187 protein-coding genes, 3 tRNA genes and 2 pseudogenes (2 of these 192 only partly in view) are annotated in these 230,686 nt (G+C 47.9%); 73 read left to right on the plus strand and 119 right to left on the minus strand.

Features of this window, described 5'->3' with window-relative positions:
- Positions 1 to 2,789, minus strand: partial view of an efflux RND transporter permease subunit gene (locus tag G367_RS0109030; RefSeq protein ID WP_020412797.1) — the 5' portion only. The gene continues 346 nt to the left of window position 1, outside the view; 2,789 of the gene's 3,135 nt are visible here — the first part of the coding sequence; it begins with the start codon at positions 2,787 to 2,789; the stop codon falls past the left edge of the window.
- Between the two features lie 9 nt (positions 2,790 to 2,798).
- Positions 2,799 to 3,920 carry an efflux RND transporter periplasmic adaptor subunit gene (locus tag G367_RS0109035; RefSeq protein WP_020412798.1) on the minus strand — a complete coding sequence of 374 codons (1,122 nt, stop codon included), beginning with the start codon at positions 3,918 to 3,920 and terminating at the stop codon, positions 2,799 to 2,801.
- 95 nt (positions 3,921 to 4,015) lie between these two features.
- Between G367_RS0109035 and G367_RS0109040 the strand changes: the two genes are divergently transcribed.
- The 5 genes and pseudogenes from G367_RS0109040 to G367_RS0109065 all read left to right on the plus strand — a co-directional run bounded on the left by G367_RS0109040 (position 4,016) and on the right by G367_RS0109065 (position 9,678).
- Positions 4,016 to 4,582, plus strand: coding sequence for a TetR/AcrR family transcriptional regulator (locus G367_RS0109040; protein WP_020412799.1), 567 nt, complete (start codon positions 4,016 to 4,018; stop codon positions 4,580 to 4,582).
- Between the two features lie 19 nt (positions 4,583 to 4,601).
- Positions 4,602 to 5,501 carry an ABC transporter six-transmembrane domain-containing protein gene (locus G367_RS0109045; protein ID WP_020412800.1) on the plus strand — a complete coding sequence of 300 codons (900 nt, stop codon included), beginning with the start codon at positions 4,602 to 4,604 and terminating at the stop codon, positions 5,499 to 5,501.
- A gap of 389 nt (positions 5,502 to 5,890) precedes the next feature.
- Positions 5,891 to 8,131: pseudogene (locus tag G367_RS0109050) on the plus strand (ribonucleoside triphosphate reductase).
- A 2-nt stretch (positions 8,132 to 8,133) separates the two neighbouring features.
- Entirely contained in the window at positions 8,134 to 8,760 is a 627-nt protein-coding gene (locus tag G367_RS0109060) for an anaerobic ribonucleoside-triphosphate reductase activating protein (protein ID WP_020412803.1), read from the plus strand.
- Between the two features lie 129 nt (positions 8,761 to 8,889).
- Entirely contained in the window at positions 8,890 to 9,678 is a 789-nt protein-coding gene (locus G367_RS0109065) for a CLCA_X family protein (RefSeq protein WP_020412804.1), read from the plus strand.
- Here G367_RS0109065 and G367_RS0109070 read toward each other — a convergent pair.
- Positions 9,605 to 10,378, minus strand: a complete 774-nt coding sequence (locus tag G367_RS0109070; protein WP_020412805.1) for an FMN-dependent NADH-azoreductase — start codon at positions 10,376 to 10,378, stop codon at positions 9,605 to 9,607. The genes G367_RS0109065 and G367_RS0109070 overlap by 74 nt on opposite strands.
- Before the next feature lie 121 nt (positions 10,379 to 10,499).
- Between G367_RS0109070 and G367_RS0109075 the strand changes: the two genes are divergently transcribed.
- Positions 10,500 to 11,378, plus strand: a complete 879-nt coding sequence (locus G367_RS0109075; protein ID WP_020412806.1) for a LysR family transcriptional regulator — start codon at positions 10,500 to 10,502, stop codon at positions 11,376 to 11,378.
- An 85-nt stretch (positions 11,379 to 11,463) separates the two neighbouring features.
- Here G367_RS0109075 and G367_RS0109080 read toward each other — a convergent pair whose 3' ends face one another.
- The 4 genes from G367_RS0109080 to G367_RS0109095 all read right to left on the minus strand — a co-directional run bounded on the left by G367_RS0109080 (position 11,464) and on the right by G367_RS0109095 (position 15,128).
- Complete coding sequence (locus G367_RS0109080) at positions 11,464 to 11,673, minus strand: cold-shock protein (protein ID WP_020412807.1); 210 nt, start codon at positions 11,671 to 11,673, stop codon at positions 11,464 to 11,466.
- Between the two features lie 300 nt (positions 11,674 to 11,973).
- A complete protein-coding gene (locus G367_RS0109085) occupies positions 11,974 to 12,801 on the minus strand; it encodes an SDR family NAD(P)-dependent oxidoreductase (protein WP_020412808.1) in 828 nt (275 codons plus the stop codon).
- A gap of 1 nt (position 12,802) precedes the next feature.
- The gene (locus G367_RS0109090) at positions 12,803 to 13,771 is read right to left on the minus strand and encodes an SDR family oxidoreductase (protein ID WP_020412809.1); all 969 of its coding nucleotides are present in this window, start codon (positions 13,769 to 13,771) and stop codon (positions 12,803 to 12,805) included.
- A 13-nt stretch (positions 13,772 to 13,784) separates the two neighbouring features.
- Complete coding sequence (locus G367_RS0109095; RefSeq protein WP_020412810.1) at positions 13,785 to 15,128, minus strand: flavin-containing monooxygenase; 1,344 nt, start codon at positions 15,126 to 15,128, stop codon at positions 13,785 to 13,787.
- 117 nt (positions 15,129 to 15,245) lie between these two features.
- Between G367_RS0109095 and G367_RS0109100 the strand changes: the two genes are divergently transcribed.
- The 3 genes from G367_RS0109100 (at position 15,246) to G367_RS0109115 (ending at position 21,673) form a co-directional block, all read left to right on the plus strand.
- Positions 15,246 to 16,250, plus strand: coding sequence for an AraC family transcriptional regulator (locus G367_RS0109100; protein WP_020412811.1), 1,005 nt, complete (start codon positions 15,246 to 15,248; stop codon positions 16,248 to 16,250).
- A 294-nt stretch (positions 16,251 to 16,544) separates the two neighbouring features.
- Positions 16,545 to 19,028, plus strand: coding sequence for a radical SAM family protein (locus G367_RS0109110; RefSeq protein WP_020412813.1), 2,484 nt, complete (start codon positions 16,545 to 16,547; stop codon positions 19,026 to 19,028).
- 407 nt (positions 19,029 to 19,435) lie between these two features.
- The gene (locus G367_RS0109115; RefSeq protein ID WP_169337103.1) at positions 19,436 to 21,673 is read left to right on the plus strand and encodes a multicopper oxidase family protein; all 2,238 of its coding nucleotides are present in this window, start codon (positions 19,436 to 19,438) and stop codon (positions 21,671 to 21,673) included.
- A 216-nt stretch (positions 21,674 to 21,889) separates the two neighbouring features.
- Here the strand turns inward: G367_RS0109115 and G367_RS0109120 are convergent, their stop codons facing one another.
- The 4 genes from G367_RS0109120 to G367_RS0109135 all read right to left on the minus strand — a co-directional run bounded on the left by G367_RS0109120 (position 21,890) and on the right by G367_RS0109135 (position 25,535).
- Entirely contained in the window at positions 21,890 to 22,324 is a 435-nt protein-coding gene (locus G367_RS0109120; protein WP_020412815.1) for a MarR family winged helix-turn-helix transcriptional regulator, read from the minus strand.
- Positions 22,325 to 22,582: 258 nt separating this feature from the next.
- Entirely contained in the window at positions 22,583 to 23,392 is an 810-nt protein-coding gene (locus G367_RS0109125; protein WP_020412816.1) for a MipA/OmpV family protein, read from the minus strand.
- Positions 23,393 to 23,718: 326 nt separating this feature from the next.
- Positions 23,719 to 24,783 (minus strand): FAD-dependent oxidoreductase, encoded by a 1,065-nt coding sequence (locus tag G367_RS0109130; protein ID WP_020412817.1) that lies wholly within the window; start codon positions 24,781 to 24,783, stop codon positions 23,719 to 23,721.
- Positions 24,784 to 24,977: 194 nt separating this feature from the next.
- Positions 24,978 to 25,535: a MarR family winged helix-turn-helix transcriptional regulator gene (locus G367_RS0109135; protein WP_083922700.1), complete on the minus strand. Its 558-nt coding sequence runs from the start codon at positions 25,533 to 25,535 to the stop codon at positions 24,978 to 24,980.
- Positions 25,536 to 26,109: 574 nt separating this feature from the next.
- Here G367_RS0109135 and betB point away from each other — a divergent pair.
- The 4 genes from betB (at position 26,110) to G367_RS0109160 (ending at position 31,377) form a co-directional block, all read left to right on the plus strand.
- Entirely contained in the window at positions 26,110 to 27,573 is a 1,464-nt protein-coding gene (gene betB / locus G367_RS0109140) for a betaine-aldehyde dehydrogenase (RefSeq protein WP_020412819.1), read from the plus strand.
- A 12-nt stretch (positions 27,574 to 27,585) separates the two neighbouring features.
- Positions 27,586 to 29,259, plus strand: a complete 1,674-nt coding sequence (gene betA / locus G367_RS0109145) for a choline dehydrogenase (protein ID WP_020412820.1) — start codon at positions 27,586 to 27,588, stop codon at positions 29,257 to 29,259.
- A gap of 123 nt (positions 29,260 to 29,382) precedes the next feature.
- Positions 29,383 to 30,600, plus strand: coding sequence for a choline transporter (locus G367_RS0109155; protein WP_020412822.1), 1,218 nt, complete (start codon positions 29,383 to 29,385; stop codon positions 30,598 to 30,600).
- Positions 30,601 to 30,663: 63 nt separating this feature from the next.
- On the plus strand, positions 30,664 to 31,377 hold the full coding sequence (locus G367_RS0109160; protein WP_026305027.1) for a TorF family putative porin: 714 nt from the start codon (positions 30,664 to 30,666) through the stop codon (positions 31,375 to 31,377).
- A gap of 56 nt (positions 31,378 to 31,433) precedes the next feature.
- On the opposite strand, the gene G367_RS0109165 is transcribed toward G367_RS0109160, so the two are convergent.
- Complete coding sequence (locus tag G367_RS0109165; protein ID WP_020412824.1) at positions 31,434 to 33,107, minus strand: BCCT family transporter; 1,674 nt, start codon at positions 33,105 to 33,107, stop codon at positions 31,434 to 31,436.
- A gap of 275 nt (positions 33,108 to 33,382) precedes the next feature.
- Between G367_RS0109165 and G367_RS23450 the strand changes: the two genes are divergently transcribed.
- The 3 genes from G367_RS23450 (at position 33,383) to G367_RS0109180 (ending at position 37,891) form a co-directional block, all read left to right on the plus strand.
- Positions 33,383 to 34,327: a M15 family metallopeptidase gene (locus G367_RS23450; RefSeq protein ID WP_020412825.1), complete on the plus strand. Its 945-nt coding sequence runs from the start codon at positions 33,383 to 33,385 to the stop codon at positions 34,325 to 34,327.
- Between the two features lie 221 nt (positions 34,328 to 34,548).
- Entirely contained in the window at positions 34,549 to 35,850 is a 1,302-nt protein-coding gene (gene ectB / locus G367_RS0109175; RefSeq protein WP_020412826.1) for a diaminobutyrate--2-oxoglutarate transaminase, read from the plus strand.
- Between the two features lie 64 nt (positions 35,851 to 35,914).
- Complete coding sequence (locus tag G367_RS0109180; RefSeq protein WP_169337104.1) at positions 35,915 to 37,891, plus strand: acylphosphatase; 1,977 nt, start codon at positions 35,915 to 35,917, stop codon at positions 37,889 to 37,891.
- Positions 37,892 to 37,978: 87 nt separating this feature from the next.
- On the opposite strand, the gene G367_RS0109185 is transcribed toward G367_RS0109180, so the two are convergent.
- Together G367_RS0109185 and G367_RS0109190 are read right to left on the minus strand one after the other, a co-directional pair.
- Positions 37,979 to 39,673 (minus strand): BCCT family transporter, encoded by a 1,695-nt coding sequence (locus G367_RS0109185; RefSeq protein WP_020412828.1) that lies wholly within the window; start codon positions 39,671 to 39,673, stop codon positions 37,979 to 37,981.
- 295 nt (positions 39,674 to 39,968) lie between these two features.
- A complete protein-coding gene (locus tag G367_RS0109190; protein WP_020412829.1) occupies positions 39,969 to 41,030 on the minus strand; it encodes a DNA-binding protein in 1,062 nt (353 codons plus the stop codon).
- A gap of 193 nt (positions 41,031 to 41,223) precedes the next feature.
- Between G367_RS0109190 and G367_RS0109195 the strand changes: the two genes are divergently transcribed.
- The 5 genes from G367_RS0109195 to G367_RS0109215 all read left to right on the plus strand — a co-directional run bounded on the left by G367_RS0109195 (position 41,224) and on the right by G367_RS0109215 (position 47,649).
- Positions 41,224 to 42,231, plus strand: coding sequence for a site-specific integrase (locus G367_RS0109195; RefSeq protein WP_020412830.1), 1,008 nt, complete (start codon positions 41,224 to 41,226; stop codon positions 42,229 to 42,231).
- A gap of 335 nt (positions 42,232 to 42,566) precedes the next feature.
- Positions 42,567 to 43,265 (plus strand): SDR family NAD(P)-dependent oxidoreductase, encoded by a 699-nt coding sequence (locus G367_RS0109200; RefSeq protein WP_020412831.1) that lies wholly within the window; start codon positions 42,567 to 42,569, stop codon positions 43,263 to 43,265.
- Positions 43,266 to 43,334: 69 nt separating this feature from the next.
- Positions 43,335 to 44,081, plus strand: a complete 747-nt coding sequence (locus tag G367_RS0109205) for a flavodoxin family protein (protein ID WP_020412832.1) — start codon at positions 43,335 to 43,337, stop codon at positions 44,079 to 44,081.
- A gap of 673 nt (positions 44,082 to 44,754) precedes the next feature.
- Positions 44,755 to 46,461 (plus strand): thiamine pyrophosphate-dependent enzyme, encoded by a 1,707-nt coding sequence (locus G367_RS0109210; RefSeq protein WP_020412833.1) that lies wholly within the window; start codon positions 44,755 to 44,757, stop codon positions 46,459 to 46,461.
- 342 nt (positions 46,462 to 46,803) lie between these two features.
- Complete coding sequence (locus G367_RS0109215; protein WP_020412834.1) at positions 46,804 to 47,649, plus strand: mechanosensitive ion channel family protein; 846 nt, start codon at positions 46,804 to 46,806, stop codon at positions 47,647 to 47,649.
- A 68-nt stretch (positions 47,650 to 47,717) separates the two neighbouring features.
- Here the strand turns inward: G367_RS0109215 and G367_RS0109220 are convergent, their stop codons facing one another.
- Positions 47,718 to 48,605 (minus strand): LysR family transcriptional regulator, encoded by an 888-nt coding sequence (locus tag G367_RS0109220; protein ID WP_020412835.1) that lies wholly within the window; start codon positions 48,603 to 48,605, stop codon positions 47,718 to 47,720.
- 137 nt (positions 48,606 to 48,742) lie between these two features.
- Between G367_RS0109220 and G367_RS0109225 the strand changes: the two genes are divergently transcribed.
- A complete protein-coding gene (locus G367_RS0109225; RefSeq protein WP_211214920.1) occupies positions 48,743 to 49,471 on the plus strand; it encodes an SDR family oxidoreductase in 729 nt (242 codons plus the stop codon).
- A gap of 91 nt (positions 49,472 to 49,562) precedes the next feature.
- On the plus strand, positions 49,563 to 50,060 hold the full coding sequence (locus tag G367_RS25605; protein ID WP_083922701.1) for a DUF1097 domain-containing protein: 498 nt from the start codon (positions 49,563 to 49,565) through the stop codon (positions 50,058 to 50,060).
- On the opposite strand, the gene G367_RS0109235 is transcribed toward G367_RS25605, so the two are convergent.
- Positions 50,057 to 50,983, minus strand: a complete 927-nt coding sequence (locus tag G367_RS0109235; protein ID WP_020412839.1) for a LysR family transcriptional regulator — start codon at positions 50,981 to 50,983, stop codon at positions 50,057 to 50,059. The genes G367_RS25605 and G367_RS0109235 overlap by 4 nt on opposite strands.
- A 103-nt stretch (positions 50,984 to 51,086) precedes the next feature.
- Here G367_RS0109235 and G367_RS0109240 point away from each other — a divergent pair, with 103 nt between their 5' ends.
- Positions 51,087 to 51,680 carry an FMN-dependent NADH-azoreductase gene (locus tag G367_RS0109240; RefSeq protein WP_020412840.1) on the plus strand — a complete coding sequence of 198 codons (594 nt, stop codon included), beginning with the start codon at positions 51,087 to 51,089 and terminating at the stop codon, positions 51,678 to 51,680.
- 78 nt (positions 51,681 to 51,758) lie between these two features.
- Here G367_RS0109240 and G367_RS0109245 read toward each other — a convergent pair whose 3' ends face one another.
- Together G367_RS0109245 and G367_RS0109250 are read right to left on the minus strand one after the other, a co-directional pair.
- Positions 51,759 to 54,929, minus strand: coding sequence for an efflux RND transporter permease subunit (locus G367_RS0109245; RefSeq protein ID WP_020412841.1), 3,171 nt, complete (start codon positions 54,927 to 54,929; stop codon positions 51,759 to 51,761).
- A gap of 11 nt (positions 54,930 to 54,940) precedes the next feature.
- Entirely contained in the window at positions 54,941 to 56,116 is a 1,176-nt protein-coding gene (locus tag G367_RS0109250; protein ID WP_020412842.1) for an efflux RND transporter periplasmic adaptor subunit, read from the minus strand.
- Between the two features lie 249 nt (positions 56,117 to 56,365).
- On the opposite strand from G367_RS0109250, the gene G367_RS23460 reads away from it, so the two are divergent.
- The gene (locus tag G367_RS23460; protein WP_020412843.1) at positions 56,366 to 57,049 is read left to right on the plus strand and encodes a TetR family transcriptional regulator; all 684 of its coding nucleotides are present in this window, start codon (positions 56,366 to 56,368) and stop codon (positions 57,047 to 57,049) included.
- A 1,122-nt stretch (positions 57,050 to 58,171) separates the two neighbouring features.
- Here the strand turns inward: G367_RS23460 and G367_RS0109260 are convergent.
- The 14 genes from G367_RS0109260 to G367_RS0109330 all read right to left on the minus strand — a co-directional run bounded on the left by G367_RS0109260 (position 58,172) and on the right by G367_RS0109330 (position 82,487).
- Complete coding sequence (locus G367_RS0109260; protein ID WP_020412844.1) at positions 58,172 to 58,516, minus strand: hypothetical protein; 345 nt, start codon at positions 58,514 to 58,516, stop codon at positions 58,172 to 58,174.
- 1 nt (position 58,517) lies between these two features.
- Positions 58,518 to 66,860 (minus strand): RHS repeat-associated core domain-containing protein, encoded by an 8,343-nt coding sequence (locus G367_RS0109265; RefSeq protein WP_020412845.1) that lies wholly within the window; start codon positions 66,858 to 66,860, stop codon positions 58,518 to 58,520.
- A gap of 546 nt (positions 66,861 to 67,406) precedes the next feature.
- Positions 67,407 to 68,381, minus strand: coding sequence for an isoaspartyl peptidase/L-asparaginase family protein (locus tag G367_RS0109270; protein ID WP_020412846.1), 975 nt, complete (start codon positions 68,379 to 68,381; stop codon positions 67,407 to 67,409).
- A gap of 68 nt (positions 68,382 to 68,449) precedes the next feature.
- Entirely contained in the window at positions 68,450 to 71,209 is a 2,760-nt protein-coding gene (locus tag G367_RS0109275; protein WP_020412847.1) for a TonB-dependent receptor, read from the minus strand.
- A 163-nt stretch (positions 71,210 to 71,372) separates the two neighbouring features.
- Positions 71,373 to 72,068: a gluconate 2-dehydrogenase subunit 3 family protein gene (locus tag G367_RS25025; protein ID WP_020412848.1), complete on the minus strand. Its 696-nt coding sequence runs from the start codon at positions 72,066 to 72,068 to the stop codon at positions 71,373 to 71,375.
- The gene (locus tag G367_RS0109285; RefSeq protein WP_020412849.1) at positions 72,068 to 73,864 is read right to left on the minus strand and encodes a GMC oxidoreductase; all 1,797 of its coding nucleotides are present in this window, start codon (positions 73,862 to 73,864) and stop codon (positions 72,068 to 72,070) included. Before G367_RS0109285 ends, G367_RS25025 begins: the two co-directional genes overlap by 1 nt.
- A 266-nt stretch (positions 73,865 to 74,130) precedes the next feature.
- Entirely contained in the window at positions 74,131 to 75,045 is a 915-nt protein-coding gene (locus G367_RS0109290; RefSeq protein WP_020412850.1) for a sugar phosphate isomerase/epimerase family protein, read from the minus strand.
- Complete coding sequence (locus G367_RS0109295; protein ID WP_020412851.1) at positions 75,045 to 75,260, minus strand: twin-arginine translocase TatA/TatE family subunit; 216 nt, start codon at positions 75,258 to 75,260, stop codon at positions 75,045 to 75,047. The genes G367_RS0109290 and G367_RS0109295 overlap by 1 nt, the downstream gene beginning before the upstream one ends.
- A gap of 4 nt (positions 75,261 to 75,264) precedes the next feature.
- Entirely contained in the window at positions 75,265 to 75,978 is a 714-nt protein-coding gene (locus G367_RS0109300) for a 3-keto-disaccharide hydrolase (protein WP_020412852.1), read from the minus strand.
- Between the two features lie 79 nt (positions 75,979 to 76,057).
- Positions 76,058 to 77,068: a LacI family DNA-binding transcriptional regulator gene (locus tag G367_RS0109305; RefSeq protein WP_020412853.1), complete on the minus strand. Its 1,011-nt coding sequence runs from the start codon at positions 77,066 to 77,068 to the stop codon at positions 76,058 to 76,060.
- Between the two features lie 56 nt (positions 77,069 to 77,124).
- Entirely contained in the window at positions 77,125 to 78,444 is a 1,320-nt protein-coding gene (locus G367_RS0109310) for an MFS transporter (RefSeq protein ID WP_051089493.1), read from the minus strand.
- A gap of 56 nt (positions 78,445 to 78,500) precedes the next feature.
- The gene (locus G367_RS0109315; protein ID WP_020412855.1) at positions 78,501 to 79,562 is read right to left on the minus strand and encodes a sugar phosphate isomerase/epimerase family protein; all 1,062 of its coding nucleotides are present in this window, start codon (positions 79,560 to 79,562) and stop codon (positions 78,501 to 78,503) included.
- Positions 79,563 to 79,785: 223 nt separating this feature from the next.
- A complete protein-coding gene (locus G367_RS0109325; RefSeq protein WP_245556680.1) occupies positions 79,786 to 80,955 on the minus strand; it encodes a Gfo/Idh/MocA family protein in 1,170 nt (389 codons plus the stop codon).
- Between the two features lie 275 nt (positions 80,956 to 81,230).
- Positions 81,231 to 82,487, minus strand: coding sequence for an FAD-dependent oxidoreductase (locus tag G367_RS0109330; RefSeq protein WP_020412858.1), 1,257 nt, complete (start codon positions 82,485 to 82,487; stop codon positions 81,231 to 81,233).
- Positions 82,488 to 82,755: 268 nt separating this feature from the next.
- Here G367_RS0109330 and G367_RS0109335 point away from each other — a divergent pair, with 268 nt between their 5' ends.
- The 7 genes from G367_RS0109335 (at position 82,756) to arsJ (ending at position 90,364) form a co-directional block, all read left to right on the plus strand.
- Entirely contained in the window at positions 82,756 to 83,298 is a 543-nt protein-coding gene (locus tag G367_RS0109335; protein WP_020412859.1) for a lipocalin family protein, read from the plus strand.
- A 782-nt stretch (positions 83,299 to 84,080) separates the two neighbouring features.
- On the plus strand, positions 84,081 to 86,180 hold the full coding sequence (locus G367_RS0109340; RefSeq protein WP_020412860.1) for a carboxy terminal-processing peptidase: 2,100 nt from the start codon (positions 84,081 to 84,083) through the stop codon (positions 86,178 to 86,180).
- An 85-nt stretch (positions 86,181 to 86,265) separates the two neighbouring features.
- A complete protein-coding gene (xthA, locus tag G367_RS0109345; RefSeq protein WP_020412861.1) occupies positions 86,266 to 87,081 on the plus strand; it encodes an exodeoxyribonuclease III in 816 nt (271 codons plus the stop codon).
- Positions 87,082 to 87,185: 104 nt separating this feature from the next.
- Entirely contained in the window at positions 87,186 to 87,605 is a 420-nt protein-coding gene (locus tag G367_RS0109350) for an arsenate reductase ArsC (protein WP_020412862.1), read from the plus strand.
- 19 nt (positions 87,606 to 87,624) lie between these two features.
- Positions 87,625 to 87,969: a metalloregulator ArsR/SmtB family transcription factor gene (locus tag G367_RS0109355; protein ID WP_020412863.1), complete on the plus strand. Its 345-nt coding sequence runs from the start codon at positions 87,625 to 87,627 to the stop codon at positions 87,967 to 87,969.
- A gap of 85 nt (positions 87,970 to 88,054) precedes the next feature.
- Positions 88,055 to 89,062: an ArsJ-associated glyceraldehyde-3-phosphate dehydrogenase gene (locus G367_RS0109360; protein WP_020412864.1), complete on the plus strand. Its 1,008-nt coding sequence runs from the start codon at positions 88,055 to 88,057 to the stop codon at positions 89,060 to 89,062.
- A gap of 57 nt (positions 89,063 to 89,119) precedes the next feature.
- Positions 89,120 to 90,364, plus strand: coding sequence for an organoarsenical effux MFS transporter ArsJ (arsJ, locus tag G367_RS0109365; RefSeq protein ID WP_020412865.1), 1,245 nt, complete (start codon positions 89,120 to 89,122; stop codon positions 90,362 to 90,364).
- Between the two features lie 457 nt (positions 90,365 to 90,821).
- On the opposite strand, the pseudogene G367_RS23470 reads toward arsJ, so the two are convergent.
- Positions 90,822 to 91,292 (minus strand): annotated as a pseudogene (locus G367_RS23470) (cytochrome b); the annotation flags it as partial.
- Positions 91,293 to 91,665: 373 nt separating this feature from the next.
- Between G367_RS23470 and G367_RS0109380 the strand changes: the two are divergent.
- From G367_RS0109380 to G367_RS0109390, 3 genes are all read left to right on the plus strand, one after another.
- Positions 91,666 to 93,105: an alpha/beta hydrolase family protein gene (locus G367_RS0109380; RefSeq protein WP_020412868.1), complete on the plus strand. Its 1,440-nt coding sequence runs from the start codon at positions 91,666 to 91,668 to the stop codon at positions 93,103 to 93,105.
- Positions 93,106 to 93,197: 92 nt separating this feature from the next.
- Entirely contained in the window at positions 93,198 to 94,253 is a 1,056-nt protein-coding gene (locus G367_RS25030) for a sensor histidine kinase (protein ID WP_169337105.1), read from the plus strand.
- Between the two features lie 15 nt (positions 94,254 to 94,268).
- Complete coding sequence (locus tag G367_RS0109390; protein WP_020412870.1) at positions 94,269 to 94,985, plus strand: LytR/AlgR family response regulator transcription factor; 717 nt, start codon at positions 94,269 to 94,271, stop codon at positions 94,983 to 94,985.
- 118 nt (positions 94,986 to 95,103) lie between these two features.
- On the opposite strand, the gene G367_RS23480 is transcribed toward G367_RS0109390, so the two are convergent.
- From G367_RS23480 to G367_RS0109420, 6 genes are all read right to left on the minus strand, one after another.
- On the minus strand, positions 95,104 to 96,507 hold the full coding sequence (locus G367_RS23480) for an FAD-binding oxidoreductase (RefSeq protein WP_020412871.1): 1,404 nt from the start codon (positions 96,505 to 96,507) through the stop codon (positions 95,104 to 95,106).
- Positions 96,508 to 96,721: 214 nt separating this feature from the next.
- Complete coding sequence (locus G367_RS0109400; protein WP_020412872.1) at positions 96,722 to 97,375, minus strand: DUF6962 family protein; 654 nt, start codon at positions 97,373 to 97,375, stop codon at positions 96,722 to 96,724.
- Positions 97,376 to 97,688: 313 nt separating this feature from the next.
- A complete protein-coding gene (locus G367_RS0109405) occupies positions 97,689 to 98,114 on the minus strand; it encodes a hypothetical protein (protein WP_020412873.1) in 426 nt (141 codons plus the stop codon).
- Positions 98,115 to 98,203: 89 nt separating this feature from the next.
- Positions 98,204 to 99,493 carry a DSD1 family PLP-dependent enzyme gene (locus tag G367_RS0109410; RefSeq protein ID WP_020412874.1) on the minus strand — a complete coding sequence of 430 codons (1,290 nt, stop codon included), beginning with the start codon at positions 99,491 to 99,493 and terminating at the stop codon, positions 98,204 to 98,206.
- 98 nt (positions 99,494 to 99,591) lie between these two features.
- Entirely contained in the window at positions 99,592 to 100,983 is a 1,392-nt protein-coding gene (locus G367_RS0109415; RefSeq protein WP_026305033.1) for an FAD-linked oxidoreductase, L-gulonolactone oxidase family, read from the minus strand.
- A 6-nt stretch (positions 100,984 to 100,989) separates the two neighbouring features.
- Positions 100,990 to 101,379 carry a c-type cytochrome gene (locus G367_RS0109420; RefSeq protein ID WP_020412877.1) on the minus strand — a complete coding sequence of 130 codons (390 nt, stop codon included), beginning with the start codon at positions 101,377 to 101,379 and terminating at the stop codon, positions 100,990 to 100,992.
- A gap of 1,025 nt (positions 101,380 to 102,404) precedes the next feature.
- On the opposite strand from G367_RS0109420, the gene G367_RS0109425 reads away from it, so the two are divergent.
- Entirely contained in the window at positions 102,405 to 102,818 is a 414-nt protein-coding gene (locus tag G367_RS0109425) for a hypothetical protein (RefSeq protein WP_020412878.1), read from the plus strand.
- 486 nt (positions 102,819 to 103,304) lie between these two features.
- On the opposite strand, the gene G367_RS0109435 is transcribed toward G367_RS0109425, so the two are convergent.
- Complete coding sequence (locus G367_RS0109435; RefSeq protein ID WP_020412881.1) at positions 103,305 to 103,874, minus strand: DJ-1 family glyoxalase III; 570 nt, start codon at positions 103,872 to 103,874, stop codon at positions 103,305 to 103,307.
- 241 nt (positions 103,875 to 104,115) lie between these two features.
- Here G367_RS0109435 and G367_RS0109440 point away from each other — a divergent pair, with 241 nt between their 5' ends.
- On the plus strand, positions 104,116 to 105,021 hold the full coding sequence (locus G367_RS0109440; RefSeq protein WP_020412882.1) for an aldo/keto reductase: 906 nt from the start codon (positions 104,116 to 104,118) through the stop codon (positions 105,019 to 105,021).
- A gap of 14 nt (positions 105,022 to 105,035) precedes the next feature.
- Here the strand turns inward: G367_RS0109440 and G367_RS0109445 are convergent, their stop codons facing one another.
- Positions 105,036 to 105,332, minus strand: coding sequence for a hypothetical protein (locus tag G367_RS0109445; protein WP_157533442.1), 297 nt, complete (start codon positions 105,330 to 105,332; stop codon positions 105,036 to 105,038).
- Between the two features lie 262 nt (positions 105,333 to 105,594).
- A complete protein-coding gene (locus G367_RS25035; protein WP_020412884.1) occupies positions 105,595 to 106,422 on the minus strand; it encodes a S1/P1 nuclease in 828 nt (275 codons plus the stop codon).
- 239 nt (positions 106,423 to 106,661) lie between these two features.
- On the opposite strand from G367_RS25035, the gene G367_RS0109455 reads away from it, so the two are divergent.
- Positions 106,662 to 109,799, plus strand: a complete 3,138-nt coding sequence (locus G367_RS0109455) for a TonB-dependent receptor (protein WP_026305035.1) — start codon at positions 106,662 to 106,664, stop codon at positions 109,797 to 109,799.
- Between the two features lie 79 nt (positions 109,800 to 109,878).
- On the opposite strand, the gene G367_RS0109465 is transcribed toward G367_RS0109455, so the two are convergent.
- The 16 genes from G367_RS0109465 to G367_RS0109540 all read right to left on the minus strand — a co-directional run bounded on the left by G367_RS0109465 (position 109,879) and on the right by G367_RS0109540 (position 125,508).
- Positions 109,879 to 112,089, minus strand: a complete 2,211-nt coding sequence (locus tag G367_RS0109465) for a hybrid sensor histidine kinase/response regulator (protein WP_020412886.1) — start codon at positions 112,087 to 112,089, stop codon at positions 109,879 to 109,881.
- Positions 112,090 to 112,134: 45 nt separating this feature from the next.
- Positions 112,135 to 112,338, minus strand: a complete 204-nt coding sequence (locus G367_RS0109470; protein WP_020412887.1) for a DUF2788 domain-containing protein — start codon at positions 112,336 to 112,338, stop codon at positions 112,135 to 112,137.
- A gap of 109 nt (positions 112,339 to 112,447) precedes the next feature.
- Positions 112,448 to 112,720 carry a hypothetical protein gene (locus tag G367_RS0109475; RefSeq protein WP_020412888.1) on the minus strand — a complete coding sequence of 91 codons (273 nt, stop codon included), beginning with the start codon at positions 112,718 to 112,720 and terminating at the stop codon, positions 112,448 to 112,450.
- A gap of 204 nt (positions 112,721 to 112,924) precedes the next feature.
- The gene (gspM, locus tag G367_RS0109480) at positions 112,925 to 113,410 is read right to left on the minus strand and encodes a type II secretion system protein M (protein WP_020412889.1); all 486 of its coding nucleotides are present in this window, start codon (positions 113,408 to 113,410) and stop codon (positions 112,925 to 112,927) included.
- 45 nt (positions 113,411 to 113,455) lie between these two features.
- A complete protein-coding gene (gspL, locus tag G367_RS0109485; protein WP_020412890.1) occupies positions 113,456 to 114,790 on the minus strand; it encodes a type II secretion system protein GspL in 1,335 nt (444 codons plus the stop codon).
- A 17-nt stretch (positions 114,791 to 114,807) separates the two neighbouring features.
- Entirely contained in the window at positions 114,808 to 115,797 is a 990-nt protein-coding gene (gspK, locus tag G367_RS0109490; protein WP_020412891.1) for a type II secretion system minor pseudopilin GspK, read from the minus strand.
- Between the two features lie 22 nt (positions 115,798 to 115,819).
- Positions 115,820 to 116,533, minus strand: coding sequence for a type II secretion system minor pseudopilin GspJ (gene gspJ, locus G367_RS0109495; RefSeq protein ID WP_020412892.1), 714 nt, complete (start codon positions 116,531 to 116,533; stop codon positions 115,820 to 115,822).
- A gap of 5 nt (positions 116,534 to 116,538) precedes the next feature.
- Positions 116,539 to 116,922, minus strand: coding sequence for a type II secretion system minor pseudopilin GspI (gene gspI / locus G367_RS0109500; protein WP_020412893.1), 384 nt, complete (start codon positions 116,920 to 116,922; stop codon positions 116,539 to 116,541).
- Positions 116,912 to 117,499: a type II secretion system minor pseudopilin GspH gene (gene gspH, locus G367_RS0109505; RefSeq protein ID WP_020412894.1), complete on the minus strand. Its 588-nt coding sequence runs from the start codon at positions 117,497 to 117,499 to the stop codon at positions 116,912 to 116,914. The genes gspI and gspH overlap by 11 nt, the downstream gene beginning before the upstream one ends.
- A 21-nt stretch (positions 117,500 to 117,520) precedes the next feature.
- Complete coding sequence (gene gspG / locus G367_RS0109510; protein WP_020412895.1) at positions 117,521 to 117,949, minus strand: type II secretion system major pseudopilin GspG; 429 nt, start codon at positions 117,947 to 117,949, stop codon at positions 117,521 to 117,523.
- A 187-nt stretch (positions 117,950 to 118,136) separates the two neighbouring features.
- Entirely contained in the window at positions 118,137 to 119,354 is a 1,218-nt protein-coding gene (gspF, locus tag G367_RS0109515) for a type II secretion system inner membrane protein GspF (RefSeq protein ID WP_020412896.1), read from the minus strand.
- A gap of 2 nt (positions 119,355 to 119,356) precedes the next feature.
- Entirely contained in the window at positions 119,357 to 120,853 is a 1,497-nt protein-coding gene (gene gspE, locus G367_RS0109520) for a type II secretion system ATPase GspE (protein ID WP_020412897.1), read from the minus strand.
- Complete coding sequence (gspD, locus tag G367_RS0109525; RefSeq protein WP_020412898.1) at positions 120,850 to 122,877, minus strand: type II secretion system secretin GspD; 2,028 nt, start codon at positions 122,875 to 122,877, stop codon at positions 120,850 to 120,852. The genes gspE and gspD overlap by 4 nt, the downstream gene beginning before the upstream one ends.
- 58 nt (positions 122,878 to 122,935) lie before the next feature.
- Positions 122,936 to 123,619, minus strand: coding sequence for a type II secretion system protein N (locus tag G367_RS0109530; RefSeq protein ID WP_020412899.1), 684 nt, complete (start codon positions 123,617 to 123,619; stop codon positions 122,936 to 122,938).
- 210 nt (positions 123,620 to 123,829) lie between these two features.
- Positions 123,830 to 124,759: an electron transfer flavoprotein subunit alpha/FixB family protein gene (locus tag G367_RS0109535; RefSeq protein WP_020412900.1), complete on the minus strand. Its 930-nt coding sequence runs from the start codon at positions 124,757 to 124,759 to the stop codon at positions 123,830 to 123,832.
- Complete coding sequence (locus tag G367_RS0109540) at positions 124,759 to 125,508, minus strand: electron transfer flavoprotein subunit beta/FixA family protein (RefSeq protein WP_020412901.1); 750 nt, start codon at positions 125,506 to 125,508, stop codon at positions 124,759 to 124,761. The genes G367_RS0109535 and G367_RS0109540 overlap by 1 nt, the downstream gene beginning before the upstream one ends.
- A gap of 353 nt (positions 125,509 to 125,861) precedes the next feature.
- Here G367_RS0109540 and G367_RS0109545 point away from each other — a divergent pair, with 353 nt between their 5' ends.
- Positions 125,862 to 127,499 carry an electron transfer flavoprotein-ubiquinone oxidoreductase gene (locus G367_RS0109545; protein ID WP_020412902.1) on the plus strand — a complete coding sequence of 546 codons (1,638 nt, stop codon included), beginning with the start codon at positions 125,862 to 125,864 and terminating at the stop codon, positions 127,497 to 127,499.
- A gap of 134 nt (positions 127,500 to 127,633) precedes the next feature.
- Here G367_RS0109545 and G367_RS0109550 read toward each other — a convergent pair whose 3' ends face one another.
- The 5 genes from G367_RS0109550 to G367_RS0109570 form a co-directional block, all read right to left on the minus strand.
- Positions 127,634 to 130,363 carry a TonB-dependent receptor domain-containing protein gene (locus G367_RS0109550; RefSeq protein WP_020412903.1) on the minus strand — a complete coding sequence of 910 codons (2,730 nt, stop codon included), beginning with the start codon at positions 130,361 to 130,363 and terminating at the stop codon, positions 127,634 to 127,636.
- 121 nt (positions 130,364 to 130,484) lie between these two features.
- On the minus strand, positions 130,485 to 132,134 hold the full coding sequence (locus G367_RS0109555; protein ID WP_020412904.1) for a beta-helix domain-containing protein: 1,650 nt from the start codon (positions 132,132 to 132,134) through the stop codon (positions 130,485 to 130,487).
- A gap of 471 nt (positions 132,135 to 132,605) precedes the next feature.
- A complete protein-coding gene (locus G367_RS0109560; RefSeq protein ID WP_020412905.1) occupies positions 132,606 to 133,169 on the minus strand; it encodes a DUF1285 domain-containing protein in 564 nt (187 codons plus the stop codon).
- The gene (locus tag G367_RS0109565; protein ID WP_020412906.1) at positions 133,162 to 133,845 is read right to left on the minus strand and encodes a TetR/AcrR family transcriptional regulator; all 684 of its coding nucleotides are present in this window, start codon (positions 133,843 to 133,845) and stop codon (positions 133,162 to 133,164) included. Before G367_RS0109565 ends, G367_RS0109560 begins: the two co-directional genes overlap by 8 nt.
- Positions 133,846 to 134,190: 345 nt before the next feature.
- The gene (locus G367_RS0109570; protein ID WP_020412907.1) at positions 134,191 to 134,871 is read right to left on the minus strand and encodes a hypothetical protein; all 681 of its coding nucleotides are present in this window, start codon (positions 134,869 to 134,871) and stop codon (positions 134,191 to 134,193) included.
- A gap of 346 nt (positions 134,872 to 135,217) precedes the next feature.
- Here G367_RS0109570 and G367_RS0109575 point away from each other — a divergent pair, with 346 nt between their 5' ends.
- The 6 genes from G367_RS0109575 to G367_RS0109600 all read left to right on the plus strand — a co-directional run bounded on the left by G367_RS0109575 (position 135,218) and on the right by G367_RS0109600 (position 139,160).
- The gene (locus tag G367_RS0109575; protein ID WP_020412908.1) at positions 135,218 to 136,066 is read left to right on the plus strand and encodes an acyl-CoA thioesterase; all 849 of its coding nucleotides are present in this window, start codon (positions 135,218 to 135,220) and stop codon (positions 136,064 to 136,066) included.
- A 72-nt stretch (positions 136,067 to 136,138) separates the two neighbouring features.
- A tRNA-Pro gene (locus G367_RS0109580) sits at positions 136,139 to 136,215 on the plus strand.
- 232 nt (positions 136,216 to 136,447) lie between these two features.
- Complete coding sequence (locus G367_RS0109585; protein ID WP_020412909.1) at positions 136,448 to 136,897, plus strand: phosphate-starvation-inducible PsiE family protein; 450 nt, start codon at positions 136,448 to 136,450, stop codon at positions 136,895 to 136,897.
- A 305-nt stretch (positions 136,898 to 137,202) separates the two neighbouring features.
- Positions 137,203 to 138,417, plus strand: coding sequence for a hypothetical protein (locus G367_RS0109590; RefSeq protein ID WP_026305037.1), 1,215 nt, complete (start codon positions 137,203 to 137,205; stop codon positions 138,415 to 138,417).
- A gap of 491 nt (positions 138,418 to 138,908) precedes the next feature.
- Positions 138,909 to 138,982 (plus strand) — tRNA-Cys (locus G367_RS0109595).
- A gap of 91 nt (positions 138,983 to 139,073) precedes the next feature.
- Positions 139,074 to 139,160, plus strand: a tRNA-Leu gene (locus G367_RS0109600).
- 581 nt (positions 139,161 to 139,741) lie between these two features.
- On the opposite strand, the gene G367_RS0109605 is transcribed toward G367_RS0109600, so the two are convergent.
- The 4 genes from G367_RS0109605 to G367_RS0109620 form a co-directional block, all read right to left on the minus strand.
- A complete protein-coding gene (locus G367_RS0109605) occupies positions 139,742 to 141,253 on the minus strand; it encodes a pentapeptide repeat-containing protein (protein WP_020412912.1) in 1,512 nt (503 codons plus the stop codon).
- 815 nt (positions 141,254 to 142,068) lie between these two features.
- Complete coding sequence (locus tag G367_RS26115) at positions 142,069 to 142,209, minus strand: hypothetical protein (RefSeq protein ID WP_157533444.1); 141 nt, start codon at positions 142,207 to 142,209, stop codon at positions 142,069 to 142,071.
- Between the two features lie 108 nt (positions 142,210 to 142,317).
- A complete protein-coding gene (locus G367_RS0109615) occupies positions 142,318 to 143,571 on the minus strand; it encodes a Y-family DNA polymerase (RefSeq protein ID WP_020412914.1) in 1,254 nt (417 codons plus the stop codon).
- A gap of 9 nt (positions 143,572 to 143,580) precedes the next feature.
- Positions 143,581 to 143,961, minus strand: a complete 381-nt coding sequence (locus tag G367_RS0109620) for a LexA family protein (protein ID WP_020412915.1) — start codon at positions 143,959 to 143,961, stop codon at positions 143,581 to 143,583.
- Positions 143,962 to 144,294: 333 nt separating this feature from the next.
- On the opposite strand from G367_RS0109620, the gene G367_RS0109625 reads away from it, so the two are divergent.
- Positions 144,295 to 144,636, plus strand: coding sequence for a hypothetical protein (locus G367_RS0109625; RefSeq protein ID WP_020412916.1), 342 nt, complete (start codon positions 144,295 to 144,297; stop codon positions 144,634 to 144,636).
- Between the two features lie 294 nt (positions 144,637 to 144,930).
- Here the strand turns inward: G367_RS0109625 and G367_RS0109630 are convergent, their stop codons facing one another.
- Positions 144,931 to 145,140, minus strand: a complete 210-nt coding sequence (locus G367_RS0109630) for a hypothetical protein (protein ID WP_020412917.1) — start codon at positions 145,138 to 145,140, stop codon at positions 144,931 to 144,933.
- Positions 145,141 to 145,386: 246 nt separating this feature from the next.
- Here G367_RS0109630 and G367_RS23495 point away from each other — a divergent pair, with 246 nt between their 5' ends.
- Entirely contained in the window at positions 145,387 to 145,713 is a 327-nt protein-coding gene (locus G367_RS23495) for a helix-turn-helix domain-containing protein (protein WP_020412918.1), read from the plus strand.
- Positions 145,714 to 146,096: 383 nt separating this feature from the next.
- Here the strand turns inward: G367_RS23495 and G367_RS0109645 are convergent, their stop codons facing one another.
- From G367_RS0109645 to G367_RS0109700, 10 genes are all read right to left on the minus strand, one after another.
- Positions 146,097 to 146,411 (minus strand): hypothetical protein, encoded by a 315-nt coding sequence (locus G367_RS0109645; RefSeq protein WP_020412920.1) that lies wholly within the window; start codon positions 146,409 to 146,411, stop codon positions 146,097 to 146,099.
- Positions 146,412 to 146,474: 63 nt separating this feature from the next.
- Complete coding sequence (locus G367_RS0109650) at positions 146,475 to 146,882, minus strand: DUF4279 domain-containing protein (RefSeq protein WP_020412921.1); 408 nt, start codon at positions 146,880 to 146,882, stop codon at positions 146,475 to 146,477.
- A 572-nt stretch (positions 146,883 to 147,454) separates the two neighbouring features.
- A complete protein-coding gene (locus tag G367_RS0109660) occupies positions 147,455 to 147,760 on the minus strand; it encodes a hypothetical protein (RefSeq protein ID WP_020412923.1) in 306 nt (101 codons plus the stop codon).
- A 154-nt stretch (positions 147,761 to 147,914) separates the two neighbouring features.
- Complete coding sequence (locus G367_RS0109665; protein ID WP_020412924.1) at positions 147,915 to 148,244, minus strand: hypothetical protein; 330 nt, start codon at positions 148,242 to 148,244, stop codon at positions 147,915 to 147,917.
- 50 nt (positions 148,245 to 148,294) lie between these two features.
- Positions 148,295 to 148,915 carry a hypothetical protein gene (locus G367_RS0109670; RefSeq protein WP_020412925.1) on the minus strand — a complete coding sequence of 207 codons (621 nt, stop codon included), beginning with the start codon at positions 148,913 to 148,915 and terminating at the stop codon, positions 148,295 to 148,297.
- Positions 148,916 to 149,451: 536 nt separating this feature from the next.
- On the minus strand, positions 149,452 to 149,895 hold the full coding sequence (locus tag G367_RS0109680) for a hypothetical protein (RefSeq protein ID WP_020412926.1): 444 nt from the start codon (positions 149,893 to 149,895) through the stop codon (positions 149,452 to 149,454).
- 68 nt (positions 149,896 to 149,963) lie between these two features.
- Positions 149,964 to 150,488, minus strand: a complete 525-nt coding sequence (locus tag G367_RS25040; protein ID WP_020412927.1) for a hypothetical protein — start codon at positions 150,486 to 150,488, stop codon at positions 149,964 to 149,966.
- Positions 150,489 to 150,820: 332 nt separating this feature from the next.
- Positions 150,821 to 150,985 (minus strand): hypothetical protein, encoded by a 165-nt coding sequence (locus tag G367_RS26455; protein ID WP_020412928.1) that lies wholly within the window; start codon positions 150,983 to 150,985, stop codon positions 150,821 to 150,823.
- 376 nt (positions 150,986 to 151,361) lie between these two features.
- Complete coding sequence (lepB, locus tag G367_RS0109695) at positions 151,362 to 152,012, minus strand: signal peptidase I (protein WP_020412929.1); 651 nt, start codon at positions 152,010 to 152,012, stop codon at positions 151,362 to 151,364.
- A gap of 198 nt (positions 152,013 to 152,210) precedes the next feature.
- A complete protein-coding gene (locus G367_RS0109700; RefSeq protein ID WP_020412930.1) occupies positions 152,211 to 152,759 on the minus strand; it encodes an NADPH-dependent FMN reductase in 549 nt (182 codons plus the stop codon).
- A 269-nt stretch (positions 152,760 to 153,028) separates the two neighbouring features.
- Between G367_RS0109700 and G367_RS0109705 the strand changes: the two genes are divergently transcribed.
- The 3 genes from G367_RS0109705 to G367_RS0109715 all read left to right on the plus strand — a co-directional run bounded on the left by G367_RS0109705 (position 153,029) and on the right by G367_RS0109715 (position 155,401).
- Positions 153,029 to 153,568, plus strand: a complete 540-nt coding sequence (locus G367_RS0109705; protein ID WP_020412931.1) for a Dps family protein — start codon at positions 153,029 to 153,031, stop codon at positions 153,566 to 153,568.
- Positions 153,569 to 154,091: 523 nt separating this feature from the next.
- Positions 154,092 to 154,634: an RNA polymerase sigma factor SigZ gene (gene sigZ / locus G367_RS0109710; RefSeq protein ID WP_020412932.1), complete on the plus strand. Its 543-nt coding sequence runs from the start codon at positions 154,092 to 154,094 to the stop codon at positions 154,632 to 154,634.
- A 65-nt stretch (positions 154,635 to 154,699) separates the two neighbouring features.
- Positions 154,700 to 155,401 (plus strand): glutathione S-transferase family protein, encoded by a 702-nt coding sequence (locus G367_RS0109715; protein ID WP_026305039.1) that lies wholly within the window; start codon positions 154,700 to 154,702, stop codon positions 155,399 to 155,401.
- An 82-nt stretch (positions 155,402 to 155,483) separates the two neighbouring features.
- Here G367_RS0109715 and G367_RS25610 read toward each other — a convergent pair whose 3' ends face one another.
- On the minus strand, positions 155,484 to 155,903 hold the full coding sequence (locus G367_RS25610) for a GFA family protein (protein WP_020412934.1): 420 nt from the start codon (positions 155,901 to 155,903) through the stop codon (positions 155,484 to 155,486).
- A gap of 148 nt (positions 155,904 to 156,051) precedes the next feature.
- The gene (locus tag G367_RS0109720; RefSeq protein ID WP_020412935.1) at positions 156,052 to 157,071 is read right to left on the minus strand and encodes a dipeptidase; all 1,020 of its coding nucleotides are present in this window, start codon (positions 157,069 to 157,071) and stop codon (positions 156,052 to 156,054) included.
- A gap of 331 nt (positions 157,072 to 157,402) precedes the next feature.
- Between G367_RS0109720 and G367_RS0109725 the strand changes: the two genes are divergently transcribed.
- The gene (locus G367_RS0109725) at positions 157,403 to 157,876 is read left to right on the plus strand and encodes an LEA/WHy family protein (RefSeq protein ID WP_020412936.1); all 474 of its coding nucleotides are present in this window, start codon (positions 157,403 to 157,405) and stop codon (positions 157,874 to 157,876) included.
- 116 nt (positions 157,877 to 157,992) lie between these two features.
- On the opposite strand, the gene G367_RS25045 is transcribed toward G367_RS0109725, so the two are convergent.
- From G367_RS25045 to G367_RS23510, 12 genes are all read right to left on the minus strand, one after another.
- Positions 157,993 to 158,949, minus strand: coding sequence for a lipid A deacylase LpxR family protein (locus G367_RS25045; protein ID WP_020412937.1), 957 nt, complete (start codon positions 158,947 to 158,949; stop codon positions 157,993 to 157,995).
- A 56-nt stretch (positions 158,950 to 159,005) separates the two neighbouring features.
- The gene (locus tag G367_RS0109735) at positions 159,006 to 160,715 is read right to left on the minus strand and encodes a sulfatase-like hydrolase/transferase (protein WP_020412938.1); all 1,710 of its coding nucleotides are present in this window, start codon (positions 160,713 to 160,715) and stop codon (positions 159,006 to 159,008) included.
- A gap of 257 nt (positions 160,716 to 160,972) precedes the next feature.
- Positions 160,973 to 161,539, minus strand: coding sequence for a CDP-diacylglycerol--glycerol-3-phosphate 3-phosphatidyltransferase (pgsA, locus tag G367_RS0109740; RefSeq protein ID WP_020412939.1), 567 nt, complete (start codon positions 161,537 to 161,539; stop codon positions 160,973 to 160,975).
- Between the two features lie 104 nt (positions 161,540 to 161,643).
- On the minus strand, positions 161,644 to 163,458 hold the full coding sequence (gene uvrC, locus G367_RS0109745; protein WP_020412940.1) for an excinuclease ABC subunit UvrC: 1,815 nt from the start codon (positions 163,456 to 163,458) through the stop codon (positions 161,644 to 161,646).
- A gap of 41 nt (positions 163,459 to 163,499) precedes the next feature.
- On the minus strand, positions 163,500 to 164,153 hold the full coding sequence (locus G367_RS0109750) for a response regulator (protein WP_026305042.1): 654 nt from the start codon (positions 164,151 to 164,153) through the stop codon (positions 163,500 to 163,502).
- A 601-nt stretch (positions 164,154 to 164,754) separates the two neighbouring features.
- A complete protein-coding gene (gene murB / locus G367_RS0109760; RefSeq protein ID WP_020412943.1) occupies positions 164,755 to 165,771 on the minus strand; it encodes a UDP-N-acetylmuramate dehydrogenase in 1,017 nt (338 codons plus the stop codon).
- A 12-nt stretch (positions 165,772 to 165,783) separates the two neighbouring features.
- A complete protein-coding gene (gene kdsB / locus G367_RS0109765) occupies positions 165,784 to 166,551 on the minus strand; it encodes a 3-deoxy-manno-octulosonate cytidylyltransferase (protein ID WP_020412944.1) in 768 nt (255 codons plus the stop codon).
- Positions 166,541 to 167,575, minus strand: a complete 1,035-nt coding sequence (gene lpxK / locus G367_RS0109770) for a tetraacyldisaccharide 4'-kinase (RefSeq protein WP_020412945.1) — start codon at positions 167,573 to 167,575, stop codon at positions 166,541 to 166,543. The genes kdsB and lpxK overlap by 11 nt, the downstream gene beginning before the upstream one ends.
- Before the next feature lie 9 nt (positions 167,576 to 167,584).
- Positions 167,585 to 169,414: a lipid A export permease/ATP-binding protein MsbA gene (msbA, locus tag G367_RS0109775; protein ID WP_020412946.1), complete on the minus strand. Its 1,830-nt coding sequence runs from the start codon at positions 169,412 to 169,414 to the stop codon at positions 167,585 to 167,587.
- An 88-nt stretch (positions 169,415 to 169,502) separates the two neighbouring features.
- Positions 169,503 to 169,922 (minus strand): ExbD/TolR family protein, encoded by a 420-nt coding sequence (locus tag G367_RS0109780; protein WP_020412947.1) that lies wholly within the window; start codon positions 169,920 to 169,922, stop codon positions 169,503 to 169,505.
- Between the two features lie 15 nt (positions 169,923 to 169,937).
- Positions 169,938 to 170,561 (minus strand): MotA/TolQ/ExbB proton channel family protein, encoded by a 624-nt coding sequence (locus tag G367_RS0109785; protein WP_020412948.1) that lies wholly within the window; start codon positions 170,559 to 170,561, stop codon positions 169,938 to 169,940.
- 79 nt (positions 170,562 to 170,640) lie between these two features.
- Positions 170,641 to 173,181: a DNA internalization-related competence protein ComEC/Rec2 gene (locus G367_RS23510; protein ID WP_020412949.1), complete on the minus strand. Its 2,541-nt coding sequence runs from the start codon at positions 173,179 to 173,181 to the stop codon at positions 170,641 to 170,643.
- Between the two features lie 285 nt (positions 173,182 to 173,466).
- Between G367_RS23510 and G367_RS0109795 the strand changes: the two genes are divergently transcribed.
- Positions 173,467 to 174,405 carry a porin gene (locus G367_RS0109795; protein ID WP_020412950.1) on the plus strand — a complete coding sequence of 313 codons (939 nt, stop codon included), beginning with the start codon at positions 173,467 to 173,469 and terminating at the stop codon, positions 174,403 to 174,405.
- A 134-nt stretch (positions 174,406 to 174,539) separates the two neighbouring features.
- On the opposite strand, the gene G367_RS0109800 is transcribed toward G367_RS0109795, so the two are convergent.
- Positions 174,540 to 176,024, minus strand: a complete 1,485-nt coding sequence (locus tag G367_RS0109800; RefSeq protein ID WP_020412951.1) for a bifunctional 2-methylcitrate dehydratase/aconitate hydratase — start codon at positions 176,022 to 176,024, stop codon at positions 174,540 to 174,542.
- Positions 176,025 to 176,366: 342 nt separating this feature from the next.
- Between G367_RS0109800 and G367_RS0109810 the strand changes: the two genes are divergently transcribed.
- The 12 genes from G367_RS0109810 (at position 176,367) to G367_RS0109870 (ending at position 188,232) form a co-directional block, all read left to right on the plus strand.
- A complete protein-coding gene (locus G367_RS0109810) occupies positions 176,367 to 176,984 on the plus strand; it encodes a Crp/Fnr family transcriptional regulator (RefSeq protein ID WP_020412953.1) in 618 nt (205 codons plus the stop codon).
- Positions 176,985 to 177,102: 118 nt separating this feature from the next.
- Positions 177,103 to 177,663 carry a cytochrome P460 family protein gene (locus G367_RS0109815; RefSeq protein ID WP_020412954.1) on the plus strand — a complete coding sequence of 187 codons (561 nt, stop codon included), beginning with the start codon at positions 177,103 to 177,105 and terminating at the stop codon, positions 177,661 to 177,663.
- Between the two features lie 216 nt (positions 177,664 to 177,879).
- Entirely contained in the window at positions 177,880 to 179,211 is a 1,332-nt protein-coding gene (trhP, locus tag G367_RS0109820) for a prephenate-dependent tRNA uridine(34) hydroxylase TrhP (RefSeq protein WP_157533446.1), read from the plus strand.
- A 497-nt stretch (positions 179,212 to 179,708) separates the two neighbouring features.
- A complete protein-coding gene (locus tag G367_RS0109825) occupies positions 179,709 to 180,959 on the plus strand; it encodes an efflux RND transporter periplasmic adaptor subunit (protein WP_020412956.1) in 1,251 nt (416 codons plus the stop codon).
- Positions 180,960 to 180,994: 35 nt separating this feature from the next.
- On the plus strand, positions 180,995 to 181,711 hold the full coding sequence (locus G367_RS0109830) for an ABC transporter ATP-binding protein (RefSeq protein ID WP_020412957.1): 717 nt from the start codon (positions 180,995 to 180,997) through the stop codon (positions 181,709 to 181,711).
- On the plus strand, positions 181,708 to 184,143 hold the full coding sequence (locus G367_RS25050; protein WP_020412958.1) for an ABC transporter permease: 2,436 nt from the start codon (positions 181,708 to 181,710) through the stop codon (positions 184,141 to 184,143). The genes G367_RS0109830 and G367_RS25050 overlap by 4 nt, the downstream gene beginning before the upstream one ends.
- Before the next feature lie 93 nt (positions 184,144 to 184,236).
- Positions 184,237 to 185,136 carry an alpha/beta fold hydrolase gene (locus G367_RS0109840; protein WP_020412959.1) on the plus strand — a complete coding sequence of 300 codons (900 nt, stop codon included), beginning with the start codon at positions 184,237 to 184,239 and terminating at the stop codon, positions 185,134 to 185,136.
- A gap of 51 nt (positions 185,137 to 185,187) precedes the next feature.
- Positions 185,188 to 185,463, plus strand: a complete 276-nt coding sequence (locus G367_RS0109845) for a TehB family protein (protein ID WP_020412960.1) — start codon at positions 185,188 to 185,190, stop codon at positions 185,461 to 185,463.
- 204 nt (positions 185,464 to 185,667) lie between these two features.
- Positions 185,668 to 186,126 carry a nuclear transport factor 2 family protein gene (locus G367_RS0109850; RefSeq protein WP_020412961.1) on the plus strand — a complete coding sequence of 153 codons (459 nt, stop codon included), beginning with the start codon at positions 185,668 to 185,670 and terminating at the stop codon, positions 186,124 to 186,126.
- A gap of 547 nt (positions 186,127 to 186,673) precedes the next feature.
- Positions 186,674 to 187,282 (plus strand): hypothetical protein, encoded by a 609-nt coding sequence (locus G367_RS25055; RefSeq protein WP_020412963.1) that lies wholly within the window; start codon positions 186,674 to 186,676, stop codon positions 187,280 to 187,282.
- Between the two features lie 50 nt (positions 187,283 to 187,332).
- Positions 187,333 to 187,830, plus strand: a complete 498-nt coding sequence (locus G367_RS0109865) for an arsinothricin resistance N-acetyltransferase ArsN1 family B (RefSeq protein ID WP_020412964.1) — start codon at positions 187,333 to 187,335, stop codon at positions 187,828 to 187,830.
- A gap of 84 nt (positions 187,831 to 187,914) precedes the next feature.
- Positions 187,915 to 188,232, plus strand: a complete 318-nt coding sequence (locus tag G367_RS0109870; RefSeq protein WP_020412965.1) for a heavy metal-binding domain-containing protein — start codon at positions 187,915 to 187,917, stop codon at positions 188,230 to 188,232.
- Between the two features lie 78 nt (positions 188,233 to 188,310).
- On the opposite strand, the gene G367_RS23525 is transcribed toward G367_RS0109870, so the two are convergent.
- Positions 188,311 to 189,372, minus strand: a complete 1,062-nt coding sequence (locus G367_RS23525; RefSeq protein ID WP_020412966.1) for an FAD-dependent oxidoreductase — start codon at positions 189,370 to 189,372, stop codon at positions 188,311 to 188,313.
- A 523-nt stretch (positions 189,373 to 189,895) separates the two neighbouring features.
- Between G367_RS23525 and G367_RS0109880 the strand changes: the two genes are divergently transcribed.
- Together G367_RS0109880 and G367_RS27100 are read left to right on the plus strand one after the other, a co-directional pair.
- Entirely contained in the window at positions 189,896 to 191,011 is a 1,116-nt protein-coding gene (locus G367_RS0109880) for an agmatine deiminase family protein (RefSeq protein WP_020412967.1), read from the plus strand.
- 159 nt (positions 191,012 to 191,170) lie between these two features.
- A complete protein-coding gene (locus tag G367_RS27100) occupies positions 191,171 to 191,551 on the plus strand; it encodes an EamA family transporter (RefSeq protein ID WP_425411206.1) in 381 nt (126 codons plus the stop codon).
- A gap of 119 nt (positions 191,552 to 191,670) precedes the next feature.
- Here G367_RS27100 and G367_RS0109890 read toward each other — a convergent pair whose 3' ends face one another.
- The 7 genes from G367_RS0109890 to G367_RS0109920 form a co-directional block, all read right to left on the minus strand.
- Positions 191,671 to 191,916 (minus strand): DUF2164 domain-containing protein, encoded by a 246-nt coding sequence (locus G367_RS0109890; protein ID WP_020412969.1) that lies wholly within the window; start codon positions 191,914 to 191,916, stop codon positions 191,671 to 191,673.
- Between the two features lie 173 nt (positions 191,917 to 192,089).
- Positions 192,090 to 194,717, minus strand: coding sequence for a TonB-dependent receptor (locus tag G367_RS0109895; RefSeq protein WP_020412970.1), 2,628 nt, complete (start codon positions 194,715 to 194,717; stop codon positions 192,090 to 192,092).
- A gap of 443 nt (positions 194,718 to 195,160) precedes the next feature.
- A complete protein-coding gene (prpF, locus tag G367_RS0109900) occupies positions 195,161 to 196,339 on the minus strand; it encodes a 2-methylaconitate cis-trans isomerase PrpF (RefSeq protein WP_020412971.1) in 1,179 nt (392 codons plus the stop codon).
- 3 nt (positions 196,340 to 196,342) lie between these two features.
- The gene (acnD, locus tag G367_RS0109905; protein WP_026305045.1) at positions 196,343 to 198,940 is read right to left on the minus strand and encodes a Fe/S-dependent 2-methylisocitrate dehydratase AcnD; all 2,598 of its coding nucleotides are present in this window, start codon (positions 198,938 to 198,940) and stop codon (positions 196,343 to 196,345) included.
- Between the two features lie 126 nt (positions 198,941 to 199,066).
- On the minus strand, positions 199,067 to 200,194 hold the full coding sequence (gene prpC / locus G367_RS0109910) for a bifunctional 2-methylcitrate synthase/citrate synthase (RefSeq protein WP_020412973.1): 1,128 nt from the start codon (positions 200,192 to 200,194) through the stop codon (positions 199,067 to 199,069).
- 84 nt (positions 200,195 to 200,278) lie between these two features.
- A complete protein-coding gene (gene prpB / locus G367_RS0109915; RefSeq protein ID WP_020412974.1) occupies positions 200,279 to 201,157 on the minus strand; it encodes a methylisocitrate lyase in 879 nt (292 codons plus the stop codon).
- A gap of 3 nt (positions 201,158 to 201,160) precedes the next feature.
- A complete protein-coding gene (locus G367_RS0109920; protein ID WP_026305046.1) occupies positions 201,161 to 201,826 on the minus strand; it encodes a GntR family transcriptional regulator in 666 nt (221 codons plus the stop codon).
- A 318-nt stretch (positions 201,827 to 202,144) separates the two neighbouring features.
- Here G367_RS0109920 and G367_RS0109925 point away from each other — a divergent pair, with 318 nt between their 5' ends.
- Positions 202,145 to 202,669, plus strand: a complete 525-nt coding sequence (locus G367_RS0109925) for a DUF2062 domain-containing protein (protein ID WP_020412976.1) — start codon at positions 202,145 to 202,147, stop codon at positions 202,667 to 202,669.
- On the opposite strand, the gene G367_RS0109930 is transcribed toward G367_RS0109925, so the two are convergent.
- From G367_RS0109930 to G367_RS0109955, 6 genes are all read right to left on the minus strand, one after another.
- Positions 202,662 to 203,075, minus strand: a complete 414-nt coding sequence (locus tag G367_RS0109930; RefSeq protein WP_157533447.1) for a hypothetical protein — start codon at positions 203,073 to 203,075, stop codon at positions 202,662 to 202,664. The genes G367_RS0109925 and G367_RS0109930 overlap by 8 nt on opposite strands.
- Positions 203,076 to 203,086: 11 nt before the next feature.
- A complete protein-coding gene (locus tag G367_RS0109935) occupies positions 203,087 to 204,346 on the minus strand; it encodes a lipoprotein-releasing ABC transporter permease subunit (protein ID WP_020412978.1) in 1,260 nt (419 codons plus the stop codon).
- Positions 204,339 to 205,091 (minus strand): lipoprotein-releasing ABC transporter ATP-binding protein LolD, encoded by a 753-nt coding sequence (lolD, locus tag G367_RS0109940; protein ID WP_020412979.1) that lies wholly within the window; start codon positions 205,089 to 205,091, stop codon positions 204,339 to 204,341. The genes G367_RS0109935 and lolD overlap by 8 nt, the downstream gene beginning before the upstream one ends.
- Before the next feature lie 72 nt (positions 205,092 to 205,163).
- On the minus strand, positions 205,164 to 206,405 hold the full coding sequence (locus G367_RS0109945) for a lipoprotein-releasing ABC transporter permease subunit (RefSeq protein WP_020412980.1): 1,242 nt from the start codon (positions 206,403 to 206,405) through the stop codon (positions 205,164 to 205,166).
- A 51-nt stretch (positions 206,406 to 206,456) separates the two neighbouring features.
- Entirely contained in the window at positions 206,457 to 208,094 is a 1,638-nt protein-coding gene (locus tag G367_RS0109950) for an alpha/beta hydrolase (protein WP_020412981.1), read from the minus strand.
- Between the two features lie 131 nt (positions 208,095 to 208,225).
- Entirely contained in the window at positions 208,226 to 209,860 is a 1,635-nt protein-coding gene (locus tag G367_RS0109955) for an alpha/beta hydrolase (RefSeq protein ID WP_020412982.1), read from the minus strand.
- A gap of 174 nt (positions 209,861 to 210,034) precedes the next feature.
- On the opposite strand from G367_RS0109955, the gene G367_RS0109960 reads away from it, so the two are divergent.
- The 3 genes from G367_RS0109960 (at position 210,035) to asnS (ending at position 212,785) form a co-directional block, all read left to right on the plus strand.
- Positions 210,035 to 210,331 (plus strand): hypothetical protein, encoded by a 297-nt coding sequence (locus tag G367_RS0109960; RefSeq protein ID WP_020412983.1) that lies wholly within the window; start codon positions 210,035 to 210,037, stop codon positions 210,329 to 210,331.
- 417 nt (positions 210,332 to 210,748) lie between these two features.
- On the plus strand, positions 210,749 to 211,222 hold the full coding sequence (locus G367_RS0109965; RefSeq protein WP_020412984.1) for a L,D-transpeptidase family protein: 474 nt from the start codon (positions 210,749 to 210,751) through the stop codon (positions 211,220 to 211,222).
- 156 nt (positions 211,223 to 211,378) lie between these two features.
- On the plus strand, positions 211,379 to 212,785 hold the full coding sequence (asnS, locus tag G367_RS0109970) for an asparagine--tRNA ligase (protein WP_020412985.1): 1,407 nt from the start codon (positions 211,379 to 211,381) through the stop codon (positions 212,783 to 212,785).
- A 60-nt stretch (positions 212,786 to 212,845) separates the two neighbouring features.
- Here the strand turns inward: asnS and G367_RS0109975 are convergent, their stop codons facing one another.
- Positions 212,846 to 214,807: a GMC family oxidoreductase gene (locus tag G367_RS0109975; RefSeq protein ID WP_020412986.1), complete on the minus strand. Its 1,962-nt coding sequence runs from the start codon at positions 214,805 to 214,807 to the stop codon at positions 212,846 to 212,848.
- Positions 214,808 to 215,516: 709 nt separating this feature from the next.
- Here G367_RS0109975 and G367_RS0109980 point away from each other — a divergent pair.
- The 3 genes from G367_RS0109980 (at position 215,517) to G367_RS0109995 (ending at position 217,283) form a co-directional block, all read left to right on the plus strand.
- A complete protein-coding gene (locus tag G367_RS0109980) occupies positions 215,517 to 215,900 on the plus strand; it encodes a hypothetical protein (RefSeq protein ID WP_020412987.1) in 384 nt (127 codons plus the stop codon).
- Between the two features lie 288 nt (positions 215,901 to 216,188).
- Entirely contained in the window at positions 216,189 to 216,830 is a 642-nt protein-coding gene (locus G367_RS0109985; RefSeq protein WP_020412988.1) for a hypothetical protein, read from the plus strand.
- Positions 216,831 to 217,013: 183 nt separating this feature from the next.
- The gene (locus G367_RS0109995) at positions 217,014 to 217,283 is read left to right on the plus strand and encodes a DUF1330 domain-containing protein (protein WP_020412989.1); all 270 of its coding nucleotides are present in this window, start codon (positions 217,014 to 217,016) and stop codon (positions 217,281 to 217,283) included.
- A 134-nt stretch (positions 217,284 to 217,417) separates the two neighbouring features.
- Here G367_RS0109995 and G367_RS0110000 read toward each other — a convergent pair whose 3' ends face one another.
- The 11 genes from G367_RS0110000 to G367_RS0110050 all read right to left on the minus strand — a co-directional run.
- Positions 217,418 to 218,290 carry an alpha/beta hydrolase gene (locus G367_RS0110000; RefSeq protein ID WP_020412990.1) on the minus strand — a complete coding sequence of 291 codons (873 nt, stop codon included), beginning with the start codon at positions 218,288 to 218,290 and terminating at the stop codon, positions 217,418 to 217,420.
- A 183-nt stretch (positions 218,291 to 218,473) separates the two neighbouring features.
- Complete coding sequence (locus tag G367_RS25065; protein WP_051089495.1) at positions 218,474 to 219,826, minus strand: M23 family metallopeptidase; 1,353 nt, start codon at positions 219,824 to 219,826, stop codon at positions 218,474 to 218,476.
- Between the two features lie 18 nt (positions 219,827 to 219,844).
- The gene (locus tag G367_RS25070; RefSeq protein WP_020412992.1) at positions 219,845 to 221,341 is read right to left on the minus strand and encodes a M23/M56 family metallopeptidase; all 1,497 of its coding nucleotides are present in this window, start codon (positions 221,339 to 221,341) and stop codon (positions 219,845 to 219,847) included.
- 21 nt (positions 221,342 to 221,362) lie between these two features.
- A complete protein-coding gene (locus G367_RS0110015) occupies positions 221,363 to 221,740 on the minus strand; it encodes a BlaI/MecI/CopY family transcriptional regulator (RefSeq protein ID WP_020412993.1) in 378 nt (125 codons plus the stop codon).
- Positions 221,741 to 222,197: 457 nt separating this feature from the next.
- Positions 222,198 to 222,362, minus strand: coding sequence for a GNAT family N-acetyltransferase (locus tag G367_RS27105; protein WP_083922707.1), 165 nt, complete (start codon positions 222,360 to 222,362; stop codon positions 222,198 to 222,200).
- On the minus strand, positions 222,363 to 222,590 hold the full coding sequence (locus tag G367_RS25075; RefSeq protein WP_020412994.1) for a hypothetical protein: 228 nt from the start codon (positions 222,588 to 222,590) through the stop codon (positions 222,363 to 222,365). It lies immediately after the preceding gene.
- A 447-nt stretch (positions 222,591 to 223,037) separates the two neighbouring features.
- Positions 223,038 to 223,631, minus strand: a complete 594-nt coding sequence (locus tag G367_RS0110025) for a L,D-transpeptidase family protein (protein WP_245556681.1) — start codon at positions 223,629 to 223,631, stop codon at positions 223,038 to 223,040.
- Positions 223,632 to 224,144: 513 nt separating this feature from the next.
- On the minus strand, positions 224,145 to 227,273 hold the full coding sequence (locus G367_RS0110030) for an efflux RND transporter permease subunit (protein WP_020412996.1): 3,129 nt from the start codon (positions 227,271 to 227,273) through the stop codon (positions 224,145 to 224,147).
- A complete protein-coding gene (locus tag G367_RS0110035) occupies positions 227,270 to 228,631 on the minus strand; it encodes an efflux RND transporter periplasmic adaptor subunit (RefSeq protein WP_020412997.1) in 1,362 nt (453 codons plus the stop codon). The genes G367_RS0110030 and G367_RS0110035 overlap by 4 nt, the downstream gene beginning before the upstream one ends.
- On the minus strand, positions 228,621 to 229,313 hold the full coding sequence (locus tag G367_RS25080) for a TetR/AcrR family transcriptional regulator (RefSeq protein WP_157533448.1): 693 nt from the start codon (positions 229,311 to 229,313) through the stop codon (positions 228,621 to 228,623). Before G367_RS25080 ends, G367_RS0110035 begins: the two co-directional genes overlap by 11 nt.
- Positions 229,314 to 229,664: 351 nt before the next feature.
- Positions 229,665 to 230,686 carry the 3' portion of a tryptophanase gene (locus G367_RS0110050; protein WP_020412999.1) on the minus strand. 376 nt of this gene lie beyond the right edge of the window, so only the last 1,022 of its 1,398 coding nucleotides appear in the window; its start codon lies off the right edge, out of view; the stop codon is at positions 229,665 to 229,667.

Genomic DNA, 230,686 nt, shown 5'->3' on the forward strand with positions numbered 1-230,686 from the left:
ATCACTACCCCAGTCATTGCCATCATTCCAAACAAGGATAATAAGCTTACTGGGAAGCCCAACAGGCCGTGTCCAATAATTGCCCCTGCAAAGCCCATTGGAATCACCGACATAATAATCAAAGGTTGCCAATAGGATTTTAGTGGTATCGCCAACAAAACGTAGATAAGTAAAAGCGTCAGCAACATGGACTTTTTAAATCCAGCCTGTACTTCTACTATTTCGGCGAATTCACCAACGGCTTTAATTTGGACACCCGGATAAAGGCGCTCCAGTTCTGGCACCAGCTCTTCTTTTAACCGCTCCCAGTTGTTTTCCGGTGAACTGACAGAGCGATTCTGACGCCAATAGATACTGACCACTTCATCGCGATTACGTCGATAAATAACCTCGGGTTCACGCTCGTACTTAAGCTGGGCAATTTCGCCTAAGCTTACATAGCTGTTGTTATCCAGGTTAATAGGTGTAGCTTTTAACTGCTCAAGTGTTTTGGTTTCTGTTTGAGGAAAGCGAGCCAACACTAGAGTTTCTTCACCTTTATCCAACAGGCGATGTATCTCAATCTGGCCGAATGCTCCCCCTATCAGCACTGCCAGATGACTTTGATCAATTCCCAGGCTGGCTCCCCGCTCATTGACCGTAATTTTCAGCTGTCTTTTGGCAAGTTGGCTATCATCGTATACATCGTTCACACCGGGTAACTCTGCGAGTAGAGCCTTGAGGCGGCCAGCCACTTGTTTCGCCTGATCTCGATTGCTGGCAGACACCGCAATGGCAGTATCCCCCGCCGGCTCTTCCGTAAGGCTAAACTTCACTGCATAGCTTCCCTCCAGGATACCTGTTTGCAGCCGCAGCTCCTCTAAAAAGCGGTTGCTCTCTACTCTGGCCAGGGCATCATGTGTTAATTCCGCTGTCAACTCTATGGTCTTGGTGCCTTCCTTTGACACGATATATTTGCTAACAGGTGACTCCGGCAACCCATACTCCTGTTGCAACCTATTTGCGGTGCGCTTGATGGCCTGTTCAAGTTGATCGGTATTACGTTCCGTTAAAGTATTTGCAGCTCCATGCTGCATAGTGACTTTAACCGTGGCATAGCGTCCGGGAATTTCAGGGAAGAATACTGAGGCGATATGCCCCTTGAACATAGCGCCATAGGCCAGCAGCAGAAAGGTGGCAAATAGACTAATGCTTATTTTCCGGTTTGCCAGGCTCAATGACAAAAGCGGAATATATATCTTATCCGAAAATCGATTTAATAAACGGTTACATTTCTCTCTGGCAATCTCAATCCATCGTTTTATTGCGCCACTAGTTTGAGTATGTGTATTTGGATAGCTTAAATGCGCAGGTAATATAAATTTGCTCTCAATTAATGAAAATATCAGTGCAAATATCACTACAGCAGAGAATCCTGACAGCACCTTTGCCAACTCATTTTCAATCCATAGCATCGGTGAGAAGGCCGCGATTGTAGTCAATACGCCAAAAACTGTGGGCACGGCTACGGCTTCAACCCCCTTCCAGGCAGCTTCTTTGGTGTCAGTTGTATTTTGTCTCGCCTGGTGAATACTTTCACCGACCACAACGGCATCATCTACCAATATCCCCAGTACCAAAATCATACCGAATAAAGTGATATCGTTGATGCTGTAATCCAGGGAAGGAAAACCCATCAATGTAATCGCACCAGCCAGGGATATGGGAATACCTAAGGCAACCCAAAAGGCCAGCCGCGTATCTAAAAAAAGCACCAATAGCAATAAGACGATTAATAATCCCTGCAAGGCGTTGGAACTTAGCAAGTCTAATTGCTCGGAAATATAGGGAGACATATCCGCCATTACATCCAACTGCATGTTCCTGGGTAATGTCGATTCCAATGATTCTAATACTGATTTTGTGGCTTCATGGATATGAAACAGGTTGTCTTTTTGGCTGGTGGATACCATCAGTGCGACTGCAGGTTGCCCTTGATATCGAACAATACTGTCGGTTTGCTCATAATCTCGCTTAACAGTAGCGATATCACTGAGTCTCACTCGTGCCGTCGATGTAGTGATAATGGGGATATTCCTCAGTTCCGCCAAGTTGTCAGCCAGGGAACTGCCCTGCAGCACAATATTTCCATTGGCCGTTCTTAATTCACCACTGCGATATTCCACTGACCACTGGCGAATACGTTCCGTTAGGTTCTCAAGAGACAAACCGTAGCGTTGAAGTTTCCTGAGGTCTGGCTCTATAGCCAATAGTTGCTTTCTTTTCCCCAGATTTGTCACTTTGGAAATAGCAGGATGTTTCTTAAGCACTCGCTCTACTCGTGAGGATACCTGCTGAAGCGAATCATTATTGTCACCACCGTAGACCATGACAAACGCCGCAAGATTCGTATATTCACTGCGATAAATACGCGGCCGCTCCGCCAATGCGGGAAAGCCTTCGATACTTTCAACTTGATTGCGAATATCTTCAATCAAACGATCCAGCTTCACATTAGTATTTTTTTTCACTACCAATGAAGCGTAACCTTTGCTTGATTGGCTGGTTATGCGCTTTATTCCTGCAACACCACTAATAGCTTCCTCAATACGCTGTGTAATGCTCTCATCGACCTGGCGGGCAGTGCCGCCGGGGTAGACAACGGAGATTTCGACTTCCGTAGGTGGAATTTGCGGAAAACTTTCCACCCTTAGATTTTGAAAGGTCAGCAAGCCTGCAACCAGAATGAAAGCCATGAGAAGGTTAGCGGCAACTGGGTTATCCAGGAACCAGCGTGAGAGTGTTTTCATATCCAGGCCTTAGTGGATAGTCATTGCAACCGCTTGACCTTCTACAAAGTTGGTCAAAGGAAAGCGAATAAGCTGACGATTCTGGTGGGGTCGATTCTTGTAACGAAATAGAACCGAATCCGGCCGCATATCCAGTAGCTCTATCTCTTCCAAAAGGAGTGATCGTTCAGAAACGCTCCATACTTTCCCATCTTCTGTAAGAACCGATGCTGGTGCACTGACAACATAGCTCTGCGTGTTGCCTCCAAACACTACATCAACCTGCTGATCGGCGAGCAAGGGAATTTCGCGCTGAAAGGGGTTAGCCACTTGCAACATAAGGCTGCGCTGGCGGGTGTCCGCATCCATGATTGGGCTTAGGTAACGGACCGAGGCCTGCCATTGCTGTCCGTCAGGCGCCTCTATAGTGATTTTGCAGGGATCTTGCTGAAGACCGTTTAAGCGCTGCCAAGTCTGCTCGGAAAGCTCAACTTGGATATCCAGGTACTCACTGGCTGCTACTCGAAAGAGTACATCCCCCTCATTTATCCATTGGCCAGGATGGATTAAATCGGCAATAACCACCGAGTCAAAAGGCGCTTTAATTTGTGTATCAGCCAACCTCTGCTGTGAGGATGCGAGAGCTCCCTTCGCCGCTTCTCGATTTGCCTCTGCGGCTTTGACATGCGGCTCCAGTCGGCCAAATGATGACTTCGCTTTATCCCCTCGTTTTGCCACGTATTGACGCGTGAGTATCTCGGCCAAGTTGAGTTCAGCCTCTGACACTCTGGCTTGAGCAGCACTGAGCTCAGCCTGGTAAAAAGTATCCTGTAGCGACGCCAGTATTTCTCCTTTCCTAATGAGATTGCCCGGCATTGCGTGGTTAGCAATATGGGTGACACGCCCGCTGACTGACGCGATAACTTCAGTCGCCCAGCGGGGTTGTGTTATGCCTGTTGTTTTGACTTCAAGCTGAGCATCCGCCGGTACTGCCTCCACGACAGTAACAGTAAGGCCAAACTCTTTGGGCTTCTCCACCATGGCTGCTGGCTGTTGCTCAACCATAAGCCACAGCCCCACCAAGACCAGCAAGCTGGTGGCAGCAATACCTGCAGCCCGCCGCTTTAACCAGATTCCCGCAATTTTCATCATGCCTAGACAACTTACAAGTTATGGAACACACTTGCACCATAACTTGTAAGGCATTATGATACAAGTATGTTCCATAAAGTTCGGGTAATAACTCCATGACTGATCACCTAGATGCGCGTATTCAGAAGTCACAAACTGCGATCATGAAGGCAGGTATGGAACTCCTGAGCAAAAATAGGGAGGCATCCTTTAGCGATATTGCCCGGGCGGCCGGAGTTGGGCGCACTACCCTTTACCGTCTTTATGATACGAGAGAAAAGCTGATTAAGGCGGTTGCGATTCACTGCCTGGAGGCATTTGATAAAACGACCGAACACTTGGAAAGCGAGGCTGAATCGGCTCTGCAAGCCTTCCACCTGATGTTCAAGGCGATTTTTCCGCTGTCGGCCGAAATGGAGTTTTTAATGAAGTTGGGAGACTTTAATGAAGATGACCCAGAGCTCACCGCTATCTATGAGAAACAAGAGAGTGAAATCGCTACACTGGTGGAATACGCAAAATCTGAAGGCAGCCTGTCCAAGAAACTTCCTACTTCCTGGGTGGTAAACCTGGTAGAGGGCCTGCTTTATACATCCTGGCTAACAAAAAATGCAGAATCCATAGATCACGATACGCTGGCCGATTTAGCGTTTCACACATTTTGCAATGGCGTTGCTCGTTAACCATTGAGAGTGTTGTTAAATGACTCAGCCAGTTACCACTGTTTCAAAATCAACAGATGATGATTATACGAAAGGCAAGCACAAACATTCTTTACTTTCGATTTTTACCCGGTTTAAGTGGCGAGTATCCTTGACCCTATCGCTGGTCGTTATTGAAACACTCCTCGAACTACTTTTTCCACTTGCCATCGGCTGGGCTATCAATAGTCTATTAGAACAGTCCTATGATGGCATTTATTTATTGGCAATCTTGGGCACTATCTCTGTCCTTATGGGAAGTGCTCGAAGATTTTACGATACACGAATCTATGCACATATTTACCAGGTAGTTACGTCGGAAATGGTGGCCCGTGAAAAAGCAAAAAGGCAGTCGGTGTCGACTATCACTGCACGCTCCAGTTTATTAACTGAAATTGTCGAATTCTTTGAAAATAGCCTGCCAGAAGTTATTACCGTTTCTATTGGTATGGTGGGTTTGCTCATTATCATCAGCGCTATCAATCTCAACGTCTTTCTGGCTTGCCTGGCAATTCTCGCTTTGATTATCCTGATCTATTGCGTAATCGGAAATACCAATTACCAGCTGAATGAATCTTATAATAATGAGCTGGAATATCAGGTTGATGCGCTTAAACAACCAAATGTTGAGCATGCAAAAGCCCACTTCCGGCGCCTTATGCGGTGGAATATTGAATTGAGCGACCTGGAAACTTGCACTTACTTTATATTGTGGACTGGGATAGTCGCTTTGTTTGTTTACGCTCCCATAGCGGCAATCGATGAGGGCCTGGTTAATTACGGATTAATAGTTGCCTTATTGATGTACGTTTTCGACTTTATCGGGAAGGTCTCTGCGTTACCACTCTATGTTCAGCAGGTTATTCGTTTGAAGGAGATTTCTAATCGGATTGGATCATAAGAAAAAGAGGCGGGAATACAGTGTCTCGCGACTGGGAGTATGAATTAGAGTCAATTTTTATTCTTGCCTTAAAAGCTGCTTCAATTAGTCGAATAGGAATCCCTGTACTCCAATCACTTAAACGAAAGGACCACTAGACAATTGTTATCTAGCAGCAAGTGTGAAACTCGCTACTACTTGTGCAACACACCCCAAAATACTGCACCCTACCCCTATTACCCTAGTACTGACACCTTGATATTTAAATGTTTTTCAACTAGGCAGCTTGTCATCCGGGCACAACATAGTGTGCCAGTTGAATCATAAAAGCACCATATATAGTGATCCAGATCAAGCACTCCTCTCTTGCACTTCTTTAAGCTTCCCTCACAATCTGTGAAGGAAGGCCCATGACAAGCACCTCTACCCCTGAAATTGACAGAGCCACATCTCCTGTTCAAGACCTGAGCAGCTTACTGGTACGAAAGCGGGATGGTCGCGCTGTGGCTTTTGATCCTCAACGTATTACTTCAGCACTTGTGCGAGCCGGGCAGGCTACTGGAGAATTTGGTGAGGATGAAGTTGATTGGCTAACCCAGGGCATCCTGAAAGTGATTAATCATCGCTTTGATGCAGCGACACCAGTCGATATTGAGGAAATCCAAAATATCGCCGAGCAAATATTAACTAATTGCGATTACATAGATACAGCACGGGCCTACATCGCCTATCGGGAGCGACATGCTCGCATACGTAATGATCGCCAAACACTGGTAGATGTTGGGGCTTCCATCGAAGAATATCTGGAGCAGGCGGACTGGCGTGTCGCTGCTAATGCCAACCAGGGCTACTCTCTCGGCGGCCTGATTTTAAATAGTGCCGGTAAAATGATTGCCAATTACTGGCTAAATCATGTCTATTCCCCAGAGATTGGTGCAGCCCACCGGGATGGCGATTTACACATCCATGACCTGGATATGTTGGCCGGCTATTGCGCAGGCTGGTCACTTCGCACCCTGCTGCACGAGGGGTTGAATGGGGTTCCCGGCAAAGTGGAGTCTGCACCGCCCGCCCACTTGACCAGTGCAGTTGGGCAGATCGTTAACTTTCTTGGCACATTGCAAAACGAATGGGCTGGAGCCCAGGCATTTAGCTCCTTCGATACTTATCTCGCACCCTTTGTACGCAAGGATCAGCTGGATTACGCCAGTGTGCGCCAGTGCATGCAAGAGCTGATTTTTAACCTGAACGTGCCATCCCGGTGGGGCACCCAGACTCCCTTTACCAACCTCACTTTCGATTGGGTTTGCCCTCAAGACTTGCAAGACCAGGTGCCGGTGATTGCCGGCAAAGAAATGCCATTCACTTATGGTGACCTGCAGGTGGAAATGGACCTGATTAACCGCGCCTATATTGAGGTGATGAGTAAAGGGGACGCGCGCGGCAGGGTCTTCACTTTCCCAATTCCAACTTACAATATCAGTGAGGACTTTCCCTGGGAGAGCGAAAATGCCGAGCGGCTATTTGCCATGACTGCCCGCTATGGACTGCCCTACTTCCAAAACTTTATTAACTCAGACCTCAGTCCAAACATGGTGCGCTCCATGTGCTGCCGCCTACAACTGGACCTGCGAGAGCTGCTTAAACGTGGCAATGGATTATTTGGCTCCGCGGAACAGACCGGCTCTCTCGGTGTAGTAACGATTAACTGTGCACGTCTGGGCTATTTGTATAAGGGGGACTGGGACCTCCTGCTCGCCCAGTTAGATAAACTACTGCTCCTTGCACGGGATTCCCTGGAAGTGAAGCGCAAAGTGATTCAGCGGCATATGGACGCCGGCCTGTTTCCCTACACGCGTCGCTATCTTGGCACACTGCGTAACCACTTCTCCACCATTGGCGTTAACGGCATTAATGAAATGCTGCGAAACTTTAGTGAAGACCGTGAAAGTGTCGTCACAGAGCCTGGTAAAAAGCTTGCCGAGCGGTTGCTCGATCATATTCGTTTGCGAATGACAGAGTTCCAGGAACAAACCGGCCACCTCTATAATCTCGAAGCCACACCGGCTGAGGGAACTACTTACCGTTTTGCCCGCGAAGACCAAAAGCGCTATGAGGACATTATTCAGGCTGGCAGCACGGAAGCACCTTACTATACCAACTCATCCCAGCTGCCAGTCGGCTTTACCGATGATCCTTTCGAAGCGTTGGCCCGGCAGGAATCCCTACAATCCCGTTATACGGGTGGCACTGTGCTGCACCTATACCTGGGCGAACAACTGCCAGATGCCGATAGCTGCCGCCGCTTATTACAGCGCGCCCTGAAAAATTATCGGCTGCCCTATATCACAGTAACTCCCAGCTTTTCTATATGCCCAGTACACGGCTACCTGAGCGGCGAACACGAATTCTGTCCCCGCTGCGATGAGGCTCTGCTCGCTCGTGAGCAATCTTGCTGCAGCGATTAAAACCAACCACCAAGGAGAGACATCATGAATAAACCAACCTCACCACTCAAAAATGAAGAGCGCACCCGCTGTGAAGTCTGGAGCCGGGTGATGGGCTATCACCGCCCTGTCTCCTTCTGGAATCCAGGCAAACAATCGGAACACAGGGAGCGCCGCTTTTTTGTTGCTGGTAGTGACAAATAACCATGGCTGAAAAGCTGCGCATTGGCGGTTTTACACCATTTACCGCTATCGACTTCCCTGGTGAATTGGCCGCGGTGGTCTTTTGCCAGGGGTGCCCCTGGCGTTGCCGCTACTGCCATAATGGTGATCTGTTGCCGGCCCGCGCGCCCAGTACCTACGACTGGGACCAGATATTGGGGTTCCTCGCCAGCCGGCAAGGACTGCTGGATGCGGTGGTATTTTCTGGCGGAGAGCCAACTGCCCAGGGGGCACTGGAAGCAGCCATTGCCCAAGCCCGAAGCCTGGGGTTTAGGATAGGTTTACATACTGCCGGGATCTACCCTCGGAAACTGAGTCACTTGATCCCCAGTTTGGACTGGGTTGGGCTGGATATAAAAGCGTTGCCGGAAAATTACCCTGCCATTACCGGGGTAGATGGTAGCGGTACAGCACCCTGGCAATGTGTAGAGCTACTAGTCGAGGCGGGAACAGCAATGCAAGTACGCCTTACCAGGCATCCTCGCCTCACCAGCGATGAGGAGCTAGCTCAAATTCAGGAGAAGCTTCGTAAATGCGGTGTTCATCATTTAGAGGTGCAGCGCTGTAATACCGAGCAAGCGCTTGACCAAACTCTGAAGTTTATTTCATAGGGCTAACAAGTTTGGATGGCGCTTGCTGAATTGGCCTGACCTGACAAGCATCACTTGCTGCCTTGCTGATGGAACAGAGGCTGTATTAATATCCAGAACTTCCCCAATAGACCCCTGCCCTAATCCACTATGGTGTTGTCCCGACAGTTCTATCGCCAAGGCCCCAGCCGGCGGGATAATTCACTGGTCTCTTTTGCCGATGTCAGAAGGCGCTTTGGCTTCAGATCTATAGCAGTTGGGCGCTGGGTAACCGATAAAGAGCGAGATCGAGCTGCGGGCCTATTTTACGATGCCCTTGTTGATTTAATGGCCATCCTCAAGGGGCCAGAAGCACTTATATCCCTAAGAGGCAGCTTGTCTTTTCAATATGGAATCGGCGGTCGGCTAGGCATGTCCGCTTTTTATGACCCTTCTGCACGTAGCTTTTCACTAGCTAAAAACGCCGGACCCGGATCCATCGCCCACGAATGGTTCCACGCGCTGGATCACTACCTTGCCCAGAAGGCATTCAGTGATACTTCTCAAAGTATGTATGCCTCAGACGCCTGGCTCCGCGGTGCGACTCCCGAACCCCACCCGCTAAATGATCTTCTTTTCGCTTGCTTTAAAACCATTATGTTAGACGAGGAAGGCAGCAATCCCAGCGATCTGGTTACTGCATCCGTAAAGGCTGATAAGGCAAACGGTTCCATCTATTACAGTGAGCCAGTTGAACTTTGTGCCCGTGCCTTCGAGGCCTTTATCCAGGATTCCAGTATCAGCAACAACTTTCTGGTGGCGGGCTCAAAGGCCAGTAAAGAGGCCAAGCTTGGCCTCTACCCGATAGGACACCAGCGCCAGCAGATCAATCTTGCATTTGAGCAATACTTTGCTCTCTTAGGGCGAGCGCTTTGGGCTGAGTTGAATGAGAGTGAGTAAGTTGGCTTTTGAGTTTAGTAGCAAGCTCTTCGGCCAATGACTGACTTTGCAATAAAGCCTGGTTTACCGAATTTCGATGCCGTTCATCCGCAAACTCCTGGAATTCCGCATTGATTTCATGGACTTGATCGACCCCCAGGTAATGGCTCAGTGTCCTGATATGAGGACCCAAGTGATTCATGTTCTCGCGTATTCCCCCCTCTGCAAAGCCAAACTCTCCGGCAGAAGTAATTAGCACCAGAACCTTCCCCGACATAATGGGCTCAAGCGGATAGTCTCCACGGGCCAAGTCAAAGGTGAAGGTCTTGTTGATGCGTATCACCTGGTCGAACCAGGCTTTTAAAGCCGCCGGCATACCGTAGTTATACATTGGGGAGGACATTACTATGACATCCGCCTGGTCGAGTTCATTGATCAAAGTATCCGATAATGTAACCAACGATTTTTGCTCTTCACTACGCTGATCTTCTGGAGTGAATACAGAGGCAATCCAATCCTGGGTAATGAATCCTGGCGGGGTCTGACCAACATCCCTATAGATGAGTTTATCTTTTGGTCTTAGCCCAAGCCAACGCTTCACAAAACTTGCGGCAACGGCCTTGGAGATAGAGGAGTGTTTTGGTATGTCCCTATACTCCTCCGGCACCTGAATAGTCCCGAAAATCTGGGCGCTGGCTTCAATATGAAGAAGGGTTTTCATTTGCTAGACCTCGAAAAATTCATCATTTGGTCCAGCGATAGTGCAGTCTATAAGCATTCTTGACAAATGAGATATTTTTCTTTATAGATGAATTAATTTCATCTATAAAGAAGAGTAGTCCATGTATCCAAGCCTACCCTCCCTCAATTCCTTAAAGGTTTTTGATGCAGCTGCGAGGCTCGGTAGCTTCAAGAAAGCTGCAGAGGAACTCTTTATCACTCCTACAGCAGTATCCCATCAGATAAAAAGCCTGGAAGAAACGCTAGACAGCCAGCTGTTTGAGCGTAAAACCCGCGCAATACAATTAACAGAAGAAGGAAGGCTACTCGCAGAAACAACTTCACGAGTTTTTCAGCAACTTGCCGCAGCAATAGGTGAAATCGCTAACTCAAATAGTGTGATTGCTGTCAGTACAACTTCATCTTTTGCTGCACTGTGGCTGGTTCCCCACCTGGAGCGCTTTTATCAGAAGCATCCTGGTATCGAGATATCCATTTCGACCGGGGAACAGATAGATGATATTGAGCGCGACCGACACATTGATGTAGCTATTCGCTATGGTGAATTTGATCCAAAAGCCAAAAATAGCACAAGGCTTATTACTGAATCAGTGGGTATGTATGCTACGCGGAACTACTTATCAAACATAACCGACCTCGAGCAGGCGCAGCTATTAGAAACCAAATGGATCAACCAATCTTTAACCCCATTCAGTTGGAAATCCTTACTTGGCGACTTCAATAAAAACCTTACCATTCGTCAATATGATCAGGAGTATCATGTCATACAAGCCGCACTAGCGAGCCAGGGGATTGCATTAGTCAGTTCCCTACTGATTCAGAATGCCTTACAGAACGAATGGTTGGTGCCATATAAAAGCGCAGCAGCTACAAAGCAAAAGGCTGAAGGGCTTTCATACTGCGCAGTAATCCCAGACCGCAATATAAATAACAAGCAGGTTAGTGTGTTTCTTGATTGGCTACTTGAAGAAATAGAATAAACTATGTATACGATATCGCCCTTACGAGCAAAGCTCGAAAGGGCGATAAACAAGCCATCACTAAAAAGCAATAAGACTTAAAAATTTAGAGGCAAATAATATTTTCTGCCTGAGGGCCCTTGGCACCCTGGGTAACTGTAAACTCTACAGCTTGCCCTTCCTGCAATGTTTTAAAGCCACTGCTGGCAATGTTGCTGAAGTGTGCAAAAACATCGGGGCCGGATTTTTGTGCAATGAAGCCAAAACCTTTGGCTTCATCGAACCACTTAACAGTACCAGTCGTTGTGTTAGACATAATAAATATCCTGAGAAAATAAATTGATCATAGTTGACCTGTTGGTCGAGCGGGCAAAAACTGAGAATTTAAAAGAGACAGAACGAAGGATTATGACTAAAACCACGAGTTGAACTAAAATAAAAACTGGGCGTTTATACCAGCTATCGGGATAGTAGCACCTAGAGCTAACTCGTGTCTATAAAAATAGAAATTAAGGATAGGAATGAAGCAGATAACTCAATAGCTGTATTATAAATGGCCTATTTTAAAGATTTTCCGCTCTAGCTATAGTTCACTCTGTGTCCTAGAGAGCTCTCACTAGGGAGTGCTACCTAGCTCCATACGAAAACGCCTTCTTAATTGTTTGAGAAAGGTCATCGGGGCCAGCCTGTACAAGTAGGCTCCAATCAGGCTTATATCTTTTGGAAACCAACGCTCCCTGCCCTTTTCCAATGCCGTCATAATCTGATTGGCCATCCACTCAGGGCTACGCACCGCTCCCACGGTGCTCCTTTGGTGCCGCGCCTGCCCACCATCTCCAGCTAAAGCGTTCTGCTCAATCGTTGTAGCCAGGAAACTTGGGTAAACCATTAATACACTAACTCCATCGTTCCGCACTTCCTCACGGAATACCTCAAAATACTGGTGCAATGCACTCTTGGCTGCGCAATAGCCCGCCCGCCCCAATACCGGCATCCATCCAGCCATTGAACTGATATTTACCACACAGCCTGATGCCGCTTTTAGCTCCGTAAACAAGCCTTGAGTAAGCTCTACCGGGACATGGTAATTCACCGCCATCACCTTGCGAATAACCGCGCTGGACGTCTGTGTAGAGAGGCTTCGGTGTGTAATGCCAGCATTGTTTACCAGCAGATCGACTCTTGAATGCTCATTCCGTAAGGATTGAGCCAGCTCCTCTAATGCCAAGCAGTTTGATAGGTCAACGGTATATATCCTGACTCGAACACCGATAGCCCTGAGTTGGGCCTCTCTTTGACGAAGTTTTTCAGCTGAAATATCGACCAGAACAAATTCAGCTCTATATTTTTTTGCAAGGCACAGGGTAATCGCCCAACCCAAGCCTTCGGCAGCCCCTGTAATCACAAAAGTCTTCTGTAAATTTTCCGACTGATTTGTGTCCATCTCAACTCTCCTCCACAGACAAGGGAGTTTTACTGGAGAGTGCTACTATGCCGAGTGCCCTTTCTGCAAACAGGTGAAAAACCTCTTTTGAAGTCTTCTCCGGAATAAACCCCAACTCTTCTTTTAAACGGCGATTATCCAGTACCGGCCTGTATTGTAAAAAGGCCACGTGGTCTGGGTGGGTATCCGTTAGGTGGAGGCTGTAACCCAGCCAGAGAACCGCTTTTATCAGCCATACTGGTGGTCTCATCAGTGGTTTGGACAGAATTTGACCTATTTCCTTGGGGCTGAGACTGCCATCACCGGTTAGATTGAATATGCCACTGTTCCCAGTACTCACACCAAGCGTGAGTGCGCGGATCACATCCTGGTCCCAGATAAAGACAAAGGGGGAATTATGCCCACCGGGGTCCAGAAGTACTTTTCGGCTAAAGAGTGCGCTGATCTTATTATTGGTGTTGGCACCTAAAACGGAAGACACGCGAAATACCAGTTGCTTGAGATACGGATACCGCTCACGGTATTCAGCCAGCAGCTTCTCAACTTTGCGCTTGTTATTGGAGTATCCAAATTCAGGGTTCCCCCTCAAAGGGTGATGTTCCTCGAGTTTGGGTGGATTATCCGGATAATAACCATAGGCGGCGCCACTGCTTGTTACAGTGATATGTTCAACTCCCGCGTAGAGACAGGCCTCCAATACATTTCTTGTGCCTTCCACATCTATACGGTATTCAGCAGCGTGGTCACGTCCCGCAGCCATCACTGATGCTAGATGAATCACATGGGTTATAGATTCGTTCTGAATTATCTTACCCAGGTCTTTATCACAGATATCATGAGCAAGAATTGGAAAACTCGCGATTCTAGTTCGGATATCAATCCCGGTCACAGGAAAAGTCTTACTCAACTGCTCCCCAAGCTGGAGACCTATATATCCCGCCGCCCCAGTAATCAAAATCCGCTTGTTCATTTTGAGGCTCCTATCAGGAAGTTGCTTCTGGCCTGCTTGTGCAGAAAACCTCATCTTGTGGTAGGAGATCTTTTTGTAAATCTGCCTTATGTGTTCTGAGTGCCCTTAAATAGGCGTCTTTGTGTACATAATACGCCATGCGCTCAAGTTCCAGATAACGTATACCGCCGTTTACACGTTTTGCCGATCTCTGCTGGATGATTTTCCTAAATCTACTAGCAGACGGTGCGCCAGAAATTAACTGACGAATAAAAAGTGCAACAAGTTCCGCTTGCTTATTGCGTCCTTCCCATCCCAATCCAGCCGCCTCTACCATACCCATCATAAAGAGGTTGTCGGACTCCGGATGGAATACATTCAGATAGAGGCTTGGTGCATGACCACCCCAGTTCAGCTCGCTGCTATCCAAGAACGGGTAATGCAATTTGTAACCGGTAGCTTGCACGATCAGGTCATACGCTCCGCAACTTCCATCTGCGAATCTCACCTTATTCTCATTGACTGATTTGATATCAGGCCTGGGATTGATATCTCCATGGCCAATATGATGCAGGAGCAAGGAGTTGACTACTGGGTGAGATTCAAAGAATTGATAATCAGGCTCTGGCAAGCCGTATTGAGATGGGCGACCCAATGAAAATTGGATCAGCGCCTTTGTAAGGCGCCGCTTAACAAAGAGAGGTAACTGTAGTTTGCCGCCTAACTGATCGATAGGTTTGCCGGCAATGTACTTCGGCAGAAAGTAATAGCCACGGCGCAGGCTGATATCAACGCTTTTCGCTCTATGTGCTGCGTCTACAGCAATATCCGCCCCACTGTTACCACAGCCAATCAACAGGACTTTTTTCCCGGCAAAGATTTCAGAGGACTGATATTGCGCAGAATGTAGTAACTCTCCAGCAAATTGGCCCGGAAGTTCAGGCTGGTTGGGGTGGTGCAAAGTTCCGCTGGCAATGAGTAGTCCGCTAAACTCCCGAGTTCTTTCTTGCCATTTTCTACGAGTGGTAATCAGCCAGTTTGGCCCGCTACGTTCACATCTCAAGACTTCTGTGTCGAACTCGTAATGGCCATAAAGACCAAATTTTCTCGCATAGGATCGGAAGTAATCACGCATCTCCCTGTGACTTGGGTAGTCAGCGACGCCCTCCCCCATCGGAAACTCAGCAAATTCGGTCATCTTCTTGGAGGAAATAAGGTGCGCCGATTCATACATTGTGCTGGTGGGGTTATCGATATCCCATAACCCCCCGACATCACTGTGCAGCTCAAAGCCAATACAAGGGATTCCATGCTTGAGTAAATTTCGAACGGTACAAAGGCCCATAGGACCGGCACCAATCACTGCATAGGGTTTCACGGCAGCTCCCTTTCCCTGTTTATTCGTTATAGCGCCAAGATAAAAGGAATATACCGTGACAAATCAATTACAGATCGTCATTATCGGGCATGTACTGGTTAATTTGGGACATTTTTGATGGATTTGACCGACACCAGAAGTGTAAACCTTAACTATACCAGGGCCTTATTCGAGGCTCTGACCAGCTTGGGTCTCGCCATACCAGAGGGAGCGAGCAACTTACTGTCCCAAATAAACCAGGAAGAACGTATTCCAATTTACCTGCAGGACCTGTTGTGGGAGTCGGTAATCGAGAGTTATCACGACCCTTTATTGGGGGTAAGGCTTGGGCTTGCCATGCAAGCGAGCCAAATCGGCCTAGTGGGTTACCTCCTGATGACCCAAAAAAATTTGGGAGAGGCGATAGAGCAATTGATTACCTACCACCCGTTGCTGGGCGAAGGTGGTCACTTTGAAATGCGTCGCGATGCATTTGCTGTAAACCTGTGTTACCACCCCAGCTTTTTAAGCTTTGCAAAAATCCGTGTAGAAACAGTGCTCACTGCTTGTATTGCTCAAACACGAATCTTGACTGGCGGAAAGTTTCAACCCCTCAAACTATTTCTCTCGTACCCTGCGCCTAGCCTTGCCCTACAGCAATGTTATCAGGAACTTTTACAACTACCACTTGAGTTCAATGCCAAGGTATCAGCGATTCAATTCACAGCTAAAGACTTAGCTCTACCGTTAATCGCGGCGGATGAAGAAGTCGTGGCCTGCTTAAAACCCAAAGCAGATGTTCTCTTACAGACGTTTGCCGCAAAGACCCTACACCGAAAGGTAACACTTTTACTTCAGCAGGCCCCAGGTTTAACACGTGAGAAAGTCGCCAAGCATCTTTGCCTAAGCCCTAGACATTTGGGTCGTAAGCTGCAGGAAGAACAGATCAGCTTTCGTGCTCTTCAGGATGAAGTGCGTAGTCACTATGCGAAACAATGGCTTAAAGAAGGGGAAAAAACAATAGTCGAAATTGCCTCGACCCTAGGATACTCCGATGAAAGTGCCTTCGGTAAAGCATTCCGGCGCTGGGAGAGCATTTCTCCTGGCTCTTATAGACAGAGTCTTAAACACAAGACAATTTGATTCTTCAATAGTAGAAGCCGATCTGTTCACTAATACTGGCCTTCTTGTAGCCAATTTCTTCCTCATACTCCCTCAAAAGTAAGGGCGCGCTCCATATTTGGGCGGCTATATCCCGATCATTCCGTTTAACCAGAGCAGGCGCTACAAACATCTCCATTGAAAGCGCTAAATCTAACCTCCCAAGAATAGTTAATAAACACAAGCGGCACTTTATCCGACAAAGACCCGGCCACTACACAGAGGCTATGATCAAAATTCGAACACTAGATTTTTTTTGTAAGGAGTTCGATATCAATGAAAGGCGGAATTTTTTCTAGGGCGCAATTTAGCAACTTAGGTGATTACAACTCAACTGATCCTTTTATTAAACGATTTCATGCCATCAATAAAGATATTCGGACCAGAACTTATGGCAATTTTCCACCCTTGAGGGGAAATTACGAAGATTGGAAGAGCTTTATTGAGGACGCTGTGGCCGAGGATGCCAAAGCAAGTTTTGAATTGATTGAAGCCAACCAGATACTTGCGGCCTGGGAAACTGCACTGGGTATTGGAAAAGTTTCATCATTTCCAATCAGTATCAGTGCGAGTATTACTGACATCTGTAACGCCCGGTGCAACTTTTGTGCATACCTGCCTGAACGGGTATCAAATCAGAAACTGTCATTTGATCAATTTCAAAAAGCCAACTGGCTTAAATTTTGTCGTGCTTTCAGGCCCAATGGCGGAGGACTTGGTGAACCTTTTGCCCACCCAAAAATTCTGGAGATACTGGAACAGCTTAGGGAAACTGCACCATATTTGTCTCTAGGGTCTGTCACTAATGGCTCAATTATGCGTCCAGAGGTGGCAGATATTGTCGCGCAGTATTTTTCATACCTCTATGTATCGGTAAATGCCGCGCGCAAGGAAACTTATGAATGGACCATGGCCCCATTAAAGTGGGAGCGGTTCGTAGACAATATGGATCGACTTAATGACTTAAAGCAACGACACGGCAGAGAGCGCCCATGGCTAAGGGCTGGATATGTTGTTCATAGCGGCAACCTTGATGAACTTCCGGAATTACCAGCTTTGCTACGCAGGTTTGGCTTCAAGGATTTGAACGTTAATCCAATGGTTCCGCCACCCCAGTATGGCCGCAACCAATTGCTGACTGAGGAAGCCAGTATTTTCAAGATTCCTCATAGGGCAGATTATGTTTTCCGGCAGCTTGAACAAGAGTGCGCTATCCACGGCATTGCACTTTCAAAAGCTCTTCCTAGTTTGAAGAAACTGCTTGGTGCGGCAGAAGGCGATAGAGTATGTCCACAGCAGAATAACCCCTCAATCGTAGCTACTGATAGAGAGTATCACATCACACCCAGCAGTCATAAAGTACCAGGCATGCTGAGCAATACCCCAAAGTCGCTAGTAATAACCAACAGGTTATCCAAGAAACCGATTGACAAGAAAGTTAATACTGCCAATGCCGCATTGAGAGCGAGTAAACCCAAAATCAGGCCAGTCATGGTCTCCATGCCTCAGGCGACAGGCTTAAACCTAGCAAAGGTAGTGGTAAGTAACAGTGACCTGGAAGCTATGGCGGAGACTGGTGATGGTGTGTCCTACAGCTACGAGTGGTCTGTTTTTGAGAACCAGAACCTAATTCCTATCTGCTGGGCCCCATGGAGAGCTCTCAAGATAGATATCTTTGAACGTACTCAAGTCTGCTGTAACTTTTTCCGGAAATTACCAAAATTTAAATGGACCAACGCCAAGGACTTCCATAGCGAAAAAAACATGTGGAATCACCCTTATATGCAGCATCTGCGAGAAACAATGGGTACACCTGAGGAGGTACCTTTTTGCACATTATGCAAGTCAACTGATAAAAGGCATTTAAAGAACGACAAAGAAAAACGTTCAATAATGCTGAAAAGCCAAAAAAAGTATTATGAGATTGTAGCCAAAGTATCTGGTGTAGAGCTATGTGGCAAACTTGACTCTGTAAAGTCTCCACTACCTGATTGGAGCATCAAAAGTTCATTGCCCGATCAAAGACCAATTTCACCATACACAAAGGGGATTGATTATTACAGGTACTCAGTCTTTCAACATGGATTCCATAACATTGGTAAAGTGTTGATGCTTGCAAGAGTCCCTGCAGTCTGGGCCCCCTTTCTCGCAGAAGTCAATGAATCGGTACATATCCTAAGCCCGCGACGAGGCCAGTGTGTTATCGCTGAGGATGTGTTAAAAGCATTTCAATTTAGTAATTACAAATTCACTCGTCTCGAGCAGCAACTTCTCGTAGCTGCCCCAAGTAAGTTAGATTTGTATGATGCGGTCTGGCTTGATGGGCTTATTTTTGAAGCCTTCAGCCGTGACGAGGTACTCTTGTGGGTACGTAAGATGCTAAAAAATGGCGGGAGACTTAGAGTAATTGGCGCTCCAGGCATTGGCAAAGTTGCAGAATCAATTCTTTCTAATCCTGAAAGCTCATCAGGAAAATTAGAAACGTTACGAGCTGGCATCCAGTTTTCTGGTAAGGGCAGCTATTTCACTCAGGATGGTGTTCTAGGTGCACTCAAAAAGTATAATCTTGCTCTAGATCGCCTGATGCCGCCCTCTGGTAGCCGTATTGTGCTTGCAGATGGTGTAAAAGGCACCGAAAAACTGAGTGAAACAGAGTTGATCAAAAAACTGGAGCTATTTGTCAGCGGCGGTGAATTAAGCCCCCAAAAGTACTTGGCAGGTATGGACCGAACAGTATCTTTTGCAGCACTAGCGGTCTAACTGCAGAAAAACTGACCTGACAAAGGCCGCCTAAATAGCTGTAAAGAGGCGGCCTTTTTCAACCGCTAGAAATTAGCAATACTGACATGCATCTGGATTAATGATGCGAATTTTTTAATGGCATATTATAGGGTGACAAATTAGGTGAAATTACTTAATTTTTTTCTTTTCTTTTAAAGAAAATTTCAGATTTAGAATTTCTACTGCTAGTGTTATTCATAAACCTGAGAACCATAAAGATCACCAATTTGAACCATGGATACGTCAGAGTCGAAAATAGACGAAGTTAATTCGTCAGGTCTTACCTGCACATGAAAAACAAAGGGCCTTATAGGTAATTAAGGGAACAACGCATTAAACACCGGCGCCAACATTGTACATAGAATATGGATATTGAGAGGCAATTCATGAGACGAGGAAATATACGTTTACTGATGGTAGCTGCTGGGGCCTGCTCACTCTTAGTAAGTAGTCTCGGGGCTGCGAATGTGGATGAGAGTGACGGCGATACGAGTAACGAAGTCACTTATTTCCAGACTAAGCTGGTAAAAGCCGAAAAAGTTTGCAAATTTGAGAATGATCTACCAATCCCAGCCACTATTGATGTTCGTGACGCTATACCGCCTTTCAATAGAGTCAACCTTGCCGTTGAAAAGACTCAGGCTGATTTGGGGCTAAAATATTGTGATGGCTCCAATCAGGTGTTCCCCAAGGCAACAGTCTACGGTTTCAGATTGGAGGGAGAGAGTGAGGTACATTCCCCTGGCCCAACATTTCTAGCGAAAGAAGGTTACCCTATTTCTGTTGCCTTCGATAATAAATTGCAAGGACCCCACTTATTCCCTGTTGACACTTCCATACATGTTCCATATGTAGTCCGGAAAGATCCTGATGCGCGCCCCATTGTAATTCATCTACATGGTGGGCATACAGAACCTCGCAGTGATGGTCATCCTGAAGCTTGGTACACAAAGAATTTTGCATTTACAGGGAAAACATTTGATCTTGATAACTTCCGCTACAATTATTCGAATACTCAGGATGCCACAACATTATGGTATCACGATCACACAGTTGGGCTCACCCGACTCAATAATTATGCGGGTACTGCTGGCTTCTATCTAATTACAGATGACAATGAACAGGAGTTGATTGCCGAAGGAAGGCTTCCAGATGATAAACATACTATCCCAATTATGGTGCAGGACAAACTGTTTAGCACTGACGGACAACTCTACTACCCAGGGGTACATGGTGAACCCTTATCACCGTTTCCCAATGTTGACATACGGCCGGAATGGCCCAACCCAACGATTCTCGATGAATTCTTTGGCAATATTATCTTGGTAAATGGGAAGGTATGGCCGAAGCACCAGGTAAGCCCTACGGTATACCGACTTCGCTTGCTTAACGCATCAGATACGCGAACCTATGTGTTTAAGTTTGAAACTGAATCCAATGATGCGGTGGAATTTTATGTAATTGGGTCTGATGGAGGGTTATTAGAGCATCCTACCAAGGTCGATCAACTGGTGATGTCTCCAGCTGAGCGGTATGATATTTTGGTGGATTTTTCGCCTTATAAAGGCAGTCGTGTTTTCTTGCGCAATGAGGGGGCTGATAGCATGTTTAAGGGGTATTTTAATCCCGAATTGCCAGCTCCAAACGGCCAGACCGAACTGCTGGTCTTTAAGAAAGATGAAAGCTGGTTCTTGCTTAGGAAAGACGATGAAATAGCTCCGCCTACAGAGGTTGCCAGGGATATCTTGCGCTTCGATGTAGGGAATGATCTTGATCAGAGAGACCGTTATTTTGAAGAAGACTGTAAGCCTAACTGCATAGGGAATTTAAACCTATCCGCTGATACTCAACTAGGCAATCCGCCAATCCTGCCTCAAGTAGTCGACCGGCGCCGGAGACTATCTCTATTTCGAGTTTCGGACAACGAGGGGGACACATTAGATCACGGCCGCAGCTTGCTTATGCTAGGTACTTTTGAATTTGGCAGCCTCTCTTTTCAGGATCCGCTAACAGAGATCGTCCAGGTAGGTGCAACAGAAATCTGGGAGTTCCACAATACTACTCGCGCAGCACATCCGATTCATGTACATCTCGTAGAGTTCGATATACTGAACCGGCAGCAAGCTCTTTACGAGCTGATTGATAGGCCGCAAGTGGACCCCTCTGATCCTTTCGGACAATTGATTACTGGCGCGATTATCAACCCATTAACATTCAAGCTTACGGGGGACGAGGTGCTGCCCCAACCCAATGAGTCCGGCCGTAAAGACACTGTCATCACTCTTCCTGGCTATGTTACTCGGATCAAAGCAAATTTTGACTGTACGGGAATCGATTGTACTAACGGAGAGTATGTGTGGCATTGTCATTTGCTGTCCCATGAGGACTACGACATGATGCGCCCTATGAAAATGTATGGCAGAACTTTAGGAGATAAAAAAAGACCTATTCCTTATCCGCTGAGTTCGAGAGAGCAGGATTCAAACTTCAGCTTTCTTGAAACTCTCTTAGGTAAAAATGACGAGCCGACCTGGCCTTTCTACACCAAGAGTTTCAAGCAAAGCTTGAAAACCAGCGATGCAGGCAGCCACCTCACCTGTGAACTCACCAAGAGAAAGATGTAAGAATAGATCAATGGATGGCGGTCACGTGGCGTTCCGACTGACTGATAAATGAGACTGACAAGCATGATTTCTTAAGTATATGTTATTAAGCAATATACAAACACTTTTTACATAGTGAGCGTCGCAATTGTGACGCTCTTTTTTAGAAATCCCGCTATTTGGAGCGACACTCAACTCCACAATCAAGCAAGTCTTCCATAAGAACAAATGACATGCTTAACCCGCATTGCATAAATTTTCTGAAAGTTGATCAGCTACTGAGAAGAATACTTTCAAGTCTTCCTTGCTAATACCTTTAGTTAATTGCTGTGAGAATTCAGCTTCTATTTCTTCTATGGTTTCGAAGAATTTGTAACCTTTCTTGGTAAGTTTTAGCAACTTACTGCGACCATCATTAGGGTTGGGTACTCTCTTTACCATATCCAGACTACAAAGTTCATCTACAAGTCGGGTGACTTGTCCTTTGTCGCGTTTCAGCGTAGCACTCAGTTCAGCCAGGGTGGACTCTTCCTTAGTCCAAATTTGCCGCATGGCCCTCAGTTGTTGGGGAGCAAGCTTCATGCTCAGGCGGCCAAGTTCCGGGGCTATCTGCAAGCTTAAGTCATAGCTCAAACGAAATGCAGCTTCATGAACCGTTCTGTTTTTTGCCATTGGCACAACTCCATATTCAATGGTGAGTACAGCAGGTGCGAAGCACCCGGCTCCATTATTCCTTAACTCCGTTAGTTGACAAGCAGCAATCGCTTCAATATAGATGACATATATCAACCAGATTGTTTTAGAGAAGATATTGCAGAGTAAAACACCAGTAAATTTGCAGGAAGTATTAGCGGCCGAATAATCAGAATCTGACCCTCCTTCAAAGAGGTGGTTCGTTAGATAGCACTAATATGCCCCGGAAGAGTATGCCTAAAACCAGTAGTTCAACATAAGTGAAACCTGGCTCGCACTGTTCACTGCCACTATAGGGCTATTACTAATCTCATCACCATACCAAGCATGTTGAACTCTCCCCAATAGCATCAATCTGGGAGTAAAGCCATAGCCGACTTGCAAGCCTAATTTAGAGACAATGCCGGCATCCGCTTTATATGCAGCCCTATTTAAAGTGGCTTCATCGGTATTCACGCCATAGTAATAATCCAAGGTCTTCTCACTCTGCCAACTGGTATTTAATTCAGGCTTGATAATCCAATTTCCATGCTTATAAGGCAGGCTGTAGCCAGCAGATAGACTGTATCCGTCGTGGATACCGCTAATATCCTGAGACAATCCCACCTTCCAAAGACCCACTGAGCCGCGGTACTCCATAGACAAACGCGCAAGGATAGCGATATCCAACTCCTCCATATCAGCGAGTTCATCACTATCACCGCGGTCTTTATCGCCTACAAAGTCGCCCCCAACCCCGAATTTCACATTAATTCCGTGATTGCGATACAAATTAGCTCCTAGCTCAAAGCCCTGGAAATAAAAACGTTTATAATGGGCGGAAAGCAAAGGAAATATGCGATTTTGGCTCTCGCCCCCTACGTAGATAGACTCTGAACTAAAGGCACCAATCCCCAGCGAATAGCCGGCTTCAGCCTGCCTTGGGGACTGTTCAACTTCTTCTTTGGCCCAAACGGACTGTGACAGAATCGCGCTACAAAGTACGAAGCAGGTCCGAAAGGCCGGCGAAGTTGAAAAATGTCTGCACTTATCTCGCGTAATTGTCATGAGTTGATACCTTAATTATTATTAGTTGCAAATCCATGTGAGCATTGTATCCATCGCAAGTGAACATTTCGCAACCAGCGTCACTTCCAAGGCAAGTTCATCGTTAAGAATTGTTTACCTGAATACAAGTCCAATACCTATTTTTGCTGATTATTGATATGGGCAGGTCCAGATGCACTTAGCATATTAAATTGTGTATAGGTCGATCTTTAGCGGCCTTCACAAAAGTTGGCAACCCAAACAGGCAAAATTTAAAATTTTTTTCAGCAAATCTTAAGGCTGGCTGGCATATTTACTTAACCTTCGCACAATCAGAGAACTGCTACTTAAACTGAAGTCCACTGCTTCATAAATGCGCGATGGAGAGGAGGTATAGATGATATGCATTTGGCGGAGAACCAAAATAAAGATTTTGCCAGCGGGTTCTCAGAGGATATCAGGTATCTTGCGATTTCTGTTTTCTTAACAACAGAAGCGCCCACCTTACGACGCGTATAAGAATATTGACCAACATTTCCATAGACTATAGACATTGCGGCAGCAATAGCATCTGCCATACCCAGGTTCATCCCTTTCCCGCCTACTGGAGAATGGCAGTGGGCAGCATCGCCAGCCAATAGAACGCGGTTTTTACGATAGGTTTCCGCCTGCCTGATAGAAATTTGAAAGGTTCCGGTGCGCCGGACACTGCCAATATTCAGCGGTAATCGCATATTTCCCAGAGCGTCCTCAGTTGATGAGGCAATACGGGCACGATACTTCTCAATTGGCAGGATTAATGTAAATTGGCAATCTCTACCATAGAGATCAAGAGTAATCTCCTCGGAATCAAAATCTCCAACAATATCTACATCCGCAATAGACCACTTTCCTGGTAGATCTATTCCAGGGTATCCGATCTGTAGCTGCTCCCGGACGGTAGATTGGATACCATCTGCCGCAATAACCCAGTCGAACTCACCGCTGGTATTATCTGAAAAATGCGCTTCTGCTTTGTCTGCACTGGTAGAGATTTTCGTTACAGAAAGATCATATTCCACCTGTACACCTTTATCCATCAAGGCATCCCTTAAAATACCCTCCGTTCGATTCTGAGGCAGCCCCAGCGGAACCCGGTCTCTATATTCGTTTCCACTATTATCCAGATAAACCAGAGTCTTCTCATCGCGCAGGACATGCATCTTTCGCAATGGCATGGCTTCTGCCAGAAACGCATCTGCAACTCCCAGGGATTTCAAAGCATCAATCGTTACCGGCATTATGCCAACGGCACGAGACAACTCTGAGGGCTCACTTTTACGCTCTACAACACGACAAATGATTCCCTTGGAGGCCAAAGCTGTCGCAGCTGTTAACCCGGTGGGACCCGCACCTATAATTAATACGTCCATACTCACCACTTGCCATCAAATAGGATTGAGACAGCTGCCGATACAAACGCGTCCCAATCAACTTTAAGAGCCAATTGATGCAAGCTTAGACAATTTTTTAATTGGGCAGTCTCAACAATCGGTTGTACGAACCGATTGCTGTTATCTATAAATGGAAGGGCTTAGTTACTCGGGGTTTAGTTACTCAGGGTGTACTAAACAGATTCTGACTGTGTTTTTCCCCCTGCATCAGGAGCTTCACTATATCCCAGAGCTGAGCCTGGCTTGTCCATAGCGGCTCCCTGGCGATCTAAAACACCAATATCCAGTACGGGGGATGCATCGATATGCTGAGCGTCCATCATCTGGGCAACTCGCTGCAATGATGCGATGATCATGCTTTGCTCCCAATCCTTCAGGTCACCAAACTGTCGAGTAAACTGGTCTTGTAGGGGGATTGGGGCGTCTCGCAAAGTTTCAGCGGCCTGCTCGGTGAGATAGGCATGAACCTTACGTTTATCCGACTGGGAACGCTGGCGGTAAACGAAGCCTCTTTTTTCCAGGCGATCCAATATATTGGTCACTGTCGCCTGACTAAGGCTCACTTCATTAGCAAGCTCACCAATTGTCACTTCGCCCTTATTGCGAATGGTTTGTAGCAGTAGCACCTGTGGGGCTGTCAGCCCGGTAGTCTTGGCAAGATGTTTGGAGTGCAAGTCGGTTGCTCTTATTACACGTCGTAGCGCGACTAACACCTGTTCAATACTGTTCAAAACTACCTCTCAATCAAGTGCCTCGGCGGGTTGAGCTGGGATTATATAGGTGCATTTGAGGATCGCTAAGCACTTCTTCAGCCCTTGCTAGTTGGAACTTCCAGACCGCTAGATTTATCCCTCGCTGTGCCCTACTTCGTCAAATAAGCTCTCTTCAAAGCCAGGCTTATCATAGACCTTGCTCTGAAAATGTGGCTAAAAATCAGACAGAACTTTCATAGAGTTCAAATAAGATTTTCAGTCTACCCATGTGGATTATTTAGAGTGAAAAAACCACATATAAGCGGCTATTCCGGGAAAATAGAGCGGGATTCAACACCCTCTCGCAATTACTTAGAACACCAACAATTAGAGTTCAAATTAAAAATATGTTACATTTTGTGCCATATCGCCCGATATTTGACCGTCGGGCCAGGGCTGGAGCCTGACGACTTGGGACAAATGTCTACGTCAGACCGGCCCATTTTTTTGCGATGACTAAAGGTTCACGGGGCGGCCATTTACCGTTTTCCGCCTTGCCCCATCGATAACAAATAACCGACTGACCCTCTGTTAAAGCAGTATGGAGAGACAGATGTCACTGGACAAACAACGGAATTTCGTAGACGGCCGCTATCTGTCGAATGAGAGCGGCGAGTGCTTTGATGTATATAACCCGGCTACCAACGAGGTCAGCTATCAGGTTGAGGTTGCCGACGAAAAGGTACTCGCAGAAACCATCGAGAGCGCCAAGCGTGGTTTTGCCCAGTGGTCAGCGATGATGCCGGTCGAACGCGGTCGCATCCTGCTGAAAGCAGTAGCACTGTTGCGCGAGCGCAACGACGAACTGGCAGCTATCGAAGTGGCTGATACCGGCAAGCCCTGGCAGGAAGCCAGTGTTGTCGACGTGGTGACTGGGGCCGACTCCATCGAATTCTTTGCCGGCTTGGCCGCAGGCATTGAGGGCAATCAGCAGCAAGTCGGTGATGACTTCTATTACACCCGCCGCGAGCCCCTGGGCATCTGCGCCGGAATCGGTGCCTGGAACTACCCCTTACAAATCGCCTGCTGGAAAGCCGCCCCGGCCCTGGCCTGCGGTAACGCCATGATCTTCAAGCCTTCCGAAGAGACCCCCAAAGGCGCTTTGAAGTTGGCTGAAATCTTTATTGAAGCGGGCATGCCCCCCGGTGTCTTCAATGTAATCCAGGGCGATGGCGCCGTGGGTGCCTGGCTGACTAACCACCCGGATATCGCCAAGGTTTCCTTTACCGGCGAAGTGGGTACCGGCAAGAAAGTAATGGCCGCAGCGGCTTCCAACCTGAAAGAAGTCACCATGGAGCTAGGAGGTAAGTCCCCGCTGGTGATCTTTGATGATGCCGACCTGGAGCAAGCTGTTTCTGCTGCCATGCTGGGCAACTTCTACACCCAGGGTGAAATCTGCACCAACGGTACCCGGGTATTTGTACACCGCAGCATCCACGATCAGTTCCTCGCTCGCCTGAAAGAGCGTGTTGAGCAAAACATTATTGCCGGTGATCCGATGAATCCGGACACCAACTTTGGCGCGCTGATTTCTGCCAAGCACCAGCAACTGGTGATGGACTACATCAGCAAGGGTAAAGAGGAAGGCGCGACTTTGTTCTGCGGCGGCCACACCCTCTCCCCGGAGAATTCACCTAACGGTTACTTCGTTGGTCCCACCGTATTCACCGACTGTCATGACGATATGACCATCTGCCGCGAAGAGATCTTCGGCCCGGTAATGTCGGTACTGGTTTTTGATGATGAAGACGAAGTGATCCGTCGCGCTAACGATACCCGTTTGGGCCTCGCCGCCGGCGTATTTACCCGTGATATCACTCGCGCCCACCGTGTGATCCACCAGATGCAAGCGGGTATCTGCTGGATCAATGCCTACGGCGCTTCCCCGGCAGAAATGCCGGTGGGCGGATACAAGTTGTCCGGAATCGGACGCGAAAATGGACTTGCGACCCTGAACCACTATACCCAGCTAAAAGCGGTGTATGTGGGCCTGGCACCACTGGAAAGTCCATTTTAAGCGGTACCCTGTATGAGTGAGTTTGACTACATCATTGTCGGCGCCGGCTCTGCCGGTTGCGTTCTGGCCAACCGCCTGTCTGCCCAAGAAGATAAAAACGTCCTCCTGGTAGAGACCGGGGGTAGCGATCGCAGCATCTTTATCCAGATGCCCACCGCACTATCCATTCCCATGAATACCGACAAGTACGCCTGGCAGTTTATGACTGAACCAGAGCCGTACCTGGACAACCGCAGCATGCATTGCCCCAGAGGCAAGGTGCTCGGTGGCTCTTCCTCGATTAACGGGATGGTTTACGTGCGCGGGCACGCCAAAGACTTTGATGAGTGGGCACAGCACGGCGCCAAAGGCTGGGACTACGCCCACTGTCTACCCTACTTCAAACGCTCTGAGACCTGGGCTTTCGGCGGTGACGATTACCGTGGCGACGAAGGTCCACTGGGGGTCAATAACGGCAACGAAATGGCCAACCCCCTTTATGGAGCCTTTATCGAAGCTGGCAAAGAAGCTGGCTACGACTACACCGCAGATTACAACGGTGAGCAGCAAGAGGGCTTTGGTCCCATGCATATGACGGTAAAAGATGGTAAGCGTTGGTCTACCGCCAACGCTTACCTGAAACCGGCCATGCAGCGCCCCAATTTGACGGTATTGACCCACGCCACTGTGCATAAGGTGATTCTGGAAGGTAAACGGGCAGTCGGAGTCAAACTTGAACGCAAGGGAAAGATCCTGGAATTCAAGGCGCGGCAGGAAGTCATCCTCAGCGCAGGTCCCATCGGCTCCCCTCACCTTCTTCAGCTCTCCGGAATCGGAGATCCCGACACACTGGCAGAAGCCGGTATCGAACTCCAACACGAACTCCCCGGCGTCGGCCAAAACTTGCAGGACCACCTGGAATTCTATTTCCAGTTCCGCTGTAACCAGCCGATTTCCCTGAATGGCAAGCTCGACCCCTGGAATAAATTCCTGATCGGCGCTCGTTGGATACTGAAGAAGGATGGTCTCGGAGCCACCAACCATTTCGAGTCCTGCGGTTTTATTCGCTCCAAGGAAAACGTGGAGTGGCCGGACCTGCAATATCACTTCCTGCCGGCAGCCATGCGCTATGACGGCCGCGAAGCTTTCGATGGCCACGGCTTCCAGGTACATATCGGGCACAACAAGCCCAAGAGTCGCGGCAGGGTCAAAGTGGTGAGCAGTGATCCCAAGCAATCCCCTTCCATCCTGTTTAATTATTTACAGGAGAAAGAGGATATCGAGGGTTTCCGTGCTTGTGTGCGACTGACTCGCGAGATTATCAATCAGCCGGCTTTCGACGAGTACCGAGGCGATGAAATCCAGCCCGGCACCGATATCCAGACTGATGAACAAATTGACGCTTTCGTACGGGAATCCGTCGAGAGTGCTTACCACCCATCCTGCTCCTGCAAGATGGGCACTGATCCAATGGCAGTGGTAGACCCGGAAACCCGTGTACACGGTTTGCAGGGTTTGAGAGTTGTAGATTCCTCCATCTTTCCAACCATTCCCAACGGCAACCTGAATGCGCCCACCATTATGGTGGCGGAGCGGGCTGCTGACCTGATTTTAGGGCGCCCCGTATTGGCGCCCTCCGAGGCACCGGTAGCGACCAAGGCTACCAGCACTCAGCGACCTGGCCGCCCTGCGCGCTCTGTGAGCTGAATTTACGTCGGCGCTCTGGCAGAGATTTGACTGCCCCCTTCAAACGCGACGGGGATATTCAAATCTCGCACAGCAATGCCCTTTGGGGGCGCCGGCATACCAATAACTAGCTGGAGACTCAGCATGACAGCTTGGCTTTCCGCGGGATTATTGTTTACCTTCACGGCAATAATTTTCTCGCTGATTAAATGGGGAAATGTGAAGATGGTCGGGGTAACCCCGGTCAAAACCTTCACTTTTATAGCGATCCTTTTCACCTCCGGCCTCGATGTAGGCCTGATCATGTTCCCCCTCACCGAGTTCGGAGGCTACGCAGACTTAGCCAATAGCCCAGAATATGGTTTCACCAACCCACTCGCGATTGAGTTTGGTTTTTGGGCCTTCCTGATCTGGGGCTTCTACTTCCTCACCTGTTTTTACTTCTGCATTATCGAGCCCAAAGTTAAATTCTTTGAGTTGGGCCCAGTAAAACTGATCAACAATGTAGTGATTATCGGAACCTGCGCCTTTACCGCCTACTTGCTGCTCAGCAACCTGCCCTGGTACCTGCCACAAGTTGGCGATGGTGAAACCATCGTTGGTACCTTCTACCTGATCGTCTTTGCAGTGATCGCCGCTGCGGTCTACTCATCTACCAGCCTGCGCTATGTGCGCTTCCTCAGCCTGGCAACTACCTGGATGTTTATTGGCCTGATCGCGGTCATGTGGGTAGGCGCCTTTACCGGTGAGAATGGCAGCGTTGGCGACTTCGCTTCCACCTTTGCGCTGCTCGGCGGTTACTTCGGTAATATCCACCAGTTCGTACTGCCTCTGAATGACTACCACGAATTTTACCTGTTCTGGTGGTTTGCCTGGAGCATTATGATCGGCCAGTTTACCTCCCGCTTTGTGGGCGGCCTGCGCACTTACCAAGTGCTGGCGGCGATGCTGATTTTCCCATCTATCCCCATCGCACTCTGGTTCACCGTGCTCTACTACTACTCCAGCCAAGGCCTGGATACCAGCGGCTTCTACAACCTTGCCATGGTGATTGTCGGCATCACTTTCGTGATCAACTCGCTGGATTCCCTGATTCGCCTGTACACCGATAATCTGGGCATGACCGTTGCGCGTCTGGGCAAGTGGAAGTACTTCGTGCTGAACCTGGCTGCAATGAGCCTGCTCACCCTGTTGTTCAAGCTGGACTTCCTGCAAATCCAGTGGATCGGCGCTCTGGTGATTGGCATCTTCTTCTGCTGTCTGGGTTACATCCTGGTGAAGCGCTTTAGAGCGGTAGCAGCTATCGACTCCTCGCCTAAAGAAAACAAAGTCGACTTTAACAAGATCGAACTGGCGAGCTAACTGTTGAAATCCCCCGCCTGGTTTGGCGGGGGCTACAAAATATAAATAAGTGGTAATTGAACAATGAAATCGACGTTGAAACTTTCTGCACTGACCTGTGCTTCCCTACTGGTACTTGCCCAACAATCCCAGGCAGAGCTGTCTTCTACTGTAAATCTGACCACCGACTACACCTTTAACGGTGTTAGCCAGACCCAGAATGACCCAGCACTGCAGGCTAGCCTGGACTACGGCTTTGATAACGGTTGGTATGTTGGTACCTGGGCTTCCAACGTGGACTTTGGCAAAGGTGATGACACTAACCTGGAGTGGGACTTCTACGCAGGTAAGTTCATGCAGCTTACCGACAAAGTGAGCCTGGACACCGGAATCGCTTATTACACCTATCACGGTGATAATGATTTCTCTGAAGAGTACGCTTACCCGGAAGCTTATGCCAAGTTTGGCTACAGCTCTGCATTGGGCGATTCCGAAGTCAACGGTTGGTACAGCTGGGATTACTTTGGCCAGGGTGGTGGCCACTACATTATGATGCTGGCCCATACCTTTGAGCTTGCAGAGGGTCACAATATTCGCTTCAGTGCTGACCGCTCCACCAGCGTCAATAAAGATAACTGGACCTGGGAAGGTAAAAAAGCCTACAACCACTACCGTGTAGAGTACATGACCTCCCTGAACGGCTTCGACCTCAATGTTGCAGCAGAAAACACTACTCTCGATTCTGAGAATGCCGACGAACGTATTGTTTTCTCTGTTGCCCGCACTTTTAACTTTTAAGTTAAGAATGCAAGCCGGGGCCTAAAACGGCCCCGGGATTCCTCGCCAGGCAACTCCTAAGGCAACTCCCCTTCACTGCCCTTGCCGAGCTTCTCAGCAGATTTCATCATCACTTGTTCTTGCGCAGGCGCCCCATTTGAGTTCCGGTGTTCTTCTTCTTGCAGGCCCTCTAAAAAGATTTCCTTTTCAGCCAAGGCCGGATGTAAAGCCAAGTCGTGCCGGGCAACTTTGACGATTGAGATACAAAGTAAAAGTGCGATTAGCAGTAAAGGTACACCGGCAATAATACTTGCGGCCTGCAGTGCTTCGAGCCCACCGATAAACAGCAAGGCAATTGGCATTACTGCCAGAGCAAATGCCCAGAAAATTCGATTCCACCGAAGAGGCTCGCCATCGACCTCCTTCTGCACAACGGCCGCAAGAATGTGAGAAATGGAGTCAAAAGTAATAACCGTGAAGACCAGTGCGATCAGTGTGTATAGCAGCACAACCAACTGGCTTGCCGGGAGCGTATCCAAAATCGCAAAGATCGTGCTATTAGCGCCTTGCTGATTCAACATTTGCACCAAATCCAACTGACCTGAGAAATGCAGGTAAACCCCGTAGTTGCCCAGCACCATAAAGAACAAGAAGCATCCGAGAGTGCCAAATAATATTGAACCAAGGATCATTTCCTTGATGGTCCTGCCTCGGGAAATACGCGCAATAAAAAGGCCAATACTCGGCGCAAAAACCAGCCACCAAGCCCAATAGAAAACGGTCCATTCCTGGGGAAAACGGGTGTTGGGAAACTGCTGGAAATGAGAGAAGGATTCAGTCCAAGTGGCCATCTGCAAAAAGTTATGCAGGGCCCTGCCCAGAGAGTCCAGCCCGCTGTTAAGCATAAATAGCGTTGGGCCAACGACAAATACAAAGAATAGCAGTGCAAGGGACAGAAAAATAGTGAAGTTCGAGAGTGCGCCAATTCCCCGTTTCAAACCTGCAAGGGCACTATAGCCAAACAACAGTGCACATATCACAAGTACGCCAATCTGAGCCCCCAGTCCGGTAGGCATGCCAAATATCTTATAAAGCCCCAAAGTAATCAGCGGCGCAGCAATACCAAGTCGCGTAGCGGCACCTCCGAGCATCCCAAACACCAGGGAAATATCTATAGCCTTGCCAATAAGCCCATTAGCTCTCCCCTCCCCCAGCACAGGTGCAAGTGCTTGGCTAAATTTCAGGACTTTACGCTGGCGTACATAATAGAAGTAAGCAATAGGCACCGCAGGGATCAAATAAATGGACCAGGCTAATGGCCCCCAGTGAAAAATTCCGTAAGAAACGGCCCAACGGGCGGCTTCGACTGAACTCGCTTGAACTTGGAACGGCGGCTGTTGGTAGTAGTAGATCCATTCAACCATCGACCAATATAAAATCGAAGCGCCAATGCCAGAAGAAAACAGCATGGCAGCCCAGGACACAGTTGAGAACTCTGGAGCTTCCTTTTGGCCTCCCAGTTTTATCCGGCCGATATCGCTAAATGCGACATATAGCACAAACAGCATCGCCCCTATGCCAAGTAGAAGATAAAAAACACCTAACTTTTCTGTTACCAGGTCTTTCACTGCCAAGAGCCACATAGAGCCAGCCTCGGGATATAAGATCAGAGGCAGTGTTGTCACTAGCAATATTGCCAGAGCGCCCAAAAAGGTGGGCCAGTCTATTAGATCTTCCGATCCCCTATTCAATAAATCTCTCCGTATTAATTGATATTGGTGGTCAAAAGAAAAATAACATACACCAGTATCACTATTATGACTTGAGCCTTTTATAAACCCCCTACGCAACACTACCGAACATTAATACGCCAATCTTTTAGGAAGACAATGTGATGCCAAAAAGTATACTGATATGACACTCATATGGCGAAATTCACTACTAACTTTCCTTACCAAACACAGATCGGCACATATTCAAACAGCTTTGAAAGTTAAATATTTCAAAATAAAAGAGAAGGATCGATATGTATAAATTGGCGATCACCATTCTATTTGGCTTAGCTCTGTGGGCGTGTACAAAAAGTCCTTTAAGCGATATTGATATCTATGACTTCAGGCCTGAATCCGAAATAGGTGTTTATGATGTCTCCCAAAAGGATTGTGAGCTAATGGGATATAGGCAAGTTATCAGGAGTGATTCTCCTATCGGCTGTGGACGTCTAAAGAGAGTAGTTTTTAATTTCTATCCACTCTTACCTAACCCGACAGAAAAAAGTAATGCAACCAGTAGTAATAAAGGTGCCACAAGTATCAATCAAACAAGTACTATTAAGACCCCTGAAAAAGGGGCAATTATTGTACTTGATGTCGTTGCCGCTGAAGTATTGGATCTTTTTACAGAGCTATACCAATTGCATTTTCCGATAGAATCAGCAATACCAATTGAGTATTTCACGAAGAAAGAGCGTCTTGCAGATGATATGAATAACACGCTCGCCTTTGATTCCCGGCCCATCACCGGCGGAAATAAGTGGTCTGAGCATGCTTATGGTGTTGCCATTGATATCAACCCCCTACAGAATCCCTATCTACATATAGATAAACACTCAAAAGCAGTGGTAATCCCGAAGGATGCAACAGAGGGTTATTTAAACCGAGCAAAATACCGGGCAGGAAAGCCGATACGCAAAGGAATGTCTGAAGATATAACTACAGTTTTTGCCAAGCATGGCTTTGCTGTCTGGGGAGGAGATTGGAATGCTCCGATTGATTATATGCACTTCCAGGTTGGTACCCGCCAGTTTATTAACCGGCTCGTTTCTTTACCGGTAAAGGAAGCAAAGCTGCTATTCAACCAGTATGTGAGCCTGCTTAATCAGTGTTTCAAAGAGAACACGCTTATCAATAACCCCACTCACCTCAGAAAATACTGTGTAGATCGGGTGACGCCTGCATTTGGTTCTCAATAATGTAACTGTGGTAAATAGCGGCTAAATTGGCGCCATATTTTTAGTAGCATATCTAAGACGTCATCTTAGAGGTACGAATCGCAAAATATCACGCCTTTATAATACAAGCTAGAAGATCCAGGCAGCGTTGTATCAAATGGCAATTTTAGCTCCCATATAAGTACCCTATTTGGGATACCACTACACTCATTTAAATAGCCAAACTTCATTAAGAGTACAGAATGAAGATTTTCGATGAGGTTGAATCGGAAGTGCAAAGCTATGCACGATCCTTCCCAAAGGTGTTCTGTCGCGCAAAAGGTGAATTATTGTGGGACCTGGATGGAAACCAGTATTTAGATTTTCTGGCTGGAGCAGGTGCACTCAATTATGGGCACAATAACGCACTATTCAAAGGGGCTCTATTGGATTACATCCGGGCCGACGGTATTACACACGGTCTGGATCTACACACCAAGGCCAAGGGAGAGTTTCTCCAAACCTTTAGTGACAATATCCTTGCCCCCAGGGGCATGGAATACATTATCCAATTTACAGGACCTACAGGTACTAATGCAGTAGAAGCCGCCATGAAGGTTGCCCGCAAGGTCACTGGACGGCAAGCCATTATTGCCTTTACCAATGGTTTTCATGGTGTAAGTCTTGGTTCCCTCACAGCAACGGGAAACTCCTATCACAGAGATGCGGCAGGTATTCTACTAAGTGGTACCCATCGAATGCCTTATGACGGCTACTTGGGGAACGGCATTGACACAACGGAGTACCTGGATAAGGCACTATCGGACTCCAGTAGTGGTATCGGCTCACCAGCTGCCGTTATTGTGGAAACAATTCAAGGTGAAGGCGGTATTAATAGTGCCAGTATCGGATGGTTAAGAAATCTACAGAGTGTTTGCAGAAAACATGAATTGCTTTTGATAGTTGATGATATCCAGGCTGGCTGTGGACGAACAGGCGATTTCTTCAGTTTCGAAGAGGCGGGAATTGAGCCCGATATTATCACTCTTTCCAAGTCGCTTGGAGGTTATGGATTACCGATCGCACTAGTCTTAATGAAACCCAAGCTGGATCAATGGAAGCCCGGAGAACACAATGGTACGTTCCGCGGTAACAGCCTGGCATTTGTAACCGCAAAAGCGGCAATTGACCACTACTGGTCAGACCCTAGCTTCTCTGAAGATATAAAGCGAAAAGGCAGCTATATCTCCTCACGTCTTAACAGCATTATTAATCAATACGGCGAGGGCCTACTGAAAAGTAAAGGCCGTGGTATGTTTCAAGGCATCGACTGCGTAACAGGCTATCTGGCCAAAAGGGTATCCGAGTATGCGTTTGAACATCAGCTGATTATTGAGACCAGTGGCGCCGATGACCAGGTTCTTAAACTGCTTTGCCCCCTAACTACCAGTGATCAAAACCTTCAAGGCGGTATCGATATTATTGAAAAAGCATTTCAGGAAGTCTTTGCCAGGGAAGAAAATATACTGCAGACAATGACCAACATTGACACCTGCCGAATATAATTTATCCAGCGGACCAAGAATAGAAAACACCTAGAGCCTATAACATACATGGATGTATATATTTATGTTGAATGAGAAACAGATAAATTTAAGTAATATTCTCACTGAAGAGAATGACTATTCCAACTCCCCTTTTCTTAAAGTAAAGGAGAGAGATCTTAGCCTGCCAATAATAACTGCAGAAGCTGAAAGGTTAGGATGCACTTTCAAGTTTCATGAAAAATCTATTTACGAGATCATCAATGGGGACCTGCGAGTCCCATTCTTGAGCAACTCCCCATCAAGCTCCTGTGTTCATAGCTACTGTGCAAGAATCAAGAACATTGCAAAGAAGATGTTAACTGAGAATGGAGTGCCGGTTCCGGAGGGGAATGTTTTCAAGGATATTAAGAGCGCTCTTGCCTATTTCAAGAACTTTAATGGCAAGGTTGCCATCAAACCAAACAATGCTTCCATGGCCAGAGGTGTTACCACCGGTATTTGCACCGAAGAAGAATTCATTAGCGGCTGGGAATTTGCAGCAAAGTACAGTAAGGAAATTATTGTTGAGAAAAGCATTGACGGATATGATTTAAGGGTCTGGGTAATTGGAGGCAAAGCCGTAACAGCATTTGTTAGAATTCCTGCGAATGTAATTGGCGACGGAATAAGCAGTATCAGGCATTTGATAGAAAAGAAAAATGAACGCAGAAAACTCAATCCTAATCTGATTCATGACCCGATCAATCGGTTTGACCTGATCGATAGGAAGGGCCTCACTTTAGATTATGTCCCCGAGCATAATGAGCGAGTATGGCTTACAAGCGTGGCAACAGTTGGGGGGGAAATAGTCAATTTTATTGACCACGTAGATAAGGCAACACTTGAAATTGCAGAGAGGGCAGCCGCTACTTTTCCTGGAATTATACAGGCAGGCGTTGACATGATTGTGGATACAGAAAAGGAAAATGCCAGGGCCGTTGTCCTTGAGGTTAACTCCAATCCAGATATATCTTCCCCTACATTTCCGGGATACGGCGCTCAGATTAACACCCCTAAAGCATTACTTGAATATGTTTTAAAACACCCATCTGCGGCCACTGGAAACAAAAAGGCTAGCTACAATCCAGCCCCTCAATACTCTTACACCATAAGTGATAATGCATCACTTAGAGAGCTTGGAAACTCAATAAAATTCATCAAACAGGCTGCCCTAAGGAAAGGAATCAAAACTGAGGATGTAGATGACAATGTGTTTATTGCCAAAAATAAAAAACAATCGCACCTATTTCTTGGCTGCATGCCAGAAAGCACATCTTTAGTGTCGCGAATAATATGCAATGATAAAAGTTTTCTCTCAAGCTTCCTGAAGTACAAAAAAATACCTTACTTCAGTAAAAATGATGTAGGTGAAAAACTAAAGATATACAGGCTGGTACTAATAGATGGTGCGGTAGTGTCCGTACTTCAAAGCATTCATGAAGGATACAAGCTAAATACAGAGCTTGGAGTAAACCATAGATGGCAGGAAGTAACCAGGGAGATACATTGCAAATTCACAGAGATTGCGAGTCATGTTATATCAGAGTTGTTCCACCCCTACCTTTCCGGGGTAACTATTATTGCCGAAGATATATCTGCATCTCCTAAAGACCAGGAATGGGCAATTAGAGATGTCACATACAAGCCCTTTCTGGCTTGGCATCACCATCCAGATATTGGTATTGGTCGAGATGTAGCTGGCGCTTTACTGGACTCTTTATTTGAAAGTGAAGATCAAACTATAACCATTCAAAAATCTATACATATCCAACTAGGTAAAGAGGTATCTTTTAAAGATCTTGCTGAAAAAATACAAAAAAGTGCGGCAAGATTTGGCATTTCAGGGTGGGCGAAAAACATCCAAAATGAAACCTTGGAAATGCTTTTAGAGGGGGCGCCCAGAGCTCTTGATGACTTTCTTACCACCTGCCAAGACCTCATGGGAGCAAACTATGGAGATATAATTCGAATTGAAGAATATAGTAAAATTCAACATTCAAGCTTTGTGGTGGTTAGCTAATGGCAACTCCTTGATTTTTTAAGAGTGATCTAGAAGGCACCTCTAGAAAAAAGTGCCTTAGAGCGCTCACCAGAGCATTACCTGTTCTTATAACCTGGACGGATGGCTTCTAGGGTCACCTTCAATATGGGGCTTATCGTCATGTGATATCCCATGGGTGCCATGACTGGGTATCTCCCAGTCCCCTTCCTTAGTCCAGGGGTCTTCCTTCGGGAAGTCTTCGATATAAATTTCCTTTTCCTCATAATCAGGCTGGTAGCGCAAATCATAATCAGCAGCTTTAACGATCGATATGCAAAGCAGGAGGGCAACAATAAGCAATGGGACTCCACCAATAACGCTGGCTGTCTGCAGAGTGTCTAATCCACCGAGAAACATCAAAGTCACCGGCATCACAGACAAAGCAAAAGCCCAAAATAGGCGATTCCATCGCGCTGGTTCCTCATCTACTTCCTTCTGCACCACAGCAGCGAGAATATAAGAGATGGAGTCAAAGGTAGTTGCTGTAAAGATAAGCGCGAGTATGGTGTAAACCAGAATGACCAGCTTACTGGCGGGAAGTGTTTTAAGCGTAGCAAAGATAGCCTCTGTAGCCCCCTGCTCATTTAATATCTGTACAACATCCAATTCACCGGAAAATTGAAGATAAACTCCGTAGTTACCCAACACCATAAAGAACAGAAAGCAACCCAGGGTACCAAAGAAGATAGAACCGACTACCATCGTCTTGATAGTCCTGCCGCGAGAAATGCGAGCAATAAATAAACCAACACTGGGTGCAAAAACCAACCACCAGGCCCAGTAAAAGATGGTCCAGTCTTGCGGGAAGTGTGTCTCCGGGAACTGCTCAAACCTGGCAAATGGCTCAGTCCAGGATGCCATATGGAAGATGTTGTCCAGCACACGGCCCAAGGCATCTAACCCGGTATTTAGCATAAACAGGGTTGGACCAACAAGAAAAACAAATACCAGCAGGGCGATCGAAAGCCACATGTTCACATTGGAAAGCGCCCGAATACCCTTCTTCAGGCCTACAAATGCGCTATAGCCAAAGATCAGCGTACAGATCATTAGTACGGTTACCTGGGTACCCAGCCCGGTTGGCACACCTAGCAGTTCATGAGCGCCTTGGGTAATCAAAGGAGCGGCAATCCCTAAGGTAGTGGCACCACCTCCAAGCATGCCAAACACAAACAAGACGTCAATCAGCTTGCCAATACCCCCTTGCGCCCGCTGCTCCCCCAAAACCGGCATCAGTGCTTCACTGATCTTCAATACACTGTGATTGCGTACATAGTAGAAATAGGCAATAGGTAGTGCCGGTATCAAATAAATAGACCACGCCAAGGGCCCCCAATGAAATATACCGTAAGCGACCGCCCAGCGTGCAGCCTCAGGCGTTCCCCCTTCAACCTGAAAGGGCGGAGACTGGTAGTAGTAGATCCACTCGACCATGGACCAATAGAGGATTGAGGCCCCAATGCCCGCGCAAAAAAGCATGGAAGCCCAGGATAGTGTTGAAAATTCAGGGTTCTCTTCAGGGCTACCCAGTTTGATCTGGCCTATATCGCTAAATACGATGTAGACCATAAACAGAATCGCCCCAACTCCCAGCAGCAAATAAAAGACCCCTAATTTGTCAGTGACAAAATTCTTAGCCACCAGTACCCAGGCTGCGCCGACCTCAGGGTAAAGCACCAAGGGCACAGTCACCATTATCAGCAGCGCCAGCGCTCCAAAGAAAGTGGGCTTATCAATAATCTCTCTAAAGTTACTGGACAACACTTGCCTCCTGTTTGCCATAAAAAACTGCGGCAAAATAAAAGCAAGTGAGACTGTATATAAAGAACTGAAAATAAGGCGATGTTATTGAGCTAGAACTTATATAAAAGAAGGAATCAGAATGAATTGCTTTTTAGTTTTGCTTTTATGCTGGTGGATTTTATCAACATCTCACTGAAGTTCAATGCAGACTCCACTTTCTCCTCGTATATGTATTCTGGACCACGAGAGTCAACGCCTATTTTCAGCCCGCTTCTCTCATAACCTCAACGACTTGAACGTTGCCACAAGGCTTTCACTTCTGAATTTTCAGGGAGTTCTCCAGCTGGGTGAACTGCCCTTGTATCATCGCCTTTTCCTGCAGCAGGATACGATTTTCATCCGCCAGCTGCTCTATGCGGTCCTTGGATAAAGTCAAATCTATTTCGAGCTTTTCCATGGACTGATATTGTAACTGTGCCTCTTTGGCGAGAGCTGAGTAGTCACTTTGCAGTTGGGCTAACTGGTTCTGTAAGCTGGTTATCTCCGTAGCTCTAGCCATGTCCAGCTTGCCCTGATCTTCAGCCTGCCTTCTAAGCACCTCGACTTCCGCTTGAGATGCTCCAATCTGTTCACATAGATCATGCTTTTCTCGATTAACTTCTGCCACCAGTGCCTGCCCGTGTTTATTCAGCAGCTCCTGCTCACTTAACTTGCGCTCGGTCAGTGCCAACTGCTCAGTAAGTATGGCGACTTGACCTTTCAACTGCTCATTTGCGGAGCGGAACTGATCCCTTTCATGCTGACGATCGCTGGCTGTTCGCTGCTGGAAATGCTCGAAGTGCTCACGGATATCACGGTTCTCGAGCCTCATTTCCTCAATGGACTCTTTCTGCTCCTGAATACGGCCCAAACCCTCTTCACGTTGAAATTCGCTCTTCTCAACTGCTTTCTGTGTATCATCTAGAGCCCGCTTTAGCTGGCGCTTTTCGGTTTCCGCAATCGCCAGCTTCCGCTCCAGCTCACGAACACTGGCCGCCTGCTTGGAGTTTTTCTCCTGAACCTCGCTGAGTTGGGCGGCTATTGATTCTTCCTGAGCCTTAAATTCCTGCTGAATCTCTTCAACTCTTTGGTCCGCCTGCCCCTGGATGCGCTGGTGTAACCCTTTGAGAGCCTCCACCAGGTCCCTAGGGAGGCCGCTAACATCTGTGTCATTGGCAATCTCGCTACGCCAGCGCTTTAACAGTGGCGCGATAGTGCTTTTGCTGCCAGTTCCCAGGTGAGATCGCACCCGATCTACCGTTGGCTCTTCCCCCAGGGCCTTTACCGCTTTCGCAGCCTCAACAATATCGAAATAAGTAACCCCTGCACGTGCCATTAGCCTTTCCTTAGATTATTTCGTTACAAATTACGTAATACGTAATATTACATAATACTATACAATTAACCAATTCTTGAATTTACCTTTATAACCTTCGATAATGATTCTTATCGAAGGTTATATTCATAAGAAAGCACGCATTTCCCGTACCACCAGTACAAACAATACTTCTTAAGGTGTCTTGAAAATCATGGGAATCCAGCCCTCCCCGCCCGGGATACCCCCGCTAAAAACCAGCTCTCTTAGTACAACTGGACAGGCTGACGCTCTGCTATCAGAGGAGGACATCCAGAAATACCTGCGCGCGGCCACCTCTGACAGCACGCGCAAGGCTTACCGCTCAGCCATCCGCCAGTTCGAACGCTGGGGTGGCAGGCTGCCTACCGATGGCCACTCACTAGTGAGCTATCTGATGAGCCGGGCAGACAAGTTGAACCCTCGCACATTGGATCTGCACCTTACCGCCATTGGCCAATGGCATCTGTATCAGGGAATTCCAAATCCAGTCACCGAACCCTTGGTACAAAAGACTATGCGCGGTATTCGCCGCACGCATGGCAAGCCCAAACAAAAAGCCAAGGCTTTGAGCCTCCAACACATCGCCACTATGGCTAATCAGTTGCGCTCGCAACCGGATTCAAATAAGAAGGCAAGGGATCTCGCTCTGATTCTAATCGGCTTCTTTGGGGCATTTCGGCGTAGCGAGCTGGTAGCGATCCAGGTGGAAGACCTGGTCTGGGAGGAGGAAGGCCTGATTGTACGTCTACCTAAATCCAAAACGGATCAAAACGGTCAAGGAATTATGCGTGCCCTCCCCTTCGGTAAACCAGAATCCTGCCCAGCTCAAGCCCTCAAAACCTGGCTAAAAGTAAGTGGTATTGTTCGTGGGCCGGTATTCAGAGCGGTTAACCGCTGGGATACAGTTCAGGACCGGCAATTAAATCCCACTGCCATCAATGACCTACTGAAGAAGCTTGGGGCAGATTGTGGATTTGACTTCATCAATGAACTCAGCAGCCATAGCTTCCGCCGCGGACTATCTACATCTGCAGCCCGGGAAAAGGTTGGTTTTGAGCTGATCAAAAAGCAAGGTGGCTGGAAAAGTGATGCCACAGTTTGGGAGTACATTGAGGAAGGGCAACAATTCACCGAAAACGCCTCAGCAATTCTTATGAAGAAGATGGCAGAATTACTTTAGCTGCTATGGGAGCCCGGAATCTGCCTCAGGCTCCCGAAAAAAAGCCTGCTAAATCTGTAAGCTTGAGCTGAATCGCCCTATGGGAGCACCAAGACCCAACCTGCCGATCCACTTTCCATCTATCTCAGGCTGTCTACACTGACAAGCTCATAAAATCAGCCACGCTCGCCAATAAACACCTGGGACCAACTAAACTCTCCGGGCAGCAACGGGCAATATCTACTAACTAACCCTAATTACCACAGCACTCTTGTACCCAGGCGCCAAAATAGTTCTTTTTGAGCCGTAAATTGGCCCGGGTCAGGACTCACCAGCTTTTCCTGGAGACACCAACCATGGCTAAACCCACCTGCGTCGTTGTAGGCGTCGGACCCGGGAATGGGGCCGCCTTTGCCAAGAAGTTTAATCACGAAGGCTACCAGGTGGCGCTTCTTGCCCGAAATAAAAGTTACCTAGATAAATTGCAGGCTGAGCTGGGCGAGGCAAAGAGTTACATCTGTGACGTTACCAAACCTGATCAAATTGCCGATGTATTCAGCCGTATCCAAGCTGAAATGGCCCCAATCGAAACATTGATCTACAACGCTGGCTCTGGCCACTCCTGCACCATTGAAAATCTCGATATCTATGAATATGAATCGGATTGGAAGATAAATTGCCGGGGCTGCGCTCTATTCGGCCAACTGGTGACTACTGAGATGATCCAGCATGGCAAAGGAAACATCATTATTGTGGGGGCAACCGCCTCCCTCCGCGGCGGAGCGAACTTTGCTTCTTTTGCATCAGCAAAGGCTGCGCAGCGCAGTCTTGCCCAATCGATGGCCAGGCATCTTTGGCCCAAAGGGGTACATGTAGCCTACCTGATCATTGATGGGCCGGTAAGTAAAAGTCGCACACTAGATGGAAGCACAAGAGATAATCAAACATTTTTGCAGCCACCAGATATCGCCGACACGGCCTTTTTCCTGACAACCCAGGCCAAATCCGCCTGGACTTTCGAGGTGGATCTTAGGCCCCATGTGGAGAAATGGTAACAACTATCAGCTAAGTTAAAACTGCTCATTCTGATTTGCCGGGAACCAGATTTTGCAAGGAGGCCAATAATGACCCTTAACAAGAAACAAATTGAAGAGTGTGAATCCAGCCGTTGGGACTTTTCTGACCTGAAAGCTGTATTTCTTAACTGCACTCTGAAGCCTACGCCGGAACTATCCCATACGGATGGACTGGTTACTATCTCCCGAGAAATCATGCAAAGAAACGGTATATCGGTACAGGTACTGAGACCAGTTGACCACGATATTGCCTTCGGCGTTTACCCAGATATGACTAAACACGGCTGGGAGAACGATGACTGGCCACAGATATTTCAACAAGTGATTGAGGCCAATATCCTGGTTATAACAACACCTATTTGGCTGGGGGAAAAATCATCCATATGCACCCAGGTTATAGAAAGGCTTTATGCCAATTCATCTGATCTGAATGACCAGGGACAATACGCCTATTATGGGCGAGTCGGGGGCTGCCTTATTACTGGCAATGAAGACGGAGCCAAACACTGTGCGATGAATATCCTCTACTCCTTGCAACATCTTGGCTATGTTATCCCACCCCAAGCAGATGCAGCCTGGGTTGGTGAAGCAGGCCCTGGCCCCTCATATCTGGACCCAGGTTCTGGCGGCCCGCAAAATGACTTCACCAACCGCAACACCACCTTTATGACATGGAATTTGATGCACCTTGCGAGAATAATAAAAGATGCCGGTGGTATCCCTGCCCATGGAAATCAGCGCTCGGCGTGGGATGCAGGCTGCAAGCCCGATTTTCCCAACCCCGATTATCGATAGGGACGCCCTCCCCCGTTGATCAATCTGTGTCCATCGATTGGCGGGGAAGTATAAATAAATCGAAGCATGATGTATCAATGCCTTACCTTGGCTCTAAGTCAGAAAGTAATAGCCTTTTGCTGAGGATATATCTAACCATTTCGTATCGCTATTGATCGGCACTATTGAAAGTTGCCCTCAGAACTTGCCGCATAGAAACCAGATAGCGGTACTGCCAGTCTTATGACCAAGAAACCCAATGTGTCTGCTTCATGTCATAGGTAGTTTCACGCGCGAAAGCCAGTGGTCAATTTGCGCATTATCCATTTCGCGCTGGAGCATTCATCCTCGAAACCTAATACCATCATACTAAATATCCAACGCTCATCGCCTTAGCCTCAACCTCAGCCAAATCACTCTTTCAGGAGCTCATCACTGCCCATAGAAAACTCAATCGGACACGACTCACTGACTGATAAAAAGGCACTCACAAGCAGGTGCTATTTGAAAAAACAATAGTGTAAAGCCCCAATAAAAATAACAGTTACTTTCTTTGAATTAAGGTTCATAACCATGATGGCCTATTAGCCTTTATAGCAACTTAAAAATAGAAACGAACTAAGCTATAAGAAACAAACGCAGAAAATCGATCAATATGAACATGCAAACAGGGATATAGAAGGCAAACTTATTTATGAGCCATTCTACAACACATCCAATATACAATGGCGCTTATGCCATAATTGATCAATTAGATGCAAACAAAGTAGATTGTATTTTTGCCTCGCCCATCGCCATTATGGCGCCAGTGTGGGAAGTATTCGCTGCTAGAGAAAATAAAATAAACATACGCTATTTTCGTTGTCGTCATGAACTATTGGCTGTCAGCCTTGCCTATGGATACTTTAAGGTTAAGGGAAAGCCGCAGGCTGTTTTTCTCCCTTCCAGTCTGGGAGTATTAAACGGCTCTATGGCACTAAGGTCCTCATTACAAGAACGAATCCCGATGCTCGTTATATCACCTGATTCATTAACCTACGGTGAGGATGCTACAACCGATCCAGGTCCGGAATGGCCCTCTTTACTTGTTGATTTTGCAGGCCCAGCAATAGAGGGAGAAAGAGTCGTCAAATGGTCAAAAAAAGCAATAACTTCTTCTGATCTAGTACAAGAGCTTAATCGGGCCCAATTTATTGCAAATGCTGTCCCGCGAGGGCCCGTTTTACTTGAAGTATCTTTCGATATATTACTACATGAAGCACCCAAGTCTCTGCCTCCCGTTCTGGCTTCAAGTCCGGTAGTGGCTACAAAAAGCCAAATAGAAGAAATAACAAATCTGTTAGCAAGTGCATCATTACCTATTATTATCACAGAATATGGTGGACGAACAAAAGCTGAAAAAGAACAACTAATCCATATCGCTGAAACTCTTGCAGCTCCTGTTTTCGAGTTCATGATGCCTGCGTATCATAACTTCCCCAGGTCTCACCCGCTGTATGGGTTTGAAATTACAAGTGAAATCCTCAATAAAACTGACGTCATTCTGCTCATTGGCTGTAATGCCCCCTGGCATCCTCCCCACCGGGCATTAATGCCTGATTGCACTGTCATTCATCTTGAAGAAGATCCATTAAGGCCTCGTGCGCCCTATTGGGGTTACAAAACAACCCATACTATTGCAGGTGACCGCTTTCTCAATATGAAGCAAATATCAGCCTCACTGGAAGACAAAAAAATTGATAACAAAAAGCGTGCTAATGATTGGTCACGTTATTCAAACTCAATACGGGAAAAAAACCGTAAAGATGCACAAGAAGTGTTACAAGCAACGAAACAAGGTATTCCGGCTTCAGAATTATTCCGAGTTTTACATGATACTTTACCCGAAAACTGCGCATGCATCGATGAGATTGTTGCCCAGGTTCCTCAGATGCTGAATCATTTGTACAGTACTAAATTATTTCAACAATTTAGAGGCTGGTGTGGTGCATTAGGAACCGGATTGGGCACAGCATTAGGGGTAAAACTTGCGAGCCCCGACAGGCTCGTCGTTTGCATTATTGGTGATGGCGCCTGGCACTATAATCCTGTTCCGGCTGCGCTGGGATTCTCTCAGGAATATGGATTACCGCTTTTCATCGTCTTATGTAACAACAACCAGTACTTATCGCAAACCTGGAATATACAAAAGTACTTCCCAAATGGTGCAGCAGTTAAAAATAATCATTTTGTTGGCAATCTTATACAGCCTGAACCTGATTATTGTAAAACGGTCGAGTCTTACGGAGGGCAAGGCCTGCGAGTAAAAGAGATAAGCGAGTTAAAAAAAGCTATCAACAAAGGATTGCAAAGTATTCAGACCGGGAAAACATTTTTGCTCGATGTTAAAGTTGTGCCATAAACTAGAGAACCTGTATCAACTCAGACCTGGACATGTGTCTAATTCACCTCATAATGTTAACCAACGGATGAGATGTTTCGATAACTCTCCCCGATTCTAGCTATCGATAGAGATATCCTATACTTGGTCTTTTTTGGGTGTCTATAGCCTAAAAATATGGGCATTTGGCCAATCCTATCCACATTTTTAGCAAGCTATTTACAAGATTCACAACCAAGGATAGATTGCCCGCCTTCGTAATTTTTACCAGTCCCCACCACTCTGACTTTGTATGCCCGCCTTCATCGAGAAGTCGAGCGTTGATATGGTGGCTTACCCATCTCCGTGAGGTCCCTTTTCCGAATGAAACCAGAGTTCTTGGAACACATCCTGGATAGCAAACTATTTGTCACTGTATGCCTAGTTACAGCCATTATGCTGTTGCGCGGCTTGCTTACGCTAGCCATTGCCCGAAGTAGCTGGCAGAAAGCTGATAAACGTCGCCGTATCAATACTGTACATAATATCGGCAACTTATTGCTGGTAGTCGGTTTAATGGTGATTTGGGTAAGTGAACTTCGGGATTTTGCCCTGTCTATTGCCGCTTTCTCTGTGGCAATTGTTCTGGCACTTCGTGAGGCTGTACAGTGCTTGGTTGGCGGTCTATATCAAGCCAATATGCGCTCTTTCACCGTTGGGGACTGGATTAAAGTTGGCGACCAGTTTGGTGAGGTCACCGACAGTGATTGGTTAAGCACCACACTTTTGGAAATCGACCCTCACGGACTTGGCAATGGTTATACTGGAACCACCCTTTACATTCCCAATAATGCGTTCTTCACCCAACCGGTAAAGAACCTGAACTTCATGCGTCGCTACATCGAGCACACTTTCTCAATAACTCGCGAACGCAGTGAAATAAACCCTTTTGAGGCCAAGAAGTTTATTGCAGAACGCTTGAAGGAACACTGCGATTCATTCCGGGAAGTTGCCGAGCGCTACTGCAAGCTGATTGAGAGTCGTATGGGCGTGGAGCTATCTGGCCCTGACGCGAAAGTGAGTGTTACAACCAATGATCTTGGCCATGATGTGATCACCGCTACAATATTTTGCCCTCGTGAAGAGGCAACAAATATCGAACAGCTAGTGACCGAAGATTTTTATAATTTCTGGTTTGAGAAAACAAAAAATTTGAAGGCTGGAAACTAACAACGGCATTCTATCTCAAGCACTGGTGGATAGCTTTTCCCAGTGCTTGGGTTGCTCCCACCTACACCCTAATGATCAGCAAAAATTTCTGTTAACCATTCAATAAAAGTCCTGACTCTAGGCGACAGGAAACGATTCTGAGTAAAAACTACAGAAACCGGTTCACTTGGTGGGCGAATGTTAGGTAACACTTCTATTAGATTGCCCTCAGTTAGATCCTTTTCAACATGAAACCTGGGGAACTGGGCCAGGCCAATCCCTAATTTAACGGCATCCCGATAACTCTCCGTACCCGTTACCGTGATAGGCGCTATAGCTTCCATGGTTTCAACCTTGTCCCCAACGCAAAATGATAGCGGCGTTGACTTCCCCGTTGTTATCGAACGGAGGGCCACTGCCCGGTGATGGCTCAAGTCAAGTAAGGATTTCGGGGTGCCGTAGCGCTCAAGATAACCCGGTGAAGCACAGGTGAGTCTGTCCAGCATTGTCAGACGCCTCGCGATCAACTCACTATCGGCTAAATGACCATATCTGATCGCACAGTCCACTCCTTCCTGGACCAAATCAACCCAGCGATCCCCTTCGCTCATCACCAAAGTAATATCGGGGTAACGTTCAAAAAATTGCGGAAGCTTAGGCATAACGAAGTGGCGAGCAATTGTTCCCTGTACATCGACACGAACCTCCCCTTTCGGCAACGAGCCCTTAAATGCACCTTCCGCTTCTTCTACATCCGAAAGTATCGATAGACATCGCTGGTAATACAGCTCCCCATCCAGCGTTGCTTTTACCTTGCGTGTAGATCTCTGTAACAACCTCACACCAAGCTGCTTTTCAAGCTTATTGATCACTTGTGTAGAGGTAGATCGGGGAATGTCCAAATCGCTAGAGGCCGCGGTAAAGCTGCCACGCTCAACGATTCGAACATAGAGTCGCATTGCATCCAGCTTATCCATATTAAGCCCATTGTTTATCTAGTTAGAACAATAGGTTCCATTTTAGCTAGATTATCTACTCAAACCACGAGCTTATTCTCTTCGGGAACATTACTCATAGAGTCACAGCTGTGACTCCAATCAGCTTGGAGGTCATTTTGGAAAAAGTTGCACTAGTCACCGGCGCTTCCAGAGGCATAGGTGCGGCTATTGCCACCCGACTGGCAAAGGACAACTTCACAATCTTGATTAACTTCGTTGGCAACTTCAATGCCGCTGAAAAGCTGTTAAATCAGATTGAAGCGGCCGGAGGAAAGGCCGTCACCGTTCAGGCAGACGTCAGTGATTCCAACGCAGTTACTAGATTATTTGAATCTGTGGAAGCCACCTTTGGTGGTATTGATGCTGTTATCAATAGTGCTGGCATCATGAAGTTAGCAACTTTAGCCGAAAGTAAAGAAGAAGACTTCGACACCATGGTTGCCGTCAACCTTAAAGGTACATTCAACACAATGCGGGAGGCCTGTAAACGCCTTAGACAAGGTGGGCGAATTATCAACTTGTCCTCAAGTGTTGTAGGCCTATATATGCCCACCTACAGTATCTACGCAGCAACCAAAGCCGCCATTGAGGCGATGACACAGGTAATGTCCAAAGAGATGCGAGGACGAAATATTACCGTTAATGCTGTTGCCCCGGGACCAACAGCAACCGAACTTTTCCTGGATGGCAAAACTGATGAGATGGTGAACAGCCTCGCCAACTTGTCTCCACTGGAGCGACTGGGAAGCCCGGAAGATATTGCAAACACGGTCGCCTTTTTGGCCGGGGAGCAAGGGGGATGGATCAATGGGCAGGTGATTCGGGTTAATGGTGGGATTATATAAATCCACCCCTAAGCCCGGCTCATTACTCGCAGCAGTTTAAGAAACTTTAGCTGCTGCTATTGATTATTTTTCTGACTTGGAAAGAAAGCCGATGTCCTCACTAATCCAGGCGTTAAACCTAAAGCACAGCAGAGATACCTTTATTGCTGCAACTATTGCCAGTGCCGCCGCCTTTACCTGCCTTGCAACAAATTTACCTCCGTGGGCAATGTTTGTCGGCTGGGTTGTCTTTTTCACCAGGCCCACCTCTATATCGAACACATTAACCAGTAGTATTTGTGTCACTTTGGGAATTTTACTCGGCGTAATTGCTTCTGTAATAAACAGTGTGTTACTGCCTGTCATGGGTAAAGCTGCCTTCGCTGCGACAGTATTTATTGTAGCTTTTATCGTGGTTTTCCTCAGAGGAAAGCCCATTATCGGCAATATTGCCGCTTGGTTTCTGGGGTTAATTACCTTTTTTGCTGCACATGCCGAGACCACTTATATAGGAATAGCCTCACTGATCGCCCCTGTTCTCCTGGGAATATCCTCAGGCCATTTATGTACCTATACACAATCCCTACCAGGAAAAAATAAAGCGGATTAATCTGCTTCCAATTCTCTTAGGCGCAGGCGAATAATTTCAGCCAGCCTTCCTGCTCCTGGGCCTGTAGTCTCGCGATCGGCAAATATCAGGTACATAGACACCTGCCTTTCATTGCCACCGCGTATGGGCAGTGGCTTTAAGGTGCCCTCTTCCAGTTCCTGTCTAATTTTCTCCTCCGGCAGCCAGGCAAAACCATAGCCACGGCAGGCCGCGCCAATGGAGGTGGCCATATTGCTGACAGTCCAGCGTTGGGCCACATCTACCGTATGGGTCCGACTGGTTCTCTGTGAGCCTGTATCCCGCACCACCAGATGGCGATGATTGCGTAAGTCTCGCAAGGTCAGCTCTCGCCCCAATTGGTGTAAAGGATGATCCGGGTGGGCAACGGGAATGATTCGCACCGGGCTGTAGAGCAGCTCACCATTGAAACCTTTGGGAATATGTGGGCTGATGGCGAAGTCGATCTTGCCCTGCTGCAGTGCTTCAGGCCCACCGCCGATAACGGTTTCATAAACTTCAATACGGGTCTGCGGGCTTTCCTCGCCAAACTGGTCAAGACACTCCAATAATAACCAAGTGGGAAAAAAGACCTCTATGCCGATAGCAATTTCTGACTCCCAGCCAGCAGAAGCCTTACAGGCTGCAGCCTCTAAAGATGCGGCATCCTCCAGCAGCTGGCGTGCATGGCGGTACAGCATATCGCCCGCTTTTGTCAGCACTGCTTTGCGGCCACTGATAGTGAATGCGGCCACACCCAGCACAGACTCCAGTTTTTGCACCGCATAGCTTACCGAGGACTGGCTCTTATGCAGGCGTTCCGCCGCCTGGGCGTATCCTCCGCCCTCAACAACCGCTACCAAACACCGCCATTGCTCGAGCGTAATTTTCGGGTTTGAAGATGATCTGGCAAACTGATTAGTCATAAATCGGATATTTCGATAGATTTCAGTGAAATTTTCTAATTTTTAATCGATTTAACCAATGTTTCAATAGTGTTCAAGCTAATTGATTCACTAGGAACCAGTCATGACAAAGTTGCTCAATATCCAATCCAGCATGTTCCAAGCCGGAGGACAGACCTCCCAGCTGGCTGCAAAGTATATCGAGAGCTGGAAAACGAATAATCCGGATGGCGAAGTAATTCAGCGTGATCTGGTGGCAGAGCCGGTGCCCCACCTGTCTCAGGAGCGCTTCCAGGCCTTCACTACCCCGGCTGAGCAGCGCACCGCAGATCAGCAAGCTATTGTTGATTTTTCGGACAAACTTATTGAAGAGATTGCTTCGGCAGGTGTGCTGGTACTGGGTGTACCTATGTACAATTTCACAATCCCCTCCACCCTGCACACCTACTTCGACCATATCGCCCGAGCCGGCGTCACCTTCCGCTACACAGCGAATGGTCCTGAAGGATTGCTGAAGAACAAGAAAGCAATCGTCTTTGTCGCTCGAGGTGGCTATCACGGTGACGATCATGCGCAGAGTGCCTTTCTACGTCAGTTCCTCGGCTTTGTAGGTATCACCGATGTTGAACTTGTTTACACGGAGGGGCTTGCGACCGGTGAAGAGGCAAAAGAAAAGGCCGTCGCAGCTGCAAATGAACGTATTACTGAGCTTGCTTAAACCTGCAAGTGCTACCGCATTCATTGGAAATAAAAAAGCCAGGCCCTATTATCCGGCCTGGCTTTTTCAGATATAAATTTATACAGCTTCTACAGCCTCAGTCTCATTGCGTTCAGGAGCATCAGCCTGAGATGACTCTTTATTATTAGCCTTTCTCCCAAACAGTCTCTGCACCACCACAAAGAACAAAGGAATAAAGAAGATTCCCAGCAGCGTGCCCACAACCATTCCCCCCAGTACCCCGGTTCCAATTGCGCGTTGCGCGCCAGAACCTGCACCAGTGGCTATCGCCAGCGGAAGAACTCCCAAACCAAAAGCCAAAGAAGTCATCAGGATAGGGCGCAGGCGATCGCGTACTGCACGCATAGTAGCCTGCACCAGCTCCATACCATCCTCTAAGTTTTGCTTGGCAAACTCCACAATCAAAATGGCGTTCTTACTGGTTAAGCCCACAGTGGTCAACATGGCCACCTGGAAATAGATATCCCTTTCCATCCCCCGCAAGCTATTCGCCAGCACCGCGCCAAGAATACCTAAAGGCGCCATTAACAATACGGCTGTTGGTACTGTCCAGCTCTCGTAAAGTGCGGCAAGGCACAGGAAAACAATCAGTAATGAAAGGGTATAAAGCAGTGGTGTTTGTGCTCCGGCGGCACGCTCCTGATAAGAAAGGCCACTCCACTCAATACCAGCACCCGCCGGCAACTGAGCTACCAGTCTCTCCACTTCTGCCATGGCCTCACCAGAGCTGACTCCTGGAGCTGCCTGGCCGTTGATTTGCATGGATGGCACGCCGTTGTAGCGCTCCAGGCGAGGAGATCCGTACTCCCAGGAGAAGCTGGCAAAGGAAGATAGAGGCACCATATCGTCTTTGTCATTGCGCACAGACCAAAGCTGGAAGTCTTCCGGCACCATGCGATATGGCGCATCCGCCTGCATATAAACCCGCTTCACCCGGCCGCGGTCGATAAAATCATCGATGTACGAGCCACCCCAAGCGGTACTCAGCGCGCTGTTAATATCGGCAATAGACAAGCCGAGGGCCGCAGCCTTGGCGTTGTCAATTTTCACCCGGAACTGCGGCGTATCCTCCTGGCCATTGGGGCGTACGTTAGAGAGTAATTTGCTCTGTCCAGCCATTCCCAAGAATTGGTTGCGCGCAGCGGTAAGCGCTTCATGCCCCAGGTTGCCATTATCTTTTAAGTAAAAGTTGAAGCCACCGGATGAGCCCAACTCTGGTAGGGGCGGCGGTGCGAAGGCAAAAGCCATGGCATCTTTGATTTGCATCAGCGCACCCATTGCGCGCATGGCTACCGCTCCGGCACTTTGCGATTCCTCTTCCCGGTCGGACCAGTCTTCCATATTTACAAAGGCGATACCGGTATTCTGGCCGCTGCCAGCAAAACTAAAGCCCTGTACCGAAAATACCGACTTCACGATACCCTGCTCGTTGTCCAGAAACTGATCTTCCACTTTGCGGATAGATGCCATGGTGCGTTCCTGGGTCGCACCTACAGGTGCCTGCACCATAGAGAAGAGCACGCCCTGGTCTTCATCCGGCAGGAAGGAGCTGGGCAAACGCAGGAATAAAAAGGCCATCACAGCGGAAAGGGCCACAAACAACAGCATAAAGCGGCCGCTACGTTTTAGGATGCCCTGCACTCCGCCCTGGTAGCGCTGACTGCCGCGCTCAAAGTTGCGATTGAACCAACCGAAGAAGCATTTCTCACCGTGGCTTTCCCCTTTTGAAAGTGGTTTCAGCAAGGTGGCACATAGTGCGGGGGTCAGGATAATCGCCACTAATACAGACAAGGCCATGGCAGCAACAATGGTTGCTGAGAACTGGCGATAGATTACTCCGGTAGCGCCATCCATAAATGCCATAGGCACAAACACTGCCGAGAGCACTACGCCGATACCTATCAGTGCCGCAGTAATCTGCTTCATGGATTTTTTAGTTGCTTCCTTTGGTGACAATCCCTCTTCACGCATCACCCTCTCTACGTTCTCCACAACCACAATGGCATCGTCCACCAGCAGGCCGATGGCCAACACCATGGCGAACATAGTGAGCATATTGACCGAAAATCCCAATGCCGCGAGAACCGCAAAGGTTCCCAGCAGTACTACTGGCACTGCAATCGTGGGAATTAAGGTTGCACGGAAGTTTTGCAGGAACAGATACATCACCAGGAAGACCAGCACAATGGCTTCAATCAAAGTACTGATCACACCTTTGATGGAGACCTCAACGAAGGGCGTGGTATCAAAAGGTACGACCGAGGTAAGTCCCCTTGGGAAGAAAGGCTCCAGCTCCTTGAGCTTTGCTTTAACGCCCTCTGCGGTATCTAACGCATTGGCACCAGTAGCCAGGTTAATGGCAATACCCGTTGCCGGTTGGCGGTTGTAGCGGGAGATAAACTCGTAGTTCTCTGCCCCCAATTCAACACGAGCGATATCGCCAAGCCGCAGCAGGGAGCCATCATCATTGGCACGGACCACAATTTCCCGGAATTGCTCCGGGGTTTGCAGGCGTCCCTGTGAGGTAATGGAGGCATTGAGTTGTTGCCCCGGCACTGCCGGCGCACCGCCAAGGCTGCCCACAGTAACCTGGGCATTCTGTGCCCGCACTGCTACGGCGACATCATTCGGTGTCAGGTCGTAAGTGGTCAGCTTATTGGGGTCAAGCCAAATACGCAGTGCATACTTGGAGCCGAATACCTGCACGTTTCCAACGCCCGGTACCCGGCTAACCGGGTCCACAATGGCTGAATTAATATAATCGGCAATATCGTTGCGATTCATACTGCCGTCTTCAGATACAAAGCCCGCAACCATCAGGAAGCCGCCGCGGGACTTACTGACGTTGACCCCCTGTAGCTGTACCTCTTGGGGCAACAATGGCATTGCCAACTGCACCTTGTTCTGGACCTGTACCTGCGCGGTATCTGGATCGGTACCATTCTCAAATGTCAGAGAAATGGAAGCACCACCGTTGGATTGACTGGTAGCAGACATATATAGAAGGCCATCCAGGCCTTTCATATTCCGTTCCAGGATCTGTGTAACGGAGTCCTCGACCACCTTGGCAGAAGCGCCCGGGTAGTTCGCCTCAATATTGATAGAGGGCGGTGCAATATTGGGATAACGCTCCACCGCCAACTTGCTGATGGACAATGCACCAGCCAGCATTGTGATAATTGCCAGAACCCAGGCAAAGATGGGTCGGTTGATAAAAAAACTCGCCATAACCCCTACCCTCAGGAACCCTGCTCAGCTGTGGTTTTTTCATCGCCAATTGCTGCAGGTGGCTGTTTGTCCTCACGCTCACTCGGCTGCACCGGGGCGCCGGGGCGGATTTTCTGTAATCCAGCCACCACGACACGGTCGCCGGGCTCAAGCCCCTCTTCTACCAGCCATCGATTGCCAACTGTGCGGCTTACCCGTACTGAGCGCTGAGCAACGATATTCTCTTCATTGACCACCATGGCTGACGTATTGCCTTTCGGGTCCCGCGCAATACCTTGCTGAGGCACCAAAATAGCGTTATCGCGTACACCGCTGCCCACTATTGCACGCACATACATGCCCGGCAGCAACATATTATCCGGGTTGGGTACAACTACCCGTAGCAATACGCTACCAGTTGAGGGGTCAACACTTGCTTCGGCAAACTCGAGTTTGCCCTGGTGCTCAAACTCACCGCCATCTTCCAGCAGGATCTTGACCGGCAGATGAGTGGCATCTGCCAGTGTGCCGGCCTGGAGAGCCCGGCGAAGGCTTACCAACTCTGCAGCCGACTGAGTAACATCCACATAGATGGGGTCCAGCTGTTGCACTGTGGCCAAAGTTGCGGCCTGATTGGCCGTCACTAGTGCCCCCTGGGTTACAGAGGATTTACCAATTCGGCCCGTAATCGGGGAAGTAATTTGGGCGTAGTCCAACTGTATCTCAGCCCGGTGCAGCTCCGCTTTAGCCTCGGCTACATCTGCACGAGCTTCTTGCAAATCCGCCTCAGCCGCATCATTTTCCTGCTTGCTAACGGCTCCATTACTTATTAAGCCTCTAGTTCGTACCGCCTTCAATCGCGCGATATTCATGGCGGCGTTGGCACGCTGTAACTTCGCGCGGGCACTGTCCACATCCGCTCGGTAAATGGCATCATCCAGCTGATAGAGCGGCTGATTTGCATCGACACGGCCACCTTCACGGAACAATTGCTGTTTTATGATGCCATTAACTTGCGGGCGAACTTCCGCCACCTTGAAAGGGGAAGTGCGCCCCGGCAACTCCCTTGTGAGGGTCACTGGCTCAGATTCCAGCGTGACAACTGTAACCTGAGGCGCCATCATCGGCGGTGTAGCGGCCTTTTCATCGCAGGCCGCAAGAACAGAGGATGCGACCAGAAGACTGATTAGCGCTTTTTTATTGAACATGGTTACCTCAATAAGGGCTGACTACCGGTATTGCGGGTCAGTTGCGGGGAAACATGAAAAGAGACAGGAAAGTCTAGTTCTAGTTGCTTGACATTTTATGTGCACGCATGAAATTCAATCAACTGTTCATCAGCGCGTAATAATCGACTAAGATGCACTTTCACCCAGTGTTTTCAAGGGTTTGCACGAATATCTCATTTAGCTACCGTGCGGCGAAATGCGGTGAATATGCGGTCAGATGAGACAAACATGATTAGAAAAGAAGCTGCAGTCCCCATGACCAAACTCAGAAAAGAGCAAACAGCGGCAACTCGTGAGCGTATCCTGGACGCCGCGATGAATGTATTTCATGAATTCGGAGTATCACATGCCTCCCTTGCAGAGGTGGCTGAACTGGCCGGGGTAACCCGTGGCTCGATCTACGACCATTTCCGCAGTAAAGCTGGATTGCTTAATGCCTTGACAGAGCGCATGGAACTTCCCGGTGAGAGACTATGTGAGACTGCCGGGAAAGAGCTGAGGGAAAACCCTTTGGGAACCTTGCGTACCCGCTGGGTTTGGTTGTTCCATGATATTGCCTGCAATGAACAGTGGCAACGGGTCCTCGAGATTATCTTCCTACCATGTGAAGCTGTCAGTGAAGTGTGTGAATCAACCCGGCGTATCAAGCAGGGCCGCACTGCTGGCTTAGAGCGCATGGCCAACTTAATGAAGATGGCAGTTACTGCAGGACAATTGCCTGCTGACTTAGATGTAGATCTGGCGCAACAGATGCTACATGGTGGTCTTTTTGGCATATTGGAAGACTGGCTGCAGTCTCCACGAATTGAGGATTTGGGTGAACTGGGCGAGCGTTACATCGACACGCTACTAGATATGATTCGCTTTTCTTCTACTATGCGTTTGGACCGGCAGCAGCGAACCTTGCACTGATCCTGCCTTTAATATTATTAGTTCTATGCGGTTTTTAGCTGCTAACCACATGTAGGCAGATTCCCACACCATGGTTGCAAGTATCATTTTTCCTTTCCCCCGTGAGTAGTTAAATAGCAGCCCGGTACTCTCCGGGTTTGCACACATTAGTAGAATGAGTTTCTAAGCTTCCTCAGTGACAGAATCTTTAAGTATTCCTGATAAGATATAAATAGGGTAAATATCATCTCCAACAATTTCGACGGATACTTGAGTAATACCTCAATGTTCTTTCCTAGTAAGCTCAAGAAGCCTTGAGTGTAGTGGTCAACTGTTTTCTGACAGTAAGTTAAGTTTTTCTTCCGCCTTTATCATAGTGATGTTGGTGAGGGCGCTCTCCTTTGTTGATGGGAAGGGTCAGAAATGCATAAAAACCCGTAATCTTTTTTGAGTTAGTTCAGACTTGATCTTATAGGCAGTGTAAGATCGTATTGAAACCTTGAATCAGAACTAGCCTTTAAGTCAGTGATCAACCAAATTAATATTCAACTCTCTCGGTCAAAAGCACATTATGTGCCCACAGGGTTTACTCTTGACTGAGAGGGTTGAAGCTGGAACCCATTGCAGAAAGATTCAAATGTTAAACCTAAGCCAATCTGAGCGACTACGCATTATTACTACCAAATGATTTCAAAAAGTGCCCAGAATTCTGAGAATAATAAACGCTGGGTGTATGGTTTGCATGATTGTCAGCAGTTGCTTTCTCCTAATTACAACTAAACTGAAATTCATAGAATTACCTGCCGATTTTCTCCCTACCTAGATATAGAATCGGTCCAATATTGTTAGACAATCAGCACAGGTTCCCTCTCCCTCCCTTCTTCTGACCATAAGCCAAGTATAAAGACAATCACTGATCTGCTTTTGATTCACTTCTTAATATATGGGTGTCCTGGGTTCTCTGTTTGAGCCTACCACCATAATTAGCATAGCGCCTCTGGGGAAGCTGCTTGAAGATTACCAAGTTTATCTGCTATCACAGAAAATATACTTGTAGAACCTCCACCCATTTTTTCCGCCAAGATAACTATAGTTCGATTTGCTGTACACGCCTGGGAATTATGGCTAACCCCTTTGTCCCAACTAATTCGAAAAGAGAGGTGGATGACTTTCAGGATATTCCTTTTTTTCCAAAAACTGCTCTGCATACCCCATTATCACTTTAGCCCAAGGGCTACTACCCAACCCTTCAAAGTTAGCGGATTGGTTTTCCGGTGTGGCGAACTCACTAGGATAACCACATGTATCAGACCACAACATCGTAGGTATGTATTGATACTTAGCATTTAACTTATCAAAATTAAGTTCACCTAATGATTGCCAGACTTTGTCCTGATTACGTTTATTGAAGTCAATTGACTGGACATCGTAAATAGCTTCTTCCTGTGCATCGTAAGTACGTATCAATCGTAGGTGAACAAGACTCATATTAATTCCTTATACTTGGGTGAAACAGGTCCAGGGATTCAACATTTCGCCACTTGAGTGCTCTTTCGTGAGCAGGCATCAATTCTCCAGTTTTTCTAAACTGTGCAGACTCTTTCAGCTCATGTAGATAAAATTCAATATCATACTTAGTTGTATTTCCATTTTGCAATCGTTCAAGCATTGATCGTTCCCATTTCTGAAATTCAAGTTGTTGCTTTCGAGTAAATTCTGGAAACTGATCCTTTAAAACACTATCCAAGTGACTTTCAACACGATTCAGACCCTTTTCTGTTATTCTCGGTATCCCCTTTGTAGCATCAAGTGCATCCTCTACCTTATCCTCAAGAGTCTTTCCTCCAGGTACCCTACGCGCAAGAATGCCAACAACAGCCCCTGTGACATCACCATCCAAAACATCTCCTACAGAATCTACAACTCCGCCAGGAACATCAGCATACTCAATCAATGCTTCACCGAGAGTACTATCCCCCAAATATTGTTCATTAGTCTGCTGTTTAGATAGATCCCATAGGTCACCCATGTTGTTATACGTATAGGTCATGAAATCCCAAAAAGTAAAGTCTCCTGGCCCGTAACAAACTACAGCCACACCGGAGCAACTTTCTTGTGATCCAATACCTAAAACGATAACTTCTTCAACCTCATACCCGCTAGGATCAATAAAACTCAAGGGATTATTAAATACGTAAGAATACCGATTGTAGGATTGTGAATTATAAGGCGCCTGCACCAACGGGTCCGGGCTCATAAACCGCCCCAACACAGGATCATAAACCCGCCCATTCATATGAATTAGCCCAACGCCATCCAAGTGTTCATGATCTGTAAATCCACGTGCAGTTACTGATGGCTGGTAACTTTCACCTTCTTCGGTACCACGCCAAGTCTCTTTACGGCGCTCCCCCCAGGCGCCATTAGACATCCATTCCACGCTATCTGCATTAACACTTTCACTGGATTTTGCAACGATTGATCCAATATGGTCGCGGTGTAAATACTGATAATAGCTATTATTTGTGCCACCACTTTGCTCGACATACAGCGCAAAGTCACCAATATAGTGAACCTTTTCAACTACACTGCCGTTTGTTGTCTCCTCATAAGCTCCTAAGCCCGCATAAATAGTCGTGCGCCCGTCACTATCCGTGCGTTTTACCCGGTCCATATGAGGCCCATATACCACCTCTGACCATTTGCCTGATTCAAAATTATCAATTCGGGTTGGCTTGTTAAAAATACTATAACTGACTTCCCGAATAAAACTTGCATTGGCTAGAGAGCCAATTAAGTTACCACTGGCATCATAAACATGATCTGCGCCATTAGCATGAGTAACTGCATTGGGGCCAGCGCCATTTTCGCCATACCTATAATCACTAACTCCATTTCTGTATGTAATATTGCCCAAAGCATCATAGGATAAATATTCGTCATTACTGGCACAGCCGTCAAAGCAAGAGCGCTCTAAGCGATTCATCGCATCATATATGAAATGTTGTGTCAGGCTCGTCTTTAAATCTTTACGTTGCTCCAAGTTACCTAAGCTATCAAAGTAATACTCATGGTCCTGAATCAACACGCTTCCCTGTGCTTTAATTGAGGCTACCCTACCGGTATAGGAGTTAAAACTTTGATTCGTAACTACACCATTTCCTAATGTAAACTGCCTTAAGTTTCCACGGGCATCTTGTTCATTGGCAGCCCACAACTGCTTTCCATTTGTTGCGTCAACAACACCGGTCTTATACCCATACTTATTATAAATATTGGCCGCGATAAAACCCGTAGGATAGGTAGTACCTATCAGCCGGCTAAAAACATCGTAATGATATTGAGTTTCAAAGCTACGCCCTCCGGTCTCTACAGTCGTAGCTTCAGGCAAAGCTAATGTGTTATAGGAGTATTCTTCTTTATAAGTACTGCCATCTGTGTTCACGCCACTAAGGGTGCCCAGCAGTCCATCACCATTAACTTTATTATCGTATGTCCATGTATGTGTACTTGCGGGCAGGTTGTTAATCTCTGTTGCATTATCAGTACGCTGTATCTGGCGCTCAATCTTATCGTATTGATACTCTGTCACATACCCTAGCGCATCTTGCTGAGTTGCCAATAAGCCCAATGGATTGTAAGTATAAGTGATTAACCCAGTATTGGGATCATCCATTGAGGTTTTTCGGCCCAACACATCGTAGTCAATATTTACACGTGTCGTAGAATCATTGTTGACTTGAGTAGTCTTTAAATGCCCCCTGGGCCAATAACTGAAATCAATCGGAGTACCTGCGTTATCAATACTCCGTATCATCCAACCTGCACTATTATAGTAGTGCACTTGCGTCTGCGTGCTACGGGAATTTATATCGGATACTACTTCTGTAGTTAGTGTTTTTTTCAGGCCTTCGTATGCCACTCTGACAGTTGATGTATCTGAATACTTTGTAAGCGTTTTACGCCCAAGAATATCGTATTCAAAGTGCGTAGAATATTCGTTATCAAAGTCGTAGAACGGGCTAACAGTTTTGGCTGCCAAGCCTTGGCCGTTATAAGTCTGGTAAGTATTAACCGCATTACCCTGCATATCCCTACTTCGACTACCGATCTCACGATCAAGATAGTCGTAATAAGTACGAGTTGCAGTCTGCCCGGTTACCTTACTTTGCACATAATAATCAACATTGGAATTATGGCTAAAACAGCTACTTCCACATTGACGGTACTCAAACTCTGAATAAGTTCCATCAGGGTGCTCAATAAATTCAACTCGGCCAACACCATCATAATGAGTTTGCGTAAACAGGCCATTAAGCTCCAATACCGCAAATGGCAGCCCAAACGCGGCATTATATTGCGTCACTTGAGGGTGTTCTTCAGCATTAGTAACAACAACCGTGCGATTGCCGCTAGTATCATACTCTTCATCAATACTTTCCATTCGAGTATTAAAATCCAGCCCATCACGATTAGAGCTATCCCAGCTTTCAGTAATGTTACTAATCGAGCCGTAGTCATTATAGGAGTATGTAGTCTGTATTTTTATTTCACTGCCAGAGTCTGGTTCGCGGATTTCAGTGCGCCGCTGGCCCAAATCATTATAGGTATAGGCTGTAGTGCGTGTTTGGCCAGTTACAGAAGCATTGCTATCCCTCACATAGGCAGTCTGTTCTTGGCGTTGTACTAATCCTGGCGCCCATAACGCGTCTGTATTGATATGAAGAATATTGCTATTTACAGTTTGGCTGGCAGTAACCGATGCTTCACCTATTTGCGCATCACACATCACACTACGTGTTTGGAGCAAAGTACCCCCAGCACCATAGTCTTCATCATTGATGGTGGTTAATATGTTGTCGATATTATCCAGAGAACCACAAGCAAAACTGGAAGAGTTATTGTTTCTAACGATACTATCAGAAACCTTACTTCCATCAGATAAACTGTAAGTGGCTTTAGCTTGCTCATAAACATAAGGGAAGTAATGGGGACTGTAGAAACTAGTACCGCTTTGGCTAGCATCAACATCATCATTATAAAGCCGGACTTTCCACTGATATTTTGTATCTGTCAGCAAACCATAATCACAATCTTGATGGGGGCCGCTGACGACACAGGCTTTTTCTTGTTTAAGCCTACCTGCCAGAAGGAAATCCTCATCTGCAACCTGATGAAACTCAGATACAGTACGTATTTTTTGCGCTTTGCCGGCATAGCTGGTTGTTTTAGTTACCCTTGCAAAACCCAGTGCACCATACCCTTGTATGTGTTTAGCCGCAGAATGGTACTGGTAGTCCGTTGCGGTAACACCACCAATACCATTTGCTACCTCTACCGTAGCTACTAGGTATGGTGAAGCACCAACAGATGAGGTGCGCACCTGTACAGCATCCCATACATATTCAGTATCAACTGAACCCAACTCTTGGCCCAACATTAAGCGGCTACAGTTGGTTATATCATTATCACAGGGTGTGTACACGGTTCCCTTAGCCAGGGATTCATAATTTGTCGTAATCTGGTGATTAGTATCAGGATCAACCGCAATAATCCGCGGCTTAATTGTGGCATTAGCAGTTGTATTATTACCATGTGTTCTTCCGTCATTACCCCAATAGAAGCCATCGGTAACATCGCGAAGAAAGTCAACCATTCCATCCTGATTCAAGTCAACAAACGCATTACTCTTTCTACCATCGTAAGGACTGGATAAGTGTCGATAGTCTTTAGCGGTAGCATCCAAATATTGACAATCTGAAAACCCACTGGCTCCTAGATTATATTGAATTGCTAAGCGGGATGAATCACGGTCTTGATTAATATAGAGATACTTACAATCATTACTATTACTCGCGGTATAAATTAAATCTTTTAAATTATCACCATTGTAATCGACCCAAAAATATCCTTGAGTAATATCGACATTATCAAGCTCTGCTGGAGTTCTAGGGCTAGATGTTACCTCTAGCGTGATTGTTGTCCCCTCAACCCAATCATCGCCAGTGGAATAAATAATACGGATCGGTAATTCACCACTATTGGGCCAAATCCAACTAATTACGTAGTCGGCAAACCCGTCACCATTAATATCCTGCAGGCTAAATTTGTCGGAGGATACACCGTGTACCCCGCCTGATAGGCTCCCTCCAGACAAGCGACCAAAGCGGCCATTGTAAGTGTAGGGCTGCCCTATAAAGCCGGCCCCTGTGCTCAACGAGATATTACCCCATATATCCACCAAGTCGGCTAAACCATCACCATTAACATCCCCAAGCTGAGAGGATGGGTGTGGAACATCATCTGACCATGCGACAAAGTTGCTAAAACCACTTCCCGTATTCAAAGCTACAGACTGATCTTCTAACCTGCTAACGTCCAGAGCAACTAATCCCGGATTAGAAGTTCCTACTTGGCGGCTGACACCGTAGCGCAATATGTCCACCAACCCGTCGCCATTCAAATCCTTGAAAGATATTCGGTAAGGCTCGGGTTCATTGGTCCATCTGAAAGTGCCTCCTTCATTGCTCAACCAATAATTCCCTCCATTCCCTACAGGTACTGGCCCAGTAATTTGATCAGGAGTAAGAGAATATGTGGAGCTTTCACTAAATGCGGCACCAGAGGAATTAAAAGCCGTACCTTTGTTTATAAAGGCTTTCATACCAAGATGCCCGCCAACGGAATGGACCAGTAGATCCGTCAGGCCATCACTATTAATATCGATGGGTTGCAATCTAGAAAAGAAAATAGACTTCTCAGAAGCGATAGGGGTTCCCGCTTGGGTGAGCTTATAAAAGTAATCTAAGGTCTCTATTGGGGGCTGATCTCCCACCAACGCAACCTCGCCATCTGCATCGCGAATGTAGATCTTACCGTTACTGAAGTAGACATACTCAAGGTTGGAATCACCGGTAAAATCGGCGAGCTGTTCAGGATAATCCGCATCGTTGATCATCCAGCGATATTGCGAATCCAGTGCCTTACCTTCGTAAGTCTCACTGGCTGAAGAGGTCCACTCAAAGGTTAAAGGCTCAGCACAAGTAGTTATTGATCCACCGTAACAAACCTCAACTTGCTCCAGCCTACTGATCTTGGTGGGGTCCGCATTGTCTCTTCCATCAATATCCTGGTAACTGAGCGTGTAGGTTCTGACAATATCGAACTCATTCGCACTTACTTTAATATTTGTTAAACGCTTATCTACCGTCAGCTGACTTCCGGCCTGAAAGTGTGTATTGACATCGTCACGATGCTCATACCCGAACTGAATTACATTTCTGGTGCTCTGCAGCCTGGGGTTGTCGGTATAATTGATTTTTTCTATACGATGTATGCCAGCAGCCCTATCCTTTTCATAGGTATAAGTCATGGAGTTTTGTGCAACGTCTTCGACTTTCGCGATTGACCACGCCAGGGTTTTGCCAACACCGTCTTCACGCTCTGCATTATCCGAAGAACTTCCACCATAAGTAGTCCGAGTGCCATTTTTGGATTCAACTGTCCAGTAATCAGGTGATTGGCTATCCCCACCCCACGCTCGAATACGTTGGAATGACTCAGATTCAGTACGATAATCTAAATAGCCTGGCCCGGAACCCACTTGTACAAGTCTTGCCCCATTCAAACAAAACTTGAAGTCGTCGGCGTAGTTTATCCCACTACGATAACCATCCCGCACTAAACTAGCCGGGCATCGAGTGATTGATGACAACCCTGCGATAGACCAACCCCAGCCAGCAATGCCGTTACCCCGGCTGCTAATGTACTTTAGGGCAATACTAGGTTGCATACCGTTGATGCCCGGCGGAATCTCAATGGGAACCCTGTAATTAAATGAGCCATCATTGCCTACGCTATGTTCACCCAGAAGCTTGCCGTAATATTCCATTTCAGTAGTAACTTCATTTTCTGGGTCTATAGCTTCCAGGTGTAAATCTCCCACTATATCAATGGAGATATCCGTACTGACTATCTCTGGCACCCCCCCTCCGATAACAATGTTATGGGACATTGTTCCGAACTTGGGGATATACAGATCAATATCACCGTCACCATCGTAATGGAAATATTGAAGGCTGCCATTAGGTATCTTGGTTAGTTTCGAGATATCTACAGTTTCATCAATAATGGGATGCAGATACCCTAAGCTTCCCGCTGAGGCAATCAAATAGCTTGGGTATTTAGGTGGTAAAGCCAAAGGAATAACAACATCACCATGCAGCATTACATACAGGGGACGTGCCTTTAAATAAACATCATCAATGCCATCACCATTTACATCCCCGTAATAAATATCGTATTGCGATAGATCAATTTCCTGAGCAGATCCACACTGCACTGTAGAGGTTGATGTAGTTCGGTAATCACTACACTCCTTAAATGTTCCGATAGTTGCACAAGCGCGCACACGATAGCGATAACTTCCGCTTGACAACCCTTGATCGTTAAAACTCAATACTGAAGCATCCGCTCCCGACAGCAAAGACCAATTGCCATTACCGTTGAGCTCTCGCTGCAATTCATATTGATGGACAGTGCCGCTTGATGCTGCCCAATTAACAGTCAGATCACAATCGCTAGCATGAACAGAAACCGATCCCGGTGCCTGCGGTGTGTTAACTACTTCAACCGACTTTTCCTCAGTAACACCACCACAACCACTTGCATTACAGGCAGAAATTCGATAGCTATAAGTACCAGTGGGCTGATTACTTGCATCCAGACTGAGTTCTTTAGTCGTGATGTTACTGGTCCAGCTGCCAGCATTAAACTTCCGCTCAATTAAATAGTGCTCAACAATACCACTGGCCTCTCCCCAGGTGATGGTGTAACTGCCATCATTATCATTGGTGGGAACTTGAATACCTGCAGGAACCCCGGGAATAAAAAGGACCTCGGCTGTTGAGGAAGTTTTGTAGGTGCTACAAGATGTTAATGCCTCAATCGTTGCACAAGCACGCACCCGAAAACGGTAAACACCATCTGATAAATCCTGAAGCGTGTAATTCCGTGCGGTACCCGTGTAACCTTTTCCCCAGTTCCCCAGACCATTCGTTTCCCGAAACAACTCATACTCCGTGACGATACCGGTGGCGCCCCCCCAAGAAACCGTTAATTCACCATCAGTGCTCCGCGAAGGTGAGACACTGATCGACGCAGGCTCCCCCGGAGCCCTAGACACATTGATAGTGTTAATTGCTGTGTAAGGGCTACAGGCATGCTCATAACAGGCTCGAACACGATAGTCATAACGACCCGTCGCCATTGAGCCCCGCCCTTCGCGAATCGCCAGACTAGCTCCAGTATCAATATCAATCCAACTCCCCGAGTTTTTTCGCTCTTGTAATTGATATTTAGTAATCTCACCAGAAGCCGCACCCCACTCAACAATAATATTACCGTCCTTATCGCCATTAATATTGGGATCCGATAAATTACCAAATTTAATCGCACCAGGTGTGCCCGGAGTAATCGTCACCTCAGCACCCTTAATATGGCTATAGAGTATTTGACAGCTACCGGTAGGGCATGGAGGATTTACAGCAATTCGGTAATGGTAAACACCGTTAGGCTTGGAGAAGCTTTTTGAGCGTCCAGAACCCCAATGAACCGTGACCCAATTCGGGGAGCCACTCGCTTTTTCTTCTAACGAAAAATATACATCTGAAGCACCCCAGCTGACTGTATAGTTTCCATCATAACTAAGCGATGGCGAGACACTCAAACCAAGATCGAGCGGCTCGGCCAGGGCCTGAGAAGAAGCCAAGACGGCAACAAAAAAAAGATGTCGGAAAGTCATGAATGCACGACCCACAGAAAACTTCTTCACACTAACCCCTTAATTTTATTTTTATTTGGTTTATACCCTTGAAGGGCATTAAAAATATTACTTAAACAATAGTCAACCAATTTAACTTCTGTAATGAACCATGATCTCTCACTGGATGAAACACTACTTATTGAATTGAATGATTTTTAATTTTGGCATACCATCAGTACGGTCACTTTCACCAACTAGAATCGACATTTCTGTATTCGCCACCTCGGTTGCAAGTAACAAGGCATAATTTGCTCAAAGTATATGAGACTCATCGAAAGAATATAAAAACCATTTCTAATGCATGAACCCAACATATTTTGTATATTAATCAATCTTATAAGTATTCCTGAATTTTCCTCATTATTGGCAAGCTAATCAATTGTTCCTTTTAGGAACATCGCTCCAGAAATAGAAATAGTGCAGATGATAGAAAGCACACCCAAAATTAGCTTAAGCAAAACCTTCCTCCATCTAATTTTTCTTATTAATAAAATATGAAATAGCCTAAAACTGTATAGCTTACAGATGATAACTACTTTTCCGATGTAACCATCGTCATTCCAATTTACTTTTTGAATCAATCATTCGCGCACCATCCGCATCACGCACCGCATAATTAAAACCCGGGTGAATACAGTGAGCACCATAATTACCGGCTTTATCTAAAGCCAGGAAACCCACCTGGAACTTCTTATAGTCCCCAAGCTTGCGTGCAATACGCTCCACCGCCTCACGACAGGCTTCTTCCGGTGTATAGCCATGACGCATCAGCTCCACCACTTGATGGCAACCGACAGTTTTGATCATTAGCTCACCCATGCCGGTGGCGGTAGCCGCACCGACTTCATTGTCGACATAGAGCCCGGCGCCAATAATTGGTGAGTCCCCTACCCTCCCATGCATCTTGAAAGCAGCGCCGCTGGTAGTACAAGCACCTGAAAGATTGCCATCCTGATCCAAGGCTAAGATGCCGATAGTATCGTGGTTTTCAATGTTGATTACCGGCTGGTAACGGGACTCGCGCTTCCACTCACGCCAGGCGGCTTCGGCTTTCGGGGTTAGCAGGTTCTCAATTTCAAATCCCTGTTCAACGGCAAAACGTTGCGCACCCTCTCCAACCAACATCACATGTGGAGTTTCCTCCATCACCTTTCGCGCAACCGAGATGGGATGCTTGATACCCTGTAAAAAAGCCACTGAACCACAATCTTGTTTGTCGTCCATAATGCAGGCATCAAGAGTCACTACACCATCGCGATCGGGAAAACCACCATAGCCAACGCTGGTTACCTCAGGATCACCTTCCGGCACTCGCGCACCGGCCTCGACGGCATCCAAAGCCCTGCCACCCTCAGTGAGAACCTGCCAAGCTGCCTCATTGGCAGGGCCCCCATGGTTCCAGGTTGATATGACTACCGGCTTTTTTCCCTTCTTCGTATAACGCCTTGCCATAGCCGCCACTGAAGATGTTGCCAGAGCACCAGCAGTGCCCAGGAAGGAATATTTCAGGAATTTTCTTTTGCTGATCACGATGATTTATCTCAAATGGAAAGCGCACAGATACAGCAATGTATCTGTGCGCCGTAGTTATGGCGAGATCAGAAGCTGTAAGTCAGCCCCATGTAGGCGCGGCGGCCTGAGTAGGAGGAACCCAAGACCCTGTTTTCCTCGCCCCAATACCTATCCACCTTCTCTTCGGTGAGATTAATAATGGAGGCAGTAAGAGTAAGATTTTCCATCAAACTATAAGAAGCATTTACATCAAGTTGATCATACTCATCAGTAAATGTATTCACGCCGTTGCTATATCCATCCGCATAGGCGCTGCGATAATTGTAGGAAGCTCTCACACTGAAAAGGTCATTCTCGTAGTACACCGATAGGTTGTATTGATCTTTAGAAGTACCCGCAATTTCTGTTTTGATTGTTTCACCGCTTTCGAGGTCGAGGTTGGCCAGTTCGGTATCCGTATAGGTGTAGTTGGCTAAAACCCCAAAACCGTTATCAAAGGCATATTGCACAAACAGCTCGGCACCCTGGGCGGTGGCATCGGTGCCATTAACAGGCATCGACATGTTTACATTCCAAGTGTCACCATCGATTTCCCTGGTAACCAGGGAGCTGCCATTAATTACGAATGATGCAATATCCTTCCTGAACAAGGTCACTCCCATTGCGGAAGCATCGTCAAAGTACCACTCCAGGCCTAAATCAAACTGATCTGCCTTATAGGGTTCTAATTCGGAGTTCCCCGCAAATCCATCTCTCACAGTCGCTCCTGGCAATGGAGCGTGTATGGATTCAGAGCCACCGAGGTCATCATAATTCACTCGGGCAACAACCCTTGCGAGGGCTGCACGCATTACCAAATCATCGTTAATATCCCAAGCGATATTGGCGCTTGGCAGAAAATCGGTGTTACTGCTGTCGCGAATATTGGGCTCATCTTGCAAAACCCCGTCAATATTGTCATAAGTGCGGGCATATTGTTTGGTTTTTACCGCGCGAACACCAAAATTACCGCGCAAAGTGGCAGAGGTAAAATTCTGCTGTACATAGGCTGCAGTAACTTCCTCACCGATACGATAATCCTGGTCCCGCTCTACGATAACTGTAGGATCACCATAAGTCTCATAGAGAAACTCTTTTAGCTTCTCAAACTCCAGGTAGGCAAAGTTGGGCACTTTTACGCCACCAATAATATTGTCGAGTGGGCCACTGGAAAGGATATCAATCGTATCCGGAACGCCATTAGGGTCAGTGTGGAAAGAATCATTCGGCCACCAGGGATAACAGGCCCCCTCAACTCCGCCCCAATTAATAGTAGGGCACGGTAGGTTATCGTCGTCCCAGGATTGTTTGGTGATCCTACGATTAATTTCGTGATCGCGGTATTTAAGTCCTACATCAAGGGAAGTCAGCCAGCCGTAATCCATATCAATAGAAACATCTAGCTGGTAATAGTTTTCATCATCCTCACTGCTGGTCCAATGAGAAGAGAACCAGTCGTATAAGGGGTAAGTATTGGGATCTCCCAGATCGGCACTGGTATCAATCTCTGCTGTACCACTGCTTAGATCCCAGCTCCAGTCAGTCACAGTGCCATAGCGAGAGTTTACTGAGGCAAACAATTTCTCGGAAGGGCCGCCTTCCGCACTTGTGCTGCCCACAACCATTCGCACGCTATAGCCATCCCCCTGGTAAATAGCATTAAAGTCCAAGGTATCTGATACATACTCTGCTCGCGTGTAGTCACCGGCTACCTGAGGAGACTGCAATTCTGCCTGCCCTCTATCCAGCATACCAATACCGAGTAAGGTATCGCCATCTTCATCAAATTTAAGGCTACCGGGAGCAATTGCATTACCGTAGTTCCACTCAGGAAAAACAATACGATAATTCTCCGAATTACCACCCTGTTCAAAGCGAAAATAATTGACACCAAGCTCAAGTTGCTCAACCGGACGCCACTGGGCACTGAGCTGAATTCCCTCTCGGGTACGCTCCTCCTCAAAGACACTACCTACTACGGCTCTGGGTGCATAGAAATCTCGGTACTCATTACCGTCGATATCTACCATAGCCCCCCTGGCCTCTACGCCATCGTGCGGCTTTTCATCACCTTGCCATCCCCAGTTTTCTGTAGTGGTGCTAATCACCCGGTTCTGACGATCCTGCTTGGAATAACCCACTAATACACCAAAGGTTTCCTGATCATTTTTCCATGAGTAAAAACCTGTGTATTGTGGTTCATACTTTTCAGTGACATCCGCATAGGTTGTCTCAACTGATAGCATGCCCTCCCCCGCATCTAGATCCAGAGGTTTGCGGGTGTGCAAAATGACAGTCCCGCCGATTCCGCCTTCATCCAGCTTTGCCTCAGGGCTCTTATAAACATCTGTACGAGCAATCATTGTTGCTGGCAACAAAGAATAATCTAGTGAGCGTGACGGCTCATCTCCCGGAGTGGCAATATAGTTACCGTTAAGTTGAGTAAAAGTAAGTTCAGGGGCCGTACCACGAATACTTACCCGGGCACCCTCACCGCCACTACGGACAATAGAAACTCCCGGCACTCGCTGCAAGGCATCGGCTACGTTTTTATCGGGGAACTTGCCAATATCCTCAGCAGTAATTGAATCTACCACAGCATTAGAAAAACGCTTCACATCGAGGTTTTTCTCCATACTCTGGCGAATACCCATCACCTCTACTTCTTCGAGAACCAAGCTTTCCTCTTTTGCTTGCTCCGTATTCTGTGCTTGCGCCATACCAACAACACTAAATAACACCAGTGCGCTGGCAGATGTGCGTAATAGTTCCGCCCTACGATTTGTATAAAGGGTTTTCTCTTTCATTGCTGAGCATCTCTTTTATTATAATTCTCGAGCTTTCCGTACACCCTCTTGACTCGGCATATCCACATACCAAGCTCTCGGAATAACCCGGGTTTTAGGTCTGCCTGTCCCTGGCTTATTTTTATGAGCCCCCTTCCCTAGGGGTTAAGGCCATGTATCGCTATCAGCTATCCAGGCCAAGTCGCTTTAGTACTTCAGGCGGTGCTCCAGGGAAGCTGGCCATAGGTCTGTTACCCACATAGCCGATATCCGCCATACCTTCCTCGGTGGTATAGAAAGCGGTAGATACGAGAACCCTCACTTTGGCAAAGAAACGCGCACCGGCCTGGTATTCCGGCTTCGCGGTGCGAGTCCATTTGATGTCCTCACAGATGGCCGTTTTTTGAGATTCATTCAACTCGACAAATGCGCCTTGAAATCTGCGCCTGGACTCTCCCTCGAGCCAGACAATCCCACCGCGAATCGTGACAAGATCTGCTTTATTATTGGAATAAGGCGCACTCACGTATTCATTGATGTAATGCTGAGCACCAACAGAAGAGGCGCTCGGGGAAATTGCATCCGCGGGAATAATGACATCACAGAGCGCAGCCAGTACCGCTAATTCATTCTCATCTAGCTGCATTTCCCAAGGCACAACTGGATTAAGAAGATCTGGATCCGTGGGCGTCCCCTTGGCTAGCGTTTGTTTCGGAGCATCCAGGTTTTTAACTGCAGGTTTTGCCGTAGGTTTGTCCTCCCTCACTACAACCTTTTCAGCAACTTTCTCAGAGCAGCCAATTACCGGAACTGCAGCGGCGGTGGTGGCAATCAAACGCAGGGCATTACGGCGACCAAGGTTGGTTTTTTCCTCGCTCATCAGATATTCCTCTTCTTGAATTGGTCCACGATGTAGTCACAGGTACGCCAAGCCAGGGCCATAATGGTCAGGGTTGGGTTTTTATCGGCATTAGAAACAAAGGGAGCGCCGTCAGTTAGGAAGAGGTTGGGAACCTCCCAGGACTGGCAGTAAGGATTGAGCACAGAATCTTTTGGGTTGGAGCCCATGCGCGCGGTGCCGACCTCATGGATGATGGCACCACCGTTGATAATTGCCTTGGCACCATCAGTCTGTACAGTTGTGGTCACATTGCCGCCCATACCTTCGATAATTTCGGCAAAGGTTTTGTGCATGTGGGCAGCCTGATTAAGTTCCTGGTCACTCCATTTCCAGTGGAATTTCAGAACCGGGATACCCCACTGGTCGACCTGGTCCTTATCAATTTCACAGTAGCTGTCATCATTGGGGATCATTTCCCCACGGCCGTCGAACCAGACAAAGGAACCGTAATAACGTCGGCAGGCCTCTTTTAAATCCTTACCGTAGGCACCTTCGGTGAAATCACCCATACCGCCGAAGGCACCAGCTCCAGGCATACTGCGGCCACCACCGAATTCAATGTGATAGCCCCGAGCAAAATCCAAGTCTCCGCGCAACTGCTCTTTGTACAGCCACCAGGGCATATACATATGCATTGCCGACGCGCCATCTTCGTTATGAGCGGGCATGTTTTCCAGGGCTGGAATCTGGCCACCTACTCCCGCGCCCACAGTATCCATCAGGTATTTGCCTACAACACCACTGCCGTTGGCGAGACCGTCTGGGAATAAAGTGCTTTTTGAATTGAGAAGAATGCGTGATGTCTCGGCGGCACTGGCCGCAACGACAACTGCGCGGGCACTGGCAAACTTTTCCTGACGGGTGTTTTTATCAATGTAAACAACCCCGTTGGCTTTACCTTTCTTATCAACGGTAACTTCGCGCACCATTGCGTCAGTTATGATGTCAAGGTTGCCTGTGGCCAACGCAGGAGGCAGCAGTACTGTGGTGGACTGGAAGTTAGCCTTAATGGAACAACCGCGACCACAGGGTGTGGCCCAAAAACAGGCAGCACGGGATTTCATCGATTCACGGGTTACATCCTGGGCAAGCTTGTTATCGGGGAACAGTTTCTCCGGAATATTTTCATGGTCGAGGCGCTCACTGAGAATGGCCAAGTGTGAAGGGATCACGGGGATACCCAACTTGTCACATGCCTTTTTCGCCAACAGCTCGTAAGCGCGAGGGTTGGGGGGCGGCAATAATACGCCGTCGGAAGAATCCGGGGTATTTTCCAATCCCTCATTGGTGCCGTAGACACCAATGAGCATCTCGGTTTTATCGTAGTACGGAGCCAGATCTTGATAGCTGATAGGCCAGTCAAAACCGAGTCCATCCCTTGAGTACGGCTTAAAGTCGTATTCCCCCATGCGCAGCGAAATACGCCCCCAGTGGTTCGTGCGGCCACCTAGCATACGCGCTCGCCACCAGTCGAAACGCCGGCCTCTCTCCCGGGATCCCTGGGTATAGGGCTCGCCTGGCACCTGCCAGCCACCATCCACTGTCGCATCGTAAAAACCGAATGGCTTTTCCGGCGTGCTACCACCGCGCAGGGGGGCGTCTTTGGGCAGATTAAACATTGGGGTTTCCTTGACCGGGTCATAGGACCGCCCCGCTTCCAGCAAAAGTACCTTTAAACCTGCTGTGGCCAGCACATAGGCAGCCATACCGCCCCCTGCACCAGAGCCGACTATTAAGGCGTCGTACTCTTTATTCTCAATATCTTCACTCGCCATAACATCTCTCCTGCATGACCATTTATTTTTCTTCTGACCGGCTAAATTCCATCAATTGGGAAAATTTTTCTGTAACCGGTTACATTATTAGAATATTTTTCTGTTTGGATGAACAACTATCAAGTCTGAATTTTTAATTTATCGGTGTTAAAGACTGATTTCTTGAGGAAATCAGACATTAAAGTACATATTTTCAGGTTAGGTAAAATTAAAAATATGTAACCGGTTACATCTGTAAGTAAATTTTATCAATTATTTTCATTTAATTACGTGGACACCTCCATCTTCCTACCAAGATGTTCTAGCAACCGTTTTGTTGCCATAATTCCGTGGTCCTCATCTCCCGGCCCTTCAAATTCAATCCCAACATAACCCCGATAACCCGCATCGCGAATGATCCGTAACATTCGAGCAAAGTCCGTGTTGATTTCACTTCCCGCTGAATCGAACTCAAAGCTTTTGGCACTGATACCCTGGGCAAAGGGCATAAGTTGCTGAACTCCCAAATAGCGATCGTAATCTCCGAAGTTTCCAAAGTCCGGCAAACTGCCACAGTTGGGCATATCTACACGGTGAAGGACCTGTGACAGCCACTCCCCGTTAGATGAGTAGCCACCATGGTTCTCAACAATCACATTAATATTAAAATCCTGGGCAAATTCCGAAAGCGCGCGCAGCCCCTCAACAGATGCTTTAGCCACCTCTTCGCGACTCCCCTGTCCTGCGGCATTTACTCGTACAGAATGACAATCGAGATGTTTAGCCGCCTCGATCCATTTGTAATGGTTCTCTATCGCCTGCTTTCTCTTGCCTTTATCAGGATCACCCAGGTCGCCCTCTCCATCAACCATAATTAACAGACTGCGAACATTATGGTCTTCTGCCCTAGCCCTCATTGCGGTGAGAAACTTCAAGTCCTTTGCCTGATCTTTAAAGAACTGATTTACATACTCAACCGCTCCAATTCCAAAGACTTTGCGCGTTTTAACCGGAAAGTCCAGAACCTTGAGAGTACCACTTCGCAGTTGCCGATGCAGGGACCACTGAGCCAAGGAAATCTTAAAAAAGCTTTCACTTCCCGCGCTGTGGCTACGACCAACAAACCCCATAAAAGGGGCAGCCAGTCCCAAAGCTGCCAGCCTTGTGCTATTTGCCAAAAACCGCCTTCTATTGATAGTCATTACCGCTCTCCTATTTGGGAAAACTCTGCAATGGGTTTCGAGGGGTTATCGGTTGAAGCGCTACCCTCCCGGTTTCCTTGCAAAGAACGGCGAAAGCCACTGATTGCTCCCCCCAGATCTTCGCCCAAACGGCGAATCTTGCCGCTGCCAAACAATAAAACTGCAAGCACCAGTACTATCAGGATTTGCCAGAGACTGATTCCTGAAATACCCATTAGCTTATAGCTCCCGGATTTTTATATTGCGATACCAGACTTTATCGCCATGGTCCTGCAAAGCGATATAGCCACTTTCAGACCGCGCAAAATCAGGATAATTTGAGAACTTGCTGCCCGCCAAACGCTTGCCCCAATCTTCTGACCAAAGCTCGTAGCTAACAATCTTGTTGCCATTTAACCAATGTTCTACCTTGCCGTTCTCTACACGAATACGAGTTTGATTAAACTCTCCCGCAGGCTTAACGCTCTCTTCACTGGGCGCATACATATCAAATACTGAGCCGGCGCTGTGGCTTGGCTTTTCCAGATTGGGAAACGCGGCATTGTCCAACACCTGGTATTCCATGCCACTCATCCAAACTGGTGCATCTCCATCAGCGACGCGATAAATAATGCCGCTGTTACCGCCCTCAGAAATTTTCCACTCCAGCTGCAATTCAAAATCTGCAAACTGCTCAGCGGTTACCAGGTCCCCAGCCCCTCCCGCGGTCAATACCAGATTGCCATTAACAACCTGCCAGGCACCCCCAATCTGCGAGCCATTTGTTCCAGTCCAACCCTGTAATGTCTCACCATCAAACAGGTAACGCCACTCTCCATCCGCTTGTTTGACGCTCGACTCGGGCACCCGCTCGCAACCTGCAGCACCCAGCATCACTGCTGCTGCAATCGCTACGGATATTTTTGATCTGGTTTTAGTAAAGTTTTTCATCATTATTATCTCCACACCTATTGGCTGTTATCTAATCAGTGCCATGCTTTTCAGGGCAACGGTCCTTGGGAGCCTGCAGTTCTCAGTTGTCCCGACAAGAGGCTGTGCTTTCCCGCTCCACTAGCTCAAATGGCAAAATAGTCCGGCTGGATTTCAATGGCTTACCATCGATAATCAATCGCAGCGTTTCCATTGCGTAGCGGCCTAACTCCTCCGCGGGCTGGTTAATCGTGGTCAAAGGCGGATCTGTAAATTGGGAGAATTCAATATTATCGAACCCGGTAACAGACACATCTTCCGGCACCCTGAGGCCCATCCTCTTCACCTGATGCACTGCACCAATAGCCATCTCATCGTTCATACAAAAAATGGCAGTTGGCCGACGGGGAGTAGATAGCAAAGTCTCTGCGCCTTCCTGTCCAGATGTCATAGTGAATTCCCCATGAACAACCATTTCAGGATCAAGTCCTAACCCACGTTTTTTTAGTGCATCAGAAAACCCAGACAGTCTGTCTCGGACTATGGGGCTTTGCGAGGGCCCGGTAATAACCCCGATGCGGCGGTGCCCCATCGCCATCAAGTGACGCGCAACCTCCTGTGCCGCGCCATGGTTATCCAACTCCACCACCGGATACCGATCATCTTCTACTATGCGCTCACAGGCATTCACCAACGGAACAGATGCAGCCAGGTTCGCATCCTTCTCTGCAAACGGATAACGACTACCAAGCTGGATAACACCGTCCGCTTGGTTGGTTAACGCCATACCTGCATAAAATTGTTCATTGGTGGAATCCCCTTTTGTATCCCCCAGCAGCACCGAATAGCCTTGATCCTGCGCCGCTTTCTCAATTCCGCGAATGACCCGGGAAAAGAATGGATTAGCTATATTGGGAACTAATACCATCACTGCGAATGACTTTCCCGAACTGAAGTTCCGCGCAAGGAGGTTCGGCCGGTATCCGGCCTCCTCCACGGCTTTAAGCACCCGCTCTCTGGTTCGCGGAGAAACCATCTGCGGATCTTTTAACGCCCGGGATACGGTCGCGACCGATACACCGGAGCGACGTGCAACTTCGCGAATATTTGACATAGTTTCCTGCTAATTTCTTATTAGTAGGGGGTTATTTTCGCACAGACGGATATCATCTACTGGTTACCCGTAACTGCTGCTTCCGTTTTATTGGCTGTTTGCCTTCGATCCCACAGCCAAATAAAGGCAAAAATAGGGAGCAGGATAAGTGGGACTACTGCCAAAGACTGGAATGACTCTACAGAAGCGGTTGCCAATACCGCATCCAACTCATCCCCACTCAGCTTTTCAAAGGCCTCCAAGCCCCCCGCTGCCTCAATCTTGGCATTGTCAAAAATAGCCCCAAGCTTTGGCAGAACAAATTGGATAGACATACCGCCGGCAAAACCCAGCAACCCCAGAAACAATGCCCCTCCGCGCACAAAACGCTCGGAGACTGTGGCCAGCATAGTGGGCCACATATAACAAACACCAATGCCCCAGACAGTCGCTGCCAAAAATGCAGTTACTGGCGTCCTAGCCATACCCAGGCAATAGAGCCCAATTGCGGCAAGGAGACTGCTTAACCATAGAAGTCCGATAGGAGACAGTTTCTTTGCCAGCCGTCCGGCAAAGTGGCGCATCACAAACATCAACATACTGACATAAACAAGGATAAGGATACCCTTCATGCCAACTACTCGGGATAGGGTCAGGTCTACCCACTGCCCAGGGGCCAGCTCGGTTGCGGCGGTCAGCCACATACACACCCACAGCAGGATAAACATCGGCTGCTTGAATACCTCTTTAAACATTTCGCCATAACTGATACCGGAAGAAACCCGTTCAGTAACTGGGAAATCTGTTTTAGCCACAAGCCAGGCCATAACAACAGCCGGCAGTGCCAACACGACAAGGTTCAACTGCCAGGGAAGCTCGAGGGCAGAGATTGACAACCCCAGTAATCCTCCAACCACAATGCCCGCAGGCCACCAGGCATGTAGTACGTTTAAACGTTGCGTTTTATTATCTGGGTCGACTGCAGCAACCATAGGATTACTGGCTGCCTCCACGGCACCCCAGCCCAAGCCTGTCAGTAACAGGCCAGCTAGAACCAGACTCTCTACCCCCTCCCCTGGAGTCACCATAGATGCCGCAATAATAAGCAAACTGCCCAATACATAACCTATAGATGAGAGCATCAATATTCGCTTGATGCCGACCAAGTCCACAAGTGCGCTTCCAAATAGAAGTGTGAAAGCAAATCCAGCAAAGGTAATACCAATTGCTTCACCGAGCATAGTGGTGGAGTTAGCTAGGTCTATATGGTTATAGATATCTTCCTGCAAGTTAGTGGCTATCACCGTCCGCACAGCCATGCCCAAGCCAATCATAAAAATGGAGAGATTACCCACCAAGAATATTCTCTTGTTCTGGGGCGTTATCATCGTACTCATCTATCCAGTCTCCGCATGATTTATTGTTATTAATTGTTCACTTGGTTTGGCAAAATTTAATCCAACCCCAAAATCCGACGATTTCGCGCGCGATCTGTTTCTGCACCAGCAAAATCATCAAAGGCCTTCCCTGCCACAGTAATCAGGTGATCCTGAATAAATGGTGCACCCTCACTGGCCCCCTGCTGTTGATCCTTAATACAACACTCCCATTCAAGTACTGCCCAGCGATCGTAACCGTATTGGGTCAAGCGGCTGAAAATCCCGCGGAAGTCCACCTGACCATCGCCCAGGGAACGAAAACGGCCAGGTCTTTCAATCCAGGGAGCATACCCACCATAAACTCCAGCCCTACCACTCGGATTGAATTCAGCATCTTTCACGTGAAACGCCTTGATTCGTTCGTGATAGATGTCGATAAAAGCCAGGTAGTCCATCTGCTGCAAAAGCAGGTGACTGGGGTCATAGAGAATATTCGCTCTTGGATGGTCCTCCACTTCGTAGAGAAAACGTTCAAAAGTCAGCCCATCGTGCAGATCTTCACCGGGGTGGAGTTCATAACAAACATCAACCCCAGCACTGTCAAACGCATCCAATATGGGGCGCCACAGCCGACCCAATTCGCGAAAACCTTCTTCAACCAGCATTGCCGGGCGCTGGGGCCAGGGATAAAAAGTATGCCAAAGCAGTGCGCCAGAAAATGTAGCATGAGACTTTAGCTTTAGGTTCGCACTGGCCAGAGCAGCCAACATCAGTTGATTGCTTGCCCACTCGGCACGGGCTGGCAAGTTGCCTTGCACTTCCTCCGGGGAAAAAATATCCAGCATCTCTTTATACGCGGGATGCGCTGCAACCAGCTGGCCCTGCAAATGCGTGGACAGTTCTGAGATTTCCACCCCCGCCTTCTCACAGACCCCCAGAATATCGTCACAGTAAGCCTGACTATCGCTGGCCAGCTCGAGATCAAAGATGCGCTTGTCCCAAGTGGGAACCTGAATGCCTTTGTAACCCAGATCCGATGCCCAGCGGGCCATAGACTCCAGCGAAGCTGGTTGATCGCTCGGAGGGAGGAACTGGGCGAGAAATATTCCGGGCCCCTGAATTCTGGGTGCCTTCATTTATTCTTATCCTTTTTACTGCTGTACTTATTTACCTCTGCAACCAATCAATCCTTCCTGGGTGATCAGCTTGCTCCTTTTGAAAAAACACAGTGCTGCCTTTTCAAAAGTGGACTGGCACTGGGCCGACATCGACACCTCCCTGTGCCGTACTAACTGCCGGACTTCCACCCTGCCAGAGGTTCCTAACTTGTTTGAAAATGAATCGATACGATTTAGCTGTTTATTCCCAATATGGTGCCAGAGACACCCAAGAAGAGTTCGCGCGGCTGCTTTCCAATGCACCGCGTACAAATGCCATAGCTCGGACACCCGCATCAATATTCCCAACGACAGAACTATTTTTAATGGGCAATTCTTGCCGCCGGCATCGAACCTGGGCAGCAAAGTCGCGGTAAATATTCGCAAAGGCCTCTATATAACCTTCGGGATGCCCCTGCGGGGTGCGGCAAAGAGCTCGGACGTCGTCATCCAGGTATTCACAGTCTGCACCAGCCTTCAAAAAGGCCACTGGCTGACCCCTACGCTTTAACTGCAATTGGTTAGGAGATTCCTGCTCCCAGAACAGTGAGCCATGTTCGCAATAAACACTGATATTCAGGTTATTCCCTTCCCCACCACAGACTTGGCTGGCTGTAAGGGTGCCGCGCGCACCCTGATCTAATTTAAATAGCGCCGCGCCATCATCATCCAGCGCCCTTTTGTCGACTACCGATTGCAAGTCCGCACAGACCTCAGAGATACGCTGACCGGTAAAAAATTCGACTAGGTGGTGAGCGTGGGTACCAATATCGGCAAAACAGCCACTTTCTCCCGAGCGTGTGGGATCTGTTCGCCAACTGGCTTGTTTACTTCCGCTGGAGTCACCAGCCAATGCCAACCAGCCTTGTGGATAGGCAACAGTTACCCGGCGGACTTGCCCAAGCTCTCCCCTGGCTAAGATTGCCCTGGCCTGCGTCACAAGAGGATAAGCTGCATAGGTATGAGTCAAACCGTAGAGATGGCCACTCCGCACGACCTCGTTTTTGAGCGCAAGAGTTTCCTCAAGAGTGGAAGCGGCCGGCTTATCGGAAAGAACATGAAACCCCTCCCGCAGTGCAGCAATAGAGACTGGTAGATGTAAATCATTGGGTGTTACCACGGAAACAAACTCTATGCGCTCATCAACAGCACGCTGGGATTCCTCCAGAAACATCTGCTCATAACTCTGGTAAACGCGCTCGGGGTTAAGGCCCAACTTCTCTCCGCTGCTACGGCCACGCTCGGGATTACTGCTAAAACATCCCGCCACCAGCTCTATTTCACCGTCAAGGGAAGCAGCCATACGGTGGATTGCGCCAATAAAGGCACCCTCTCCACCACCAACCATACCCATTCTTATTTTTTTTCCCATACCACTTCCCATATAGCTGCCTCTGGCAACCAGGTTCTTATTGTTTTGGGTTTCTACCCGGCCAAATACCTTGCCTCCATACTCAGGCCTTGTACTTCTTCCAAGAACCCTTTCAGAAAATGTAACCGGTTACATTTGTTTTTAAGATACAGAAAAAACTTACAGTTGCAAGCGACAGTTTCATTGCATGTTGTTTATTTTCCCTAGAGAGCAGGGTACCAATATCCACCAGCGCAGAGGAGTTACACTGGTTTACTCATTCGAGGTGTTAATAATCAGTCGTGGTAACCCACTTTTCGGGCGAAGTCTTCCCAGGATTGCCAATTAAGCTCCTGGCTCTGCCACCTATTCTCTATCGGGTGGCCGATCCCCGGGCCTGGGGGTAATCCACTGTCGGCGCCCGGCTGGGGGTGGCAGCTTTTGAGCTTGGTACGCACCCACTTCCCAGCATCTTCAGCGACGTTAGCGGCCAATCCCCAATGGTTTGGCCACACTGCAAGGAAGTTTTGCAGACCAAAATCGTCCAGTTGATACGGAGTGGGATACTCCAACTGCACCAACAGATCACCATCTGGCCCTGGTGCATCAGTTTTCCAGCCTGCATATACCGACCACTGGCAGCCCTGCGCCCAGGCCTCAAAGGCCACCATCGCACTGGAAAGGCGCTTAAAAGATGCACAAAGTAAATCATTCTCTATTTCTGGTGGGATGCGCATATCGACAACACCCGCTTTGAACTTGGGAACTTCTGGGTTAAGTGTAAGAATCCAGAGCCCCTCCCCACCTTCCAGCGGGTGGTACATCACTATCAAGTCGATCAAGAAAGCTGAAACCGGGGGAATATTGGGACCGCGAGCCAAAAGCATATGCAGAGGCCGTACTAGCTGCGCATTTTGTACCTGCTCTTCCGCCACACCCAACTGCCGAATCACTTCTGCATTGCCCGCACCGCAGGCAGAAATCACAAGCTCTGGCCTTACTTCGCAAGAGCGGCCACCGATATCCAGGGCTACCTGTTCAATAGCTGAGCCCGCGAGCTGAAATGATGCCAGCCGTCCACTATAAATATGTTTTCTCATGGGCTCGCTGACACTGAGGTAGGCTGCGGCTCCATCGAAAACAAGATCATCAGGAAATCTGAACCTGCGATTTGGTGGTAAACCGTCCGGATCAAAGATCTCCGGCAATTCCACCTCCTCTGAGGGAATAGCCGCTCCAGCCCAGTTACCTTCAACTGTCTTTAGAAAGTCTGGAGTAAGCGCAGCATGGAAATCTGTTATTCGACTATTCACACCGCTATTAGCAAGTTCTTTGTGCCAATGCTGCGCGGCTGTCCTATAAATCTCAGCAGCTTGGGGGTTCGCGGCGTTCCAACCAGAGGAGAAGTAACCGTGGAAATGCAGAGATTCGGCATCACCCAACTCGTCATCGACCAGTATCACCGAATACTCTGGTATCAGCTGTCTAATCAGGGTTACTCCCTGAATCCCTCCACCAAGAATCAAAACATCAACAGGGATAGTCTGTGACATAGGTGAATCCATTTAAGTTGAAAGGAGTGACCTCAATAAGCCTTTTAAACTCTCTGTTGCTGGGTAAATAGTAGCCTGCCCTCTCCCTATCAATACTGAGTTCCCATCCTTCTTTCGGCCTAATACGAAGAATCTGTGAACTTAATGTGAAAAGTTCACCCCACTAGCAAATTAGTTAATCCGTTCCAGTTAACTCTCCGTAAAGAGGGGGTCGCTACGGCACTACAGCAGTAGTGATTGAACAAGCAATCAACAAGGAAGCGTAACTATGAATGGCTTTGCAAAAGGTTTGGGAATCGTTCTATTGGCTTTTGCTGCTCAGTTCTCTTGGGCGGAGGGAGATTCAGAGCTTGAGACAGTACCCTACGTGGATGTTCATCAGTATGTCGGTAAGTGGTATGAAATTGCCAGGCTTCCCCAGATATTCCAACCCGCATGCACCGCTGTAACCGCGGACTATGGGCTGAATGATGACGGCAGTATCAGCGTGTTCAACTTCTGTCGAATCCTGCACCCGAAATACGGGTTCCCTATTAGCGTGCAAGGCACTGGTGTTCCTATTGATGAAACCAATAGCAAACTTGCCATCTCATTCTTTAACGGCCAGTCCACTGGCGACTACTGGATATTGGAGCTGGACCCAAATTATCAGTGGTCACTGGTAGGTGATCCCGATCGCAGCAGCCTTTATCTACTGAGTCGATCTCCCCAGCTGGATGAGTCAATTATTGATGAGCTGCTTGGTCTTGCTGTCACTAAGCATGGCTACAATATCGATCACATCATAATGACTAAACAGCCAGCACATTAGGCTCTCTTTCATTAGCGCGTGGGCTTCTCCTGCTCACGCGCCCCGTTAATTTAATAAATTACATTAACTTCATTTAATTTATAATATTCATATAGTTATGTTGTATGTTTAATGTAATTTATAGGAAATAAAGGTAATTTTCCCTGGCTACCAGACTGACAGGTGGCACCCTACCCCCAGGAAATAGTCCTCCCCCCTGCAGAGCAGACAAACTCCCCGACTAAAAAATGATCAACCAAGACCCATCCAGCGGGTAGCCGTATGGCTCATCAGCTGCCAATCGACTGGAGTTCTGTGGGTGCACAAAAACCGGGGCTCGAGAGGGGTGACAGCAATCGCTGTCAGTTCAACACTATGGTTTACACCCCAGTGCCCAGTTCCACTAGACACCCGCGCACCAGAAGATGTATCAGAGCGGGACTATTAGCTGATCAACCCTGCGGCTCCTTTCTGACGCCTCCTGGGAGTTACTCCAGTTGACGTTCAGGGTGTACAACCGGGCGGTCAGATAGATCAGATTGACTATTTAGTGGTCGAAGTCAGCAGTGATTATGGTGATGACCATACATATCTGTCGTTCATAATTGAGAAAAAATGCCCTACGCGACAAGAAAAAGGGAAATCTATTTTGCTAAATCTGCCCAAAGCGGGAAGGATCCATCTCTGAATAGAGGTATTTCATGCCCTTCGGAGCTTTCAGCCTTTATACTTGTCCTAAGCTATAGGTCGCCAAGCCATAAAGGCTGGCCTCCTATGAAGTAGGACGTATAAAGAGACTCCCTATGCTTACCAATCGGATCGCCGCACTATTTTCCGGCTTCTTGGTCATTGGCCTGCTTTCCACAACCGCTCTGGCAGAGGCCGAGCGCCTGGCCCCAGAAAAGGACCAGGGCAGCACCGCCAGAGAGATAGTCAGCAAACTCGAAATGCTGCACTACAACAAAATAAAGGTCGGAGACGAAATGTCAGAAGACCTCTGGAATGAATACATTGATGCTTTGGACCCCACCAAAAGCTACTTCCTCAACTCAGACATCAATGAGTTTCGTGAGTGGCAAACCAGGATGGACGACCAGTTGCGCGCTGGTGACGTAAAAGCGGGCTTTGAGATTTACAATCGCTTCCGCCTGCGCATGGGCGATCGCCTCGACAATATTTTGTCCCAACTGGAGAAAGGCCTCCCAGACTTTGACTTCACTCGCGATGAGTCACTGGAACTTGATCGAGAGAAAAGTGAATGGCCGAAATCAATCAGCGCTGCCGATGACCTGTGGCGTAAACGCCTGAAAAGCAGCGTTCTGAACCTGCGTCTCACAGGAAAAACCGACGAGGAGATACGCGATCTTCTGGAGCGCCGCTATAAAGGCCAGAAGAAGCGTCTCGAGCAACAGAATAGCGATGATGTATTTGAGCTCTATATGAACTCACTCACACGCCTCTATGATCCTCACAGTAATTACCTGTCCCCGCGCTCATTGGAAAACTTCAATATGAGCATGTCCCTCTCGTTGGAGGGCATCGGTGCTGTACTTCAGGCAGACGAGGAGTACACCAAGGTGGCCCGCTTGGTTGCAGGTGGCCCGGCTGATCGCACTGGCAAAATAAAGCCCAACGACAAGATCGTGGGTGTTGGCCAGGACAAAGAAGGTGAGATGGTCGATGTCGTAGGCTGGCGCCTGGATGATGTGGTTGACCTGATCCGCGGTAAGGCCGGCACTTTTGTTCGTCTCGAAACTATCCCGACGGGCGGTGACGGCACTCACAAGACCATCCTGATCAAACGCAGCAAAGTGAAGCTGGAAGATCAGGCGGCTAAGAAAGCTGTGTTTGAATTCTCCGACGGTAGCCAAAACTACAAGATTGGCGTGATCAACCTGCCGACCTTCTATATAGACTTTGATGCCTATCGCCGCCGTGACCCCAACTACAAAAGCACCACTCGTGATGTGGCCAGGCTGTTGAGTGAACTGAAAGAGGAGAATGTCGATGGCATTATCCTCGACCTGCGCAACAACGGCGGTGGCTCGCTGCAAGAAGCCACCATGCTCACCGACCTGTTTATTGACCAGGGACCGGTGGTGCAAATCCGTCATGCCAATGAGCAAATTTCACGGCATAACCGCTCACGCTCCCGTGCTATGTATCGCGGCCCGCTGATGGTATTGATCAACCGCCTGTCAGCTTCTGCCTCTGAGATTTTTGCCGGAGCTATCCAGGACTACAACCGCGGTCTGGTTGTCGGTAACCAGTCGTTCGGTAAAGGTACGGTTCAAACCATGGCACCTCTGAAAGAGGGACAGCTCAAGATTACCCAGTCCAAGTTTTACCGCGTATCCGGTGACAGCACCCAACACGCCGGGGTAAAACCGGATATCCCCATGCCACAGCTGATTGACGCTGAAAGCGTTGGGGAGAGCGCTTACGATACCGCTCTACCCTGGGATCGCATCCATGCCGTGCCTCATGCAAAGTACTTCAACCTGAAGACTCTGATTCCAAATTTGATGACCAAGCACAACAAGCGTACGGCATCTGACCCGGACTTTATCTTCCTGCGCGACCAGTTCGAATTTGAGAGCGAGCGCGCTGATAAGAAGTACCTATCACTCAATGAGGTAATGCGCGAACAGGAACGTGAGAACGTAAACCAGCGCCTGCTCTCTATGGAAAACCGCCGCCGCAATGCGAAGGGTCTTGAACCCTACGAGAATTTCGAAGCTTACGAAGAAAGTGAGTCAGAAGATGTCGCAGCTATCGGTGGTCCGGTTGAGATCAAGCTCGAAAAAGATCCAATCTTGAATGAAGCCGGCTATATAATGGCGGACTTTATTGGGCTAGCCACTAAGGCCAGCAAGGCCCCGCCTCAAGTAGCGAACTTCTAATTTGTAGCAGGTGCGCCTTGCGTGCCTGCTCCGCTAGTAACTCCAGGTCGGGCAAGCCCGGCCTTTTTTATTTTTGGGGGAATAAATGAAAGTCGTTTCCTTTAACGTCAACAGCATTCGTACACGCCTGCATCAGATGGAGGCACTGGTAGACAGCCATAAGCCGGACATAATCGGCTTGCAGGAAACCAAAGTTACCGATGAAGATTTTCCGGTAGATGCAATCCGGGACCTTGGCTATGAGCTGATCTACTTTGGCCAGAAAACCCACTACGGCGTCGCCCTACTCTCACGCCTTCCCTTTGTCGATCGAGAGTACGGCTTCCCCACTGATGATGAAAATGCCCAACGCCGTATGGTTATGGGTAAATTTGATATCGGTGGCAAGGAGCCGCTGACAGTGATTAATGGCTATTTTCCCCAGGGTGAAAACCGCGAGCATCCGGTAAAATTCCCGGCCAAGCAAAAGTACTACGCAGACCTTGATACCTTTTTGCAAACCACCTGCAAACCCAATGCTCCAGTACTGGTAATTGGAGATATGAATATTTCCCCCAGTGATCTCGACATCGGTATTGGCGAGCCCAATCGCAAGCGTTGGCTTCGCGACGGCAAGTGCAGCTTTCTGCCAGAGGAGCGCGAGTGGCTGCAGAAAATCGAGGCATGGGGATTGGTGGACACTTTTCGTGCACTTAATCCAGAAACTAACGATGTGTTTAGCTGGTTTGATTACCGCAGCCGCGGGTTTGATCGCGATCCCAAGCGTGGTCTGCGTATCGACCTGATCATGGCTAGCAACCCTCTCATGGAAAAGTGCATCGCTACTGGAGTAGATTACGATATACGCGCTATGGAGCGCCCTTCTGACCACGCCCCGGTTTGGGCCGAATTTAAGCTCTAACCACCTTCTAATGAAAACCGGGATCTGTTCCCGGTTCTTTTCCTCTTTGAATATATGATTTTCCATATATAATAGAAAGAGATAAAGCTGGCAGGTGCAACGCTGTGAAGAAGCGGGTTTTGTTTATCTGTGCTGGGAACTCAGCCCGATCGATTATTGCTGAGGCGCTACTGCGTTATCACTCCGGGGCCTTCTTCGAAGTTGCCAGTGCAGGTACCAGCCCAGAACCCGTGGATATTCGGGCAATCAGCGCCTTGAAACGCTTTGGGATACCCATACAAGGATTGTATTCCAAGTCTCTGGATGAAGTATCCAACCAGAGTTTTGACTTGGTGATTACCCTGTGTGACAAAAGCCAAAGAGAGTATGTACCTTCGCCCACCCATAGCAAAATAATCGCTTGGGACTTTGAAGACCCGGCCACGCGCCATTGCTTCAATCCATTTTACACAACGGTGAGAGAGCTAAGCACTCGCATTAAATTGTTTGCCTTGGTGCAAACCAAAACTGCCAAAGCGGCCTGACAGAAGCCCGGGGAAAACTTTGAATCCAGTTCAGTTTTACAAGTGCCTTGCTGACGATACCCGCCTTCGCACCCTTCTATTAATCGCTTATGAAGGTGAGCTTTGCGTGTGTGAGTTGACCGCTGCCCTAGGCCTTAGTCAACCGAAAATTTCCCGGCACCTGGCCCTTTTACGCAGCGCGGATCTTTTACAAGACCGGCGTCAGGGACAGTGGGTTTTCTACCGTATCAATCCAGCTCTAAGCGACTGGACAAAAAATATCCTTCAAGACACTTTACAAGCAAACCAGCAGTTCATCGCCAAGGATCTACGGAATCTGTTCCAGATGGGGGAAAGGCCCGAACGTGCGAGTCTGTGTTGTTGATGGCCCTAACAGTACCCTATTAACTGTAAAAATTTGCCTGTATATATATGAATTTCCATATATATGGATTCAAGGAGAAATATAGATGACGATAAAAGTCGGAATCAATGGTTTTGGCCGTATTGGTCGATTGGTACTGCGCGCAGCATGGGACTGGCCGGACATAGAGTTTATTCAGATTAATGACCCCTCAGGCGACGCCCATACCCTGGCCCACCTCCTGAATTTCGACTCTGTCCATGGCCGCTGGCACAACACAGCGAAATCCACTGATCACACTATTGAAATAGATGGCCTCAAAGTAGCGTGCAGTGCGAATACCGAAATCTCCAAGACCGATTGGAGCCGCTGCGATCTTGTCATTGAAGCCTCTGGTAAAATGAAAACCTCTGCAATTTTGCAAGCGTACCTTGATCAAGGCGTAAAAAGGGTGCTTGTCTCTGCTCCTGTTAAAGAGGCCGGTGTGCCCAATATTGTCCTGGGGGTGAATCAGCATATTTACGATCCCGACAAACACCCTATTGCTACTGCCGCCTCCTGTACCACTAACTGTCTAGCGCCAGTTGTGAAAGTCATTCACGAAAACCTGGGTATTAAACATGGCTCCATCACGACCATTCACGATATTACCAATACCCAAACAATACTTGATGCCCCCCACGCAGATCTGCGCCGGGCCAGGGCTTGTGGAGCCAGCCTGATCCCGACAACTACAGGATCAGCCACAGCTATAACTGCGATTTTCCCTGAGTTGACTGGCCGGTTAAATGGCCACGCCGTACGTGTACCCCTGGCAAACGCCTCGTTGACCGACTGCGTTTTCGAAGTCGAACGCCCCACCACTGCCGAGGAAGTTAACCAATTACTGCAAACCGCCTCGAAAAGAGAGCTGAAAGATATTCTCGGCTATGAGGAGCGCCCTCTGGTATCGGTGGATTACAAAACCGACCCACGCTCCAGCATTGTCGACGCTCTCTCGACCATGGTGATCAATGGTACCCAGGTTAAAATTTATACTTGGTATGACAACGAGTGGGGGTACGCAAATCGTACCGCGGAACTAGCCCGGATGATCGGAAACATGGATCGCTGATTAAATCTGGGGAGCCTAGAAGCCAGCAATATTACAATATTGGTAAAGTTCATTTCGATGCAGTTACTTTCCTCTTTGCCCCTGCCAGTTCGCCAGTATTTGCTGGTAACTGGCAACTATTGGTCATTTACCTTGACCGATGGCGCCCTGCGAATGCTGGTGTTAATGCATTTCCACAAATTAGGCTATGCCCCGCTGGAAATCGCATTGCTCTTTCTTTTCTATGAATTGTTCGGGGTGATCACCAATCTTGTTGGAGGTTGGCTGGGTGCCCGCCTCGGCCTCAACCGCACCATGAACATGGGGTTAATGCTGCAGGTAATAGCTTTACTAATGCTGCTGGTACCCTCAAACCTGCTCTCTGTCCCCTGGGTGATGGGTGCCCAGGCCCTGTCAGGCATCGCCAAGGACCTCAACAAGATGAGTGCGAAAAGTGCTATCAAGTTGTTGCTCCCGGCACATGCCCAAGGTCCGCTCTACCGTTGGGTAGCCCTGCTTACCGGCTCCAAGAACGCCCTTAAGGGATTGGGATTTTTTCTGGGTGGGGTCCTGCTCGCTCTGGCGGGATTTCGCGGTGCTATCCTGATCATGGCCATATGCCTGGCAGGGGTTTGGATTCTCAGCAAGAAATTTCTTCGCAGGGATTTAGGAAAGGCTAAAGCCAAGAAGCGCTTTCGCGACGTATTTTCCAAGAGCCGAGCAGTAAACGCCTTAGCTGCCGCTCGGCTATTCCTTTTTGCTTCCCGTGATACCTGGTTTGTCATTGCCCTGCCAGTTTTCCTGGCGAGCCAATTTGGCTGGGGGCATTGGCAGATAGGCGCTTTCCTAGCGGTCTGGATAATCGGCTATGGAGCTGTACAAGCATTAGCCCCAAAAATCACAGCCAGTATTTCCCCGAAAGCCCCAGATGGCAGGACCGCCTTATACTGGTCAGCGGCACTGGCAATGGTCCCAGCAACAATAGCCTTGGCATTGCACTCCGGTATTCATCCCCTGCTTACAACCCTGTCGGGGCTGATGGTTTTTGCCTTCGTATTCGCAATCAATTCCTCACTACACAGCTATCTGATTGTCTCCTATGCGCGAGAAGATGGAGTTTCAATGGATGTAGGCTTCTACTATATGGCAAACGCCATGGGGCGCCTACTTGGAACCCTATTGTCCGGGTGGATTTTTCAGATAGCAGGAATTGAAGCCTGCCTGATAATTTCTTCTATATTCTTAATGGCAACTGCGCTGATATCCCTGGCTCTGCCAAAACAGGGAGATGAAGATAGCCCTGCCGCCACTGTTGTCAGCTAAGTGCAAATTGATTCCTCAAAGCCGACTAATTCAGCAACGGGATAGATCCTTCCCGCTGAATCACAGCCAGTGATCATCACCAAGGCACCAAACAAAGTAACTTTTGATGTTATCTGGATCCAACTCCACATACATCCCCCTGCAAAACACAAGCTCCAGACTTGCTATGGGCAAAATCAATCCATAAATCCGCAACTCTCCCAACGGATACCTAATCCATGGAAACTTTATTCATTAAAAGCCATTGAGCCTTAAAGGAAAGGACTTTATCGGGGCCAATGCTGACCAAGGAACAGTTGCCCCAACAGGCAATAAACCTGCAAGAGGGACACCTGGCGGATAAAGCTTCCACGTGTAGGGTAGGAAATCGGCCCGTATCTTTCCATGCCAAGTTAGCACCAATTTCTGCCATTGGCGGACATAAGCCTAAACCTCCCAAATCATCTACTCAGTGGGACTACCCCCTTCCCCGGCTATCTCTATCAATCGTCATACGTAATAGAGTTCGATCTTTCTTGATAAAGTGATGATACGAAGCGGCCAATACATGCCCGAGGATTAGCAGCCAAACCAGCCACTCACCCAAGACCTCCTTATGGATAAAGTCCACCGGCTCCTCAAATTGTTCAAAAGTCATACCAAGACCATTCTGTACCCATGAACCAAAGAGCCAAGTATCAGCAAACTTGGGGATTTCAAACAAGAAGAAGTAATCCGTGTTGACCCCCGTACCCAGATAGCCGGTCAATGGAGTGATGATCATTATCAGATATAAAGCATAATGGCCAATATGTGCTGCTACATGTTCCAAGCGAGAGCCGGGCTCCAGTAATGGTGCTGGATTCATCAACCTCCATAAAATACGGAGAACAACCAGTGTACCTATGGTTACTCCAATAGACAGGTGAAACTGCAAAGCGACCAAGTTCTCAGGGGTTTCCTCTTGAGTGAACCATTATCGATAGTAAACGCTGATATAGGAGCCAAGGAAGAAAAGGGCAATGGACCAGTGAAGCCACTTGGCTATTGAGCCGTAGCTATGATCGCTGTTTCTAAGGGGCATCAATCACTACCTATCACAGAGTAATTCTCACAAGATAGTAGTTCGTACTACCCAATAGCAACTGGAGAATTTAGGACAAGATATTCAAATTTTTGAATAGATAGGAGCATCCAGTTCCTTCCCCACTCCCTGTTACCGTTCGCCAGCTATATAAGCCACTCATCCTACTTTTATCACAGGAAAAAAATCCGCCCCTAGAATGCCACTCATTCAGTGAAACAGCACAGGCAAAACACTTATGCAAATTCTGCAATCTGGCATAAATAGCGTTAAATTGGGATTAAAATCTCTTATCCTCGCTACAAGCCTATCTTCCACTTACGTCATGGCTGGAGGTATCGATGGTATCTGGAAAGCAACTTTTCAGGTTGCTAACGAAGAAACGCTACCAGTAGTAATTCATATTGACCAAGAAAATGGCGATTGGACAGGCGTATTGGATAGCCCCTCCCAAGGTAAATATGGAATGGAGATGTCTACGTTAGAGATAAGATCGAATAGTATCGCATTCGAAGTGGAAGACTTACATATCAAGTATGAAGGTGCATACAATAATGACGTTGACCTGATCTTTGGTACCCTCACTCAAAGAAAATCATTGCCTCTAAACTTTAGAAGGGCAGCTGACGGTACTAGTGATACACCTGAAAACCGTCCCCAGACACCAAAACTTCCTTTTCCATACGCTGTCGAGGAGGTTAGTTTTAAAAATAAAACAGCCAATATCACCCTGTCTGGAACACTGACAAAGCCTACATCCACTGTTAAAGCAACTGCGGTTCTTATTAGCGGTTCCGGCCCCCAGGATCGGGACGAAACCCTATTCGGGCATAAACCATTTGCAGTAATCGCCGATTACTTGACACGCCAGGGTTACGCAGTCTTAAGGTATGATGACCGTGGAATTGGTGAGTCTACCGGGGATTTTTTTACGGCAACTAGCGCAGACTTCGCCAGCGATACCAGCGCTGCAGTTGACTACCTCAACAGCCGCAGCGATCTTCCCAAGGGCAAAGTCGGTTTAATTGGACATAGCGAGGGAGGCATGATAGCTCCCATTGTTGCCAGCAACCGTGAAGATATCGCATTTGCTATCTTGCTTGCCGGTCCAGGTGTTAAAATACCACAACTTCTCGTGGATCAGTGGTATAAGGATAGGAAATTTAATGGTTTAGATAAACAAAAGCTCAAAAAACTCCGCGAGTTAGACAAAGAAATTTTCAGCCTGATTAGCCAGCTAGAGGAGAAAGAGACTATCAGCGGGGAGATTCACCAACTCCTCCTCAAGAGCGCCAGACTCGAGGGAAACCAGGATGACGAACTGGAGGCAGAAGTTGAGCAATTAAAGAGGCAATACTCTACACCTTGGTTTCGGTATTTTCTCAAGTTCAACCCTGAGCCCTATTTAGAGCAAACAAAGGCCCCATTACTGGCTCTCAATGGCTCTCTGGATTTTCAAGTAAATGCGAAGATGAACTTGAACAATATGCATAGAGTTTTAAGCAGGACAGGTCACCCCGACTTTCAAACTTTCGAGCTCGAACAGATGAACCACCTGTTTCAAATAGCAAATAAAGGCTCCTCTTCTGAATATGCTGAAATAGAGGAAAGCTTCTCTCCAAAAGCCCTGAAGATAATGTCTTCATGGTTAAACGAGCGCTTTGGCTTAAATCCTTAGTAGTAAAATGCGGCTCCTGCTTAAGGAGCCGCATTGCCAATATGTAAAATTTTATGAAATTTCTCAGGTCCCCTACTCCAACAGCAAAATTTTTGACCTACCACTTTGGTGGCTGGTTAATATTCGCTTTGGTGAATACTTTTTCACTTGGATTACTTACCCAGCACAATTTTGAAAAAAATGCCATACAAGTAGCAACTGTAGTAATAAGCCTTGGCTTATCCACTTTATTCATCCGAGAAATCATATATCGTTTCGATCTTATCAATACAAGCTGGCGTAAGCAGTGGATATATTTCCTCACCACTTCAATCCCTCTTGGGTTCATATGCGCCTTTATTGCCATTGGCTTTGTATATGCATATTACATCCATGCCGGATACGCAGTTCCGCCATCTTTCTGGGGAACTGTTCTTGACAACTGGCTTTTCCTTGTCCTTCTTATGATCGCTTGGACTTTTATTTACATTACAACTGTTAATAAGGATCGATTACACAAAGCTGAGCAGGAAGCTATACAGCTCAAACTGCAGCTCAATGAAGTCAAAATGAGTGCCCTAATGGGACAGCTCAACCCCCACTTTCTTTTTAATGGCTTAAATAATATCCGCGCATTAATCCTAGAAGACGCTGCGAAATCCAGAGAGATGCTAACAAACCTATCTGGCTTGTTACGTTATACGTTAGTGGCTCATAAACAGAAAACGGTATCCTTAAGAGATGAGCTGGAAATTGTATCCCAATACGCTGAGCTCTTAAAAATACAATATGAAGATCGTCTACGCTTCAACCTGGAAGTTGATCCGGCTTTAATGGAAGAGTCAATACCACCACTTTTAATACAGTTACTTGCCGAGAATGCAGTGCGCCATGGAATTGATAAATCCAGGATGGGAGGTGAGCTATTGATTAAAATTTTCAAAGAGAAAGACCATATATCGATCACAGTAACGAATCCTGGAACTTTAGAAAACCTTAACTCTGAAGGAACAACACCCGGTGAAAGGAAAGTCCAAAATACCGGACTTGGATTGATAAATATTAAAAAACGTCTATCTCTACAATATGGAAATAGAGCCTCTTTTAATCTACAACAACAAGGTTTACTAGTTGTTGCCCAATGTAGCATACCCTCTTCTGCTTTTTAATTGACGGTATAAGAAGTGAAAGCCATTATCATTGAAGACTCACGACTCGCACGTAACGAATTGAGAGAATTACTTAAGCCCTATAAAGATATTAATTTGGTTGCAGAGGCCCAAGATTGTGAGCAGGCCATTACACTTATTTCCAAGGAACAGCCAGATTTGATTTTTCTGGATATCAACCTACCGGATGGAAGCGGTTTTGATATCCTGGATAAACTCGACTCTATCCCTAATATCATTTTTACAACAGCCTACGACGAATATGCAATTCAGGCTTTCGAAGTAAACGCTCTGGATTACCTGCTGAAACCAATTCATCCGGAGAAGTTAGAACGCGCTATCAATAAGGCCGTAAGTGATACCTTACCAGCTGCCAGCTCCAGCCAGGAAACCTATTTAAACACTAACAATAAAATCTTTATTAAAGACGGCGAGCGCTGCTGGCTTATTGAGCTTGGACGTATAAGATACTTTGAAAACTGTGGCAATCATGCACAGGTCTTCTTTGATAATGATAAGGCTTTTATCTATAAGTCACTGGTTAAAGTTGAACAGCGCCTAAACCCGGAAACCTTTTTTCGCGTAAATCGACAACAAATTATCAATCTTAACTTCATTAAGGATATTCAACCCTGGATAAGTAACGGGCTACTTGTAACCATGACAGATGGAAAAGAAGTAGAAGTCGCCAGGCGTCCCGCTACCCGCTTAAGGGATATGTTAAGCTTTTAGTCAACTTTTAACATATCCTACTTTAGAAGCAGGTGTTTCAGGTTATGGCAATATCAAAGTTAAATTTTTACTTTACTGTGATGTTGCCGTATTCGAACTCTTAATTTGTAAAATAGCCCTATGCTCTTTCAATACTCTGTGGATAGTTAAACCGATTACCTGGATCAAGTATACTTTTTAAACGCTGTAATCGGTCATAGGAATCCCCATAGTAGGCATTTTCATAATTCTTGATATTAATATCAGGATAATTCACATAGTGCTTAGTTATACCACTTTTGTGGAGCAACTCTTGAAGGTGAGCCATACTCTCCAGTCTTTGCACTTCATCAGCAGGTTTTTCCCAGTAACACTGAGCTTCTCCCAAATAATTGGCGTCCCTATGGACATAGGCCCCCTCATTTTCTTGGTGCAAACGACTTATCTCACCGCCCAATGTATTAATTTGAAAAACCGCTCCGGGGGTTTTTCCCACAAGGGTAAAAATTTCCTCTATAGACCTACTGATATCATTAAAGCCACTATAATAACCAGCACTAAAATTCTTAAAATACATAGCATTGGAACGGCCATAGTAATACTGAATACCCACTTCCAGAGGATCCGGCTTTAACTGGGCATTTTCATCCATTCTTTGGTCAAATTTTGACAAGATCCTTGTCATTACTCGATCATGATCTGTCGATGTTAGCATTACTGTCAATGTATTGCGGTTCAAGACAAAGGCAGAAAAGGCGTGGTCTGGTAATAACTCACACTGGTCAAACCAAAATCTTGCCAAATCAGCTGCGGCTCTCGGCGAGAGCTTATAAGACCTAAATCGGTGCTGATAAAGTGTTGTTGGTGCGGGAACCGTATCAAAACGCATTTCCGTTATCACGCCAAAATTACCATTACCACCTCCACGACAAGCCCATAGCAGTTCTGGAACCTCATCTGAATCTACGGCGATACCCTTGGCATCTATCAGGCGCACGCCTTTCAAATGGTCACATGTCAGCCCAAACTCCCGTGCAAACAGCCCATAACCCCCGCCTAGCGTGATACCTGAAAGCCCTACTGTCGCACAAGAGCCCGATGGCAGCAGGCGTCCCTTTGGTAGGCAATAGCTATATAATTGAACAAGCCTAACTCCAGGACCCGCTATCAACCTATTATCCGCTCTCAGCTCCAACCCACTCATAAGGGAAACATCAATAACCAAACCATCATTATTTAAAGAAAAACCCTCGAAACTATGGCCTCCACTTTTGATATTGATGTCCAGGCTGTGTGTATTTGCGTAATGCACCGCTTGCTGAACACCCTTCTCGTTTTTGCATAACGCAATAATTCTTGGAAGGAAATCGATTCGCTTGTTAAATAGGCGTCGATAGAGATCAAATACAGCACTATCTCGCTGGAGGAACTCTACATCATCTTTAGAGTAATCCCCATATACAGTTCCAATTGGCAGGTACCCTGCAGGAATGCCCATTCCCAAGGTTTTGACAAAGTCTCTGCGGCCTATTGTTTGCTTCATTCTATTTCCAACGACGTTCATGGGCTCTGCTACTTATGCCGTATAATACAGAGATCAACTTCAACAGGAAACTTTAGCTGTTAACATACGAAGCACCTAACCTCTTGAGCAATAGGCCGCTATACATAGAGACAATATCAACCAAAACGGTATCTCTTCCAAAGCTCTGCTCGCTCAAATAAGGCAATCAACTATATACAATACTTTGAAGAACCTACTGGTTGTTTAGGAGTGCCCTTCTAATACCTAAAAAGAAGAGAATAACCGCTACGCTTTGCACCATATGATAAATCCCATTATGGTCAAAATCCCAGATTAACGTAATATATAGTGAATCTTTTGTTTGAATATATATGGCAATTAATGAAAGTAAGCCACCTAATGCCATATACCAACTTCCATTTAACTTATTCAGCCAGGCTAACCTGCCATATCCAAATATAATAATAAATGTAATAGAGAATTGATAAATCACGTAAGCAAGAAACCCTTCAGGCCATAATAAAGTAACAACATAGAAGGCAATCCCGATGAGCGGAATATAAGGTAAAACTTTTTGCGTTGCCTCCTCGCCTAATAGATCAAAGCAAATTGCAGTGGTAAATGCTATTAGAAATAAACCAAGAAAGAAAAATAAGACTCTCCAGAGCCTCTGACTTAGCTGCACCGACAACTCTAAACCATGAATTGTTGCGGCCAATACGGTGACAACAATTGTCAGAAAGAAAAAAAATTTCCAGGCCAGATACTTCCTACCGCCCTTTGGGCTATATCGAACCAAATAAATCAGTGCCACTAATGCGATCAGGGCCAATATAATGTCCGTTGCGGCCGACGTCAGCTCTGTTTGCAGACTACTCAGTTTCATTGCTTTCTCAGGGCCCACTGATACCCATAGTTAATGATATATTGAACGGAAGATTAGTGATCCTAAGACTCTATATCACAATTCAAGATTATAGGTTGATACTGGTATGACTTTGGCCATACTGGCATCAATTACGACAGCTATCCAGTAGCTTTTCTCGGTTTAATAGTGTCACACTCATATCCCTGATCCATGACCCATAGTTATTCTATATAATCTAACCAACCGTATATTTACCAGAATTAGGAACTACAACTCCTCCGTTAATAGAATCTCATCCAACAAGAAAACCTCCTTTACTCAAATATACAAGTTATAAGTAATACCAAATCGCGACAAAGAAGTTTAGCAGCATCATTAGAAAGTCAACAATAAAAATAAAGCGCATTACCCCTTTAACCTGCCAGGCTCCTCCACCACTACGATTTTGAAGAGCAACAGGCACGTTATAAATAAACTGTGAGCCATGCGTGACTGCAAAAGCAAGTAACAGTACTGCCCTCTGAATATCACCTGAAAAAGTAGAGAGATTAATTAACAACAAAATATTGAGAAAGGCCAGGGAAAAGTTGAAACCACCGAGAAACTTTCCAGATTCAGCTAAGATACCAAAGACGGGGGTATCCCTATGCTCCCTGGGCACTACCAGCTTGGCAAAGATCTTTCCTCGTAATGAAAAAACATTAAATCCCATAAGAAACCAGATGGTATTTAATACTAAAACTATTACAAATATCATGTAAATTCTCCGATAATTATTTTTATAAAGATCTGCTAAAAATTAGCTATCTACACATAGCTAAATATATTCTAATCAATTATTAAGGTTTAGCTGTTACTCAATACAGGCCAGCGATCCACTATCTCTCCCCTGTCATATACTGCAATATCACCGAACTGAAGAAATACTGATTCACTTTGAGTTGGGCGCAGGAAAACCCAGTCATCTTCCACTAAGGTCACCCTGTCAGAGGCATTTAGCATTTCCTGATTTGTAGAGCGGCCATAAATAGGGTTTATTGATAATCCAGCAGGAGACTCAGGTAGTGCTTTCCAGTAACCCCCCGAAATAAAAAAGGTCTGAGCACGATTTGGGTTCAACCAACGCATTGCACCGGTAAGGTTTTCTATTCCCGGTATCTGGGTATGAGGTAACCTTTTGAGCACTGGGCTCGCAATAAACGCTGCAGGGATATGATCCGATAGTGTGGGAATATCAAAATCCGTTGGCTTGACCAGACAAGAGCCAGCCGCAAGCTCGGTGCAGGGAGCAGTATTTCTCCTGGACTTGTACAGCTGGTAAGTCGGACTCCCCGCGCCATTTAACGTGAGTTCCGATGGAAATACAGCACCTAGCTGCCGTTTTGCTTGCTCCAATCTCTGCGAGTAGATATTGAGCCCCCGATCTATTGCCTTATCAGGGCCACCCAGTAAACCCGGCATCTTGGCAGCATGGGCGTCATAGCCCATAAACCCCGCAAGCTCCAATCCCTGCTCTATCTGGATAATATTGAGCATTTCAGTAAGAGCTTGATCACTAGAAACCCCTCCCCTGTGCAAGCCAACGTCCAGTTCAATATTGATACGCAGTGATTGCCCAAGGCTATTGGCCAGCTCAGCATACTGCTGTAATCGGCGGGGGCTATCAATCAACCACTGCAACTGTTTACTAGGATCAAAACTGTTACCTGTCGGTTTCGCATAAAAATCCTTGGCAGCAGCTATCGGTAAGGGTTTACCCAGCAGGATATCCGCCGATGGCTGGGCCTGAGCAAGCTGCCGTAAGAATGGCAAGTGAAATACCATGATCCGCTGTGTACCGGTTCGCCTGGCTACTGTTTCCAGTAAGCCAAGTGCGGGCAATGACTTTGCAACAATACGGAAATCATAATTCCCCTGAAGGTGGCTCGACAATGTATCGGCATTGTTCTTTAATCGATCGACGTCAACCACCATGGTCGGACTCGACATGCCAGCTTTGTGCAGGGCTCTGGAAATTGATTCGAAATACTCACTATGCCCACCCTGCCCCAAGGCTTTTGGCCGCAACATGGGTACCGCTGCGGCAGCTCCCAGAACCACTCCCCCAAGCAACAATTTTCGGCGCTTGCTATCCAAAATATTTTCCTTTTGGGCTTTAGGGCAATCGCTACAAGATCATTTAATAAAAATAATTTATCAGCATTTTGCCCGAATAGAAGAGTTGTCAAAAAACATCAAGCAATTAGTGATTTTAAGTAGGAATTCAGGAACTTTCCGCTGGGGTCCAATTCTTGGCGAACTTTCATAAAGTCCTGCCAGCGTGGATAAAGCTTAGCGAAGTCCCCCCCCTCCAAAGTGTTTAACTTTCCCCAGTGCGGCCTGCCCCCATACTTACGCATAATTGGCTCCAGCACTTTGAACAGTGGCTGGTGATCCTCTTCAAAGTAACGGTGAACGGCTATCGAAATAGAATCCTGCTGATAGAAAGGACTCAGCCAGATATCATCCTGCTTAACGAAGCGGACCTCGATAGGAAAGAAAACATTAAGGTTGTTTTCTTCGATAGTGCTTTGAATCTCAGCAAATGCCGCTAAGCCTGCCTCCCTGGGCAGGTGGTATTCCATCTCATTAAAGCGGACATTGCGTTCGCTAGCATAGTTACGCCAGGAGGACTCCACTACTACTTCCTTTTCAATGTCTTCCATGGCGGACTGCAAGGCAAATCGGCGCAACTTGGGGGACCAGCCCAGCCAGTCTCTTACACTCTTAAGAGTCATCACTGCTTCATTGGTATCCTCACGCTCAGTGGAAAAGATATCCTCTTCTGTGAGCTGATGAGAATCAGCCATGCACATCCCGGAGAAAGGGATGTAATAGAACTCAAAGTTTCGATTAGAGTTCGCCAGCGATTCAGCTTGATCCAAAATCTCTTGCATAGGCGCCACCCAGGACTCACGGCGTAAGCGATAGCTGGGCTGATTTTGCATACGCACCTTGGTCACCAAGCCAAGGCACCCCAGGGAAACCTTGGCCGCAGAAAACACCTCCGGGTTATTCTCTGCATCGCACCAGAGGATATCACCATCGGCCATTACCATTTCCAGACCAGTAACATTACTGGACATACAACCCAAATTCGCACCGGTGCCATGGGTGGCGGTTGCCAGGCATCCGCCAAGGGTTTGCTCATCGATATCTGGCTGGTTAATCAAGGCCTGCCCTACTTCCTCCAGAGGCTGGCCAATATCTGCTATGCGTGTGCCCGCATAGACCGTGGCTTGGGAGTTTTCGGCATTGTGGTCAGATAGTCCGCTAATACGACCGAGAGAAACTATCGTATCTTCTGTTGGCACCAGCGCAGTGAAAGAGTGACCAGCACCCACTGCACGCACAGTACCACTAGCCTCCGCCACTATTTCCTGTAATTCAGTAATATTTTTTGGTGCCAGGCGCCTATCGGGCATGCACTCCTGGGACCCCGACCAGTTTCGCCAGCGAATCTTACGGGGTTTAGCAGCATCAGCTGCCTGGACTAAAGTACGCGCTATTGATGATATTGGGGATGCTGCAAAAGCTGCAGATCCGGCAGCCAGGGTAGTGACGAAACGGCGACGTGATTGATGCATACTTCCCTACTCCGCCGTAGCCATAAAAGCGATCAACTGCTCAAACTGCTCTGGTGAGCATTCAAAGCAAAGGCCTAGCGGGGGCATCCCCTGAAAACCATTGATAGCATTATCTACCAATATATCCATTCCCTTATCCATACGTGGCTTCCAGTTATCCAAGTCGCCGGTTAAAGGCGCGGCACTAGCGCCGGTACCATGACAGCTACGACAGGTCCGAATATATATTTCTGCAAGATCAGAATCAGCTGGTGTCAGGGAAAGTGCGCGCTCACCCAGAGCTGCACGATTGGCAACTGTGCTCTCTGGTGATTTAGAGCATCCACTTGTAAGGAGGGCCAAAATTAGAAAGATGCCGACTAACCCAAAGCTTCGGCGCAGGCTTACCAATTCCATGTATGTACACCGACTACATTATTGTTAATTATCACTCAGAGATATAAATCTGAGAGGGTTTGTGTACTTAATTTTGTCACCATTGTTAAACAGACTGACCTCTAAAACAACTAGCGGAACTGGCCGGTCTGATAAGGGGGCGTTAGCCCAATTTTGTTGCGTACCAATTAAAGAAACTTTTACCGCTAGATATCATTACTCTCGCAACTTATCAAACTCCAATCGATACCTCACGGGTTTGTGCCCTTTCAAGAGGTCAGAAGTACTGGAACTTAAGTTGCCATAACCTCAAGGTTTTTAGTGGAAGTTCTTGAAAGCCAAGCAAAATAATTATTATTGAAAGAAATTCCTCTGCAAAATTATAACCATACCAAAATTAAAATACCGGGAAAGCAACCATTCATTTATAGCCTACATAAATAAGCTTTTAACTATTTTGAATCCACTGATAGGAACCTGCCTCTAGAACCACCTACCTATACAAAAAGATAGAAACCACCTAGCAACCACCTCAAAATTGACCTTTTGGTCAAGCCAGGCTTTGAACGCAAACAGCAATATGTGGCAAGACTACACTCTGCTGACTACACATCCATAGTTATCCCAAACACCTTGTTTGTTACAACAAACGAAAACGGTAAGAAAGCCCTTAAGATTTTAGTTGACATATATCAACATTATGGCTTTAATGGGGCTCTACAGTACAGAAGACAGCCATGAAAATCTTGGGGTCCATCGATATAGAACGTATTAACAAAGAGAATTCAAAAAGTCTTCGCCAAGGTTTTTAGCCATGGCAAAAAATTACTGAGCATTATTTATGTTCTCTTATTGTGAGCGGCGAAAGCCAAATCAGCCAGCCAAGTATCCGTCATTTTTTAGATACGCTATTTGTACAGTAAGAACACGTGGCCCGCACCAACACTGCACAAGAAACATGAAGGAACTCAATATTTATACTTAAGGAAAATAACAGACATAGCAGACCAAGCCGTTTTTCGTTTACATACTATAAAGGAAGCACCGTGATACGCTTTGCACAAATAATTTCTACAATTTTTGTTTTTATCTTCACCTCTGCAGCTATAGCCTGTATATTTTTTCCCGGCTCAATTAGCGAAGCCAGTGGGTTTAATGCCGTCTCAGACTATGGCCTGACTAATGTGCGCACACTCGGTGCTCCTCTACTTATGTTAGCTGTGGTTACGGCAATAGGAACTTTCCGCCGGGATTGGATAATTCTTGTACCAGCCTCACTTTATTTCCTCTTTAATGGGCTAACTCGTGTTCTCTCTCTTTTACAGGAGCAATACGATCCTATTATGATACGAGGGCTGATACTGACCTTTGTATTATTTTCTCTCTCTCTGGTTGTTATTTATATTTTCCGAAAATCAAAAACTAACTTAAAGCAAACCAACCAATTAGTCTCAGCATAAAGGGACGGGAACACAGAGTCCTTCAGGGGTTTTCAATGGGAGGATTTGGGGCAACGAAAATTGGTTTCAAATTTCCTGAGTATTTCTCTAAGATAATCTCCTGGGATGGCGCCATCCACAGCCGGAGTACCCTTAAGAGCACCCGCCCCAGCATCGTCGAGCAAATGTTTGTCTCTGAAACTAACTTCAACAGTCACTCCCCTGGTTCCAGGTAAGCCAGTGGTCTAAAAAACGCGAAGAAATGCCTATGGATTTAGTATTCTTTACAGGTACCATGGATGCACCTGCAAATTACACCACTAGCTTTCTGCGAGAATTGCAAAGCCTGGATATCCCTTTTCAGCACATTGAAACCAGTTGTCCCCACAGCCCTTTTAGCTTTTTTAGTGAAGACCGCATAAAAATAGCGTATGGCAGCAAGTAATCATGAGATACGAATATACCATCTCAATAAAAAGCTATGTGCACAAACTAAAATCGATGCAGTTATTCCGGCGGTAGATAAACATTCACAGTTTGAGCAATCGATTTTGATTGCTCCTCCCCAAACAAGCAGGTGACTAGTTGAAAAGCAAACTCTATCGCAGTACCTGGAGATTGACTAGTGATTAGATTTCGATCAACCACCACTCGTTGGTCGCTAGTCTCCCTCACATATTGACTGAGTTCACGACGGAAAGTCCTATAACAAGTTGCTTTGAAATCAGTTATTAGGCCATGTCTACCAAGTACGATTACAGGAGCGGTACAGATTGCTCCTAACCAGCGCCCAGACTCAATTTGCTTTTGGATTAGCCTCATTAGAGGCTCCGAGTCATGCATATGCTCCGCCCCCTCCTTGCCTCCCGGTAGCGCAATTAAATCCCAAGTAGTATCCAGGCATTCCTCTAGGCTGCTGGGTGCCTCAATGACAAGGTCACGCAGGGTGGTTACACGCCTACTCGGCATAATTGATGCCACAGTCAGTTTCGCGTCAGTTCGGCTCAAAATATCGTAGATGGCAATAGCCTCGATATCTTCGTTACCATCAGCGATTGGAATCAGTATTTTTGACACAGTTACAGCTCCCATAAATACAGGGCTTAAGTATTTATAGACCTAACGTTTACAATCCACACACTTGAACCAACTCTTGACCATAAGGCTACTCCCGGTTCTCCAGATGTACGCAGTGGCCTACTCTACCGATGGGAAATTGTGCCCTGGTGACACTACTGGCTTAATGCCGCTCTGGATTCCTGTTAAGCATGCATAGTTCAGGCATAATCAAGATTTTTGATCTTTGACAGGAATGCCGATGGCTGAAAGTATCACACGCCCCCAGGGCCCATACCTCTCCGAACTGGTTCAGGGCTATTGGAGATTGGCTGACTGGGAAATGAAACCCCAGCAACGCCTTCGCTTCCTTGAACAACACGTAGACTTGGGAATTACTACCATAGATCACGCCAACATCTATGGTGACTATGAATGTGAGCAACTCTTTGGCGAAACATTAAAACTGCAGCCGGGTATGCGAGGGCAGATTCAAATAGTGACCAAGTGCAATATCAAGTTGTGCTCAGCCAAATTCCCCCTTCGAAAGGTTAACCACTACGATACCAGCTCTACACACATAATAGAGTCCGTTGATAACTCCCTTTCCCTACTGGGGACAGACTACCTTGATGTTCTTCTGCTCCACCGGCCGGATGTCTTGATGAAAGCTGAAGAAGTTGCAGAAACTTTTACCAAGCTCCGAAAAGCTGGCAAGGTCCTGCATTTCGGAGTATCCAACTTTTCACCGAGCCAGTTTGCCTTGCTGCAGTCACGGCTGGAAGTGCCATTAGTAACCAATCAGGTTGAAATAAATCCGCTTAACTTTTCCGTGGCCCATGATGGCACCCTGGATCAATTGCAAATGCTTCGGATACGCCCTATGGCTTGGTCCTGTCTCGCAGGGGGACGATTACTCAGTGGAGGCGATATACAGGCTCAAAGAGTGCTTAGTGAACTTGAATTACTCAAGGAAGAAATTGGTGCCAAAAGTCTCGACCAGGTGATTTACGCCTGGGTTAGACAACTGCCAGCCAACCCATTGGTTATTATCGGCTCAGGAAAAATAGCTCGCTTGAAAGCTGCTGTGGATTCACTAAAACTCGAATTATCCCGGGAACAGTGGTATCGGATATGGGTTGCATCCAAGGGACATAATGTCCCCTAGTTAAAAAGGGGCGCCTAACTATCCCCTTCTCCTGCAGCACGAGACTTACGCCACTCTGAGTGTGCGGCAAGTATTGCGATGAGAATGAAAATGTTGATCGCGATCATCACCCATGGCCGGACTGCCAACGGAAACCAACTTGCGACAAATGGTATTAGGGGTATCGAAAAACCTATGGTGGCAAGCAGGGCAAAGCAATAAAAGACAAGGAAACCCCACCCCTTGTATGCCAGTAGGCCCACAGCGCTAAAGATAGCGAGTGCCAGCAGCAGTAACCCCAAACTGGCCACGCCGGGTGATGTTCCGAACATACTGATGCTTATGAAAAAAGACTTCCAGTGCACGATCGAAGTTAAAATAACAAGTACCCCGACTATTCGGGCCAGGTTTCTCGCCTGAGTTTTCATAATCACTTTAACTCCACCTTGTTGTGCTTGGCCAGCTCCCCAGCTGACAATTGCAGGGGAGCTGTATTACTAGATTATTAGCATAATCAAACAGGAACAATCAGTTCACGATCAAAACTAAGGCAATGGGAAGTGCTGATAGCCAAGCTTTACAACATTTCAAGCATTAATTGTCTGCGATGTTAATACCTCTCTCACCAAGGGCTTTATTCAACACTGCGGCCAAACGCACTCCACCTTGTTGCAGGCGCATTTCCACAGATTCCTGGCAACGCAGGAAGTACTTTTCTCCTAATTCGTATTCACTCGTATAAGCGAGTTTGTGGGCTAACTGGTGGGATTCCCGAGCCCACTGGGCCTCTGTTGTGGATTGCCACAAGTGGCGCTGGGCTGCGCTTATCTTTTCTGTTTGCTCTTTTGCATAACTGTGCCAATCGGAAACTATCCTGGATACTAAATGTATGTCCCATAGGGCATGTAAATTGGTGTCAATACCTAAAAACCGGACTTGGACATCATTGCCACCTTTATCTGAATACAGGCCTGTATGGAGTGGCTGATGCAGATCGCCGACAAAATGAGCGATAAACATTAAGGCTTCTGCACGCTCCTCTGATTTTCGGTTTCGATCACCCAAAATCTGCGAGAACTGCTTGATTGCCTTGAGGATGCAGCCCGCAGGCGGGCAATCCCTGGCCTCAACATAACTGGTCCACTCTTTGGACAAATTAATGTAGTGCATTGGAGCGGCCCAGTCGTATTGTTCATTAGAGCGGATACGATCCGCCCAAGTTGCTGACTCAGCCAAGTCCGGCTCATTTGCTCTTTGCAAAAGCAGCTGAACTTCACCAGCCACCTGTGGCTCCAGGTAGTGCCAGGCAATCTCACCCACTACCCGATGCCCATCATCCCCCCAGGCAACAGCCTTATTATTCAGCCCGAGAGTACTGAGCAGGAGTAGCGCTACTCGAAAGACATTAACCAGCCCGTTCATTGGTTTTTCCATTGCAGTATTTTGTCGCCAACTTTAATGAGAGTTTGTGACAACTTGGCATCTATAGCCAACCTCTTCCGTAATCGTTACAGAACTGCAACAAATCGTTAACCAGTCCTTAAATATCACCCGCTAAAAAGCTCACTGGCCGGGACCAGGGGAAAGTGTCTCGGGAGCCGATTACAACCAGTACTCTCAAAGCCACTTTGTTGGCTCTTTTTTAAGACCAGGACTTAGTTATGAAACCTTCCATTTTCCGGCGCATGTGCCTATCCGCTGCAATTATCTCCGCGATTGGCACTTCACATGTTTCCCATGCACAGGAAACAGCCGCAGCTATTCGCGGCTCTATTACTGGCAGCGGTGGCGAAGTAATAAGCGATGCGAAAGTAACGGTGATTCATACTCCGTCTAACAGCCGTCGTGTAGCGCAAGTGGGGGAGTCCGGTCAGTTTAATTTGAGTGGTCTGCGTGTTGGCGGCCCTTACACGGTGACCGTTGAATCCGGCCAAGGCAAACGGGTACTTGAGGACATTTACTTATCGGTAGGCGATACCCTGCCGCTAATGCTAACCCTGGGTTCATCCAATCTTGAGGAGGTGAGCGTGCTTGGCCAAGCTTTGAGCAGTTCACGGCTTGCAGTAGGTCCCTCTTCCCACTTCAACAGCGACGACCTGAAAAGTGCGCCTGCTGGCGGTCGTGACATCAAGGACCTGCTGCGCCTAGACCCTCGTGTTTATATAGACGAGGCCAACGCAGATTCAGTCCAATGCGCCGGCGCCAACCCACGCTTCAACAGCCTGACTGTTGACGGCGTGCGTATGAATGACAATTTCGGCTTGAACAGTAATGGCTACCCAACCGAGCGCATGCCCTTCTCCTATGACGCTATCGACCAGGTGGCCGTAGAGCTCGCACCGTTTGATGTACAGTACGGAGGCTTCAGCGCTTGTAACATTAATGCTGTGACCAAGTCTGGCACTAATGAATGGCACGGTTCCTTTTTCTATGACTACACCGATGATGGCTTTCGTGGGGACTCCCTGGAAGGTGAGGACATTAACGTAGCCGAGTTTGATGAGAAGCGTTACAACGCTACTCTAGGTGGCGCCATTATTGAGGACAAACTGTTCTTCTTTGCTGCTTATGAGAAGCTTGAAGGCGTAGCTACTTTTGACCGGGGGCCCGCTGGAAGCAGTGCCGCAACTGAAGTTCAGGGCGTATCCCAAGCCCAACTGGATGAAATTGTGCGTATATCCAACGAAGTCTACGGCTACAACCCAGGTGGTCTGCCCAGCAGCCTTCCAGAAGAGGACGAGAAGCTGCTGGTTAAGTTCGACTGGAACATCTCTGAAAACCATCGCGCAGCATTTACTTACAACTACAACGATGGCTTTTCTATCGCTGAGGCCGATGGAGATCCAGATGAGCTGGAGCTGTCCAATCACTACTATGAGCGCGGCGCAGAGCTGAACGCCTATGTAGTACAGCTCTTCTCAGACTGGAGCGATATCTTCTCTACTGAAATGAAGATTGGTTATTCCGAACTGGATAACCGCCAAAATTCCCTGGGAGGTACCGATTTTGGTGAAGTACAGATCAGCACCTCCTATGACCATGACAACGATGGCAGTGATACAGATGCAACCGTTTATCTGGGTGCTGATGATTCCCGCCACGCAAATAAACTGAGCTATGACAACTTGACCTTTAAGCTCGCCGGCAAGCTCCTTTTAGGTGAACACAACCTTACAGCTGGCTACGAGCACGAAAACTTCGATATTTACAACCTGTTCATCCAGGAGGCCGCTGGTGAATATCGCTTCAGTAGCATTGAAAATTTTGAGCAGGGCGTTGCCGACTTGATCATCTACGAGAATGCCACGGGTACCAATAATATCTTGGATGCCGCAGCTGAATTTGCTTACAGCATCGACACTCTCTATGTGCAGGATGAATACACTTTTGCTGACGCTGACCTCACAGTTGTAGCCGGCCTGCGCTACGATCGCTACAGTAGTGACGACAGACCTGTCGCTAATACAGATTTCGCAGCAGCCTATGGCTTTTCCAACCAACACACCATGGACGGCCTCGACCTTCTGCAACCCCGACTGGGCTTGAGCTGGAATGTTGATGATAACCTGGAGCTACATGGTGGAATTGGCCTTTACTCTGGCGGCAATCCGAATGTATGGATTTCCAATAATTACTCCAACAATGGCGTTATACAAATTGAAGCGAGTGATGGCAGCGGCACGCCATTATTTGATATGGACTGGGCCGGCAACGGCGCCCCAATTTTTGATGTACCACAGTCCCTATATGATCAGGTAGCCAGTGGAGATGGCACTTTAGGTGGTGTGAATATGATGGATCCGGATTTTGAAGTTCCATCGGTTTGGAAATATGCAATTGGCGGTAGCTATGAGTTTGAATCTGGCTATTTGCTCTCTGCCGATTACCTCTATAGTGATTATAAGGATGCAGCCATTATTCGGGACCTGTCACTGGAGCAGGTGAGTAGTACCGTCGATGGCCGTGCGGTTTACGCTAACACCAATGGTCGCAGGGGCGACTATATGCTCACCAATGTTGACGGCGATTCTGGCTACTCCAGCGTCTTCTCATTAGGACTCAGTAAATCTTTCGATTTCGGCCTGAATGTAGCAGTGGGTTACGCCTATACCGATGCTGAAGACGTAAACCCCATGACCAGCTCTGTAGCCTACTCAAACTACACCACCATCGCCACGGTAGATGCCCAGGACCCGGGTACGGCTACTTCAAACTATGTAGTTCCGCACCGATTCACTTTGAAGCTGGATTACGCCCAGGAGTTTTTCTCTGGGTATGAGACTCGCTTTACCCTCTTCGGTAGCGCTAACGAAGGTATGCCCTATTCCTATACTTTCTCTGACCGTATCTTCGGTGATGGCGGAAGGGGCCGTGGGCTACTCTACGTTCCAACAGGCATGGGCGATGCGAATGTTGTCTTTGGGGATGACTTCGATACAGAGGCATTCTTCGCCTGGGTCGACTCTGAAGACCTGGACAGCGGTACTATGGAGCGCAACTCCCTCAGCAGCGATTGGTGGACTAAGTTCGATCTGCGTATTGACCAGGAGTTGCCGGGCTGGCGCGCTGACAACCGACTCAATGCTTTCTTTGTTATCGAGAACCTGGGCAACTTACTGAACGATGATTGGGGAGTAATGTACGAGGGTGCCTTCCCCCGCTTCCAAGCTGCCGTTGATGCCAGCATAGATGATCAGGGGCGTTTTGTTTTCAATGAATTCAATGATCCTGCTGGCCAAACCCGAGTCGCCGACGCCTCGCTGTGGAGTGCACGCATGGGAATTCGCTACGAATTCTAATCATAAAAAAGCCGCGGCAGTTGCCGCGGCTTTTTTACTTCCAGCCTGCTTAACAAACCGCAGCTGGATTTTTTTAGACTTACGCACTCCCAAGCCAACGGGCTAAGGTTTCTCTCAGTAAATCTTTACTTAAAGGCTTTGTCAGGTAGTCGTCCATTCCGGCGGCTAAGCAGCGCCCTTCAAACTGCTCTTCAGTAGTACTGGTCAGGGCAACAATTGGCAATCGATCGTCGGGCCGGTGTTCAGTTTCCCAGCGGCGCAACATCTCAATAATTTCCGCGCTGTGGTCAGTATTTTGCTGGCAATCTACCAACACCAGGTCATAGTGGCCTTCGGAGAGGCGAATAAGGGCCTCATCCCCATTGCCTGCAACATCCACCTGATAGCCTAAGGCCTGCAGCATTTCCTCTGTCACCCACTGGTGTGGACGGGACTCCTCTACCAATAACAGTGAATATTGACGTGGCTGATCAGCCCCCCCAGTTACTACTCTGCGTGTAGTTTTTTTAATTCCACCAAATATGCGCTCGACAATTACGTCATGTAACTCTTTGCGAGTCACTGGACGGCCGAGGTACTGAGCAGCAGGTACTGCGTGCTGTAGCTGGGCAAAGGAGGACTTCTGGCCAAACCCACCCAGGCAGATCACCGGACACTCCTTGCCTTCAGTGTGTGCCTTGTACATATACGGCGTTAACGAGTTAAAGAGCGTGTCATCTCCCATCGCCGGCACCAGGATTACCAGCTGATTGCGCTCCAAAGCCAGCTTAAGCAGCTTCTGTACCTCGCACTCGCAACCTTCACACCAACGCAGGGATTTCACATCCATACCAAACGAGCGCAATACCTGCACCAGCCCGGAAATAAACAGGCCCTTCTGGTGAATCAGCAATACTTCGCTATCCTGCAGACGGCGATCCGGGGTCAGGTAAGTGCGCTGGTTCGGCTCCATATCGAATTTGATTACCACTTGATAGCGATTGCCATCGGGAGTCGAGTGCAATTGCAGGTAGCCTCCCATCGCTTCTGCCAGCCCTTTGGCAATCGATAAACCCAGGCCGGTCGTAACCTGAGTGGTGTCCATTCGTGAGAAAGCACCGAACAATTCGCTTTCATCAGGGAGAATCTCACCACGCCCGTCATCCATCAGGGTAATATTCAACTGGCCTTCCACTGTCGTGATTGGCGTAAAGCTAACTTCCCCCCATAACTCACCGCGCTGGGCAATACCTGTTGCTGAATCTACCAAATTACGAATTAGCTGGGCCGTCTTGCGGTTATCCCCGGTAACCATTACTGGCAGATTGTCATCAATCTGGAAATTGAACTCCAAATCCTGGCCGTGGGCGGAGCGGGCGGCAAACTTAAAAGATTTCTCGATGGTTTTGACCAGATTAAAAGGTCCCTGGCGCAGGCGGATATCCTTTCGCGCCACTCGAGTGAATAACCCAACATTATCCACCAGCTTGAGCTGCTGACTATTGGCGGTTTTGGCAAGCTCAACCCACTCCCGCTGGCGGTCGCTGAGAGGCTCCGCTTCCAATAATGCCATTGCGCCAAGAGCATCTGATAGCTGGCTGCGAAACTCCTGACCGATATTAACGATAAACTCGTTAGTCAATTCCACCGCAGCTTCTGAGTGCTTGCGCGCGGCAGCCAGACTGCTGGCACGCTGCTGTAGCTCCTGCATGGCCGACAGTCGCTCCCAGTAATTTTCTGATTCGCGCCGCCCCTGGTGTGCAGTAAGCCAAATAAAAGCAAGGGTCAGGGTGCCGTAAATTGTGCCGAGGACCATTCCCGAGAACAGAGCCATCAGAGCCGCTGGCAGTAGAGAAGTGGCAGTAAACCAGGTGAGAAAACGATGATATGGAGAAAATACCGTAGTCACACTTGAGCAGAATATAACCGAGTAGATCCACAGAAAGTGCGTTTCAGGCGCAAAGCCCATCAGGTAGACAAAGTAAAACAGTGTCAAACCCCACCAAATGGAGCCAAGAATAGAGACGAAGAAATAATGGTTTCGCCAGCGGTTCGGTCCCGCGCTGTAAAGGGAGTCGAAGCGGAATACGTAGTAGCCCCTGATCAGGGTGAGTATCACCAAGCCCCCACCCAGGATCAGTAAAAGGCGCGGTGCTTCCAGGCGCATATCCCCGATTGTGGCGGCAATCAGGAAGGCACAGAGGGAGAGCAGCATACCGCGCCGGCTGTATTTAGCGATACGCATATCAGTGGCGCGACAAATACGTCGGTCTTTCTGAACCTTCAGTTCAGGGCGATCAAATAGTGGCATTGCGACCTTCCCTGGGAGATTGGGTATATAGTGACATAAAAGTCCCTACCCTATCCCAAGCACTTCAACCAGTACTGTTTTTATAATAAATCCAAGCAATCCGAGACCCAGTGCCAAAAACAGGATAAAGGTTCCGAACCTCCCCGCCTTGGAATCCTTAGCGAGGTTCCAGACGATAAACACCATAAACATGATAAGTGCGCCGATTCCCAACCACAGGGAATACTCTTCAAACTGCTCAAAAGTCATGCGGATCTTCACTTAAAAAATTGGCGCGCATTGTACAGTGCTTAGTGACTACTGATAAGGCTTGCCAGAATACGGTCAGCCAGCGCTCCCCCCGGACATGACTAACTATTCACGCCCCTTGATAGTAGTCACCATCCTCCTGGGCGTGAGTGCCACAGCGCAAACGGCGCACCTCCTTCTCACGATAACGACTATCGTGCCAGCAACGAGGCAGCGGCTCACCAGACAGAAAGCACAGGTCAGTTTTGTCGAAAACCTCTGGATCCTGGATCTCCTCACCCCAGAGATAGCGGCCAACCACAGTTAACTCATAGGGATTTGAAAGCGTGACAACGTCAGCCACCTCAACCAAATGCTTGGTAGTTACATCTTTAAAAAGCATAGTGGCACCTATTTCCTCTTTCACACTTCAGTATAGGGCCTTTAGCGGCTATTCCGGCTAAATCTATATGCTTGTGGGCCGAAAATCTGGGATGAGGAGCAGAGCGCCCTACCCAAAAGGTATTCATTACAGAGGTATGCTGGGAAAGTCTTCCCGCTAAAAACCGACAGTGATCACTGGCGGCTTAAGCGGGAGCAGATAGGATTACCCTTCTATTGTCAGGCGAGCGGAGACCATACCTTGCTCAGCGAGCGCATCCAGATTGATAGTACGCACCGATAGCTTCTCTTTCATCAGCTGGTTGAGCCATGGCTGCAGATCCTGGTAACGCACCTCCTCAATCCAGAGGCGGATACGATTCTCCCCCTCCGGCTCAAAGCGCTTAATGGTAATCCGGTTGTTCTTTGCCGCAGTGGTCACCCTTTGCAAAAGAGTGCCCGACGCATTGCCAGCGGAACTATTAGGCTTGATCCGGGCAAGTACCGGACGCTGGGACTCCATCCATTGCACTAGCTCCTGGGCTTCTTCAGCGCGACTGCGAGACTCCTCAAAAAAGCCCTTGGCAGGACTGTAGAGGCCATAGACTATAAACAGGCCCCCAGCAAAAACAGCGAGAAGAGCGAGAGCGCGCTGGTCACTGGAAGACAGTGCCTGCCACTTCTGTTTCCACTGTTCAATTTGTTCTTTCATGCTTCAATAACTACCAATCTTGTTCTGCACATCAATATGTCACTATCAGCGCACGCGCACCCGTCCGGATACACCTTTCTTCAGTTCATTGGCCCCGAGTAAGTCAGCTTTTAAGCCGTTACCAGACAACTTACTAACAAATGTATCAAGATCCGCCAGGTTAGAGGCCTGTAACTGCAACACCATTTCACCCCGCTGGCCATCAAAACGCAGGGATTGCAACTTGAGTTCCTTACCCCGTTGCTCTGTCCACACCTTACTCAGCTGTTGCATCTGCGTGGTAAAGGCGCCGCCTTGACTGCCCGCACTCTTAAGAAAACCATCCAACTGACGGCGCATTTGCGCGGAGGGTCGGGTATTGGGAAACAATTCAGTAAACATTGTGCGCGCCTGCTCTTCGGCCTTCCCAGCCTGCCACTGGAAATAAGCCCCTGCCCCCACAAAGAACAGCAGTTGGGCGGCAAAACAAAAAGTGGCAACTTTTGCTGGTTTCAGCCACCAGGCTCCTTCAACTTCTCCCCCTGAAAGCTGGTAGTCGCCGCTCAATAAACTACTGAGCTTGCCAGCTTTAAAGCGCTCCAGAAAAACCTCTTCCGGGGCTCGCTGGTTGCGCTGTAGACGATCAGCAAATAGCGTCTCCAGTTCGCCTACAAGCAGGTTATCACTCTCTTGCGCTCCTAAGAGCAGCAGGCTTTTCTCCTCAGCTTCATCCTCTACTTGCTCAGATTCTTCTAAGGGTTCGCTTTCCCCCAGTAAGGAACTGAGCATCGGCTGCAGGTATTCACGGCGAATTGAAAGCCCCTGCCCACTGTCTTGCCAGATATGCGCCTGTTCTCCATCTAGCCATAGAGCAAGATCGCCCTCGAGCAGACCGAGTAGCTGATATTCAGCAACCGCAGCCACCAGCGGCCACTGCAAGCGCTCAACCTGGCTGTGTAGCGCTTCCATTTTATCTTTGGCTATGGCATAGACACTGCAGAGATCACCATTCTGTGGCGTACAGACAAAATGCAAATCTTCAACGTCCTCCGCCAGATGCTCTTCCACCATATAGCCAATGGCATTGGCCTGCCGTCGTGCTGCTTTGGGAATAGTTTCCACACCGCTCCACACCCAGTTGCCAGGTAATAACAACAAGGCCTTGGCCCCATCGGCAAAGCTCAAGGAAGCAGTTTCCTGAGAGAACTCTGAAGTTTCAAATTCAGGGGTAAAAGCCGCAATAAATTCATCATCTAATGCAGCAGGCTGCCAGGCACCCCCCTGCCACTGATGAAGTGTGAGCTTTCTATCCGCATTTTCAGTGAGTCTCAGCATTACCAGCGATGGCTTTGGTGGATCCGCAGGCATGCCTATTTCATTCAGGCTTTTCTTTTTAAACATACGATCTTATTGACTACCTACTCTCGTTCTTCTGCCGTGCCGTCATAGTCGAGTAGCTCCTGCATCATTGCACCGGAAAATGTCCGGCGTTGGCGCTGCACTACTTTCACCGTTACTTCTCCGCCTTCCTCAAGCCGGAGCACAGTCTCCCAGTACTGGCGGTGGTCTTCGCCATCTCCCAATTGGACAGCGATACGCGCCAGAAAGTGCTGGCTATGGAATACAAACGAATCTGTCTTGGTGATATTGATTGAGGATAAGTCCCCAGAGTTACTAAAGACCTCTCCCGATTCACGAAGCTGTTCCAGTTTCGAAATACTTGCTGAAGGGTCTATCGCCTCTACCAGTTCTTGGGAGGCAAAATTGATATTGATCTTGGATCCGGTTTCCGGCAATGCACAGAGAAAAGGAGCAAGTTTTTGCCAATCCTCGGCTTCTATTCCCTGTACTGAAGACAATTCAGAAACATCACTGATCGAGGTATCCGGAGTACGGTGTGAGATTTCCCTACCGAGATAGCCGTCATCCTCGGTCGCGGACGAGCGCGGTGTATCGCCGTCATCCACCCAATCGGCAATAATCACCGCCAACTCCGGTTTACCAGTGACATTACTCACAAGCCTACGAAAAATTTCAAGCTGATCATTAGCCGACGTATCAACAAGATTATTGACATTAAAACATGAATTTAAGTCTTTGATATTGATACGAATTTTTCCGTTATCGGGATTGAATTGCAACGCTGGAGAAGCCCAGGCCTCCAGAGCGTGATCCGCTGCTTCCTCGGCTTCCTTATCCTCTTCAAAGTCTTTCAGCAGTGCCACCCGGCTCCAGGCTTCAGCCCCCTCAACAAACTCGGCCAGCTGGGTATTGGCAAGCAATGCGCCACTGCGATTAATGGATATTTGATCTCGAACGATCGCATGAGAGACCAAGGCAATAGCAATCACCATCACCAACAAGACAGTAATAAGTGCAACACCTCGCTGGCCACCAAGGATCTTCACAGTCGCCTCTCTTCGCACATGATTAATCGCCCCCACCAGGTTGAGAACGAGGGAGCTCTACGGTGGAGAAAGGAAATACCCGGCGAATCTCACCGTACTGCCTGGTGATTAGGACGAACTCAATGGCCTTAGGTAAGCGGGGGTCTGCGCCATTAGGTGGGTTATTGTCATTGGGAGCCGGGGGCCATTGCGAAACCCACGCTTCGCTCTCTGGGTCGAAATAGCGCAGGGTAAGGCTCTCAACCCCCATCATCAGGGGCTCAACAATAGGCTCGGAATCCGGCCCCCGATCCAGCACCTGCCAGCGGCTTCGGAGCAGTAGCGCGCCTGGATCTTCCTCCTCCGCAGTGCTGAAAGAATCGCGCTCGTCGGATTCCGGGTAGCCAATGCTGTACCCAAGGCGCTGCAGTTCCCCTCTGGGCTCAGCAGTCAGGTTGGCCGCGCCCAGTCGGGTAAACTCGAATTCATCTTCATCCCCGCGCAGTGCTGGCTCATAGCCACTGTAGGCATTCTTGATCGGCCTTGCCGTCAGCTGGCGAAGATCATCTTCCAGGCGGTATAAAGCCATAGAAAAGCGGCGTAATTCCTCCGCACGCTGCTCAACTACATGGTCTGTACTTCTAAAAATATCCAGCAGGGAGAAGGAGCCGACGCTGATAATAGCTACCAATACCAGCACAACCATTACTTCGACCAGGGTGAAACCAGACTGCGCTTTTAGTTGGCGGATCATCATTGCAGCTACTCCTGTGCCGCCCAGGCATCCAGTGTCAGAGTCGGGTTCTCCGCATCGGGATAGCCCACTTCGATGGTGATATGGCGAAGGCGCTCTTCACTGGTTGCTTCAACTCTTGCGGTCACTTCCCATTCCCGCTCAGCAAAGGTCACCTCCTCCTTTTGCTCACCGACGGGTGGCCAGGGTGTTTGCAATCGCACTTGGGAAAGTATTTGTTGTGCCACCCAGTTGGCAGCGAGCCGCTCTTCCATAATGCGTTGCTGGCGCACACTGCGCTGCATGGCCTGCAACACACTGGCTGCGATTACCCCAAATATCACTAATGCAACCAGGACCTCCACCAGGGTAAATCCCCGCTGGGCAGAAAATCGTTGCGCACTAAAATTCATCAGCCTGCCATTCCAGCTGTAAACCGTAGAGGCTGTTGTAAGTAATTGTCGCGCCACGAGCGAAGTCACCCTCATCAACCAGGTACATCACCAGTTCCACAGGCAGGACCTCACCACTGGACAAGGCGACAAAATGTGGCTTCGCGCTTTCCTCATCCGAACTCTCCTCCTCGGCAAACTCGGTAGACTCTGTCGATGGAAGTTCTGCCCCGGCAATCACCTCAAGGCGTACATTGGGAGGGAGCTCGTGAAGCGCGAAGCGCTGGCTGCGCTTACCGGCAGCAGCATCCGGCGCCTGCCAGGTCATGGTGGCGGGATTAAAGCGCACCACAGTGTAGGATTCCGGTTCCAAAACCACGCCATAGTGGCTCTTATCGATCAAGGCGCGATCTGAGATCAACTGTAGCAAAGCGGAGAGACGCCTAACCTCACCTTCCCATACGCGCACGCCGGAGCTACCCAAAGACATAACCGCCATCCCGGCAAGAGAGGCGATGATCACAATCACCACCAGGATCTCCACCAGGGTAAAGCCCCGGTTACGCGTGAATTTCAGTTGATTTTTCCGGCTGTACATCAGTTGTCGCTTGAACCGGATTTACAGGTCAGCGGCAAAAATATCAGCGTACTCACCTTCACCACCCGGTTTGCCATCGGCACCCAGGGAGAACAGGTCGAAGGGACCAGAGCTGCCGGGGCTGATGTACTGGTATTCATTACCCCAAGGATCTTTCGGCGATTTCTTCAGGTAAGGCTCAGTCCAGTTCTTGGCCTCCGGGAAACCTGACGGACGGGAAACCAGTGCCTGCAAGCCCTGATCAGAGCTGGGATAAACGAAGTTATCCATACGGTACATATCAAGCGCTGTCTCGATTGCTCGCAGATCAACGCGAGCTGCTTTCATACGCGCCTCACCAGTCTTGCCGAGTACACTGGGCACGACCATGGCGCCAAGGACACCGAGGATTACGATCACTACCATGACCTCAATCAGAGTGAAGCCGCGATTTTTGCTTAGGTTTTGCATTTTTTTCTCCAAGTTCAGCCGTAAGCTGGGAACCCCAAGGGCCACAATATCCTTCGTGACCCCACTCTAAAATATTGACTCACTTCAAGGAAGGCATCCCCCTTCACCCGAGTCAGCAGGTATCAGAGAAACCCCGACAGAATCAGGATTAACAGGAGACACTGCCCCTAAGGCTTCTCTTTGAGCCTTACATGGCCAGTTCGTTCATGCCCATAATCGGCATCATAATAGCCATCACGATAAATAGTACGATAGCGGCCATCACCAGCAACATCAGGGGCTCGAACAAACTCACAAAAGCGGTAACCGCACCCTGTAAATCCTGCTCCTGGGACTCTGCCGCCCTTTGCAGCATCTCATCGAGGGTACCGGAGGATTCACCACTGGCAATCATGTAAACCATCATTGGTGGGAAATACCCGATATCTTCCAGCGCTCTGTGCAGGCTACCACCCTCGCGCACAGATTTCTGCGCGCCTTCCAATCTATCTTTCAGAAAATCATTGCTCATTACTCCGCCGGCAATGCCCATGGCCTGTACCAGCGGTACGCTACTCCCCGTTAAGATGGCCAGGGTTCCCACGTAGCGAGCGCTCTGGGCACCACGTACCATCCACCCTATTACCGGTAAATCCAGTAGGCGATGGTGGAAACGGTAACGTATTGCCGGGCGCTTGAGCAGAAAGACTATGCCTATGATGATGGCGCCTAATACCGGGGGCACCAACCAGCCCCAGGCAGAGATGAAGTCACTCAGGGTAACCAGGATTCTGGTAGGTACTGGCAATTCCTGGCCGGTACCAGTAAATACCTCGATCACATCGGGTACCACATACACCATCAGGCCGGTCACCACCAAGACACAAATAAACACCAGCACCGCTGGGTAGATCAGTGCCAGCTGAACTTTTTGCCGAAACTGCTGCTGGCCTTCCGTGTAGTCACCGAGGCGCTCCAGAACTGCATCGAGATGGCCAGAGTGTTCACCAGCCTCTACCGTGGCGCGGTAGAGCTTTGGGAAAGCGCGTGGGAAGCTCGCCAGGGCGAGAGCAAAACTATGCCCCTCAAGGATCTTGCCTCGAACCGCCAGAACAACCCTGCGAATTTTTTGGTTACGAGTTTGATTGGCGATTGCCCCGAGCGTCTCCTCAAGGGGAATACCGGCACGCAGCAAAGTGGCAATCTGACGTGTTAGCAGCGCCAAATTTTTAATGCTGAGGCCTGGGCTACCAGACATAAGTCCACCGGCACTCTTTTCAGATTGCTCAGTAGCAGGAGCCACATCCAGGGGTACCATCCCCTTGGCACGCAATTGTTGGCGCGCGGAACGGGCACTATCCGCCTCAAGGGTTCCCTTGCTCTTCCGACCGGATGCCGCAAGGGCTGTATACTCAAAAGCTGCCACTTTCAGGACTCCTGGGTAACTCGCATCACTTCCTCAAGGGAAGTCCTACCCGCCAGAATCTTGGCGATACCATCATCACGGATGCTCGGCCCCAATTTACGCGCTTCGGCCACCAGTTTGCTTTCCGACGCACGATCGTGAATAAGCTGGCGCATCACCTCATTCAACGGTACCAGCTCATAGATGCCAATACGGCCGACATAACCGCTATGGTTACACTCCTCACAACCGTTGGGGCGATAAATAATGGTTTCCGCATTTGGGTCCACACCGAGCACTTGCCGCTCGTTTTCATCGGCCACATGGGGCTGCTTACACTCTGGGCAAAGTACCCGCACCAAGCGCTGCGCGAGCACACCAATCACGCTCGATGACAGCAAAAAGGGCTCGATTCCCATATCCACAAGTCGGGTCACTGCGCCAAGCGCGGTATTGGTATGCAGCGTGGATAATACCAAGTGGCCGGTCAAACTTGCCTGAATAGCGATTTGCATTGTTTCGAGGTCACGGATCTCACCCACCATCACCACATCGGGATCCTGGCGCAGAATTGCCCGCAAACCGCGAGCAAAAGTCATATCCGCCTTGGTATTCACCTGGGTTTGGCCCACACCTTCCAGGTTGTATTCCACTGGGTCTTCAACCGTAAGGATATTTTTCTCACGGCTGTTAATACTGCCAAGGCCAGCATATAAGGTTGTGGTTTTACCTGAGCCTGTAGGTCCGGTTACCAAAATAATGCCGTGGGGATGGGAGAGCAGTTCCGTCATTACACTGAGATCGCGCTGCGCCATTCCCAGCTTGCTCAGGTCCATCTTACCAGCCTGCTTATCCAGAAGACGCATAACCACACGCTCCCCCGCAGAAGAGGGCATGGTGGATACACGTACATCCACTTCGCGTCCAGCCATCAAAAGAGAAATACGGCCATCCTGGGGAACACGCTTTTCCGCGATATCCAGCTTGGCCATAACCTTAATCCGGGAGACCAGTAAAGGCGCTAGTGCACGGCGAGGCTGCAGTACCTCCCGCAGGACGCCATCAACCCTAAAGCGCACAACCAGCCGCTTCTCAAATGTCTCAATATGGATATCCGAGGCGCCCTGTTTAAGCGACTCGGCGAAAATTGCGTTGATCAGCTTAACGATAGGTGCATCGTCTTCCTGCTCCAACAGATCTTCAGTTTCCGGCAACGAATCTGCAACCGCGGCAAGATCCAAATCCTCACCAAGCCCCTCCACTTCCGAGAGGTTTCCTCCTTCACGGTTTTCATACAGTCGCTGTAGAGCAACCTGGAAAGCCTCTTCCTCGACGGCCTCCAGGCTCACCACAGCACCATTGATTCGCTGTACCTCGGCAACAGCCGAGGGATTCAACGGGGCCACATACTGGCATATAGGCTGGCCTTCCTGCTCCACTAACAGAACCCTGTGACGCTTGGCGAAAGCGTATGGAAGGCGGCGAATTATTGGAGTTCCTGTTCCTAGTTCAGCCGTCATTTAGATTCTTCGACCTCCAGCACCTCAACATCAACCTCACCTGGCACCCCCTCCAGGGCTTCCTCCAGGTTATCAACGGCATTGATAGAACCATCTACCGGGGCCGGGCTTTCGTTATAGGTTCCTGTTGGCGGCATTAAGTCAGGCAATGCATCTCCACGGTGCCAATCCCACAGCAGGCTTGTACGATCTTTGATATAGATCTGCTTCTGCTGCAGATCCATGTAACGTTTGCGGGTCTCCTCGTAACCTGCCACTTGCGTACTCAGGATCTTCGGCTTCAGGAACACCATCAAATTAGTTTTGAAGACTTCCTTTTTATTATTGCGGAACAGGCGGCCTATCCCTGGGATATCCCCTAACAAGGGTACCTTTTGCACAGAGTCTTTAACGGTATCTTCAATTAATCCACCCAGTACAAGTATTGCACCATCGTCGATGAGTACCTTGGTGCGTATTTCCCGCTTGCTAGTAATAATATCCGAAGCCCCGACAGCAGCATCAGCCGCGGCCGAAGCAAGGTTTTCAACTTTTTGCTCAATTTCCAGGGTTACAGAGTTGTTATTATTTACCCTTGGAGTCACTTTGAGTGTGGTACCAATATCCTCACGCTGAATGGTGGTAAAGGGATCATCATTACTACCCGACAACAGCTGTTCACCGGTGATAAAAGGCACATTTTGACCAACGAGGATCTCAGCCTCCTCATTATCCAAAGCCATAATTGTTGGAGTGGAGAGGATATTCGTGTTGCCTGCAGTGGCAAGAGCATTCACTGCGACACGAAGGTCGGTGCCACTCAGGTAACCTAAATGTAATGCATTCGCCCCAGTTAGACTTTCAAGAGGTAGTGAGAAAGGGTTGATATTTCCATCGGCATCTTTAGCCGGAAGGTTATTCCAGCCGGCAACAACATTATCATCCGCCCCAGCAATCCAGCTGATACCCAGCTCGTTATTGGTATTTTCATTAACCTCAACAATAATCGCTTCGATCAACACCTGAGCACGACGCACATCCAGACGAGCGATAACACCTTTCATGGTTTCCAGCAGTGCTGGAGGGGCAGTAAGAACCAATGCATTGAGTGATTCATTGACTTGGATACTGACTTCAACATTCGCCGCCTGCTGATCTTTCTCAGTGTTCTGAATACTGCCACTCATACCTTCCAGGATTGGCTTGAGGTCTGCAGCATTAGAGTACTGGATATAAACCACCGCAGTATTGCCATCTCCATCCAGCGGCTGGTCAAGGCGAGCAATAACAGACCTGATCTGCTGGCGAGTTACCGGGTCACCGGTCAACAAAATACTATTGGAGCGTTCATCCACGGCAATACGCAACGGTTGTACTTCCTTACCAGCCCCTTTACCACCACCCGACTGCAAAAGATCGGTGAGAATCTGCTTGACCTCTTTTGCGGAGGCAAACATCAAGGGCACGACTTCAATATCAATTGCACCAGCACGGTCCAATTGATTAACCAACCTTACGATCTGGTCAATATTAGCTGCGCGATCCGCAATAATCAGGGTATTGGTATCAGCGTAAGCCGCTAGATGGCCAGTCTGAGGAATCAGGGGGCGCAGCATGGCAATCAATTGCGATGCGGAAATATTTTCCACCCGCACAGTACGGACTACCAGAGACTCAGCCGGCGCACGGGTGTTGGCATCAGCTACAGGAATCGCTTGCTGTTTTGCTAATGCATCAGGCACTACTTTCCAGGTTCCGCCCTGCTCTACAAGACTAAAACCATTTACCTGAAGCACCGACATAAAAACATCGAAGGCTTCTTCATGGGTCATGGGATCACCGGCAACAACGGTGACTTTTCCCTTGACATTGGGGTGAACAATAATATTTTTTCCGGTGAAATCCGCAGCCCAGTTAATCAGGTCACGAACATCCGCATTATCGAGAGAAAGGGTTACCCTCTCCGGGCCTTGAGCCAGCGTTGCAGTAGACACAAAAAAACCAAATCCGACCGCAATCAGCCGTCGATAAAACATCTTCATCATTATTTATCTGGCTCTAGTAAATGTTCAAAAAACTCAAAACAATCTAGGTTGACAGTTTTTATTGGGGCTGACGTTGCGCTCGCCGTTCGCGAGCAAGTTCACGCAGCTTTTCCATCCGCTCCCGAATACTCTGCTGATTTTCTCCACGCTGCGCAGTATTACTGCTTCGGCTACTCTTGCGAGCAAGGCTGGAGTAATTCTTAAGCGGAACATTCGGTCGACCATCCACTTCTGGATAGGTCAGTTTTTCCATCCTGCCATTACGACGAAGAACTACATGATCTACCTCAACAGAATAAAGTTCTGCGCCACCCGGCAGAGAATCCCCTACATACAAACGCTTCGCAGGTTTTCCTTTTTCGGCCACAAGTGCGCTAGCTTTTTTCTTGTCACTACTGTCTAAAACGCCAGACAAGACAATATTCAATTGGGTGATAGGGAGATTGGAAAGATCGACTTCAGGGACTTCTACTTTTTCCTTGGCATCGGCGAGGCCAAAGAAAGGGGTATTTGGTATCGAAGCGGCCTGGGGCGCACTCACTCTGGAGTTCTTGCGCTCAGCCAGCAGAGATTCTTCAGTTTCCGCAGGAATAAACAGGGAACCATAGGCGAACAGGTTGCCAGAGACCCAAAGCAGACCCACTGCGGATGCCGCCATGGTGCCGCGGGAAATCGCCTTTCGCGACTCACCCTGGCCAAAACCGGTGCCAACTGAGCCAAAGGCTCGCTTTAATGGGGACATGAACATACCCACATACAAGTTCAACTTTTTTTAGGTTATTGGTTTTTGACGCCTATTTTGTTGCCTAAGTCTTTGAAAGGCAACGCTCCTGCCCAGTTAAACGCTGCAAACCTTAAATTCGTCCCCGAAATTGCACACTAGTTCCGCCTCAAATAAAAAAGGCGGCTACCCGCCGCCTTTTCCAGTACTGGTCAGTATAGTAATCAAGGATTACAGCTTTGCTTCAAGCTCGGGAACAGCTTCAAACAAATCAGCGACCAGACCGTAATCGGCAACGGAGAAGATCGGGGCTTCTTCGTCTTTGTTGATCGCAACAATCACCTTGGAATCCTTCATACCTGCCAGGTGCTGGATAGCGCCGGAAATACCGACAGCAATGTACAAATCGGGAGCGACGATCTTACCGGTTTGACCAACCTGCATATCGTTGGGAACAAAACCGGCATCTACCGCAGCGCGAGAGGCACCAACCGCTGCACCAAGCTTGTCAGCCAGCTTGTACAGCATCTCAAAGTTGTCACCATTCTGCATTCCGCGCCCACCAGAAATGACCACGCTAGCGGCAGTTAGTTCCGGACGATCGGATTTGGCGAGCTCTTCGCCGACAAAAGTTGAGACACCGGCATCATCAGCAATATCAACTGACTCAACGGCCGCACTACCACCTTCTACTGCAACAGCATCAAAAGCAGTGGTGCGAACGGAGATCACTTTGATAGCATCTGAACTCTGAACGGTTGCAATAACATTTCCTGCGTAGATCGGACGCTTGAACGTGTCAGCACTCTCTACAGCGATAATGTCGGAGATTGGCTGAACATCCAGAAGTGCGGCAGCACGCGGCAGCATGTTCTTGCCAGTGGTGGTGGCGGGAGCCAGGATGTGGCTGTAATCCTTACCTAGATCAGCTACTAATTTGGCAACATTTTCAGCCAGTTGGTGCTCATAGGCGGAATTATCAGCCAGCAGTACTTTACTTACACCTTCTACCTTTGCTGCAGCTTCTGCTACGGCAGCACAACCAGCGCCGGCAACCAGCACTGCGATATCACCACCAATAGCTTTGGCTGCGGCTACGGTGTTCAGCGTAGCGCCCTTCAGCTCGGCGTTGTCATGTTCAGCAATAACCAGGAAGCTCATCAGATTACCTTCGCCTCGTTTTTCAGTTTCTCTACCAGTTCCGCAACGTCGGCTACTTTAACGCCTGCCTGACGCTCAGCCGGCGGCTCAACATTCAGGGTTTTGGTGCGAGGAGTAATATCTACACCCAGCTCATCTGGAGTAGTAGTATCGAGGGGCTTCTTCTTGGCCTTCATGATATTCGGCAGAGAAGCGTAGCGCGGCTCATTCAAGCGCAAGTCGGTGGTAACAATCGCAGGCAACTTCAGTTCAACCGTCTGCAGCCCGCCATCAATCTCACGGGTAACCTTAACGTCACCACCCTCCACAGTCACTTCAGAAGCGAAGGTGCCCTGCCCCATTCCAGTCAATGCGCCCAGCATTTGCCCGGTCTGGTTATTGTCACCATCGATGGATTGCTTACCCAGGATGACCATTTGAGGCTCTTCCTTATCAACAATCGCCTTCAGGCACTTGGCCACGGCCAGAGGCTGCAGCTCGGCATCGGTTTCTACCAATATGCCGCGGTCAGCCCCCAGGGCCAGCGCAGTACGAATTTGCTCTTGGCATTGCTTGGAGCCCATGGAAACGGCGACTATCTCGCTGACAACGCCTTTTTCCTTCAAGCGCACCGCCTCTTCAACTGCGATTTCGCAAAAGGGGTTGATAGACATTTTGACGTTGGCTGTATCAACGTCAGTGCCGTCCGCCTTAGGGCGAACCTTGACGTTGTAGTCAACAACGCGTTTCACAGCTACAAGAACTTTCATGGAAATCCCGTCTTAAATAAGCTTTTTAACAGCCGCGACTGACGATTCACATCGCGAACGGATACGGTGTTCTGGTCAAACAAGTGTTTGAACGGCGTGTATGGTGGCGGTTCTATACAGCAAAATCAATAGTCAAATAGAAGTCATCACTGCCATTCACAAAATCTATTTCCCACCATTGAGGTAGTCTATCCCCTCTTCCTAACCTGTTGAAATACAGCGCATTTGCCATAGCAAATGAATAGTCATGCAATTGGTAGGGTTGATTAAACGCCTATATAATCAGCCACCAATATAAATGATAAGGCCGGAATGGCCGCAAAAAGTTGAATGCAACTGCTGAGGAGAGTGCCGTGGAACGCGAATCAATGGAATACGATGTAGTGATCGTGGGTGCCGGCCCCGCCGGATTGGCAGCGGCCTGCCGTATTCGCCAGCTCAATGAAGACATCTCAGTATGTGTCGTGGAGAAGGGTTCCGAGGTCGGTGCCCACATTCTTTCGGGCGCAGTTTTTGAACCTACTGCCCTGAATGAACTTTTCCCTGATTGGAAAGAGCGCGACGCCCCACTGAACACCGAAGTCAAGGGCGATGACATCTACGTCCTGCGCAGCGATGAAAACTCCATTAAAGTGCCCAATATGTTTGTGCCCAGCACCATGCACAACGAAGGCAACTACATCATCAGCCTTGGAAATCTATGCCGCTGGCTGGCGGAGCAAGCAGAAAATCTGGGAGTGGAAATCTTCCCTGGGTTCGCCGCATCTGAAGTGCTTTATAATGAAGACGGATCCGTAAAAGGCATTGCTACAGGTGATATGGGAATCGGCCTGAATGGGGAGCAGAAAGACTCCTACATGCCCGGCATGGAACTGCACGCAAAGTACACACTTTTTGCCGAAGGCTGCCGTGGCCACCTGGGCAAACAGTTGATTGAGCGCTTCAAACTGGATGCCGATACCGACCCACAACACTACGGCATAGGCATAAAGGAAATCTGGAAAGTACCTGCTGAAAAACACCAACAGGGCTTGGTAGTTCACACCGCAGGCTGGCCTCTGGATCAAAGCAACACCCACGGTGGCGGCTTCCTTTACCACCTCGAGGACAACCAGGTAGTGGTCGGCCTGATTACTGATCTGGCCTACAGTAACCCACATGTCAGCCCCTTTGATGAGTTCCAGCGCTACAAGCACCACCCGGTGATTAAGCAATACCTGGAAGGTGGCGAGCGCGTGGCCTATGGCGCCCGAGCTATTGTTAAAGGCGGCCTACAGTCTCAGCCAAAAATGACTTTTCCTGGCGGGCTTCTAATAGGAGATAACGCCGGCACCCTGAACTTTGCCAAGATCAAGGGAAATCACACTGCGATGAAGTCTGGCATGATTGCTGCAGAATCCGTAGTGGAAGCTATTGCCGCAGACCGCAACAGCGAGGAGCTGACCGATTATACCTCCAGGTATCGTGACAGCTGGGCCTGGAAAGAGCTACATATGCAGCGCAACTTCGGCCCTGCCCAACACAAGTGGGGCAACATCCTTGGCTCCGCTTATGCCTTTGTGGATATCAACCTGTTCAAAGGCAAGTTGCCCTGGACCTTGCGCGATACTAAGGCAGATCACGCTCAGCTCAAACCCGCAGCAGACTGTGCAAAAATTGACTACCCAAAACCCGACGGTGTACTTAGTTTTGATAAGCTGTCCTCTGTATTTATTTCCAACACAAATCACGAGGAAGATCAGCCCTGCCATCTGATCCTGAAGGATGCGGAGATTCCGCTGAACCACAACCTGCCAATCTATGACGAACCGGCACAGCGCTACTGCCCCGCCGGCGTATACGAAGTTGTTGAGGATGCCAACGGCAAGCGATTCCAGATAAATGCACAGAACTGTGTTCACTGTAAGACCTGTGACATTAAAGACCCAACCCAGAATATTGTTTGGGTTACTCCGGAAGGTGGCGGCGGTCCCAACTACCCAAATATGTGAACCCATCGACTTAAATGGCGCCTTCCGGCGCCATTTTTATATCTACTTTTTCACTCGAACTCTCTGCAACGTGAAAAAGTAGAGAAAATTCCTGCGGGCGAAAAAGAGGCAGCAGAAATTATTGAGAGAGAAGATCAGAATTTATATTGAGCGTTTATGGCAAAGGTCTGGCCCGGCTTTTCTTCAAAGACAATAACGCCATCTCGCTCAATCTCAATTGATTCATCCAGAAGGTTTTGCATCTTGGCCTTTATCGTCACCTCCTCAGTAGGGTGCCAGGAGTAAGTTAGGTCAAGCGAATGGAAAGGTTGCTCGTAAGAATCTGGATCCAAGTTACGGCCAGCCAGATGCAGGCGCTCTCCAAAAACGTTGTAACCCAGCGTCGCAGAGTGATTGCCATCAGGGCTGTCGAAACCCATCAACATATTCACAACGTATTCGGATGCTCCTGTCATTTCACGCACCGGATTCGTCGGAGCATCAGCCTCATCTCCAGCAACCAACTCGGTTTCCTGCAAGGTTACATTGCCCTGCACAAAGAAGCTCTCCATATTATCGCCAAGGAAACCAAGTTGCTTCATGCCTTCGATTTCAATACCGATAATCTTTCCAGACTCGGCATTAATAATCTCGCGAGCCACATTGGTATCACTGGAGGCAGCCTCGAAAAACTCAATTGGGTCAACCACATCCTTATAAAAAGCAGAAACTGTCAAACTGTCCCCGCTGTCAAAGAACCACTCAGCACGTAAATCATAATTGTTGATTTCTGAAGGCCTGACATCGGGGTTCCCTTTCACCTGCTCATCGGTAATAGGGTCAATATAGAACGCATCGGTAATTTCGCGAAGATCAGGCCGCACGGCTGTTTTTGAAACCCCCAAACGAAGCTGGAACGTCTCCGCCCAAAAAGACCCCATATAAGTCAGAGAGAAAGATGGGTAAATGTCATCTTCAGCATAAACAGCCTCCAGCAACTCATCCGGGTCAGCTGTTACTTGCGGGTCATCTATCGTGTAGCCATATGGGTTCCACTCAAGTGCCACCTGGCTGTAATCCTCCCAGCGTGCCCCTGCCGAAATTCGCCAAGCTTCATTGAACGTCCAATCGAATTTACCAAACACTGCATCTGTTGCCGTTGCAGCTAAATAGCTTTGCTTGTTGCTCCCCGCCAAGTCAAAAACAAAGTCATTATCGCCGCTGATAATATTACCATCACTAAATACTTCATCTAGGGGGCTGCCCAACACATCCTCATCGTTCACACTGAAAATATCCAAGCGTAGCTCAGTTTGCCTGTATGAGCGTCCCTTCTCTATCCTGGCAAAACCACCGCTTAACTCCAGGCTGGAAGTGGAAAATTCCAAAGGTAAGGTGGCCGACCAACCATAATTTTTAACGTCATCCTCAAGCTCTGTGAAGCGGAACCCCGCGCTTCGCGAGCCTGTACTGACCTTCGAACTCAACACTTCGCCTGTCGCAGGATCAGTAACCGTATCGGAAATAACATCCACCTGATTAGGAATATCCGTGGTCGCTGTCGCGTCCGAATAGAACCAGTCGAAAACCACCTCTTCCGGAACCCAGTTGAAAAAATCAAAAGGAAGGATAGCTTTGGTCTCAGGCCCCAAGGAGTGGCTACCCTTGACCTGATTCAGGGCCAACTCCCTCTCTTCATATTTCAACAAATACTCACGATAGCCAGAACCATCTGATACCTGACGATTTTCATTAAAGTAATCGGTGATAGAAGTTTCATCATCAGTGTTACGTAGAAAGAGGCTTGTATTTTCGATTACATGCTCATCCGCAAAGCGCAAACCTAAATTTAAGTTTCCGCTGATATCCACTGAGTATGTAGACTTGCTACGGTTGTTTAATTGCTCATTGGGAGCCCCGAAATTGCGCAGAGTTCTCTCAGACTCTCTCCACTCGCTTTTATATGAGGCACCAGCCAGAAGCCCCAACTCCCATTTATCACCGAGATAAAAACGATTACCTACACTCGCTTTCACATCACCATCAGGATCGCTGGACTCCTCTTCGATGGCAATATCACGATTAAGGTTTAGGGACAGCTCACGATTTAGCCCCCGGGCTGCAGCATCAGCTTCCTGCGCACTGGAATACTGCTTTCCTTCCTCAATCAGAATTTTTCTAATATCAGAAATTCCCAAACCACCCCTGAAGCGCTTTAGCGCAACAGAGATTTCGCCCGGTAGCGCCCTGGTTCCGTCATCGGTTCCGAAGTGATCATTACCCCCTCCCCGATAGCTCAGAACTTCACCGCTGGTTTCTGAGTTGGCTCCTGTCCCCAATTCAATTGAATACGTAAGATCATCTGGAATCCCCTTTGTCCGAATATCCACATTTCCACCGCCAAAACTCGCGGCCTGGTCAGCAGAGTAACTTTTCTGTACAGCCAGCGAATCCACGATAGAGGTGGGAAATAGATCGAGGGGAATCACATTTCTCGTCAAGTCCGGTGAAGGTACCGTAGCGCCATTCAGCGTGGTACTGGAGTAACGCTCTCCCAATCCCCGCACATAAACAAATTTATCGCTCACTAGCGATAGTCCCGACACCCTGCGTAACGCCGCAGCCACCGTTGAGTCCCCTACCCGACCAATCATCTCAGCACCGAGGATGTCGGTGACCACCTCCTCTTCCAGGCGCTCACTAACCAGAGATTCCGCCGAGTCCCTTAAACGCCCCTGGACCATTACTTCTTCAAGACTTTGTATCGAACCGGTCTCTTTTTCCACAAGATCTGCATCCTGGGCAATTACACCAGGAGCAATAGCAGTGGCCGCGGCAATAGCCATTACCAGCGGCACCCTCTGAAAATTTTCATATTTAGCCATCACATAGGCCTCTTATCATTCCCATTATTGGGTGTCTAAACCAAGCAGGGCGCCGACTCCATCAGCGAAGGCGGCGCCCTGCAAGATCAGGAGAGCTTCCCCTAACCACATCTTTGGCTAATTATTCAAACCAGAGAGGCTGTGCACGGCTGCCTTGATGTAAGCCATAAGTCCAGCCTTGAGTCCAATCAGTACCGTTGATATCAAGTGCACCCAAATAAGCACGCTCAAACGCGGTGACAGCGGGTTCCGCGTCGTTGATTCGCTGCTGGTCGGCGCCCACGGTATAGATTGCTGGAGTGCCGTCTAGCAGAATAAAGTTAGTATCAATGCCGACAGTTGGGCTCAACGCTCCTGAAATTGGAGCAAACTGATTGCCGCTATCTACAGCCCACGCCTCCAGATCAAAGGTATCTTCATCTGTCTTGGTGCGATCCTCACAAGCAAAGATGTTGGAGGTCAGGGCTACTTCCGTACCAGAGGTTGCTTCATTGCGCGTTTGAACACTCTCCATACGCAGACAGTAATTGCTACCATCATCTGACGTTTCATCAGCTTTAAAAGAAGCAACAATTATGGAATTGGTAATCATCGGATAGATACCCTCACGCAGACGCCAACCTGCACCCGGATCGTGAGTACCTTCTTTTTGAGCAGAAACGATACAAGTCAGGCCATCAATTATTGGACGGCTGTTCAGACCCTGATCAATCAGAGCGGTATAATCAATCGTATCTTTGTAAGAACCGATTCCATCTGCCTCAATACAGTGGTTCCCATCATTTTCACTCTGTACAACCAAGGCATTGGTGATCCTTCCACGATAACCTTCATCAATATCGATTGAATCATCTCGCACATAGAGAGCAACATAATTGCTAACGTCTACTGCACCACCAAAGAACTCAATTCCATCATCAAAAGTGGAATAAGTTTGCAGGTTATTTATCACTGTGCCGCTGCCAACTGCATCAAAAGAGATGCCATTTAATTCATCACCACTAGCAACCAGGGCACCCGTGTGCTTTACAACAACATAGGAAAGCTCGCCAGAGTTATCTCCATTGTTGTCTCCACCGTAGTATGAGGTGTTATCGTCAGTGGAACCTTCAGCGGCAACATGACACTCGCCATCCAAAGTGAGATCTCCACCGGCAATTGAGCCTGAGTATTTGCACTTATTGGTTACACCAAAACCGTTGATAACCATTCCACCCCACTGGGATACGGCATCTGCAGTTACAGTGCCGCGGACATCTGTTTCAGAGGTAAATGTAATTGGTGCGGATTCAGTACCACGGGCAAAAACCTGTGAACCACGATTTACAACCATAAAGGCTGAGTTATCCTTAAAGGCAACGGTTGCACCGGCTTGTATTTCCAATTTGACGCCATCACCGCCCTGGGCAACACCGGCAGCCTGTAAGTCAACATCACTGGAGTAGTTTTCACCAACAAAGAGACTACCGTCAAAAATGTGCGCGCCATCATCTGGAAGCGCAGGAAGATACAAGTCCTCGGTTAAAGGATTAGACGCGGAAACAAAGTCGGCTCCATATCGACAGTTACCGCTTTCAAAAGAGCCTTGTACCCCCGTACTTTGGATCGCTGCGCAGGGATTTTCAGAAGATCCACCACCAGAATTATCGACAGAGTTGTCTACTGAATTATCAACAGTCTTAGGCTCAACACTCACTCCACCACCGTCACAACCCGCCAGTAAAGCTGTAATCGCGGCAGCCAGAATGATCTGATTTTGTATGCGTTTCATATCTCCCCCACAGGAATGTAATCCTTGAAAAACAGTCAATCAGCACGAAAAGCTATTGGATAGCCCTACTAAGCCAAACAACACACTGTTGACTGCCTAAATTTCTGTTTAATTTATTCGCCTAAGCGGTTAGGACGCGGGGGAGTGTAGAAACGCCGTGTTGCGAACTTGTTAACTTTTTATATATTTTCAGTAATTTTTGCAATAAAACACCCAGCTTTACACTTTTTGGAATGTTTTATTGCTTTCAAATTTCATTCAGCTTTCAAGTAAATGAATAAAATATGGATATTTAATAAATCTGTATCAATTAAGTAATACGTACAACATTCAGTACATATAGAAAACCAGCAAGGAGAGAAAACAGGAAAAGCAAAAGCATCCCGCTTAATATAAGACTGAGTAATAAGGCAAAGAAAAGAAACTTAGAGCCAGCAGAACGCTGGCTCTAAAATGGCAGTTTTTCAAAAATCAATTATAAGAACCGAGCAGAAAATCCTTGCCGGCACTACGCACAAAAAGTTTCCCGGTATCACTGGGGCCATGATTAGCTTCTTGAGCCCAATCGACCAGCTGGTAGAACACATCACGGGAAACCCTGGCTTGAAGGCCACCACGAACCTCCAGGTAAGGAATTAGTTGCTGGGGGGCGCCAAACTCCTTTAGGTGCCAATTGCGGTCTTCGTCTAGCGCGATCACATCACCCACATTGGTTGTGAAAAGTAAGGTCTGAGCATCACTATTCGGATTACGTGCCACCTGTGTCGCCACAAAAGGTACATCTTCCACCAGTATGCGCAGCTTCTCCACTGGAGTCACCAGGAAATATTCATCCCCTTCCCGCTTGAGGATGCTCGCAAACAGCTTAACCAGTGTGTGCCGCTTTATTTCTGTCCCTTCATGAATCCAGCGACCATCATGCTTGATGACCATATCCATGTCGCCACAGAGGTCTGGGTTCCACTTTTCAACCGGAGGATATCCGTGGAACTCCCTCTGTAGTTTTTGCAGCTGCTCGAAAAGTGGCTCAGCCAAAGGACGGCCCCGCAGCTTGACCAGTGGTATGACTGCTTGCCGGTGGCTTGCGGGAGGAAATATCTCCGATATGGACCCCCACGTCCATGATGAACTCCATCAGGCCCTCTCGGTCCTCAATCACGTCAGCAAACGACTTGGAGTGATAAAGCTCTACTGCACCCTGAACCAGGGCCCAATAGGTTGAATAGTAATAGTAGGCAGGCACCTTCTTCAGCATGCCCTGCTCCATCCTTCGTTCAAACACCCGGTTCAGGGCAGAAGCATTGGAGTTGCGAATGGCATGTAGCTCAGAAATCATCTCCGGAGCTAAATTGAGGGTGATTATTTTCTCTTCCAACCGCTGGAAGAGCCTGTCCTTGCCCGGATCAGCCATACGGGACTCAAAATAGGCTCTGGCTGGAGCTGTGATATCGCCTTTTTCTTCAGCATTCTCAACAGCTACCTTCAGGCGTTCAGCGAGGGACCTCTCGTAGTCCATCAGCAAACGCATGTAAATCTCTGTCTTTGAAATGAAGTGCTTGTAGATGGTGCCCTTACCAATATCTACCCGCTCGGCGATCTGCTCTACCGTGACCTTTTCTTCACCGTGCTCCAGCAGAAGCTCCAGAGCCGCATCCAGGATGCGCTGCTCTCTCGCGCGAAACCTCTGAACCTTCTCTTTTGCCTTATCCATACTTCCGACCTTCTCTGCCCGTAATAATGGGGACTGAAATTGACTATTCATTCATGAATGATAGGCAATTCAACTCGGTTGGAAAAGTGAATCGAGAAATTAGACACTCAAATATTAAAAATTTTAGCCTATTTTGCTCAATTTTTGTGCTATTAGTGCAAGATACAGAGTGTGGAGGGGAACGTCACCCGAAAAAGTTGGCGCCAGTTATCGAAGACCTAGAATTCTCAGAGTAGGAGCTTACGGGAATAAAAAACGTTGGAGCTATCAAAAATTTTGGCAGGTAGTCCATTACCCACCCGCAAGCAGGTGCTTTCCCAAAACAGCGCTTTAAGCACCTGCCCCCTAAACCGACTTCATCTTAAGCTCCAGTAAGGGAGCTACGACATCGTTGTCCTGAGCACGAATCCAAAGCATCTCTTCCTCACTATAAAGCTCCGCCACAATAGCGTTTGCCAACTCACAGTCATGGGATATGAGGTGCTGAGCCAGCCATTCGGCGGCAAATGTGCGCTTCTTGCCAAGAGTCCCTTGGGCGCGCTTATATAGATTCTTTATCGCTTTGCGGCTGTACTCTAAAGTGGAAACTCCCGGGGTGGCTTCTACCATCTTGCGGTGCAGCTTTTTCGTCTTTTGCTCAATAATATAGGGCAATACCTGCCCCGAAATATAATCGTGTGCAACAGAGCCCTTACATGTACATTCAAAAGATTTTCTTTCTTGAAAGATCTTTTTAAGACCATTGAGGTGGTTGTGAGTTTTGTATGCTGACCTGGCGGCCAAGCCAGCGTAACCGACAGAGAGCGCCGTCCCGGCAACGATTAAGCCTACGCCCGTAGCCGAAGTGGCTACAGCAGCCCCGGTTGCAAGGCCTGTAAGTGTTGCACCCGTAGCGGTTTGTGCACCCCAGGTGCCATAGTAAGCTGCGGACCCTACCACTCCAGCCACCGCCTTTGCAGTACGATGTCTGCTAACTACCTTGCCAAAGTTTTGCGGTGGACGAATATCAATATCGTGATGTGGCATCTGGCAACATTCCTTTCCCGTTATTGCATTTTTATCGGTAATTAATCGGCCGGGGTTACGCCTCAAGACATCTCTCCCAGGCACTATATGGCGCGTTATATCACATCAATAAGCACACAATCGACAAATTGAAAAAATCAAGAGCATATTTTTTCAAATTTAATGGGTTATATGATTTGGCCATACACAACTGCGATTCGGTATTGGAGTGACCAGTCGATCGAATTCGTTCAAAATGTGAATGGAGATAGTACATTTGGCTGCTATCATCGCCGCTTCGGGCAAGATTGAAATGCCTGCCCGGATTATTCCGACTATCACTATTAGGTAACAGGTAGAGTCGTCCATGTTGGAAAAGCTGAGCAAACTACTCGACGTAGAAGAGCTGGATCGCAATCTCTTTCGCAGTCGTCACCACGTCGAAAATTATCGAAAAGTACTATTTGGAGGCCAGGTGCTTGGGCAAGCACTGATGGCCGCTACACGCACTGTTGAAGATCGTTTGCCACACTCCCTGCACTCCTATTTTTTGCGCCCCGGCTCCAGCGAACTACCGGTGATCTATGAGGTGGACCCTATCCGCGATGGAGGTAGCTTCACCACTCGCCGCGTTGTCGCAAAGCAACGAGGTCGGGCAATTTTCAACATGTCTGCTTCGTTCCAGATCAAGGAGCCCGGATTCGATCACCAGGCTGATATGCCATGCGAAGGGATTCCTGCCCCAGAGAACCTAAAGAATACGCAGCAACTGGCGCTTGAGGCAGGCTTAGTCAGCCCACAATATGATCAGCGCCGCTATATGATTGACTTCCGCCCGGTAGATCCTAAAAGCTACTTTGGTGCCGAGCTAAGTGAAGCGAAGTGCATGTTCTGGCTCCGCGCCGAGGGTGAGATGTCTGATGACCCTATGGAGCACCGCGCTGCGCTCTGTTACGCATCGGACATGGGATTGCTTGGAACCTCCTTACAGCCACACCATATTTCTTTGTTCGACCCCCACTTAATGCCGGCCAGCGTCGATCATGCGATGTGGTTCCACCGGGACTTCCGCCTGGACCAGTGGCTCCTCTATGTAACCGACAGCCCTTCCGCTACCGGCGCACGCGGATTTGCCCGTGGCCAGATTTTTACCCGCGACGGCGTACTGGTAGCCTCCACTGCGCAAGAGGGCCTAATTCGACAAATTAAAAGTTAAATCAATGGTTTACAGTAAAAAAAAGGTTGCTATAATGCCGCCCACTTCGCTGATGAAGCGAGACCAATAAGTCGGTGAGTAGCGCAGCCTGGTAGCGCACTTCGTTCGGGACGAAGGGGTCGGAGGTTCGAATCCTCTCTCACCGACCAGATCTCAAAACCCGCACTAAGCGGGTTTTTTTGCGTCTGGATGACATCTATTTTCATCGCATAGTGGATTGATAGCTCTTTTCATCCAGATAACTCTTCTACCCACAACTTCCTGCTATTTTTCAACCACTCTCCCTTCAATCCACTGAAGTAGTCCAAATAGCTGACCTGGTGGTTTTGACATATATTCAAGCTAAAGCATCACCCTGCCACCAGGGAAAGAGAAAGGCCCATGAAATACGAAGAAATTCATGAGGAACATGACGACCCCCTGATCAACCAGCTGCACCGGGCGATCAAGGCAGCAGTTAGATTTCTAGCCATTCTTATGGTCATGGTTATTTTTTGGACCATTGCCGATGTGATTTATGTGCTTTATGAGAAACTCAAGTCTCCCCCATTCCTCCTGCTCGACATGGAGGACATCCTCGCAACATTCGGAGCCTTTCTGGCTGTCCTGATCGCAATCGAGATTTTTACCAATATACGCTTGTATCTGGGCACCAATGTCGTACCCGTCCAGTTAGTTCTGGCTACTGCCCTTATGGCTGTGGCCCGTAAAGTAATTGTTCTCGACCTTGGACTGGTAAGCTCTGAACAGATCATAGGTATCGCCATGGTCACTATCGCACTGGGCGTTTCCTATTGGTTAGTACAGGAAAAAATCAAACGTTCAGCGTAAAACCCACTACCGGTTCCTTTACACACATGGTTTACGACCTCGTAAATCAGGGCTCATAACCCTTCTCCCCCGTTATTGATTAACAAAGAATGGGGATATTTCTGGTGTTGTCAGATTTGTACATTGATAACGACTTTATAAGTGTATACTTTTTATTAGTGTTTAATGCTAATTGATAACTTCAGTCACCGGGAGCTGATAGACACAGGTGCCTTACTCTCGCCAATTTGCTTGAAGGTGACACTTGGGCACCTGTAGGCTTGGAAGCTGTCCAAATCTCAACTTGTTGGATTTCCTGCCAAAAAATGATGCTTACAAGACTGTTTACTCTCTCCATACTCCTCCTTTCTATCACCCCGGCCACCTGGGCTTATGACTTGCTTTACACAGCGAAAATAGACCCGGAAACCAAACTCGCGCGGGTGGAATTGGCACTTAGCGGGAAGAGTATCCCCAGTAAACTCACGATCAATTTAAGTTCGGGTCGCTACAAAGATCTTAAAAGTACAGACCCTCTTGAGGTTAAAGGTGACAAGGCAGTCTGGCGCCCTAAAGGCCGTCAGGCAAAGCTCAGCTACAGCTTTGTGATAGACAACCAGAGGAGCAATGGCGGGTATGACTCCAGAATTACCGAAGACTGGGCAATCCTCCGCAGTGACAAGTTAATAGCCCCCATCTCTGCGACCAGCCGTGGGCGTTCAAATGCACGCCTAAAGCTAGACATGCCCAAAGGCTGGTCATCCGCCCTGCCCTATCCAAAGATTGAAAATAATCTATACCGGCTATCTGATCCTAAACGTCGCTTTGTAAGGCCCAAAGGGTGGATGATCGTGGGCAAGATTGGCAGCCGCCAGGATATCATCGCGGGAACCGAAACCCGGATTTCCGGCCCCAAAGACCAAAATATACACCGCCAGGATATCCTCGCCTTCCTTAACTGGAACCTGCCGGAGTTAAAGAAAATTTTTCCGCTTTTTCCCGATCACTTATTGATCGTTACAGCAGATGATCCAATGTGGCGTGGCGGCTTATCAGGTACCCGATCATTATTTATGCATGCTGATCGACCACTAATCAGTGGAAATCGTACCAGCAGCATGATCCATGAGCTGGTACACGTCGGTACAGGCATCCATGGGGACGATCGGAGCGATTGGATTGTTGAAGGCTTGGCTGAATTTTACTCGCTTGAAATCCTACGTCGCACCGGCGGAATTAGTGAGGACCGCTACCGGGAGGCTATGGATAAACTAGCACGCTGGGGCAAAAAGGCCCCCTCTCTTTTGGTTAGACGCTCTTCGGGCCCAGTCACTGCCCGTGCTGCCGTAGTTATGCTGGAGCTGGATAATGAAATTCGAAAGGCTAGCGGCGGAAAAGCCAGTATTGATAATGTAGCGCGGGAGCTGGCAAGCACCCGGGGAGAAGTGACCCTGGAACGATTCCGTGAGCTATCCGAACAAGCTGCGGGCCAACCTATAAAAACCCTGGCGGTGGAAAACCTTACCGACGAGGGTCGGTAAAACGCCAAAACGCAAATAAAAAAAAGCCCTGACGACGGGGGGGGAGAGCGTCAGGGCCAAGACCATTAGGAGTGAAACTTGGAGGATTTCATCCTTGCTACACAGAGAGCAAGCCATTTCAGTCTGCTCTACCGGCGCTACTAAACACGTTTTGGGGGAGACGTGCTAGCCAGATAAAGACAGTATCGAACACACATGAAAGATTGCCAGCAGCGCTGAAAATAAATTTAGAACAAATGGAAATAGGTTCATTGGGAGCAGTGCTAAAAGTTATTACGCCTTCTGCCTAACCGTTCCACAGGAACTTTCCCGACTTTTTCACCTTTCTTTTTCATAATGTTGAAATCAACGCTTGACTAATCTCCGGGAGTCCATAGAATAGCGGCCTCTTACGCAGCCAAGTGCACGTAAGTATAAGAAAACGCTAGGATTTTTCAGATTTATCAGATAGAATTCGCAGCGTTCCATTTCGCACTAAGTGTGAAATAAAAGGCTAGGTGGCAGAGTGGTCATGCAGCGGACTGCAACTCCGTGTACGCCGGTTCGATTCCGACCCTAGCCTCCATTTTCCTTTTCATCGCAAAGTCCTGTGAATTGCGCTGGAAGTGAGGATGAAGGACAGAGCAAAAAGCTAAGGTCCCCCTCGCAAAGGAACTGCCCGGGTGGTGGAATTGGTAGACACAGGAGACTTAAAATCTCCCGGCTTCACGGCCGTGCCGGTTCAAGTCCGGCCCCGGGCACCACACACTCATTTAGAATCAATAAGTTAGATACCTTTCGGTGCATATTTGGTGCACCCTCTAAATTTCTCACTTTCCCGAATAAACCTCAGGTGTAGCTTTTAACCACATCACTCCCCCAACTGTGATTATGTCTAGTCAGAAGGACTCGCAGCACCATCAACCAAATTTTCAACCATGAAGTACTGCAAATTTTGTATGTGTATGTTCTTACAAAAGCTGACTTCAACCCCATATCGCCCATTTTTTTGCTGGAGTATAAATTGCCAAGCCAGCGGCAAATCTATGGCCACTATGGCTACCTGAAAGAACAAACGAAAGCTTACACAAAGTACTGGGCAAAGCTAATCGACTTCGCGAACTCTCATCCTATGGAAGCGGGAAGATAGCAGCTACCTATCAGGTGTCATTCTGCCTGATATCACACATCCGTTTTTGTAGCCACGCCCATCTAATGGTTGACGCGGCACGGTGAAAATTGATGCAGAGTCAATGGAATAATTGTATTCATCGTTCATTCCTTTTTAATCTCATTTTCGACATATACACTAACAATGACACCGCAACAGGTAACCGGGGCAATCTTACTCGGCATTTTTACCTGGCATTTTGCATTTACAATTTTCCTTTTCAGCTGCGGAGCCCATAACGTCACACCAAGAATCTGGAGCTCCCTCCCAATCAGCTGGCAGTATTGTCTTGCACTTTATTAAAAAAAGAGGGTTGGAATCACCAAGAAACTCAGAACAATTATTTTTACTACTGTAAATAACTTCACCACGCTTCTGAGAAGCAAAATGATTTTTCGCTTCAATCGCTGCCTCAGATAGATCTGCTCCGATTAGATTTGTACAAAAAAGTTTTATTTTACCTAACTTCGTATTAGGAAAACTGGCCCCCACAAATGACGCAAACCCAAGATTGGCCCCCTTAAAATTGACGCCATTCAGAAAAGCCCCATTAAAATTAGAAAGCCTTAGATCCGCCCCTGAAAAATCTGAACGGTACAGCTCAGCATTATGGAAACTAGACTTCCTCAATTTCGCCTCTGAAAAACTCGAACCATGCAGTTTAGCCTTAATAAAACTAGACATAAAAAGCTTCGATCTAGAAAAATTCGCCCCAGCTATTTTTGCCTCTTCAAAATTAACCTCAGACAGATTTGTCTTTAAAAAAATTACAGTCTCAATTTTAGCCTCTTTAAAATTTGCGTGTGACACTAACGCATTTGAAAAATTCACATTCGACACATCAGCCTCTTTAAAGCTTGTGTATGATACCGACGCTTTTGAAAAACTTGTATCACCATACATGAAAGCCCGATCAAAACTAACTGATTCTATTTTCGCCCCTGAAAAATCTGCACCCACTATAGCAGCCCCCTCAAAACCTGTGTTATATATATTCGCCTCTTTAAAAGAATTTTCAAAACGAATATCCATAATGAAATCACCTATTTTAGCCCCATCAAAACTAGAGTCTATTATTGTCGCCTGTGAAAAATCCACATTAAGGAAGAGAGCATCATTAAAAGTAGTATCTGATATTACCGCTCTTGAAAAATTCACTTTAGACAGATTACCCGAGTTCAAACTAGACGTATACATATTTATTTGAGAAAGGTCTGCGTCCGACAGATTGATGTTATCTAATTTCAACCTGAAAAGTTTAGCCTTTTTTAGACTTAAACCTCTAAAAACATCTCCATCGGTGATCAATTTTTTTATTTTTATTTTTGACAAATAAGACAACACCAAGCTATTCAAAGGGCCATCTAAAATATGGATTACACTCGCCGTCATTGCCATAGCACTTTGATAAGCAGAATTAACTCTTTCCTTATCCTTATCACTTAAGGAAATACAATATTCACTAAATGCATAGTCCACACATTTTAAATCATAGTCAACCAGTAATTTATTCATAGCATCTAGATAATGTCTTAATTCAGTACGCTGGTATTTTTTATCTTCAGATTTTTCTTGCCGGCGCTCTATAAGATCACTCAGGTACCACCCGCCAATGAGCAATACGACTGGGACAATCAATAACTGCAGCCAGTCCCAAAGAGAACGACCAGCGAGTCGATTTTTCATGATCTTGATCTATTCATCAACATTTAGTAAAGCTTACAAAGTATTGCTTACTAGATTCTGAGCATAGGGTTATCAAGGCCTTTCACCTACATTTTTTTATCAGGTGATGATAAAGCTATACCAGCTTACATATGGAGACATCCCCGTTAAATATTTTCAATAGAACATGCCGGAGCTATGACGCTTACCTCTGATATAAAAATACGAACTTAACTACTAATAACAGCACTTGTTATTTCGATTAAAAATCAGAATTTATTGGGCCTGCCTATACGCGAGGCTACCCTTCGAAAAAGCTTTCAAAAGCTATGAAAAGATATACTTACATTCATCTATTTATCGAACAAAGATGAATTTGAGATATAGCAACCAAAGATATTATCACTGCAATACCTGCCAGGCATGAATATTAAACAAGACTTCGAGGATGCAAAAAAAATTTGGAAGAAATCCTCTTTCATGAAAAAGGGTTTTTCGTGCTTTCCCTTTTTCTAACTGTGAGTTCATTCACCTCTCTCTGATACGATTTTCAAATGGAAGGGGTTTATTCTTGACGGATTAGATGCACATCACACATTAATCTCTGAACCTATAATTAACCTTTTAGAAAGATTTCAAATTGATCTCGCCCCCCAGATGTTGACATTCTAATTTTTACAACAATTTTCATTTTTTCGTTCATCGTCAGTACCTCCGGGAAAATTAGGAATATTCGGGGCGTTAAAAAAAAGAACATCTAAACCTAAAGCGACATTAATATTTATCATACAATATTTTGTAATTCCATATATAATTCTTTGAGTTGGCTTAGGAATTTATTTCTCTTTCTTTCCTTCCAGCGATATCCCTATATATCTTTTTTTATGCCTGTGTATGTTAGTCGCTTTTTCATTGGTTGAATATTTAGAATCCCGAGGTACTTTTTTCGCTTTTTCAACACCAATAATATTTGCCATTATCATAGTTCTACTCTTGGGGGCAATTAACGCGGGGTTAACCCGCCCATTGTAAATTCGGCAATACCAACTAAGTTCATTAAAATCAGGGGCGTCTCTATTCGCTCCTCAAATCACCACCCACGGCAAATCCCCCCACCTAGTGGTATAGGCAGGCGATGTATAAGCCTGCCGCATCTTCCATTTTTTCTGGATGCCCTCGGCCCCTAGAAATAGCGTCCCGCGACCAAACTTGCGGTTGATGCTATCAATGGTTTGCATAGTCTCCGCAGCCCTTACCGATTGCCCTGGCGTGAATAGATCACCCTGCCCTAGCGCGCGCGGGATAATCTCGACAAGCCCCACTCCAGCTTTCATAAAGCGGCACCCTGACCGATACAGGCCGGCAATGACCTTTCTCACCAGCCGCACGATTATTCGCGTATCATCGGTGGGGTATGGAGTCTGCACAACGGTGCTGCGACTGTAGTAGTTGGGCTCATGGGGCGAGGTATGCAGAAATACATGAATCGACTTTACGAGCGATTTTTGCGCTCGCAATTTCTCCGCTGCCCTGCTCGCATATAAGGTGGCAGCCTGCAGTATCGGCTGTAAGTCTGTGAGTTTTTCACCAAAGGAGCGGGTGCAATAGATCTGTTTCTTATCTGGGGGCTCCTCCTCCAAACGAAGGCAGGGAACCCCGTTCAACTCCTCTATCGTTCGCTCTATGTTCACATTGATATGACGGCGCAATATTTTCGGGTTGGCCTGCGCCAAGTCATAGGCTGTCTGTATGCCAAAATCGGCCAAGCGTTTGGACAGTCGCCGGCCTATGCCCCAGACATCATTGACGGCAGTACGGCGCTGTATCCACTGCCACTTCCCTGGAGTATCAAGTGCGCATACGCCTTCACATTTAGGAATCTTCTTTACTGCGCGGTTAGCTAGCTTGGCCAGTGTTTTACTGGGCGCAATACCCACACCCACAGGCATACGAATATCCCGCCAGAGTGTGCCGCGGATCTTGCGGCCATAATCCAGCCATTCCTCTTGCAGCCCTTGAAGGTCCATAAACATTTCATCAATGCTGTATACCTCCACATTGGGGCTAAACTCTCGCAGGGTTGTCATTACCCGGTAGGAGATATCGCCATACAACGGATAATTACTAGAGAAGATTGCGACCCGATGCACACGCAACAAGTGCTCAACCTTAAAGAATGGCTCAAGGTCGCCGATGCCTAATAGCTTCGCTTCTTTGGAGCGCGCCACCACAAAGCCATCGTTGTTGGAGAGAACCACTACAGGACGCCCGCGTAGGTCGGGCCGAAATATCTGTTCACAGCTGTCGTAACAGCTGTTGCAATCCACGAGAACCAGCATTCAGTGTGATCAGTGGTAGCGTACAGAAGCCTTCACCACCCCTTCTACTACCAGCTCTTGCCCCTCCCAAATGGGGATAGCGGGGTACTTTTCATTGGCGGAAAGGAGCCGTCCCCGCTGCCGATCCAGCACTTTACAAGTCAGCTGGCCATCCAGGGCAACCACAACTACATCACCGTGGGCAGGTGTTAACGAGCGATCGACTATCAACAGATCCTTATCGAAGATGCCCAGCCCCATCATTGAATCCCCATTAGCCCGTGCCATAAAAGTTGCCGCAGGCTTGGTGATCAGATGCTCGTCCAGGATTAGAGCTGCCTCCTTGTGGTCATCAGCGGGCGAAGGGAAGCCACAGGCAACGCCGCGGCCATAGAGTGGGGAAAGCTTCATGCTGGAATACCTAAACACTGTATATACATACAGTTTATTTCTACAGGCAGTCAATAGACAAGGGGAATGAGTGACTCTGACCCACAGAGCAAAATCTCACCTTTCTCTCCAAAAAATTTTCCCTCAAAATAAAACAAATATAGAAATATCGGCTAGAAAAAATATAGAGTGAAAATTGGCACATAGCACACTCGGTATAAAAGCTCAATTTGAAAGACTTCATGCTAGATTGCCAATACAGCAGAAAATGGTTACGGCATAATATTGCAACCTTGCATAGAAGCTGGCTGCAGTATAGCCTAAGCAAATTTTAAATAAGCCTAGGCAGTAAATATGAAACTAAAGAAATTCGCACTATTTGTAGCTTTACAGTCAGCCTGCGTTTTGGCAACAGCAGGGGATATCGCTTACGGAACACTAGATGCAGTAAAAGTATACGTTTTCGAGGGAGAGAAAGTTACAAGATTAATTTTTTCTGAAGATTCCAAAGCCCAGATTGAGCCGTCATGTAACAGAATTGCCAAAATTACACATTCCCTCCATGGTGAAGATACAGAAAAGCTTTTAAGTATTGCTTTAGCTGGTTATATGGCAGGGAAAAAAGTCAGGGCACATTCTTATACAGAGGGAAGCTGCGAGGTTGGTTTACTGTCACTGTCTGAAACTTACATGTAGACAATTGAAACAAGTAAGCTTCTTGGACGGCACAGTCATGATAGCAGCATGTGCCATGGAGAACTGGGGGCAAGGATATCTGAGTTGGCAACGCTGGTTTACTAGCGTGCCCTCATTAAACTATGACTACTTATACCCTTCAGCCATTTAACACCTAGTTAAGGTTGGCTCGCTCCGCAAGTATTCCGTCTTATCCGTTTATCTGATGACTGCTGCAGCACACCCATGTATTAGTGTAAGGCTTTGACTTAAGTATCAGGCCGATGCTTCTCACAGCACCAGCCCTAAAACTTGTTAGGCCGCCTCATCCCTAGGCAGGCTTCCCCCTGGAATCTTTTGCTCATAGGGAAAGATAACGCCTTGAAGCACTTGCCCTACCTCCTCGCCAATAAGCTGCAGCAAGGCTTTACGGGCCGGATGATTCGGACAATCCGCAATCCATTCCAGGCCGGCACATAGATTCGTGACATGATGAAGTTGTTGAATATGAGCAGTCATTGGCATGGTCCACCTCCTGTAGGAACTACAAAACCCTCACTGCTACAAAAGAACTAAGTAGCAGCGGCTTGTCACCGTTGAGTCCATTCAGTGCTTTATTCAGGCCTTTGGCGACAAACATCCCAACGCTACTAGTTAAATCACTGTTCTTAAATAGATATTCTGGATTATTCCTAATCTAGCAATGCAAAATGCTGTCAAATTTCTAATATCGCAATTTATGGGATTACGTGAGGGTACGGCAGATAGTTGATGTTTGAGCCAGGCACACTGGGCAAGCGCCTGCGCGAAGCAAGGAAACGGGAAAGGATGACGGGGGCACAGCTGAGCCAGAGGCTGGGGCTTGCGCCTTCGCAGATTTCAAGAATGGAAACCGGGGCTCAGCGGATTCCAGCAGAGCTGCTGCCGGTATGGTGCGAGGCGGTGGGTATCACCTTGGCGGAGGTTTACGGGGTGGAACTAAGGCACCACTTTGCGCAGATTCCGTTTCCGCCATTGCTTGCGAGGCTTTATGTTCAGCTTCCGCTGGAGTTTCGACGACATATCCACAGGGCTATAGAGAGCAGCTACCAGCTATGAAAAAGTCGGTGATAACGCCTCAATAATGGGCCGGAGCACGCAGTGCGGAGGTCCAGCCCCGAAGGGGCGACATTGATTGACTTGTTATGTGTTGGATACATTAACTACTTTACGACCTCACACTCTTTACTGTCATGCATGAACTTACCGCCACTATCTAAGCACTTATCTATTTTTAACTGAAGCATGATGGCCGGCACGACCACAGCAAGTACAAGCAGAAGAAAAACAATTGAAACGGGTATAAACCAACTTTTCATGCGACCTATTAAAAATCCATATTTCTGTTGAATATCCAAGCTTGTGCTAACGGTGACACATAACGCCCGCAGTTGCGGCTGGATTGGAGCGTAACGGAAAACCAGTCCGACAACCTGCGCTTGTTATGCAAACACTCTGTACAATAAAACTGGTGCCGCTACAACTGAGCAGAACAAAATACCTGAAACAAATAACCAAAAGAGCACCGGCTCTTTGTTCTTATCGAGTTTATCTGTATAAGAAAGCAGCTCAATCTTCCCTCTTTCAATACCATTTAAGCAGTATGAGATCATGAATATCGTTCCAACGAAGAATAAGTAGTTAGCTGCTCGTTCTGTACTGTTTGGAATTTCGGTGATCCCGCCGATAATGAAACCAACCGGGAACAATGCTAGACAAATGTACTTCATCTTCTTGTGTATATTTTGAAAATTCATATAGTTGCATAACGCCGTGCTAAGACGCGCGCGCTTTTTGCGCGTCGGATCTTGAGCACATTGTTATGCATTTCCTTCATCATCAAAGTAGATATCCCATGAAACCCCTAGACCCAACCTCACTAGCTCTTTCATCATCTCTACGCTCAAAATTGGTCCTCCTTGACCCGTGGAATCCCAATAACAAAAAATATCAGTTAAACAGCCCTTTTCCCTAAGGCTAGATAGAATGGTGTCTTTATCGGACACTAATGACACTAAAAATTCCAAATGTTCTACGTTATTTGTCGAGTCAAAATCATCTTTTGTAGTTCTGGACCAGAAATTTTGCTCTCTTCTCGGCTTGTACTTTGAATTAGGATCTCTAGGTATCGAATCAGTTGAGCTTATTCCAAGCGCCGAACCAATATCATCAGGATGCATTACTTCTGAGAATATCCTTAATGTCGCGAATGTTTCAGCACAGGCCATTCTGTTTCTCTAGTTTTGCATAACGCCTCAATAACCAGCAGCCGGAACGTAGCGAAGCGCAGTGTAAGTTGTCCGGCGCCGAAGGCGCGTAGTTAATTGATTTGTTAGTTGCTTAACTTCCAAGTGCCTCATAGGAGACCCAGGCTAGAACTATAACTAAGCACCCAAAAGCAAACCAGTGATAGTTTTTGGCTGCCTGTAGGTCAACCACAACCATCGGGACGTATAAAAATTTAAGAATACCGCTAGATATAACAACCAACACAGTGGCAAAGACTGGCCACCAGGTTTTAGCGAAGAGAGACCATAGCAAGACTACGGGAACACCAAAAGTTACCAGTAAGCTCTCAAGTGCTGTACCAGCGTAGTGCTGCTTAGAGTAACCACCACAACTTGGACAAATGGCAGGGTGCAACGCGCTGGAATTGAATTTACCCCAATTCGAAATCACCTTTTTATTACAGTGTGGGCATTTATGTTTCATCATCTTCATTAAGAGCAACTAACGCCCCGCACAGGAGCAGACAGTTTTGGCTGTCCCAGCGACCAACGGGAGCGATTGCTGCGGCTTATTATGTGTTTGGGTAGAATATAAGGCAGCTACCATCGTGAAGAGCACTTTCGTAAAAACTCCTAAACCCTTTATGAAGATCAGAATTTAAAGCCTCGACTTTTAGGCTGTTACCTTTTAGATCGCTGACACCCACAAAGCCGAAGTTAGCAATTTCGAGTGTGGCGGCCTCGAAATTAACTGCATCTTCGGTTTTCCGAAGAAAAAGAAGACAGTCGTGACTATCTCCTTTCTCGGGAGGACTCCAGTTGTATTTCGATTCTCCTGAGTACGTACCGTTAAAACCGTAGAGATATACTTTCTTCATCGTTTACACATAACGCCCCTAACAGGGGCGACCAATGCTCTGCACGTTTTGTGCGAAACTGGGAGCGTAGCGACCTGCACAAAATGTGCATAGCGTTGGACGTCCCGCGGAGGCCCGAAGGGCCGTAGCATATTGCTTGCGTTTGTTAAGTATCTTATTCTTTAGCTTGATAGTCACAGTCACTGGCACCATTGTAGCCGGAAGAAATTGTTACAGTACTATCGACTCTGAAGCCGCATGTTCGGTCATTGTGGCGTTCGCAGAAATCTGTCTCATCAATATCTTCTAAAGAGATATTACGTTTTAGAGAGTGACCGTGGCGATTAAGGTTGTCGACTATGTCCTGCATTTTGTTAGCGATAACCTCCTTTAACTCAGCCTCAATATCACGATCGAGTTCAGTGAGTCGTTTGCGCCTTTCATTCTCATCTTGGATAGAATCAAATGCACTCTTTGATATCTCTCGTATTTCATATTGATACATAACACCAAGCTAAGCGGCGCGCGTTAGCGCGTCCTTGCTTGAGCTCCTTGTTATGCGTATATGGCACGAAGCTCATTCACCACGCCTTTATATTCTTTGCCCACCAAGCCAAGGCTTTGATGAAAACGAAAACCTGACTTTTTGATTTGAGCAGCGTCAAGTGCATGGCCGGCATGATTGACTGCCTGCTCGTTGTTACCGCTATCCGCGGAAATGATTGCCTTTGCAGCATGCCACCGAAAATGATCGACGGGAAACATTACCCGCTCCTGATGCTCATCTAGAGCTTCGTTGGCAGACTGATACAAGTCAGTAAGCTTATACTCCACGATGAGCATTGGGTAGAGAATATATGCTTCGGTTTTTAGATTTGGAAATACCGACTCTCGCTCTAATGCCTTAACATAAGAGCTGATTGCATTTTTGATTTGACCTTTAGCGATATATGCAGTCGCCATATCACAGTAAGCCCGAGCATGATCGAAGTCATCTTTTAGCTGGAAGTATTGTTCTAGTAGTGAAAGTGCAACATCAGGCTCTGTGCTGGCAATGGTACAAGCCTGGATCCGCAAATACTGTTCTTTTCGGCGAGCACGCTTAAGCTTCTCGAAGAACATGCTTTCAATTTCTTCACTCCACTCTTCGTTCCTATACCAATCTTCATTACTCACTCGGTACTTCCTTTACGCATAACGCCCCGCTAAAGGGCCGAAGTGAAGACAAACGTTTTCGGGTAGCGTAGCGTTAACCCAAAAACGAGCGCCGAAACGGAGGTTCAAGCCGCAACGCGGCTGAACTTTGAGCGGCTTGTTATGCATATATATGAATGAATTCCCTTACACACAAATTAAAGCTTACTAAAAACACAATAAGAGCCAGTAGGCTAAACCTAGCAACGTTAATTTCTACTGCTGAATTACCAATTTTGGTAGGTAAGAATACAGCTTTAGCGAAAGCAGAAAAAAATACGGATATCGAACCTAAGCTATGCGTGGTTCTTGTATTCGATTTATTTAAAGATATTTTCAGCAAATAACCAAGTCCACCGAGTCAGATAACTGAGGCTATAGAACTAACAACAAAATAGAAAATCAATATTCTTCCCCAAAAGATGCATAACGCCCGGCTCTGCGGCTGAGAAAAAGTGGCGCTGCTTTTGCATCAGCAAAATGAGTGACACTTTTGGCAGTCCGACAGCAGCCGCTTGTTAAGCCGTGACTACCTCGATTGTTGTTTCGAAAGTGAACGGCTCATTTTGAGCCACACCCTCATTCTCAAATTCAACGACAACGGAACCTTTTATTTCATAGCGGCCATCATTTGCTTTAGAAAACACTAGCTCTTTTACATTACACCAATTGTGAGCACAACCGACATAAACCGAACCTTCTGCTTCTGGGTATGACTCGTGTGATAAATTAGCCCCATCGAGTTCCGCTGAATTCTCTAAGTTTAACTCGTACCAGTCCAAGACTATTTCAGTTGATAGTGGCTGCTCCTCATACTCAAGACCTGAATCAAAAGGTTCTAGAGGTATGGTTATACGATGAAATAATGTTTTCTGTAACCCGATACTCTCGTTCTCAAACCAGTAGGCCTCAACCTTACCGTTTTTAGCTTTAGTTTTTCTCTGTAATTCGATTTTATCCATAACTTCAATTCTGGTTTGGCTTAACGCTCAAAGCAGCCGCGTATTTATGCGTCGGCTGCCTTTGCGTGTTAACCCCAATTGTCTGCTAGTATCCACGCAGCTTTGAACTCGCAGGTACTTGCATTAAAAGTGAATTCACAGCCTTCGTCAGTAAGGTCGTTAAGAACCCCTTTTACAATCGGGCCAGACTGCCCGGTAAAGCTAATACCATCAGCCGATACTCGCTCACCGGACCAATGTAGATTAGACCCTTTGAACAAGGCGAGGCAAAGGCCGTCTGTAGCTACCAAGAATCCAGTTTCTTCGTTGTAGATAATATTATCAATACCATCCCATTCTGTGGTTGAAACAATCTCTCTAGAATTGGGATCGACAAAGTAGCCTTGCCCACCTGCAACAACAAGAAACAATTTCTCTCCTGGAACCCGAAGAACGGTATTAAAGGAACTCCAGCCTGATTGACTGAAAACCCCAACCCATTCTAGATACTCTTCATCGAAGAATTTAACCCACACAGTATTTCCAGACTTTGAGAAATTATGCTCTTCAAAATCTCCTGACAATGGTGGTCGATCTAGTATCTCTGCTTCCATGAAAATAGCTCAATGTATGGATAGGGTTAACAGTTTAATAAAGAGCTAGTGGCTCACTATCCATTTGGCCACTATTTCTGGGAGGGAGCCTCCAAGCTCCGCAGAAAAGCCTTTATTTACAGCAGGTTATAAACTATTGCCTAAATAACAACCAGAGATAGTGAGCCATCGTCTCAAGTCGTCTGGTTCGACCTCCCGCTCTTGAACACATTTTACCCATAATTAAATCAATAAGTTAGGGGGGAATTTCTGTAGATGTAAGCCATGGCTCTATAATTCGGGCTTTCGCACCGGCAATACGCCCACTTCAATACTGAACACCACAGCCAGTATCACCCACTCGGTATCGCCATCGCCGCAATAGAGCTATGCACAGCCAGGCGGTTGGCCACTTCGACAATGCAGTCAGATACCAGGCCCGCTACATGGTTAGCGACGTTTACCACTTCACCGCCATCGGTCTGCAGGATTTTGGTGGTGACATAAACGCTGAACATTAGATCGCCGGCACCACACAGTACTTCAAAGTTAGATAGTTATTGTCCCCTCTAGTAGGAACGCTTCTCTATATTTTTTTCCTCAAAATTTGAAGTCCCAGCCCCACTTCAACTCAGTTTTAACTTGATCAAAAAGTTGGCAGCTTACATAAGAAACTCATCACTCAATGAAGAGTCAAGCAACCCTTCGGTAGATCCGGCCATACCAGTCATAAATTCCCTCAAATGATTTACTAAATATGGCCCAACAATACGCATTTGGGTTAAGTTACTGGCGAAACCCTACTCCACGCACTTACTAATTACGATTAAATATACTCCTCAGATCCAAACCCCTCCCTTGAAGTTTATGCCTCTTCCAGGTTGCCCTTAAAATTTACAACGACTTCAAAAAACGCGCTTTACGAGGAAGAAAGCGATTCTCATAGTCCAGAGAAAAAACAACACGACTTGCCCTGCCGACTATTTCCTTTCGGGGAATAAGACCTATGACCCTGGAATCAGCGCTGCTATCTCTGTTATCTCCAAGGACTAAGTAATAACCTGAGGGGATAGTGCCAGCGCTAAAACTCGACATTGGGGAAGAGTGTTTGTCAACTCTGACGAAGTGCTCAACACCTAGCAGATTTTCTTTTTTATCCAGGCTATCACCATCAGCTTTAACAAGCTCATAATCAAGCCGCTGCCCATTAATTGTTAAAATATTATTTTTCATCCTAACATTATCCCCTGGAACACCAACAACACGTTTTACTAGCCTCTTTCCGGAAGCTTTAGAATCAAAAACTACTATATCCCCCCTATCTGGGTTGGAAAGTTGATAAAGGGAAAAATGTGTAAACGGTACACGAACATCGTAAGCCATTTTATTGACAAAGATTCGATCACCTTCAACAATTGTCGGCTTCATAGAACCTGTTGGCACATCGCTCCAATCAGCTACAGCACTTCTGAAAATTAACATTAAAGCCAAAAATAATAAGATTGATTTATTCGATCCCCAAGCTCTAACCATAAAATTCTTCATCGCAATTCCTTTTTGCCTGACTCACATAAAATCTAGCATCCAGAGACTAGAGATGATAAATATCGAATGCAAGATACCCCATCGCAATAGGCATATCTACTCAGCGCAAATCAAGATAATATCTCTCTAAATGGATCATATTTATGAATGTATGTATGTAATTCTTATAAACGAAGGCGGAATTTACCACCCTGCTCCTCATCCCCGGTGGACCATTCTGGATAAGTTCTGCATCTGGCTTTGCACGAGCTTTTCAACCCTATCATCGACCAATCGCCCATACTGATCGAAAGCCCTGGAGGCATCACTTACCATAATTTCTGGCTCATTGAGAACCCACGCTTTCAAAAACACCATCACCTGCCGCAAATGATACTGACACCGACAAGTACCCATACGGCCAGGGCTAGCCCCCATGATTGCAACCGGCTTATTATAAAACCCTTGTGGTTCATACCGAGACAACCAATCAATCGTATTCTTTAACACCCCAGGCATTGAATAATTATATTCTGGCGTGACAATCAGCACGGCATCAGAAGCAAAGAGAAGCTGATTTAATTGATCAACACTTTTTGGAAAACCAACATTCTTTACATCTTCATTGTACAAAGGAATATCATCAATTTTCCCAAGGTAAAATTCTAATTCCTTCGGCGCTAACTGAATGGCTTGATGCATCAGCTTTTTATTAAAAGATTCTGTTCTGAGACTACCACACAAAGCCAACACATTGATGGGAGCCATATAAATTCCTCTAACAGCCTTCTTGTGCCAACCTTAACCAGAAGATCGATACCTTTTAATATACTAATCGATGCCTTTTAATATACTATAGGTACCTTGCACTACTGTTATTAACGCTTAAGATTTGACACCCGCCCAGATACCAACCTGCTTCTTGAATATCGCGAATGGCTAGTCACGTCACCACTGTCTACCCTTAGCCTGATTGGCATATTTTTCTTCATTTTGGTTTCTCTCCTTTTCTGAACGTGAAAGACACGAGGTTTACTATGAGAAAGTCAGCAAGAGAAACGCTGCGTACTAAAGAGCTCGCACAACTCAATACCCCAACAGACTTGAGTGAGAGCGCGCGTGAAGACATTACCAGCGCAGTGAATACATTGCTGGCAGATACCTTCGGGCTGTTTATGAAAACCAAGAATTTCCACTGGCATGTGAGCGGCCCACACTTTCGCGACTACCACTTGCTGTTCGATGATCAGTCAGAAGAAGTATTGGACATGACCGACGCGCTGGCTGAACGTGTGCGCAAGCTGGGAGGCACCACATTGCGTTCCATAAGTCATATCGCCAAATTGCAACGCTCAACTGATAACAACTCCGACTTTGTAGACCCACAAGACATGCTAGCGGAATTATGCGAAGACAATCAGGAGCTTGTTGCTTTTATGCGTGAAGTGCATGAGTTGTGTGATGACCACCATGATGTTGCAACAGCGAGTTTACTGGAAGAATTTATTGATCAGTCGGAAAAACGGGCTTGGTTCCTGTTTGAAGCAAGCCGGAGATCAGGTCTAACACGGCATTAGATTTCTCATGTCCCTAGACTTTAGAGCGGATTACATCCTATGGCACTTTAGGAAATATATCGTATTACAGGCCCGCTAGGATTAACATGACAACTTCAGTTCATAATCGGCGGGTCTCCAACCTATCAAGCTCATCATTATCCAGAAAAAGAAGAATTAGATTAAGATCATCACTTCTGTAAAATGCTTTACTTTTATACACCGCGCTTTGCATTTAGCATTTAGGAAAGTCACATTTCTAAATGCGCTCTCAAGACACTATGCTACTATCCCCCACCACCCCAAACCGCATGCCTTCCAATAATTGCTGACACATAGGATTCTAATATTGTTTGCAATCGAGAATACGAACGGCGGCTACCAGTTTCACTAGGCTATATGGCCTTTAAATATGATTGACAGCGTAACATTGCTAAAATCATATGGTTCAATTAAATGCCGCTAGTATTGCGGCAACTATAATTTTTATTGCTCCGTGAAGCTTATGACCCTCTGCGGAGAGACTGAAAAGCAGTAATGAAATATGACCATTGATTCTATCTGGAAGAAATACAGCGCAGCCCTCAAAGCTTTCCTCCATTCCAGGATCTCATCACCCGATATGGTGGATGATATTCTTCAGGAGATTCTGATCAGAACCCACAAGAATATCCATACGATCAGAGACCAAAAGAGTATCAAGTCCTGGTTATTTCAGGTCGCCAATCACGCGGTGATTGACTTCTATCGTAAGAAAGGAAGAGTAAAAGAGGTGACCCTAGACGATTCTTTTACGATAGAGGAAGACACCAATACACAACAAAGTTTATCGGCATGTATAGAACCCTTCATTAAAGGGCTGCCACCTCAATCGGCAGAACTGCTGATAGTAATCGAGCTAAATGGCCAGTCGCAAAAGGCTTATTCTGAGGAACATGGGATCCCCTACTCTACTGTCAAGTCCCGGGTACAAAAAAGTAGAAGGGAACTGCGCAGTCTATTTGAGGATTGCTGCCACCTGACACTCGATAGTCACGGAGCCGTGATTGACTACGTTCCTAAGTCCAATAAATACAGAAATTGTTGAAATCTTATCGTCCTTTTTAAGAGTGGCCCGTCTTATAGATATATACACTAGAGATGAGGATCAAAATGCTTGAGGTCATTAGCTTTAAAATTTGCCCCTTTGTACAACGGGTGACCGCTCTTCTTGAGGCCAGAAAGATTCCCTACAAAATCCAATACATCCGGCTTAAGGACAAACCACAGTGGTTCCTGGATGTGTCTCCGAACGGGCAAGTGCCAGTACTCATAACGGAAAGTGGCATAGCTCTATTTGAGTCCGACGCAATCGTTGAATACCTAAATGACATCTACCCCCGCCTGGAACCAGACATCAGCCCTGAACAGCGCGCCCTTGATAGGGCCTGGAGTTACCAGGCCGCAAAGCATTACCTGGTGCAATGTTCAGCTCAACGTAGCGCCGATAAGCAGACCTTGGAGGAACGTAGCAACAAACTTGACAAAGCCCTTGAGAAAGTCGAAAAAACTATTGGAAATGGGCCTTTCTTTAAAGACGCAAGGCTAAGTGACGTCGATATCGCATGGCTACCAATACTACATCGTGCCGCCATTATTGAGCTCCATTCGGGATATGATTTCCTGGCGGACTTTCCGAAAATGAAGGCTTGGCAGGCCAAGATGCTGCAGACGGGGCTCGCAGAAAAATCGGTGCCTGAAGATTTTGAGCAGCAATTTGTAGATTTCTATCTATCAGAAAATACTTACTTAGGTACTGGTAAAATTAGTATCAACAATCAAGATAACTCCTGCGCGAATCGCAGTTGTTGTTAAAGAACTTTGTTGTGCCCCCTTCTTGGGGGCACAGACAATCGCTAATCAGCCTGACCCCTAATATCAAAGTAATGGATGTATTCTAATCTGCCCCTCCCTTACGTCTACTCGGCTCATGGGCCTCATAGCGAGGCAAGATATCCAGACTGTCCCAGTTTGCCCTTGAAGTTACAAAGTTGTGAGAAATTGGGCGCTCCTGAATATCTGAATCAAGAATGCCAAGGCGAAGGCGGAACCTTGAAGGGTCTTCAGAATTTGAGCTGTAGATCGGCGATGCACATACCTTACAAAAGTGCCGACTCTTTCCCGGGCGAAGCTCGAATGAGCCGATCAGATGCCTCCCTTGATCAATTGTTAATCCGCCTGCGTCTACGAAGCCATTGGTAGCAAAGGCAGTTCCGCTAGACTTACGACAAAGGGAACAATGGCAGTGAATAATATCCTTCACTCCACCACGGATAGAAATCTTAACGCCTCCACAAAGGCAGCTCCCTTTGTACATAACATCTCCATTAGTTATTAATAGAATTGGCCATACGTGCCGAAAGGACAACCCGAAGCCATTGCACACATCTTCCACGTGTAATAAACACACAACTTCGCCATTACACCCCACCCTATAGCCACTTCAGGAAGCAAATTAAAACGCTTTAGGGCAGATACTTCAGGAAAAACTCTTGTATATTTTCTCCCATAACCTTGCGGATTTCTCTCTCTGTAAATCCTTGATTCAACATTTCCCCAGTCAACAGATCCAGGTCGCCAACATCAAACGAAACCTCAACACTACCGTCATAATCTGATCCTAAAGCAACCTGATCCACTCCCAACAACTCTACGGCATAGCGAATTGTTTTAACAATATTATGGGGGCTGTTATCGCAAACTGCCCCTTTCCAAAAACCGATACCTACTAAGCCTCCACGCTCAGCTATCTCCTTCATAAGGTCATCGCTAATATTTCGCGGCGAGTTACAGCTGCCTTTCAATCCTGTATGAGAAACAATCAAAGGCCGTTCTGTCAGTGCCAACACATCTCTAACAACGGTTTCAGAAGAATGGGCTACATCAATAATAATCGAACGACGATCCATCTCCTGAACAGCCAGGCTTCCAAACTCCGTTAAACCGCCTTCACTTTGCCCATGAAGCGATCCACCCAATTCATTATCAAAAAAATGCTGTAATCCCATCACCCGAAAACCAGCATCGTATAAGCGATCTATGTTAGATAATTTACCCTCCAGTGGATGGGCTCCTTCAATACCGAGAATTGCCGCGAGAGTGCTGGCTCCTCGCTCCCGGGCCTGAAGGACTTGGCGCAGATCTTCAGCGGTGTGTACAATGCGAAACTGCTCCGGGAAAGATTCCTGTAGAGCAGTGGCCCTTTCGGAGTGGAAGAGCGCACGCTCTAAAAGGCTATTCCAGGTTCTCGGTGGCCAACCTTGAGCGACCGCTAATAGCGTTATGTTGTCTCCGGCATCAGCAGAATTTTCACGATAGTTTTGCCCTCTGGGAGACTTGGTGACTGAAGTAAAAACCTGTATTCCGAGATTGCCGCGCCGGGCTCTGGGTAAATCAAGATGACCATAACTGGCGTCATTTGATAAATCTCTCGCCCAGAGGAAGCTATCCGCGTGCAGGTCACCAACAATAAGTGATCTATGCAATGTTCTAGCCTGCTCGGAGGTCTCAGAATAACCAGCAGAACCTATTTTGTTTAAATTTCGTTCGACCTCTGGAAGTAAAAACCACCTCCAACTCGAGAACAATATCAGTGCCAGTGCTGTCAAACTTGCAAGCCACGTCTTCATAATGAGTCTCGGTAGTCAATAATGTTGCGTAAAGTTGCCGTTATAACCTAAGAAGTTGTGGTATGTCAGGAACTTTAGGGGTCAATTAGTAATCACTGGGCAAATGAACCGGAAAGCTCGAACTAATTACGCTAAGGTTCAGCAGCCCAGTGTAATAACTAGCAGATAGGAAGACTAAGGAATAACAGTGGCAAAATACTATCGACTCACTCTGTTAATACTGATTACGGCACTATTCACTGGTTGTGCAGCACTTTCGCCTAACTTTCAAAAACCCGAGGTAGAAGTGATCGCAGTAGAACCACTGCCCGCAAGAACTGGCAACAACCTGAAGTTTCGAATACACCTCAGGGTCTTTAACCCAAACAATAGTGAGCTGGCACTATCAGGACTTTATTACACCTTACGCTTAGGAGGACATAAAGTGCTGACAGGCACCTCCAACAACCTCATGCCCATTGCTCCCTACGGTCAGGATGATATTGCTGTGGATGCTACTGCCAGCCTGGTTGGGTCTATCTTTGCTGCTGTCGACCTTATTAATCAAAATCAAGATTCCATACCTTATGAGCTGGAAGCAAAAATAGGCTTGAGTAAATCGCTGCTCCCTTCAATCAGGGTGAATATAAGTGGTGTGATTAGCTTGAATCAGTATCAATAAGTCTTCTCCAGGGTTCATTACTCAGCATTACTACTTCAGTGCCGTGTCTTAATTAAAGCTTGTAGCGCAGCTATTCAGGAGGGCAAGTAGATATCGTCCTCCTGACAATGAAAAACTCATAATTGCTTAGTGACAATCAAAGACATTACAAAGTTACCCATCGGGGCACCATTGTGGCTCAGAAAGCCTTCATCAGGACGAACCTGGGAAGTATAAATTTTCGTGTTGTACCTGATATTGAAGCCAAATTCATAGGTATTACGCCCCCAAAAAGCCCCGATATTTGCGAGGATCACTTCTTTCTCTGGGACTACACCATAACTGAAAACTTTTACTCCCCTCTTAATCTCGGAGTTTCCCTCCATTAATACATTTCTCTGAACTGCTTTATGTTCCATCCCCAGCCTAAAATACCAGTATTGATTCCCTACTCGCGGTAAAGATATCGCACTGAAAGCTGGTAAAGAACTACCCAATAATAAGGTGATTCCGGCAGCATAATCTCGGACTATGTTGCCGGTTTTCCAGCGTAAGTAAGGGACCAAGCGATAGTTCATGCCTCCAAGATTCACTTTAGGTAATCGGTAATCCAGCTTAAGCTCCGGCATTAGCCCCCATTCATTAAAAATCTGGGAGTCCCACCCATGTGGAGGTGGCGAGGAGACAATCCAGTGTAGAAAAGTCTGTGTGAGACGAGCACCAGACCTAGGACCAATAGTCCCCGCATCAAGAGTGAAATCAACAATCCAGCGATTAGAGAACTGATATTTGTAGCTTGCGCCTAAATAGCTCCAACCAGCATATGGATGTTCATCATTGATTGGTGCAGATCTACCGAGATGGTCCGGGGTATAGATCTCCTGGCCAAGCCTTAAAGTGTAGGCTTTGCCTATAGGACTCCAACGGATAAAGAGACCACCGGTATAGTCCCTATCAGTTTGGAAAAATGCATCATTAACCAATTCCAGCTGGAGTTTCCCCCTGGGAGAGTCATTCGCATTGGCCAATGAGTGATAACAGGCAGTAACCAAACTAACAATAAAAATCGGGAGTTTTTTTATATTCCTCAGCACCCTTAACCCGCCCCTTCATCCGTTGAAGCCGGTACATCAAGTTAGTAGCCCTGTGATTAATTGCCCCAGTCACCAACTTTATCAGCCCCAGGAATTTCAAACTCAAGGTACTCCTGAATGCTAAATGGCATTTCTTCCATAACCGCTCTAACCCGCTGCCCAATGGCTTTGGTTTCGGGGCGCGCATTGGCCAGTCCGGTGTAGGGGATACCCTTCCCACTGGGCACATCCGGGTACTTCTTTTTAAAGAGCCGGTGCCGGGCTACCATGTGATTGAACTGCCCCTGGGTATAAATTAAGGGCACTAATTGCGGATACTCTTCACGGGGGTCCATATATAGGTCGTAGTAAGCCTCCGGCATTCCTGAAGATGCGACCTCACCAGCACCAATCCAGTGACGCTTATATCTCCCTTTTACCGTAGCCCCCAGATTGTGACCGGCATAGATAAAAACATAATCCCGACGGCTGTAGGTGTCACCATTTAGCAGCAGCGCTGTCTGGTCCAGACCATCCACTACCCTATCGGTGGGAATATGCTCAGTCGCACCGCCAAGCCTTGCAAATGTGGTGTATAGGTCCGTGATATGAATGATGTCCCCAACTGCCTGTCCGGGCTGAATCATGCCCGGCCACCAAGCAAAAGCCGGTACTCTCACACCTCCCTCAGTAAAATCCCCTTTCCCCCCCCGATATAACATTGGGAGCATGCCCCAACCTGCCGGCGGGCTATGCACCATGGGGCCATTGTCTGCCATGGCGACAAAAAGGGTATTCTCCGCAATACCCAGCTCTTGCAGCTCTGCCATCAATTGGCCAGTGAAGTCATCGACTTCGGGGAATGAGTCTGCCACCATCAGACCAGAAACTGAGGGTTTGGGCATAAAGGCAGCCATAAAATTCAGAAAATTGGGCCAGTAAGCCACAAAAAACGGCTTTTTGGCTTCGGCATTCTTACGGATGAATGCCATGGTGCGACGCTCCGCCTCCGGGTCAAACTTGCTAAAACACTCGTTGGAAGTACCGCACCACTCCCTACCCTGCTGCCCTTTCTCACCCTCAATGTTCATTACCCAACCGGAGGGAATCAGGCCTGGATTGTCTAGGCGATAAGGATCGGGAGGGTATATCTCAGGAAACATACCAAGTACTGCATTTACAGCATTGGCCTGGGGATTGAAGAGAGAGGTTATCTGGTTCATGGGAGTAAATAACGCCTCATCAAATCCCTGGTTATGCAGATAGCTCTCCTCGATATCTCCCAAGTGGCCCTTCCCAAAGAATCCCGTGGCATAGCCGGCCTTTGACAGTACCTCCGCAATGGTTACCTCTTCAGCGCGAAGACCGGAAAATTCGTGGGGCATTCCCACAGCCCCCATGCCATACCGCACCGGATGACGACCGGTAAGCACAGCTGCTCGGGTTGGCGTACAGGAGGGTTCGGTATACATACGTGTAAAGTTGATACCCTCTGCCGCCATCTTGTTTAAATTGGGTGTTGTGTAACCAAAGTTCTTTTGAAGTACAGGAAAGCCAACAGCACCAAAGGCGGTATCATCCCAAAGTAGGAAAATGATATTGGGTGGCTGCCCATGCTTTTCCCGCAGGGCCTGCAAGCGTTTGGCTATTTCAGAATCTTCTTTTTGCCAGCGCCCACCATTTTGCATCTTCAGCACGTAATATTCGGCATCATGCACCACCTGCGCCTGCGGTAACATTGAGCACAGCAGCGCCAGTAGCCCTGCCAGAGATTGCCTCACTAACACACCCACCCTCCTATATTTATTTTGGCTGGGACAGCAATACTTTGATGAATTGAGTTACAAACCCAATTCATCACTCTAGAAGAACGACCCAATGGCAGCGCTATATGTGACGACAAATAGAGAGTTTTTGTAAATGGTTGGACGTTACAAGCTCAGTAATTACGTCAGGAAGGGTAGACTTTGAGATGTGGAGAGCCCCCGCCTCAAGCAGGGGGACACCTATAAATAATAAGACCGGTAATATGAAGGGATTTAGGTCATGGAGACTTATGATTGTCCGCCATTAACACCGGCCAAGCTGCGCGCAGGTACATCACCATGGTCCATAGAGTGAGCGCTGCGGCAACATACAGCAACAGGTAGCCCAGTGTTTCCATCACTGGAAAGTCTCGGACATCAAAAGCGAGAAGGACTATGATCGCTGCCATTTGTGCGGTCGTTTTTATCTTGCCTACATAAGAAACTGCAACGCTGCTACGCTGGCCCAACTCTGCCATCCATTCCCGCAACCCAGAAACAGCGATCTCACGACAAATTATTACTGCGGCCGCCACCGTAAACCAGGCGCTCTTATGCAGCCCAACAAGTAACACTAGAGCAGTGGCCACCATCAACTTATCTGCAACCGGATCAAGGAAGGCGCCAAAGGCTGTACTTTGGTTTAGTTTTCTCGCCAGGTAACCATCCAACCAATCTGTGGCTGCAGCGGCAGCAAAAATCACGGCAGAGGCGATATAGCTCCACTTATAAGGTAAATAGAAAACCAAAACCAGGACCGGAATCAGTGCAACGCGAAGCAGTGTCAGTTGATTGGCGAGTGTCATACTTTTCTCTGTTCTTGTGGAGGGCGTACGTTAACAAGCCATCGCACAAAATGAAACGCTCAGTAGGAAAGCCGGATAATTTTTTCGACAACTTCAGCTGTTTATCATTCGTGATGTAAGGCCGAATATATATCTTGTGCGAGTTTGCGACTTATTCCTTCCACGCTGGCAATTTCTGTCACCGTAGCCTTCTTAATTTCCTGCAAACCACCAAAGTGGCGCAGCAATGCTCGCCGACGCGCAGGCCCTACCCCACCAATGCCTTCGAGTGGGGACTCTCGCCTCTTTTTATCCCGCCGAGCTCTATGCCCCGTAATAGCAAATCTATGGGCCTCATCTCGAACTTGTTGAATCAGGTGCAATGCAGCTGAATCAGCGGAGAGCACGAGTTCTTTATTGCTAGAAACAACATGCAGAGTTTCAAATCCAGCCTTGCGAGTGGTGCCCTTAGCCACACCTATAATTTGTACGCCAACAACCCCAAGCTGATTGAGGGATTCAACAGCCTGGCTCACCTGGCCTTTACCCCCATCGATTAACAGGATATTTGGAAACTTACCCTCCCCATCAGACAGTCTTGTATAACGTCGCTTAAGGGCCTGTCCCATTGCGGCATAGTCATCCCCGGCCTGTATTCCCTTGATGTTAAACAGACGATAATCCGTTTTAACAGGGCCGCCGGTATCGAACACAACACAAGATGCGACCGTTGCTTCACCGGATGAATGGCTGATATCAAAACACTCCAGTCTTTCTGGCAGCTGCTCTAACCCAAGTACCTCCTGAAGAGACTCAAAACGACCAATTAACTTTTGCTGGGCAGCTGTACGGCTGCTTAAATTCTGTTGTGCCGCCTGCTGTGCCATTTCTACCCAGGTAGCTCTTCTGCCTCGCAAACGATATACGATCGCAACGTCCCTTCCTGCCTGTACACCGAGAGCCTGCTGTAAAGGCTGCATATCTTCAAGGGCTTCCGAGACCAATATCTCGCGAGGAATTTCACGAGGATTGCCAATATAGAATTGGGGTACAAAAGCAGAAAGCAGCTCCACGGGGCTCAAGCCGAGACGTTCACTGGGGAAGTAACTGCGACTGCCCAAGATACGCCCCTGTCGAATAAACAGAACGTGTACACAGCAACTTCCCCCTTCACTTGCCACCCCGAGCACATCGACATCGCCACTATCACCCTCTACCACCTGATCGGCCTGGAGGCGGCGCAAAGCAGAGATCTGATCCCGCAGGCGCGCAGCTTTTTCAAACTCCAAGGCTCTGGAGGCATCATCCATTTGGTCGGCAAGTTCGCGGATTATATTGTCGCTCTTGCCGGTGAGAAACATTTCCGCATGCCTCACATCCTGTCGATACTCATCCTCACCGATAAAATTCACACAGGGCGCAGTACAGCGCTCAATTTGGTATTGAAGACAGGGCCGGGAGCGATTGCGGAAGACGCTGTCTTCACAAGAACGGATACGAAATGTCTTCTGTAGGAAATTCAGGCTATCGCGAACCGATGAGGCATTAGGGAAAGGGCCGAAGTAGCGTCCCTTCTTACGCTTGGCTCCACGATGCAAAGCAATACGTGGGAAAGTATCGCTGCTCGAGAGAAAAATGTAAGGATAGCCCTTATCGTCTTTCAACATCACATTGTAAGGTGGATGCTGGGACTTGATCAGGCTTTGCTCAAGTACTAAGGCCTCTGTCTCGCTACGGGTGACAGTGACTTCAATATTGCCAATACGCTGCACCAACGCCATGGTCTTTGCAGTAAGGCCTGAGCTTCGAAAATAACTAGAAAGCCGGTTGCGAAGGTTTTTCGCTTTACCCACATAAAGGATCCGGTTATCCGCATCAAACATCTGGTAAACGCCAGGCTTGCGGGTAACCGAGGATAAAAAACGCTTGCTATCAAACATCTGGCAATCGGTACAGTGGGTTCATCAGGTTCCCACAGAAATTAAAGAGCCGCTTCTGGGTCAAGTATCTGGTACTTAACGGCAAGCAAAGTTAGCTCCACATCGCTGTTAATATTCAGCTTCTCAAATATCCGGTAGCGATAGCTATTTACGGTTTTCGGGCTTACGGAAAGCGACTGGGCAATCTCTGCGACTTTAGCGCCGTTAACAATCATATCAGCGGTCTGTAATTCACGTTTGGATAGTTTCTCGAAAGGAGACAGGTTTTCCGCTTGGCCAGAGACATTCCGCAAAGCCATTTTGGTGGCCATGGAGTTACTGATAAAGACACCACCACTGACAACAGTACGAATAGCGCGAACCATCTCCTCCAGGTCTGCCCCCTTAGTGACATAACCCATGGCGCCGGCCTGCATTAATCGACCAGGGAATAGGTCATCATCTAGGGCACTAACCGCGATCACCTTGGCCCCTGGACAGCGGCCGAGCAACTTTCGCGTTGCCTCAAGACCACCCATTCCAGGCATTTTAACGTCCATCAGGATGACATCGACCTCAGACTGGCGCACAAACTCCAAGGCTTCTTCGCCACAGTTTGCCTCGCCAACAACCTCTATATCCGCGACGTCACTCAGCATGCGCGAAATCCCCATTCGCACAAGATCGTGATCATCCACCACTAAGACTTTGATCAAATTATCCCCAACTACGGATAAGTGCAGCGGCTGCGCAGCGTATTAGTCCCCATCGCGCGCTCCCTCAAACTGCGTTCTTCTTTTTACTCACGAGGAAACTACCCCGTGTAGATCCACCCCAAGAATCCTGTCGCAACATACCAGACAAAAACGCTACTGCAAAGCAATACTGCCGTTTCAAATGCTGCCGAAAAGACATTTGGCCACAGGATCTTGCTGCCTTTATAACCATTTATTATACCGTAAAAACGTACCAAGTTATTTTTCTGCGATCAACATTCTCCTTTCCGCACTATTTGCGTCCTTCGATACGGATATGTGAAGAAAATGTTTATGGTACAAATAGAAATATATGAATCGTGCTGCATTACTTTTGGTTATATAGTTACAGTTTGGAAAGGGCAGCATAAAGCCCTGTTGGGGATGATAGTTTTCTGGCAGTCAAACTCAACTGGCCCGGGAGCTTTTGATCAGGGTAACTACGACCAACAAAAGATTGACTCTGCGCACGATTAACTGTGCTTAAGGAGCAGCCCCCAAATGAAGAGCCTATGAAAGAAAAAAGAGTCCGTGAGCTGCAAGCAAAAGCACCGAAGAGATGTTAGGGGTAGTAACGGGGTTCCGGCTCCAGGGATACACCAAATTTAGCATGGACATCTTCAGCAATATCTTCAGCCAATCGCGTCACTTCAGCACCGGCTCCTCTACCTGGATTTACCAGTACCAGAGCCTGCAACTCATGAACCCCGACAGCGTCACGCCTGACACCGCGCCAACCAGCCCGATCTATTAACCAGCCTGCAGCTAACTTCCAACAATCCCCGGCAGCAAATGCAACGAGATCCGGGTGCTCTGCCTTGAGATTCAGATAGCTATGGGTATCGATAATAGGATTCTTAAAAAAGCTGCCGGCATTTGGGATTTTATCCGGCAACGGCAGCTTACTGTTGCGAATATCAATTACCGCCTGAGCAACCTGTGAGGGTGTAAGCCTATCAACATTCCAATTTTGTCCAGCTACATACTGGCTTAGCGCTGGGTAATCAATATGCGCTTGCCATTTCTTGGGAAGGCACAAGTTCACCTGGGTAATAATATATTTGTCCCGGAGTTTCCCCTTAAAAACACTGTCACGATAAGCGAAACTACAATCTTTTGCTGCAAAGTTTCGCAATTCACCGCTTGCGATCTCCATTGCCTGGAGACTCACGAAGCGATCACACAACTCAACTCCGTAGGCACCAATATTCTGGATTGGTGCAGCACCTATCTTGCCAGGAATAAGGGCAAGATTCTCAAGCCCCCCCAACTCCCCTTGCACCGTAGCCATTACTATTCGGTGCCAATTTTCACCAGCCGCCGCTTCTAGAATATGGCCCGAATTGTCAGACCTAATAGAAAAACCACGAAGGTCGACCTGAATGACCAGGCCCGGATAATCACCTGTTAAAACTATATTACTACCACCACCAAGGGGCAATATTGGCAGGGAGCGCTCGCGGGCAAATGCTAATGCCTCACGCAACTGCTCCAACGTTTCCACCCTGGCAAAGAATGCACTGTGCGCAGAAATTGCCAGAGTATTATGCGGTTGCAGATCAATATCATTCTCTATCATTGAGGTTCAGCTTTAGCCGAGCAGTGAGCGCATGCGCTGAAGATCCTGTTCAGTATCTACACCGCCAGGTACCTCTGCACAAGCATTAGCCACATGAATACTCTCATCGTGGTACAAAAAGCGCAGCTGCTCCAGAGCTTCAAATTTCTCCAGAGGGGCCATTGGCCAAGTCACAAAACTTTGTAGCTGCGCCACTCGATAAGCATAGATTCCAATATGCCTACGTGGTTCCAGGCCTGCAGGTAGGTCGCTGCTATCCTGAGCAAAAGCATCCCTGGGCCAGGGAATGGGAGCACGTGAAAAATAGCGGGCCAAACCGGATTCTGCAGTTACAACCTTAACGATATTCGGGTTATGGAAATCCTCCAGGGTAAGAATTGGCTCTGCCAGAGTAGCAACGCCCGCATCGGTATTTTGCGCGAGATTGGAAGCTACCTGATCGATAACCTGAGGCGGAATCAAGGGTTCATCCCCTTGTACATTTACCAGGATACGATCGTCGGACAACCCCAGGTTTGCTGCCACTTCTTGTAAGCGATCAGTTCCTGACGCATGCTCCGTGGATGTCATACACACTTCACCACCAAAAGAACGTACAGTCTCCGCCACGCGCATATCATCAGTAGCGACAAAAATCCGCTCTGCACTGCTCTCACTGGCACGCTCGTAAACATGCTGAATCATAGGCTTGCCGGCAATATCAGCCAGGGGTTTACCAGGTAACCGGCTTGAACCGAATCGAGCAGGAATAATTACGTCAAAAGAGAAACTATTTTTCATGTTGGCAAAACTGTTGCAGGTGCTGATGCACCTTCTGATAGAAAAGGTCTGGTAATTTCGCTCGCACCTCAAGTGCCCACCAATGGCTCTCCCAGAAATCCCGGCATTTCACCGCGTCTTTCATAGTCATTAGCACTGGGGTTTCGCCATCAAAATGCAGCTCCTGTGGACTGAACTGATGATGGTCCGCAAAGGGCTGCTCCATCACCTTGTAGCCAAGTTTCTGCAGTTCGCGGAAAAACCGCTGGGGATTACCTATTGCTGCAACTCCATGACAGGGGCCGATCTCTGGTCCGGAAGTCAGTCGCAGGGTGGAGGTCTGGTCTAGATTGAACTGGTGCCAACAAGATGGCTCCAGTGTCATTTGGAATTCGAGCAAATCACCACACTGCTGCTTTACCTTGGACTCTGGCTCGCCATTACTAACCACAATATCCACACTTTGCAGACGGGTGGCGGGTTCCCGTAGCGGGCCCCGCGGCAACATATGGCCGTTGCCTAGGCCACGATGGCCATCCACTACGCAAATTTCCAGGCTCCGCCAGAGACTGTAATGCTGTAAACCATCATCCGAGAGAATCACATCGCACTGGTGGTAGTCGATCAGGGCCTGGGCGGCTTCAGTGCGTTGTGGGGAAACCATCACTGGAACTCCAGTGATCAGGTGCAGCATCAAAGGCTCATCGCCAGACTCCAATGGATGTGATTGCGCTGTAACCTGATAGGGGTAACGCTCAGCTCGCCCGCCATAGCCGCGACTGATAATACCGGGGTTGAGGCCCCGCTCTTTAAGCCAGCGCGCGAGCTCTGCCACAAGTGGTGTCTTGCCAGCACCACCAACGGTAATATTCCCAACCACAATAACCGGTACTGAAAGAGGTTCCGGTGGCGTACGTGAGTTTAATACCCGACGCCGCCTACTCACTCCACCGTAGAGCATTTCCAGTGGCGTCAACAGGGAGAGGGAACGCCCCTTCCCTTTCTCCGGATACCAGCGCTTGTTAAACCAGTCTTCCAGTGACATCCAAGTGCCCTATCCCATTGTCTGCTGTTGCAACAAAGTGGCGTAACGCCCCCCGCGAGCGAGTAACTCTACGTGGTTACCACTCTCTACGATGTGTCCTTTCTCCATTACCAAAATACGATCGGCATTCTCGATGGTAGTTAAGCGGTGGGCAATAACAAACGTAGTGCGATTTTTCATCACTTCTGCCAAGGCAGCCTGGATATGCCGCTCCGATTCATTATCCAATGCAGAGGTTGCTTCATCCAAAATCAAAATTGGCGCATCCTTAAGCAGGGCCCGAGCAATTGACAACCGCTGGCGTTGGCCACCAGAAAGCATCTGCGCATTATCACCCAGAACAGTTTCCAGTCCTTGAGACAGCTCTTCAATAAAGTCTGCTGCGTGCGCCTGCTCAATTGCACGCAATACATTTTCCTTTGGCGCATGTTCAAGCTCACCGTAAGCAATATTTCGATAAACTGTGTCGTTAAACAGCACAATATTTTGCGACACCATACTGATATGCCTGCGGAGATCTTGCAAAGGTACCGATGAAATATCGGTACCATCCACCAGAATACGGCCACCTGTTGGCTCGTAGAAACGTGCCAGCAGGCTCACCAAAGTACTTTTACCGGAACCGGAGGCGCCGACCAATGCAATAGTCTCACCCGGCTCTACTGAAAAGCTGATATCAGATAGCACCTGGGGCGCGGATTCATCGTAGCTAAAGTCAAGTGCCTCAAAGGAAACCGAGCCACGAACTGGCTTGGGCAAATCCACATTTCCGCCTTGCGACTCCTTCGGCGCATCCATCACTTCGAAAATACTCTCCGCCGCAGCAATACCCTTCTGGATATCAGCAAAGACTTCCGACAGACTGCGCACCGGTTTTGCCAGGGAAGCCGCCGCGCCAATGTAGGCTGCGAAAACACCGGCAGTCATCGCCTCCACCATGCCCGGGGCCAACGCCAGCCATACGATAGTGGCAGTTGAGAGCCCTACCAGGATTTGGATCACAGATACACTGGCGTTGTTGGCTACCACCAGTTTCATAAACTGCCTGCGATTGTTATCGCTGGCAGACTGGAATCGCGAATTTTCGTATTCCTGACCACCATACATGCGTACTACTTGATAGCCATTAATTGCCTCTTGGGTAACATGTGTTACGTCACCCATGGAGTTTTGTATCCTGTGGCTCAACTTGCGAAAACGCTTGCCCACCGTACGCACAATCAGAGCAATAAACGGCGCAAACAAGAAAAAAGTCAGTGTCAGCTTCCAGTTCACTAGCAACAGGTATGCCAGCAAACCAATAGTGGTAAAAGACTCACGAAATAAAACCTTTACGGCCTTAGTGATAGAGTTAGTTACTTGCTCGACGTTATAGGAAACTTTGGAGATGAGGTAGGCGCCCGTGTAGCGATCAAAATAAGCACTGGGCAGCTGGCCAATCTTCTCAAACAGCTGTGCTCGCAGCTCGTGAATCACCGCACGACCCACATAAGCCAAGCCGTAGCTGCCGACAAAGTTTCCAATTGCTCTCAACACAATGATCAAAAGCATCGCAAGAGGTACCAACCAGCGAGCAGTCTCCTGGGGCATAACCCCCCCGGGATAATGGGATGCTACAAACTTGGATAGGAACCCCCTGCTCTCCTGAATACCTGCACCAACAGCGTCGAGCAATAGCTCAGTAACAGCAATCAGGCTCACGCCCATGATGGAGAACAGGAAAAATCCCAGTACCGCAACAGCAAAAATGGCCAGATGCGGTCGGGCGTAGGCGAGCAGGCGTCGATAAGTGTGCGCCCCGCGCTGTGGTGTGCTCGGGGGCAAGGTTACTTTCTTCATACAGACCAATGACTGGACCCACCCCCTAAGGGGCGGGATCGCACACAAAACCTACAACCAATCGCAGTACCGAGGCAGGCTTTGCGCGCTAGTTCTCTTCCGGTTGCCGTGTAGTAATGCTTAGGTTGACAAAGCCCAGCTGTCCAGCGGCATCCATTGCACGAACCACAGCCTGGTGGTGGGCTGTGGCGTCGGCGGTTATCACAAGCGGGCGATTGTACTCGCCTGCGGATACTTCCGACAGCGCAGATTTCAAAGTGGTCAGTTTTTTATTGATCAGTGCCTGACCATCCACCGAATAGGAGCCATCTGCACTGATCAGAATTTCTACAGCTTGCGGTTGATCCGCTGCTTGAGGGCCCGCGGCCTCAGGCAGGTTCAACTTGAGATGGCTCTCTTTGGTGAAAGTAGTAGACACCATAAAAAATATGAGGAGCAGAAAGACCACATCGATCAATGGCGTTAGGTTTACCCCATCCTGCTCTTTGGTTTGGCGGCGAAACTGCATGGATTGCTACCTCGCTCAGGCCGCATCTTCGATTTTGCGGTCACTGTGTAAAGCATCCACGAGTTTTACCGCTTCCTGCTCCATAGTCACTACGATGGTATCTACCCGGCGCTGAAAGTACCTGTGTGCCATCAGTGCAGGAATCGCGACAGTCAAACCGGCGGCAGTGGTAATCAGAGCCTGGCTGATACCTCCGGCCAGTACACCCGCGTTTCCGGTGCCTTCAAGCATTATTGCCGTAAACACCTGGATCATACCGATAACGGTACCCAATAAACCAATCAAAGGGGCAACAGCAGCAATCGTGCCCAATGCACCCAGGAAACGCTCCAGGTCGTGGACCACTTGGCTCGCAGTTTCCTCAATACTGTCTTTCATAACCTCCCGCCCATGACGGGAGTTGGAAAGCCCGGCAGCAAAAATGCGCCCTAAAGGACTGGAGTCACGTAACTCTTTTAACTTGTCGGCGTTTACCTGGTTGCTTTTCAGCCACCCCCAAACATCTCCTAGCAAAGTACGCGGTGCAATACGCTGGGGATTCAAAGTCCAAAGGCGCTCAATACAAATTGCAATTACGGCAACAGAACAAAGCAGGATCGGCAACATCAGCCAGCCGCCAGATTTTATTATTTCAAACACTTTTTTGGCCCCAAACAGCGAGAGGGATTTTCGTAATTTTCTTCTGCACTTGAGATGCAGGAAGGGCACTTTATCACAGCTACTCCCGGCGGCTAAGTCTTCCAGGTAATCCTTCGCTATCAGTGTGACTCGCATACCAAAATCGCGGAGCCGACCGCGCGATAAAAATTTCAGGTTCTAGAGCGTTTTCCCCCCAGAAAAATTCAACCGCGCCACTGTCGGCAGTATTGAAAATTCGCGCACCAACTTCGTGATACCGCGCAACCACTTCGGAGTGTGGATGACCAAAGTGATGACGAAATCCCGCACTGAAAACAACATGTCTGGGCTTTGCCCAGTTCAACAAAGCCATGGATGATGAAGTCTTTGAACCATGGTGAGGTGCCACCAGTACATCCACTGGAACAAACTGCGGATAAGTCATTAGCAGGCGGCGTTCTACTGCAGCACTGATATCACCGGTTAGCAATATCCGTACCTCACCCCATTCAACCAGGGCAACACAGCTGTGGTCATTCTCCTCACCAGTAACTGTTACTTGCTCGGGCCAAAGCCAGCGGATATTAATATCACCAAATTTTTCTTCTTTGCCCGCAACGCAAGTTTTGGAGAATACATCCAAGCCAGCCGCTAATTTTTGCCCTAACTTTCCTGGTGCGTACAGGTTGCTAACAGATTTACCAGACAACACCCCCTCAACGCCCCCGGCGTGATCCTGATCACCATGGCTGACAATCAGCGCATCCAGTTGATCAATTCCTCTACCACTGAGAAACGGTGCAACAATTGTATTTCCCGCACTCCATCCGGAATTCGAAACCGGCCCGGCATCAACTACCAGCTTACCCCGTGAAGAATAAAGAACTAAAGCCAGGCCCTGCCCTACATCCAACACAGCAAATGTGAGCCCCTCACGCTCAGTTGCAGGTAGAGGCAATACCGGTTGAATCAGAGGTAACAGGAATAGCCACCCCAGGTTTCTTCCCGGCATTCCCCTCGGCATCAGTAACATCAGCAGGCACCCCGCGACAACTGATAACATCAACACACCCTGGGGAGGGCTCAGAGCCTGCCAGGTGGGCAAGTATCTGTCAGCTCTCTCCAATAGCTGCAAGAGAAGGTCCAGCTGCCATCCGGCAAAACTGAGAAACAAATGCCCCAACGCCGTGTTTATTAACAAAGCCCCCAACATCAAAGCTGGCAGGATTAGCAAGCCCAACCACGGAATAGCGAGTAAGTTAAGCAGTAATCCGCCGCTGCTGTAACCGGAAAAGTAGACAACTGAAGGTAGTATCAAGCCCAGCGCGACCAGCCATTGGCTACGTAGCAGCTGAAGAAAAGCATTGAGAGTATCTGCAACCCTGGGTAACGACCGCCAACCCCCTTCCCTACCTTGGTCCTGGTGTCCCTTCCCAATCACCTGTCGCCCACCGAAGCCGAGGAGCAACGCCGCTACTGCAGCGAATGACAGCCAGAATCCAGCTTCGTAAAAGGCAAGAGGCTGAATCACCAGTACAAGCGTCAAAGCCAGAGCGAAAGCAAATCCCGCACCTATCCTACGGCGCCACTGCCAGGCGAGTAGCAACACCCATGTCATTACCATCGCCCTCTGGGCTGATAGCGGTGCGCCAGCCAGCAGGGTGTAAACCAAGACCCCGGAAGACGCCAAGATGACCGGAAGTAACCGCAGGCTAGCGCCAATAAACACACCAGCACTTCGACTAATCATATTGCCGATCAGCAGTAGAAAGCCCGCAACCATCCCAACGTGAAGTCCAGAAATGGCCAACAAGTGCGCTGTCCCCGTCCGCTGCAATATTTCACGTTCCTCCCCACTGAGCCCACTGCGATCCCCTAGTAGCAGCGCGGCCGCCAGTGCAGGCCTTTCAATCGGCAGTTCTCGAAGAGCTTCACGAAACACATCGCGTATTTTCGCCAGTCCCCAGCCCTGCCCCAACCATTCTGGATTTAGATCTTTCGGGCGAACATAGCCAGTTGCATACACACCACGACGCAATAACCAGCCCTCGTAGTCAAACCCATAGGGGTTTACACTACCCCGCGGTCGCTTTAGACGGACGGGCAACCTCCAATGACTGTTACCTCGCAATTGAACAAGAGCGCTCGGAGTTACTCGGTACCAGGTGAGATAGAGAAGACTCCCAGAGACAATATCTTCATTCGTAGAGACCACTTTAGCCTGAAAGCGTATATTGACACCCGGATCTCGCTGCCAGCTCCCTCCGTCTACTGAGCGGATTTCTGGCAAAGAAGTGACTTCTATATCCAAGAAATGATCTGACCCATGAGCCCAAAGAGGCAATCGTTGATCCAGGACTGCCTGGTTGGAAAATAGTGCCCAGGACGACCCAGCAAAGGACACTAAAAGAATGCCCCATAGACTGATACGCTGCGAAGACGGTGCCACAACAAGGCTTACTACCAGGTAGCCACCCAATAGCTCTGTGGGCCGGGGCAATACGGGAAGTAGCCCAACCAATACAATTGACAGGGAAAACACCCATAGCCACACAATCGGCCCGCCAAGTATCGGTACCCTAGATCCACCAGCTCTTCTTTCTCCTTTGGCGACAGGGGAGCCTGTCAGCCTGCGGCCCATTGCTATCAATAAGAAATACTCCCTGTAAGGAATCCACACAAAGGCTTCATCTACAAAAGATATACAGCTGCACCACTCAAGGCTTAAAACGACGTGATTTACAATTTTCAGGCTGCCTTAACTGTTATTAATGGCACCGCCTGGTCATATTTTTTTAAGAAAAGTGCCATCTTTAACATGTTTGTAATATTCAAGTCGCAAAATCCGCACCAAATAGAGGGACAGCCAACAAACAGAACGGAAGGCCACCCCTCAACCCAAAACCATAAACTGTGCGAGACGACTATGAATAAGACCGCTCTCTCTCTGGCCATCGTTGCCATGATTCCTACAATGGCCAACGCCCAAGATGAAGGCGATGTACTCGACTTTTACGGCAAAGCCAATGTCACCTTCCAGGCTGCTGATGAGGGTGATGGCTCTGAAACTGACGTTCAGAGCAACGCCTCCCGCCTGGGCGTTAAGGGTGAAATCGCCCTGACCGACGGCATCAAGGGTATCTACCGTATGGAATACGAAGTAGATATGGACGGAGACGCCGATGACACCTTCTCCCAACGCAACATCTACGCTGGCCTGGAAGGCGGCTTTGGTCAGGTTATCGCGGGTAAATTTGACACCCCGCTGAAAGTTGCGCAGAAGAAAGTTGACCTGTTCAACGACCTGGAAGGCGATATCAAAAGCCTGATTACCAGCAGCGACAACCGCGAAGAAGATGCCCTGCAGTACACTACTCCTTCTTTCGCTGGCTTCAAAGCTTCTACTGCTTATATCAGCAATAAAGGCGAAGTCATTAACGAAGAAACTGGTGAAGAGCGCAACAACGGTATCTCAGCTTCTGTTGCCTACGATAATAATGGCGTTTTCATGGCCTATGCATTCGACCAGGATGTTGAAGGCCAGGACATCGACGTTCAACGCTTTGTAGCCCAGTACAACATCGGCCCTGTACAGGTAGGTGCGTTGTTCGAAGACCAGGAAGACGCAGCTGGCAACAGCACCGACGGCTGGATGGGCTCTGTAGCCTACAAAATCGAACAGTGGACTATGAAGGCTCAGTACGGCCAGTCTGATATTAAAAAGGAAGGTGGTGAGACCTACAGCCTGGGCCTTGACTACAAGTTCAACAGCTCTGCCAAAGTATTCGGTTTCTACACCGACGAAACTGCTGATGGCGACTACGACCGCAGCTATGCCGGTATCGGTGCTGAGTACAAGTTCTAATTATTGCTTTATAGGGCAGCCATCCAAATTGGGTTTGGGTTGAGCAGTTTGGCTGTCATATATCTTTAAGAACTTAAGAAAAGGCGGCCTCTGGCCGCCTTTTCTGCATCCACTTTAAGCGGAAATTGAATTGGTCAAATTACCAATAAATCCATAAATCTATTTACTGGCGTCTCCTCAAATTTCTTTTGTTCTTTGAAGAGACCAATGATTTTTTCCGCCCGATGAGGAGGAAAACGCGAGAGCAGGTTTGACCTGAACTTTTCCTCTAGCAACGGCATACCCTCCTGACGTCGGCGTCTGTGCCCCAATGGATATTCCACTTCAATCTTTTCTGTCTCGCTGCCATTCCTGAAAAATACCTGGACCGCGCTGGCAATAGATCGCTTGTTCGGGTCGAGATACTCATCGCTATAACGCTTATCCTCAACAACTTCAATTTTTTTACGTAACTCATCTATTTCCGGATGATCCTGGTGAAAATCATTCTCATAACACCCGGCGGACAAATCTCCAAACAGCAGGCCGACTGCAACAATATATTGAAGACAATGATCTCTATCCGCGGCATTAGCCAAGTGACCTGTTTTGGAAATAATCCGAATTGCCGACTCATGGGTAGTGACTACAACCTTATCAATATCTGCAAAACGTCCTTCAATCTTTGAATGCAGAATAATCGCCGCCTCACAAGCTGTTTGACTGTGGAACTCGGCTGGGTAAGAAATTTTGAACAAAATATTTTCAATAACATAGGAGCCGTACTCCCGGGAAAAGTGAAATTGGCGATTTACCGGCGCCTTTATTTTCTGATCGGCATTGGTTTTACTGAAAGAAACATCATAGAACCCCCACTGCTTTGCTGTCAGCGCGCTAGGCACCCCCATTTCCCCACCCAAAGCCATTTCAGCCAGACGCACTCCCCGGGATGTGGCATCTCCTGCAGCCCAGGACTTACGGGAACCAGTATTAGGCGCATGTCGATAGGTACGTAAAGCACTGCCATCCACCCATGCCAGAGAGACTGCAGCCATCACCTCTTCCCGGCTCCCCGCTTTTAACCAGGCCGTCACTGCCGCCGAAGCTACCCGCACAAGTAAAACATGATCGAGTCCCACACGATTAAAGCTGTTAGCCAGTGCCAATACACCCTGGATCTCATAGGCTTTAACCATTGCCTCCAGGACTGTTCGCATCTTTAGCGGGGGCTCCCCAACGGATATCTTCTTCCGGGAAAGATAATCACTGACCGCCAATATGGCCCCCAGGTTATCAGATGGATGCCCCCACTCTGCCGCAAGCCATGTATCATTGTAATCCAGCCAGCGAATGGTAGCGCCTATATCCCAGGCGCTCTTTACCGGGTCCATACGGAATTGGGTACCCGGCACACGGGCCCCATTAGGCACCACAGTGCCCTCTGCCAGAGGACCCAATAATTTAGTGCATTCAGGAAAACCTAATGCCAGACACGCACAACCCAGAGAATCCATCAAGCAATAGCGGGATGTTCGCCAAGCCTCATTAGAATCAACCTGGAATTTGAGAACATAATCAGCAATATCCTGTATCACCTGATCATAATCTGGGCGGTCAGCCCGGCTTGAATCAGAACACATAGCTAAGAGCCTGATGCAAAAAACAAAAGGAAATTACACAAGTTTAGCTGTTTTCGACAACGCCACTAATCAGTTTGAAGTGAGATTCTCGACCCGAAGCTTGATAATCGAGAAAAATATCTTGATGATACTGGCTCCTGGAATTTACGACCGCCACATTAAGTCGGCCTGCCAGACCATTACTATTTAAGACACCAGCTTGTGAGGGATTTAGGGTGCACCCGACGCGATATTGTTTGAAATTAGACATTAGGCTAAGGGTTCAATTCCCCCCCCAAAAAAACTAACTCGCTCGAAACAAAGAGACCTAACTTTAAGAGCCCCCAGCAGGATTATGTTAAATTGCAAGAAATAGCCGCTAAAACAAAAAGAATATACTGCGCTAAAGAAACAGTATTATTCCGCCAGGGACAAGAATCCAGAAAAATCTATTTTATTCATACAGGCTATGTTCTTATCCATAAAGTGGATTTTCAAGGCAATTCTGGGCTTGTAGACTTATATGGACCAGGCTCCTGGTTTGGCCCCGGCCTAGGCGGGAATTCACAAGATATCGAAGCAATTGCCAAAATAGGCTGTGAGCTAGAGGTAACCTTTCCAGAAAATCTCAATACACTGATGCTTTCTCTGTCACAAACCCCAGAAGACCTTATAGAGCATTTAGCCAACAGGGAATCCCTGTTGCAGCAGCGTATATTTCAGCATATCACCGCACCACTGCCTGTAAGATTAGCAAGCTTGTTATCTCAACTCTTTTATTTTCGGGGGCAACCCTGCGCCCACGGGCATGAACTGGACGTTAGGCTTTCCCAGTCTGAGTTAGCGGCTATGGCCGGCGGCAGTAGACAAACTGTCAGCCAGCTACTTAACCGTTGGAAACAGGAAGGCGTAATCGATTACACACGCCAACATATATGTTTACTTAACAAAAACGCCCTCAAAGACTTAGCGCAAGGCTAAATCCAATTTTTTTGTCAGCTAGCTGACAGTTCATCACCCCTCGCCTCCCTATACTTTCAAAATATTGAGGGCCAGAGTTAATCCTCATCTCTATTGAATCAACATAGGAAGAGACGTCATGCGGACCATCTGTTTAGCGACACTGGGAATTCTCTTTAGCTTGCAGGCCATAGCCAAGGAAAACCTAAAGTCCACATTCAGTGATTTCGTCGATCCACGGGGAAATATCACCTTGCCTAAGGATTACCGCCAAAACTGGACCTTTCTCGGCTCTTATCAGGTAAAGTCCTCGAATGGCGAGGGATGGGATACCCACAATGTTTACACCCAACCTGCGGCAGTTAAAGCCTTTCGTAACACCGGAAAATTCCCGGATGGCGCAGTACTGGTAAAAGACGTCAACAGCACCAAATCAGAACCACTTACTACTGGTTTGGCATACTACTCCTCTGATCTCCAGTTCACATTTATGATGGTAAAGGACACTGAAGGGCGATTTCCCAAAAACGAGGCCTGGGCCGAAGGTTGGGGATGGGCTTTATTTAAGCCAGGAATAACAGAAAGTGAAACCAAAACCTGGAAGGGCAGCGGGCTTAACAACTGTTTTGGATGCCACTTGCCAGCCAAGAATAATGACTGGGTATATACGCAAGGTTATCAACAGGTCCTACAGAATTAACAAGTAAGCAACATAAATCAGAGGTCAGAGGTCAGAGGTCAGAGGTCAGAGGTCAGAGGTCAGAGGTCAGAGGTCAGAGGTCAATTATTCGGCTAGAAAAACAAGCATAGCCCCGTCCAAATCAGCTTATCACTTCCACCCCGGCACTAATTGATTTATATCAATTAGTGCAACCTTGATTACCGTTAACATGCGGCCGCGTCCAACTATTCCACTATGAGTTTTTCCGTGTTTAAACCTGAGTTACTGTCCCCCGCAGGGACTTTAAAAAATATGCGATATGCGTTTGCCTATGGTGCCGATGCCGTTTATGCCGGCCAGCCCCGCTACAGCTTGCGTGTGCGCAATAATGAATTCAAAAATATTGAAACCCTGCGCCTAGGCATAGAAGAAGCACACCAGCAGGGAAAACAGTTCTATATCGCCTCTAACATCGCCGCTCACAACGACAAAGTTCGCAGTTACCTGCGGGACCTGGAAGAAATTGTCGAAATGGGACCTGACGCCCTGATTATGTCCGACCCGGGCCTGATCATGATGGTAAGGGAGCGTTGGCCTGATCTGCCAGTCCACCTATCCGTACAGGCCAATGCGGTAAACTACGCAACCGTAAAGTTCTGGCATCGCCAGGGGTTATCTCGGGTGATACTTTCCCGGGAACTGTCCCTGGATGAGATTGAAGAAATTCGCCAGAGAGTGCCTGAGATGGAGCTGGAAGTCTTTGTCCACGGTGCACTCTGTATCGCCTATTCCGGGCGCTGCTTGCTGTCCGGTTATATGACCCATAGAGATGCCAACCAGGGCGCCTGCACCAACTCCTGCCGCTGGCAATACCAAGCTCATGAAGCCAAAGAGAATGAAGTTGGCGAATTGATTCATGTGCAAACCCAGCAACCCACCTCCGCCAGTGACAGTACTTCCCAGGCCTTTTTACTGCAGGAAGAAGGTCGTCCTGGAGAATATATGCCGGCCTACGAAGATGAGCACGGTACCTACATCATGAACTCCAAAGATCTACGGGCCGTACAGCATGTCAAGCGCCTCACGGAAATGGGGGTTCACTCTTTAAAAATCGAAGGTCGCACCAAATCCCACTACTATGTGGCTCGTACTGCCCAGATCTATCGTCGCGCGATAGACGATGCTGCAGCAGGAAAAGACTTTGACATGAAGATGATGGACGAATTGGAAACCCTCTCAAATAGGGGCTACACGGAAGGTTTCTACCGTCGCCATCCACCAGCAGAATACCAGCAATATGAAAAGGGATTGATATCAACTCCGGGCCAACAGTTCGTAGGCGAGCTTATTGACGGAAGTCCTGAGTATTTGACGATTGATGTTAAAAATCGCTTTGAACGCGGTGATCAATTGGAGTTAATGACTCCCAGCGGTAGCTTGTTCTTCCCCTTGAAGCAAATTGAGAATACGGAAGGCAAAGCGATCGATGTAGCTCCGGGATCCGGGCATATCGTGCAGATACCCCGACCAGAGGGGGTTGATGACGATCAACTTCAACAGGCGCTATTGGTCAAAGCTCTGGGATAACCCCCGGCCTGTAATTTGCACTAAGGCTTATCAAGCCCTTCTTTTTACAAACCTATTTTGTTAACGGTGTAGTGGTTTAGACAAACCACCGGATTCACTAAGCCACGACACCTTATTTCCATCATATCTCTTCCTTTTAACTTGTGAGTTGATCCTCAAAATTCATTGGGTAATCGTTAAATTTCTCAAGTGACTGCCCACCTCACAATATTCAAACCGTCCTGTATTTCCCTACCATTCACCGCAAGCAACTGGTTCTTGCACCAATTTTCCTGCATTTTCAGCCTCACCTAAAACCCTTATACAGCCTAAGTTTTGATCATAAAAATATGCTCGACAGTACTAATTACAAGATAAAAACCCGCCCTCCCTCGGAGTTCCAACAGGAATACCACCCTTTTTAATCGCTATGGTTTTCCACCTCTAACTCGCCTCCACATCAAGGTTTCACAGCAGAAAAGCGTGCAACGATTGCTTAACCAAGGAAATGCCACAATATGGATATTATTAAACCTAAGAAACGCCCCCTGATTAAGCACCCTTTAATGTTGGGTGGTGCTGCTCTAGCTTTTGTGGCATTCACCAGCACTCTCCTCTTACTTCCTGACAGCGCCTACAAAGTTGAGCGGGAACAGCTGATGCTGGGTACCGTCCAACGGGGAGACCTGCAAGTTGTGGTAGATGGCTATGGTAGGCTGCGTTCAGACAAGCAGACGTTAATTACCGCTCTAACCGCAGCGAACGTTGAAAAGATTATGTTGCGTCCCGGTGCAGAAGTACAAAGTGATAGCATCATTATGCAGCTGAGTAATCCCGAGTTAATGCGCGATCTGGATGGAGCCGAAACCTCCCTGGAACAGGAGGAAGCTAATCTGCGCCGGCTTGTTCTGAACAACCAGCGCGATGTGCTCGCGGAGGAAGCCATACTCGCGGAGCTGAACTCCAATTACCAAGTGATCAAGTTGCGTCGCGAAGCTGAGGACGAGCTGGTAAAAAGTGGAGTGGTTTCCCAGCTCACCTACCAAACCACCGTCTTACGCCAAGAGCAGATGAAAAAACGTGTGGACCTGCAAAAACAGCGTATCAATCACCTGCGCAAAGTCGCCGTCGAATCAGAGTTAATCCAGCGCGAGCAAATCAACCAAGCCCAGACCCAACTGCAAAGTATCCAGCAACGAACAGAGCGACTGACGGTACGCGCCGGCCTGGACGGCATACTACAAAGACTACCAGTAGAGCTGGGGCAAGGTGTCGATCCCGGCCAGGAGCTGGCGTTGATCGGCAGCGAGACAGATCTACTCGCCCTGGTTCAAGTACCGCAATCCAAAGCAGAGCAACTGGAGGTTGGCCAGCCCGCTGAAATTGATACCCGCAGGGAAAAAGTCGAGGGTGTGGTAACCCGTATTACTCCTGAGGTTCGGGACGGCAATATTGAAGTGGAAATTGCTTTTAGCGCGGGCGCCCCGGAGTCTGCCAGGCCACAACTCAACGTCGATGCCCGGATCTTCACCGCCACGATGGAAGATACGCTGTTCGTCGAGAGACCTATCAATGTGCAGAGGCACAGTGAGACCAACCTCTTCCTGATTAACGAAAACGGGGAGGAAGCGGCACTTCAGCCCATCAGCTTCGGTGAGGAGTCGGGCCGATATATCCAGATCACCCAAGGCGCCAATGAAGCGGACCGTATCATCCTCTCGGATATGGCCAATTTTAATGAAGCTGAGCATATCCAGATTGTTGACTAAAGCCTGAAACCCAAAGCGAGAACAGGGAGTTCGCTATGTCCAAGCCAATCCTCCATATGGCCGGGATCACTAAGGTGTTCAGCACCGAAGAAATGGAAACTCACGCCCTGCGGGGCGTTGACCTGAGTATTTACTCGGGGGAATTTGTTTCTATCTGCGGCCCCTCGGGTTGCGGTAAATCCACACTTCTCTCGATCCTCGGCCTGCTGGACCTCCCCACCAGCGGCAGCTATCAGATTGAAGGCACTGAAGTCGCTCAATTGTCGCTGCGTGAGGCGGCGACTATTCGCAACGAGAAAGTAGGCTTTATCTTCCAGTCCTTTAACCTGATTGACGAACTCTCAGTCTACGACAATATCGCCCTGCCCCTGCGATACCGACGCAATCCAATTGCCAAGTCTGAAGCCGACAAAAAAGTGAAACATTGCCTGGAGAAGGTAGGGATGGGTCACAGGGCCTCTCACAAACCTAACCAGTTGTCCGGTGGCCAACAACAGCGAATCGCCATAGCCCGGGCGCTAGTTGGCAATCCGTCCCTGCTGCTGGTAGACGAGCCCACCGGCAATTTGGATTCCCACAATGGCGATGCAGTAATGGAAATGCTGCGGCAGCTCAACAATGAAGGGACCACCCTGTGCATGGTGACCCATGACCCTCGTTATGCAGACATGGCCAGCCGCCAATTGCATCTGCTGGATGGAAAAATCTCAACGCCGCAGCCCATAAAAGAGCCACACGAGATGGCCCTATGATCACCACAAAGGACCTGTCCATTGCCCTCCAGTCCCTCAATCGGGCGCGGAGCTACGCCACCACTATTATTCTGACCCTGGGTATCACCCTCGGCGCCCTGGTAACACTATTTAATCTCAACTACCAACTGTTAGCCGCACCCCTACCCTACCCGGACGAAGATCGGCTGTATGTCGTGAATGGTAATCTCTACCAGAACAAGCAGCTGCGGCTGGAAAACAACAGCCAATACCCCGCCCTGGTTGAAATCTATAAGAACGACAGTTTCTTCGAATCCAGCGCCCTGGTGTACTTCTGGGAAGATGTGGTCCGCAATTTATCCGGATCACCACGGGTTAATGTTTCCTATGTCTCTCCAGAATATCTCCAGCTGGTTGGAGCGCCCCTGGCCTTGGGCAGACAATTCAATACCGATGAAGGGCTCGACAGCCGGGTTCCCGTGGCGGTTATCAGCTATCAAACCTGGGAGCAGATGTTCCGGCGCAACCCAAATGTCTTGGAGCAAAGCCTGCAATTTGGGGAGGTGGACTTTCGCATTGTCGGCGTCACTGCCAAAGACTTCATTGAACCCCAGATCTATAAACAGGGCCGACAAACAGCAGTCTGGCTGCCCTGGGACTTTAACGATACACAAGTAGAGCGCAGAAATAATTGGAGAGGCTTCCTGCCTTTTCGCATGCTCACAGGAAAGCTGAAGCCGGGCATTGACCCCACCAACGCGGGCCATGAACTGAGCACATTAATGGACGCCCAGTATCAAGCGGCCCTAGCGGGAAGATCCTCTTCGGTAGAAAGGTCCGTTGAATACCGACTCACCCCCTTCGCAAATAAAATACTTGGCGACAGTGCCACGCGAACTCTAATGGTAATGGGCGGTACACTGGTGCTTCTGTTAATTGCCTGCGCCAATGTTACCAACCTGATTCTTTCTCGCGCAGCCAAACAACAACGCAATATGGCGATACAGGTCGCGTTGGGCGCACACAAAAAACATATCTTTTTGGCCCTGCTGTGTGAAATCGGCCTACTTATGTTAGGGGCTGCATTACTTTCTCTACTTTTAGCCCTGGGGTCGACGGAAGTATTAAAGGTGATGGCTACGGAACAAATTCCTCGCATTCAAGAGCTCACCTTAAACTGGCAGACACTGGTTTTTGCACTGTTGTGTGCCTTACTTCTCGCCCTGTTCTTCTCAGCCATAGTCAGTCGCCAGGTTAATTACCGCGCACTGAATCAAATGCTGCAGAGCAGCGGCAAAGGTTCCGGCGTACAGATCTCGCCTCTAATCCGCAAGGTACTCATCAGTAGCCAAGTGGCAATGACCAGCTTACTCATAGTCGCCAGTTTACAGATATTCCTGCAAGCCAATCGCCTGATTAACCAACCATTTGGTTTCCCTTTGGACAACGTTCAGGTAATGACTCTGAATATCGGCAATCTTAGGAGCGCCCCCACTACCGAGCGAGAGAGTTATCTGAAGGCCATCAGGCAAAGATTGCTGGAGCACCCTAAAGTACAAAATGCCAGCCTGAGCTTAAACACTCCTATCTCTATCAGCCGGCCACTCTGGACCACATCCCTGAGTCAGGATGCCAGCCGACAAAACCCGGTGATGGCCAAGACCACAGTAGTCGACGAAAACTACCTTTCCATTTTGCGTATGCCACTGGTAGCTGGCCGCCATATCAGTGCGGCTGAGTTTTCCGATAACAATCGCATGATGCTCGTTAACGAAACCCTGGCCCAGCAGCTGGAACCGGATGGAGAAGTATTAGGCAAGCGCTACTACTGGCGAGGTGATTTGCCCTACCAAGTGGTCGGCATAGTGCGCAACGCAAGCCTGCCCGGCAAAAAGGAACCCGCCCGCTTATTTGTGCGCGGTATCAATGTGAGCTATCCCCTACTCGTACTCAGACATAAGCCTCACCAACCACTCAGCACCACAGAAATCAATCGGGAATTTGCCGGAGTAAACAGGCAGTACAAAGTTTCCGAGCTATTCTCCCTGGAGCAGGCGCGAGACCTACTCCTAAGCAATGACCGGGTCTCAGTTTGGGTAACCACCGCCCTCACATTACTGGCACTCAGCCTTGCTGCCATCGGTATCTTTGGAGTGCTCAGTTACAGTGTACAACTGCGGCGTACCGAGCTTGGCGTGCGCATGGCAATCGGCGCCCGCCCAGCGACGATTTTCTATCACACCCTGATCGATAGCTTGATTCCCGTAATTATCGGTATCGCTGTAGCGACTTTGGTAGTGGTCCCACTGGCACTTTGGCTTGAGCAAAGCGAGTTCAGCATTGAAACCAGCCTCTGGGGCTGGCTGCTGCCACCACTACTTATTATCGGCCTAACCGCCTCGGTTACCCTGCTTTCTGTATGGAAGGTAATCAACAAGCCCGCGATTTACGCCCTGCGTGGCACAGGGTAGTTACTCTTTACGCCAATATCCGACACCGCTTGAGATTGTACTCGCTTCATGCAATCTTTGCTGCGAATACAACGATAAGAAATGGAAGAACCAATGCAGCCTCAACAGTGGTTATCAAGTGGCCAATACTTCAGCTACCAAAATCACCGGTTATTCTATATCGACAGCGATCCAAATAACCTTCAGAAGCCAATACTATTGATGGTTCACGGCTTCCCAACAAGTAGCTATGACTGGCATAAAGTTTGGCCACAACTTACGGAAAATTTCCGGTGTATTGCCATGGATATGCTGGGCTTTGGGTATTCTGACAAACCAAAACAACACCGGTATAGCATCCATGAGCAAGCCGACTTACAAGAAGAGCTTCTACATCGCCTAGAAATCACTTCATTACATCTATTGGCACACGACTACGGCGATACCGTTGCCCAGGAACTGCTCGCTAGAGACAATAGCCGGGAAAAGAAGCTTATCCGTTCTACGTGCTTACTGAATGGTGGTCTCTTTCCTGAAACGCACAAAGCACGACCCATCCAGAAGTTACTGATTTCCCCCATCGGCCCCCTGATCAACTTGCTAGTGAACTATCGTCAATTCTGCCGCAGCTTCAAGGTGCTGTTTGGACCTGCCACCAAGCCCATAGAGACCGAATTGCGTGAACTCTGGCAAATTATCCAGTACAACGGCGGCAAATACCGTTTCCACAAACTGATAAATTACATGCAAGAACGACTCAAATACCGCCAGCGATGGCTGGATGCCCTAAACCAGTACCCTGGCCCACTACAGCTCATAAATGGCTCATATGACCCGGTTTCAGGCGCACATATGGTAGCCCGGTTCCGCGAACTGATAGAGCGGCCAGCTGGCATCGTAGAACTGGCAAAAGTGGGACACTATCCGCAGTGGGAAGCACCAGATCTTCTCGCATCAACCTACCTAGGGTTTATTGAGAACCATTCAAAAAAAGTGGCTCCAATCAGCCTATAACCAAAGGCTAGGTTGCCAAAATTCTATCCAAACAATAAAAGGTTGCCGTCAATGAAAGAGTTGCCCCCAGGTATAACCCCCTATAAGAAAACCCCTGAATTCACTGAACAAGACATCCCTCCAGGACTACTGAAAGATCACAATACCAGGGAGGGAGTATGGGGGAAAATTGTAATCCTCTCCGGATCACTGGAATATACGATTCAAGAGCCTGAAGTGGAGATTGTTGAGTTGAGTCCTAAAAAATTTGGCGTTGTAGAACCAACTATAAGGCACCACATAAAACCGCTAGGGGACGTAAAATTTTATGTTGAGTTCTATCGATAAAAATCATCCAATCCAGCCATCTTGATAGATAGATCTGGTACAGCCCTGCTTCCTCAAGTCAAAGAAGACAGATAGACACAGGATACATTTCAGCCACCTATATAAAAGGACAAGATCAACTTCAATGATAAGTAACGTGGATAGTTAGACAGATATTCTCAACCAGAATATAAAATAAACCTCAAAAAATCCAAGGAAGTATTTATGTATCGGATTGCATTGCTCACTTTATCTTTCCTGATCGCCAATGCTGTAACTGCAAATTCACCCGATGATAAAAAAAGCATAGAGAGGGCTGTACTCGACTATATTGAATCACAACACCAGGTTAAGCCCAAATTAATGGGTAGGGGTTTAGATAAAAAATTAGCCAAAAGAACCTATTGGAAAACTAAGGATGGCTCAGAGTTCATAATGGAGACAGATTATGAAACCATGCTTTGGATAGCCGAAAACTACAATAAGGATGGAGATAAGTTTCCACCTTCCCCTAGAATTGATATAGATATCCTTGATATTGATAATCGAGCTGCATCGGTAAAATTATCTGTAGATGAGTGGATTGACTACATGCACTTATATAAAAATGATAGAGACGAATGGAAGATAATCAACGTTCTCTGGCAATACCATGACAACAATAGACATGTAAGCAAGAAATAAACTGGGGCAATACGGGCCTAAAGCAAATGGACACTTCTGTATATCATTTGATTTCAAAATGCAGTCAAACCCAAGACAGAAAATCACAACTTCCTGCCTCTCAGAAAACTATCAGTTTAAAATCACTATTTGCTGGTTTGGACCCTGGAGCATTTTAACTACAGCTGGTAAATTAAGATATCCGAGGTCACATAATGCTTAAGCAGAATACCAAGATGACAAAGAGATTCATATCATCAGCATTTCTGCTTATTGCTCTCGTTGGGTGCGCACACCAGGAAGACACCCTGAATAATGAATTGTGTGGCCAGGGGATCTAAACATGTATCAACTTAGCTACTCAAATGAGCCTCAGCCAGGTAATACCCAATCTCTATACACGCAACCTGAATATAATGAAAATAAGAACAAGCAAAAGCTTATTTCTGACTCTATAAACTGGCATATAAGAGCTGGATACCTAACATTATCCTACGATAGCGATATAAAGAAGTAGTATGGGGCTATCAGCCCCATACTTCACCATTAACAGCACAAAAGTAATTGCATGAAAAAGACCCTGATTAAAATTCTAATTTATACTTGCTGTATTACAATTCATGATTCGCTTGCAGATCACGGAACAGGTGTAGATAAGGCATCTGAGAGCCGACACCCACAGGAAAATGAGCAGCTAACCCGTTTATTTAACCAGGATCAGATTGCACGCAAGCTATCACACGACGAAATCGACTGGAATGTACTTAATCATAAAGACAAGAATCGACGTGAAAAAGTACTAAAGATGCTAGCAGAGGGCCGAATTAAGACTTCAAAAGACTTCTACCATGCAGCACTTATTTTCCAGCATGGCAATAATGCGGAAGATATTAGGCTCGCTCACGCACTTACCACCATAGCAGCCAGCCTTGCTGAGGACAAAAGCAAGGCAAATTGGTTAAAAGCAGCTACATGGGATCGATTAATGATGAACCTAAACCAACCACAATGGTATGGCACCCAGTTTGTGAAAGACCCATCGGGAAACTGGAGCCTGTATGATATAGATCCTGATATAATCTCTGATCAGCAACGAACAGACTGGTCAGTTCGAGTAATAGAAGAATCGAAGGCTTTAGAGAAATCACTGAACAACACCAAGGAAGGCAAGCATTAATTAAGCTGACCATTTTTCTTATTACCACGAGGGAAGAACTAAGAATAAGCATGATAAGACCAGTTACTACTTTAGACTCCGCAGAGATTGCTGAAATCTACAATTACTATATAGAAAGTACTTTTATTACTTTTGAGACCGAGCCTGTTTCAACTGAAATTATCACCAACAGGATCGAAGAATGCTCCAGAAACAACCTCCCCTGGCTTGTCGCAGAATATGAAGGTCGCATAGTTGGCTATTGTTATGCCAGTAAATGGAAGGGGCGCTGTGCATATCAGCACTCAGTAGAAGCTACCGTATATTTAGATACAAATTCAATATCCAAAGGCTGGGGTTCGAAGCTTTACGCAGAATTATTAAAGCAGTTGATACAGCTTGATGTTCATGCAGTTATCTGCGGTATAGCACTACCCAATGCAAGTAGCGTCGCACTTCATGAGAAATTTGGCATGAAGAAAGTCGCTCATTTTAAGGAAGTGGGATACAAGTTTGGGCAGTGGGTGGATGTTGGTTATTGGCAATGCTTACTTTCCTCAGGAAAATAATTAAGATATATAACCATTCGATTACGATAACCACGTATTAGATATATACTTTTACACTAGCTTTCGCCATAAGAAGGAAGTCAAATGATTTTTTCAACTACAGAAACAGTACCAGGAAAGGAAATCTCAGAGGTGCTGGATATCGTCACTGGCAATGTTGTTCAGTCAAAACATATCGGTCGTGACTTAATGGCAGGGATCAAGAGTATTGTCGGTGGAGAGATCCGCGGCTATACCGAAATGCTGACCGAAGCGAGAAAAAAAGCTTTTCAAAGACTGAGCGATAGCGCAACACAGAAAGGTGCTGACGCCGTAGTGGGTATTCGCTTTACTACAAGTGCTATTATGGACGGCTCCTCAGAGATCCTGGTTTTTGGTACAGCAGTTAAGTTAAAAAGATAGGCTGTTGGCATCAAAAAATTTGAACAATTTCCCTGTATAGACTTAACCCAAGCTAGAAGCTGCTACTTATTTACACGACTAAAGCTCTACCGCAAACTGCCCCAACTTTCTCCGCACCGTCGGCAAAGAGTTGGCGGCAGCTATAAGGGCCCTGAATTCAAATCTTGCCTTAAGGGATTGCCCAGTGACTATTTTGCGGCCATGCTCGGTAACGTCAATAACCTTCTTGTCCTCCCTGTGACGCAATTCTGAGTACCCAGTGAGCCGCCCTGCTACAACCCGCGCTGCTAGCTCAGCAGCATCGGCAATCCCCAAGTTCATACCGCGGCCGCCTACAGGAGAATGACAGTGGGCTGCATCTCCAGCAAGATGTATTCTGCCTTTCGAGTAGGTCTCAGCCTGGCGAACAGAAATATTAAAGGTTCCCTGACGACGAACCCTCTTGATATCCAATGCCATTGGGAAAGCCCCTATGGCATCGTCACAGCTTGCCACCAAACGATGGCGCCCCTCCCCTAAAGGCACTGCAACAGCTACCACTCCGGACTCCATTTTTACCAATGTGAACTTTCTTTTTGGGGGCCAACCATCGGTATCGACATCGGCAATCGACCATTCTTCCTCCAGGTCAAACCCAGGATAATTAATACCTGCAGCCTCACGAACAGTGCTGTGGATACCATCCGCTCCAATCACAAGATCGAAACGCTCCTCCTCACCCGCATTAAACTGGGCTACCACTCCGCCTTCAGATTCAGTAAGAAATGTAAGCTCTTTCTGATATTCGACCTCAACACCCATACCTGATAGTACCTGGGCCATAAGGGATTCGGTCCTGTCTTGAGGCAATCCGAGAATAGTGGGGAAATAGGTGCGATCGGAGTGAAGGGGGAATTCCAGCGCTAGTCGCGTATCCAGATAGATACAGGCAGCTTGAACAGCAATACCTTCAGCTATCAATTTCTCTGAAACGCCTGACTTCGAAAGCAATTCAAGACTGCGGGAAGTAATACCCACAGCCCTACTTAGAGTGGATGCGCTGTCCCGACGGTCAATAATCCTTGGTGACAAACCAAGGCGGGTAAGCTCAATGGCAGCGGTAAGACCAGTAGGTCCCGCCCCAACAACCAATACTTTCACAAGCCACCTCGAATAACTTCACTATCAGGCCACTGCTATCTGCATAAAGTATAAACATGAACTCTCGGTTTCACCCCTATACATAAAGCTCAGGTGGTTATCGATACAAAGGGCACACTCCACCAATGAAAGGAGTAATTGTGCTCCCTTACAACTAAAAAGAGTGCTGAAATCAGGAAGCTTTAGCTACTAAATCCTGGACATTATCACAACCACCCCGTGATATATAGCGACTAATACGAACCGAGCACTGCAGAAATAAATTATTTATTCATTTTAATATTTGATTAATTATATCTTAAATTAATAAAAAAATTATAAAGATATAGACCGCCAACCCACAGGATAAACCCTCCCCTTAGACGCAGCAAATCCACCTAAAAAGAAAGAATCAGCAAGGCCCTTAAACTATCACTTTCCACAGAAATATCACATAAATATGTAGCCTAAGACGCAAAAGAATATTAAACTCAACTCCATGAAACTGCAAAAAAGCAACAATCTGAAATAACAGAAAACCACCATGATTGACCGAAGACTATTTATTAAGATTAGCAGCCTTTTACTTGCAGCCCCGCTATTCGCAAAAAAATCATTAGCCATGCAGGACTTAACCTTCAGCTCGCTGCACATGCCAGATGAAAGCGATCAACACAAGAGAACATGGATGGCTTTTGTTGCCAATGATTATATTTGGTCACATAAGCAAATTCCTGAGGTAAAAAGGAATCTGGCATTAATTGCAAATACAATTGCCAAATATGAGCCCGTATCTCTCCTTGTGAGCAGAAAAAATTTACATGAAGCAGAAGAGCTACTGGATATAGATAATTCAAATTTTAAAATCGAGCTTCATACTTTTGAAGTCGATGATCTATGGCTTCGTGACACTGCCCCTATCTTTGTAAGATCCACCTATGGGGAGAAAATTGCACTGAATTTCAATTTCAATGGTTGGGGCAACAAACAGGAACACTTGTTAGACAAACAAGTCGCCAGGTATATTGCCAATACATCTGGAGCAATCCATGAGAGAACCAACATTGTACTAGAGGGTGGGTGCTTTGAAGTTGATGGAAATGGCACAGCGATTATGACTGAGAGCTGCATCCTCAATAAAAACCGCAATCCAGGATGGTCAAAAATAGATATTGAGAAGGAACTCAAGACACTGCTCGGATTACGTAAAATTATTTGGCTCAAAGGCATTAAGGGAATGGATATCACAGACGGCCATACCGATTTTTACGCACGTTTTATCAAGCCAGGGGAAGTTATAGTCAGCAGGGAAAATTATCAATCCTACTATGACTATGAGGTTACTCGCGAAAATATCAACACATTAAGCAATAGTGTCGACGCAAATGGAAATCCGCTAAACCTACACGTCCTGGATACACCAGAAATTATTAATGAGAGATTTGGTACTAAAGACTTTGCCGCAGGCTATATTGGTTACTATGTTTGTAACGGCGCAATAATTGCTCAAAAATTTGGCGATAGAAATGCAGATGAGAAAGCCAGAGCTGTTTTGCAAAGCGCCTTCCCCAATCATACAATTGAGCAAATAGCAATTGATGGAATTGCTTCAGGTGGAGGCAGCGTCCACTGTTCTACACAGCAAGAGATTATTGTTTGATTCTGCTTTTCTTTAAAAATTTTCTGCATCACTTGCAAAACTTTCCATAAGTACCCAGAAAATTATTGGGTTATTTCTGGGAACCCTGGGTGCAGCCTGGATAGGCTTCAAGAGAAATATGGCTACATTAACACTGGACCTAAACCGGGGGCGAGCTGGATCTTCTTATCAGGTGCAATTTCACTTAGCCTGTATAACCCACTGGTTAAGCGGGTTCACTCTGACGAACCTACAGGGGTCATGGCCTATTGGGTAATTTTATTCGGTGCACTCTGGTTATTGTTTTTTACCCTCCCCCTCTTAGGCACCATAAACTGGCAAAATACATCTTTTCAACTCAATGGCAGCTTACTTTATTTAGCGCTATTCACCACACTAATGAGTTTCTTTCTGCTGCAGTTCGGCACGGTAAAAATTGGTCCCACCAAAGTAGCCGCTTATGGATTCTTGAACCCGATTTTTGTACTGGCACTAACCCTGCTTCTGGAAATGTCAGAATTCAGTAGTTCCTTTTTCCAAGTATTATTCTGGTCTTCTTGACTATGTTATTTATTCAGGCAGAAAAGACAGCATAAAAGGCACCCCAAATATTGAACTACAGATCACTGCTGTACCCTCTTAACCCTCCCCTTACCCACACTGCAGGAGGAGTGATAGATCTAATTCACAGGCTTCTCAATCTCATAAATTGCATCAGATATATCTTCCAGTTTTGAAGATACAATAGCCAGTGCATCATGCAGCCCTTGATTGTAGAAGCCAGCCCCCATCTCCCTTGCAAGAAAATCGATCAAGAACTCCACCTCAAAGCCACCAGCTTCGAGATCAAACTCCTCAGAAAGGTATTTCCTTATCTTCTCCACCAATACAGATTTACGTTCTTTTTCAAGTACAATTTCTGGCATAAGAATAACCCTGTCATTACTTCATTTTTACCCGGAAAAGCTATTAAACATATACTGGGATATATTAGTAAACAAAGACTACGATGACTTCCATAGGTATACAAGACAGAATGAAAAAAATCCGAGCAGCCCAGGGCTTCTCGGATTTGAGGGGCTCTTATTGGGAACTTTACTTAAAAATTGTAGTTGAAACGTACTCCGTAGCTCACAGGTGTGGAGAATGGACCGGATACCAGGCCATCACTTCCATCTGCGTAGTACGGAACAATTTCATCGGTAATATTGTTACCATAAGCTTCAACATTCCACTGATCATCTGGGCTTATATACTTGATGGACGCATTGATCATCCAGAAAGAATCTCGGCCATCATCATAAGCCGAAGTATCACCAGCCGGGAAATCATGCTTATCAACATTCCAGTAGGTCAGATAAGACTCATCTTCCCAGTGGATGCCTATAAACGGAATAATTGCACCGCCGTGGACCAACTCAAAGGTGTGATCATAATTGATTGTGAAGCTGAATTCAGGTGATACAGGCAGCTCATTACCCTTCAAATTTCGGAAGAGCTCTTCATTAGTATTGTCATGAGCTAAACCGTAATCCGAAATTTCGAATAACGCTTGGTTATTGAAATTCCAGCGGTTCTGAAAATCAGAGGTGATTTCTGTTTGCATCCAGGTAGCAAAACCACTGATTCGGCCATTCGGATAGGGGGCCCAGTCAAACTCTAACTCTAACCCCATAATCTCTGCGCTAGCAGCATTCTTAGTAAGGTAAATAACGACGGGCTCGGTCGTAATTTCACCTGCGTTCTCACCTTCTCGCTCTACCGCACAGTACGAGTATGCAGTATCAGGTGCAGCTAGCTGCATATCCTTATAGTCGGAGAAAAAGAAGGTACTAGCCAGATTTAGTCGACCATCCAAGAAGGTACCTTTTGCTCCTAGCTCCCAAGTAATGACCTTCTCCTCATCATAGCTAGTGTCAATTACCTGTTGAACAACCCGATTTCCCTCATCATCGTAGATGTACTCAGCCGTGTCCGGGTCTTGCTCATATTGGATGACAACATCACCCAAACCACCGGACTTAAATCCACTTGCAACATATGCATACAGCATGACTTCATCTGTCAGGTCATAATCGAGACCAATTCGAAAGTCGGATGAATCCCAGCTCTTGCTGACATCATTGTAAGTATCAATTGTATAAATTGAGCTGTCAGCAAAGTGGTTGGTAGAGAAGCTATTAAAGGTGCCCTGTAAATAGGCAGGGAAGCAGCCATACTCTTCATCTGATTCAGTGGACCAGTCTCGAGTGCAACTCAGGTTGTTACCACCTACATCACTCTTCTTATCTTCCGTATATCGACCACCAACAGTTAGGTGGAGGGTATCAGTAAGGTCATAGGTAGCCTGAGCAAATACTGCGCTGGCTTCTATAGTTCTATCTGGCTGCCTCCAGAATACGGCATTATCTAATGAGGCCAGGAAGTAACCATTCAGATCAGTGGTCTCGTGGAAATAAAACAAACCTGTAATCCACTGTAGGGGACCATCACCTGTAGATTGTAACTGTAACTCATGGGAGTAAGAGACATTTTCTGAGTCTGTAATGCTCATACTCATATCCCAGGTATTGCGACCAGCATCAATATCAATCAGGTTGCTTCGTTCCTGAACTGCATACCCGGTGTTATACACAAACGCCATGGTATCGCTGAAATCCCAGCGGAAGTTAGAACGGAATGAAGTCATGGTGAGATCAAGTTCACCTGGTACATTCACCGCTACGGTGTACTCATCAGCACCGGAGCCGTAGTAGGTTTCACAAGTTGTTCCATCTTCGCGCTGCTCAGCCTTTTCACAGTCGATAGTGTTGATGCCGCCTGCACTACTATCCTGATAGTGTTCCGCTACGGCATACCAAGAAATATCGTCAGTCGGTTCCCATAACGCACCTATACGCACCGCTTGCTGATCAACATTCCCATAAAAATCTTCAGCATCCGCCCTGACCAGCTGATAGTCTGTGGCTCCTTCAGCGTTATTCGCCTGAATAAAAGTTGTGATTGCGTTATCAGCTAATACACCCGCACCTACAGAGTCAGCATCAATATAGCGATTATCCCACTGGTTAACGTCATAAAACCCGGTAAGGTAGGAATCCCGTGTCTCATCCATAAAGGACGCACGAAGAGCAAAGGTGTCTGAAACTGGAATATTGATAACACCTTTTACCAGCTCTTGATTCCAGCGACCGAACTCAACTCCAACTGAACCTTCGAACTCATTAATTACCGGTCTTTTTGAAATAACATTAATGGCACCAACGGTAGAGTTACGCCCATAAAGGGTGCCCTGCGGCCCACGCATGGCTTCAACCCTTTCGGAGTCAAACATCATTGCCATAGCAGACTGGGGGCGTGATGAGTAAATACCATCGAAGTGCAAACCAACAGCTGGGTCACCAAACTCAGTGGTGTTAGTAGAGCGCACGCCCCGCATAGAAATTACAGGGGAGGACTGGGAGGCATCATAGCCAATATCCACATTGGGGATAGTGTTGCCCAAATCCTTTACGTTCTTTATCCCTTGTCGATCCAGCTCTTCTTGAGTAAATGCACTGATCGCTACCGGGGTTTCCATCAGGTTGGTTTCGCGCTTGGTTGCGGTAACCGTTACTTCTTCTAGTACCCAATCATCATCCTGTTGGCTTTCTTCCTGAGCCCAAGCCGACACTACCGCAACATTTGCCATTGCAATCGCAAGGGTAAGTGGTTTTTTAATTCTCATTGATGTCTCTCCAATCTGCTGTAAAAGGAAAGCCAAATTTGATTGTTATACGTGGCTAACCCTAAAGGCCGTCGGCTATACGGCGACTAGATTAAAATCTCAGAAAGGAGAGCTCTGTGAAACCAAGATACGACGGGAGGGATCGCGATTAGGACAAATCGGACCAATCTGCTTTAAGCCAGGATATCAGCCAACTACTTAAATATTTGGAGGAATGGAAGCAGACTCTAGAAATATTTTTTTATTTTACATAAATTAAGGAGACAAATTCCCACAGAAAGCGGTGAAATTTTTTACACCAGCCAGAGAGAAAAATGTCTTGGCTTCAGATCAAGCTTACTCAATTGGAAAAGCACTTATTAAATAACTAGAAGTAAAGGAGATAAGAAGTGAAAAATAGCGGGAACCTTACAGGGCCCCCGCCAAAGTGACGCCAATTAACCCTAGAAACTATCGCCAGGCACCCTTACCCACCCCTCCATCAGGATCCGGGCACTGCGACTCATAATGGCTTTGGTGGCCACCCACTGGCCACCAACAACTTTCGCATGGGCTCCAACCCGCAATGTGCCTGAAGGATGGCCAAAGCAAATGGAATTACGATCCCCCCCACCGGCGGCGAGGTTTACCAGGGTGCCGGGAATCGCAGCTGCAGTACCGATAGCTACAGCAGCGGTACCCATCATGGCGTGGTGCAGCTTACCCATGGAGAGGGCTCGCACGAGCAAATCAATATCTTGCGCCGCTACCTTTTTTCCACTGGAGGCGATGTAGCCCTGTGGCTTGGCGACAAAGGCAATCTTCGGTGTGTGCTGCCGGGCCGCGGCCTCCTCCACAGAGGAAATCAGGCCCATCTTCACTGCACCGTAGGCACGGATGGTCTCGAACATGGCGAGTGCCTTGCTATCGCCATTAATGGCACCCTGAAGCTCAGTGCCGGTATAGCCAATATCTTCCGCATTGACGAAGATGGTGGGGATACCGGCACTGATCATGGTCGCCTTGAGCACACCGATCCCGGGCACGTCCAGATCATCGACGGGGTTACCGGTGGGAAGCATGGCACCCTCGCCGTCCGAGGGGTCCATAAACTCAATTTCCACTTCGGCTGCCGGGAAAGTTACACCATCCAGCTCGAAATCTCCGGTTTCCTGGACTTCACCGTTGGTAATAGGCACATGGGCGATAATGGTTTGGCCAATATTGGCCTGCCAAATGCGCACTGTACAAATACCATTCTCTGGAATCCGCGCAGCATCCACAAAGCCGCTATTAATCGCAAAGGCTCCAACAGCCGCAGTGAGATTACCGCAGTTGCCGCTCCAATCGACCATGGGCTTATCGATGGAAACCTGGCCAAACAGGTAGTTCACATCGTGATTGGGCTTATCACAGGCAGACAGGATCACCGTTTTGCTGGTGCTCGAAGTGGCGCCACCCATACCATCGGTTTGCTTACCGTAGGGGTCCGGACTGCCGATTACCCGCAACAGTAAATTATCACGGGCCTCTCCTGGAACCTGCGCAACTTCGGGTAGATCCTGTAAACGGAAGAAAACACCCTTGCTGGTTCCCCCGCGCATATAAGTCGCGGGGATTTTTACTTGAGGAATAAACTTCATAACTCAGGCCGTCGCTTCTGCTTCGAGGAAATCTTTAGCAAAGCGCTGCAAAACACCCCCAGCCTCATAAATGGAAACCTCTTCTGCGGTATCCAGGCGGCATGTAACTGGAGCCTCAACTGTCTCACCGTTGGCGCGGTGGATCAGCAAGGTCAGCGTGGCATGGGGAGTGCGCCCACCAACCACATCGAAAGTTTCAGTACCGTCGATATCCAGGGTTTCACGGGTAGTGCCCGGCTTAAACTCCAGCGGCAACACGCCCATGCCAATCAGGTTGGTGCGGTGAATACGCTCGAAGCCTTCGGCAACAATCGCCTCCACGCCGGCCAAGCGCACACCTTTCGCAGCCCAGTCACGGGAAGAGCCCTGCCCGTAATCAGCGCCCGCAATGATAATCAGCGGCTGCTTGCGATCCATATAGGTCTCGATGGCCTCCCACATACGGGTAATCTGCCCTTCCGGCTCGACACGAGCCAGAGAGCCCTGGCGAATCTCGCCCTTATCATTGCGCACCATTTCGTTGAGCAGCTTCGGGTTGGCGAAAGTTGCACGCTGGGCAGTGAGGTGGTCACCGCGGTGGGTTGCGTAGGAGTTAAAGTCCTCTTCCGGCAATCCCATCTTCGCCAGGTATTCACCGGCAGCACTGCTGGCCAGAATGGCATTGGAGGGAGACAAGTGGTCGGTAGTGATATTGTCACCCAGCACCGCCAGCGGGCGCATGCCCTTCAAGCTGCGCTCGCCTGCCAGGGCACCTTCCCAATAAGGTGGACGGCGAATATAGGTGCTCGTTGGACGCCAGTCATAGAGTGCGTGACCCTGCTCTTCTGCGGCATCCCGCTCTTCAAACATGGGAATATACACATCGCGGAACTGCTGCGGCTTCACGCTCTGACGTACGATCGCATCGATCTCTTCGTCGCTGGGCCAGATGTCTTTCAGGGTAATCGGATTGCCATCGGCATCGTATCCCAGCGCATCTTTTTCAATGTCGAAACGGATGGTACCGGCAATAGCGTAGGCAACGACCAGCGGAGGTGAAGCCAGGAAAGCCTGCTTGGCATAGGGGTGAATACGACCGTCGAAGTTGCGGTTGCCAGACAGGACTGCAGTAGCATACAGATCGCGGTCGATCACTTCCTGCTGGATTTTCGGATCCAGGGCGCCGCTCATGCCATTACAGGTGGTACAGGCGAAAGCCACTACGCCGAAGCCCATCTGCTCCAGATCCGGTAGCAGGTCGGCCTCTTCCAGATACATTTTTACCGTTTTGGAGCCCGGTGCCAGGGAGGATTTCACCCAGGGTTTGCGGGTCAGGCCGAGCTTGTTGGCATTGCGGGCAATCAGGCCTGCGGCAATCATATTGCGCGGGTTGCTGGTATTGGTGCAGCTGGTAATCGCCGCAATAATTACAGCACCATCGGGCATCTCACCAGCTTTCTCTTCCCAGGCCTTGGCGATACCGCGATTGGCCAGTTCCGAGGCCGGCAGCAGCGCGTGGGGGTTGGAGGGGCCAGCAAGGTTGCGACCCACTGTGTCCAGATCGAACTTCAGTACGCGCTCGTACTCGGCATCCTTCAAGGTGTCGGACCAGAGGCCCGTTTCCTTGGCAAACTTCTCTACCAGGGCTACCTGCTCATCATCGCGGCCGGTGAGTTTGAGGTAGTCGATAGTTTGCTCATCGATAGAGAACATGGCCGCAGTAGCGCCATACTCCGGAGTCATATTGGAAATAGTGGCGCGATCGCCCAGGGTCAGGTTGGAAGCCCCTTCGCCGTAGAACTCCAGGTAGGCACCAACCACGCGCTCGCGGCGCAGGAATTCAGTGAGAGCCAATACCAAATCGGTACCGGTAATACCCGGCTGCAATTTTCCGGTGAGCTCCACTCCAACAATATTCGGCAGACGCATATAAGAGGCGCGGCCGAGCATCACACTCTCAGCTTCCAGGCCACCAACGCCCACAGAAATCACACCCAGGGCGTCTACCATCGGTGTGTGGCTATCAGTGCCGACACAGGTATCCGGGAAAGCTACGCCCTCGCGCACCTGCACCACCGGAGACATTTTCTCCAGATTGATCTGGTGCATGATGCCGTTACCGGGGGGAATCACATCGACGTTTTCAAATGCGGTTTTGGTCCAGTTGATAAAGTGGAAGCGATCTTCGTTGCGGCGTTCTTCTACCGCACGGTTTTTTTCAAAAGCATCCTTCTCAAAACCGGGATGCTCTACCGCGAGAGAGTGATCCACAATCAACTGGGTGGGAACAACTGGATTTACCTTGGCGGGATCACCGCCTTTATCGGCAATGGCATCGCGCAGACCGGCCAAGTCTACCAGCGCAGTCTGGCCGAGGATGTCGTGGCATACAACCCGGGCCGGAAACCATGGGAAGTCCAATTCGCGCTTGCGTTCGATAATCTGTTTCAGGGAGTCGGACAGTTTTTCCGGCTCGCAGCGACGCACCAGGTTTTCCGCCAGAATACGTGAGGTATACGGCAGTTTGGCATAGGCTCCGGGCTGGATCGCGTCAACGGCGGCGCGGGTATCGAAAAAATCGAGGTCCGTACCGGGCAGTGATTTGCGGTAATCAGTATTCATAGCAGGTAAATCAGTCGAATCTTTTTTTAAAATCGTGTCTCTTCTGAGAATGGCTTCAGGCCACCAATCACTGGTAACCTGAAACCTGCACACTGGGTGTGCATCACTTCAATAATGAAATGAAAATTAACCACGCTCGGCGATTGGAGTGACTGTACGAGGCTCAACACCTACGTACTCTGCACTCGGGCGAATAATGCGGTTGTCAGCGCGCTGCTCAAATACATGTGCAGCCCAGCCTGTAACGCGGGACATTACAAAAATCGGCGTGAACAACTTTGTGGGAATCCCCATAAAGTGATACGCGGAAGCGTGGAAGAAGTCTGCATTGCAGAATAATTTTTTCTCGCGCCACATCACTTCTTCACAACGGACTGATACTGGGTAAAGCACAGTATCACCCACATCTTCAGCCAGCTTTTCGGACCAGGCCTTGATGATCACATTGCGCGGATCGGACTCGCGATAAATAGCGTGCCCAAAACCCATAATTTTTTCTTTACGCTCCAGCATTCCCAGCAGTTCTTTTTCTGCCTCATCAGGGCTGGAGAAACGCTCGATCATTTCCATCGCCGCTTCATTAGCACCACCGTGCAAGGGCCCACGCAGGGTACCGATCGCTCCAGTAATACAGCTAAACAGGTCAGACAGAGTGGATGCACAAACACGTGCGGTAAAAGTAGATGCGTTGAACTCGTGCTCTGCATACAGGATCAGGGAAACGTTCATGACCTGCTCATGCAGTGCGTTAGGTTTTTCACCACGCAACATATGCAGGAAGTGACCGCCGATGCTGTCATCATCGGTTTCAGTTTCAATACGCACATTGTCGTGGGTGAAACGGTACCAATAGCAAATAATGGATGGGAAAGCAGCCAACAGGCGGTTGGCTTTCTCCAGTTGCTGCGCGAAAGACTCTTCACCTTCCAGGTTACCCAGCATGGAGCAACCGGTACGCATGACATCCATCGGGTGGGCATCAGCGGGGATGCGCTCAAGAACGTCTTTCAGCGCTTGCGGCAGGCCGCGCATGCTTTTCAACACCGCCTTGTACTCAGCAAGCTGACCGCTAGTAGGTAACTCTCCGTAGAAAATCAGGTAGGCCACTTCTTCAAACTGACAGTGCTCAGCCAGATCTTTGATATCGTAACCACGGTAAGTCAGGCCGGAACCGGATTTGCCCACTGTAGACAGTGCAGTTTTACCCGCAACCTGGCCGCGCAGACCGGCACCACCCAATGCTTTCTCTACCATCTTCTTATCTCCCCTTTTTAAATACGCAGTTTCTTTATTCGTTGAGTAAATACCACGCTGGTATCTACTCGAAACGAAAATCCGTTACTTCTTGAACAGCTCGTCGAGTTTCTGCTCAAACACGTGATAATTGAGGTAGTCGTACAGCTCCTCACGGGTTTGCATGGTATCCACAACCGCTTTTTGGTCGCCATTTTGCAGAATGCTGGTGTACACATTTTCCGCAGCACGATTCATAGCGCGGAACGCCGACAACGGATACAGTACGATATCTGCACCGGCGTCACCCAACTCTTTGGTGTTATACAGTTCGGTTTTACCGAACTCGGTAATATTTGCCAAAATCGGCACGTTCAATGCCTCTTTAAACGCTCTGTAGTGCTCTAATTCAGTGACTGCTTCAGCAAAGATACCGTCGGCACCGGCCTCAATGCATGCCTGGGCACGCTCAATGGCCGCATCCAGCCCTTCCTGAGCAAAGGCATCGGTGCGGGCCATAATAAAGAAGTCATCATCGGTACGGGCATCTACTGCAGCCTTGATACGATCCACCATTTCCTGCTTGGAAACGATTTCCTTATTTGGGCGATGGCCGCAACGCTTTTGTGCAACCTGATCTTCAATATGCACTGCACCTGCGCCTGCACGAATCATCTCTTTAATGGTGCGAGCGATATTGAAAGCACCGCCCCAGCCAGTATCTATATCTACCAACAGCGGCAGGTCACTGGCAGCGGTAATACGGCGAACATCCTCGAGTACATTGTCGAGGCTCGTCATACCCAGGTCGGGCAGACCATAGGAGGCGTTGGCAACACCTGCACCGGAAAGGTAAATTGCCTTGTGGCCAATACGTTCGGCCATGATCGCGGAATACGCATTAATGGTACCGACTACCTGTAACGGTGAATTTTCTGCAAGTGCGGTGCGAAAACGCGCGCCGGCGGAAGGCTTTTTGCTCATACTCTACCTCAGTTTATTTTCAATATTCTGCCTGGAAGCGCGGATATGCCGGCGCATTAATAACTCTGCCAGCTCCCCATCCCCCGCTTCTATGGCTTCGATGATATGGCTGTGTTCGCGAAACGCACGCTGGGCCCTGGGACTGGCCATACCCAACTGGTAGCGATACATACGAACACGGTAGTAAAGACGATTGCATAGCGTGTCGATCAGTAAATCATTTTTGGACGCCTGCACTATGCGAAAATGAAAGTCGAAATCCCCTTCCGGTTGGAAATAGGCCTTGCCAGCCTGCAGCTCCTCCTGTTGCTCGTGGCCCGCAAGCATTCTGCGCAAAGCCACCAAGTCCTCGTCACTGCGCTGTTCAGCTGCCAGCCTACAGGCCATGCCCTCAAGGGCTTCACGCACCTCATAGAGCTCCAATAGGCCCCGCTCACTCAGCTCGACCACACGGGCGCCCACATTCACTCTGCGCTCCAACAAACCCAGGGACTCCAGGCGCATCAGAGCCTCGCGCAGGCTCCCCCGGCTTGCATTGAAACGCCGGGCAAGCTCAGGCTCACTAATTTTGCTGCCCGCAGCGATGCGCCCCTCTACAATCTCACCGCGCAGTGTCAAAAAAAGACGCTCAGCCAGACTCTGATGGGCTTCACGTATCGGGACGTTCATACCAATAGTAGCCATTTGCCCTTAACATTGTCGACAATCTTAAAATCCCGCAGACCTTAAAACACTACGACCTGAGCGTCAACTAATGTACTTAAGACAGATTGTTGACAATTTGAAGTGAAGAATGACTTTTGCGGCAGCAGTAGTCTTGCAACACCGAAGTGGGCATAATAGCGCCCGCGCCAGATACGCCATGCTCCACTACCGGGGGCGCTCTATGCTTATCTGGGGTGGGAAAAAATCCCTAGCAAGAATTTCCAAACCCCGGTACAGCGCTCATTTAAAAAGGCTGCCAGCACCCAGGTTTCAGACAGAGTTATGCCGAAGAGTATTATCAGGCGATGGCTGCCAAGCCCCGAAGAAATCCGAGCCAAGAACGGGCTCAAGTTTCTGGGGACTCTTCTCCACGATCCCAACCTATTTCATCTGAATAGGCACTCGGTTTCAGTTGCATTCGCAGTTGGCGTATTTACCAGCTTCCTGCCCCTGCCCGGACAGATGATTATTGCCGCACTGTTAGCCCTATGGCTGCGCTGCAATTTGCCGCTATCGATAATTCTGGTGTGGATTAGCAATCCTCTCACCATGCCGGCTATCTTCTACAGCACCTATAAACTGGGTGCCTGGATTCTGGGCACCCCACCAGTGGACTTTGATATCGAGCTATCCTGGGAGTGGCTCACGGAAGAAGTAGGAAAGATTTGGATGCCGCTATTTTTCGGCTCACTATTGGCGGGTATTTTCTTTGCTACCCTGGCCTATTTTTCTATGCGCGCCCTTTGGCGCTGGCACGTGGTAAAACGCTGGAAACTGCGCCTGGAACGGCGCTCCGCTGTCAGCTAGCACCCCTACGGCAAAACTGCCTGACACTCCATAAAGCCCCTGCGCCCACACCAACAGCTACTAGCGCGGGTAGAGAGTAGTCGGTAGCGATACCCAGCCCCAGTGCAGCAAGAGCCCCAAACAGGAAAGCTATGGTTGCCGCCTTTGCACGATCTCCGCTGGCAGAAAGTGCAACGACCCAAATAACCGCAAGGGCAGAAAGGGCGGCTCCCATACTCACCAACCAGAGAGGGTGCATCTCCCACCCCTCCGCATAACAGACGGAACCTTCACGCAAGCCAGGTGGACAGAAGGTTTTCACCCGCCACTCATCAAACCACAAAGTACCGAACAATACTGCTACCCACGCTGTGGCCGCCAAAGGAACAGGTAATAATTTACGCATCACTCCGGCAACGCTTCTCACACTTGGGCCCTCTACTCATTGCGTAACGCCGCGGCTGGCTGCACACGGCTAGCCTGCAACGCAGGGTAGAGAGTAGCCAGGAGACTGAGCAGGAACCCTGCACCTACGACTAACGCTACATCTGCCCAGGATAATTCCGAGGGCAGGTAGTCCACCGGATAGACATCAGACTTGAGGAACTGGATACCAAAGAGTGACTCAAGGCCCGCCACCAGGTCTGTCACTGTGAGCGAACCCAAGACCCCAAGGGCACCGCCAACTAGAGCCCCGACCAGGCCGACTAATGCGCCCTGGCTAACAAAAGTGAGCAGGATCTGGCGGGTGCTGGCACCCATGGTACGCAGAATGGCGATATCCGTATGCTTATCTATCACCACCATTACCAGTGTGGAAACCACATTGAAGGCAGCGATGGCAATTATCAGCAAGACCAGCAGCCCCACCAGATTGCGGGACATCTGGATCGCCTGGTAAAGATTGCCATGGGTTCGACTCCAGTCCGTGCCATAGAAACCCTCCCTGGGCAGCTCCTGCAGCAGTCGGCGCATAATCCAATTGGCCTCCAGCATCTCTGTAACGCGCAACTGCACCCCTGCTCCGCCCTTACTGCCTGCCAGTGCCTTGGCCTGGTCCCAAGAGACCAGAGCCAGCGTTTGGTCAAGGGCGGTTCCAGAGTGAAACACCTCCGCAACCCTAAAACCAGCCACCCTGGCAGCACGGCGACCACCAGAGGCCGCATCGTTGTTTGGCACAATCAGGGAGAGGTAATCGCCCTTTTCCACCCCTAGCTTCTCGGCGATACCACGCCCGAGCACTACGCCGGGCTCAACAGTATTAAGCATTGCCGGAAATGCCTCGGGGCTCAGAAACTCGCTGATATTCGAAACTTCAACAATGGTTTCCGGGTTAACCCCCTGGACCAGCAGTGGTGTTACCTCGGCGCCACGCCGAGCTAGTGCGTTTACCTGCCAAACCTCAGCCGCAGACAATACCTGAGCATCGGCAGCCAGCTTTTTTCGCATCGCTGCCCAATCTACCTCGGAGCTGGCGTTGTAAATGGTTGCATGGGGCATAATGCCGAGAATTCTGTCTCGCAGCTCACGATCGAAACCGTTCATCACCGACATCACCACAATCATCAGAGCGACGCCGAGGACTAGGCCGATCATCGACAAGCCGGAAATAAAGGAAACCAGTCCGGCGGAGTCATCACTTCGCCGCTGGGCGCCGGCATAACGCAGGCCAATAAATGCGGGAAGCGGCTTAAACATGGTCACCCTGATGCCAGTCGCTGAGAAGTTGGCCATCTATCAAGTGCAAACAGCGATCCAGTGCTGCAGCAAGGTCCGGGTCATGGGTAACGATTACAAAACTGATACCCATATCCTGGTTGAGTTGATCCATCAGCCTGTGAATTTCCTGGGCTGTTGCCCTATCCAGGTTGCCAGTAGGCTCGTCCATTAACACGCAGGCTGGACGGGTAACCAGCGCACGCGCGATAGCCACACGCTGGCGCTCACCACCGGAAAGCTGCGAGGGCTTATGGCCAATTCGCTCACCTAGACCCACTGCCTCCAACATGGCTTTTGCCTCGGCACGGGCATCCGCCACACTGTGCTTTCCAATCAGCAGTGGCATAGCCACATTTTCCAGGGCGGTGAATTCATTAAGAAGATGGTGAAACTGGTAGACGAAGCCAAGACTGGTATTGCGCAGCCAGCCGCGTTCATTGGCATTCAAGTCCGCCAGATTTTGGCCCGCCACCCGCACTTCGCCAGAGCTTGGCGTATCCAGGCCGCCCAACAGATTGAGCAGAGTGGATTTACCAGACCCGGAAGCACCAACAATTGCCAGCTTTTCGCCACGCTTCACTTCCAGCTCAACACCTCGCAAGACTGCGAGATCCCTACCCCCCTGTCGGTAGCTCTTGCACAGCTTATGACAGGCCAGCACGGCATCATGGGTATCCGGTGCCGGACGAGCTTGCTCGGTATCTATTTCCACTCGGCTATTCATCAATCTATTCGTCGTCTCTCAATTCGTATAAATCATGTCAACAATCATTACTAATCAATTGATTTTTGACATTTATTCGTAGCGCAAAGCTTCTGCAGGCTCGATCTGAGCCGCGCGCCAAGCTGGAAAAAGGGTCGCCAGAAGACTCATGCAAATAGCCACGGAAAGCACAACAACGGCGTCACCAACTCGGAATTCTGATGGCAGATAACTGACAAAAAATACCCGCGGGTCAAATATTTTGGCCCCCAGCAGGTTCTCAACCCAAGTAACCATCTCGGTCAGGTTGAGTGCTATCAATATCCCCAATACCGCGCCACTAAAAGCACCTATCAGGCCGATTGCACTGCCCTGCACCACGAACACCGCCATAATCTGCCGGGATGTAAGTCCCAGGGTCCTAAGCACTGCGATATCAGAGCGCTTATCTGCCACCATCAAGACTAGGGCCGATACGATATTAAAAGCAGCGACGGCAACGATAATCATCAGCATCAATGTGACTACCGTCTTCTCCATCTTCACCGCCTGGAACAGGTTGCCCTGGGAATGGCTCCAGTCTTCACCGCTAAAACCCTCTCCCAACTCGCTGGCATACAGGGGAACCCTACCTAAAGCGTTATCCATATCATCGAAGCGCAGCTGCAGCCCCTGGACCTTGCCCGGTATGCGCATTAGACGGGCCGCATCTTCAATATTCATCAGGGCAATATTTTGATCCACCTGGGCACCAACGGAAAATACGCCAGCTACTGTAAAACGTTTAGTACGGGGAAAAATACCGGCAGGGGTTACCGAAACTTGAGGCAGAGTGAGTATCACAGACTCACCGGGCATCACATTCAACTGCTGAGCCAGGATACGGCCAAGCACAATGCGATAGCTACGCGGCTTCAACTCATCCAGGCTGCCCAAAATCATGTTCTCGCCCACTTGGGAGACATTGCGCAAGGCAGCCGGTTCCACTCCCTGAAACTGCACTCCATGACTGTCACCATAGGCGCTCAACAGAGCAAAACCCTTAACGAAGGGGCTGACCGCCTCAACGTGGGGCTGCTGCTCAATCTGCTCTGCCACCCCTTGCCAGTTCTGTAGTCCCCCTTCACGCTCAATAAAACCGTGGGGAACCACACTGAGAATCCGTGTTTTAAGCTCACGATCGAAGCCATTCATTACAGAAGTCACAACGATCAGCGCAAGAACGCCCAGCGCCATGCCCACCAAAGAGAAGCCATTGATAAAGGAAATGAACTGCTGCCGACGCCGGGCAGCCACATACCTCAGGCCGATAAATAGGGGTACAGGTTTTAACATAGAGCCGATTTAAACGGAAAAGGACTAAGAAATCCAAGCATTTACACAACATCAGCGCTTTGACTGAGTTTTTAGCGTCATCCGCAGGCGTTTGAGTTCCGCTTCACTCCAATCGGGAGGCTCCGTCAGGGCTATCCAAGCGAGGGTGTATCCAGCCGGTGAATAGCGATGCCCAAAATCCCGCGGTGTTACCCCCACATTAAAGTCCGCGATCAACTGCAGCATGGTAACTACAGGAAACCACCGAAGATCCGGGGACACATCCGGTCCTCTGGGGCGCTCCAGCCAATCAGGCCTTCGGAACATCCAGCGTAAATCAAAGAAGACTATTGGATCACTGGCGTGCTGAAGGAATGCAATGCGGAACCTACCCCAGGGTTCTTGCCCCAAGTAGCCACCGTATTGATTGCCAAAGCGCACTACCTCACCACCCTTAAACTGAGGTAACCAGGCGGGCGTGCCTGGATCACGATTATCGGTAATCATTCGCCAGACGCCCATTCCAAATGGAGGCCCTGCCCAAAGCGCACCGTCGATGGGATTGTCGATAATATCGTAGAACTCAAATGAATCCTCGGAAAGCTGTGCACCCAAACTAAGTCCAAATAGATAAAGCCTTGGGCGCGTACTGGCAGGCAAAGTCTCCCAGTAATCATAAATCACCTTAAACAGCCAGCGAGCCGACATTCGGATATATTTGTCATCCGTCAGCAATGCGATCGGACCCGGCAAGTATGAGTACTGAGCCGCTATCGTGGCCACATCACCCCGATATAGGAATTCGAGGGAATTCACCGCGCCCGGATCAACCCAACCATCCCCTACCGGAGTTGCAATCAGCAAAATTTCCCTTTCAAACGCTTTGAGTCGCTTCAATTCCTCGAGCGCCAAGAGAGCGCGCTGCTTAGGAGTTTCAGCAGAGTGCAGACCCACATAAACCCTAATAGGATCTATTCCCTCTCCGGCAATCTCCTTGATTTCCTCAGCGGTAGGTCCCAGCGTCAGAAATCGGCGCCCCTGGTGTCCCATGCTGTCCCAAGACAAAAACGAATTTGCCCCACCTGTCTGGTTGGGATCTTCCGGCGGAGGCAGATCGTCGGCAATAACCTCATCTAACTGTTCATAAACAACTGAAATTGTATGCAGACCCGACTGCAGAAGTACTCCGTTTAAAATGCCCCAGTAAAGCAACAGTGCCACCAGCAGCCCAGCAAGAATTGCCACCCGCTCAGGAATCCTTTTTCCCAGCCGTGCCGATACTGCAAGAACTATCTTGTGGAAGCCTTTACCTAGCTGCCTGAAGAACACAAATATAGCGAATGCCACAACCCCAATCGTAATAAGGCCGGTACTAGATACCGCAGGCATACCCATCAATGAGCGCACAGAGTTCTGCCAGTAGGTACCCTGCCAGAGAAACCCTGAAATCAGGAAAAAACCAAAAATAATTACCCAGCGCTTCAGTATTTGCCGCTGCCGATTATTTAGTGGAATATCTGGAATATCTAAGTACTTCCAAAGTCGGCGAAAAAGTACACCAAAGGAATAGCCGACGGTAAAAGAGACTCCAGAAAGGATGCCTTGGACAATAGCACTGCGCGGAATCAGTGAAGGGGTCAGGCTCAGAGCAAAAAAAATCGCGCCCAGCAGCAGGCCAGAAACTGAAAAAGCGACTACTGTTGTTCGCATCCATGCCTGCCTGCTAGACCAAGCTTAACGTCAGCCTAGCATAGAGCCCCGCAACTTAAGGCGGGTAGATCTTTAAGCCACAAACTGCTTTTAACAAGAAAAACCCACGGACTCATGGCGTCTGGGAAATCTCACCGCACCGGATAGGATCTCAGTTTTACGCGCAGACGCTTTAATTCCTCTTCACTCCAATCCGGGGGTTCGGTCAACGCCATCCAGGCCAATATATACCCGGCAGGGGAATATCGATGTCCGAACTCCAGGGGGGCTATACCCACATTCAGGTCCGCCAACAGTTGTAACATTGTTACTACAGGGAACCATTGCAGATCCGGCGATACATCAGGCCCCCTGGGGCGCTCCAGCCAATCGGGTTTACGAAACATCCAGCGCAAGTCGAAAAAGACTATGGGATCGCTGGCATGTTGCAAAAACGCAATACGGAACCGGCCCCACGGCTCCTGCCCCAAATAACCACCATACTGATTGCCAAAACGTACTACCTCCCCCCCTTTAAACTGGGGTAACCATGCCGGGGTTCCAGGATCGCGATTATCGGTGATTATGCGCCAAATGCCTGTACCGAAGGGAGGGCCTGCCCAGAGAGCGCCATCCAGGGGATCATCGATAATGTCATAGAAGTCAAATGAATCTTCAGATAACTGCGCACCCAGGCTAAGACCGAATAAGTAGAGCCGAGGGCGGGTCTCTACGGGAAGGTTCTCCCAATACTCATATATCACTTTGAACAGCGCCCTGGCGGACGTCAATCCATACTGATCATCAGTAAGCAGAGCCACCGGACTGGGCAGATAGGAATACTGGGCTGCAACCGTCGCCACATCCCCCCGATATAAAAACTCCAGTGAGTTGACCGCACCTGGATCGATCCAGCCAGCCCCCGTGGGCGTAGCAATCAGGAGTATCTCCCTGTCGAAGGCCTGAAGGCGTTTCAGTTCTTCCAGGGCCAGGTATGCTCGCTGCATCGGGGTTTCGGCTGCATTCAGCCCCACAAACACACGTATTGGTTCAATGCCTCGCCCTGCTACTTCCCTGATATCCTCTTTAGTTGGGCCGAGTGAAAGGAAGCGCCGCCCCTGGTGCCCAACACTGTCCCAAGACAAAAGGGAATGTGCTCCACCAGTCTTATTTGGGTCTTTTGGTGGTGGTAAACCCTCGGCAACTGCGGTATCGACTCTCTCAGATATCAGCGCAATCGTATGTAGCCCCGCGTTAAGAAGTACGCCATTTAAAACACTCCAATATAGTATTAGGGCCACAAATAACCCCGTGAGCAAGGCCACCCGCTCAGGGATATATTTTTCCAAACGGACCGTGACTACCCGAATAATCCTACGGAACCCTTTACCCAACAACCAAAAGATTAGAAAGACCAGGAGGGCAACCACTCCTACGGTCACAGGCCCAACTCCAGATACTGGCGCCATCCCCATCAATGCACGAATTGAGTTCTGCCAATGAGTTCCCTGCCAAAGAAAACCGATGATCAGACAGATGCAAAAAACTAAAGCTCCACGTTTCAATATACGCCGCTGCCACTGATTAACCGGGATATCAGGAATCTCCAGGTAATTCCATAACCAGTGCACAAACAGACCGAAGATATAACCAAAAGTGAAAGCCGTACCAGCCAGAATGCCCTGCATAAATGCACTGCGGGGAATCAGGGAGGGCGTAAGGGACAGCGCAAAAAATATAGCGCCAATCAGCAAGCCGAAAACCGAAAATATTCTTGTAAGTCGCATCCGAGCCTGCTCGCAGGACCAAGCGTACTAGTCAGCCTAGCACACCCTATCCATCCCTTTTCTTTGGTCAAAATGCTTTTTGACAATGAAAAACGTGAAGAAAGCCAAGTGTTTTGGCATTTTTTCTGTTCTAATGAGGTGGCGTAATCGAACACCAAAATCGGAGAACAATAAATGTTCAGCAGAAATCGCAACGGGGTAGCCCATATTGCTGGTACCGTCGCACTGCTTTTTGCATTCGGCGCCCAGGCAAAGCCCATCGAGATGCCAGTGGGCACTCAGGGTGGCGAATCCTCCTTCGAGGAAGTTCGCGGAATGAAGAAAAATGACGTAACCACAAGACTGGGTGAGCCCCTGAGCATCAAGGGCCCTATCGGTGAGCCAGCTATCACACGCTGGGAATACACCGACTTTTACGTTTTTTTTGAGCAGGATACCGTTTTACATACGGTAGTTAAGCCCCGAGGCTAAGCTAAAGCTCCCATAAGCTACACCGGGCAGGATTCCCTGCCTGGCTCCCAACGAACCTCAAGCAGGCTCCCTCAAAATTAACCCAACTCAAAAACACAGTTAACTACAGACCTGAAAACCGGGAGAGGCCAGTGACTACTAGCTTCAATATCAGTCAGCTGGTTGGTTTACTTAAAAACATCGACACTGCCCAACACTGGCATCTCAACTGAAAAAACTGGCAGCCAATATCAACGGCTTTGCTCGCATTACCCTCTCCACTAGATTTCTGGCCCATGCGATTTCTCCAGGGACATCGGTTAGCAAAAAATATAAATCTCCCAGAAAGCCCCCGCAGACCACTCATGGTCAAACAACCTACTTACCACTCCTTTCCTCTTTATTTCTGTAAACATTAAATAACCAGAGAGCCCAGGAATGAAACCTATTGCAATTTTACTCCTGCTTTTAACTAGCTTTGCCAGAGCCGAGGTCACTCTGGTTCGAGTTATTAAGTCGGAAAACAAGATGTTACTTATGGATGGACTGGGGGTAGTAAATACCTACCGGGTCGCCTTTGGTGCATCCCCTAAGGGGCACAAGTCAGAGGAGGGAGATGAGAAAACGCCTGAAGGGCGTTACATACTGAATCATAAAAAAGAGGACTCTTCCTACTACCGCACTATGCATATCTCCTACCCCAACGCTCAAGACAAGGCCCAGGCTCTGCAACGAGGCGTTTCTCCAAGAGGCTTTATCATGGTGCATGGCCAGCGTAATAGTCTGGGCTGGCTTGCGGCACTCGCCCAACGGATTAATTGGACGGATGGCTGTATCGCTCTCAGCAACGATGAAAAGGATGAGTTTATGGCCCTGGTACCAACCGGAACACCCATAGAGATTTCCTGGTAACCCCCTGCCCTCTGGGCACCCAAATGGTCAAGGGACTGGATTTCCCCTCGGCAACAGGTCAATATGCCCGCCGTAACTTCAGCTTGGTGGATTGTACAACTTTTAGGCAAGTTGGCGATATTCCACCTTTTAGGACCAGCGAGAAACCGATAGAAAATGACAGTAAAAGTCGAATCCGTAGATAGCCTATTGAAGTCCAGCGGCCGCGAAGGAGAACAAGTTCGCGTGCAGGGCTGGATCAGAACCCGCCGCGACTCCAAGGCCGGCCTATCCTTCCTGGCCGTGCATGATGGCAGCTGCTTTGACCCGATCCAGGTAGTCGCTGAGAATCACCTGCACAATTATCAGTCAGAAGTGCAGCGCCTGACTACCGGCTGTGCAGTGGATATCCTCGGTACCATCAAACCTTCTGAGGGTAAGGGACAATCCATCGAGCTGCTGGCCACAGAAGTTCGAGTTGTAGGCTGGGTTGAAGACCCGGATACCTACCCTATGTCGCCAAAGCGCCACACCATGGAGCACCTGCGGGAGCACGCCCACCTGCGCCCACGCACCAACGTTAGCGGTGCCGTAGCCCGCGTACGTAACTGTATCGCCCAGGCTATTCATCGTTTCTATCACGAGAACGGCTTCCTCTACGTGCATACTCCAATCCTCACCGCTTCTGACTGTGAAGGCGCCGGGGAAATGTTCCGGGTCAGTACCCTGGATATGGAAAACCTACCGCGCACTGATAAGGGCGCTGTGGATTACAGCAAGGATTTCTTCGGCGAGGAGAGCTTCCTCACCGTATCCGGCCAGTTAAACGTGGAAAGCTACTGTCTGGCCATGTCCAAGGTATACACCTTTGGCCCTACTTTCCGCGCAGAAAACTCCAACACCACTCGCCACCTGGCGGAGTTCTGGATGGTTGAGCCAGAAGTCGCCTTTGCGGATCTGGCAGATGTAGCCGATCTCTCCGAGCAAATGCTGAAGTACGTTTTCAAAGCGGTACTGGAAGAGCGTGCCGATGACATGGCCTTTTTCGCCCAGCGTATCGACAAAGAGGCTATCAGCCGCCTGGAGAACATCGTTGATAATGACTTTGCCCGCATCAACTACTCCGAAGCAATCGAAATCCTGGAGAAGTGCAAGGAGAAGTTTGAATTCCCTGTATCCTGGGGTATCGACCTGGCTTCTGAACACGAGCGCTACCTGGCCGAGAAACACTTCAAGAAGCCGGTTATCGTGATGAACTACCCGAAGGATATCAAAGCCTTCTACATGCGCATGAATGACGACGGTAAGACCGTTGCCGCCATGGACGTACTGGCACCGGGAATCGGCGAGATTATCGGCGGTGCCCAACGGGAAGAGCGCCTGGAGAAACTCGATGAACGCATGGATGAAATGGAAGTTCCCAAGGAGCACCTGGACTGGTACCGCGATCTGCGCCGCTACGGCACTGTGCCCCACGCCGGCTTTGGCCTGGGCTTTGACCGCATCGTATCCTATGTTACCGGGATGGGTAATATCCGCGATGTGATCCCCTTCCCGCGCACGCCAAAGAACATCTCGTTCTGATGCAATAAAGCCCCGCACGCGGGGCTTTTTCTTTTCCTGCTTTTATTTAAACGGGATAGCTCAGGCAATTTGCCCCGTAGCCGTTGCGATAATGTCATCGCTGGCCTTCTCGCTGATCATATAGACCGGCACTACGATAAAGAATCCGGGGATCCGAGGGAACACAGAAGCATCCACAACCCTCAGATTATTGGTACCGTGAACTCGGAACTTGCTATCAACCACCGCCATGGGATCACTGGCAGGCCCCATTTTGTTTGAGCAGGAGGCGTGATGCCCCCAGGATTGGTTTTTAACGAAGTCACCAATCTGTTGATCTGATTGGATGTCAGCCCCAGGTAATAATTCTCTTGATACCTTCTTGCCAACAACGGGACCAGACATTATATCTCTGGAGATCTTCACCCCCTCGATAACAGCCGCAAGATCATCACCCGAAGCATCATTACCCTCACCGAAATAGTGGAAATTGATATCCGGTGTATCTCGTGGATCAGCAGAGCGCAACGTCACCCGCCCAGCCGTATTGTTTGTATGCCCTTTCAACACAATCCAGGAGAAACGGTCCTTGTAATTCCTTAGCGCCTCTGAGTAACCGGGGAAATAACCATGGAAATCTGAAGGCACTCCAAAGATAAACAGATCTGGATCTTCCAAATCAGGTTTTGAACGTTTCACCAGGGATAGCACTGGGCCATTGCCACTATAGGGGCCCTTATTCAACCAGCCATAGCGATATCGGTTCAAGCAGGGATCACCCTCCTCCCCCCAAGTGCAGTCTTTCAGCAGAGCCAGGTCTTCTGTCATCTCACTGACCACACCCACCTCATAACGATCCTGAAGGTTCTCACCTACCCCGGGTAAATCAACAACCGGCTCAATCCCGTAATCTCGCAGCTCACTCGCAGGACCAACACCGGAGAGCTTCAGTAACTGAGGGCTGTTGAAGGCCCCTCCCGACAGTATTACCTCGCGAGTGGCACGCACTTGCCGCAAAGTACCAGCGGAGCCGCTTTCATTGTAATAAGGGTCTGCTTTATACAAGCTTGCCCCATCAAGAAACTCTACACCCACCGCAGTTTTGCCTTCAAACAGCACCCGTGTAGCCAGGGCATTAGTGCGTATGTGCAATAAGTTGGGATAAATCGCCTGTGTATCCAGCAAATGCTCACGTACACCGCTGCGCCGACTCTTACTATCAGCCGCCATGGGTGCAATAAACGGCCCCTCTAAACCGCTGGCCACATCCCAATGATTGATATCAAGGTTCAAGCTGCCCGTAACTATCTGGTCGATAGCTCCTTCCAAGCCATATTTGGCCAAGGCCGCCTTAAAAATTTTCAGTATTGCGGGGTCTTCCAGTAACAAAGCCGGATTACCCCGATTGGTAGGCAACCAACCATCAAACCCATGCCGTGAAGGGTTAGAGAAAACCGGACGGGACACATACTCGCAGCGCTCTATACGCTGGAAATATCGCCGCATATTCCAGCTTTCCCAAGAGCTGTCCCCGGTACTCTCTGCAATACGATCAAAGTCATTATTGTGGGGATAGACGGTGATCAGCGCATGGTGGGTAGTACATCCACCTATAGTGGCTGCTCTGGGATACAGAATACCTTTGCCAGGTATATATTTACTATCCAGTTTTTGCTGGCTTAGATCTGCATAGTGCTTAACGAAAAAATCCCAGCTGAGCTTGCGGTCCTCTGATGCGAAGGGATGCCAGGCAGGGATATTATGTGTGTTATCACTAGGATCATTGGCACCCGCTTCCAGCACCAGAACCCTGAAGCCGGCTCTCGCTAAGTTTGCAGCCAGTGGGCCACCCCCCGCACCGGACCCCACTATCACATAGTCATATTCATCATAGAACTGTTTTGACGTATCAGACAGTGCCGAGCTAACACCTGTAGCTACAGCTCCTGTTGCCAAACCGACTTGTAAAGCTCGCTTGGCGAAAGTTCTCCGACTAACGCTTTCTATTTCATTTTTTTTATCCGGTGTTTTTTTACTATCCATACTGATTGTTCACCCTAATAGTTTGAGGATCGCATTGCGCGCTATGAGAGGATGTAAACAGCACAACCTTAAACAGCCACTGGAATTTACAACTAAAACGTCTCAAACTTAATGCTCCCGGCTTCTTTAGCAACAAGAAACTTCTCGCTTTTCAACAGACATCTCAAAAAAACAGCAGAAAAAATAATTCACTCTCCCCATTTTTCAATTACATAAACCAGCCAATCACAATGAACCGTCGGCCCGCCAGCTCCAACCATCCTGAAAACGATCGGTTATAAAACCACAACAGGAAAAAATGAAGGAGTGATTTGTGCACTCAATAAGCCTACCTAGGTTCTTATTAAGTACTTACTCCAGCCACGCCCTCACCACGAGCACTCACTGCTTATTAAAAAATATTTATATAGATAATTTTTGATTAACCCTCAACAAAAAGTGCCAGCCAGTTACAAAAAGCGACGAATTGATACAAGGTGTGAAATTTACACCCGCCCTTCCTCAAATTATCTAAAATATTACTGTTAAACAGTAGTACTTGTTGCACCAAAGAACTTGGCACAGTTATGATTCACCAAAAGAAGTTAAATAAAAACAAAAAAATATTTTCCATTTTGAAGCCAGGTAGAAACTGGGAATTGACCCTTAAACATTAGATTACCAACAACATAAAAGCCTATTGACCGAGCTATTTTTCAGGGAGATCAAAATGCCCCTCAGCGAAATTTATATAGCCTCAGATTCCCTACCTAAATATGGTCTCCACAAATGCGAGAAAACTTCTGAGCTCTTGACAGCCAACCTTGACACAACCTTGCTGAACGACAGGAAAATCATTATTGCAAATGGCAAAGGAGTGAGGATTTTTAACCAAGAAAGGATCAATCAGTTAATCCAAGATGGCTGGATTTGCCGATTTCCCGCCGGGACAACTCTTCCAGAAGGCCTAAAAATTGTCGAGCAATCTCCGGGAGAGTTTTATATTTCTCCAGAAAAAAATATGGCCGAGAGGCAGTTTATCGCACTATTAAAAGAAATGTCTCTCAGAGCAATAACGATATTTAAGAGAGCTGATAGAGCCGTACAAATATGAATTTGCACACGCTAAGAGCACCCACATTCTAGCCAAAACAGAGTATAGATATTGATTACAGCAAAAAATAAAACCCTCACAAGGGTGCTCCGATAGAATAGCTCCCTATTTCAATTCTGGGGAATTACTCTTAGCTCCGAGCAATGATCATTAGGCAGACCTTATAGAGATCAATATGTAAGCGACCAATATAACTCAAAGCTAACTTCAATAAATCGCTAAAGAGAAAACCTATTAAAAAACCACCTTAAATTTCACCCCCCCATATGCAAGAAAGGAGAGCAAGCAATGCCTAACCTTGTACGGAGCCGCACCGTTGCGACCAGCTGTAATGACCTGCTGGCTGATCTAAGCGCCGCGCTTGATGTTACCCCAGCCAATATGCGTTGTGTCGGTGTAATGATACAAGCGGGAAAAACACTAACTTCACTTAGCAATATAAAAAAGACCATGGGTGGCGGACACGTTTCTCCATTTGTAGTGAATGCGAATGGACTTCAAAGCTGGGACGAAGTCTGTGACAGCAGTTGGCAAACTTGGGCGCAAAATTCAGCTTCCGGTGAAACTCATGGCACAGTGAATGATGTGATGTTCTACCCAAGCTCAGCAAATGACATAACTGTCTATGTCCACCCGGCAAGTGACACCGAAGTAGCCACCGTAGTAACCAGAGCCCAACAACTCTTGAATGCCACCAATCTCGTGTACAATCATAACCCTACCCTAACATCCAGCTTCCCAACCAAAGGGGACTGTGTAACAAAGAGCGCATGGGTAATGGGATCCTTCTCCTATTCTAAGCCCATGCAAGGAGCTGTGACGCCCTGGGGTCAAGCGGTTATCTATGAAGCCTACACATCGCCAGTCAACTTTATGAGCAAATGGGTAAAGATTAAAAACAAGGGCTGCAAACTTGGTGTGATGAACTAGTCTTCTCCCGTAAGAAAAATTTCACATCAGGCAACCTAGCTTTCGTAACCCGGCAATGAAATAGATGAACTCTTATTCTCTACTTGCCGGGTTCATAGCACCTCACCTCATAACCAAGTTATTCAATGCTATAGTTAAATCGATTGACAGCACGGACTTAAAAATCCAACTGAGAGACATAAAATGATCTATCTATTTATGCATGCCGAGGTAGAAGATTTTAATAGATGGCAGGAAATACTTACAGATTTTAAACCGATACTGAATCAAATGGGGGCCACCAAGACCTCGATATATCAGGAGATAGGTAACCCCAATAATATTACTGTGATTCATGAGTTCCCCTCAAAAGAAAAAGCCGAAGCTTTCGTCAATAGCAGTGAACTCCACAAGGCAAGAAAAAAGGCCGGGGTCATTGGCGCGCCTAGAGTTTGGTTTACTGAAAAACTGTAGTTACATTACCTTCAAGCACGATAAATCACCACTCAAGGAACAATCAACTAGATCAAGAAACAGACAAGTAACTCAACGCATATCAGAGCAAATCATAACTTCATTGACTCACTTCAGGTTATACTTTTTAACTGCTAAGGCAGGTTCCATTGGTCCTGATAAATCCACCTGAGGCCTTTTGCCAAACCAATGGGAAAGGTCGAGTAATGATCAGCTCCACTTACTATCTCATCGTTGATAGATATGCCTGTATACTTTCGCGATCGTAAAATCTCGACAAACCTCTTATGACCATCCACCATGTCATTACTCATTCGGCCATCTTCTTTGGTTTCCAGAGCTCCGGTAGCCAAGTAAACATTGGCATTTAACGATTTATACTTCTTTGAATACTCTTCCTCAATATCAAAAATCATTTCATTCTTATACCAAAGTGACGGACTCGTCAGGACATAGCTGGAAAACAATTCCGGCTTGCTCAACAGCACCCAGATGCCAAATGATCCGCCTAAAGATTGGCCAGCCAAAATTCTCTTCGCAGGATTTGCACGATAATTTACCTCAACAAACGGTATCACTTCTTCTTCGATAAATCTCAGGTACTCCGGAGCACCTCCAGTCCTATAGCGCTTCCAGCTCTCATCAAGTACAGGAGTAAGGTCACGCACTCGACTAAACTGCCCATTCTCTCCATGGGAAAAAGAGATACCAACCAAAATAGCCTTATTCATACTTTTTAGGTGTGTAACACCTGCAGCAACTTTAAAGGCATAACGCCCATCATTAAGATATAGAACCGGATACTTTAATTTCTCCGCAGCCTTATCATTATATCCTGCGGGGGTTTTGATATATAAATCATATTTTCGCCCCAGAATCTTTGAATAAACTGTAAAAATTTCAGAGCCTTTTATATTAAATTCCCCAGAAGTCTCAACAACAAGTTCTTCTGCTACGGCAAAATCAAAAGATAATAATATTGCTAACAAAAAAGTGAACCTACGCAAACCCCACCCCCTCTATATATTCCAAATAGCCGAAAACTATGATTCTGAAAGATTGTATTCTGCCCACAATATTGAATCCCTATTAGCACTGAAATTTCATACACAAGAAATCTATAAGGACACTGGGGATGAAATCACATTAAACTCATGGAACTGGATATTACAAAGAGCTACAACCCCTTATTACTTTACAGCTCTGTGGACATCCAAATCTTTATCTACCGCTTTAACATATTCAAAAAAACGATCCAAAGCCCTCCCCGATAAATTATTGGAAGCTGGGAGATCTAATCTGAGAGGATCAACTGGCCTACCATTTTTATGTATTTCGTAATGCAAATGCCGCCCTTGAACCCTACCTGTAGCGCCCAGATAGCCTATAACCTGCCCCTGCTCTACTCTCACACCTGCCTTTATACCTTTGGCATAACCTCTTAGGTGTGCATAAATGGTTTGGACTCCCGATTGATGACCAATTCGAATATAGTTACCAAAACTACCGAAATATGAAGCCCTCTCAATAATACCATCACCTGCAGCCAGTATAGGAGTGCCTAGAGGCGCTCCAAAATCTAGTCCTTTATGCATCCTGGTAAAACCCAGTACCGGATGCTTACGTCTACCAAAATATGAGGATAACTGAGCATTCTCTAGAGGGGTTTTCATTAGGAAACTTCTTGAACTTTTCCCATCAGGGTGGAAATAATCAACCACTCCTGAATCGCCATCCTGATAGCGATAAAGAGATATCACGTCATTCGACAATGACACTTCTACAAAATGTATCGATTGAAAAACTTCGTCACCCTTTAACTCATCCCGACGAGTACTATAAAAAACAGAGAAGCTATCTCCAGATCTAATCTCTCGCTGAAAGTCTACTTCATAGCTCAATATTTCATTCAATTTAACCAGTACCGCATTATTTAGACCAAAGTTTAGTCCTGTATTATATAAACTACCGCTGATCTCTCCCTCGACATAGTAATTTTGTAAGGTCGTTGGATTTTGTTGTTTTACAGAAATCAATTCTTGGCCATCTTTCTTTATTTCCAAACTCTCAGCAAATGCTAAATTTACACTAAGGCTTTGAAACCGTGACTCTTCATCGAAGGCCAATAGAAACTTCTTCCCAACCGCTACTGCATTGATATCGAGGTACTCTGATAAGAGCTTTACAATCATTAAAGATTCTTCTTTCTCTATTGAGTTTTCAGCCAGTAACGAAAGCACTCCTTGATTTTTTGAAAGAGATACCTCTTTTACTCTGACAACCATGCTCTCTAAGGCAGAAGAACCCTCTTGATTTACACCTACTATTGGCCCGTTTCCTAGCCTCAAAGGCATTTGACTGGGCTTTGAAGAGAAAAAAATTGCCAAGATATCATTATTGATCTTAAAAAAACCTTCATGATGAGATAAACCCTTTGCGTCCATCACCGTTAACGGGGATATCACCACCAACAAAATAGAGATACACTTAAGAATCGTTTTACTACAGGAGCTAAAAAACCCACCGGATGTGACATTACTCATTAGAACCCCGGCCATAAATCAACCAAACCACAACTTCAGTAAGTATTCAGGATTTACTCTCTCACCTTGTTTTATCAGCTCAAAGTGAAGATGAGGGCCTGTTACTTTTCCAGTATTACCAACTGTTCCAATCTTCTGCCCCATTTTTATACTTTGTCCTACCTTTACTTCCCTAGTATCTAAATGTGAGTAAAGTGTTTGGATGTTTTGCCCATGATCAATGATAATAATCTTTCCATAATTTTTGTGCCTATAGTGATCAGTTGAAACGATAACAACTCCTCCAGCAGGAGCTACTATCTCTGTACCGAGCGGCGCAGCAAAATCAGTGCCTCGATGTGAATTATTTCTAACTTTATTTAAATCGCCAAATAGGCTACTGATACGAGCATTTTGAATTGGCACCATCCAATTCTCTACTTCAGGATTAACTATCGACAGGCTTGGTTTTGCCATAGCCCCCACAACTGTAAAAAACACTGTAAAGAATATAAGTGATACCCTTAAAACTCCCATTTTAAACTTGTTAGATGAAGCACTCTCTTGAGCAGCATCTCTAATATTTAACATTCTCTTTTTAATCAAGGATAACTGGCTGGTCTTATCAAACATTGAGAAAGCCACAACACCATTGCGATTATCTGGCCCCGAACACTCCTGTAGTGTGCGAAGCATTGCTTGAGCGTATACTTTGCCTAAACCCATACCAGCGGTCCTCAAAACCTCTCGATCGCAACTTAGCTCAATAGCCCACGACAATTGTTCTTTAAACCACTTCAAAAATGGAATAAACCATAAAAAACAGCCCAATATATGAGCAGCCATAATCAACATCGGGTCATGTCTTCTTATATGTGTTAGCTCATGCTCCATTACTAGCTGCTTTTGTCCTACATCCATCGATAATAAGTAACTAGGCAAAACGAGATTCAACTTGAAAAGACCGAAAACAAATGGAGAGCACTTAGCCTCTGTAACAATCACTCGTACATTGTTCTTAGACAAGTATTCATATTGCGCGCTAGTTAATAGGCTACCAATGACTTTTTTCTTAATCACTGTTTTAGCCGTTATCTCTAAGCCTCTAAGCAGCCGATAATGCCGTCGAAACATCAATGATAGGCTCAGTAATGTTCCACTAATATAAAAAATCAACCAGCCGCTGGCCAAAATATCGATATCACTTAACTTTCGCGCTCCATCCTCCAATAAAGGGCTTGCCCCCAGACGATGGCCAAGATTTACATCGAGTGGAGCGACTTCATAACTGACTTCCGGTACCAACCCTGTTGGTGAGATATCCAACAATTGCGAAAGGAAGAATGGCAAGCTAATCACGCATAAAGTACATATCCAGAAGCTACGCCAGTAGTAAACAATCTTAATCCTGGTGCTAACCAGAGAGGATATTCCCCTTACAACGATATATATGAGGCATGCCCAAAGAAAAGAAAATATAGATACAACCAGAAGATTGAAGGCAAAGGGTGACAAAGAGGATATTAATTCCAACATATTACTTCACGCCTCTTGCCTTCAATCTGCATCTGGCCAGCTATTCAACATTTCTTGCAGTTCTTCCAGTTCCTTTTCATCCACTAGCTTACTGTTAGCAAACATGGCTATAGGAAGAGGGCCATCCAGCTCAAGAACCCGCGTTGCAAAGTCAGTAGCATAGTGAGCTAGTGTTTCAACCTTATCGAGAGCCGCCTTATAGACCTGAATACCATGCACCTCAGACTGAATCACAAGTGATTTATCACGCATTCTGTCCAGCGTTTTTCGGGTGGATGAATAGGACCATTGGAGTTCAGATTTCACCTTTTCATGTATTTCTCTTGCACTAAGGGGACTTTGCTTCCAGAGCGCTTTCAGCAGAGCCAACTCAGTGGGGGAAGGTTTAATTTCTTTCATTTATTTTATTCTCGCGACACTTGGTGTATTTCCGCTACACAGAAGGCAAGTATGCGACAAGTGTCGCATTGCGTCAAATCTCAAGTTATGACAAATGCCTGCCTTTGATTGATTTTTAATCAAAGGCAGGCAATAGAGAGGACTCTTAATAAAAGTTACTACGCATAAAATATTTAGAGGCGCTGACCCAGCGACTAAAAGGAGTAGTGCAAAAGAGAAGTAACAGGCTAAAAAGAGCAGCTATGCATAAGCATTCATAAAGGCGATACGAAACAATCTGATTAACTCCGCTTCACGGTTTTTAGAACTAACCCCAATGGAGAGGAATCGGGATACCTACCGCCCCTGGGGTAACCATGGTTTAAACCTGCCGTAAGAATTTTATTCTTGCACATCGGAAATCATCTGTGTACTTCCCATATTTAAAGATAGCCTTTTTAAAAACGCCTTCTAATTCCTAACCAGATTTTTCCAAAACTCTTATCGACGCTCTATTTTCAGGTGCTACTGAAGCAAACAGCCCAACGATGGGTCCCTTTGAAAAGATATAATTAATAAATTTATCAAGGGCTGTAGATCCAATTCCCTTTCCCCAGAAATCACGAGCAATCCAGCACCCCATTTATGCAGAGTGAACATGCTCATTAGCTTGACTATTAGCAATAATTGCCCCGCAAAAAATTCCTTCAAACTCAATAATTTTTACAATCCCAATTTCTTTACTTCCGGTACGTACCCACCATTCAGCATCTTTAAGTATATAGGGTTGAGGTATTTTGGATGACAGGCATTTAATCGTTTGTTTGTCATTCAGGTATTGGGCTAACAATGCTTCGTCCGCTTCGCTCAAACCTCTAAGCTTAATTATTTATCACGCACCAGCGTGTTTAATTGCTCCAGACTGTTCCCGCCGAGCCCTACGTTTATCAAGAGTCATCATCAGAGCGCACCTGATCCAATTGCCCAAGTGCAAATTTTCCCCTCTCAGATACGGAATCTGACTTATCACTAGCAAAATGCTCAGCTAATCTCCGTCCCTCTTGTCCTAACTTATCAAAGCCCCTGATTAGGAATTCAGCTGAAACACGCCTTACAAAGGAAGAGGGATCTAATGCAGTTTTTTTAACAAGGAAAGCACTGCTATAGCTCTATCTAACTTCCTCTCTGCAACAACAGCTTGCACTCCACCTTCACAGTAACGAATATCCGTCTATACCCACTACTTTGGAAGTAAAAGGCCTATAGCTTGTTTATTGAGTGCTTGAGTTTGCATCTTACTTGAATCCACAAACCCAAATTATACCCCAAAAACATATTTACCTTGCTCCACCTCAACATTTGGTGGCCTGCCATGAACCAGGAAGTACTTATAGCCACCTTGCAAATTTCTCCAAAATTCATACCACCTATGATCCCGATACTTATCTAAATTTTCATCTGTCAATTTGAACGGAAAAGCATGCACCCTGAAGAACGGCTGCCCCCCTTTGAGAGCTTCTGTTGCCAATGTATATATTTCATTAATATTAGTATCTGTCATGGCATAACAACCAATAGAAACGCAATCACCATGAACCATTAAAGCGCTGCCTGTCCTACCCTGCATACGGTCATATTTATTCGGGTAGCCTAAGTTAAATGACAGGTGGAATTGACTCCAAGGATTTAAGCGACCTGCGTTAACAAAGTAAAACCCTTCAGGGCTTTGTAGATCCCCCTCCTGTTCTTTTGGCCCCAAATCTCCGGAGTAGGCACATATCTCATACTCTTTGAATAGCTTGAACTTTCCATCATTAGACTCCATCCAAAGCTCCAAAGTGCTTGCCCCTTTGAAAATCCTGATGAAAATCGGGGCGCCATACTCCAAGTTTTGTGCAGTCAGCTCACTCATGAGCCTACTCTTTACACTCTTAGTAGCAGCTTCAGATCGCTCACTCGAGGGAAGCGTGGAAGCCACTACCTCTCCAACTAAGAAGCTTAAAACCAAAAATAAAGTTAAGTTATTCATTTTCCTAAACAAGTAAAAACAAGAATCTGTGGCTTTGAAAAAATCGCATCAAGAATTTTCAGTTATCCAATTGTTACTATTTTGATAGGCATTACCAGTTCAAAGAACTAATCACTGTACATATTTTCTAGTGAAGGCCAATTTCGGGCAATCACTTTATTCAATTTCACTGGCACGGCATTTACTGATAGATAAATAGTCAATCTGTTAACATTCTGAATGCCTACCGTTTATTTCAACTTTATCTGACAATTCAAAGGGCACCTCAATTTATTCTTTGAGTTCATGACACTTATTGCACGCAAAGCCCTATAAAAAAGCCAAATGATCTCTCACGCGGCTATCTGCAGATATAAAGCACCTGGAAACCACTAACTATACTTAAGCATATAGTCACTATGCCACTACAACTGTTCCCTTGTGAGACGAATCTGCTTTTTCTTCCTCTTCTTGTGGCTCAGTAAACCCAAAGTCTTCCAGTATCCCATACAGTGCTGGAAGCACCAGCAATATTAAAATGGTTGAGCTGCTGATACCAAATACAATACTGGTTACCAGAGGCACTAACACCTGGGCCTGTAAGCTCGTTTCAAACAGCAGGGGTAAGAGGCCAGCAATAGTTGTAAGCGAGGTTAGGAAGATTGCCCGGAAGCGGTCGCGACTGGCCTGGCTTGCAGCACTGTGCACGGCCATACCCTCACGTACTCGCCGTTTTACAAATTCCACCAACAAGATGGAATCATTCACCACTATGCCAGCAAGGGAAACAAATCCCATCATGCTGGGCATAGACATATTCTGCCCCATTAGCAGGTGCCCCCAGATTACGCCGATCAGCGCCAACGGAATCGCAACCAATACGATAAAGGGCTCCACATAGCTGCGGAATTGCAAAGACAAAATCAGGTATATGCCAATAGCACCTATCAGGAGTGCGCGCCCTATGGATTTACCGGTTACTTCACTGTTCTTCAACTCCCCCTGCATATCCACACGCAGACCGGGGAACTCTTCCGTGAGCTCTTCCAGAAATTTTTGCTTGGTATCCCCAAGTACCTGCCCTGCGTTAGCCTTCTCGGTGAAAACATCGGCGTACACGCTCACAACACGTTCACCATCTACGCGCTGAATGCGCGCATAATCCCGATTCATTTCAATATCTGCAACGGCTATCAAAGGGACCCGCTGCTTGGTAACCGGGTGAATAATTACCAGTTCATCGAAGCGACTAAGAGCTCCACGGGAATCCGCATCCATACGCACTTGAATCTCATAGGTTTCCCCAAGGTATTGAACTTCATCGATCTCCATACCCTGGTAAGCGGCACGTAGCTGGTTCGCAACATTGCTGGCATCTAACCCGGAAGCGTATGCACCTTCACGCATTTTTACAGTTAATTGCGGCTTCCCTGGGCGCAAGTCATCCACTACATTCACCACACCGTCGTATCCGCGCAGCCAGTTTTGCAGACGGATAGAGGCTGCTTTCAGTTGATCCAGTTCCAGCCCGGCAAGGCGCAAGTGGATGGCACGACCTGCGGGACCGAGAGCGGGCTCTTTGTAAAGTATGGCGATGGCTCCCGGTGTTTCACCAGCAGCCTCTCGCCAGGCGTGGCGCAATTCATCCATACTGGTATTGCGCCCCTCTGCTGCAAGTAGGTCCACATTAATAGTGGCCACATGAGGCCCAGTTTCAAAAGCATCTCCATTTACGCCGAAGGTTACGCTGGTATGATTTACAAGGGGTGCGCTTTCATTTCCAGAAAGTTCATTGGCAACCCGGTCTAAAGCATCTAACTGCCTTTCAACCAGGCTTTCCATATCTACCAGAGAAGTCCCCTGGGGCATCAGAATACGGGCCTGTAAAAGATCCCCCTCAAGAGTTGGAAACCCCTGAAACTTTACAACCCCGGCAGGCAGCAAGCTCACCGTTAAAAAGAACAGGCCCAGCACACCCCCAACAAAGGCGTAGCGATATTTAACAGCCCAGTCTGCCGCGCGGCCCATGCTCTCACGCCAGCCTTCAAAGCGCTGAGCGAAAGCCTGTTTCCAGGCTGGCGTACGGCTTTCTTGATCGAGTGCATGGCGCAGGTGCGCCGGTAAAATTAAGAAGGCTTCCACCAAGCTCACAAGCAGAACAGAAATCAGGACAATCGGCAGTACCTTAAGCACCTGCCCCATATCTCCCTTAATAAAAATCAGCCCACCAAATACCATCACAGTAGTAGCGAAGGAGGACAACACCCCGCGAGCTACACGCTTGGTACCATTGACAACTGCTTCGAGCGGAGAAAGACCATCGCGGTGTTCACTAGCGATGCTTTCCGAGAGCACGATGGCATCATCCATCAAAATACCGATGGCAATCAGTAAACCTACCAGGCTGATCATATTAATGGACACACCCATGGCAGTAATCAGCGCAAAAGAGCCGAGGAAAGATACCGGTAACCCCATCACCACCCAAAATACATAGCGGCCACTAAAGAAAAGATACAAGGCGAGAGCCACCAGGATCAGGCCCTGCCAGGCATTAGAGATGATCATTTGCAGGCGATCTGCGACGATGGAAGCACTATCTTGGGTGAGGGTCATCTTCATACCCTCTGGCAACTTTTCATTTTCGCGATCAACAAAAGTGCTTACGGCTTCCAGTACGCGCAGGCTGTCATCTACGCTGTTCTTTTCAACATTGAGCAATGCTGCGCGGTGGCCATCGAAAGTAATCTTGTCTTCCGCCAATTCAAAGTCATCATAAATTTTCGCAATATCACCGAGACGCACTTCAGCTCTATCATCACCTTTAATAACAACCAGGTTTTCCAGCTCTTCCACAGTGCGGCGTTCTTCAGTAAAGCGCACCTGATATTCACGATCCGGTGTAGATACTTTGCCGGCTGGCATATCGACCGCTTGCTGATCGATAATATTGGCCAGTTCCATCACACTGAGCCCGTACTGGCGCAGGTTGTAATCAGAGATTTCGATCTGTAGTTGGTGGTCCGAGAAACCCGAGATTCGGACGATCGGTATAGCGGGGTCACGCAGTAATTCACGGCGGTAGTGCTCTGCCATCTGGTTCAGTTGCGGCAATGGCAGGTCAGCACTAATAGCAATACTGACAACCCCTTGAGTACGCCCCAGCTCTTCAATTACCGGGCGCTCGCTCTCTGCTGGCAGGGAGTCGATGCCGTCTACCGCAGATTCAACATCCGCAAGAAACTGGTTCATATCACCAGTTTCTTGCATTTTTAGGGTCATCAGGCCTAGGTTGTCTTTCGCTTCACACAAACGCTCATCAACAAAGCTAATCCCATCGGTGGCCTCTTCCAATGGAAGACAAATACTATCTTCCACCTCAGCAGCTGCAGCACCGGCATAAGGAACAGAAACCTGCACCTCAAACTTATCGATTTCCGGCATGGTTTCGCGTTTCATACTGGGCAGGACAAACAGGCCACTCAACATCAGCGCTACCATCAGCAAGTTGGCCGCAGTAGGGTGGCCGGCAAAAAAACGAATCACTGCTGCGTACCTCTTGGACTCAGCGCCACTGGCTGCTGACCGCCGGCTACAGAAACCGCCATGCCATTAATCGCCGGAATTACATCGGTGACAATTACCTGCTCACCGGGGTTCAAACCGGCACGAATCACTGAGGTATCTCCCTGATGATAATCCACCTGCACAGGACGAACGCGCAATTGGCCATTTTCAACCAGGTACACCCTACCCTCGTGCAATGCCCGACGAGGAATAGCCAGTGCCGACGCAGCAGGAGCAAGCAACTCTACGCGGGCATACATACCGCGAAATAGCGGTGGTTTTTCACCCGCAAGGGCTTCGCCATAGGGATCGTCAACTGCAACAACAACGGAAAGGGTACGACTGGTACTGTCAAGAGTTCCGCCCAATCGAACAACCCTGCCCTGCCACTCGTTTTCCCCTGGGCCACCGACCAGGGTGATGCGGGCCTCTAAGCCCAGCAGCATTTTGGGCAGATCATCCGGCGTTGGAGCACTGCCTTCTCCCGGCCTGAGGTTTCGCAACAGTGGGGCCACATGAACCATAGGAAGCTCTGCGGCAATCTCCACCTGCGCAAGGCCACTGGCGTCAAACAAGCGCGCGTTACCGGCTACATACTGATTTTCCTCCACATGGACGTCTCCAATACGTGCATCGAAAGGCAGGGTCACTTGGGTTCGTCCCAGGTTGTACTTACTATCACGCACCTGGGCCTCAGAGCGTGCTATCTGGGCTTCGATTACTTTGCGGCGCGTGGGAAAGAGTGACAGCTGACTGGTCTGGTTCTGCACTTCCTGGCGTAGGCGCAGCATGTTTTGCTCTTCAAGATCTACTGTGGAGCGGGAGACAGTGCCCTTGGCTACCAGCCTCCGCTTGCGCGCCAGTTCTTTTTCACCCAGCTTTAGCGCACGCTCGGCAATATCCAGAGAGCGCTGACTATTGGCTTCTTCTACATCTAACTCCTGTAAATTAGCCCGGTTAGCCGCCAGATCACTCTCAGCCTGGGCCAGGGCCAACTGATAACTGGTGTCATCAATCTTCAGAACCAGAGTACCCGCAGGAATAATATTTCCGCGCTCCAATTCTGGGGCTATGTAAACTACCCGACCGCTAATTTCAGCATTCGCCTCCAGAAATGTACTGGGCTTTACCTCGCCGTAAGCGACAGCCTTAGCTCGCAACTGCTGTTCCTGCACCTCCACCACCTTAACCGGCGTTATCAGTGCTTCTATCCCATCGTGTTTCGGTGGGCGCTTGCTCATCACCACCGCTGCAGCCAAAAACATACCAATGGTAATCAGCGCAGGTAGTGCCAGGCGACGGCTCATCTGTTTTTCCAGTTGGGCTTTAATTCTCACCGCCTACCTCCTGCTGTTCAGCTATAGAAGTATTTGCTACTCCGTGGAGCAGCAACTGTACTGTGTGATCAACCCACTTCTCACTGTTATCCCCATCTACCATAAAGGCGAATACTTTCTTCAGGGGGTCTCCCGCTATAAACGGGAATGCAATCAGGCTGATAAAAGAAATGGGCATCAAGTTGATATCGAGATCTTGACGCAGACAACCGGCTGTCTTGAGCACACCCAGTAATTCACGAAGCTTGGGCCCCAGCTGGGATGCCAGCCTATCTGCAAACAAGTCACGCATACGGCCCGGTTTAGACGCCACTTCGTCAACAATAAGCCTGGGAATCCAGGGCTCACGAGTGTAAAGGCGAATCATTCTGGCCATCGCCTCCTTCAGCATATCTAAGGAAGGCTCTTTTCCATCCAGTCCCACATTAAGGAATGCAGGGCCGTACTGCAGGAACTGGCTTCGCATTACCTCAATAATCAACCCTTCCTTGCCGCCAAAGTGGTAGCTGATCATTGCGGAATTCACCCCTGCCCCTTTGGCAATCTCGCGGATAGAAATATCGCGAAAGGCCTTCTCACGCAGGAGCACATAGGCAGACTGTATCAAGGCCTCGCGCACCTGCATTTCACGTTCCGGATCCCTGGGCCGTCCGCGGCCACGGCTGGATATGGATTCACTCACCTTAAATAACCAATTAATTAATCACTTGATTAATTAAATAACAGACCTCAAATAAGAACAAGCTAAAAAATCGACCTGATAGTCATATTTTTGGGCTGCACAAGGCGATTAACCCTTTGGGTGGCACACAAAACACAGCTTGTGTGCTTATGGTCACACTGGGCTTGCTTCCCTTTTTTGGTCAGTCGCCCTTTTGCAGGCTTGAAAGCGTTGGCCACGATATCTCGCGGCACTATGAAGATCTAAGCGATTTTGTAAGAAAAGAAAAAAGGCCCGCAAGGGGCCTTTTTAGAGGGGAGAGGCTTAATAAAGGCAACAAGGTCCTATCCCCTGCTGAGCACAAGCCATATATCAGAGAGATTTAAATCTCGCCGTGAAATGTCGTAAAACCGGCGGCTCATACTCAAAGGTCAATCCCTTCAATTCATGGGCTCGATTTTGCAGCTCAATAATGGCATCAGCGATATAATCCATATGATCATTGGTATACACACGGCGCGGAATGGTTAAGCGCATTAATTCCAAATCCGCCTTCTTCTGCTCACCTGTTTCCGGATCACGCCCCAACAGTAAAGAACCAATCTCCACCGCGCGAATACCCGCCTCCAAGTACAGTGCATTAGTTAAAACCTGAGCAGGAAATTGCTCCGGCGGAATATGTGGCAGAATTTTGGCAGCATCAACAAACACTGCATGGCCACCTGTCGGGTACTGGATAGGCACTCCACCCTCTCGCAAACGCTCACCGAGATACGCCACCTGGCTAATACGGTAGTGTAGGAAGCTCTCATCAGCTGCCTCATAAAGACCTCGGGCCAAAGCCTCCATATCCCGCCCGGCCATACCACCATAGGTAACAAAGCCTTCCATAGGTACACAGCGTGTGCGTACGGCCTGGAACAGCTCTTCATGATCGCGAATACAGCACAGACCTCCGATATTAACCATTGGATCTTTTTTAGCAGACATAGTCAGCATATCGCCATACTGATACATCTCGCGAATAATTTCCAGGATCGACTTATTCTGGTAGCCCTCTTCCCGCTGCTTGATAAAGTAGGCATTCTCACAATAACGAGCGGAGTCAATCACCACTGGGATATCGTATTTTGTGGCTATCTCATAGACTGCGCGCATATTCGCCATGGAAACCGGCTGCCCACCAGAACTGTTACAAGTTACCGTAGTGATAATTGCACAAATATTGTTCGGCCCATGCTCTTCAATCGTTTCAACCAACTTTTCCAGGTTGAAATTTCCTTTCCAGTCATAGGCAGTAGTGGTATCAAAGGCCCGCTCATCCACCACATTGATCGCTTTACCACCATTCAGCTCAATGTGACCAGCAGTTGTGTCAAAGTGATAGTTGGAAA

Origin of the sequence: Microbulbifer variabilis ATCC 700307, from assembly GCF_000380565.1 — a bacterium.
Lineage (GTDB): Bacteria > Pseudomonadota > Gammaproteobacteria > Pseudomonadales > Cellvibrionaceae > Microbulbifer > Microbulbifer variabilis.

Excerpts from the sequence above, each read along its gene's own strand:
- G367_RS0109035 (WP_020412798.1), bottom strand. The coding sequence starts at position 3,920 with ATGATGAAAATTGCGGGAATCTGGTTAAAGCGGCGGGCTGCAGGTATT.
- G367_RS0109040 (WP_020412799.1), top strand. The coding sequence starts at position 4,016 with ATGACTGATCACCTAGATGCGCGTATTCAGAAGTCACAAACTGCGATC.
- G367_RS0109045 (WP_020412800.1), top strand. The coding sequence starts at position 4,602 with ATGACTCAGCCAGTTACCACTGTTTCAAAATCAACAGATGATGATTAT.
- G367_RS0109060 (WP_020412803.1), top strand. The coding sequence starts at position 8,134 with ATGGCTGAAAAGCTGCGCATTGGCGGTTTTACACCATTTACCGCTATC.
- G367_RS0109065 (WP_020412804.1), top strand. The coding sequence starts at position 8,890 with ATGGTGTTGTCCCGACAGTTCTATCGCCAAGGCCCCAGCCGGCGGGAT.
- G367_RS0109070 (WP_020412805.1), bottom strand. The coding sequence starts at position 10,378 with ATGAAAACCCTTCTTCATATTGAAGCCAGCGCCCAGATTTTCGGGACT.
- G367_RS0109075 (WP_020412806.1), top strand. The coding sequence starts at position 10,500 with ATGTATCCAAGCCTACCCTCCCTCAATTCCTTAAAGGTTTTTGATGCA.
- G367_RS0109080 (WP_020412807.1), bottom strand. The coding sequence starts at position 11,673 with ATGTCTAACACAACGACTGGTACTGTTAAGTGGTTCGATGAAGCCAAA.
- G367_RS0109085 (WP_020412808.1), bottom strand. The coding sequence starts at position 12,801 with ATGGACACAAATCAGTCGGAAAATTTACAGAAGACTTTTGTGATTACA.
- G367_RS0109090 (WP_020412809.1), bottom strand. The coding sequence starts at position 13,771 with ATGAACAAGCGGATTTTGATTACTGGGGCGGCGGGATATATAGGTCTC.
- G367_RS0109100 (WP_020412811.1), top strand. The coding sequence starts at position 15,246 with ATGGATTTGACCGACACCAGAAGTGTAAACCTTAACTATACCAGGGCC.
- G367_RS0109110 (WP_020412813.1), top strand. The coding sequence starts at position 16,545 with ATGAAAGGCGGAATTTTTTCTAGGGCGCAATTTAGCAACTTAGGTGAT.
- G367_RS0109115 (WP_169337103.1), top strand. The coding sequence starts at position 19,436 with ATGAGACGAGGAAATATACGTTTACTGATGGTAGCTGCTGGGGCCTGC.
- G367_RS0109120 (WP_020412815.1), bottom strand. The coding sequence starts at position 22,324 with ATGGCAAAAAACAGAACGGTTCATGAAGCTGCATTTCGTTTGAGCTAT.
- G367_RS0109125 (WP_020412816.1), bottom strand. The coding sequence starts at position 23,392 with ATGACAATTACGCGAGATAAGTGCAGACATTTTTCAACTTCGCCGGCC.
- G367_RS0109130 (WP_020412817.1), bottom strand. The coding sequence starts at position 24,783 with ATGGACGTATTAATTATAGGTGCGGGTCCCACCGGGTTAACAGCTGCG.
- betB (WP_020412819.1), top strand. The coding sequence starts at position 26,110 with ATGTCACTGGACAAACAACGGAATTTCGTAGACGGCCGCTATCTGTCG.
- betA (WP_020412820.1), top strand. The coding sequence starts at position 27,586 with ATGAGTGAGTTTGACTACATCATTGTCGGCGCCGGCTCTGCCGGTTGC.
- G367_RS0109155 (WP_020412822.1), top strand. The coding sequence starts at position 29,383 with ATGACAGCTTGGCTTTCCGCGGGATTATTGTTTACCTTCACGGCAATA.
- G367_RS0109160 (WP_026305027.1), top strand. The coding sequence starts at position 30,664 with ATGAAATCGACGTTGAAACTTTCTGCACTGACCTGTGCTTCCCTACTG.
- G367_RS23450 (WP_020412825.1), top strand. The coding sequence starts at position 33,383 with ATGTATAAATTGGCGATCACCATTCTATTTGGCTTAGCTCTGTGGGCG.
- ectB (WP_020412826.1), top strand. The coding sequence starts at position 34,549 with ATGAAGATTTTCGATGAGGTTGAATCGGAAGTGCAAAGCTATGCACGA.
- G367_RS0109180 (WP_169337104.1), top strand. The coding sequence starts at position 35,915 with ATGTTGAATGAGAAACAGATAAATTTAAGTAATATTCTCACTGAAGAG.
- G367_RS0109190 (WP_020412829.1), bottom strand. The coding sequence starts at position 41,030 with ATGGCACGTGCAGGGGTTACTTATTTCGATATTGTTGAGGCTGCGAAA.
- G367_RS0109195 (WP_020412830.1), top strand. The coding sequence starts at position 41,224 with ATGGGAATCCAGCCCTCCCCGCCCGGGATACCCCCGCTAAAAACCAGC.
- G367_RS0109200 (WP_020412831.1), top strand. The coding sequence starts at position 42,567 with ATGGCTAAACCCACCTGCGTCGTTGTAGGCGTCGGACCCGGGAATGGG.
- G367_RS0109205 (WP_020412832.1), top strand. The coding sequence starts at position 43,335 with ATGACCCTTAACAAGAAACAAATTGAAGAGTGTGAATCCAGCCGTTGG.
- G367_RS0109210 (WP_020412833.1), top strand. The coding sequence starts at position 44,755 with ATGAGCCATTCTACAACACATCCAATATACAATGGCGCTTATGCCATA.
- G367_RS0109215 (WP_020412834.1), top strand. The coding sequence starts at position 46,804 with ATGAAACCAGAGTTCTTGGAACACATCCTGGATAGCAAACTATTTGTC.
- G367_RS0109220 (WP_020412835.1), bottom strand. The coding sequence starts at position 48,605 with ATGGATAAGCTGGATGCAATGCGACTCTATGTTCGAATCGTTGAGCGT.
- G367_RS25605 (WP_083922701.1), top strand. The coding sequence starts at position 49,563 with ATGTCCTCACTAATCCAGGCGTTAAACCTAAAGCACAGCAGAGATACC.
- G367_RS0109235 (WP_020412839.1), bottom strand. The coding sequence starts at position 50,983 with ATGACTAATCAGTTTGCCAGATCATCTTCAAACCCGAAAATTACGCTC.
- G367_RS0109240 (WP_020412840.1), top strand. The coding sequence starts at position 51,087 with ATGACAAAGTTGCTCAATATCCAATCCAGCATGTTCCAAGCCGGAGGA.
- G367_RS0109245 (WP_020412841.1), bottom strand. The coding sequence starts at position 54,929 with ATGGCGAGTTTTTTTATCAACCGACCCATCTTTGCCTGGGTTCTGGCA.
- G367_RS0109250 (WP_020412842.1), bottom strand. The coding sequence starts at position 56,116 with ATGTTCAATAAAAAAGCGCTAATCAGTCTTCTGGTCGCATCCTCTGTT.
- G367_RS23460 (WP_020412843.1), top strand. The coding sequence starts at position 56,366 with ATGATTAGAAAAGAAGCTGCAGTCCCCATGACCAAACTCAGAAAAGAG.
- G367_RS0109260 (WP_020412844.1), bottom strand. The coding sequence starts at position 58,516 with ATGAGTCTTGTTCACCTACGATTGATACGTACTTACGATGCACAGGAA.
- G367_RS0109275 (WP_020412847.1), bottom strand. The coding sequence starts at position 71,209 with ATGAAAGAGAAAACCCTTTATACAAATCGTAGGGCGGAACTATTACGC.
- G367_RS25025 (WP_020412848.1), bottom strand. The coding sequence starts at position 72,068 with ATGAGCGAGGAAAAAACCAACCTTGGTCGCCGTAATGCCCTGCGTTTG.
- G367_RS0109285 (WP_020412849.1), bottom strand. The coding sequence starts at position 73,864 with ATGGCGAGTGAAGATATTGAGAATAAAGAGTACGACGCCTTAATAGTC.
- G367_RS0109290 (WP_020412850.1), bottom strand. The coding sequence starts at position 75,045 with ATGACTATCAATAGAAGGCGGTTTTTGGCAAATAGCACAAGGCTGGCA.
- G367_RS0109295 (WP_020412851.1), bottom strand. The coding sequence starts at position 75,260 with ATGGGTATTTCAGGAATCAGTCTCTGGCAAATCCTGATAGTACTGGTG.
- G367_RS0109300 (WP_020412852.1), bottom strand. The coding sequence starts at position 75,978 with ATGATGAAAAACTTTACTAAAACCAGATCAAAAATATCCGTAGCGATT.
- G367_RS0109305 (WP_020412853.1), bottom strand. The coding sequence starts at position 77,068 with ATGTCAAATATTCGCGAAGTTGCACGTCGCTCCGGTGTATCGGTCGCG.
- G367_RS0109310 (WP_051089493.1), bottom strand. The coding sequence starts at position 78,444 with ATGAGTACGATGATAACGCCCCAGAACAAGAGAATATTCTTGGTGGGT.
- G367_RS0109315 (WP_020412855.1), bottom strand. The coding sequence starts at position 79,562 with ATGAAGGCACCCAGAATTCAGGGGCCCGGAATATTTCTCGCCCAGTTC.
- G367_RS0109325 (WP_245556680.1), bottom strand. The coding sequence starts at position 80,955 with ATGGGAAAAAAAATAAGAATGGGTATGGTTGGTGGTGGAGAGGGTGCC.
- G367_RS0109330 (WP_020412858.1), bottom strand. The coding sequence starts at position 82,487 with ATGTCACAGACTATCCCTGTTGATGTTTTGATTCTTGGTGGAGGGATT.
- G367_RS0109335 (WP_020412859.1), top strand. The coding sequence starts at position 82,756 with ATGAATGGCTTTGCAAAAGGTTTGGGAATCGTTCTATTGGCTTTTGCT.
- G367_RS0109340 (WP_020412860.1), top strand. The coding sequence starts at position 84,081 with ATGCTTACCAATCGGATCGCCGCACTATTTTCCGGCTTCTTGGTCATT.
- xthA (WP_020412861.1), top strand. The coding sequence starts at position 86,266 with ATGAAAGTCGTTTCCTTTAACGTCAACAGCATTCGTACACGCCTGCAT.
- G367_RS0109360 (WP_020412864.1), top strand. The coding sequence starts at position 88,055 with ATGACGATAAAAGTCGGAATCAATGGTTTTGGCCGTATTGGTCGATTG.
- arsJ (WP_020412865.1), top strand. The coding sequence starts at position 89,120 with ATGCAGTTACTTTCCTCTTTGCCCCTGCCAGTTCGCCAGTATTTGCTG.
- G367_RS0109380 (WP_020412868.1), top strand. The coding sequence starts at position 91,666 with ATGCAAATTCTGCAATCTGGCATAAATAGCGTTAAATTGGGATTAAAA.
- G367_RS23480 (WP_020412871.1), bottom strand. The coding sequence starts at position 96,507 with ATGAAGCAAACAATAGGCCGCAGAGACTTTGTCAAAACCTTGGGAATG.
- G367_RS0109400 (WP_020412872.1), bottom strand. The coding sequence starts at position 97,375 with ATGAAACTGAGTAGTCTGCAAACAGAGCTGACGTCGGCCGCAACGGAC.
- G367_RS0109405 (WP_020412873.1), bottom strand. The coding sequence starts at position 98,114 with ATGATATTTGTAATAGTTTTAGTATTAAATACCATCTGGTTTCTTATG.
- G367_RS0109415 (WP_026305033.1), bottom strand. The coding sequence starts at position 100,983 with ATGCATCAATCACGTCGCCGTTTCGTCACTACCCTGGCTGCCGGATCT.
- G367_RS0109420 (WP_020412877.1), bottom strand. The coding sequence starts at position 101,379 with ATGGAATTGGTAAGCCTGCGCCGAAGCTTTGGGTTAGTCGGCATCTTT.
- G367_RS0109440 (WP_020412882.1), top strand. The coding sequence starts at position 104,116 with ATGGCTGAAAGTATCACACGCCCCCAGGGCCCATACCTCTCCGAACTG.
- G367_RS0109445 (WP_157533442.1), bottom strand. The coding sequence starts at position 105,332 with ATGTTCGGAACATCACCCGGCGTGGCCAGTTTGGGGTTACTGCTGCTG.
- G367_RS25035 (WP_020412884.1), bottom strand. The coding sequence starts at position 106,422 with ATGAACGGGCTGGTTAATGTCTTTCGAGTAGCGCTACTCCTGCTCAGT.
- G367_RS0109455 (WP_026305035.1), top strand. The coding sequence starts at position 106,662 with ATGAAACCTTCCATTTTCCGGCGCATGTGCCTATCCGCTGCAATTATC.
- G367_RS0109465 (WP_020412886.1), bottom strand. The coding sequence starts at position 112,089 with ATGCCACTATTTGATCGCCCTGAACTGAAGGTTCAGAAAGACCGACGT.
- G367_RS0109470 (WP_020412887.1), bottom strand. The coding sequence starts at position 112,338 with ATGACTTTTGAGCAGTTTGAAGAGTATTCCCTGTGGTTGGGAATCGGC.
- G367_RS0109475 (WP_020412888.1), bottom strand. The coding sequence starts at position 112,720 with ATGCTTTTTAAAGATGTAACTACCAAGCATTTGGTTGAGGTGGCTGAC.
- gspM (WP_020412889.1), bottom strand. The coding sequence starts at position 113,410 with ATGAAAGAACAAATTGAACAGTGGAAACAGAAGTGGCAGGCACTGTCT.
- gspL (WP_020412890.1), bottom strand. The coding sequence starts at position 114,790 with ATGTTTAAAAAGAAAAGCCTGAATGAAATAGGCATGCCTGCGGATCCA.
- gspJ (WP_020412892.1), bottom strand. The coding sequence starts at position 116,533 with ATGATGATCCGCCAACTAAAAGCGCAGTCTGGTTTCACCCTGGTCGAA.
- gspI (WP_020412893.1), bottom strand. The coding sequence starts at position 116,922 with ATGAATTTTAGTGCGCAACGATTTTCTGCCCAGCGGGGATTTACCCTG.
- gspH (WP_020412894.1), bottom strand. The coding sequence starts at position 117,499 with ATGTACAGCCGGAAAAATCAACTGAAATTCACGCGTAACCGGGGCTTT.
- gspG (WP_020412895.1), bottom strand. The coding sequence starts at position 117,949 with ATGCAAAACCTAAGCAAAAATCGCGGCTTCACTCTGATTGAGGTCATG.
- gspE (WP_020412897.1), bottom strand. The coding sequence starts at position 120,853 with ATGACGGCTGAACTAGGAACAGGAACTCCAATAATTCGCCGCCTTCCA.
- gspD (WP_020412898.1), bottom strand. The coding sequence starts at position 122,877 with ATGATGAAGATGTTTTATCGACGGCTGATTGCGGTCGGATTTGGTTTT.
- G367_RS0109530 (WP_020412899.1), bottom strand. The coding sequence starts at position 123,619 with ATGTCCCCATTAAAGCGAGCCTTTGGCTCAGTTGGCACCGGTTTTGGC.
- G367_RS0109535 (WP_020412900.1), bottom strand. The coding sequence starts at position 124,759 with ATGAGCTTCCTGGTTATTGCTGAACATGACAACGCCGAGCTGAAGGGC.
- G367_RS0109540 (WP_020412901.1), bottom strand. The coding sequence starts at position 125,508 with ATGAAAGTTCTTGTAGCTGTGAAACGCGTTGTTGACTACAACGTCAAG.
- G367_RS0109550 (WP_020412903.1), bottom strand. The coding sequence starts at position 130,363 with ATGGCTAAATATGAAAATTTTCAGAGGGTGCCGCTGGTAATGGCTATT.
- G367_RS0109555 (WP_020412904.1), bottom strand. The coding sequence starts at position 132,134 with ATGAAACGCATACAAAATCAGATCATTCTGGCTGCCGCGATTACAGCT.
- G367_RS0109565 (WP_020412906.1), bottom strand. The coding sequence starts at position 133,845 with ATGGATAAGGCAAAAGAGAAGGTTCAGAGGTTTCGCGCGAGAGAGCAG.
- G367_RS0109570 (WP_020412907.1), bottom strand. The coding sequence starts at position 134,871 with ATGCCACATCACGATATTGATATTCGTCCACCGCAAAACTTTGGCAAG.
- G367_RS0109575 (WP_020412908.1), top strand. The coding sequence starts at position 135,218 with ATGTTGGAAAAGCTGAGCAAACTACTCGACGTAGAAGAGCTGGATCGC.
- G367_RS0109585 (WP_020412909.1), top strand. The coding sequence starts at position 136,448 with ATGAAATACGAAGAAATTCATGAGGAACATGACGACCCCCTGATCAAC.
- G367_RS0109590 (WP_026305037.1), top strand. The coding sequence starts at position 137,203 with ATGATGCTTACAAGACTGTTTACTCTCTCCATACTCCTCCTTTCTATC.
- G367_RS0109605 (WP_020412912.1), bottom strand. The coding sequence starts at position 141,253 with ATGAAAAATCGACTCGCTGGTCGTTCTCTTTGGGACTGGCTGCAGTTA.
- G367_RS26115 (WP_157533444.1), bottom strand. The coding sequence starts at position 142,209 with ATGGCAAATATTATTGGTGTTGAAAAAGCGAAAAAAGTACCTCGGGAT.
- G367_RS0109615 (WP_020412914.1), bottom strand. The coding sequence starts at position 143,571 with ATGCTGGTTCTCGTGGATTGCAACAGCTGTTACGACAGCTGTGAACAG.
- G367_RS0109620 (WP_020412915.1), bottom strand. The coding sequence starts at position 143,961 with ATGAAGCTTTCCCCACTCTATGGCCGCGGCGTTGCCTGTGGCTTCCCT.
- G367_RS0109625 (WP_020412916.1), top strand. The coding sequence starts at position 144,295 with ATGAAACTAAAGAAATTCGCACTATTTGTAGCTTTACAGTCAGCCTGC.
- G367_RS0109630 (WP_020412917.1), bottom strand. The coding sequence starts at position 145,140 with ATGCCAATGACTGCTCATATTCAACAACTTCATCATGTCACGAATCTA.
- G367_RS23495 (WP_020412918.1), top strand. The coding sequence starts at position 145,387 with ATGTTTGAGCCAGGCACACTGGGCAAGCGCCTGCGCGAAGCAAGGAAA.
- G367_RS0109645 (WP_020412920.1), bottom strand. The coding sequence starts at position 146,411 with ATGAATTTTCAAAATATACACAAGAAGATGAAGTACATTTGTCTAGCA.
- G367_RS0109650 (WP_020412921.1), bottom strand. The coding sequence starts at position 146,882 with ATGGCCTGTGCTGAAACATTCGCGACATTAAGGATATTCTCAGAAGTA.
- G367_RS0109660 (WP_020412923.1), bottom strand. The coding sequence starts at position 147,760 with ATGAAGAAAGTATATCTCTACGGTTTTAACGGTACGTACTCAGGAGAA.
- G367_RS0109665 (WP_020412924.1), bottom strand. The coding sequence starts at position 148,244 with ATGTATCAATATGAAATACGAGAGATATCAAAGAGTGCATTTGATTCT.
- G367_RS0109680 (WP_020412926.1), bottom strand. The coding sequence starts at position 149,895 with ATGGATAAAATCGAATTACAGAGAAAAACTAAAGCTAAAAACGGTAAG.
- G367_RS25040 (WP_020412927.1), bottom strand. The coding sequence starts at position 150,488 with ATGGAAGCAGAGATACTAGATCGACCACCATTGTCAGGAGATTTTGAA.
- G367_RS26455 (WP_020412928.1), bottom strand. The coding sequence starts at position 150,985 with ATGTTCAGCGTTTATGTCACCACCAAAATCCTGCAGACCGATGGCGGT.
- lepB (WP_020412929.1), bottom strand. The coding sequence starts at position 152,012 with ATGAAGAATTTTATGGTTAGAGCTTGGGGATCGAATAAATCAATCTTA.
- G367_RS0109700 (WP_020412930.1), bottom strand. The coding sequence starts at position 152,759 with ATGGCTCCCATCAATGTGTTGGCTTTGTGTGGTAGTCTCAGAACAGAA.
- G367_RS0109705 (WP_020412931.1), top strand. The coding sequence starts at position 153,029 with ATGAGAAAGTCAGCAAGAGAAACGCTGCGTACTAAAGAGCTCGCACAA.
- sigZ (WP_020412932.1), top strand. The coding sequence starts at position 154,092 with ATGACCATTGATTCTATCTGGAAGAAATACAGCGCAGCCCTCAAAGCT.
- G367_RS0109715 (WP_026305039.1), top strand. The coding sequence starts at position 154,700 with ATGCTTGAGGTCATTAGCTTTAAAATTTGCCCCTTTGTACAACGGGTG.
- G367_RS25610 (WP_020412934.1), bottom strand. The coding sequence starts at position 155,903 with ATGTACAAAGGGAGCTGCCTTTGTGGAGGCGTTAAGATTTCTATCCGT.
- pgsA (WP_020412939.1), bottom strand. The coding sequence starts at position 161,539 with ATGACACTCGCCAATCAACTGACACTGCTTCGCGTTGCACTGATTCCG.
- uvrC (WP_020412940.1), bottom strand. The coding sequence starts at position 163,458 with ATGTTTGATAGCAAGCGTTTTTTATCCTCGGTTACCCGCAAGCCTGGC.
- murB (WP_020412943.1), bottom strand. The coding sequence starts at position 165,771 with ATGATAGAGAATGATATTGATCTGCAACCGCATAATACTCTGGCAATT.
- kdsB (WP_020412944.1), bottom strand. The coding sequence starts at position 166,551 with ATGAAAAATAGTTTCTCTTTTGACGTAATTATTCCTGCTCGATTCGGT.
- lpxK (WP_020412945.1), bottom strand. The coding sequence starts at position 167,575 with ATGTCACTGGAAGACTGGTTTAACAAGCGCTGGTATCCGGAGAAAGGG.
- msbA (WP_020412946.1), bottom strand. The coding sequence starts at position 169,414 with ATGAAGAAAGTAACCTTGCCCCCGAGCACACCACAGCGCGGGGCGCAC.
- G367_RS0109780 (WP_020412947.1), bottom strand. The coding sequence starts at position 169,922 with ATGCAGTTTCGCCGCCAAACCAAAGAGCAGGATGGGGTAAACCTAACG.
- G367_RS23510 (WP_020412949.1), bottom strand. The coding sequence starts at position 173,181 with ATGGGCCGCAGGCTGACAGGCTCCCCTGTCGCCAAAGGAGAAAGAAGA.
- G367_RS0109795 (WP_020412950.1), top strand. The coding sequence starts at position 173,467 with ATGAATAAGACCGCTCTCTCTCTGGCCATCGTTGCCATGATTCCTACA.
- G367_RS0109800 (WP_020412951.1), bottom strand. The coding sequence starts at position 176,024 with ATGTGTTCTGATTCAAGCCGGGCTGACCGCCCAGATTATGATCAGGTG.
- G367_RS0109815 (WP_020412954.1), top strand. The coding sequence starts at position 177,103 with ATGCGGACCATCTGTTTAGCGACACTGGGAATTCTCTTTAGCTTGCAG.
- trhP (WP_157533446.1), top strand. The coding sequence starts at position 177,880 with ATGAGTTTTTCCGTGTTTAAACCTGAGTTACTGTCCCCCGCAGGGACT.
- G367_RS0109825 (WP_020412956.1), top strand. The coding sequence starts at position 179,709 with ATGGATATTATTAAACCTAAGAAACGCCCCCTGATTAAGCACCCTTTA.
- G367_RS0109830 (WP_020412957.1), top strand. The coding sequence starts at position 180,995 with ATGTCCAAGCCAATCCTCCATATGGCCGGGATCACTAAGGTGTTCAGC.
- G367_RS25050 (WP_020412958.1), top strand. The coding sequence starts at position 181,708 with ATGATCACCACAAAGGACCTGTCCATTGCCCTCCAGTCCCTCAATCGG.
- G367_RS0109840 (WP_020412959.1), top strand. The coding sequence starts at position 184,237 with ATGCAGCCTCAACAGTGGTTATCAAGTGGCCAATACTTCAGCTACCAA.
- G367_RS0109845 (WP_020412960.1), top strand. The coding sequence starts at position 185,188 with ATGAAAGAGTTGCCCCCAGGTATAACCCCCTATAAGAAAACCCCTGAA.
- G367_RS0109850 (WP_020412961.1), top strand. The coding sequence starts at position 185,668 with ATGTATCGGATTGCATTGCTCACTTTATCTTTCCTGATCGCCAATGCT.
- G367_RS25055 (WP_020412963.1), top strand. The coding sequence starts at position 186,674 with ATGAAAAAGACCCTGATTAAAATTCTAATTTATACTTGCTGTATTACA.
- G367_RS0109865 (WP_020412964.1), top strand. The coding sequence starts at position 187,333 with ATGATAAGACCAGTTACTACTTTAGACTCCGCAGAGATTGCTGAAATC.
- G367_RS0109870 (WP_020412965.1), top strand. The coding sequence starts at position 187,915 with ATGATTTTTTCAACTACAGAAACAGTACCAGGAAAGGAAATCTCAGAG.
- G367_RS0109880 (WP_020412967.1), top strand. The coding sequence starts at position 189,896 with ATGATTGACCGAAGACTATTTATTAAGATTAGCAGCCTTTTACTTGCA.
- G367_RS0109890 (WP_020412969.1), bottom strand. The coding sequence starts at position 191,916 with ATGCCAGAAATTGTACTTGAAAAAGAACGTAAATCTGTATTGGTGGAG.
- G367_RS0109895 (WP_020412970.1), bottom strand. The coding sequence starts at position 194,717 with ATGAGAATTAAAAAACCACTTACCCTTGCGATTGCAATGGCAAATGTT.
- prpF (WP_020412971.1), bottom strand. The coding sequence starts at position 196,339 with ATGAAGTTTATTCCTCAAGTAAAAATCCCCGCGACTTATATGCGCGGG.
- acnD (WP_026305045.1), bottom strand. The coding sequence starts at position 198,940 with ATGAATACTGATTACCGCAAATCACTGCCCGGTACGGACCTCGATTTT.
- prpC (WP_020412973.1), bottom strand. The coding sequence starts at position 200,194 with ATGGTAGAGAAAGCATTGGGTGGTGCCGGTCTGCGCGGCCAGGTTGCG.
- prpB (WP_020412974.1), bottom strand. The coding sequence starts at position 201,157 with ATGAGCAAAAAGCCTTCCGCCGGCGCGCGTTTTCGCACCGCACTTGCA.
- G367_RS0109920 (WP_026305046.1), bottom strand. The coding sequence starts at position 201,826 with ATGAACGTCCCGATACGTGAAGCCCATCAGAGTCTGGCTGAGCGTCTT.
- G367_RS0109925 (WP_020412976.1), top strand. The coding sequence starts at position 202,145 with ATGCCGAAGAGTATTATCAGGCGATGGCTGCCAAGCCCCGAAGAAATC.
- G367_RS0109935 (WP_020412978.1), bottom strand. The coding sequence starts at position 204,346 with ATGTTTAAGCCGCTTCCCGCATTTATTGGCCTGCGTTATGCCGGCGCC.
- lolD (WP_020412979.1), bottom strand. The coding sequence starts at position 205,091 with ATGAATAGCCGAGTGGAAATAGATACCGAGCAAGCTCGTCCGGCACCG.
- G367_RS0109945 (WP_020412980.1), bottom strand. The coding sequence starts at position 206,405 with ATGTTAAAACCTGTACCCCTATTTATCGGCCTGAGGTATGTGGCTGCC.
- G367_RS0109950 (WP_020412981.1), bottom strand. The coding sequence starts at position 208,094 with ATGCGAACAACAGTAGTCGCTTTTTCAGTTTCTGGCCTGCTGCTGGGC.
- G367_RS0109955 (WP_020412982.1), bottom strand. The coding sequence starts at position 209,860 with ATGCGACTTACAAGAATATTTTCGGTTTTCGGCTTGCTGATTGGCGCT.
- G367_RS0109960 (WP_020412983.1), top strand. The coding sequence starts at position 210,035 with ATGTTCAGCAGAAATCGCAACGGGGTAGCCCATATTGCTGGTACCGTC.
- G367_RS0109965 (WP_020412984.1), top strand. The coding sequence starts at position 210,749 with ATGAAACCTATTGCAATTTTACTCCTGCTTTTAACTAGCTTTGCCAGA.
- asnS (WP_020412985.1), top strand. The coding sequence starts at position 211,379 with ATGACAGTAAAAGTCGAATCCGTAGATAGCCTATTGAAGTCCAGCGGC.
- G367_RS0109975 (WP_020412986.1), bottom strand. The coding sequence starts at position 214,807 with ATGGATAGTAAAAAAACACCGGATAAAAAAAATGAAATAGAAAGCGTT.
- G367_RS0109980 (WP_020412987.1), top strand. The coding sequence starts at position 215,517 with ATGCCCCTCAGCGAAATTTATATAGCCTCAGATTCCCTACCTAAATAT.
- G367_RS0109985 (WP_020412988.1), top strand. The coding sequence starts at position 216,189 with ATGCCTAACCTTGTACGGAGCCGCACCGTTGCGACCAGCTGTAATGAC.
- G367_RS0109995 (WP_020412989.1), top strand. The coding sequence starts at position 217,014 with ATGATCTATCTATTTATGCATGCCGAGGTAGAAGATTTTAATAGATGG.
- G367_RS25065 (WP_051089495.1), bottom strand. The coding sequence starts at position 219,826 with ATGAGTAATGTCACATCCGGTGGGTTTTTTAGCTCCTGTAGTAAAACG.
- G367_RS25070 (WP_020412992.1), bottom strand. The coding sequence starts at position 221,341 with ATGTTGGAATTAATATCCTCTTTGTCACCCTTTGCCTTCAATCTTCTG.
- G367_RS0110015 (WP_020412993.1), bottom strand. The coding sequence starts at position 221,740 with ATGAAAGAAATTAAACCTTCCCCCACTGAGTTGGCTCTGCTGAAAGCG.
- G367_RS27105 (WP_083922707.1), bottom strand. The coding sequence starts at position 222,362 with ATGGGGTGCTGGATTGCTCGTGATTTCTGGGGAAAGGGAATTGGATCT.
- G367_RS0110025 (WP_245556681.1), bottom strand. The coding sequence starts at position 223,631 with ATGAGTGAGCTGACTGCACAAAACTTGGAGTATGGCGCCCCGATTTTC.